The organism is Rathayibacter tritici, from assembly GCF_001641005.1.
In the GTDB taxonomy this organism is placed as follows: Bacteria; Actinomycetota; Actinomycetes; order Actinomycetales; family Microbacteriaceae; genus Rathayibacter; species Rathayibacter tritici.
This window is the reverse complement of record NZ_CP015515.1, coordinates 2,743,937-2,971,560: the sequence shown is the minus strand read 5'-3', so window position 1 is coordinate 2,971,560 and position 227,624 is coordinate 2,743,937. Positions and strand designations below refer to the sequence as shown.

The following is a 227,624-nucleotide window of genomic DNA, read 5'->3' as shown; positions in this document are numbered from 1 at the left end:
TCGAGATCAACGCTCGACCCGAGCGCGAGGATCCGCCGGACGAGCTGATCGCGCTCGCCCTCGAGGCGGGCTGCCTGTTCTCGATCGACAGCGACGCGCACGCGCCGGGCCAGCTCGGCCTGCTCGACTACGGCGCCGAGCGGGCGGAGCGCCTCGGGGTGCCGGAGGAGCGGATTGTGACCACCTGGCCGCTGGAGCGGCTCCTGGAGTGGACCCGCGGCTGACGCATCTCGCGCATCGCGCACACGAACTGCGAGCATCATCCCCTTGACAGGCGGCCGTATCGCGGGAGGGGTCCGGCCGCAAGAGGCGAAATCCCAGCTGCTCAGGCGGCATGCTCGATACCGGTCCGCTTCTCTGCGGCTGCTCGGGCGGTCTGGAGTGGCGTTCCGCCCCATCCTCCACAGCACTCTCCGCTCCAACAGACCAGGTGAAGCATGGCCACGCAGACCGCTCTTGACGCCGTGCGCGCCGCTCCCACTCTGCTTGAGGCGATCCGGTCGGCCGACGAGTTGACGATCGCCGCGGTGAGCGACGGCGGTGGTCGCGCCGTGCGCCTGCTCACCCGCGCGGCCCTGGACCCCTCCGATCAGCTCACCGCGATCGCGGCTGTCCACTCGCTCGCCCAGGTCTTCGACGAGGAGGCCGACCTCGCGCTGCTGATGCTGCTCGAGGACGAGCGGCCGTACCTCCGTGAGCACGCGGCCTGGGCGTTCGGTGGGCGGCTGCCCCGGCCCGCCGCACTCGGTCCGCTGCTGCGCCTGGTGCGCGACGGCGGTTTCTCGGGGATGCTCGCGCAGCGCACGGTCCTGCTCTGGGCCTCCTCGACCCCTTACCTCATCGCGGTGTCGCTCGAGGGAGCGCTGCTCGGTGAGCTCGAGGCGTCCGCCCGAGCGCGGTTCGTCGAGACGCTCGGGCTGGTGCCGGGAGCGATCGCAGAGCGCACCCTTGTGCACGTGGCCGCAGATCGAAGGGAGGGACCGCAGGCCCGAGCCGCTGCGACGGAGGCGCTCGGCGAGCGCGGATCCGACGACGCCGAGCTCCTGCTCACGCGCCTGGCGGAGGAGCAGGGGCCGATCGGGTCGGTTGCCCGACTCGCTCTGACCGACCTCGCTCCCGCTTCTGCCGGGACGGCCGGGCCGACGGTCGCCCAGCTCTTCGTCCACGCTGACATCGACGGGACCCTGACCCGGGTGGGCGCCGGCGACAACGGCGGCATCGCGACACTGCTCGTGCGGTTGGGCGACTCGCTCGTTGAGCAGGAGGGGATCGACCGGGTGCTCACGCTCTCGCGCGGGACCCCGGCTGAGGCGGAGCGTGCACTCGGCGAGCTGCCCGACGCCGGTCACGGGTTCGCTCCGGTGCCCTTCGTGGGGTCGCCTGTCGCAATGCCCCAGACCTGGAGCCGTCGCATCGCGGCGGAGCGCGGCATCCGGCGGATCCTGCGAGCGGCGGGACGGGTCGACGTGCTGCACCTGCGTATGGCCGATGTGGGGTCTCTCGCGGCGGCCGCGGTCGCGCGGGAGCTCGAGATCCCGGTCGTGTTCACCCTCGCTCCGGACCCGCACGCTCTGATGGCGGGGCTGGACGCGTCCGGCGCGCTCACCCGCGCAGACTTCGGCGAGCGCGACGTCGCCGAGCATTTCTGGTTCCGGGTGCGTCTCGTGCAGCGCCTGGCCGCAGACGCTGCGCACACAGTGCTCTTCCCGCGCGATGAGCTGGCGGCGACCATCCGAGAGCTGATCGGCGTCGACATCACCGCGCATCCGGAGCGGCACACGATCGTCCCCGAGGGGATCGACGTCGGCCTCGTCGAGCGCGGGGAGACGGCGGCGCGCGCTTCCGCCGCCGGTGAGACAGTCGCTCTGGACGAGGGCGGCGATTTGGCCTCGCTCGACGAGCTGCTGGCGACGCTTCCCGAGGACCGGCGCGGACTCCCGCTGCTGCTCAGCGTCGGGCGCCTGCACCGGGTGAAGGGGATGGCGGCGCTCGCCGAGGCGTGGGCGGCCGATTCGTCGCTCCGCGACCGCGCCAACCTGCTCCTCGTCGGCGGTGACCTCGCCGACCCGAGCCCCGACGAACGCGAGCAGCTCGACCGCATCGCCGCCGTCCCATCCGACGGCCTGCTCCTGGCCGGCCACCGCGCGAACGGGACGGTCGCACGGTGGCTCGGCGCGATCCGACACGGCCGGCCCGGTTTCTCGGCCGCGGGTGGGGCGTACGTCTGCGCGAGCGTGAAGGAGGAGTTCGGCATCGCCCTCCTCGAGGCGCTCTCCGCGGGCCTGGTCGTCGTCGCTCCGGCGACCGGTGGGCCCGCGACCTACGTCGAGGAGGGGGAGACCGGCTTCCTGGTCGACACCGCCGACTCCGCGGCGCTCGCCGCCGGCGCTGCCGCCGCACTCGATCTCGCGGGCGGGCCTCTCGGCGAACGCGCGGCGTCCCGCGGGCACGCGATGGTCGCCGAGCGCTACACGGTGCAGGCGATGGCGCACGCCCTCGCCGGCGTCTACGCGCATGCGACCGCGGACCAGGAGCATCCCCTCCGCTCACCGCTCGTCCTGGGGGCCTCGTGACCCTGCTGATCATCAGTCCCGATTACGCATCGCACCTGCTGCCGCTGGCGACCCTCGGCACGGCGTGGCAGGAGGCGGGCGAGCGCGTCGTCGTGGCGACGGGCGACGCGACGCGCTCGATCGTGGACAGCTTCGACTTCGAGCACATCGCGCTCCGGCTGGGGCGCGGGTCGAACCCGGGTACCATCCGCGCGGAGGAGCAGGTCCCCGATGAGGGAGCGTCCCTCCGCGGCTTCTTCGACGCCACACGACGCGGGATGGTGCCCACCCTCGCCTACCAGGCACGGGAGCGGCTCACTGATCTGCTCTGGGACCCGGCCGGAGTCGCCGCGCGGCTGCGGGTGATCCTCGACGAGGTACAGCCCGGAGCGATCGTGGTCGATCACCTCGCCTTTACGGCGCGGGTGGCGCTGCGTGGCCTCCGCGTGCCCTATGGGGACGTCGTGCTCGGTCACCCCAGCGCGCTCACCGTGCCCGGAGAGGTCTACGGATTCCCTCCGGTCTGGCCGGACGCCTTCGTTCCCGACCCGGACGACCTCGGTGCGCTGCGCGCACTCTGCGAGCAGGTGCGCGACTCCTTCACCGCCGAATGGAACGCCGCTCTCGCCGCCCTCGACCCGGGAGCGGCCCCCAGTGCCGACGCCTTCGCGGAGAGCGGCGACGTCCTGCTGCTGAACTACCCGAGCGAGCTCCACGACCCCGCTCGGACCGCTCAGCTGCCGCCGCACGCGTTCCTCGGCTCCGCCGTCCGCGAGGAACCCGAAGACGCGGAGGTCGAGGAGTGGCTCGCGGCGTCCGGGGATCCGATCGTCTACGTGAGCTTCGGCAGTTTCCTCTCGGTGCGTGACGACGTGCTGGCCCGGGTCGTCGAAGCCCTGGCGGGGGTTGAAGTCGGGGGCCGGCCCGTGCGGGTGGCGCTCGCCTCGGGTGCGACGGAGTTCTCGGCCCTCGGATCGGTCCCCGAGGGCTGGCTCGTGCGCGGCTTCCTCCCGCAGGTCGCTGTGCTCCGCCGGGCCGACCTCGCGATCAGTCACGGCGGCAACAACAGCGTCACCGAGGCGATGACCGCCGGCGTGCCGCTCGTGGTACTGCCGTTCTCGACCGACCAGTTCGCGGGGGCCGCCGCGCTCGAGGACGCCGGGTTCGCCGCCGTGCTCGACCCGAACGCGGCGACTGTGACGGAGCTCGCCGAGGCTGCTCGGCAGATGCTCGCACTCGACGCTGCCGTCCGCGCTCGACTGGCGGAGCTCGCCGATGGCCTCGCAGGAGAGACGGGGCCGCACCGCGCCCTCTCCGCCCTGAGCGGAGCGACGGTGCAGCGCTAGCCCGGGCCGATGGTCGAGCCGACGCCGAAGGGTGCGCCGTTGTGCGCAGAGCAGGACGTCGCCCGGGCCTGCTGGGTGCTGGACGCTCTCGGCCCGTTCGGGTGTTTCGACGGGATCGTCCCGCCGCTGTTCGAGGCGGCGGTGCGGATCCTGCACCCTTCCGGCAGGGACCCACGTGTGCGCTCGCGCGAGGTCGCCGAACGCGAGGGGACCGACCTGCATCCGCTGGCGCAGTGGAACTCGCTTGTCGGCGAGCACCTGGACGAGTGCTCGGCGCCCCGGCTCGGACTTCTTCCGCTCGACGAGCTCACGCTGATCGCCGAGGCCCTCGCCGCGCACACGGCGGCTCCGGGGGACTGCTTCGCCGTCCTCTGGGCGGGGTTCGGGACGCTGACCGGCGGGTCGGCGACCGTATTCTCCCGCTCGGGCGGATCGGACCGGTTGCCCGAGTGGAGGAGCGACACCCGCCCGACCGGCTGGGAGCACCCCGAGATTGCCGCCGCGGGGACAGTAGGGCTGCCCGGGCGCGACGGGCCTCTTCTGTCGCTGGACGTATGGGCTCTCGAAGACACTGGCTGGGCGCGCGTCTCGGGCTTCGCGGATGCCTCGGGGCTTTCCACGCGGACTCCGCTCGCCCTCTGGCCGGAGGACCGGGCGTGGTATCTCGCGAGCGAGGTCGACGTCGACTCGACGCTGGTCGGCGGCTCGCGGGCCCTCCTCGACGACCTGGTGCTCCTCTCCCGCACGGGGCGGATCGAGGCGCTCCTCCTGCCGCTCGAGGTGGACCTCACGAGCACTGGTGACGGCGTGAACCTGAGGCTGCGGGGACGGGGTGACTGACGACGACGAGCGCTGGCTGGTGGTGAAGGGCCGGCGGTGGCGGCGAACCGACCCCTCGCTTCCGAAGGATGTGGTCGCGGGGCTGACCTCACATCTTGGACGGGGCCGCTCAGCAGTGCGCTCGGCGAGGATGCACGACGACGCGGAAGCCGAGGCGCTGGCGCGGAGGCGGGTGGGTCTCGCGAAGCACGGACTCGGTGAGCGTGGACCGATCTGGTGGGACGAGCCCGAGGCCGATCGACTGGACCGCGCGCGGGAGGCGCTGAGGGCGCTCGAGGAGCTCGACGCTCCGGGGGACTGACTCGACTGCTGCATGTCACGAGCGTGCTCGGTCCGCGGGTGCCGGTGGGCGGGCCCTGGCTGATCGGGGGAGAGATGGGGGATCCGGCGGCTGTGGAGGAGTGGCGGCTTCGGCGCGGCTGGTGCGATTCGCAGGGGATTTCGACGGCGCCGACCGTTCCATGCGGCGTCGAGGGGTCCGCCCGCTGAAAAACCTGCGGATCGGACGTGTTCCTGCGGATCGGACGTGTTCCTGCGGATCGCGTGCGATATGCAGGGGATCGTGCGCGTGAAGAAGCAGGAAAGCGGACGGATCGACGATGGTGCGCGGATCCCCTGCGAATCGCACCTTCCCCTGCGAATCGCACGATCCCCTGCGAATCGCACCTCGCCCCGCTCACGTCACGCCCTCACCCCTCCGCCCCACCCCGCGAGCGGACGCGTCACCGGGTCGCGTGCCCCTGCGAGAAGGGCGGAACTCCCTCGAGCAGCGACCCCGCCAGTGAGAGCGCCCCACGCACGCCGGACTCGTCGCCGAGTGCCGGGCGCACGACGCGGATCCGCCCGCCGGCCGTCCCCGTCGCTCCGGGCGTGCCCATCAGCCGCTCGACCTCGGCTTCGATCGCGGGGACAAGCCCCGGCGTCTTCGACACCCCTCCGCCCACCACCGCGAGCCGCACGCCCGCGACGTAAGCGAGCGTTGTCACGAGCTGCGCGAGGTAGTAGGAGCTGAAGCGGAGGTTCGCGGCCGCCTGCTCGGCGCGGAGGCGGGAGCCGTCCATGCCCCAGCGGGCCGAGATCGCAGGACCGGCGACCAGGCCTTCGAGGCAGTCTCCGTGGAACGGGCAGGTGCCCGCGAAGCCGTCCTCGGGGTGTCGTCGGGGCAGCAGATGCGCGACCTCTGGCCAGCCGCTGCCGGCGAGGAGCCGCCCGCCCGCGATGACGCCTCCGCCGACTCCGGTGCCGACCGTGAGGTAGACGAAATCGCCGACTCCGACTCCCCAGCGCGCCTCCCCCAGTGCGGCTCCATTGACGTCGGTCACGAGTGCGAGCCGGGCGCCCGACGCTGCCGCGCCGAGGGGGCCGAGCACGTCCGTGCCCTCCCAGCCGAGCTTCGGGGTGGAGGTGAGGTGGCCGTAGGTCGGGGAGGAGGGGTCGATATCGAGCGGACCGAAGGAGGCGACGCCGATTGCGGCGACGGTGCCCGGGACTGCGTGACCGCCGACGAACCCGGCCAGGTCGGCGAGGGTCTCGTCGGGCCCGCGGGTGGGCAACGTCGTCGTCGCGAGGATCCGCTCGGGGTCGGCTGCCGTTGCGACCGCCGCCACGACCTTGGTCCCCCCGGTCTCGATGCCGACGAGGAGGGGACGGTCGGTCGTGTCGGTCATGGAACTCCGGGCTCGTGCGGTACGGCGGGGCCTCAGCAGGCGGTCAGCGATTGCACCTGCGCCGACAGCGTCAGGGGGCTACCGAGCAGGAGGACCTGATCGAGGTCGTGGCTCTGCATCTTCACACGGGTGGTGCGCGGGAGGCAGGTCGGCTCGCTGAGGTAGAGCGCTGCGCCCTGTCGCGCGGCGACAGGGCCGACGGCGAGGGCGTCGGCGAAGCCGGTCGCGGTGGCCAGGTAGACGGTGTCGGTCAGGTCGGAGGGCGGGAAGGCGTCGTTGAGCAGGCGGCTGGTGTCGTGCCGGTCGACGCCCGCGATGCGGGAGACCGTGTCAGCCAGCTTCGCGGCGCGCAGATCGGCTTCGACTCCGGTCGAGATCGACGGTGCACCGCCCAGCAGGCGCGCGGCGACGGGGTCGAGGCGGGCGAGGGAGTCGCGGGTCGCCTGGTCGAGCCGCGAGCGGGCGCCGTCGACGAGCAGTACAGGCTCCTCGCGGCGGCCGGCGATCGGCGCGACAGAGAGGGCGTCCGGGAAGCTGGTCCCCGTGGCGAGGAAGACGTCCGGGTAGCTGCCGGCCGGGAAGGCGTCCTCGACGATCCTGCGCGAGGTGTCGTAGCGGTCCGTTCCCGCGATGCGGTCGGTCCGGATCCCCAGGGCCGCGACCTGCTCGAACACCGCGTCGCTCACGGAGAGGGAGCTGCCGACCACGACGATCCGCTGCGGTGCCAGGCGGCGCAGCTCGGCCGCCACCACGTCGGGCAGGACGTTCGGATCGGTGAGCAGGAGCGCACCGCCCTGCTTGGCCGCGGCGGGACCGGCACTGAGCGCGTCCGGCCAGTTCGCTCCGCTGGCGAGGTAGACGACAGGCGCCGCATCCGTGAACGCGGAGGCGGTCACCGCGACCGCGGTGGCGTAGCGGTCTGTGCCGGCGAGCCGGGCGGTGTCGGAGGCGTAGGCGGACGGGAAGAAGTCGACGTCGCTGCATCCGCCCGGGGGAACGGAGACGACGGCGCGCTCGTCGAGGCGGGCCAGGCGGGAGAAGTACTGGTCGTCGTAGGCGGGGTAGCCCGGCTCGACGAGGCGCAGGAGGTAGTCACCGGCGGGCAGAGGGAGCTCGCCCGTACTCCAGGCGCGGGCGGCATCGGGGGCTCCCGTGGCCGGGATGGAGGCGAGGCGCGTGTACGTCCCGCCGTCGGCCCACCAGGCCTGCACGGTGAAGGCGGACGAGGAGACGCCCGCGATCGCGTCGGCGCTGACCGACCCGGACAGCGCGGCGGTGCGCGGGAGGGTGATGGTGAGGTCCCCGTCGGGCCCCTGGGTCGTCTTCGCGGAGTCGGCGATCGGAGTGTCGCCGTACCAGGTCGGGTACCAGTCGTCGCTGCCGATCAGGGTCGCGCGGAGGGTGAGGGGCTCGCCGCCCGGGACGGCGACGGAGAAGTCGGGGCCGGTCTCGACCAGTGCCACCTGCGCTCCGGCGGCGTCCTGGACGCGCAACTCGAAGCGCGGATCAGCGGGGGCAGGATGCTCCTCGTCGGCGTCGCGGAGCGCGACGGTGCCGGACAGGACGGCGTCGGCCGCCTCCTTCTGAACAGCGTTGGCGCCGGGGAGGTCGGCGACGGCGGGACCGGCGGCGAGGCCGACGAGCAGGAGAGCGGAGACGCCGATCGCGGCGAGGGAGCGTGCGGGCACGGCGGGCCTTTCGCAGAGTCCGCGGGAGGCCGCGGCGGACACGGTGTCTGAATGCTAGCCGCCGCCCACGGTCCGGCGGGGGGCTGAGTATCGGTGGGAGTAACCCCCATCCGGGGGTCTGACGAGGTTCGTGACCCCGCCGAGGAAGTCCGCACGAGCAGACTCCCCCCGACGGGTGTCCCTTCTACGTGGCGACCGCTGCCGTGGCGGCGGAGGAGCGCGTCGCCGTCGCATAGCCGGTCTTCTTGCCCGTGACGGTCACCGTGATCGTCTTCCCCACCGTGGCGCTGGTCGGCCTGTAGGTGGCGGCCGTCGCCCCGCTCAGGGCGGTTCCGTTCGCCTTCCACTGGTAGGTGAGGGTGACGGGGGAAGGGCCCCAGGTGCCGGGCTTGGCAGTGAGTGTCGAGCCGACCTTGGCGGTGCCGGTGACGCTTGGAGTCGCGGCGGAAAGGGTGCCGGCGACCACCGCGCCCGTGGCGGCGGAAGTCTTCGACGCGCCGGCGTATCCAGACTTCGACCCCGTGACTGCCACGGTGATCGCCTTGCCGATCGTCGCGCTGGTCGGAGTGTACGTTGCGGCCGTCGCTCCGCTCAGGGCGGTCCCGTTTGCCTTCCACTGGTAGGCGAGGGTGACGGGGGAGGGGCCCCAGGTGCCGGGCTTCGCGGTCAGGGTGGAGCCGACCTTCGCGGTGCCGGTGATCGTGGGTGTCGCCGAGGTGAGGGTGCCCGCGGTCACGGCCGCGGTTCCGGAGGAGACCCGCGTCGTCGAGACGTAGCCCGACTGGGAGCCCGCGACGGCGACCGTGATCACGGTGCCTGCGTCGGCCGGGACCGGACGGTACGTGCGGCCGGTCGCTCCGCTGATCGCGCTGCCGTTCGCGCGCCACTGGTAGGCGAGGGCGACGGGCGACGGCCCCCACGTTCCGGCGTTCGCCGTCAGGGTCGACCCGACCTTCGCAGTGCCGGTGATCGTCGGCGTCGCTGCGGTGAGGGCGGTGCCGCGCAGGGCGACCACGGTCGCTCCGGTCGGGCTCTCGCCTCCTGCGTTGACCGCGGCGACAGTGAGCGTGTCGGTGCCGCTCGGCGCGAGGTTGGTGAAGGTGAAGGAGCGCGTAGAGCCCGTGACTACGGTGGACCAGGGGCCGGATCCTGCGTTGTCGACGCCGTTGCGTGAGACGCGGTAGCCGGTGATCCCCGGATTTCCGGCCGAGACGGGCGGCGCCCAAGCGATCGTGGCGGTTCGCGCCGTGTCGTTCGTTGAACCAGTCACCCCTGTGGGCACGGATGGCGCGGAGTAAGGGTTCGCGACCTCGGTCGCGGTGGCGGGCAGGCTGCTGCCGACCGCGTTGATCGCCTGGACGGCGAAGGTGTAGGAGGTGTTTGGTCGGAGATTCGTGAAGGTCTGTGAGCGGCGATCGGCTGCAACGACGGTCGACCAGGGGCCGCTGCCGGACGCGTCGGTGCCGGTGCGAGCTACTCGGTAGCCAGTGATGTCGGTGCCGCCGTCGCTGGCTGGGTCGGTCCAGGTAATAGTAATCGAGTTTCCGGATGCCGAAGAGTAGATGCCACCCGGTGAATAAGGTGCGGAGGTTCCAGTGGTGAACTTCACGCACGTTTTCGGGGAGTCTAGACGAGTTAATTGCTCCCGATATCCATGAATCGCAGATGAGGACCAAACACAAAATTCGTAGCCCCGATTGCGCTCCAATGCCAGGTTCTGAGAGGTGGAATCGGCGGCGTAAACCGCATCATATCCGCGGTAGTCGTCGTAATCCTCATTGGGTCCGTATGTGTAGTCGGTGGTGGCATGATACTCGTCGAATGTGCAAACCAGACCGTTGACCGACGGCGCCGTCCACCGTGCCGAGGCAAGCGCAGTATTCGTGTCGACTGCGATCGTGAGATTGGATGGACTTGCTGCTGAGGCTGACCTCTCGACGTCGGCTGTCGCCGCCGGGCTCTGCGTATCGGACGGTACGAGCAATTCGCTCTCTTTCCCTCCTTCAAAAGGGGAGGAGAAGTCGGTCACGCTGACGACCTCGACGCCGATAGGGCTGCTGGAATCGCGGACCGCGATTGTCGCCGACGTGCCGCCTCTCACTTCGGACAGGGCCATCGTAAAGGTCTGATACAAGTAGTACTCGGGGTGAAAATAGGATTTTTCATACACGTGCACGCGGTACCCGGCAACGAATTGCTGGGGGGCGTCCCAAGACACCGTGATCGAGTCCGAGCAACCGTCTTGCAGGGCGACCACATTCGTCGGCGCGGCCGGCGACCCCGCGGCCTGAGCCGGAGTGGCGACGAAGAAGGAGAGGAGGAGAGCGAGCAGGAGCCAGACGCTAAGGGTCTTCGTGCGCATGAGTGTGCATCCAGCTTCGTCGCGGGGAGAAGGCCGACGATCGTCGGGCTGCAAGGATCGTCCCACCGGCTGGCGGACGTCCGTAGTCCCCCTTTTTGGGGTTCCGATCGCCCTCTGCCGCACGCGCGTCGCCGGGGGAACCTCGAACCGTCGAGGGAGCCCCCTCCAGCTGGTTCCCTCGACGGGCCGGGGTTCCCTCGATGGGCGGGGCGCTGCGTGAGAGGGGGTGTGGACGCATGATGTGTGCGTGCCACGGCGGAGAGTGAGGGATTGCGGCGTGTCACACTGGGCGGGAGCGTGCTCGCACCCCGCCGGGGCACGGAGCCACTGGACCCGGTCCGCTCATCCGCATCCTTTCGCAGGAGGACTCGAATGACCGATACCGCCGTGCTCCCCGAGGCACCCGCCCGAACCTCCGTCGCGAAGACGATCCTGATGTGCCGCCCCGAGCACTTCACCGTCGTCTACCGCATCAATCCGTGGATGGACCCGCAGGTGCCCACCGACACCTCCCTCGCCGTCCGGCAGTGGCAGACCCTCTACGACACCTACGTCGACCTCGGTTTCGCGATCGAGCTGATCGAGCCCGAGGCGGGCCTGCCGGACATGGTCTACGCCGCCAACGGTGGCTTCGTGATCGACGGCATCGCCTACGGTGCCTCCTTCACTTTCCCGGAGCGCCAGCCCGAGGGCCCGGCCTATATGGACTGGTTCCGTTCGGCCGGCTTCGACGTCCGCGTTCCGGAGGAGGTCAACGAGGGGGAGGGCGACTTCCTCCTCGTCGGAGAGCGGATCCTCGCGGGCACCGGCTTCCGCTCCGCCTCCGACTCGCACGCCGAGGTCGGCCGCGTGTTCGGTCGCGAGGTCGTCACGCTGGAGCTGGTGAATCCGTCGTTCTACCACCTCGATACCGCGATCGCCGTGCTCGATGACGCGACCATCGCCTACCTCCCGAGCGCGTTCAGCGAGGAGGGCAATCGCACCCTCCGCGAGCTCTACCCCGACGCGATCCTCGTCTCGGAGGAGGATGCCTCCGTCCTCGGCCTCAACTCCTTCTCGGACGGCCTGAACGTGGTCATCGCCGCCCGCGCTACCGGCTTCGAGCGCCAGCTGCGCGAGCGCGGGTACAACCCGATCGGCGTCGACCTGTCCGAGCTGCTGCTCGGTGGCGGCGGCGTGAAGTGCTGCACGCTCGAACTGCGCCGCTGACCCCCGGCCGGTGCCGCCCCTGCGCAGCGCCGGCCCACCCTCCACTGACTCCTGGAGAGTCGATCGTCCCCTCAGGAGGAACGACATGAGCATCACCGACACCACCACTGCACGCTCCGCCGCCCTCATCGCCGCGGAGGAGGAGCACGCCGCCCATAACTACCACCCGCTGCCCGTCGTCGCGGCCACCGGCGAGGGCGCCTGGATCATCGACGTCGAGGGCCGCCGCTACCTCGACTGCCTCGCCGCCTACTCCGCCGTGAACTTCGGCCACTCGCACCCGGTGCTCCTGGAGGCGGCCCGCGAGCAGCTCGGCCGCATCACCCTCACCAGCCGCGCATTCCACAACGACCGCCTCGGCCCGTTCGTCGCGGCGCTCGCCGCGCTCGCCGGCAAGGACATGGTCCTGCCGATGAACACGGGCGCGGAGGCGGTGGAGTCGGGCATCAAGGTCGCCCGCGCCTGGGGGTACCGGGTCAAGGGCGTCGCGCCGGGGCGGGCGAACATCGTCGTCGCGGCAGGCAACTTCCACGGCCGCACCACCACCATCATTTCGTTCAGCGACGACGCGGAGGCGCGCGACGGCTTCGCTCCGTTCACGCCCGGGTTTCGCACGGTCCCGTTCGGGGATGCCTCAGCCCTCGAGGCCGCGATCGACGAGGACACGGTGGCCGTGCTGATCGAGCCGATCCAGGGTGAGGCGGGCATCGTCGTGCCGCCCGCCGACTACCTGCCGGCTGTGCGCGAGATCACCTCGCGGCGGAATGTCCTCTTCATCGCGGACGAGATCCAGTCCGGCCTCGGCCGCACCGGCGCGACCTTCGCCTGCGACCTGGTTGGAGTCATCCCGGACGTCTACCTGCTCGGCAAGGCTCTCGGCGGCGGCATCGTCCCGGTGTCCGCCGTGGTGGCGAATGCCGACGTTCTCGGCGTCCTACAGCCCGGCCAGCACGGTTCGACCTTCGGCGGGAACCCGCTCGCCGCCGCCGTCGGCCTCGCGGTCGTCGAGATGCTCGCGACCGGCCACTACCAGGCCCTCGCCCGCGAGCGCGGCGCCCAGCTGCACGCGCGCCTCCAGGCGCTCATCGGTCGAGGAGTTGTCGCCGTCCGCGGCGCCGGACTGTGGGCCGGTATCGACATCGACCCGCAGCTCGCCACGGGCAGCGCCGTCTGCGAGGCCCTGATGGCCCGCGGAGTGCTGGCCAAGGACACGCACGGCTCGACGATCCGGCTGGCGCCGCCGCTGGTGGTCACCGCCGCTGAGGTCGACTTCGCCGTCGACGAGCTGGAGGCCGTGCTCGCGTCGCTGCGCTGAGCCGCGCCGGCCCTGCTCCGCGAGATGCCACTTGGGTACGCCTCTATCGGCGTGTCGCCCACTCAAGTGGCATCTCGCGGAGGTGGGGTCAGCGGGTGGCGCCGGCGACAGCGGACTCGGGGAGGGTGCTCATGGGGAGGGTGTACTCGCCCTTCAGCGCCGAGGTCCACACGGTGGCGGGGGCGACGGCGGCGAAGCTCGAGTTGAGCAGCGCCATCAGCGTGGTGTGCAGGGAGTGGGCGTCGACCGAGCCGGCATCGTTCGAGAGAGCGATGGCACCGGTGGCGTCAGAAAGGACCTCCGCTCGGAGCCCGTGCGTCTGGGCTTCGGCGGCCGAGGCGAGGATGCAGTTGTTGGTCATGTAGCCGACGAGGGTGATCGTGTCGACGTCGTGCTCGCGCAGCCAGTCGAGCAGGTCGGTCCCCGCGAAGACGCTGCCGAACTGCTTTGTCACGCTCTTCCAGGTGTCGGAGCGGCGCCGCTCGATCTCCGGGTGCAGCGCGAAGGACGGGCCGGCCGGGTCGAAAATCGGTGCTCCCTCGCCTGCGCTGTGCTGGACGACGGCGATCGGGAGGCCCGCTGCGGCGGCGGAGTCGAGGGCGGCGGCGATCCGCGGCAGCGACTGCGCGTGCGGCGGGTACTGGATTTCGAGCGGACCGCTGAAGTACTCCAGCTGCACGTCGACGAGGATCAGTGCGCGGCGCGGTGTGGTCATGAGGTGCTCCTCTCGGTGGCGGACGTCCCCGATCCTTGCGCCCGGGGCTGGGAGCGGCGGTCAGCCACCCGGCCCGCGACTCGGTCATGCTCGCGATCACTCCTCCGCTCGCGCCTCCTCCGGACGGCGCCCGGACTGCTCAGCGCCAGCCGCCGTCTCGGGCGCGACCACCACAACGGCCGAGCCGTCCGATCTCGGGTCGCTGGCGGCGTCCCACCCCTGCTCTGTTGCCACGATCACGTTGCTGTGCCCAAGAAGCTCGTCGCGGGGCGGGACGACACGGAGCGGGAAACCTGCATCGGCGAGAGCATCACGGGCGGTGCGCGGAACGTCCGCTTCGATCGTTACGGTCTCCTCCACATCGCCATCGTCCTGAATGCCGACGACCCACCGCGGTGCAGAAGTCGCTTCGAGTGCGGAGGATCCGGCGACAAGGCGCAGAAGAAGGTGCGTATGGATCTGAGCCTGCGCCTGACCGCCCATCGTCGCACCGGCGTAGGCGAGAGCGCCGCTTCGCTCGACCAGCACGGGCATCAGCGTGTGCGGTGGTCGGCGCGAGGGGGCGTAGGCGGCGGGATGTCGCGGGTCCAGGGAGAACGAGGTGCCGCGGTTATGGAACAGGATCCCCGTCTCCGGCTCGAGGACGCACGCGCCGAACGCCCAGAACACCGACTGGACGAGGGAGACCGCCCACCCGTCGTCGTCGACCGCGACCAGTCCGACGGTGTCGCCCGTCGCCGGCGCGATCGCGGTCGCGGGCAGGGACGCCGGCTCCGGCATGGCGATCAGCGCGTCGGCGTCGTGATGGGCCGTGTCGGGGTCGGAGAGCCATCGGCGGCGGACGCTGTTGCTCGCATAGAAGGTCCGCGCGAGCAGACCCGCATCCGCGCCGAGCGGGTCGGGCCAGGCTGCGGACGCGGCGGTCACCGCGTTGCGCAGGAAGGCGAAGCCCTGCGAATTGGGGCGGCCCGTGTGCAGGTCGAGGCCGAAGACGCGTCGTGTGAGCGCTCCGGAGACCGTCGGGCGGTACTCGGCGGCGTCGTCCTCGGTCAGCGCCGACCCGAGCGCACGCAGTCCGGCGATCCAGCGCGCGGCGAGGGGGCCGCGGTAGAAAGCCGAGGTGCCCTGCTCCTGCAGGGTCTCGAGCGTGCGGGCGAGCTGCGGCTGGCGCAGAGTGTCGCCTTCGACGAGGCCCCGGCCGTCAGGGAGGAAGAGGGCGGCGCAACCGGGGTCGGCCGCCAGAGCATCGCGGTCCACGCGGATCGCCGCACCGACCGAGCGGGAGACGGGAGCGGACTCCGCCCAGGTCCGCGCGGGCTCGAGCAGCTCGCCCAGGGGGAGTCGCGCGCCCGCGTCGTGCAGCACGCCCCAACCGGCGACGCCGCCGGGCAGGGTGACCGTGTCGATGCCGCGGGAGGGGAGCTGGTTCTCGTAGCGCGCGCGCATCGTCTCGAGACTGCTTCCGCGCGCGGAGGTCCCCGTTGCGTTGATGAAACGGATGCGGCCGTCGGGGCTGCGGACGAGGGCGACGAGGTCGCCGCCGAGCGCGACGTTGTTCGGATACACGACGCACAGCGCCGCCGCGGCGGCAATGGCCGCGTCGACCGCGGAACCGCCGGCGCGTAGTGCGCGCTCGCCGGCGGAGGTCGCCAGGTAGTGCGACGTCGAGACGGCCCCGCTCATGCTTCGTCCGTCGAGACGGCCGGGCGCTCGGCTGAGGCGAGCAGGATCTGCTCGAACACGGTTCGGACGTGCTGACGCGCGGCTTCCTCCGCGAGTGCACTGTCCTTCTGAGCGATGGCCTCGTAGATCCGGCGATGTCCGTCGTTCGAGGTGCGCAGCCGCGCGACCGACTGCAGGGTGCTGCGCCGGCTGGGCGCGATCCGGGTCGAGATGAGGTCGGTCAGCTGAGCCATGAGCGGGTTGTGGGTGTAGACCGAAATCGTCTGGTGGAACAGTCGATCCAGTTCGGAATACCGGCGATGTCGACGTGGTGGGACTCGACGCAGGGGCGCATCCACGCCCGCGTGATCGAGAACATCGCAGGTCGGACCCTCATGGGGTCCGGCTACCTCTCGCCGGCCGCGGTCGAGGGGATGGGTGCGCTCTCCGGCGCGGTGAGCATGTCACTGGCCGACTTCACTCACCCGGCGAGCGGTCGGGTGCTGCAGTGGGACCTCCGACACTCAGGTCGGGTCATCGATACCCTCCTCCCTGCCGAGCCCGACACCGACGTGCGCGCGATCGTGCAGCGTGCGGCCGCCGCTGCCCGCGCGGCCCTCGCGCCGGTGCAGGACTCGCTTCCCCTCCGGGCCGGGCACTTCGACGTCACCGACGACAACGTCCTCTGTGCCGACGGGGCGCGCGTGCCCGACGCCGTCATCGACTTCGGCGATGTGTGCTCCTCGTGGCGCGTCGCCGAGATCGCGACAACCGTCTCCTCCGTGCTCCACCACGACGGTGCGTCACCCGAGACCGCTCTGCCCGCCATCCGAGCCTTCGATCGTCTGCGCGAGCTCGGCGATGACGAGATCACAGCGCTCTGGCCCCTCGTCATCCTTCGGGGCGCTGTGCTTGTCCTCAGCGGTCGCGCCCAGGTACGCCTCGACGACGAGAACGACTACGCCGCCGTCGCACTCGATCGCGAGTTCCGCATCCTGGTGCAAGCGGTCTCCGTCCCGATCGCCGTCATCACCGCCGCCACCCGAGCCGCTCTGGGCCGCCCGCCCGCAGACGAGCCGACGTGGGCGGGTGCGGGTGTCCTGGCAGGAGCCTCCCCGCACGTCGAGCTCGATGCGACCACCGAGTCACCGCTGAACGACGCGGGCGCGTGGCTCGACGCCTCGACGCTCGACGGGGCGGCCCTCGCCGCACTCGACCGGGGAGCGGCCACGGTGACGGTTCCCGCGTGGCGAGCCCAGCTCACCGGAACGACCAACCCGCTGCCCTCGACCTCCGACTCGGTGCCGACCGGTGTGACCGTCTGGCTCGCGGAGAGCGTCTCCCTCTCCTCCGCTGACACACATCGCGACGGCGACAGCGTGGTCTGGTCCTCCGGCGGGGAGAGGGTGACGATCACCGGGGACATCGACCCGGCCTCCGTCGTCCTGCCCGCTCGCACGCGCCTGGTTCTGCGTCGCGGCGTCGACGGGATGACCCCGCCGGAGCGCGTCACTCCCGCTCTCGCCGCCGCGTGGCGAGAGGCCGCCGGAGACCCGGGTGCCGCCGTCGGCATCCCGGCCGCAGCCCCCGTGGCCGATGACGTGCTCGCGAGACGGCACGCCGTGCTCGCAGACGTGCAGGAGCACTACTACGCCGCGCCCCCGCGCATGGAGCGCGGCTGGCGCGAGCATCTGATCGACGTCGACGGGCGTGTCTACCTCGACATGGTCAACAACGTCGCTTCGGTGGGTCACGCTCATCCCCACGTGGTCGAAGCCGGCTCGCGGCAGATGCACCTGCTGAACACGAACTCGCGTTTCCACTACCGCGCGATCGCAGACTACGCCGACCGGATCACGGCGACTCTGCCCGACGGCTTCGACACCGTGTTCTTCGTGAACTCCGGGTCGGAGGCCACCGACCTCGCGATCCGCCTGGCCCTGGCGGCGACCGGACGCTCCGACCTCGTCGCGATGCGCGAGGCCTACCACGGGTGGACCTACGCCAGCGACGCGGTGTCCACCTCCATCGCCGACAACCCGAACGCGCTCGCGTCGCGTCCCGACTGGGTGCACACCGTCGACGCTGCGAACTCCTACCGCGGGGTGCACCGTGGGGCGGATGCCGTGAAGTACGCGCCCGAAGCCGTCGCGGTCATCGACGGACTCGCGGCGGCCGGTCGACCTCTTGCGGGGATGATCGCGGAGACCTTCTTCGGCAACGCCGGCGGGGTAGCCCTGCCCGACGGGTATCTCACCGAGGTGTACGCCGCGATCCGCCGCCACGGCGGACTCGCGATCGCCGACGAGGTGCAGGTCGGCTACGGCCGGCTCGGCGAGTGGTTCTGGGGCTTCCAGCAGCAGAGCGCCGTGCCTGACATCGTCGCCGTCGCCAAATCCATCGGCGGTGGGCACCCACTCGGTGCCGTCATCACGAGCCGCGAGATCGCCGACCGCTACCGCACCGGCGGGTACTTCTTCTCCTCCACCGGAGGGTCCCCGGTCTCGGCCGTCATCGGCATGGCCGTGCTCGACGTCATCGAGCAGGAAGAGCTGCAGGAGAACGCGCGCGTCGTCGGCCGCCACCTCAAGGGGCGCCTCGAAGAGCTCCGCGGCAAGCACGACATCATCGGCACCGTGCACGGTGCGGGCCTGTACCTCGGCGTCGAATTCGTTCGCGACCGCGAGACACTCCAGCCCGCGACCACGGAGACAGCCGCGATCTGCGACCGTCTCCTCGAGCTCGGCGTGATCATGCAACCCACCGGCGACTACCAGAACGTCCTCAAAATCAAGCCGCCTCTCGTGATCACGCGCGCCTCGGCCGACGTCTTCGTCGACGCCCTCGACCGCACCCTCACCACCGGCTACTGACCCACCCCGACCCGGAAAAGGAGCACGCCATGTGGCGCATGCCCGCAGAAACCGCCCCGCACGAACGCACCTGGATGGCGTTCCCTCGCGAAGGGATCACCCTCGGCGACGATGCCGAGGGCCGCGAGGAGGGCTACCGCGCGTGGACCGACGTCGCTCACGCGGTCGAGGAGTTCGAGCCGGTGACCATGATGGTCGACCCCACCGAGATGACCCGCGCCCGGCGCATGCTCGCCTCGACGGTCGAGATCATCGAGGCCCCCATCGACGAGTTCTGGATGCGCGACATGGGCCCCACTTTCGTGGTCGATTCCGAACGGCCTGGAGTCCTCGGCGCGGTCGACTGGATCTTCAATGGTTGGGGAGCGCCCCACTGGGCCGAGTGGCAGAAGTCGGCCGACATCGCCCGCCTGGTCGCTGAGCACAGGGGCATCGAGCGCATCGACTCCCTCCTCGTGGCCGAAGGCGGTGGTCTCCACGTCGACGGCACCGGGACCGTTCTGCTCACCGAGACGGTGCAGCTCGACCCGCGCCGCAACCCCTTCGCCGACCGTCGCCGCGTCGACACGGAGATGGCCCGCACCATCGGGGCAACCGACGCGATCTGGCTCTCGCGGGGCCTGACCCGCGATTACGAAGACCTCGGCACCAAGGGCCACGTCGACATGGTCGCCACCTTCGCCACGCCGGAGCACGTCCTCCTGCACGAGCAGACCGACCCCGGCCACCCCGACTACGAGGTGTCGCGGCTTATCCGCGCCGAGCTCGAGTCCGCTTTCGCCGCCCGCGGCCGGGAGGTGACCATCACCGGCATCCCCGCTCCCACGGCGCTCCGCGACGACGGAGGCTGGCTGGACTGGAGCTACATCAACCACCTCGTCACCAACGACGGCGTCGTGCTGTGCGGCTTCGGTGATGAGGCCGCTGACGCACGTGCCCGGGAGATGATCGCCGACGCCTACCCCGGTCGCCGCGTCGTGACGATCGACGCCCGCCCGATCTTCGACCGCGGGGGCGGGATCCACTGCATCACTCAGCAGCAGCCCCGCGTTCCTCGTTGATGGAGTTGGCTCCGTCGACGATGAGCAGCTGTCCCGTGATGTAGGACGCGCTGCGACCGGCGAGGAACGCCACGGCGGCCGCGACCTCCACCGGCGTCCCCGAACGCCCCACGGGGGTCGCCGCCCCCATCGCGATCTCGTGCTCGCTGGAGGACGACGTGGCGATCCATCCGGGCGCGACGGCGTTGACGGTGATCCCGGCGGCGGCGACATCGACCGCGGCCCCCCTGGTCAGCCCGAGCATCCCGGCCTTGGCGGCGTGGTAGGCGACGTCACCGGAGTACGCCATGACCGCTCCGGAGAGGGACGACACGTTCACGACGCGGCCGTATCCGGCAGCTCTCATGGCGGGCACCACGGCCCGCGTCATCCGCAGCGCGGTGGTGAGGTTGCGCTCCAGGGACATGGCCCACTGGTCGATGGTGATGTCGTCGATCGCGGCGGGGGAGTCGGCCGTGGACACCGAGGTCATGCCGGCGTTGTTGACGAGGACGGTCGGCTCGCCGAACGCGCGGCGCGCGGCGTCGAGCACCGCATCCACCCCGAGCTGCCCCGTCAGGTCGGCCGCCACCCCGTGGGCGTCGACGCCGGCCCTCCTCAGGTCGGCGACGCGCTCCTGGATGCGCTCGGTCGTCGAGGTGACGACCACGCGCATGCCGGCGCGTCCGAGCAGGAGTGCCGTCGCGGCGCCGATCCCCTCGGCGCTTCCCGCTCCGGTCACGATGGCGATGTCGCTTGAGTCAGTCATGGGTTCTCTCTCTTCACGTGGGGGCGGGGCTGCGAGGTGCGCGGGCGGTCGTCAGCCGGTGGACTCGGTCGAAGCGTCGTCGCGCGCCTCCAGCATGAGGAACTGCGTACCCTTCCGAGGCCGGAGGTACAGGGCGTCGTAGACGTAGCCGGCGACGACGATTCCCGCCGCGACACCGAGGCTGGCCCACTGAGCGGAGTCGAAGAGGCCGATCGGGGCCTCGCCCAGGGCGGGGGTGACAGGGGTCTGGGACATGTGCGGCTTTCTTCTCGACGGGGCGCGATAATGTCTTTGACATCAGCGTCAAAGAATTAGGAGAGACAGTGGCACGGCGCGCCGGTACTGTCAACAGGTGGCTCGTCAACGTGATCAGGCGGCGCGGCGGAACGCCCTCATCGAGGCGACCTACGCCGCTGGACTCGAACGCGGTTTGCGCTCGCTCTCGCTGACCGACGTCGCCAAGCAGGCGGGCCTGACCCGTGGCGCCGTCCTGTACTACTACGAGGATCTCGACTCGCTCCTGGTCGAGGCCCACGCTGCCGGAGTCACCCGCTTCTGCGACGAGCGCGATGCGCGCGTCGCAGCCGAGTCGGATCCGCGGGCCAAGCTCGACGTCGCGTTCCGCTCCGGCCTGCCGTCCGGCCCTGACGACGCGCTGATGCGGCTGCTCCTCGAACTCGACATCCTCGCCGGCAGCTCCGACCTGCACGAGGAACTGATGCAGGAGCTCAACCGCCGGCAGGTCGCGACGTACCTGAGCATCGTGACGACCGGCATCGAGGACGGCGCGTTCACTCCCGCCCTCGGATCGGAACTCGTCGCCCAGACCTTCGTCGCCCTCGAAGACGGTTACGGGATCCACATCGTCGCCGACCGCGTCACCACGCACGAGGAGGCACTGCGGGCGATGACCGCGGTCGCCGCGCAGCTCGGATGCCCCACCGGGTGACAGCCGCATGGACCGCGCCGCCGGTTGTCGAAGCGGGAGCGGATGTGTTTCACTCTCCACCGCATGCGGGGAAGCTCCGGGACGGCATCGCCCCGCCCCTCGCCTGCTCCGGCCCGCGCCGGCACGACGACGTGACGAGAGGCCTCCGATGTCGACACGAGTGTCCGAAGACCCGAGATCCGACGAGGTGGCGGAGGGGACCGCGCTCCGGCTGAGCTCTCTCGCCCGGGTCGAGGGCGCCCACCTGGTCGCGGGCGACTGCCCGGGGACGTGGCCGCCGCAGGATCTCGCGGCGCGCCACGAGGGCCGGTCCGTCGCATGACGTACATCCGCATCCTGCCCAAGAACGAGACATCCCAGGCGCGGATGACCGAGGCCCGCGACGCCGTCATGGACCTGCTGTTCGCCGCGGCGAAGGAGATCCTGCAGATCCCCGACAACGACATCATCGTGGAGTTGAACCGGAGCACCACGATCTCGTTCAACCGGTCGGCCGTGCAGGCGGCCGTCGCGCCCGACGTCGTCCTCACCTTCGCAACCAGCGATCACCACCTCCGGCCCCTCTTCCCGGCCCTCTGCGACCGGGTGGTGAGCGATTGGAACGACCTGTTCGAGGACGTCGGACTCGAAGTGTGGGTGAGCCTGATCGACGCGTCGGGCACCACCATCGAGGTGTGATGCGCGCCGACCTCCCTCCACAGCCGATTACCCGTGAGGAAAGTGTGAGGATCCGCCCGTTCCGGGCTCCGGAGCGGCTCACGGCGAGTAGAAACGTCCAGTGACCTCTTCCGTTGTCCGGGGCGACTCCGACGCCCTCGAACCCTCCCCTCTCTCCTCCGCGCGCGCGGGCGGGGTGAAGGCGTGGCTGCTCGAGGGTCTGCGCGACGACTCCGGAGCCCACCCCGGCCCGCACGCGGCGACGGCCAAGACGCACTCCTGGTGGCGCGTGATGTGCCTCACGGGCGTCGACTACTTCTCCACCCTCGGCTACCAGCCGGCGATCGCGGCGCTCGCCGCGGGCCTGGTCTCGCCGCTCGCGACGATCGTCCTGGTGGTGCTGACGCTCCTGGGCGCGCTCCCCGTGTACCGCCGCGTCGCCCGCGAGAGCTTCCGCGGCGAGGGGTCCATCGCGATGCTGGAGCGCCTGCTGCCCTGGTGGGGCGGCAAGCTCTTCGTGCTCGTGCTGCTGGGCTTCGCGGCCACCGACTTCATGATCACGATCACCCTCTCGGCGGCCGACGCGACGGCGCACGCGGTCGAGAACCCGTTCGCCCCGGCGTGGTTCCACGGGGCGGAGGTGCCGCTCACGCTGGGCCTGATCGCTCTGCTGGGGATCGTGTTCCTCCGCGGCTTCCGCGAGGCGATCTCGATCGCGGTCGTGCTCGTGGCCGTGTTCCTCCTGCTCAACGCGATCGTGATCGCCGTGGCGATCGGGCACGTGGCCGAGAACCCCGTCGTCATCGGCGACTGGTGGTCGGCGCTCACGACGCAGCACGGGAATCCGCTGATCATGGTCGGCATCGCCCTGATCGTGTTCCCCAAACTCGCACTCGGGCTCTCGGGCTTCGAGACCGGAGTCGCGGTCATGCCGCAGATCCGCGGCGACGCGGGCGACACCGAGGACGCTCCGGTCGGCCGTATCCGCGGAGCGAAACGGCTGCTGATCACCGCCGCCGTCACCATGTCGGCGTTCCTCATCACCTCGAGCTTCGTGACCACGCTGCTCATCCCGCAGGCGCAGTTCCAGCCCGGCGGCGAGGCCAACGGCCGCGCCCTGGCCTACCTCGCGCACGAGTACCTGGGCGAGGGCTTCGGCACCGTCTACGACATTGCGACGATCTGCATCCTGTGGTTCGCGGGCGCCTCCGCTCTGGCCGGCCTGCTCAACATCGTGCCGCGCTACCTGCCCCGCTACGGCATGGCACCGCAGTGGGCCGGGGCCGTGCGTCCGCTCGTCCTCGTCTTCACGGTCATCGCCTTCGTCATCACGATCCTCTTCCGCGCCGACGTCGACGCCCAGGGCGGGGCCTACGCGACCGGCGTGCTCGTGCTGATCACCTCCGCGTCCGTCGCCGTGTTCCTCTCGGCCAAGCGCAAGAACCAGCGCAAGCGAGCGGTGGGCTTCGCGGTGATCGCTCTCGTCTTCGTCTATACGACGGTGGTCAACGTGGTGGAGCGGCCCGACGGCGTGCGGATCGCGGCGGTGTTCATCGTCGGCATCCTGGCGGTCTCGCTCGTCTCGCGCGTGCACCGCTCCTTCCAGCTGCGCGCCACCTCCGTGGTGTTCGACGCCGCCGCGATCGACTTCCTCAGCACGGACGCCGACGACTACGGCGTGATCCGCATCCTCGCCAACGAACCCGACGACGGATCCGAGGCGGAGTACCGCGACAAGCTGGCGGAGGAGCAGCGCGACAGCAACCTGCCGATGCGCGGCCCGGTGCTGTTCCTGGAGGTGCACACGACGGACTCCTCCGACTTCGAGGAGGACCTGATCGTGCAGGGGCGCGTCTGCCACGGCTTTCGCGTGCTCACGGTGACCAGTGGCAACATCCCGAACACCATCGCCACCGTGCTGCTCGAGATCCGCGACCTGACCGGCGTCATCCCCGACGTCTACTTCGAGTGGACCGAGGGCGGCCCCCTCTCGAACATGTTCCGCTTTCTCATCACGGGCACCGGCGAGGTCGCCCCCGTCACCCGCGAGGTCCTGCGCCGCGCCGAGGCGCGCCGCGACCGCCGCCCGGGCGTGCACGTGGGCTGAGGTGGTGCCGTCGAGGGCAGCAAGTGCTGTAACGAGAGCGAAGAGATCGGACCGATGACCAAGGGTCATGCGACGATCACTTTGTAGGTCAGCAGTAGTGGGAACGTCCCACTGCGGGGTCCGCCCTCGAAGCTGTCGTCGGCACCAGTTACTCCCCTACCTTGAGGGAATGGTGACCTCTCGGATAGTTCAACTCCGCTTGGGCGCGTTCAAGTCGTTCCGGGGGAGCGTGCTTCCTTTGGGTGGCACGACACTCCTCACTGGCCGAAACAGCTCCGGGAAATCTAATGCCCTCGACGGGCTCGAGGTTCTTGCTCGTCTGGCCGAGGGCGAGGACCTCGTCGATGCCCTTGACGGTCGCAGGCGCGAGGGTGGGGCGGTCCGCGGTGGGTCTGTCGGTTGTGCGCCTCACGGGACCAACAGCTTTGAGCTGGGCTGTTCGGTCGAGTTGGGCTCCGATCGCTACGATTACGACCTGGAGATCGAAGTAAGGCCCGACTTGCGCATCATTTCGGAGCGCCTGCAGGGACCCGGCGTGGCGGTCAGTAGCGGAAAGATCTCGTTCGGTCCCCTCGTCGAAACGAAGAGTGCACTCAGCGCCGGTACTGGCATCGAAGCGGAGCTTCACAACGGTAAGCGAGGCAAGAATCCTCCACACAAGTTTCGCGATAGCCGTCTCATCATCAGTCAGATCCCGTTGGCGTTGAGTGGAAGTGACGTTGCAGAGCAGTCGGTGTTGAAGGGTTCAGACGCTGTATTAGTCGCCCTTCGGGGGGGGCTTCCACTTCGACCCAGTTCCTCATCTCATGCGGGACTTCGTTTCTGGGCGCGATGTCGACCTCCGGCGAACCGGCGAGAACTTGTCGGCCGCTCTTCAGAATCTCGAAAGAACTGATCGGGGGGCCTTTGAGGAGATCACCGATTTAGTCAGCAGGATTGCCGACGATCGAGTTCAAGGTATTTCTTTTGTCTCGTCGGATCTTGGCGACGTGATGTTGGCTTTGGAGGAGGTCCGTGGGTCCTCGGGTGGGATGGCTGAGCGGACGCCTGCGCGACAGATGAGTGACGGGTTGTTGCGATTCATTGGCATTGCAACTGCTTTACTCTCGTCTCAACATGGTCTCGATGTGGACAACGCGGTAGGCGCGCGTCCGGACCAGAGTGACGAAGGTTCGATCGGCGGGGTTCTCATTGTCCTCGAAGAGTTGGAGAATGGACTACATCCCTCTCAGTTGACTCGCCTCACCGATCTGCCGGGCTACGCAACCGCGCTGGCCGAAGGGACGCTGGGGGTTGCTGTCACAGCCGGAAAGCTCATCGACTCGCCTTCTTCAAGAAGCCGGGCGAGGGGACGTATACTCTCAGTGTGCATGGGTACATCGTCAACGACAAGCCCGCTGGTTTGGGGAAGCGTCCCTACCTTGTAGGGGCGACCGCTCAATGGGCAATCTTCCAACATAATATGACCGACATTAGCATAATGAGTTGAATCGGCAGGAGGGGCAGTGGTGAAGGTCTATCTTCGCTTTTGCGGACTCGGTGCCGTGACTGTCGTTGTCGTCTTCGTCCTTGCGCCTTCTATTGGAGGCGTGCTCGCTTTCGGATATGTTTTCTATGTCCTCATCGCGGGAATTCTGCTCGTGCTGGTTCAACTGTCGCTTCGCCGCCAGGGTCATCAACTGATCGCACGTCTTTCGCTCTGGATGCCGATGCTCTCGTGGGTCGTCTTAGTGATCGCATACACATGGCTGGATGCTCGTGACAGTGAAACGTTGGATCTCGCGCGAGTGCCGGGATTTGCGCAAATGTTTGCCATCTGGCCGGCGCTTCACCTTCTGGCCCTGATCTCGGTGTGGGGTCGACGGCGACATCGTGCCCGACAGCGGCAAGACCCATGAGATCAGTCGAGGGGATGGTGTCGCTAAGAGGTCGGGTGCTCCGGGAAGTGGGATGACCGCGTACTCGTTCCCACGAAGAAGTGGAGGACCGCGAAGAGTACGGTGTGCGACGCTCCTCGGGCGATGCTCCTCGTCATGGGGTAGACGACGATGCTCAGCATGAAGAGCGTCTTCGCCTTCCGCGTTCGTCGTCGCCGCTCGCGGTAGCGGCTGAGTATTCGTCACCGAGGCTGGCGGGCCGGATGCGGGCCGGAAAGGGACGGGAGGTGCTCTCCACCTCGGTTACAGACACCGTTGTCGCCGCCTAGCGTGGAGGCATGATCGACGCGACGCCCGCGGGCACCCCCACCTACGTCCTCAGTGAGGGACCGATCTGGGATCCGGACACCGCCCGCCTCACCTGGGTCGACATCGAGGCGGGTGCCGTCCTCTCTGCGCCCGTCACCGCCGAGGGGATCGGAGCTATCTCGCGCACCGACGTCGGCGAGCAGGTCGGCTGCGCACTGCCGCTGGGCGACGGGCGGACGCTCATCGCGCTGACCCGGCGACTCGCGATCCTGGAGGTCGACGGCTCGCTCACTCGCGGCTCCGAGCTGCTGCCCGAGGGGCACCGCTTCAACGACGGCACGATCGACCCGCAGGGCCGCCTCCTCGTCGGCTCGCTGACCCTCGGCGAGTCGGCCGGCGACGACGTCCTGCTGCGGATCGAGCACGACGGATCCGTGACGGTACTCGACGAGGACCTGCGGCTCTCGAACGGCCTCGGCTTCTCACCCGACGGCTCCGTGCTGTACTCGGCCGACACCGAGTCCGGCGTCATCCACCGCCGCTCCTACGCGGGCGGCGAGCACGGCGCGCGCGAGCCGTTCGTCGCAGTGGAAAAGGGTGTGTTCGCCGACGGGCTGACTGTCGACGCGGAGGGCCGCGTCTGGGTGGCGGTCTGGGGCGGCAGCGGCGTGCGGGTTTTCGAGGCAGACGGTCGGCCGGTCGAGGGCGAGGGCATCAGGATCGACGCGCCGCACTCCTCCAGCATCGCCTTCGCGGGCGAGGACCTGGACGTGGCGGTCGTCACCTCCGCGTCGCGCGACCTCTCGGCGGACGAGCGGGCGCGTCATCCGTTCGCCGGCGGCCTGTGGATCGCGCGGCCCGGCGCCCGCGGTCGCGTCGCCACGCGCTGGGTGGAGGGTCCACTGCCCTAGGGCTGATTGCTCGAGCGGGCCGTCGCCCCACCAGTCGGCTGCCCCAGGAGTGCTCAGGCCGATCCGCGCGTCAGACGGCGGGCGTCGTCGGCTCGCTCGGCTCCGACGCCGGCTGCGGCACCAGCGTCAGCCTCGAGATGCGGTAGCGGTCGGTTTCGGCCACCCGGAGCAGGTGGTCGCCGACGACGACCGAGTCGCCCACCACGGCGACGCGGCCGATCCGGTCGAGGACGAATCCGCCGACCGTCTCGTACGGGCCCTCCGGCAGCTCGATGCCCAACTGTTCCGCGAGGTCCTCGAGGATCATCCCGCCGTCGACGTCGTGCAGCTGCTCGGCGGCCTTCGCGTCGACCGCCTGGCGGGCGCCGTCGTACTCGTCGTAGATCTCGCCGACGAGCTCCTCGAGCAGGTCCTCCAGCGTGATGATGCCGTCGGTTCCGCCGTACTCGTCGATCACGACGGCGATCTGGTGCCCGTCCTGGCGCATGGTGCGCAGGGCGGAGAGCACCTTCGTGGTGCCAGGGACGGCGAGGATCGGACGGGTGATCTCGGCGACGCTGCTCGCGGTACCGGCGCGGCCCGCCTCCGGGAACGCGGACATCAGGTCGCGCACGTGCACGAAGCCGAGCACGTCGTCGAAGTCGTCGCCGACGACCGGGTAGCGCGAGTGCGGCTGGTCAAGGACCGCAGCGTAGCCCTCGGCCACGCTGAGGCCGCCGCGGAGGACGTCGACGTCCGGGCGGGGGCGCATCACTTCGGCCACGCGGCGGTCGTCGGCGCGGAAAATGTCGGTGAGAAGGCGGCGGTTGTCCTCGTGGATCTCGGTGTTGCTCGAGATCATGTCGCGCACCTCGTCGGCCGAGACGCTCGCGCCCTTCTCGCGCGGGTCCGCGCCGAGCAGGCGGACGACGGCGTCGGTGGAGACGGACAGCAGCCAGATGACGGGGCGCATCAGGCGGGCGAGGGTGTTCAGCGCAGGGGCGAGAGCGCGGGTGAACGCGACCGACTTCTGCATCGCAAGGCGCTTGGGGACCAGCTCGCCCAGCACCAGCGACAGGTAGGCGATGACGAGGGTCATCAGGATGAGCGCGACGGTGGACGCGGCGCCGGCGGAGAGGCCGAGTGATTCCAGCGGCGGGACGAGGTCGGGCGCGATGGTCGAGGCGCCGTACGCCGAGGAGAAGAAGCCGGCGAGTGTGACGCCGATCTGCACGGCAGAGAGGAAGGTGTTGGGGTTGCGGACGAGCTCGGCGATCCTCCGCCCGCGCTCGCTGCCGGCCTCGATCGCGCGGACCTGGCTCTCGCGGAGGCTGACGATGGCCATCTCGGTGCCCGCGAAGACGCCTCCGAGCAGGACGAACAGCACAACGAGGCCGATGTTGAGGAGGGTGTCGAGATCCACGCCGACCAGAGTAGGGACGTCAGCCGTGAGAACGCCTCGTGGACTCTCAGGAAGCGCGGCGCTCCCGGGGAATCGACTGCGCAGATGTCGCGGTACTCGCGCTCGATTCCTCCGCCGTCCGGAAAGCCGAGAGGAGAGCCCGTCCGTGCTCAGGACACGTCGGCCGGGCGGACGCCGATCGTCAGCAGGAGGTTCGCGTAGATGCGGCGGTCGCCGGTCGCGATCGTGAGGGCGACATCCGGCGTACGGGCCGCCGCGTAGAACGCGCGGCGTTCGAGCGAGGTGAAGGGGACGCCGTCGAGCGCGCGGCGGAAGCCGTCCTGTGCCGGGACATCGATGCCGGCCGCGGGGGTCATCACGGTCGCCTCCTCCACGACGATCGCGCTCAGCAGGGCCTCGAGTACCTGATCGACCGTGAGCAGGTCGGGGCGGAGGTTGAGGTGCACGAGCTCGGCGTTCGCGCCGAGGGTCGTGCCCGCCGGGTAGTTGCCGTCGGCGAGGAGGATCTGCGAGCCGTGGCCGGCGCGGGCGACGGCGTGCAGGATCCCGGGGTGGAGGAGGGTCGTGGTCAGCAAGAGGAGCTCCTAGAGGTGGTGGAGGTGGGCGGCGAGCAGGCGGTGGGCGACGCGGGCGGACAGCAGCACCCCGACGGTGCGGGAGCGCCGCGAGCGCCGGCCGCGGGCCCGGTGGCGCGGACGTCGAGCTCGGCCGCCGCCGCCGCCTCGATCGCCGCTCGGTTCTCGGGGCGCACCGGGAGTTTGTTGTCGTGCTTCGAGATCGTCGAGAGCGAGAGCCCGATCAGCCGCCGCAGGTCTCTGTCGTCGGCCACGTCAGAGGGTGGCACCGGGCGAGCCGTAGCCGCCCCAGCCCGGTATCGTGCCGTCGGCGTCCCACAGGTCGAGCCAGTCCGTGCTGCCTGGCCAGAGGAAGACCTGGCCCTTGATCAGCCGGTTATTGCGCTCGGCGCCGCGCAGCGCCTCCTGCTCGTGCTGCGTGAGCACCAGGGAGGCGGCGGCCAGGTTGGCCTCGATCTGCTCCGGTTTGACCGCGAAGGGAATCGGGATGTGGCCGCGGTTCACCGCCCAGGCGAGGCACACGACGGCCGGATGTAGTCCCCGCTCGTCGGCGATCGCCCGCACCGCGGGGTGGTCGATGTCGACGATGTCGTCCTCCATCCGGTCGCGTTCGGGCCGCGACGGCGAGCCCAGCGGCGAATAGCCGATCGGCTGGACGCCGTGGTCGAGGCAGTAGCGGAACAGCTCCGGCTGCTGGAAGCAGGGGTGCAGCTCCATCTCGTTCAGGTGCGGGGCGATGCGGACGTCGGCGAGGATCCGCTTGAGCTTGGGGATCGTGACGTTGGAGGTGCCGAGGTGTCGGACGAGGCCTCGGTCGACCAGGCTCTCGAGCGCGCGCCACGTCTCGAGGAACGCCTCGTGGACGTAGGGGCGGGCGAGCGGATCGCGCGCATCGGTCTCGGCCCGCGGCGGGTGGTGGTTGGGGAAGGGCCAGTGCACGAAGACGGCATCGAGGACGTCGAGGTGGAGGTCGGCGAGCGAGCGCTCGACGGAGGCGACGGCCGCCGCGGGCTCGTGCGCGTCGTTCCAGATCTTCGACATGACGAAGAGTTCGTCCCGGTCGACTCCGGAGTCGGCGATCGCCTGACCGACGCGCGGTTCGTTGCCGTAGACGGTGGCGCAGTCGAGCAGGCGGAAACCGGCGCGGAGGGAGTGCTCGACCGCCAGGCCTACGGTCTCGGCGTCGTAGCGGTCGGAGCCGAAGGTGCCGACGCCGATCACGGGGATGCGGCTGCCGCTCGCGAGGACGCGGTGGCTCGGCGGGGTGGGGGCCATGCGGGTCCTCCTGATGGGCGAAACGTTGCGCCTTACGCTAGGTGTAGAGAATCGGACCCGTCAACACTTGCGGGCAAAGCTGGCGCGTAACGTTTCGCCTCCCTGTGCGCGTCCGTGCTCGCCTCAGCGAAGCTCTCCTCGCCACTGTCCAGAAGTTGTCGCACTCGAGGTCGAGTGCGACAACTCTTGGACAGTGGCGACCGGCGTCGGGAGGGGCGGGCGACTTTCGGGCAGCGGGGACGACCGTGGGCGAGCACGCCTACCGCGCGCACCCGCGACCTAGGGTGAGGGCATGCATCCGCTCGACGCCCAGGACCCGCTCGCGCACTGCCCCGAGCTGTTCGTCCGCACCCCCGAGGTCCGCTCCTACCTCGACGGCAATTCGCTCGGCCGGCCCCTGCGCGCGAGCGTCGCCCGGCTCGCGCGGTTCGCGGAGGAGGAGTGGGGCGGCCGCCTCATCCGCGGCTGGGAGGAGGGCTGGCTCGAGATGCCGCTCGAGGTCGGCGACGCACTGGGCTCGGCGGCGTTGGGGGCGGCGGCCGGGCAGACGATCATCGCCGACTCCACGACGGTGCTGCTCTACAAGCTCGCCCGCGCGGCGCTCGCCCGCCAGGCGGAGCAGGGGCGCGACGAGATCGTCGTCGACACCGACAACTTCCCCACCGACCGCTATGTGCTCGAGGGCATCGCGGCCGAGACCGGCAGCACGCTCCGCTGGATCACCTCCGACTCCGAGAACGGCGTCCGCCCTGACGACCTCGCCCCCGTGCTCGGCGAGCGCACGGCGCTGGTTCTGCTCAGCCACGTCGCCTACCGCTCGGGCTTCCTCGCCGACGCCGCGGCGATCACCGCGCAGGCGCACGAGGCCGGCGCGCTCGTGCTCTGGGACGCCTCCCACTCCGTCGGCTCGGTGTCGCTGGAACTCGACGTCTGGGGCGCGGACCTCGCGGTCGGCTGCTCCTACAAGTACCTCAACGGAGGGCCGGGGGCGCCCGCGTGGGCGTATGTCGCCTCCCGGCACCAGGGCTCGCTCGCGCAGCCGGTGCAGGGCTGGATGGGCGTGGCCGACATGTTCGAGATGGGCCCCGGCTACCGGCCGGCCGAGGGGATGCGCCGCTTCCTCAGCGGGACGCCGCCGATCACAGGGATGCTCGCGATGCAGGACATGATCGCGCTGATCGCGTCGGTGGGCATGCCCGCGGTGCGCGCGAAGTCGGAGGCGATGACGGCGTACATGCTCGAGCTGGCCGACGCGTGGCTGGTGCCGCGCGGGGTGCGGGTGGCGACTCCGCGCGACCCTGCCCGGCGTGGCTCGCACGTGACGATCGCGCACGAGTCGTTCGCCACCCTGGTGCCGCGCCTGCAGGCCGAGGGGATCGTGCCGGACTTCCGGCGCCCCGACGGCATCCGGATCGGTCTGTCACCGCTCTCGACCACCTTCGCCGAGCTGGAGCTGGGACTCGCGGCCATCCGCGACTCGCTGGTGTGACGGCGCGGAGGGTCAGCGTGCGGCGGGTGTTCTCGTGCTGGAGCGCCTCGATGGGCCCGGCCTCGGTCATCCGGGGGCGGACGGAGATGGTGAGGCGCTTGGCGAGGTCCAGCAGGTGCGCCCTGGTGGCGTTCGTGTCGACTCCGCCCGCTGTTTCGCCTCCGTGGCCGGAGGGGCCGCTCTCGACCTTGCGCTCCCAGTGGTCGCCGACCTTCTCGTACTCGTGCTGGTGCGCCGCGAACGCAGTGCGGTGCGCGCGCTCACCCTCGCCGTAGCTCTCAACGGCGGAGTCGTGCGCGGCCGACCAGAGCTTCTGTGCGTGCGCGTGCTCGTCTGGGCGCTCGATGGTCGACGGGATCTGATCCTCGCGGGGCACAGCGCCCTCTCCTCCCGTCGCTCCCCACGCTACGACCCGTCCCTCCGCCGTCCACCTCGTTGACGAGCCCCGCGAGATGCCGCTGAGGTGCGCCTTCTGCGGCGTGTCGCGTACCTAAGTGGCATCTCGCGGAGGGGGGCTCGGGAGGGGGGCTCAGCCGAGCAGGCGGGCGCGGAGGAAGTCGCTGGCGAAGCGGCCGGAGGGGTCCCATTCGGAGCGGAGGGCGCGCCACTCGTCGAGGCGCGGGTAGAGCGGGGCGATCTCATCCGCTGCGGCGAGGAAGTGCTTACCCCAGTGCGGGCGGGCGCCGAGCGGCAGCAGCGCCCCCTCGACGGCGGGGAGGACGGCGTCGACGCCGGCGCGGTCCTTCGCGAACGTGAAGTGCACGCCGACGCTGTCGCGGCCGCCGGCGGGGGAGAGCCACTGGTCGTCGCCTGCCATGGTGCGCAGCTCCGTGATCAGCAGCACGTCGTCGATCCGCTCGCCGATCGCGCGCAGCGCCACGATCGCCTCGCGGATGTTCGTGCGCGGCACCATGTACTCGCTCTGGATCTCGTCGCCCGCGCTCGGCTCGCGGTCGAGGCGGAAGTGCGGCAGACGCTCGGACCAGGGACCGACCGAGCCGCCGAACGGGTTGAGGTTGGAGTCGACGCCCTCGGAGACGGCGAACAGGCTCGCCGAAGCGGCGACGGCGCCCAGGTGGGTCGCGTCGACGTCGGCGACGGATCCTGCGGCCACCTTGGTCTTCAGCCACAGCTGCTCGACGGTCGGCGCCGACCAGTGCGTCATGAGGCTGACGCTGTAGGCGGAGGAGGTGATCGCGTCGAAGTCGTCGAGGACGCGGTCCCAGGGCAGGTCGACGAAGGCGTCCTGGCGGACGTCGAAGGTCGGCTGGACGTCGAGGGTCACCCGGGTGACGATGCCGAAGGCGCCGAGGCCGACCACGACTCCCTCGAAGCCGGGCTCGCCCCGGCGGATCGTGCGCAGCGAGCCGTCGGCGGTGACGAGTTCGAGGGCCGAGACGGCGGAGGAGAGGTTCGCGTTGCGGTCTCCTGAGCCGTGGGTGCCGGTCGCGATAGCGCCGGCGACCGAGATATGCGGGAGCGAGCCCATGTTGTGCAGGGCGTAGCCGTTGCTGTGCAGGTGCGCGGCGACGACCCCGTAGCGGGTGGCACCGCCGACGGTGACGGTGCTCGCCTCGGCGTCGATCACGGGGTCGGAGGCGAGGCGCCCCAGGTGCAGCAGGGCGCCGGGGGTGTCGGGCAGGGAGTTGAAGGAGTGCCGGCTGCCGAGGGCGCGGACGCGCTCGTTCTCGCGGACGAGACGCTGCACCTCCTCGACGGATTCCGGCTCAATGATGGCGGCGGCGCGGTACTCGTAGGTGCCGGCCCAGTTGCTCCGTGAGGTCATGCGTCCATTCTGCCGGGTCCGCGCGCCTTTTGTTGTTGCTTACAACGAATCGGATGTCCTGCCGGTCGGGACCCGCCGGAGGATGCGCTGGGAACCGACGCGCGTCGGGTGCTCGCGTCCGGGCCTCGCGTCGGGTGCGCGCGTCCGGGCCGATGCCGGAGAGCGCCGATCAGCCCCATTCGACGCTGTGCCTCTCCTCCACAGAGCGGTCTCGGGAGAGTTGTCTCAAGCCCCTCGGACCGGCCGACTCAATGTCGGTGGTCCCTGCTTCACTACAGGTATGACGAATTCGGACGAGGTGACCAAGACGCTCGGCGCGGTTCGAGGGCTCACCGAATTCGCGGCGGGGCTCGCCCGCTCGGCGGCTCCCGTGCTGCTCGCGAGTGCCGTTGCGCTCCTCACTGCCTACCGAGCGTCGCTCCTCGTCCCCGAGTCGTTCGCGGCGGGGAGTCGTCTCTCCCGCAGTGAAGCGGCCGGTCTCGCGGAGCGGTCAATCCGAGCCGAACTCGCGACGGCGCTCGGGCTGTCGGAGCGCGCGGCGGCACGCCGACTCGAGCACGCGCAGCTGCTCGTCGACGACCTCCCCTGCACCCGCGCCGCACTGGCGGAGGCTCGGATCCTCTGGGAGGCAGGCGAGGTGATCTGCGCCGCCGCCGCGATCCTGCCCTCCGTCTCCCGCGCTGCACTCGACGAGCGAGCGGCCGCGGCGGCGACCACTCAGACGCCCACCCAGCTCCGCCGGACCGTGGCGCGGCTGCGCGACGAGCTGCACGAGGAGCCCTTCATCGAGCGCCATGCTCGCGCCCGAGAGGACCGCAGCGTGTGGGTCGGCGCCGACATCGACGGGATGGCCACACTCTCCGCTCTGCTGCCCGCCCCCGTCGCGATCGGCGCCTACAACCGGCTCGACCGAATCGCCCGCTCGCTCCGCGACAGCGCGGTCGCACACGTGGGTGCGTCCGGGTTCGGTCCGGGCGCCGGCGCAGCGTCCACGTCCGGCGCGTCCGCCAAGGATGGCTTTCGCGGGGACGGCTCCATCGGTGACGGCTCTCGGGGTGACGGCTCCGCGGGTGACGGCTCTCGGGGTGACGGCTCTCCGGGTGACAGCTCTCCCGGTGACGGCTTTCGCAGTGATGGCCGCACGCTCGCGCAGCTGCGGGCCGATGCGCTGGCCGATCTGCTCACCGATGGTGAGGTCACCGCGACCGGACCGGGCGGCGAAGGCGAGGGCGGAGCTTCTGCGTTCGTGAGCGGAGTGCGGGCGGAGGTGCGCGTCACTCTGGCCGCGAGCACCGCGGTCGGGCTCGACGACGCGCCCGCCGACCTCGACGGGTTCGGACTCGTTCCTGCCGATGTCGCGCGGGAACTCGTGCGCCACGGCGCCTCATTCACCCGGGTCTTGACCGATCCGGACACGGGCGCGGTCACCTCGGTCGGCAGGACCCATCGTCTCCCGACCCCGCGGATGCGCCTCCACCTTCAGTTGCGGGACCAGACCTGCCGGTTCCCCGGCTGCACCCGCCCGGCCTCGACCGCCGAGGCCGACCACACCGTCGAGTGGCGCAACGGAGGTGAGACCGCTCTCAGCAACCTGGCCTCGCTCTGCGTCGCCCACCACCACGTCCGCCACGGGGATCGCTGGACCTACGTCCTCCATCCCGACGGCACCGCCGACTGGACAACCCCCACCGGCCGCCGGATCACCGATCACCCGTCGGCGCTTCCCGGCCGCGCAGGACTGTTCCCACCGCGCGCGTCCCCATCGCGCCCATCAGCACCGCGCCCATCCGCACCGCGCGCGTCGCCACCGCACGCGTCCGCACCACTCCTGTCCGTACTGCGCTCGCCACCGCCAAAACCGAGCTTCGTCGACGCCGCGGCGCCGTTCTGACCCGTGGAGCCGCGCGGTCCGGCCGCGAGTGATGGACGGTGCCGCCGCGTCGCAGGTCCCGCAGGACTGCAGGCGGCGCCGGGCTACTAGTGGGCGCTCGACCTCGGAACGACGAGACCGAGCGAGCCAGCTCTACCGACCCCCTGTCATCGAGTTCGACGCCGCCCGGATCGGCGACGATGTGCCCGGCCGCGCTCAGCGGATGCCCTTGCGGCGGGACGGGCGCTGGCGCGGGGTCTTGCGGGCGGTAGCCGCGGCGATCGCGGTGGAGGGAGGTGGAGGGAGGTGATGGTGGAGGAGGACAGCGGGCTCCTCGTCGACGAGGCTGCGCGTGCGGCGCGTGCGCCACTGCAGCTAGGTGAGGGCGAGGGAGACCAGCAGGATGACGTCGAGCGCGACGCCGTAGCCCTGCTCGCGCACTGGGAAGCCATTGCGGTACGCGGAGGTCTCGAGCACCGAGGTTGACAAACCTGTACCGCTATACCGCTGTACCGCTATATCGCTGTACTGCCTCCGCCGACGAATGCCTCCTCGAGCTGGTCCTGCGTCGCGACCGAGATCGTCGCGGCCTGCTCGACGAATACGGGCATCAGTGGCGTGGTGGCGGCAGAGCCTCTCACGCGCGCGGGAGCGTCACGCGGAAGCGCGCGCCCACCGGACCCGCCTGCGCCACGAGGTCGCCGCCGAGCGCCCGAGCCAGCCCGCGCGCGATCGGCAGGCCCAGGCCCGAGCCGCCGTCGGCCCGGTTACGGGCGTCGTCGAGGCGGACGAGGCGGTCGAAGACGCGCTCGCGGTCGGCTTCGGCGATGCCGGGGCCGTCGTCGTCGACGGTGATCGAGACGGAGTCGGGCGCGGCCTCGACGGCCACGTCGATCCGGGCGCGGGCGAAGCGGGCGCCGTTCTCGAGGAGGTTCCCGAGCACTTGACCGAGCCGGTCGGCGTCGGCGCTGACCAGCGGCAGTTCGGCGGGCCGGTGCAGCTCGATCGCGAGGTCCGGGCGGCGCAGCTCCTGGAGCTCGATCGCGGCCTCGGCGACGCCGGCGGGGTCCAGCGGCCGCGCCTTGACGGCCAGGCCCTCGTCGAGCCGCGCCATCAGCAGCATGTCCTGGATCAGGCGGCCCGCGCGCAGCGACTCCCGTACGACGTGCACCGACAGGCGCTCGCGCTCCTGCTCCCCGCCGTCGGCCCGCACGAGCGCGTCGGCCGCGGCCTGGATGCCGGTGACCGGCGTCCGCAGCTCGTGCGCGGCATCCGAGACGAAGGCGCGCATCCGCTGCTCGGCTTCACGAGCCGTCGCTTCGGCGGCGAGGGCACTGCGCTCGGCCTGTTCGAGATCGTCCAGCATCTCGTCGAACGCAGTCGCGGTGCGGCCTAGCTCGGTGCGCGGCCGGGAGGGGCGCAGGCGCCGCCCGCGGTCGCCGTGCGCGATGTCACGGGCCACCTCGGTCATCCTTTCGAGGGGGCGGAGGGTCGCGCGAACGACGACGATCAGCGCGAGTGCGGCGAGCACCAGGAACACGGCCGACGCGGCCAGCAAAATCCCGTTCAGCTGCGCAAGGGTGCTGCCCACCGAGCCGGCCTCGCTGGTGAGCGCGAGGCGCGTGCCGTCGCTGAGGGTCGACTCGAGGGTGATCAGCTCGTCGTCGGCGCTCACGCTGCTGGAGACGACGGTGACGGCGGCGGCTCGCGGGCGTGCGGTGTCGGAGGGGGAGCCCGGGCCGGGCGGCGAGGGCGGCTCGACGAGCGGATCGGCGGCGCCGGGGCGGAGCCGCAGCTCCTCCGGGCTGGGGCCGGCGACGACGTCCTCGCCCTCGGGGCTCGTGATCCGCACCGAGACGCCCTGCGCCGAGAGCCGGGAGGCGAGCGTATCGTCGGGGATCGAGCCGACCAGCGCAGCCGCGGCGGAGGCACGGTCCTGCAGCCGCTCCTCGATCTGGTCGCGCAGGCGCTCGCCGAGCACAGCCTGCACGGTCGCTGAGAGCGCCAGCAGCAGCACGGCCAGCAGAGCGAGCACGGCCAGCACGGTACGCAGGCGGAGTGAGCCCGTGCGCAGGGAGCCTGGCTCGGCGCGGCTCACGCTTCCACCCGGTAGCCGAGGCCGCGAACGGTGTGCACGAGCCGGTCGCCGTGCGCCTCCATCTTCTTGCGCAGCGAGCTGAGATGCACCTCGACGAGGTTCGGATCGACGTGGTCGTACCCCCACACCTGCGTGAGGATCTGCGTCTTGGTGAGGGTGCGGCCGCGGTTACCGGCGAGGAAGGCGAGCAGTCGGAACTCGGTGGCGGTGAGGTCGAGGGTGACGCCGCCTCGGCGGGCGCGACCCGACTCCGGATCCACGACGAGATCGCCGATCTCGATGACGGAGGGGATGCGGCCTCGACGGCGGAGCACGGCGCTCACCCGTTTGACGAGCTCGGCGAGCACGAACGGCTTCACGACGTAATCGTCCACGCCCTCGTCGAAGCCGCGAAGACGGTCGTCGACGGCGTCGCGGGCGGTGAGCATGATCACGGCCGCGTCGCTGCTGCGTCGGATCCGCTCGGCGAGCGCGATGCCGCTCGGGCCGGGGAGCATCCAGTCGAGGATCACCAGGTCGGGAGCGAAGGTGGTCAACTCGCGGGCGAGGTCCTCTCCGGAGACGAGTCCGCGGACCGCGAAGCGCTCGCTCCGCAGCGCGGCCTCGACGGAGGAGCGGATGGCGTCGTCGTCCTCGATGAGGAGCACGCGGGCGGAGGAGGACATGCGCTCGAACCTAGGGGCAGCGGATCGGGGCGCACCAGGCGTGTGCTGTGGAGGGCCTGTTCTTCAGTGCTGCTTCAGATTCGCCTTCGAGTCTGACAAGGAACCGGCCGCAACCGATCCCGAACGGGGTCGGCACCGGGCCGGAGCGAGGAGACAGCCATGACCGAGTCGACCACCCCCGCCGAGAAGGGCTCGAGCTTCGGGCCGCGCCGTACCAAGAAGCGCGCACTGGGCATCGGCATCATCGCCGCCGGCGCCCTCGGACTCGTCGCGTTCGGCTCGACCGCGGCTTTCGCCGCGCCGCCGTCGAGCCCGCCGACCGCCGCTCCTGCTGAGGGCACGGCGCCTGGCCTGCCGGAGCCTGGCCTGCCGGAGCCTGGCCTGCCCGGGCCTGGACTGCCGGAGCTTGGCCAGTGCGGCCCTGCCGGACCCGGTGCCGCGGCGCTGCCGACGCCGCCCGCGGACGGCTCGGCCCCGACGCCTCCGGCTGACGCGCCTGCGCCGCCGGCCGACGCGCCTGCGCCTCCGGCCGACGCGCCTGCGCCGCCTGCGCCTCCGGCCGACGGTGCCCTGCCCACGCCGCCCGCTGCCGTTGACGGCACGGCGCCGACCCCACCCGCCCCCGGCGAGTGCGGTCCCGCCGGACCCCCCGCTCCGCCGGCTCCGGCTGACGGCCTCACGCCCTCGGCACCCTCCGCGCCCTCGGCTCCCTCGGAGAGCACCACACCCGACACCGAGGACGCCCCCACCGGCAGCTGACCCCGTCGAGAAAACCCCGACGGCCCGGCGGACCACGTTCCCGGGCCGTCGGCGGCCGTCAGCGCGAGAGGCCCGCCGCCGCCGAGCCCCAGGCGGCGAGGACCGCGCGCACGCGCTCGTCACTCGCCAGCGTCAGCGCCTCGGTATAACCCTCTTCCAGGACCTCGTCGATCCGCACCCGAGCGCCCGTCTCGGAGGAGCGGACGGCCGCCTCCACCATCGCGAGGCTCCGCACATTCGCGTGCACCTCGCCCGAGGGCACCGCCCCGGAGCCCAGCACTCGCACGAACTCGGCGAGCGAGCCGGCGATCTCCTCGGGCACGGGCACGGGCTCGAGCGACGCGACCTGCACCGCCTCCGACTCGCGCGACTGCCATTCCGGAGCGCCGTCGCCGTCCCAGTGCGCCGTGCCGCCGACGCCGTTCACGCGCCAGTCGCCGTTCCACGACGTCTCAAGTCCGTCGGCGCACCAGCTGCCGGTGTAGTTGAAACGCACGCCGCCGGCGAATTCGAACACCGCGCTCGCCGCGGCTCCGTCGGCGTACCAGCTCCAGTGCGGGTTGTACTCCTCGCAGTAGACCGCGACCGGGTCGTTGTCGAGCAGGTACCGCGCCGCGTCGAACGCGTGGATCGCCATGTCGACCAGCAGCACATGGTCCATCTCGTCGCGGAAGCCGCCGAAGCGGGGCGCCTTCGCGAAGTGCACGGAGGCAGTGCCGAGCTGCCCGAGCCCGGCGATCTGCTCGCGGAAGGCGGCGATCGCGGCGGAGTAGCGACGCGACTGGCTGGTCATCAGCAGCCGCCCCGACGCCTCGGCCGTCGCCGCGAGCACCAGCGCCTCGGCGATGGTCGGCGCGATCGGCTTCTCGGAGAGCACGGGCAGCCCGGCGAACAGCGCCTCCGAGCTCACCGGCAGGTGCGCGCGCGGCACGGTCACGTTGACCACGGCGTCGGCGCCGGTGCGCGCGGCGACCTCGGCGACGGAGGTGCCGACCGCGACCGGGCCGACCCCCTCCTCCTCCGCTGCGGTCGTGGCGAGGGTCACGTCGAGGTCGACCAGGCCGATCAGCTCGGCGTCGGGGGAGTCGCGGATGGTGCGGATCCAGGCGCGGCCCATCGCGCCGGCGCCGACCTGGACGAGGCGGAGAGTCATCGAACCAGCGCCCCCTCGTAGTCCTCGCCGTTGTCGAAGTCCTCGGTCTCGTAGCGCTGCAGCACCGGAAGGCGGCGCTCGGGACGCGAAGAGCGCGCCCACTCGACGCCGTTCGCGATCACCCGGCGCACCTCGGCCTGGTGGTACACGGGGTAATCCTGGTCGCCGGGGGAGAAGAAGAAGATGCGCCCGTGGCCGCGCTTCCAGGTCATCCCGGAGCGGAAGACCTCGCCGCCCGTGAAGGTCGAGAGGAACACGAGTTCGTCGGGCACCGGCACGTCGAAGAACTCGCCGTACATCTCCTGCTGCGGGATCACGAACGGGTGCGGGATCCCCTGCGCAATGGGGTGCGTCGGGTCGACGGTCCAGACCAGTTCGCGGTCCTGCTCCGAGCGCCAGCGCAGCGTGCAGGTGGTGCCCATCAGCGTGCCGAAGATCTTCGACCAGTGTCCGGAGTGCAGGACGACGAGACCCATGCCCGAGAGGACGTGGCGCTGCACGCGGGCGACGGTCTCGTCCGAGACGTCGCCGTGCGCCATGTGGCCCCACCAGACGAGGACGTCGGTGGCGTCGAGCACCTCCTCGGTGAGGCCGTGCTCGGGCTCGTCGAGCGTGGTGGTCGAGACGGAGGCGCGCTCGCCGAGGTTCTCGCGAATGCCGTCGGCGATGGTGCTGTGCATGCCGTCGGGGTAGATCGCGCGGACCTTCTCCTCGATCTGCTCGTGGCGGTTCTCGCCCCAGACGAGAACGCGGACGGGGGAGGAGGGTGTGGTCACGGTGTTCCTTCTTCGACGACGGGGGTTAACCGCTTTACCGGCTGCGTCTCCTACGATGCGGGAGGCGTTCGCCCCGCGTCAACTCCAGCCGGGCGGCGCGAGCGGAGGAGACGCGGTGGCCACGATGAGGGACGTCGCGCGCCTGGCCGGCGTGTCGATCGCCACGGTCTCGTTCGTGGTCAACGACACCAAGCCCGTCTCGCCCGAGACCCGTGAGCGAGTGCGCGCCGCGATGCGCGAGCTCGGCTTTCGCCCGCACGCCCTGGCCCGCGCCCTCGCGCGCCGCCGCTCCGGGATCATCGCGGTCGTCTCTCCGCTGGCCCCGAGCCGACCGCTCACCACCGCCACCTCGTTCCTGCTCGGGGCCGCCGAGGCCGCGGCGGAGCAGGACTACTCGATCGTCCTCTGGCCGACGGTCGGCGGATCCGAGCGCCTGGCCGACCTGCGCGCCGACGGGCTGATCGACGGAGTGGTGCTGATGCAGGTCACCACCGAGGACGAGCGCGTGCCGATCCTGCGCGACTCCGGGACGCCCTTCGCCCTGATCGGGCGCACCCGCGATCCGTCGGCCCTCGACTGGGTCGACATCGACGTCGAGGGGATGGTCGCGGAGGCGCTCGGCCGCCTCGCCGGGCTCGGGCACGCGCGGGTGGCGCTCGTGCTGGGCCCGGACCGCGACCTGGCGGCCGACTTCGGGCCGTATGTGCGGGCGCAGGAGGCGTTCTCACTGGCCTGCGCGGCGCGCGGGATCGACGGCGTGCTGCTGCGCTGCGAGGAGTCGCCCGCCGGCGGCCGCGCGCTGGCCGGCTCGTTCGACCACGACTCCATCACCGCCACCGCGACCGCCGCCGTGATCGTGAACGGAGGCGCCGCCGTGGGCTTCGCGCACGAGCTGCGGCATCGCGGTGTGCGCGTCCCCACGGACCTCTCGATCGTGCTGCTCGCCTCCGATCCCGACGTCGCCGACCTGGCCGACCCGGCGCTCGACCTGCTCGTCGCGCCCGGCCACGAACTCGGCCGCCGCGGAGTGGAGGCGCTGCTCGCCCGGCTGGCCGACCCCGACGCACCGCTGCTTCAGGAGCGCATCGGCGGCCCCTGGCGCGCGGGCGGCTCGACCGCAGCGCCGCCTGCACTGTGATACCGCTCCGTCGGCGGTGCCTCACGCCGCTCGAGCGGTGTCTCGGCAAGAAATCCTGCGTGGCTACGGGACGATCGAGTCGATGTACCCGCGGTCGACACGCACGGCGGCGCCCGTGGTGGCCGAGGCGAGTAGCGAGGCGAGGTACGCCACCATGTGGGCGATCTCCTCCGGCTCGATCAGGCGCTTGAGGAGCGACTGCGGCCGGTGCACGCGCATGAACTCGCGCTGCGCCTGCTCCCACGGCAGCTCGCGGTCGACCAGCTCGTCAAGGAAGTCCTCCACGCCGCCGGTGTGCGTCGGACCGGCGAGCACAGTGACCTCGAAGTAGCGGCGCCACTCGTCGTCGTCGATCGAGAGCGGATCGGCGGAGCCGAAGATCCCGAGGTTGCACCCGCGCCTCCGCCACCGCCGCCGTGACGGCCTCGATCGCCCGGCGGATCGACCGCTCCGAGCGGGCGTTCATCATCACCTCTGCCCCCGCCCTGGCTCTCCCTCCTCACCCCGAGTGGTGGCGCCCGATCGGCAGCACCAGCGGCGTCCGCGAGACCGGGTCCTCGATGACGCGCGACTCCATCCCGAAGACCGCGCGCACCGTCTCCGGCGTCACCACCTCGGCGGGCGTGCCCGAGGCATAGAGAGCGCCGTCGCGCACGGCGACGAGGTGGTCGGCGTAGCGGGCGGCGAGGTTGAGGTCGTGCAGCACGATCACGATCGTCGTGCCGCGCGAGCGGTTGAGGTCGGTGAGCAGGTCGAGCACCTCGACCTGGTGCGACACGTCGAGGTAGGTCGTCGGCTCGTCCAGGAGGAGCACGTCGGTCCGCTGGGCGAGGGCCATCGCGATCCACACCCGCTGCCTCTGCCCGCCCGAGAGCTCGTCCACGGGGCGGTCGGCGAGTTCGAGCGTGCCGGTGTCGCGCAGTGCCTCCTCGACGATCGCGTCGTCATCCGATCCGGAGCCGCGGCCGAACAGCCCCCGGTGCGGGTAGCGGCCGCGGGCCACCAGGTCCGAGACGGCGATTCCCTCCGGAGCGATCGGGGTCTGCGGCAGCAACCCCACCTGCTGCGCGACCTGCCGGGTCGGGAGCCGGTGGATGGCGTGGCCGTCGAGCAGGACGCTCCCGGAGCGCGGAGTGATCAGCCGGGCCATCGCGCGCAGCAGCGTCGACTTGCCGCAGGCGTTCGCGCCGACGATCACCGTGATCTCACCGGGCGGCACGGTGAGCGAGAGCCCGTCCACCACCACGCGCTCGTCGTAGGCGAGGGTGACCGCGTCGGCGGCGAGGGTGTGCGGGGCACGGGTCACAGGGAGCCTCCTGAGCGGTTACGGCGGGCGAGGAGCCAGAGCAGGAAGGGCGCGCCGAGCGCGCCGGTGACGACTCCGACGGGGAAGCGCGCGCCCGAGAACAGCGCGCCGACGACGTACTGGGCGAGCAGATCGGCGGCGAGCACCACGACCACGCCGACGAGGGCGGAGGGGATCAGCAGCGTGCGCGCGCTCGGCAGGATCCGCCGCGCGATCGGCCCCGAGACGAACGCGACGAACGCGATCGGACCGGTGGCGGCGGTTGCGACGGCCACGAGCCCCACGCCGACCGCGAGCAGAGCCAGCCGGCTGCGCCGCACGTCGAGCCCCAGCGCGGTCGCCGACTCGTCGCCGAGCTGCAACACGCCGAGCCGCCCCGAGAGCAGCAGCGCCAGCGGCACCAGCACGAGCATCGCCAGCGCGAGAGGGGGGACGGACGGCCATGCCGCGGAGTTCAGGCTGCCGGTCAACCAGCGCAGCGACTCCTGGACGTCCTCGACGTCGGCGCGGGTCTGCACGTAGGCGATCACGCTCTGGAACATCGCCGCGACGCCGATGCCGATCAGGATCAGCCGCGCCCCGATCACTCCGCCGCCCTCCGCCAGCCCCGCGATGAGCAGCGCCGTCGCGAGCCCGGCCGCGACCGCGAGCACCGAGACCGCGCCTCCGGAGAGCCCGAAAAAGGCGATCGCCACCACGGCCGCGGCGCTCGCGCCCGAGGTGATACCGATGATGTCGGGGCTGGCGAGGGCGTTCCGCAGCATCGTCTGGAAGATCACACCCCCCATCCCGAAGCCGACACCCACCAGGACTGCGATGATCGTGCGCGGCAGCCGCAGCGTGCCGACGGTGAAGGAAGCACCCGGCACCGTCTCCCCGAGGATCACGCGAACGACCTGCGGCACCGAGTAGACGGTGCTGCCGACCGTGAGCGAGACGACGACGAGCGCCAGCGCGAGCACGAGGAGGATCGCGCAGCCGAGCAGCGCGCGTCGGTGGCGCACACTGCGGCCGGCAGCGATCGCGACTACGCTCACAGCGCCCGCACCCTTGAGCGACGCACGATCGCGATCAGCACCGGGGCGCCGATCAGCGCGGTGACGATGCCGACCTCGACGTCGCTCGGCCGGGCGATCACACGCCCGACCACGTCGGCGACGAGCAGCAGCAGGGCGCCGAGCAGAGCGGAGGAGGGCAGCAGCCAGGCGTGCGCCGGGCCGGTGACGCGGCGGGCGAGGTGCGGGACGACCAGGCCGACGAAGCCGATCGGGCCGGCAATCGCGGTCGCGGCTCCGCACAGCAGCACCGCGGCCAGCCCCGCGACCAGGCGGATGCGCCCGACGCGCCGGCCGAGGCCGGTCGCCAGGTCGTCGCCGAGCGCCAGCGCGTCGAGCCCCCGCGCGCTCGACAGGGCCAGCACGGCTCCGACCGCCAGGAACGGCAGGACCTGCAGGATGCTCGCGGTCTCGGCGCCGCCGACTCCGCCGACCTGCCAGAAGCGGAAGCGGTTCAGCGTCGTCTCCTGCGTGAGCAGGACGGCGCTGATCAGCGAGGTGAGCGCGGCGGCGGTCGCGGCTCCGGCGAGGGCGAGCTTGAGCGCCGTGGCGCCCTCGCGGCCGAGCGAGGCGACCGCGTAGACGAACGCTCCGGCGGCCGCCGCCCCGAGGAACGCGAGCCAGATGAACTGCGGCAGGCTCGTCGCGCCGACCCCGGCGATCCCCAGGACCACCGCGAGCGAGGCGCCGGAGTTCAGGCCCAGGATGCCCGGGTCGGCCAGCGGATTGCGGGTGAGGCCCTGCATCACGGCGCCCGCGAGCCCGAGAGCTGCGCCGACCAGGATCGCGAGGATCGTCCGCGGCACCCGCCCCTGCACCGCCGCGTCGACGATCGACTCCGGATCGGGCGAGGTCAGCGCCGGCCAGACCTCGGCCAGCGGGATCTCACGCGAGCCGTACACGAGCGAGAGGACCGACGCGACGGCGAGGGCGATCACCGCGAGCGCGATCAGCAGCTCCCGGGATGGTGCGGTGCGGGTCACGACACCTTGTCGGCGGCCGCGGCGAGGCCGGCGGTGTACTCCTCGAGCACCCACGGGATGCTGAGCAGGTTGGGCGAGGAGGTGGCCATCGCGGCGGAGGAGCCGTCCTTCAGCACGTAGACGGAGCCGCGCGCGACGGCGGGGATCTTCGAGAGCAGCGGGTCGGCCTGCAGGGCGGCGAGGGTGGTGTCGTCGCCGTAGACGACGAGCACGTCGGCGTCGAGCTGGTCGGCGTTCTCGGAGCTGATGGTGCCGCTGAACGCCTCGGAGTCGCCGGAGAGCTCGGCGACGCTGGGGGCGACATCGAGCCCGAGGTCCTCGACGAACGTCACTCGCGCGTCGTTCGGTGTGTAGTAGGTGAAGGTGCTCGCGTCGGTCGGGTCGTACCAGCCGTAGAGGAATGTCGTACCCGCGAGCTGCGGATACGACGCGGTGGTCTGCGTGATCGCGCTCTCCACCTCGCCGACCTTCGCGACGGCCTCGTCCTCGAGCCCGAGAGCGGCGCCGTCGAGCTTCGCGGAGTCCTGCCAGGTGGTGCCCCAGGCCAGGCCCGGATATGCGACGGTGGGGGCGATCTGGCTGAGGGTGTCGTAGTCCTGCCGGGTGATGCCGGAGTAGGCCGAGAGGATCACGGTCGGGCGAAGGTCCGAGATCGACTCGAAGGGCACGCCGTCCGTCTCGTCGAACAGGGTCGGAGTCGCGGCACCGGACTCGTCGAGCGCCTGCTTCGTCCACGCGAGCAGGCCGTCACCGTCCTCATCGCCGTAGGACGCGCGCGTGAAGCCGACCGGGGTCACTCCCAGCGCGAGCGCGACGTCCTGGTTCGTCCAGCTCGTCGCGACGACGCGGTCGGCCGACTCGACGGTAGTGCTGCCGAAGGCGTGGTCGACGGTGACGGGGAGGCCCTCGCCGCTGACGGCGGCGCTGCTCTCGGACGTGCCCACGGAGCCGGCATCGGCTCCTCCCGAGCAGGCGGTGAGCAGCAGCGCGGCGAGGCCGAGCGAGGCAACGGCAGTGCGGCGGAGAGCAGCGCGGCGGAGAGCAGTGCGGCGGAGAGGGGTGCGGGTGGCGGGCACGGCGATCCTTCGAAGAGGTGAGGGGGTTGTGAAGGTTACCCTAACCTAACTGTTCGGTCGGGGCCAGTTGCCGGGCGGATCGGGCGGCCCGACGAAGGCCGGAGTCGTCGTGAGCGCCTCTCAGCGCCGGTGTCCGGCGACCAAGCGGCGCAGGTGCTCGCGGGGCGCGTCGACGATCCGGAGCGGGTCATCGAGCACGAGGGTCGTGCGCTCTCGCCCGTACTCCGGCCAGCCCGGGTCGCCTGTGGCGGCGAACTCCGCCCAGCGCGTCGAGATCTCCTCGCTCAGGCGGTGCGGAGCCGGCCCGATCATCGCGCGCGCGGCGTCGAAGCTGCGGAAGAGGAACGGCAGTTCGAGGGAGTGGGTGGCGCCGCGGGAGTCGTTGACGCGCCATGCGAACAGGGCGGCGTGCGTCGATCCGGTCGCCGCGGCCCGCGCGTCGAGGAGGCGCTGGCTCGGCTGCCGGTAGATCTCGTCTGTGACGCAGGCCTCCAGAGCCTCGGCGTCGGAGGGCGCGCGGCCCAGGTCGGCCGCCAGTGCCTCGCGGTAGGCGGTCGCGTCCCCGCCCGGCAGCACGTCGGCGAGGTGCCGGTCCAGCTGCGCGCGTAGCTCGGGGGAGTCCGGGGCCGGCAGCTCGACGGCGCCGGAGTTCTCGTTCACGTTCGTCGTTACGATCAGGTCCACTCCGCTCGAGGCCCCCGAGGCGATGGCCGACACCGGGTCTTGGGTCAGCAGGTGGCCGTCGAGACTCGCCCGGAACACGGCTACCGTGTTCGGACCCGCCGCCGAGCGCTGGGCGAGCAGGCGGTCCTGCGCCTCGATCAGGCGCGGCCAGGGCAGGTCGAGGAGCTGCTCCGGCGCCGCGCCGAGCAGGCCCAGCAGATCGGCGGTCACGTCCTCGCCGTACTCCCGCGACCCGATCCGCTCGGGGCTCGCGCTCTGCAGTACCGCCCGCGTGAACAGGCCCGCGCTGCGGGGTGCCGCGAGCAGCATCGCGGCCGACGTCGCGCCCGCGGACTGGCCCGCCAGCGTCACCCGGTCGGCGTCTCCTCCGAATGCCGCGATGTCGGCGCGGATCCACGCGAGAGCGGCGAGCGTGTCGTGCAGGCCGAGGTTCGCGCAACCGCGGAACTCGTCGCCGAGGAGGTGATCGAGGGTGAGGAAGCCGAGCGCACCGAGCCGGTGATTGAGCGCCACGACGACGGTGCCGGTCCGGGCGGCCAGGCGCGCTCCATCGCAGAAAGGCTCGGCGTTGGAACCGGCGACGTGCAGCCCGCCGTGGATCCAGACGAGCACCGGTCGATCCACCGCGTTCTCGGGCGTCCACACGTTCACTGTGAGGCAGCCGTGCTCGCTCCCGCCCGCGGTCTGCGGGGCGGCCGGACCCGGGTCCCTCGCCTCCCGCCGCCCGCTCCAGGGCTGCACCGGCGGTGCCGGGCGGAACCGCGGAGCATCGCCCGCGTAGGGCACGCCGAGGAAGGCGCGCGCGACCCCGTCCGGCGTCTCGATCCTCCGCCCGCGCAGCCGCCCGGCCGAGACGACGGCCTCAACCATCGCGCGGGTCGCTCGAGAGCTCGACCATGCCGTCACCTCCTCTTCCGCCCGTCAGCGTAGGGGACGGCGCCGACGCTGATCGGCGCTGGCGCTGATCGGTCCCGGGCGAGGGCGAGGCGAGAACGAGGGCGCACGAAGCCTGGCCCCTCAGGGCGCAGGGCGGAAGGGCTTGCCGGGATCCGCGGTGGGGGATTGGCTAGGGGCAGGAGAGAGAGGTGTCACCCATGACGCAGACCTTCCCCGCCTGGTTGCGGGATCAGCAGAAGAGGGACGACGAGGTCGGCCGTTTCGCGCACGCCTTCGGGTCCCGCGACGACCTGCCCGAGCACGGTGGCCGCGCGATCTACGACGGCTATTTCGCCAGCGAGCCCGAGTCGGCCCAGGCCGACCTGGACCGCGCCTGGATGGAGTTCGAGGCGCACCCCGAGCCGTCCGCCACGTCCGACCGGCCGGAGGGACTGCGATGAGCGAGCAGACCCCGAGCCCGGTCGAGGACCCGGATGACCAGGCCGACAAGCCCTCGCAGGCCGAGGGCTGAGTCGCCGGGCCGCGTCAGTGCTGGGCCGCGTCAGTGCTGCACGACCGCCAGGAGGTCCTGCGCCTCGGCGCTGTCCGGGTAGTGCGTGAGGACGCGCTCCAGATCACGGCGAGCCGGTGTGCGGCGCCCGTCCGAGAGGAGGGTGCTCGCCCGCTCGAGCAGCGCCTCCGCACGGAGCTCGGCGGGTCGGGCGCTGGTGACGGTCGGGCGCACGACGCGGTCGAACGCCTCGAGAGCGCCCGCGGTCATCCCGAGTTCCCGCAGGGCGACGCCGCGGCGAATGAGGACGGCGGCGCAGGCCGCATCGACGTTCTCGATCGGGGCCGAGAACTCGACGACATCGTTCCATCGGCGGCGGGCGGAGTAGAGCGCGGCGAGCGTGGACGCCGCGAGGGTCGACGGCTCCAGCGTCTCGACCGCCGCAGCAGCAGCGACGTGATCCATCGAGGCGATCAGCTCGGCATAGAGCAGGCGCAGGGCGACGGAATTGAGCGGTACTTCCACGTCGAGGCCACCGCTGAGGGGCAGGCGGACGGTCAGTGCGATCCCGTAGCGGCGGAGGAAGGAGTCGGTGGAGGGGTCGTAGCGCAGTCGAACGAGCCAGCACGTGAGACGCAGCGCGCGGTCGCCGTCGGGCGAGTGCAGGGCGTCTCGGACGAGCTCGATGACCGCCGCGATGCGCGAGCCCTCGGGTGAGTCGGCTGTCGCCGCGTGGAGTTCGGAGGCCGGTGCCCCTGTCCGCACCAGCCGGAGAAGGGGCGCCTCCCAGGCCGGGGCGAGCGCGGAGGGGCGGACCAGGCCCGGGCCGCCGGGCATGCTCAACCAGCCGGACAGCCGCGAGCGGCGACCGCCGCGGAACAGCGGTGCGCCGACCGCCCGAAGTCGAGGTCGCGAGAGGGCGCAAAGCTCCCCGCTCCGTCGGAAGCCGACTGCCACGGCCATTTTCCCCCTCCGCACGCGACGACGGCGGACGACCGTCGGACGTCCGATTCTACGCTCCGCGCCGCCGAAGGCCCCCGGATGGGGACCGTAGCGCTGGCGGCGATCGCCCGCTGTCCGCCCCTTGAGAGACCCAGGACCGCCGAGCGGCCGTCCTGACGGGTTGGGGACAGGCTGGGGTTGGTCAGCCCCCGATCGAGTCGGCCGCGCGCAACGGCATCACCTCGGGCTTCTCGGCGGTGCTCTCGATCGCCACGACCGCCCTGTCCTCGTTCGAGCGAAGTACGGCGTCCATGATCTCGAGCACGTGCAGCGCGACGCGGCCGGAGGAGCGGTGCGGCCGGTCCTCGACGATCGCTTCCGCGAGGTCAGCCAGCCCCACTCCGCGCCCGGTGTCGATCACACCGGCGGAGTCGGGGATGACCCGCCATTCCTCGTCGCGGACCGCGACCTCGACCGGATCCGAGAACATGTTCGGGTCCGGGACCGAGATGGTGCCCTCTGTGCCGTAGACCTCGAACTTCGGCGCCCGGCTGCGCCAGACCTCGAAGCTCACGGTGATGGTCGAGGCGACTCCATTCGCGTGCTCCAGCAGCGCGGTGATGTGCGTATCGATCGTGACCTCGATCGGCGTGCCCGCCTTCGGTCCGGTCTCGATCGTGCGCGGGCGATCGGAGCGAGTGGCCAGACCTGTGACGCGCACGACCGGCCCGAAGAAGTGCACGAGCGCCGTCAGGTAGTAGGGACCCATGTCCAGCAGTGGCCCGCCGCCCGGCTGATAGTAGAACTCCGGCGCCGGGTGCCAGCGCTCATGTCCCGGCGCGGTCCAGTGCACCTGCGCGGCGATCGGCGTGCCGATCACTCCGGAGTCGAGAGTGCGGCGTGCGGTCTGCACGCCCGTTCCGAGCACCGTGTCCGGTGCGCTCGCGAAGCGCAGGCCCAGCTCATCGGCGAGGTCGAGCATCGGAGCGGCCTCTGCCGGATTCAGGCCGAGCGGCTTCTCGGCGAAGACGTGCTTGCCCGCCGTCAGGGCTCGGGTGCCGATCTCGACGTGCGCCGCCGGGATCGTGAGGTTGAGCACGGCGTCGATCTCGGGATCATCGATCAGTTCGTCGACGGTGAGGGCGCGGATGCCCTGCTCGTCGGCGACCTGCTGCGCGCGCTCCTGGTTCAGGTCGGCGACCGCCACGAGGCGGAGGCCGGGGAAGGTCGGGAGGTTCGCGAGGTACTGCTCGCTGATCTTCCCGACTCCGATGATGCCGACTCTCAGCGGGACGCCCACAGCATGCCCCTCTCGATGATGGTGCGGACGTTCTCGTCCTGGAGGATCTCGACGCGGTGGCCCGGCGTGGAGACGAAAATGCGGCCCTCGCCCCAGAGGCGGGTCCAGATCGCGGGGGAGGTGATCGGGCGCTTCCACGGGTCCCACGGGCGGACCGCCTGGGTGGTCGTGGCGAGCACGTCGTTGTAGTCGTCGTGCAGCACCCAGTACTGCTCGGTGACCAGTTCGAAGTCGGAGATGCCCTGGGTGATGGGGTGGTCGGCAGCGAGGGCGGTCATCTCGATCGTGTGCGGCACGTCGTTGTCCGACTGCTCGCCGGTGCGCTCGTCGGGGTGCTTGCCCGGGTGCGAGACGAACTGCCCGCCGATGAGCTGGAGGTAGTCGGAGTTGTCGCGGTAGGAGTCGGCGATCCCGCCGTGCCAGCCGGCGAGGCCGGTGCCGCGCTCAACGGCTGCGCGCAGTCCCAGGAACTCCTCCCACTGGATGGCGGTCATCGTGTTCGACTGCACGATCAGGTCCACTGTCCGCAGGTAGTCCTCGTCGGCGTACACGGCGGTCGACTCCTCGACGCGCACGTCGTAGCCGTGCTCGCGCAGGAACGGCAGGAATAGCTCGGTCGCCTCGACCGGTTGGTGGCCGTCCCAGCCCCCTCGGACGACGAGAGCCGTCCTGCCAGGGGTAGTCGGAGGCGTCGTGCCGGGCGTGGTCGGAGGGATGTCGGTCATCGTCGTCCTCAGGTGCAGGCGGATCACTCCGCGGTTCGTCGTCGAACAGGACTTGCGCAACTTCTGCGCGGTGGTCTCGGCGTTCGACCATCATGCACCTCGGTTGTCGGGCGGAGCAACCCGTCCGCCCAGTGGACTAGTTGCGAAAGTGGGTGTCCGCTACGGTGGGCTCATGCCCGAGAATGACGCCTCCGGAGCACACCCCCGACCCACGATGGCGGACATCGCCGGCCGCGCAGGGACCAGCGTGCCCACGGTCTCGAAGGTGCTCAACGGCGGCACCGACGTCTCGGAGGCGACGCGGCTGCGCGTGATGGAGGCGGCGCACGAGCTCGGCTACCGACGCCGGCCGCGCTTGCGGCCCCCGGTCGAGGACCCGCACGTTGCCCAGATCGTGGTCGTCGTCGTCGGGCATATCGGCGGCACCTGGATCGGCCCGGTCCTGGAGGGTATCGAGGCCGAGGCCTCCGCCGCCGGGGTCGATCTGGTGCTCACCCGCGCCCGCGACGACGGCGCCTGGATCAGCCGCCTCCTCCGCCGTCCCTCGCTCGGCGCCATCGTGGTGCTGGTCAACGTCTCGGCGGCAGAACTGCACCTGCTCACCACCGCCGAGCTGCCCGTCGTCGTCGTCGACCCCAGCACCCGGCCCCCGGCCGACGTCGCGAGCGTCGGCGCGACCAACTGGGATGGGGGACGCATGGCCGCCGAGCACCTCCTCGCCGCGGGCCACACCCGCTTCGGCGTGCTCGGCGGCACCCGCACCCAGCTCTACAGCAGCGCCCGGATCGACGGCTTCACCTCCGCGCTGCGCGCTGCCGGGGTCGCCGAGCCGCGCATCGCCTACTGCGACTGGGACCGCGAACTGGCCCGCGAGGCCGCCCAGGCGATGCTCGCCGAGCCGGACGCGCCGAGCGCCGTCTTCGCCTGCTCCGACGTGATGGCGCTCGGTGTCTACGAGGCGGCCGACGACGCGGGCCTGCGCATTCCCCGCGACCTCAGCGTCATCGGCTTCGACGACGTCGAGGAGTCGGCGTGGGCGACCCCGCCGATGACCACCATCCAGCAGCCCATCGGCGAGATGGGCGCCATCGCCTTCCGGATGCTGCACCAGGCGCACCGGTCCGCGACTCCGCTCGCCTCGGCGACCCGCATGGAGCTGGAGACGCGGCTCATCCGCCGCGCGTCCGTCGCCCCCGTGCGCGCTCTTCCGCCTCCGCGCCCCCACCCGTAACCCCCCGGGTATCGATTCGTCACGAAGGGCTGCCTCCCGGCTGTCGTGACGAGCGTTCGTGACGAATCGGATCAGGAGAGCGGCGGACGAGGGGTCGACGGAGCTCGTACCGACGAACGGATATCCGAAAGGATCGCCCGAGATCGCGAAGCGATCAGCACCTCTACCGACCGCCGCTATCGCTGTCCTTCAAGATCGGAGACGTACGAACAAACACGTGGAGGAATAAATGACGAAAACATCGGATTCGACCCGTGAGGTCACTCTCGGAGGAGACTGGATCATCCCGGCTCACGACGGCTTCGCCCGACGAACACTGGTGAAGGGGGCTGCCTGGAGTATCCCGGCCGTCTCTGTCGCGATCGCGACTCCCGCCGCGGCTGCCTCGAAGGACTTCGTCTGCCCGACTGTGCCGGAATCCTCGGGCTGGACAGGCGCGAGTGGATCGGATGGAGATTCGGGCGGCACCGGCGGCTATGGCTGGACCACTGACGGCACGTCGTGGTGGAACACGAAGGATGCGACCCGGAGCGATTACTACAGCTATTACATCGAGTTCCCGTTCAAGGGTGTCGCAGGCCACTCCTACACGTTCAACTGGTCGGCTTCCGCGAACGGTCCCGGCAATGACGTGTCCTACGCGGCCTATGACGTGCTGATCGGCGGCGGCAAGGTCTACATGGCGTCCACCGACGCCGGAGCCGGAGGGGCGTTCATCGACCCGAACACAGGGGACCCGGTCGCGGCGTCCGCCACGTTCACTCCCGATACTGATGGGGATTACACGTTCCGCTATCGAATCCGGCTCTCGCACCTTACGGATAAGCAGAACGCCAACCACAATGTTCAGATCAAGCGCCCGACGCTGACCTGCTCCTGAGCGCGCACCCTTCCGGCGGAGCGGGTGCGTGAGTCGATGATAAGCTCATGTTTCGCGACAGGTCCCCTCCGCCTCTCCTCTTACAGGTCTGAGTGCTGCTCGACCGCACCGGTAGGGCGCGACTGCGATACCTGCGGCCGCCCCTCGGCTCCCGGTCGGTCGACGCTGTCTCGCTTCTCCTCTTCTGCGCGTCCCGGCCGGGAGACAGGAGGAACGAGAGGCTGGAACGAATGCTGCGAGCTGATCGGACGGTGTTCTCGAGAGGGGTCGCCCTTTCGGGTGAGCCGGCCGCGACCTGGTTGGAGGCGCTGTGTCGCTCGCCCGATCGACGAGACGACCTCCGGCTCGCTGCAGATATCTATCGATCTCGGGATCTCGCCCTCGCGAGGCTCTGGACCAGCGCCAGTACTGTGACGAATGCGGATTCCCAGTCGGAGGGGGTGTCGATCACGGTGCTCACCGAGGGGGAGATGGTGCTGCGGGCGGGGGGCGACGACCACGTCCTGGAGAAAGGGGATGCAGTGCTCTATCGGTCGGCAAGTCTCGTCTCGACCGCGAGCACCGCTCCCTCGGCCGTCATCGAAATAGAGCTGGGAAGGGGATCAGGCGATCGAGTTGCGCCCGGATTGCTCAGTGACTCCTCGTTCGTCCCGCGGACCGTCAGCTCTGTTCGACCGCTCTCCGTCCTTGTCAATGAGATCCTCGCCGGCCTGGACGAACCGGCTCGGCGTATCAGTCGGCGGATTGTCGTCGCGGTCGAAGCTCTCGCCGCCGATCTCGTCGAGGACACCGATCATGATCTACCGGTTCGGATCAGCCCATCGGACCGGCGCCTCATCGTCGCCGCCCGTCGGACCATTCGGTGCGAGCTCGACGACAGAGGGCTCTCCATCGCGACTCTCGCAAAGGAGATGTCGGTCACGCAGCGGCGTCTGCAGATGGCTTTCGCGTCTCTCGGCACAACCCCCGTGCGAGAGATTCGGATGCGAAGAGCCGATGCTGCGGAGGATCTCCTTCGCACGTACTCGCAGGTCGGGAGGCCGGAGATGGAGCGGGTCGCGCGGCAGGTCGGCCTGCCGAACGCCCGCGCACTTCGAGACCTGCTTGTGGCGTTCGAGAGGACCGTCCCGGGTCACTCCCGCGACAGCGGGCGCTTGGCTGGTCCCGTCCCGGGCTCCGACCCCGCGAGCGCCGTCCGCTCCTGCTCCGAGTGCGCGTCGAGTCCCTGAGCCGGGCACGCCCTGCGGGCCCTCCACTCGTCGTGACTCCCCCTCGTCCCCGGGGAGTGAGGGTGCCGAGCGATCATCCGCGACCGTGTCCGCGCCGGCGGGTCACCCCGCGCTCGCGTCCGGCAGCAGGGCCGGGCACTCGCCGCCCGGCGTGGTCGCTCGTTCGAAGTGCCAGATCTCGTTGGCGTAGATCTGGCAGAGGCCGTAGTCGGCGCCGTGCCGGGACAGCCAGCTGTCCGCCTGCGCGTTGCCGACATCCACGGCGTCGCCGGTGACGTGGCGCGATCGGTCGACGGGCGCTACCAGGCGGCCGGCTTCCTCCTCGCTGCCGTAGCGGCGCACGGCATCGTCGAACAGGGCCTGCTGGTAGCGCTCGCTGCGCCAGCCGTTGGTGATCAGGATGTGGACCTCGTCGCCCGCATCGGCCGCGGCCGCCTGGACGGCTGTGCGCAGAGCCGGGCGAAGCCGGGAGATCGCCGGAAGCTCGTCGGCGAACGGTGAGACCGAGTCTCCGTCGGCAATGAAGCCGTCCTGCTCATCAGGCCCGTCGAGTGCGCTTATCGCGGCTGCGGCAGGATCGTGCCCCTGTAGTGCCATGACGGCCGATCCGCCCGCGAGGAGGCTGAGGGCGACGAGGGCCGAGGCGATGGCGCGGCCGGGGCCGAGTCTGCGCGAGGGGGAGGCGGAGGTGCTGGGTGCCGGATGCATGCTCACAGCACACCAGGACCGCTGTTACCAGGGCATCGTCCGAATCAGCGACACGGGCGATACGCGGATCGTCCGCGCCGGCGCATCGACAGCCGCCGTCAGCCGCGCGGCCCGCGGGCCAGCAGGGCGTGCAGGAGCGGTAGCACCGAGGCGATCATCAGCACCGTCCCGAACCCACCGTCATCCGGCCGTACGACGGCACCCGCGATCAGCAGACCCGCGAACAGCACCGCCGAGATGACGCGGCGGACGGTGCCCTCAAGCCGGTTCAGGCGGCGCTCGATCGTGGGGACGGTGACCGCGAGCTCGCCGTCGTCGAGCGTCGTGACGAGTTCGTCGAGGCGGCGCGGCAGGCGCCAGAGCAGGCCGAGCGTGGCGACAGCCTGCGTGCCGACGTCCTGCACGACGGAGCCGCGCTCCTCGCGGATCAGCTGCTGAGCGTAGGGCTCGACCGAGTCCCACAGGTTGAAGGCCGGGTCCAAGGCGCTGCACACCCCCGAGGTCAGCGACATCGCGCGGATGACCAGCAGGAAATTCTCGGGCAGCTGGAACGGCAGCGCGCGCACCACATCGCCGAACTGCACGGCGAAGTCGCGGAACTCGCGCGGATCCACCTCCCGCAGCTCGGCGAAGCCCATCCCGCCGAACCGGGCGAACAGCTGCGTCAACGCGCGCTCCAGCTCGCGGGAGTCGGCCGAGGGGAGGAGGACGCCGACCGCTCGGGCCGCGTCGACGAGTCCCTTGCCGTCACGGGAGGCGGCAGCGATCAGCATCCGGCGCAGCCCCGCGCGAGTGCTCGGCGGCACCTCGCCCATCATCCCGAAGTCGATGAACGTGAGCCGCCAGGGCAGCTCGGCCCCGGGGGTCGGCGTGACAAAGACGTTGCCGGGGTGCGGATCGGCGTGGAAGTAACCGTTGGTAAAGAGCTGGTCGAACATCACGGCGGCGAAGACCGGAGCGACCTCCCGCGGGTCGATCCCGGCGGCCAGCAGTGCGGCGTGATCGGTGATCTTGATCGCGGTGACGTCCTCGAGGGTGAGGACCCTGCGCGTCGAGCGCTCCCACACCACATCGGGCACGGCCACTCGGGCGTCACCGGCGAAGTCGGCGGCGAAACGGACGGAGTTGGCCGCCTCCTGCAGGTAGTCGATCTCCTCGAGGCTGGTCACCGCGAACTCCTCGACCAGCGCCGGGGCATCGACGCGGTCCGAGACCAGGCGCACGTGGCTGAGCCAGCCGCCGACCCGGCGCAGCGCCGCGAGGTCGACCTCGACGATCTGGTCGATCCCGGGCCGCTGCACCTTCATGATCGCGGCGGAGTGACCGGTGTCGGCGGCATCGGCGGGGGCGAGCCGGGCGCGGTGGGCCTGCCCCAGCGAGGCGGCGGCAACCGGCGACTCCTCGACTCCGGCGTACGCGCGCTCGAGTACCAGCCCCAACTCGGCCTCAGCCAGCGCCCGGATCCGCGCGAACGCGACGGGTGGGACCTCGTCCTGCAACCCCTCCAGCTCGCGCGTGATCTCGGGCGGCAGGACGTCCAGGCGCGACGACATGAACTGGCCGACCTTGATCATCAGGCCGCCCAGGTCGACGGCGAGCACGTGGAAGCTGCGCGCGAAGCGCCGCATCCGGCCCGGTCGGGTGCGCAGCGCGATCCGGGTCATCCCGACCCGCGGCAGGAGCAGGTCGAAGAACCAGGTGACCGCGAGGTGCCACGCGGCGAAGCGGAGGATCCGGCGGTAGCGCCGCCGGTCCTCCCGCTCTCGGTGGCCCGGGGCGGCGGGACCCGGGCTGACCGAGGCCACCCGGCTCAGTCCTGCGCGAGGATCGCGTACAGGCGGCGGCGCACGTCCTCGAGTTCGGCGACGGCCTTGCGGATCTGCTCGGGGGTGCCCGAGCGTCCCACCTGCGCCGCGGCCTGGGCGAGCTCGAGGCCCGCCTTGGGCAGGGCGCCGAAGTCGACGTGATCCGAGTCGCTCCACGGCGTCGAGATGCCGTGCTCGGCGACCGTCGCGCGGCCGGCGTCGGTCAGTGTGTAGGTCTTGCGGCCGTTCTGCTCGTCGGCCGTGATGAGGCCCTCGTCCGCCAGCAGCTGGAGGGTCGGGTAGACGGAGCCGGGGCTCGGCTTCCAGTCGCCGCCACTGCGCTCTTCGATCTCGCGGATGATCTGGTATCCGTGCATCGGCTGCTCGGCGAGGAGTGCGAGCACGGCGGTACGCACATCCCCCCGGCCGACGCGGGAGCCGACGCGCTTCTCCATCCGGGAGCGGGCCTGCTCCATCGCGCGCCAGATGCTCTCGATGGGTGTGCCGGTGCCGAACGCGCCGGTCGATGACGATCCGTTCATGATGACCTCCTGTTTCTCCGAACGATACTCAACGATATGTGTGGCGACTGTGAGCGACTGCCGGACCTGCCCGTGATCGTCACGATGCTCGCGGCCACTCCGATCACCGAACGCCTCGCCGCCCGGCTCGGGCACCGTGCGGCCTGCCCCGTCGGCACCGGGCTCCTCGTCGGCGCACTCGTCGGGATGGCCTGGCCGGTGGACCGAGGCTACCTCGCGATCGCCGTGATGATGGTCGTTCTGACGGTCGGCCTGCGCACGATTTTGACGATCTGCGCGGTCGCCCTCGTCGAGGCGATGCCGGCGAACCGGACGTCGGTCGGGGTGATCGGGGTGATCGGGACGATCGGGTCGCTCTCGCTCACCGACTCCCGCTCCGTGGAGGAGCCGGCCTCGCACGCATGACGCAACGTCAGCTGAGAGACCTCCTCATCCACCATCGTGGATGACATGGCCTCTCAGCTGACGTTGTGCGGCAGGCCTCCGCGGACGCCCGCTGGGAGGCGACGGCGTCTCCCCGAGAAGGGGGACAGGCGGGGGTCCCTCACGCGTCCACCCGCCCCCGTCCACCCGCCCCCGAGCATCCCCACCCCAGAACCCCCACCACCCACACCCTGAACCGCGAGCGGGGCGGACAGCATGACCCTCGTCGACACCGCCGCCCTCCACCTCCCCGGGACGCCCGAGTCACGAGCCCGCGCCCGACCCTCTCGCCGACGGCGGGCGCCGCGCTCTGGCTCGACGGCGCGCAGGTCGCCTCGAACGGCAGCTCTCGCACCCCCGAGAGCACGACCGGCTACTGGAAGATCGGCTACGACACCCTCGGCGGCCAGTGGCCGAACGTCGGCTCCTCGTACTTCGGCGGGAGCCTGCGCTACGCCGCCGTGAAATCGACGGTCCTCACGCCGACGCAGATCCAGAACCACTACGCGGCCGGCCGTTGAGCGAAGCGGGCGGTCTCGGAGAGGGCGTCGCCGACGATCAGACCCGCGGTCAGTTCCGGGTCGGATCCTCGAGGGGATCCTCGCCTGGTTCAGGAGCAACGGGAGTCCCGGTGCTGCCGATCGTGCTGACAATGGGCACGATCCCGGTCCGGGGGAGCGGCTCCTCCGGTGACGGCTCGGGCTGCTGCTCCGCAGCGGCCGCGGCCTCGGGCGCCGCAGTGGCGGGGGGATCCTCCGTGTAGAGGACGTCGGCGGCGAGGGCCTGCTCCATGCCGCGGTCCCGCCGGGCGCTGGCGCGCACGGGTGCCACTGCGCTCACGATCGGGGTGCGCAGGCGGCGGTAGGCGATCCGGCCGAGGGTGACCCCACCGGCCAGGCCCAGCGCGATCATGCCGGCCTGCAGCAGCAGCTCGATCCCGCCCGTCGGGCCGGTCTCGGACGTGAGGTCGAGGACCCCGCGGTAGAGGGTGAGGCCGGGGAGCAGTGGGACGATGGCGCACGCGGTCGTCGCCACGGCGGGCACCCGCATCCGCTCCGCCAGCATCTCGCCGAGCAGCCCGATCGCCAGCGCCGGGAGGGCGCTGGCCATCAGCGGGCCGAAGCCGGCGCCGGTCAGGGAGTCGGAGACGAGCCACCCGCCCGCACCGGTGAGAGCCGCGACGAGCGCGGAGCGGAGGGGCGTGTGCGACGAGAGGGCCCACGCGCCGGCCGCGACCCCGGCGCCGAGCACCTGCACGGCGGCCGGCCAGGGGCGGACGGAGGAGTCGACCAGCACCAGGTCGACGCCGAGCGAGCGGGCGCCGTCGAGCACCACGGCGATACCGACGACGATGCCCAGCGTCAGCAGTCCCACCTCGAGCAGTCGTCCGCCCGCTGTGATCGGGAACCCGTTGATCGCGTCGTCCGCCGCTCCCACGAACGAGAGCCCGGCGAGGAGCACCACCACCCCTGATGCGACAACGAGAGCGGGCGGAAGCGCCGCCAGCTCGACGGGCAGCCGCGGCACGACCACGAGCAGTAGTACGGCCACTCCCGTCGCGAGCGCCGCGCCCGCGATCTGCTGGAAGAAGGCGGGCAGGCCCCAGCGGGCGAGCAGCTGGTTGACTAGGTCGATCGCGGCGGCCGTCGCGGCGGCGAGGAGCAGGACCAGCGGCCCTCCGCCGAGCAGCACCGCGACGCCCGCGGCCATCAGGGCGAGGGTCAGTGTGACCACGCTGCGGCGGTACCGGTGCGGCTGGATCAGGATCGCGTCGAGCCGTTCGTGCGCCGCCTCGAACTGGTGTCGGGCCTCGTCGCGGATCTCGGCCGAGTCGACCGCGTCGGCGACCCGCACCTCCGGCGAGCCCTCGGTGATCGCGGTCACGAGCGCCGTCACGCGGGCCAGTCGCTCGTAGTCGGCACTGCGGGAGGGGACGACGCGCAGCACGCTCACGCTGGGCGAGTCGTCGCCTCCGTCGTGCACGACCAGGATCGAGGTGAAGGTGAGGTCGACCTGGCACTCGATGCCGTACGCGCGGCACACCCGCTGAATCGTCTCGGTCACCTCGGCGGCCGCGGACCCGAGCGAGAGCAGCGTCTCGCCCAGCCGTACCGCGAGCTCGAGCACTCCGCGGACGGTCTGCTCGGCCAAGAGCGCACGGTGCGCCCGACGACTCACCGGCGCGGCGGGTCGCTGCCCGCTGAGCTTGCCGATGACCTGCTGCAGAAGACGGTGAGAGCGCACCGTCCAGGGTAGGCATGCGGGGGCCGGGTTCCGCCACGACAGGAGCAAGGCCGATCCGCGCCTGCCGGAGCGCATGTGCCTACACTGGCCTGCGACTCCGACTGCCGCACGGGCGGGGGCGAGGGGGGACGTCATGACGGTTCACGAGCGCGGCGTCCGGCACGGGCGGCTCCGGCCGCGATCCGGCGTCCGGACGCTGGTGATCGGCGTGGCCGCCGGTCTCGGCGTCCTCGCGGTCAGCGGCACCTCGCTCGTGGCGATTGCGACGGCCAGCATCAGCCGGAATGTCGCCGACAACGCGGTTGACCTCGGCGTGGCGCCTCCCGCCGGGGGTGCACAGCCGGGCGCGATCGGGGGCGGCTTCGACGTGCTGGTGGTGGGGACCGATAACGACCCGACGCAGGGGGACGACTTCGGCATTCGCGACAGCACCCTCAACGACGTCAACATCCTGCTCCACGTCGCGGCCGACCACCGCAGCGCGACGGTGATCAGCTTCCCGCGCGACCTGATCCTGGACCGTCCCGCCTGCACCGACCCGGCGACGGGCGTCGTCACGGAGGCGGCCACCGGCGTCCCGCTCAACTCGGCGTTCCAGTACGGCGGGCTCGCCTGCGTCAACGACACCCTGCAGCAGTTCACCGGCCTGACCGTGCCCTACGCCGGGTGGGTGTCGTTCAACGGTGTCATCGAGATGAGCAACGCTGTGGGTGGCGTCCCGGTCTGCCTCACCGGTCCGATCCTCGACACCGACTCGGGCCTGGACCTCCCCGCCGGCACCTCCACCGTCTCGGGGGCGATGGCGCTCTCGTTCCTGCGCAGCCGCCACGGCGTCGGCAACCAGAGCGACCTCAGCCGCATTTCGTCGCAGCAGCAGTACCTCGCCTCTCTGATGCGTACCGTCCGCTCGGCCGACACGCTCTCGAATGTCCCCGCCCTCTACGGCCTCGCGCAGGCGACCTCGTCGAACGTGCACCTCTCGACCTCGCTGACCAGCCCCGCGACGATGATCTCGCTCGCGCTCGCGCTGAAGGATGTCGACCTGTCGAAGATGGTCTTCGTCCAGTACCCGGCGCTGGACGACCCGGACTACCCGGGCAAGGTCGTGCCGAACGCGGAGGTCGGCGCGGAGCTGATGAGCCGCGTCCTCAGCGACCAGCCGGTGACCCTCGCGTCGGACGCGCCGGCAGGGGAGGCGCCGGCGGGGGAGGCACCGGCGGGGCAGGCCGACGCGCCTCCGGTGACTCCCGCTCCCGAAGCCGTCGATGCTCCCGGGCAGACCGCCGCCCAGGAGACCTGCGCGGTCCCATCGAACTGATCGCGCGTCAGCCGGTCACCTCAACGCGCTCGCCCGGTCTCTTCGGCATTGTCGTCGAGGAGCTGCGGGACGGCGTGGATGTCGACCCGCTCCTTGCGGATTGTGCCGGTGGCGGAGTGCAGTGCTCTGATGCGGTCGATCATGACGTGCACGCGCTCGACGGGAACGACCCGGGTCCTGAGGACCGGTTCCTCAGCGTGCAGGACGAGGGTGATCGACTCCGGAGCGCCCTCGGCCCCGTGCTCGCCGCCCTCGAGCGGCCCGTCGAGGGGTTCGCGCTCGAGGGGTTCGCGCTCGAGGACGAACTCCTCCCGGCGGAGCGTGACAGTGATAGTGCGCTCCTCGGTGACGATGACCTTTCGGACCCGCAGGCGCTCTGTAAGGGTTCGCACAGTGGTGACGTCGAGGCGCTCCTCGGACCGGACGACGGTGATCGGCTCCTGCCCGGTCACCGGAAGCTCGGGGCGGTTCATCGGTCGGGGTGTCCGGCGGTCTCGCGGAGCTCGCGGCCGTCGGCGACATCCTCGGCGTGCTTCTTCGCCTTCTTCTCGCTCTGGCGGGTGTCGCGCGGCGGGAGCTGAATGTGCTCCTCCGCCTCGATGCCGGCCTGCAACTGGCGTCCGCGCTCAAGCTCGGCGTCGAACTCCGCGCCGAACAGCAGTGCGAGGTTCGTGATCCAGAGCCAGAGGAGGAAGACGATCACGCCGCCGAGGGCGCCGTAGGTCTTGTTGTAGTTGCCGAAGTTCGCGACGTAGATCGCGAAGCCGGCGGACGCGAGCGCCCACACCACGAGGGCGAGGAGCGAGCCGAGGCTGGTCCAGCGGAACTTCGGCTGACGCACGTTGGGCGACCAGTGGTAGAGCACGGCGACGATGACGATCATGATCGCGATCAGCACCGGCCACTTCACGATGCTCCAGACCGTCAGGGCGACGTCGCCCAGACCGATCGCGTCGCCGATCGTCTGAGCGATCGGGCCGCTGAGCACGAGGATGAGCCCGGCGATCACGAGCATCACCACGGTCACCACGGTGACGCCGAGCATCGTCGGACGGAGCTTCCACACGGGACGGCCCTCGTCGATCTCGTACACCCGGTTCATGCCGCGTCCGAACGCACCGACGTAGCCGGACGCCGACCAGAGTGCGCCGAGGACACCAGTGACGAAGGCCAGGCCGGCGGCGGGCGTAGAGGTGAGTTCCTGCAGTGGCCCGCGGACCGTGTCGAGCACGTCGGCCGAGACAAACCCGCCGAGGAGCTCGAGGACCGTGTCGGTCGTCGCCTCCGCCTGACCGAAGAGGCCCAGGATCGACACGATCGCGAGCAGGCCGGGAAACAGGGCGAGAACGGCGTAGTAGGTCAGTCCTGCGGCGATATCGGTGCACTGGTCGGCACCGAACTCGCGGAGAGTCTTCTTGAGGACGTAGCCCCAGGAACGCTGAGTGACCTCGGAGGGGCCGTCGGGCTTGCGGGCGTCGTCAGGGTCGGGCGCGGTGCGCTCCCGCTCGGTGCTGGTCTGGGCCACGGTCGTCTTCGATCTGCTCGCTGGGACTGCTGATGGGGAGGGAGAGTGCCGGTAGCAGGAGGCAGTGTGCCTGCTGCTACCGGCGGAGGCGAATCAGAGCGAGTCGCGGCCGCGGCGCGGGGTGACGCCGTCGTCCTCGAACTCGATCTCCTCGTGGCGGACGTCCTCGGTGACCTGGCGGTCCTCGGTGACGGTCTCGGTGCCGAGCGACACGCGCTCGACCGGGACGGTCTCCTTCGCCGTGACCACGCGCTCCTCGCCGAGAACCACCTCGTGCTCCTCCTCGCTGAGGTCGGGGCCCGCGGTGGCGTCGCCGATGGTGGCGTCGGTGATGGGCTCCCGGACGACGCGGACCTCGTCATGGCTCACGGGGACCGTGACGGTCTGCTGCTCGGTGACGACGTGCTTGCGCAGGCGCGCACGGCCAGCCTCCACGCGCTCGGTGCCGACGTGGAGCTGCTCCTCGGAGCGCGTCATGGCGTTGTCGGTCGTGGGGCCGGACGTGTCGCGGCCGACGCTCGTGTCGACACCGGCGGTACCGGATGCGGCATCGGCGTAGCCCGCTGCGCGGTCGACGTTCTCGGTTTCGGAGACAGAGGCGGCGCCGGAGAGGTTGTAGTAGCGGTACAGCTCGGCCTCCTCGTCCTCAGTGAGCGAACCGTCGGCGTCGATGCGCGGGGCGTCCTTGACGAAAGCCTTGTCGTAGGCGACAGTCAGGCGGTCGTTGTCGAGGGAGGCGCCCTCGAGCGGGACGAACGATTCGGAGGTGCCGAAAAGGCCGGTCTTGACGGTCGCCCAGACCGGATTTCCCGTGTCGTCCGAGAGGTAGACCTGCTCGACGGAGCCGATCTTGTCGCCGTCCGAGCCGTAGACGCTCGAGCCGTAGATGCTGTCGATGTTCGTCGTGTCGATCATGGAAATTCCTTCTTCTCGAGAGTGTCGGGGTCCGAGAGAACAATCAGGAAACCCGGCCGGGATACGGCTCCGCTGGGTCTCGCGGTGCTGCGCTCGTCCCTGACGGTATGGCCGCTGAGTGAAGAGTGGAGGCCGGTTGACAGTCCCCCGGAGAGTGCGAGATCCTCCGCTGAATGCCGGACCGGGGAGACGGGCCAGGGAGACGGGCCAGGGAGACGTGGTCGCCCCGGTTGAGGGCGGCGATCGCGGAGGGAGGTTTCCGCGCACGAGCGCCATCGGCGGCCGCCGGCGCGATCCTCATCGCGGGGCTCGCGGTGGGCGGGTCAGCCCGCGGGCCACTCCAGTTCGAGCCGCAGCGGCTTCTCGCCGAACCGCAGGTAGCCCTCCGGCACCGCCGAGCCGTCGACGCGCAGCAGCGCCGGGCGCCCGGACGCGACCCGCGTCCCCTCCGCCGGCGCGAGCCACTCCGCTCCTTCGGTCCGGCGCACCGTCGCGACGGCCCGGCCGGGCTCCCACTCGAGACGGTCCACGACCAGACCGCCCCGAGCGCGCAGCCCGGTCACGGAGCCGCGCGGCCAGGCCGCAGGCAGCGCCGGGAGCACCGTCAGCGAGTCCGCGGTCGATCCGAGCAGCATCGCCGCGACCAAGCCCGGCAGTCCGCCGCTCGCATCCAGGTTGAAGATGCGGCCCGCATCGTGCCGGGTCGTCAGCGTCGGCGACCAGTGCTCGAGGGCCAGCCACTCCACGCACACCAGCGCCGACTCCGCATCGCCCAGCGCCGCCGCGGCGACCCCGACCTGCACGAGGCCGAACGCCATCTCCATCCGCCCCGGCGGCGCCGTCGGCGCCTCGGCCCGCCACGCGATCTTCGCCCGCACCGTCGCCAGGGCGGCGGCCCGCAGCCGCTCGTCACCCGCGACCGCCGCGTCGGGCTCGTACCACAGCGGGTACAGCTGCGAGGCGTGCCGGTGCGCGATCTCCTCACCCCAGCGCGGATCGATCCACTCGGCGAGCGTGCCGTCCTCGGCCACGCGGTACGGCGGCAGGTCGGCGAGCACCCGGGTCCAGCGAGCGTCGAGGGAGTCGTCACCGCGGGCGCGGCCGAGCAGCGCGGTCGCTCGGGCCGCGTCGCGGAGCACCGCCACGTCCATCGTGGCGTCGACCGCCGTCGGCACCCGCTCGCCCCCGGGCGTGTTCTCGGGGGAGTAGGAGGGGACGATGTGCCGCACCCCGTCGACCAGGACGGTCGCGGTCTCGGCGAACCGCAGCACGCCCTCGGCGAACTCCCACAGCCGGTCGTCCACGATCGACCGGTCGCCCGTCGCGGCGACCACATCGGCCGCGAGGCGCAGCACCCAGCCGCCGCAGCCGGTCCAGAACAGGTGCGGGTAGTGCTCCGAGAAGTGGTCGGCGCGGCCGTGCGTCGACATCCGCGACGGCAGCAGCATCCCCTCCGCCCCGAAGACCAGGCGCGCGTTGTCGCGGTAGTCGTCCAGGTGCGGGAGGACGAGCTCGAGGAGCGAGAGTGCGAGCTCGGGTGTCCCGGTCGGGATCATCCCCGCCAGTGCGCCGTTCTGCACGTTGCCGTTGAGCGTGTAGTCCGCCGACCACGCCGGCCGCCAGGTGCCCTGCCAGACGCCCTGCAGCGTCGGCGGCAGCTCACCGGTGGACGCGACGATGTTCGCCCGCCCACTCAGCCAGGCCAGCTCGACCACGCGGCGGCGCGCGCCTGCGTCCCCGGAGCGGGCGGAGTCCCACAGGTCCTCGGTCAGCTCGGCGCCCGAGTCGCCGGCGAGGTCGAGCGCGGAGGCACCGACCAGCCGGCTGTGCCCCTTGCGCTGGCGATCGCGCAGCTGCTCCCACGAGAGGTCGGCGGAGGCGTCGGGGGCCGCCGCGAGCGCGACGTCCAGCCGCAGCACCTGCGGCACGTCCGCAGTGAGCTGCACGACCGAGACGGCGGTGTCCCCGACCACGTGCCACGTCGCTCCGCTCGTCGCCCGGGTCACGGCGCGCACCGCCGTCGGGCCCTCGCCCGCGTCGGCGGTGAGCAGACCGGAGGCGCCGCCCTCGACGTGCGCCGCGACCACGGCGGACGCGTCGGGCACGCCGGTGTCGAAGGAGGTTGCCTCGCCGGCGCCGAGCGCGAGCTCAACGGTGAGGGCTGTGTCCGCGGAGGACTCCAGGGCCAGCCGGACGCCCTCACCGCCGTGCGGGGCGAGCAGGCGCACGGCGTGGCGGCCGCCGTCCTCGTCGGTCCACTCCACCGCGGCCTCGCCGCCGAGCGGATCGACGCGGCGGATCGCGGAGGCGACACCGCCGGGGGTGCGCAGCGAGATGGTGGCGCAGAGGCCGAGCGGATCGGTCCAGATGAGGGAGCCGTCGTAGCCGCTGTCGCGAGCGGCGCGGGCCAGCAGGTCGGAGGCGGTGTCGGAGTCGCCGGCGAGCAGGGCGCGCCGCATCTCATCGCGGACGCTGGCGAGGTCGGGGGCGTCGGGGCGCGGATTGACGGGGAGGAACCAGCGCTCGTGCGCGAGCGAGACGGTCAGGGAGTCGGCGGGGCCGTGCACGACGGCGCCGACGCGGCCGCTGCCGACGATCAGGCCGTCCTCCCAGGTCGGGGCGGCGGTAGCGGTGGCGGCGCGCATCGATGCGCGGTCGATCGATCGGATGATCGTTCCTTCCGTCAGGGTGCTCCTGATATGTTGCGGGGAACTTCAAATTAGCCGCTCGGGCACCCAGAGGGCCAACCCGGGGCGGCGACTCGAGTGAGGACACCGCGATGACGCGACCGATCACCCTGTTCACCGGCCAGTGGGCCGACCTCCCGTTCGAGGAGGTGGCGCGCCTCGCGGGGGAGTGGGGCTATGACGGCCTCGAGATCGCCTGCTGGGGCGACCACATCGACGTGGCGCGCTGGGACGACGCGGAGTACGTGCAGAGCCGGAAGGACATCCTGGAGAAGAACGGCCTCCAGGTCTTTGCGATCTCGAACCACCTCACCGGGCAGGCGGTGTGCGACGATCCGATCGACGCGCGCCACCGCGACATCCTCAGCGACCGGGTCTGGGGCGACGGCGACCCCGAGGGCGTCCGGCAGCGCGCCGCCCAGGACCTGAAGGACACCGCGCGTTTCGCTGCGGCGCTCGGCGTGACGCAGGTCAACGGCTTCTCCGGCTCGTCGATCTGGAAGGGCGTCGCGATGTTCCCGCCCGCCTCCGACGAGTGGATCGCCGCGGGCTACCAGGACTTCGCCGACCGCTGGAATCCGATTCTGGATGTCTTCGAGGAAGTCGGCGTGCGGTACGCCCTCGAGGTGCACCCGAGCGAGATCGCCTACGACTACTGGACCGCGAAGCGCACCCTCGAGGCCATCGGCCACCGCGCCTCGTTCGGCTTCAACTTCGACCCGTCGCACTTCGTCTGGCAGCAGCTGGACAGCGTCGCCTTCGTGCTCGACTTCGCCGAGCACATCTTCCACGTGCACGTGAAGGAGTCGGTGACGAATCTCGACGGCCGCAACGGCGTCCTCGGCTCGCATCTGCCCTGGGCCAACCCGCGCCGCGGCTGGACCTTCGTCTCGACTGGACACGGCGCCGTCCCGTGGGAGCCGGTGTTCCGCGCGCTGAACGCGATCGGCTACACGGGCCCGACCAGCGTCGAGTGGGAGGACGCCGGCATGGACCGCCTGGACGGTGCTCCCGAGGCCCTGGCGTTCGTGCGGAAGCTCACCGCGATCACGCCCCCGGCCGACGCCTTCGACGCGGCGTTCTCGACCTCGCGGGACTGACTCCGCGGCGGCTCCGCGGCCGCCCGCCTGCACAACGAAGGCTGAGAGCCCGAATCCCGGCCCACGGACGCCGTTCGGGGCTCCCAGCCTTCGTTGTGCAGGCGAACCCGTCCGCACTCGAGGCCGGGACGTCCGATCCGGCGCCGAACAGGGCGGATCCGCGCTTCCTCCTTCGGTCGCGAACGCGCCGGGCTCGGAGACGACCGACGGCCGGCCCCCGCAGGAGCCGACCGTCGGGGGAGCGGCCCCTACAGCCCCTGCGCCAGCCGGTAGTACGCCGCGTTCGAGCGGATGTCGGCCTCGAAGCCGCGCAAGGTGGTCGACTCGTCGATCACGAGCAGCTCGATGCCGGCGATGCGGGCGAAGTCCTCCCACGCCTCCACGCCAATCTGCGTGGTCATCACCGTGTGGTGCGCGGCACCGGCGGTGATCCACGCCGCGGCGCTGGTGCCGAAGTCCGGGGCGGGCTGCCACACGGCGCGACCGACCGGCAGATGCGGCAGCGTCTGCGGCGGCTCGACGTTCTGCACCGCGTTCGCGACCAGGCGGAAGCGCTCGCGCACGTCGCTCAGGGCGACCACCACCGCGGGGCCGGCGTCGGCGGTGAAGACCAGGCGCACCGGATCCTCGCGGCCGCCGATGCCCAGCGGGTGGATCTCGAGCGAGGCACGCTTCGACGACAGCGACGGCGAGACCTCCAGCATGTGCGCGCCGAGGATGAGCTCTTCGCCGGGCGTCATGTCGTAGGTGTAGTCCTCCATCAGGCTGGTGCCACCGGGCAGGCCCGCTCCCATGACGGCGGCGATGCGGATGAGGACGGCGGTCTTCCAGTCGCCCTCTCCGCCGAAGCCGTAACCGTCGGCCATCAGACGCTGCACGGCGAGGCCGGGAAGCTGACGCAGCCCGCCCAGGTCCTCGAAGCTGTCGGTGAACGCCTCGAAGCCGCCCTCCTCCAGGAACGAGCGCAGGCCGATCTCGACCGCTGCGCCGTAGCGGAGCGACTCGTGGCGCTCACCGCCGGGAAGCAACTCCGGCACGACGTCGTAGCTCTCGACGTACTCCGCGACGAGCGCGTCGATCTGCTCGGAGGAGGCGGCGTCCACCCGCTCGACGAGTTCGTTCACGCCCCAGGTGTTCACGCTGACGCCGAGACGGATCTCGGCCTCGGTCTTATCGCCCTCGGTGACGGCGACGTTGCGCATGTTGTCGCCGAAGCGGGCGACCTTCATGCTCTGCGACGCCGACCAGCCGGCCGCCGCGCGCGACCAGATGCCGATGGACTCCGTGACCCGGGCGTCGCTGGCGTGGCCGACGACGGTCTTCCGGGGCACGCTCATCCGGCTGAGGATGTAGCCGTGCTCGCGGTCGCCGTGCGCGGCCTGGTTCAGGTTCATGAAGTCGAAGTCGATGTCCTGCCACGGCAGGGCGACGTTCGCCTGGGTGTGGAAGTGCAGCAGCGGCTTGGCGAGCGCGTCGACGCCGTGGATCCACATCTTGGACGGGCTGAAGGTGTGCATCCAGGTGATGACGCCCACCACGGAGTCGTCAGAGTTCGCCTCGACCATGGTGCGGCGGATGGCGTCGGAACTCTTCAGCACCGGCTTCCACTCGATGGTCACCGGGATGGCGCTCGCCTCGTTCAGCTGCGCGACGACGGCCTGCGACTGCTCGGCGACCTGGCGGAGGGTGTCCTCGCCGTAGAGGTCCTGGCTTCCGGTGAGGAACCAGACGGTGCGGGTGGCAAGGTCGGGGATGATGCTCGTCATGCGATGGCTCCGGTGGGGTTTTGTCCGTAGACGTTCTGGTAGCGGTCGAACAGGGCGTCGATCGACTCCTGCGGGAGGGGGACGAGGTCGCCGCCCTGGCGCGCGAGGTGCACGGTGCGGGCGACGTCCTCGGCCATAACGGCCGCCTTCACGGCATCCTTCGCGTCCTTGCCGATGGTGAAGACTCCGTGGTTCTGCATCAGGACGGCGCGCGAGCGGTGCCCGGCGAGGGTCGAGACGATGCCGCGGCCGATGGAGTCGTCGCCGATGATCGCGAACGGGCCGACCGGGATGTCGCCGCCGAACTCGTCTGCCATCGCCGTGATCACGCAGGGAATCGGCTCGGCCCGGGCCGCCCACGCGGTCGCGTAGGTGGAGTGCGTGTGCACGACTCCGCCGACCTCGGGCATCTCGCGGTAGACGTAGGCGTGCGCCGCGGTGTCGCTGGAGGGGCTGCGGTCACTGCCGGGGGTGCCCGGGACGACGGCCCCGTCGAGGTCGCAGAGGATCATGTTCGAGGGCGCGAGGTCGTCGTACGAGACGCCGCTGGGCTTGATCACGAACAGATCGGCGCCCGGCACGCGGCCCGAGATGTTGCCGCCGGTCCAAATCACGAGGCCGTAGCGGACGAGCTCGGCGTGCAGGCGCGCGACGTCCTCGCGGACGCGGGCGATCGCCTCCTCGACGGCGGGGGTGAGGGTGGTCATGCGGATGCTCCCTGGGTGTCGGTGAGGGTCTCGACGGCGCTCTGCTCGACGGTGAGGCCGGCGCGGTAGCGCTCGAGGTAGGCGGAGAAGCCGGCGACGTCGTCGGCGTCGGGCGCGACGGTCTCGAAGCCGGAGTCGCCGAAGACCTGGCCGGTCAGGTACGCGTCGAGCGCGACTCCGCTCTGCAGGCGGTAGGCGGCCAGCACGGCCATGCCCCACGGGCCGCCCTCGGAGGCGGTCGCGGCGACCGACACGGGAGCGTCGAGCGCGCCCGCGAGGAAGCGCTGAGCGACTCCGGCGGTGCGGAACATGCCTCCGTGCGCGAACATCTCATCGATCCGGACGCCCTCGCCCGCCAGGACGCGCATGCCCAGCGCGAGCGTGCCGAACACGCCGTAGAGCTGCGCGCGCATGAAGTTGGCGAGGGTCAGGCGCGAGTCGGGCGTGCGCACGACCAGCGGACGGCCCTCGACCAGCCCGGCGATCGGCTCGCCCGCGAGGTGGTTGTAGGCGAGCAGTCCGCCCGCGTCGGCCTCGCCCTCCAGCGCCTCGGCGAAGAGGGTGCCGTAGACGGCGTCGCTGTCGGAGGGGCCGCCCGACGCGGCGGCGAACCGGGAGAACAGGCCGACCCAGCCGGCAAGCTCGCTGGCGCCGTTGTTGCAGTGCACCATCGCGACGAGGTCGCCGGCCGGAGTCGCGACCAGGTCGAGCTCGTGGTGCACGCTCCCGAGCGGCCCCTCGAGGACGACCATCGCGAAGATGCTGGTACCGGCGCTGACGTTGCCGGTGCGCGGGGCGACGGAGTTGGTCGCCACCATGCCGGTGCCGGCGTCGCCCTCGGGCGGGCACACCGGGGCGCCGGGCCGGAGGGAGCCGGTGGGGTCGAGCAGGAGCGCCCCCTCGGCGGTGAGCGAGCCGGCGTCGGCGCCCGCGGGGAGCACGGTCGGCAGCAGGTCGCGCAGCGGCTTCACGGCGCCCGCGGCGCGCGCGTCGTAGCGGTCGATCACGCTCTGGTCGTAGTCGCGGGTCACCGGATCGGTCGGGACCATCCCGGAGGCGTCACCGACTCCGAGGACCTTTTCGCCGGTGAGGCGCCAGTGCACGTAGCCGGCGAGGGTGGTGAGGAAGTCGATCCGCTCGACGTGCGGCTCGGAGTCGAGGACTGCCTGGTGCAGGTGCGCGAGCGACCAGCGCAGCGGGATGTTGACTCCGAACAGCTCGGTGAGCTCGGCCGATGCGGGGCCGGTGCTGGTGTTGCGCCAGGTGCGGAAGGGAGCGAGGAGCTCGCCGTCGGCGTCGAAGGGGAGGTAGCCGTGCATCATCGCTGAGACGCCGAGCGCTCCGACCGAGGTGAGCTGGGCGCCGTGGCGCTTCTGCGCGTCGGCGACGAGGTCGGCGTAGGCGGCCTGGAGGCCGGTGTGGACGGCGTCGAGGGAGTAGGTCCAGCGGCGGTCGACGAACTGGTTCTCCCACTCGTGGCTGCCGACGGCCAGCACGACGGAGGGGTCAGCCGCGTCGACCAGGCACGCCTTGATCCGGGTGGAGCCGAACTCGATGCCGAGGGCGGTGGCGCCGCTCGTGATCGCGTCGGCGGGCCTGCGCTGGTCCATCATGCTCCTCGCTCGGACTATGTGACCGTTCACAATGCCCCGGATCAGCGTAGGCGAAACGCCTCGCGGTCGGCAAGCGAGCGGCGAGGACGACGCGCCGTCCGACTGCTGCGCGGCTCCCGCAAGCCCCTTCCGCCACGGGCCGCGACGCGGTGCGGTGAGGTATGCGTGAGATCAGACTCGTGAGACTCGTCACCCGCCTCGAGAACGCCGCCGTCCTCGATCCGCTCGTCGACCGGGTGAGGAAGGCCGTCAATGCCCTCGTCCGCCCGCAGCCGGTGCGGGACGTGCTGCACGGCGTGCCGGTCGGCCACCCCGTTCATCCGCTGCTCGTCCTCGTGCCCACCGGTGCCTGGGTGTCGGCGGCGGTGCTCGACCTGCTACCCGGCAACGAGCGCGCGGCGCGGACCCTGGTCGGCCTCGGCGTGGTCAGCGTCCTGCCGACTGCCGCCTCCGGCTTCACCGACTGGTCGGAGTTGCACGAGCAGCAGACCCGCGTCGGACTCGTGCACTCGGCGGCGAACGTCGTTGCGACGGGCCTGTACGCCGCGTCGTGGGTGCAGCGCCGGCGCGGGCGCAGGACGAGCGGGACGGTGCTCGGGATGCTCGGGCTCGCCGTCGTCTCGGGCGGCGGCTACCTGGGCGGCCATCTCAGCTACCGGCAGGCGGCGGGAGCGAACCACGCCGAGGACGTGCCGCACCGCTTCCCCTCCGGCTGGCAGGAGCTCGGTGCCCTGGCGGACCTGCCGGAGCGCACCCCCGTGACGAAGGAGGTCGCGGGGCTGCCCCTACTCGCCTTTCGGCGGGGCGAGCGGATCGACGTGCTCTCGAACATCTGCAGCCACCTCTCCGGGCCGCTCGACGAGGGAGAGCTCTCGGCGGAGCCTTCGGGCGAGGTCTGCGTCTCGTGCCCCTGGCACGGCAGCGTCTTCTCCCTCGAGACGGGCGAGGTACTGCGCGGGCCGGCCACCTCGCCGCAGCCGCGGTTCGAGACGCGGGTGCGCGAGGGCCGCGTGGAGGTGCTGCTGCCGCACGCGGGGTGAGGGCGGAGCCGGCGGGGCCGGTGCACGGGCGGTGTCGGCGGGGCCACTGGGTGGGTTGCGGAGGAGTCAGTCCCGCGGTGCTGCCGTCGACGACCGCTCCACCAGCACCGGCGCCACCGGCTGATCGACGGCGGGCTCCTCGCCGCGCAGCTCCGCGAGCACAACGCCGATGGTGCGGCGGCCGACCTCCGCGAAGTCCTGCCGGATCGTCGTGAGCGGCGGCTGGTAGTGCGCCGCCTCGGGCACGTCGTCGAACCCGACCACGCTGAGGTGCTCAGGCACGCGCAGGCCCCGCTCCCCGCAGGCGTGCAGGAGTCCGAGCGCCATCTGGTCGTTCCCGGCGAACACCGCGGTCGGCAATGGTGTCCCGTCCAGGAGCCGGAGGCCCGCGCGGTAGCCGGACTCGGCGCTCCAGTCGCCCTCCGTGACGGCGGCGGGTGCGAGACCGGCCGCGCGCAGTGCGGTGGTGAAGCCGCCCAGCCGCGCCTGCGCCTCCACCCAGTGCTGCGGCCCGGCGAGGTGCGCGATGCGGGTGTGACCGAGGCCGACGAGGTGCTCGGTGGCGAGGCGTGCTCCGGCGGCCTGGTCGACGAGCAGCAGGGAGTCGGCTCCCCGGCTGGTCGCGCCGAGGGTAACAGAGGGAACGCCGATCGCGAGGCTCTCGATCGCCTCCAACGCGCGCTCCTGCGGGGCGAGGACCACGATCGCCTCCACCGATTCCCGCTGCAGGTGGGCGAGGCCGTCGGCCAGCGACTCCGCGTCCGGTGCCGCATTGACCACCGGCACCCTGTAGCCCGCGTCGCGCGCCGCCTGCTGGATCGCGGCCATCGCGGTGGCAGTGCCGTAGAAGCTGTGGCTTTCGGCGGCGAGGATCCCGATCAGGCCGGAGCGGCTGGTCGCCAGGGCGCGGGCGGCGGCGCTGGGGCGGAAGCCGAGGTCGTCGATGGCGGCCAGCACGCGCTCCCGGGTCCGCGGCCGCAGCTGCGGGCTGTCGTTGAGCACCCGCGACACAGTCTGATAGGACACTCCGGCCCGCACCGCGACGTCACGGATGGTCGGCGCGCGGTCGGTGGGCATGGCCACACCGTATCGCTGCACGCGGCTGGGGGACGGGGGAGCAGGGGTGCTGGGGTCAGGGGGAGTCGAGGAGGGGGCGGAGGCGCGCGAGGACGGGGAGGGCGGCGGCGAGGGCGGCGCGGTCGGCGGGGGGCAGGGCGGCCAGGGCGGCGACGAGCACGCGCTCGGCGGAGGCGTCGTAGACGGCGAGGCGCTCCCGGGCGAGCGCGGTGAGGCCGACCTCGGTGCTGCGCCCGTCGCCCGTCGCCAGCCGGCGCTCGACCAGGCCCTCGCGCTCCATCGCCGCGACGAGGTTGCTGATCGTGGAGCGGGCGAGGCCCAGCGAGCGGCCGAGGGCGGTCGGCGTCGACCAGCCGTCCTCGTCGAGTCGGCGGAGAACCTCGATCTGCGCATCTGGGATCTCGGGCAGGGCGCCGTCGCGACGCGAGGCGCTGAGCAGCGTGCGCCGGAACGGACCGATCTCGGCGCTCAGCCGCCGTGCCACGCTCCCGGTGTCCATTCCCTTACGATATCGGTAAGCGCTTGCTGCCAAACTTGTTTTGTCGCAAAATTACTGCATGACCAGCAGCATCGAGACCCCCGAGCAAGACCTCTCCGGCATCGTCGGGCACCGCTTCATCTACACCTACGCCAACGGCTGGCAGTACGAGATGTACGTCAAGAACGCCACGACCATCGACTACCGCATCCACTCCGGCATGGTCGGCGGCCGCTGGGTGAAGGACCAGAAAGTCGACCTCGTCGCCCTGACGCTCGGCGTCTACACGGTGTCCTGGAACGAGCCGACCGGCACCAGCGTCGTCGTCACGGTCGTCCCGGCCGAGCGCGTGCTGCACGGCACGATCTTCTTCCCGCACTGGGTGGAGCTCGACGGATCGAAGACCGTCCTCTTCCAGAACGACCACCTCGACCGGATGCGCGAGTACCGCGACGCGGGCCCCACCTACCCGATCTACGTGGTGCCCGAGTTCGCCCGCATCACCCTGTTCGAGCACGTGGGCGAGGACGACGAGTCCGTGATCGACACCGCCCCCGGCGACCTCCCCGTCGGCTTCGCGGATCGAAGCAACTGACGTGCCCGCTCCGATCACCCTCGACCACCGCGGCTCCACCCTCCGCGGCTGGCGCTTCGGTGAGGCGCGCCGCGACGCTCCCGCCGCCCTCGTCGTGCACGGCTTCAGCGACTCCGGGACCGGCGGCACTGGGCTGATGGTGCAGACGTGCCGCGAGCTGGCGGCCCTCGGGCTCGACGTCCGCAGCTACGACCGGCTCGGCCAGGGCGTGAGCGACGGCGAGTTCGCCGACATCACGCTCGGCGACGAGGTGGAGCAGGTCGTCGCGATGATCCGCGTGGCAGCGTCGGACGGCGATGGACGCGTGCACGTCGTCGCGCACAGCCTCGGAGCGGTCGAGTCGGCGATGGCCGCGGGCCGCGTTCCCGAGCTGATCGCGTCGCTCACGCTCTGGTCGCCGGCCGGGGTCGTCGTCGACGACATCACGGTGAAGGACGAGATTGAGGGGCGGCCGCTCGCACCGGCGCGCGAGCAGGGCTACGTCGACATCGGCGGCATGGCGCTCGGCACTGCGTTCCTCGACGAGGTGCGTGGAGGGATCGACGTCTACGCGGGCGTCGAGGCGTTCACCGGCGCGGCGGAGGTGCTGCACGGCAGGGAGGACGCGATCGTGCCGCCCGAGTACGGCCGCCGCTACGCGGACCTGCTGCCCGGCGGCTCCTTCACCCTGGTCGACGGTGCCGACCACGGCTGGTCGACCGTGCCCCTGCGCCGGATGCTCCTCGACCGCCTCGCCGCGCTGGTCACCTCGCGGCGGGGAGGGGGCGCGGGAGGGGGTTAGGGGCCGCCGAGCCAGTGGTTGATGCGGTGGTGGTTGGGGGTGAAGCCGTGGGCCACGCCCCAGAGGACGGCCTGCGTGCGGCTGGTCGCGCCGATCTTGCCGTAGACGCTGCGGATATAGGACTTCACCGTGTTGGGACTGAGGTAGGTGAGCGCCGCGACGTCGGCGTTGCTCTTGCCCTGCGTGATCAGCGCGAGGATCTCCGACTCCCGATCGGTGATGCCCTCGTGCCGCCCCGGCCAGTCCAGACCCGGCGCCGAGCCGGCGCGACGCGGAGGATCGCTGACAACGACCTCGCCCGCCGCCACCCGCTCCAGCGCGGTGACCAGCTCGCGCGCGGGCAGCGTCTTGGAGAGGTACCCGTGGACGCCCTGTTCGAGGGCGTCCTCGACGAGGGTCGGCGCGAAGTTCCAGGTGTAGACCACGACGTGCTCGGCACGCTCGTTGCGCACCAGCTCCGCGATCTCGTGGTGGTCCGACTCCGGCTGAGCGAACGAGTCGTAGAGGACGAGGTCGATCCGGTCCGAGAGGGGGGCGTTCGCGTCGATCTCGGCGACGACCACCCGATCGCGGTAGTGGTCGAACATGTGCGCGAGGCCGGTGAGCACGATGTCGTAGTCGTCGACCAGCGCGACGGTGAGGGGCGCACGGCGGGTCATGGTCGGACGCTACCGCACCGCCCGACGGCGCGAGGACACCCCTAGGGGTGTACCGCCGCCTCCTCCGGGGTGGTTGCGTAGCCACCGGTCCCGCAACCGCGGAACCGACTAGCGGGCCCCCGCCCGCCCAACGGAAGGACGACCGCCATGCTCGGTCTCATCATCAGCCTCATCGTCGTCGGACTCATCGCGGGAGCGCTGGCCCGGCTCATCGTCCCCGGGAAGCAGAGCATCAGCATCGCTATGACGATCGTGCTCGGCATCATCGGCTCGTTCGTCGGCGGCTTCCTCGGCTTCCTGATCTTCCAGCACGACCCGATGGACGGCTTCTTCCAGCCCGCCGGCATCATCGGCTCGATCATCGGAGCGATCATCGTCCTGCTGGTCTACACGCGCTTCGCCGGCCGCTCCGCCGCGCGCCGCTGATCCGCGCGGCGGCATCGCCCAGGCTGCACGCACTGCGGTGCGCGATGCTCGGGCGATGCCGCTCGTCGTCCCCGATGCCCTTGTCCCGCTCGCGCTCCGGCTCGCCCGCGCGAATCGCACATTCGCCACCGCTGACGGCGCTCGCCGCCGCATCCGCGAGCGGGCGCTGCGCCCCGCCTCCTATGGCCCGCCCCCGCGGCTGCGGCCGAGCGCGCGGGTGGACGTGGAGCAGGTCGACGGCTGGCCGGTGTACACGATCCGCCCTCGGTCGATTCGCGGAGGCGTCGTCTACGTCCACGGCGGTGGGTGGGTCAACGAGATCGCACCGCAGCACTGGTGGCTCGCGGCCCGGATCGCCGAGGAGGCCTCGGTCGCGGTGACCCTCCCGATCTACCCGCTCGTCCCCTTCGGCACCGCGCTCGAGGCGCGCGACGGCGTGCGCGCCCTGGTGCTGCGGAGCCTGGACCGCTCCGGCGCGACCTGCCTCGCGGGCGACTCCGCGGGCGGCCAGATCGCCCTCTCCACCGCTCTCGCCCTCCGCGACGAGGGCGTCGTACTGCCCCGGACGGTGCTGGTGTCGCCGGCGCTCGACCTGTCCTGGAGCAACCCGCGGATCCCGGAGGTGCAGCCGAGCGATCCGTGGCTCGGCACGCCGGGCGGTCGCGTGCTCGCCGAGCGCTGGCGGGGCTCCCTCGACCTGCTCGACCCTGCCGTCAGTCCTCTCTTCGGCGACCTGGCGGGCCTCGGTCCGGTCACCGTCTTCACCGGCACGCGCGACGTGCTCAACCCGGACGCTCACGTGCTGGCCGAACGGGCCGCGGCGGCGGGCGTGCCGTTCGAGCTGCACGAGGCCGTCGGGCAGCTGCACGTCTACCCGCTCGTGCCCACGCGGGCAGGGCGCGAAGCGCAGCGCTCCCTGGTGAAGGGGCTGCGAGCGGCGGTGTGAGCGGGCGCGGTCGGAGCGCGAGGGTGTGCGCCCCGTGCGTGATCGAGATCCAGTGCAGGGGGAAAGATCCAGCCGGTAAGCGCAGGGGAAGAGGAACCAGTCACCCGTGAGCTGCGTGAACTCGATCAGGAGCGAGACGGCGAAGCCGGCGACGGTGGCGCCGATCACGCCGGCGATGAGGCGCCCACGGAGCGGGAGGTGCCGGACGAGCATCCCGAGCGGGACGAAGAAGGCGACGTTGAGGAGCACCTGCGCGGACGCGGGATTCGTCAGCAGAGCGCGGGGTCCGTCGATCCCGCCCTCCTTCGCGATGTCGCCGACGAAGGCGAACAGGCGCAGCTGCGGCCCCGCTCCGGCGCGGCAGGCGGCGGCGACCGTCCCGTCGTCGGGCAGGGGGAGGAGCGTGTAGGTGACGAGCGCGAGCGCGGCGGACGTCATGCGTTGACAGCAGGAGAGTGCGCGCGAATCCCTTCCGCTTGGCGCGCCGGGGACCTCAGCGAGCGCGTTCTGTCCCTCCCCAGCATCGCGATCTGCGCACTCCTCCACAGATCCGCGCGATCCTCGCCCGCGGTCTGCGCGTCCTGCTAGCGTCTCCTGGGTCGCGTCCAAGAAACGCGAGTACTCCCGGCCCCTTCCCGAAAGCCCTCATGCAGCTGCGTCCCCGCCTCCTCGCCCTCCCCGCCGCGCTCGCGGCCGCCGCGCTCCTGCTCAGCGGCTGTACCGCCGAGGCGCCCGACGCCTCCGGCACCCCGGTCGAGGGCGGGACGCTGACCTACGCGTCGGGAGACGCCGAGCCCACCTGCCTCGACCCGCACGTCGGCGGCAACTATCCGCAGGCGCTCCTCGCCACGCAGGTGCTCGAGTCGCTCGTCTCGCGCGACGCAGACGGCACCATCACGCCGTGGCTCGCGGAGTCCTGGACCGTCTCCGGCGATGCGCTGAGCTACGACTTCACCCTCCGCGAGGGCGTGACCTTCACCGACGGCACCGCCCTCGACGCGGAGGCGGTCGCCAAGAACATCGCGCACCTCCAGGACCCGGCGACCAAGTCCTCCACCGGCTATCTCGCCGTGGCGAAGGTCGCCTCCGTCACGGCGGTGTCGCCGACCGTCTCCCGGTTCACCCTCACCGAGCCCGACAGCGCACTGCTCGAGTCGCTCGCGCAGCCGTGGACGGCGATCGAATCGCCCGCCGGTATCGCGCGCGGCGAGCAGGCGAACTGCGAGGCGCCCATCGGCACCGGCCCCTTCACCGTCTCGGAGTGGGTCAAGCAGGACCACGTGACCCTCAGCCGCAATGAGGGGTACGACGCGTCGACGGGCCCGACGGGTAACGGACACAGGGGCCCCGCGCACCTCGCGAGCATCACCTGGCGCTTCATCCCCGACTCCGCCACCCGCTACGCGGCGTTGCAGTCCGGCGAGGTCGACGTGCTCGACAACGCCCAGCCCGACACGCTGAAAGCCGCGACCGGCGCCTCCGACCTCGTCGAGCTCGACGCGCCGCGCCCCGGCTCGGTCAACCGCCTCGAGCTCAACTCCGGCCAGGCGCCGTTCGACGACGAGTCGGTTCGGGAGGCGTTCGTCCGCGGAGTCGGGGTGAACGACGCGATCGACTCCCTCTTCTTCGGCACCGCGGAGCGCTCCTACTCGCCGCTGTCCAGCCGCGAGGCGACCGCCTACTCCGACCCGTCGCTCTTCAAGGACGCGGGTTCCGACTCCGAGGTCGCCGCCGCCGAGGGCCTGCTCGAGAAGGCCGGCTGGGTCGACTCCAACGGCGACGGCGTCCGCGAGAAGGACGGGAAGCCGCTGACGCTGCGCTTCCCGGTCAGCACCAATCAGTCGATCCCGGCCGAGCAGTCTCTGTTCGAGCAGGTCCAGGCGTCGGCGAAGGTGCTCGGGTTCGACGTGCAGATCAGCCTGCTCGACCTGTCCAGCTGGTACACGGCGCTCGGGGCGAACGAGTACGAGCTGGTGAGCGCGCCGTACACCAAGGTCGGGCCCGACGTGCTGCGGATCCTCTACTCCTCCTCCGGCATCACGCCCGCGCCGAGCGGCTACTTCGCCAATCACGCGCAGATCGCCGACCCCGCACTCGACTCGCTGCTCGCACAGGCGAGTGCCACCACCGACGAGGCCGCCCGCGCCGACCTGTACCGGCAGGCGCAGCGGATCGTCCTCGAGGGCTACTGGATCCTGCCGCTCTACGACCAGCAGAACCACTACCTGCACCGCTCGGCCGTGCAGGGCCTCGTCGCCCTCGACACGGTGTCGACCCCCTGGTTCGCCGACGCCTGGGTCTGACCCGCCTGCCCGCATGATCCGCCGCGTGCTGCTCCGGCTCGGCGGCGCCGTCGTCGTACTGTGGGCCGTCGCGACCGCCGTCTTCCTCCTCATCCGCCTCGTCCCCGGTGACCCCGCGCAGGCGATCCTCGGCGGCCCGGGCTCGCAGGCGTCCCCCGCGGCGCTCGCCGCTGTCCGCGAGCAGTACGGCCTCGACCAGCCCCTGCTCGTGCAGTACCTGGTGCAGCTGGGTCGGCTCGCCCGCGGCGATCTCGGGACCTCCTACTCCCTGCGCACTCCGGTCGCCCAGATCCTCGGCGAGCAGCTGCCCGGCACCCTCCTGCTGGCCGTCCTCGCCCTGACCGCGGCGTGGATCCTCGCGCTCGGCACCGCGCTCTGGTCGACGCGGGGCGGACGGATCGCCGCCGCGATCGGGTCAGGACTTGAACTCACCGCCGCCGCGCTGCCGCACTTCTGGCTCGCGACCGTGCTGATCGCCGTCTTCGCGACCGCTCTGCGCTGGCTGCCCCCGGTCAGCACCGGCGCCCCCGCCGGGCTGGTGCTGCCGACGCTCACCCTCGCGATCCCCCTGGCGGGGTTCCTCGGTCAGGTGATGCGTCGCTCCCTCCTCGACGCGCTGGAGTCGCCGTTCGTGCTCGCCGCCCGCGCTCGGGGCGAGGGGGAGCTGGGGGTTCGCCTCCGGCACGCGCTGCGCCACGCGGTGCTGCCGGGGGTCTCGCTCTCGGGCTGGGCCTTCGGCTACCTGATCGGCGGGGCCGTGGTCGTCGAGACGATCTTCGCGCGACCGGGGCTCGGCCGGACGCTGCTCGCGGCGGTGACCGTGCGCGACGTGCCGGTGGTGACCGGAGTGGTGCTGGTCACCGCGCTCGCCTACATCGTCGTCACCCTGGCCACCGATCTGCTGACGCGGGTGATCGATCCGCGCCTGGCCCGGCAGGAGGCGGTCGCGTGAGCGAGCTCGAGCTGCGAGCCGCCCGCCCGCGACGCCGGGGCACCGCGCGCATCCGCCCGGGGGAGGTGCTGGCCGCGGTCTTCGTGGTGCTGCTCCTGCTCGCCGCCGTCGCGCCCGGGCTGCTCGCCCCCGCCGATCCGCTCGCCATCGCCCCGCGCGACGCCTTCACGCCGCCGGGTGCCGCGCACTTGCTCGGCACCGACGAGTCGGGCCGCGACGTGCTCAGCCGCCTCCTCGCGGGGGCGGGCGCGTCCCTCCTGATCGGCGCCAGCGCCACCGCGATCGGCCTGGTGCTCGGGGCGGTCCTGGGGGTCGTCGCCGCGTTCGGCGGCCGGTTCGTCGACGGCGTGATCGGGCGCGTCCTGGAGGTGCTGTTCGCGTTCCCGGCGCTGCTGCTCGCGCTGCTGGTGATCGTGGTCACGGGCCCCGGAGTCGTCCCCGCGACGATCGCGGTCGGCCTCTCGACCGCGCCCGGGTACGCCCGCATCCTGCGCACGCAGCTGCTCGGCATCCGCGACTCCGGCTACGTCGAGGCCGCGCGCGTGCTCGGGCACTCGCCCACCCGCATCCTGGTCCGGCACGTGCTGCCCAACACGTTCGGCCCGCTCGCCGTGCTGGCGACTCTCGGCGTCGGCCAGGCGATCGTCTGGGCCTCGGCCCTCAGCTACCTGGGCCTGGGGGCCGAGCCGCCCGCGCCGGAGTGGGGCGCGATGCTCTCGGCGGGCCGTACCTACCTTGCGAGTGCGTGGTGGCTGACCGTGTTCCCCGGGCTCGCGATCGTGCTGACCACGATCGCGACGACGGTGCTCGGCGGGCGCCTGCGGGGTGCGCGGTGAGCGCGGTCGTCGTCGAGGCCCTGCGGGTCGCCTTCGACGGGGTCGAGGTGGTGCACGGGGTCTCCTTCCGCGTGGAGCCGGGGGAGTGCGTCGCGATCGTCGGCGAGTCGGGGTCGGGCAAGAGCGTCACCGCCCGGGCGCTGCTGGGGTTGAGCGGAGGCGCCGTGTCGGGCTCCGTGAACATCGGCGGCACCGAGGTGGTCGGCGCGGGCGAGCGCGCGCTGCGGCGGCTGCGCGGCGGATCCGTGGGCTTCGTCCCGCAGGACGCGCTGCTCTCGCTCGACCCGCTGCGCCCGATCGGCCGCGAGATCGGCGACGCGTTCCGCCTCCACGGCCGGTTGCCAGCGGCCGAGCACGCCCGGCGCACCGTCGAGGCGCTGACGAGTGTCGGCATGCCGGAGCCGGCCGAGCGGATGCGCGAGCGCTCTGGCGACCTCTCCGGCGGCCTCCGCCAGCGCGCCCTTCTCGCGGCGGCCGTGGCCCTCGATCCGCCGCTCCTCGTCGCCGACGAGCCGACCACCGCGCTCGACGTCACCGTGCAGGCCCGCGTGCTCGACCTCTTCGCCGAGCAGAAGGCGCGCGGCCGGGCGCTCGTGCTGGTCTCGCACGACCTCGCCGTCGTCGCGGGCCTCGCCGACCGCATCCTCGTGCTCGCCGAGGGGCGGGTGGTGGAGGAGGGGACAGCTGACGAGGTGTTGCGCGCGCCCCGCAGCTCCCAGGCGCGGGCGCTCGTGGCCGCTGTCCCGGCCGGGAGACCGCGCGGGTCGCGACTCACCGATCCGACCGCTCCGGTGCTCCCACCCGACGCTCCCGGCGAGGTGGTGGTCGCGGCCCGCGGTCTCGCCGTCCGCTTCCCCCTGCCCGGCGCAGGAGCGAGGGCCGCGGTCGACGGCGTCGACCTGGAGTTGCGGCGCGGCGAGACCCTGGGGCTCGTCGGCGAGTCCGGGTCGGGCAAGAGCACGGTGGCCCGGCTGGTCCTGGCGCTGCGGCGACCGGATGCGGGTGACGTCGAGCTGTTCGGCCAGCCGTGGTCGGCGGCCACGGAGCGCGCCCGCCGGCCCCACCGCCCGCGGATCGGCGCGATCTACCAGGACAGCGTCTCCTCGTTCGACCCGCGCTGGAGCGTCGGCCGCCTCCTCCGCGACGCCGGCGCCGCCTCCGTGCCCGCGCTGCTCGCGAGCGTCGGGCTCGACCCGGCTCTGGAGCGGCGTTCGCCGCGGACCCTCTCGGGCGGTCAGCGCCAGCGCGTGTCGATTGCACGCGCGCTGGCGACCCGCCCCGACGTGCTGATCTGCGACGAGCCCGTCTCGGCCCTCGACGTCTCGGTGCAGGCCCAGATCCTCGACCTGCTCGACGAGCTACAGCGCCGTCACGGGCTCGCGCTGCTCCTCATCTCGCACGATCTTGGAGTGATCGCCCACATGAGCGACCGCATCGCCGTGATGCGCGCGGGCCGGATCGTCGAGGCCGGGCCGGCCGCGTCACTCCTCGCGGCGCCGCAGGAGGAGTACACCCGGCGCCTGCTCGCGGCGGCTCCGCGGCTGGCACCCTGAGCGCCCCGCGTCGTCCGCTGTTTCGTGACGCACCACTCGGACTGGTACGACGTTCTATCAAAACTGCGTCGTGATCGACTCGCAGTCGAGGTCGAGTGCCGCCGGGCAGCGCCTACTTCTCGACGAGACGCCGCTCCTGCGGCGGTGTCTCGCTGCTGCCGTCCTGTCTCGCTGCTGCCGTCGGCGCAACCCACGCCGCGAATCCGCTGCACCTCCACCGCGTGTCGGACCTGCGGCGTAGCGTTGCCGAGGTGATGCGTCCGATGACCCAGACCCTCGGCCAGCTCCGTGCCTCCGGGCACGCGCAGAAGAGCCTCCGCACCGAGATCCGCGACAACCTGCTCGACGCCCTGCGCGAGGGCCGCGACCCCTGGCCCGGCCTGCACGGCTTCGCCGAGACCGTGATCCCGCAGGTCGAGCGCGCGGTGATCGCCGGCCACGACATCGTCCTGCTGGGCGAGCGCGGTCAGGGCAAGACCCGCCTCCTGCGCACCCTCGTCGGCCTGCTCGACGAGTGGACCCCGGTCATCGACGGGTCAGAACTCGGTGAGCACCCCTACGAGCCGATCACCACCGTGAGTCGGCGTCGCGCCGTCGAACTCGGCGACGAGCTGCCCGTCGCGTGGAAGTCGCGCGAGGAGCGCTACGTCGAGAAGCTGGCCACCCCGGACACCAGCGTCGCCGACCTGATCGGCGACGTCGATCCGATGAAGGTGGCCGAGGGCCGCAGCCTGGGCGACCCCGAGACCATCCACTTCGGCCTCATCCCGCGCAGCCACCGCGGCATCGTCGCGATCAACGAGCTGCCGGACCTCGCCGAGCGGATCCAGGTCGCGATGCTCAACGTGATGGAGGAGCGCGACATTCAGATCCGCGGCTACGTCCTCCGCCTCCCGCTCGACGTGCTCGTCGTCGCGAGCGCGAACCCCGAGGACTACACGAACCGCGGCCGCATCATCACTCCGCTGAAGGACCGCTTCGGCGCCGAGATCCGCACCCACTACCCGACCGCTCTCATCGACGAGATCGCCGTGATCCGGCAGGAGGCGGACCTCGTCGCGACCGTGCCCGACGCGCTGATCGAGATCCTCGCCCGCTTCACCCGGGCCCTGCGCGAGTCGAGCTCCGTCGATCAGCGCAGCGGAGTGAGCGCCCGCTTCGCCATCGCCGGCGCCGAGACCATCGCCGCGGCCGCCCTCCACCGGGCCACCCGCCGCAGCGAGGAGGAGGCGGTTGCCCGCCCCATCGACCTCGAGACCGCGGTCGACGTGCTCGGCGGCAAGATCGAGTTCGAGTCGGGCGAGGAGGGCCGCGAGGACGAGATCCTCGATCACCTCCTCCGCCAGGCGACCGCCGAGACCGTGCGCGCGCATCTGCGCGGCGTCGACCTCGGCCCGCTGGTCGAGGCCGTGGAGAACGGGGCGATGATCACCACCGGCGAGCAGGTGACAGCGCGCGAGTTTCTGGCCGGCCTGCCGATCCTCGGCGAGGCGCGCGTCTACGACGAGGTCGCCGAGCGTCTGGACGCCGTGGGGGACGGGCGCCGCGCCGGAGCCGTCGAGCTCGCCCTCGAGGGCCTCTACCTCATGCGCAAGCTGAGCAAGGAGACGGGCGGGGGCGAAGCCGTCTATGGCTGATGCCTCGCGCGGCAACCGGCGGCTGAAGCGCGACGCGCGCTACGCGAAGTACGACGGCGGCCCCGATCCGCTCGCCCCTCCGATCGACCTCGCGGAGGCTCTCGACGCGATCGGCGAGGACGTGATGGGCGGGACCTCACCCGAGCGCGCCCTCCGCGAGTTCCTGCGCCGCGGCACTCGCGACCGCGAGGGCCTCGACGACCTCGCCGCTCGCGTGGCCGAGCGCCGCCGCGAGCTGACGCAGAAGAACAACCTCGACGGCACCCTCCGTGAGATCCGCGAGCTGCTCGACAGGGCGGTGCTCGCCGAGCGCAAGCAGCTCGCTCGAGACACGCAGATGGACGACGGCGACCGTGCGCTCGCCGAAATCCAGCTCGAGAGCCTCCCGCCCTCGCCCGCCGCAGCCGTTTCGGAGCTGCGCGACTACCGCTGGCAGAGCCCGCAGGCGCGCGCCGACTTCGAGCGGATCCGCGAACTCCTGGGCCGCGAGATGCTCGATCAGCGCTTCGAGGGGATGAAGCAGGCGCTCGAGAACGCGAGCGACGAGGACCGCGCCGCGATCGACGCGATGCTCCGCGACCTCAACGAGCTGCTCGAGGCGCACGCCCGCGGCGAGGACACTCCCGAGCAGTTCGACGCCTTCATGGCGCAGCACGGCGAGTACTTCCCCGAATCGCCGGAGTCCGTCGACGAGCTGATCGACGCCCTCGCCGCCCGTGCGGCGGCGGCCCAGCGGATGCGCAACTCGATGACCGCCGCGCAGCGCGCCGAGCTGGACGCCCTCGCCCAGCAGGCGTTCGGCACGCCCGAGCTGATGCAGTCCCTCGGCCGCCTCGACGAAACCCTGCGGGGGCTGCGTCCCGGCGAGGACTGGGGCGGCGTGGAGCGGATGGACGGCGGGCAGGGACTCGGCCTCGGCGACGGGACCGGCGTGTTCCAGGAGCTGGCCGACCTCGACGCCCTCGCCGACCAGCTCGCGGAGTCCGATCGCTCCTCCTTCGACGATCTCGACCTCGACCTGCTCGCGAAGCGCCTGGGCCAGGACGCTGCCGTCGACGCGCAGACGCTCAAGCGCCTGGAGCGCGCCCTCCGCGACTCCGGCACGCTGCGCCGCGGCTCCGACGGCCGCCTCGCGCTCAGCCCGAAGGCGATGCGTCAGCTCGGCAGGGCGCTCCTGCGCGACATCGCCGAGACCGTCTCCGGCCGCCAGGGCGTGCGCGATGTCCGCCGTGCGGGCGCGGCAGGGGAGCGCTCCGGAGCGACGCGCGCGTGGGAGTTCGGCGACACCGAGGCCTGGGACATCCCTCGCACCGTCACCAACGCCCTCACCCGCACCGCCGGCGAGGGCCGCCCGGTCGGCTCGGGCGTGCGCATCGAGATCGGCGACGTCGAGGTGCAGGAGACGGAGGCGCGCACGCAGGCTTGCGTCGCGCTGCTCGTCGACACCTCGTTCTCGATGGCGATGGACGGCCGCTGGGTGCCGATGAAGCGCACGGCGCTCGCCCTGCACACCCTGATCAGCAGCCGGTTCCGCGGAGACGCACTGCAGCTGGTCGCCTTCGGCCGCCGGGCCGAGGTGATGGACGTCGAGCAGCTGGTGGGCCTGGATGCGGAGTGGGACAAGGGCACGAACCTGCACCACGCCCTGCTGCTGGCCAACCGGCACTTCCGCAAGCACCCGAACGCGCAGCCGATCCTGCTGATCGTCACCGACGGCGAGCCGACCGCGCACCTCGAGCCGGACGGCGGCGTGTTCTTCGACTACCCGCCCGACCCGCTGACGGTCGCCGTCTCGGTCCGCGAGCTCGACGCCTCCCTCCGCCTCGGTGCGCACACCACGTTCTTCCGGCTGGGCGAGGACCCCGGCCTCGCCCGGTTCATCGATTCGCTCGCCCAGCGGGTGGGCGGCTCGGTGGTGAACCCGGAGGCGGAGGATCTGGGGGCGGCCGTGGTGTCGTCCTACCTGGGCGCGCGGGGAGCAGGACCGGGCGGCGGGGCCCCGGGCGAGGAGCTGTTCGGGCGCGGCTGGAGCTTCTGACCCCGCGTCGCGTTCATAACTCCGGAAAAATGTGTGTCGCGGCAGTGCGATCCGCTCGTGGTCGTCGCTGTGGCCACGATCATCCGGAGTTGTGAACGCGCTCGGCTCAGAACAGCGGCCAGGGTACCGCCGGCATCTCGCCGCGCGGGCCCGGGAACCGCCCACGAGCGCCCAGCCGCTCGCAGCGCTTCGCGAACGCGGCGACCTCCTCCTCCGTCAGCAGCTGAGAGAGTGCTGCACCCAGCGGTCCGTCGATCTGTGCGCGCAGGAGGGCCAGCGCGGTCAGCTCCTCCTCGTGCAGCGGCTCGCCGATCCAGCCCCACAGCACCGTGCGCAGCTTGTGCTCCGAGTGGAAGGTGAGCCCGTGGTCGACGCCGTAGCGGTGGCCGCCCGGCAGCGCGAGCACGTGCCCGCCCTTGCGGTCCGCGTTGTTCGCGACCACGTCGAACACGGCCATCCGGCGCAGCGCCGTCGAGTCCTCGTGCACGAGCGAGATCTCTCGGTCCTCGTCGTCGCTGCCATCCAGCACGTGTCGCCACCCCGCCGGGACCGCATCCGCCGGCACCAGGTCGACCGCGTCCTGCTCCGGATCGATGTCCTGCCAGAGCTGCACCATGCCCGGCCCGAGCGGCCCGTCGCGCAGCCAGGTGCGCGGCACGACGTTCCAGCCCAGCGCTTGGGAGACGAGATACGCCGCGACCTCGCGGCCCGCGAGCACGCCGTCGGGGAAGTCCCAGAGCGGCTTCTCGCCCGAGATCGGCTTGTAGACGACGGACGTCTCGCCGACCTGCGCGAGGAAGGTCGCGTTAGAGGCGATGGTGATCCGGCCGGTGAGTGTCAGCTCGCCGTCGAGCCCGCCCGGGTCGCTCATGCCAGCGGGCAGTCGTGCCCGTCGGGGTCCATCGGCTCGCCGCAGCGGGGGCAGAGCGGACGTCCCGCGCCGACCACCTCGAGCGTGCGCTTCGCGAAGGCGCGGGCCGTGCCGACGGGGATCTTGACCTGCAGCATCTCGGTGGGCTCGGGGTCCTCGGCGGCGTCGTCGTCCCCCTCGATCATCGGGTACGCCTCGATCACGATCTGGGCGGTGGACGGGTCCCAGCCGAGGCTGAGGCCGCCGACGCGGAACTCGGGCTCCACCGGCTGGTCGAGCGGGTCGTTGTCGACGAGTTCCGGAGGCGTGCCCGCCGGGACGCTGACCGGGTTGCCCTGCGCGGTCATCAGCTGGTCGAGGATCTCGTCGATCTTCTCGGCGAGGAGGGCCGACTGCTGCTTCTCGAGGCCGACGCTGACCACACGGGGTCCGGTCTTGGCCTGCAGATAGAAGGAGCGCGAACCGGGTGAGCCGACGGTTCCCACGACCACGCGATCGGGCCAGTCGAATCCGTGCACGATCGGAGGCATGTCTCCAGTGTACGAGCGCCCGCCTCCGCAGCGGCTGCGCGCGTCACCCCCTCTCCTCGTGCCCCGCCCCGCCCCCCACCGCTGCATCCGCCGCGGGCGCGGCCGTCCGCAGCCACCCCAGATCCCCCGCCTCCGTGTTCATCGCGATCACGTCGGGCCGCCCCGATCCATAGCGGATGATCGACACCGACGCCGGTCCCACGCTGAGCCGCTGGAAGAGGTCGAGGTGCATCCCGAGGGCGTCCGCGAGGATCGCCTTGATGGTGTCGCCGTGACTGACCGCAGTCCACACCGCTCCTGCCCCGTGCTCCTGCGCCACTGTCGCGTCGTGCCGACGGATCGCCGACACGGCCCGAGCCTGCATCGCCAGCATCGCTTCGCCGCCGGGGAACACCACTGCCGAGGGCTGGTTCTGCACCGTCGCCCAGAGCGGCTCCGTCGCGAGGTCGCGGAGCGAGCGCCCCGACCAGTCGCCGTAGTCGCACTCGGTGATACCCCTGTCGATCACGATGGGCGGAGGCGTCGCCTGCCGGTCGAGCACGAAGCGGGTGGTCTGTCGGCAGCGTTCCAGCGGGCTCGACAGCACGGAGGCGAGATCGAGGGCCGCCAGCCGCTCGCCCGTGCGCGCCGCCTGCGTCCGGCCGACGTCGTCGAGCCGCACTCCGGCGGTGCGTCCGGCGAGAATCCCCGCGGTGTTCGCGGTGGTGCGTCCGTGCCGGACGAGGAGGAGGGTGGGCATACTGCCAGCGTAGGTGGGTCGCCGGCTGCGGGGACGCCGCGTTGGGGATGCCGTGTCTCCTCCGATGGGCGGACGCCCTGGCTGCAACGGTTGCCTAGGCTGGGGGAGCGGCCGCCCACCGCGGCCCGGAAGGGACTCCCATGGACGGAACGACGCCCCCCGGCATTCCCCAGGACGGCACGGACACCCAGCTCACCGCACCCGAGCGCCACGACTCCGCAGCCCCCGCCTGGGCTGCTCCGGATGCCTCCGGTCGCCACGGCGAGGTCGCCCTGCGGATCCGCGGCCTGCGCAAGCGCTTCGGCGACAAGGAGGCCGTGAAGGACATCGACCTCGACGTCCCCGCCGGCTCCTTCTTCGGCCTCGTCGGCCCCAACGGAGCGGGCAAGACGACGACCCTCTCGATGGCCACGGCCCTCCTCCGCCCCGACAGTGGCGTCGTCACCATCCACGAGGTCGACGTCTGGAAGGACACCCTCGCAGCGAAGCGGCTGATCGGTGTCCTCGCCGACGGCGTCAAGCTGTTCGACCGCCTCACCGGAGTGCAGCTCGTCACCTACTACGGCCTGCTCTGCGGGCTGGAGCGGGGGGTCGTCGTCGAGCGGACGGGTGATCTCCTCGCGCTGCTCGGCCTCGATCCGGCCGACCGCACCCTCGTCGTCGATTACTCCGCGGGCATGACCAAGAAGATCGCGCTCGCCTGCGCACTCGTGCGCGCCCCGCGCCTCCTGGTGCTCGACGAGCCGTTCGAATCGGTCGATCCGGTGTCTGCGGCGAACATCCGCGACATCCTCACCGGCTTCGTCGCCTCGGGCGGCACCGTGATCGTCTCGTCTCACTCGATGGACCTCGTCGAGCGGATGTGCGACCGGGTCGCCGTCATCGCCGACGGTCGCGTACTCGCCTCCGGCACCCTCGAGGAGGTCCGCGCCGGCTCCAGCCTCGAGGAGCGTTTCGTCGAGCTGGTCGGCGGCCGCACCCACCAGGAGGGACCGGCATGGTTGCGCATCTCCTGAGGCTGCGGCTGCTCCTGCTGCGCAACGCGCTGACGCGCAACGTCTGGCAGCTGATCGGCGTCGTCCTCGGCGGGCTGTACGCGATCGGGGTGCTCGGTCTGGTCGCGGCCGGGCTGATCGCGCTGGGAGGGACGGATCCGGCGTTCGCGAGCGTCGCGATCGTCCTCGGCGGCTCCGCGCTGATCCTGGGCTGGGTGCTCGGGCCGATCTTCGTCTCCGGCTCCGACCAGAGCCTGGACCTGCCCACCCTCGCAACGTTCCCGATCCCGCTGCGGACCCTCCTGCTCGGGCTCGCCGCCGCGGGTCTCGCCGGCATTCCGGGCGTCGTGACCGCGCTCGGCGCGCTCGTGTCCGCCGCCGCCTGGTGGAGTCGGCCGATCGGCATCCTGCCCGGCCTCGTCGCGGCCGTGATCGGCGTCGCGACCTGCGTGGTCGCCTCCCGGCTCATCGGCGCGCTCACCACGGGTCTGGGTTCGAGCCGCCGCTACCGGGAGGTGGTCGGCGGCGTCGTGCTCGTGGTCGTCATCCTGCTCGGTCCGCTTTTCGTCGGCCTGACGACCGTGATCCGCGACGGTCTCGACGTCCTCCCCGTCATCGCGAACGCCCTCGGCTGGTCGCCGCTCGGCGCGATCTGGGCCGTCCCCGGCTCCGTCGTCGCGGGCGACGGGGTCGCGGCGATCGCGCGTCTGCTGATCGGGCTCGCGACCCTCGCCGTCCTCGTCTGGGCCTGGGCGCGGGCGCTGCGCCATGCTCTCGCCGAGCCGGCCGCGTCGGGCGCGCACTCCGCCTCCGGATCCGCGGGGCTGGGCCTGTTCGGCCGCTTCCCCGGCACTCCGACCGGCGCCGTCGCCGCCCGAGCGCTCGGCTACTGGTGGCGTGACCCGCGCTACAGCCGCGGCCTGCTCGTCATCCCTGCCGTGGTGGTGCTCGCGGTCTTCTACTCCGCGATCGGCAGTGGCGGCGACACCTTCGTGCTGCTCTCGGCTGTGCTCGTCGGCCTGATCTTCGGCGTGACTCTCTGCGCCGACGTGTCCTACGACGGCACCGCCTGGGCGGCGCACGTCAGCTCCGGAGTGACGGGGTCGGCCGACCGCGCCGGTCGCGTCCTCGCCGCCGCGATCATCGGCGTCCCGGCGGTGATCGTCGTGGCGGTGGGCACCGCGCTGTACGCGGGGCGTGCCGACGCGATCCCGGCCGTGCTGGGGATGGCGCTGGCGCTCGTGCTCAGCGGATTCGGAGTGTCGAGCGTCGCCTCGTCCCTGGTGGTCTACCCGGTGCCGGCGCCGGGGGACAGTCCGCTCAAGACGCCGCCCGGCTCGGGGATGATCTCGAGCGTGGTGATGCTGGGGAGCATGGCCGCGACCGGGCTCCTGGCGCTCCCGTCGATCGTCCTGGGCGCGATCTCGCTGATCGGCGGCGACACGACCCTCGGCCTGCTGGGGCTGGCGGCCGCCGTCGTACTCGGCGGCGTCTTCGCGCTGATCGGCGTCCGTGTTGGCGGCCGCATCGTCGATCGCCGCGCGCCCGAGCTGTTCGCCGCCCTCGTGACGATCGGCTGACGCCCGCTCCCGCCCGCTCCCGCCCGCTCCCGCCCGCTCCCGCCCGCTCCCGCCCGCTCCCGCCCGCTCCCGCCCGCTCCCGCCCGCTCCCGCGAGGATCCAAAAGTTGTCGCACTCGACCACCGAGTGCGACAACTTCTGGACACTCGCACGCCCGACCGAAGGCCTTCGCGCGCAGCGGACCGGCAGGATGAGGGGATGCGCAGCGTCGAAGTCCTCCTCGATCCGGAGTCGGACGCGCGTGTCCGCGGTCAGTGGGAGGCGCTCGAGGCGGCCGGCATCCCGAGCCTCGCGCTGCACACGTCCGACAGCAACCGCCCCCACCTCACCCTCGTCGCCGGAGCGGAGCTGACCGCCCCCGAGCCCGGCTCCCTCGGCCCGCTGCCCACGACCGTCGACCTGGGCGCCGTCCTCCTCTTCCCGCACGCCGGCCGCTTCGTCCTCGCCTGGGGCGTCGTCCGCTCACCCGCCCTCGACGCGCTGCACGCCCGCGCCACCCGCCTGATTCCGGGCGGCGTCGAGACCTCCCTACCGGACGCCTGGACCCCGCACATCAGCATCGCCCGCCGCCTGCGCGCCGAACAGCTCGGCGCGGCCGTCCCCCTCCTCGGTGAACCGTTCAGCGCAGGCCTCGCCGGCGTGCGCTTCTGGAACGGCGACACCCGCACCCTCACCGACCTCTGATCCGCGCCACCGGTGGCTCGCGCCCGAAACCTCCTCCCCAACTCCCGTCCCTCCCCTCTCTCCACAGTTCCGCCCGCTCCCGGGGCCGCGTCGGAGGCGGCGGGTAGAGTTCCCCGGGTGACAGAGCCCACCGCGACAGCCCGCCCCGCCCCGCCGCTCGCCGCCCCCGCGGCGGAGCACCGCGGCGGCGACGGGAGCGACGCGGCGAGCGGGCAGGCGAGCCGCGGGTCTGCCGAGGCGCAGGCGATCCTCGAGAAGGTCTTCGGCTACGCGTCCTTCCGCGGCGAGCAGCAGGCGATCGTCGAGCAGGTCATCGGAGGCGGCGACGCCGTCGTCCTCATGCCCACCGGCGGCGGCAAGTCGCTGTGCTACCAGATCCCCGCGATCGTCCGCCCCGGCACCGGCGTGGTCGTGTCTCCGCTCATCGCGCTGATGCAGGACCAGGTCGACGCCCTCCGTGCGAACGGCGTCCGCGCCGAGTTCCTCAACTCCACCCAGGACGCGGGCGAGCGCACCCGCGTCGAGCGCGCCTACCTCGACGGCGAGCTCGACCTGCTCTACGTCGCGCCCGAGCGGCTGGGCAACGAGGGCACCAAGCAGTTCCTCGCCCGCGGCCGGATCGCCCTCTTCGCGATCGACGAGGCGCACTGCGTCAGCCAGTGGGGCCACGACTTCCGCCCCGACTACCTCGCGCTGGGCGAGCTCGCCGAGCGCTGGCCCGACGTCCCGCGCATCGCCCTCACCGCCACCGCCACCGAGGCCACCCACCGCGAGATCACGACGCGCCTGCACCTCGGCGCCGCCCGCCACTTCGTCTCGAGCTTCGACCGCCCCAATATCCAGTACCGGATCGTCAACAAGGTCGAGCCGCGCAAGCAGCTGATCGACTTCCTGCGCCGCGAGCATGCTCACGACGCGGGCATCGTCTACGCGCTCTCGCGCAAGAGCGTCGAGGCGACGGCGGAGGCGCTGCGCTCGGCCGGCTTCGACGCGGTCGCCTACCACGCGGGCCTGGACTCCCGGGTGCGCGCCGCCGCTCAGTCGCGGTTTCTCCGTGAGGAGGGCGTGATCGTCTGCGCCACCATCGCCTTCGGCATGGGGATCGACAAGCCGGATGTGCGGTTCGTCGCGCATATCGACCTGCCCAAGTCGGTCGAGGGCTACTACCAGGAGACGGGCCGTGCGGGCCGCGACGGCCTGCCCTCCACCGCGTGGCTCGCGTACGGCCTGCAGGACGTGGTGCAGCAGCGCCGCATGATCGACGAGTCGCCGGGAGATCTGGCGCATCGCCGGCGGATGTCCGCGCACCTTGATGCGATGCTCGCCCTGTCCGAGACGGTGCAGTGCCGCCGGGTGAACCTGCTCGCGTACTTCGGCCAGGAGAGCACCGCCTGCGGCAACTGCGACACCTGCCTCGAGCCGCCCGCCTCCTGGGACGGCACCGTCGCGGCGCAGAAGTTCCTCTCGACGGTCGTCCGGCTCAAGCGCGAGCGCAACCAGCAGTTCGGCGCCGGCCACATCATCGACGTCCTCCGGGGCAAGACCACGCCGCGCACCACGCAGCACAAGCACGACGCCCTCGCCACCTGGGGCATCGGCGCCGACCTGAGCGATACCCAGTGGCGCGGAGTCGCCCGCCAGCTCCTCGCGCAGGGCCTGCTCGGGGTCAACGACGACGGCTTCGGCGCCCTCGTGATCACGCCCGCGTCCGCCTCCGTCCTCGGCGGTGAGCGGACCGTCGAGCTGCGGCAGGAGCCCGAGAAGCCCGCGCGCTCCAGCGGGTCCTCCCGCTCCGGCCGCTCCACCGTCGCCGAGCTCTCGGGCGAGGCCCAGCCCCTGTTCGAGCGGCTGCGGGAGTGGCGCGCCGCACAGGCGCGCGCGCAATCCGTCCCCGCCTACATCGTCTTCAACGACGCAACCCTCCGCGAGATCGCGACGACCGAGCCGGCCTCGATGGACGCGCTCAGCATCATCGGCGGCGTCGGCCAGAAGAAGCTGCTCACCTACGGTGAGGCCGTGCTCGCCGTCGTCGCGGGCGAGACTCCCGAGATCGCCGTCCCCCAGGCCGGTGAGGAGGCTCCCGCTCCCCGCCGCACCCCAGCCGGCCGTGGCGGCTCCCCGCGCTCCGGGGGCGGGAAGCCCTCGTTCGGCCGCGAGTCGGCCGGTCCGCCGGTGTCCGCAGCGCAGCCGCCGCAGGACGACTGGGTGCCGCCGGACGAGCCCGACTGGGAGCCTGGCTGGGACAGCTACTGACCGGCGGACTGGCCCCTACTGACCGGCGGACTTGCCCGACTGCCCCGCGAACGCGCCCCCACTGGCCCGCGTTCTGACCGCAGTCCGGGCTCGGCCCTCGCCGCCGACCGCGCCGCCGCACCAGCAGGAGACGAGCGACGCAACGTCAGCTGAGACGCCCCCTCATCCACCATCGTCGATGAGAACCCCTCCCAGCTGACGTTGTGTCGGCCACCCGGCGCGGGGAGCCCCCGGCTCGGATCCAGCTCCGCGGCAGGGCGACGGGCATGGCGAGGAGTGCCTCGAAGCCGGAGAGGAGCAGCAGCGCGAGAGTCGCCACTCCGTCGCGCAGGATCTCGCGCCCGGCCGCGCCGTCGGCCGCCGCTGCCGGCCGCACCCTCCAGCGGTCCCGGACCTTCGGGTTCCGACGGCGACGCATCCCGGTCGGCGTCAGCCACGAATACGGGTAGGGTCGGCGGTCCGTCCACGCACTGTCCGCAGATCACTGAAACCGGGGGGGATCCAGCCGCATGCCGCCGCGGCACGGACGGCGGGGTCGCGGTCAGCCCTGCTGCGAGCCGAGCGGCCGAGATCGCGGCGAAGAAGCCGCCTGGTCAGTTCCGACAACGCGCTTGCGCCTGCGCCCGGCTGCGTTTGTGTCCCGGCGACGGAACGTTTCCGCCGCGCCGCCGCGCGACCTACCGTGCGAGGACCGCCTGCGCTGCCGCGCCCGTCGGCGCCCCCCGCACCGCGAGCGGCCCGATCCGAAGACGGTCGAAGGGACACGAACATTATGGTCAGCACCGCTCCCCACCCCCGCTCCGCCGCCGACGCCGCCGACCGGGCAGCGACCGGGCGCACGCGGCCCCGGCGCTCCCGCTCCGGCTCGATCGCGACGACGTCACCGGTCGACTCCCTCGGCTCCGAGGTTGACGCCCGCCTCGACGAGGACGGAGTCCCCGCCGTCGACGTCGCCGCTCTCGGCGAGATCCTGCTCGGCGCCTGGCGCGAGCAGCGCCTCGCCAGCCGGGCCCTGACGGCTCGCCCCGAGCTGCACCGCACCGACGGCCTTCCGATGACAGAGCACCGTCTGCGCGTCTCGGAGCAGATGCGGGTCCTCGCGGCCGAGGGCGGCGTGCACCGCGCCTTCCCGGTTGATCTCGGCGGAGAGGCGGACCACGGCGGGAATGTCGCCGGCTTCGAGGAGCTGGTCACCGCCGATCCCTCGCTCCAGATCAAGTCTGGCGTGCAGTGGGGTCTGTTCGGAGCCGCGGTGCTGCACCTGGGCACGCGCCCGCACCACGAGAAGTGGCTGCCGGGCATCATGAGCCTCGACATCCCGGGCGCCTTCGCGATGACCGAGACCGGGCACGGCTCCGACGTCGCCTCGATCGCCACGACCGCCACCTACGAGGACGGCGAGTTCGTGCTGCGGACCCCGTTCCGCGCGGCCTGGAAGGATTACCTCGGCAATGCGGCGGTCGACGGACGCGCGGCGGTCGTCTTCGCCCAGCTGGTCACGCACGGCGTGAACCACGGCGTGCACGCCTTCTTCGTCCCGATCCGTGACGAGCAGGGCGTGTTTCTGCCCGGAGTCGGCGGCGAGGACGACGGACTCAAGGGCGGGCTGAACGGAATCGACAACGGCCGCCTGCACTTCGACGGTGTCCGCGTCCCGCGGGAGAACCTGCTCAACCGCTACGGCGACGTCGCCGCGGACGGCACCTACTCCTCGCCGATCGCGAGCCCGGGCCGCCGCTTCTTCACGATGCTCGGCACCCTCGTGCAGGGCCGCGTCTCGCTCGACGGCGCCTCGGTCGCCGCCGCGAAGATCGCGCTCACCATCGCCATCACGTACGGCGACCAGCGCCGCCAGTTCACCGGCGGGGGCGAGCGGGAGGAGGTGCTGCTCGACTACCAGCGGCACCAGCGCCGCCTCCTGCCGCGCCTGGCCACGACCTACGCCGCGGGGTTCGCGCACGAGAAGCTGCTGCGGGCGTTCGACGAGGTCTTCTCGGGCGCGAACGACACCGAGCAGTCGCGCCAGGACCTCGAGACCCTGGCCGCCGGCCTCAAAGCGCTCTCGACCTGGCACGCTCTCGACACACTCCAGGAGGCACGGGAGGCCTGCGGCGGCGCCGGGTTCCTTGCCGAGAACCGGCTCACTCAGCTGCGCGCCGACCTCGACGTCTACGCCACCTTCGAGGGTGACAACACCGTGCTGCTCCAGCTCGTCGCCAAGCGGCTGCTCACCGATGTCGGCCGCCGCTTCAAGGATGCGCAGCCGACCGAGCTGGCGCGTTATGCCGCCTCGCAGGTCGCGGAGGCCACGGTCGACACCTCCGGATTGCGGCGTCTGGCTCAGGTGGTCGCGGACCGCGGATCGACGGCCCGCTCGGTCGGCCAGCTGCGGGACGATCAGCGCGAGCTGCTTACCGGCCGGGTCGAAAGCATGGTCGCGGGGATCGCCTCACGGCTGCGTCCGGCGTCGAAGCTGCCCGCGGATGAGGCCGCACGCCTGTTCAACGCGCACCAGAGCGAGCTGATCGACGCGGCCCGCGCGCATGCGGAGCTGCTGCAGTGGGAGGCGTTCACGCAGGCGCTCGCCGGCATCGAGGACGCGGGGACCCGCACCGTCCTCACCTGGCTCCGCGACCTCTTCGGGCTCGGCCTGATCGAGAAGCACCTTGACTGGTACCTGATCCACGGCCGCCTGTCCTCGCAGCGAGCGGTTGCGGTGACGTCCTACATCGACCGCCTGCTGGTCCGCATCCGTCCGCACGCCGCTGACCTGGTCGCCGCGTTCGGCTACGGACCCGAGCACGTGCGCGCCGCGATCGCGACCGGCGCCGAGGCGACGCGCCAGGAGGAAGCGCACGCCTGGTACGCCGCCGCCCGCACCGCCGGCACCCTCCCCACCCCCGAGAAGCGCCGCTGACCCCTCCCCGCGAGATGCCACTTACGCGCGCGACACGCCGGTCGAGGCCCGCGTAAGTGGCATCTCGCGGGAGGGGTCAGGGCGCGAGGAAGGCCAGGGCCTGGTCGCGCTCGGCGCGCAGTTCGAGCACGGACTCGTCGATCCTCGCGCGCGAGTGGGCGTCGATCTCGAGGCCCTCGATGATCCGCCACTCGCCGTCGACGGAGCGCACCGGGAACGAGGAGATCAGCCCCTCCTCCACGCCGTAGGACCCGTCGGACTCGACGGCGGCCGAGGTCCAGGAGGTGCCGTCGACCCAGTCGCGCACGTGGTCGATCGCGGCGGAGGCGGCGGACGCGGCGGACGACGCTCCGCGGACCTCGATGATCTCGGCGCCGCGCTTGGCGACCCGCGGCTCGAACTCCCCGTGCAGCCACTCGGCGTCGACCAGCTCGGTCACGGGGCGCCCGTCGAGGGTGGCATGGGTCGCATCGGGGTACTGGGAGGCGGAGTGGTTGCCCCAGATCGCGACGCCCTGGATCGAGTCCACCGGCGCGTCGAGTGTCGCGGCGAGCTGCGCCACGGCGCGGTTGTGGTCAAGGCGGGTCATCGCGGTGAAGCGACCGGCCGGGATGTCCGGGGCGCTGCGCCGCGCGATCCACGCGTTGGTGTTGGCCGGGTTGCCGACGACCAGCACGCGGATGTCGGAGGCGGCGTGCGCGTTCAGCGCGGCCCCCTGCGGGCCGAAGATGCCCGCGTTCGCGGCGAGCAGGTCAGCGCGCTCCATGCCTGCGCTGCGCGGGCGCGCGCCCACCAGGAGGGCGACGTTCGCGCCGTCGAACGCGGTGGCCGGATCGTCGGTCGCCTCGATGCCGCGGAGGAGAGGGAACGCGCCGTCCTGCAGTTCGAGGGCCGTGCCCGCGGCGGCGCGGAGGCCCGACGGGATCTCGAGCAGGTTCAGCCGGACGGGCGTATCCGGTCCGAGGAGCTGGCCGGAGGCGATGCGGAAGAGGAGCGCGTAGCCGATGGCACCTCCTGCTCCCGTGACTGTGACTGTGACCGGAGTGCGCTGCTGACTCATGGCGCCGAGCGTATTCCTGCCGCCTGCACGGCGGGGGAGAGATCCCCCTCCGCAGCCGCCACCGTCGACTCGCGCAGCACGAGCCGGTTGCGCAGCAGCAGGTGCGGCTCCTGCACCGCCCCGCCGCCGATGAGTGTCATCACTGCTCGAGCCGCCGCGCGCCCCACGCGGTGCAGCGGCTGCCGGACGGTGGTCAGGGCCGGCACGATCCGGGACGCGCCCGGCACGTCGTCGTAGCCGACCACCGAGAGCTGCTCGGGCACGGCGATCCCGAGCGTCCGCGCCGCCTCGATCACCGCGATCGCCGAGGCGTCGTTGGCGGCGAAGACCGCGCTGGGCCGCTCGGGCAGTGCCAGGAGCTCCCGGGCCGCGATGAGTGCGGGGTCGTGCCGGTAGTAGCCCACCCGCACCAGCGCCGGGTCGTAGGCGAGTCCGGCGTCGGCGAGTGCCCGCTGGTAGCCGGCTCCCCGACGGTGCGACGACTCCAGGCCGGGGCGGCCGGCGATGTGGCCGATGCGCCGGTGTCCGAGCCCGATCAGGTGGCGCATCGCGAGCAGCGCACCGCCGAAGTCGTCGGTCGCCACCGAGGGCAGCTCCGTCTGTGCGGTGAGCGGATCGACGACCACCAGCGGCAGGGAGCAGGAGGGGATCACGGAGGAGGGGGTCACCAGGATCGCCCCCTCGGCCCGCGCGTCGGCGAGGCGCCGCAGGGAGTCGAGCTCCCATCCGCTCGTCTCGCGGTGGCTCGCTCCGCTGCTTGCGATCACGTCGAAGCGGGTGCCGTGAAGGGCTGCGGCGACTCCCTGCAGCACCTCGGTGCTGAACGGCTCGAAGTCGCCCAACAGCACTCCGATCAACCCTGGCCGCTCGGGCATCGGCGGGGTCGGCTCCCGGACCGCCGGCGCTGCTCCTGTGGACATCGTCGTCCCCCTCGTCGTTCCCCTCCGGCCGCCACAGCGGGGCCACGACGAGGGGGCGTGCCGTTCTGTCGCGTCGGAATGCGTCCTTGCAATCGGGAATGTTCCCGGTAACATTGCCCGCAAGACTAGCTGAGCGAACACTCAGCGGTCGACTGCGACGAATGCCGGGACAGCCTCCCTCCCCTCACCGCTGAGGGGATCGAGAGCTGGAGTCCGAGTGGCCACGCTGTGGAAGCCGCCACGCACGGACCGCCCTGTTCTTTCTCGCGCGCCTCGTGCGCTGGTGGCGATCACTTCGCTGCTCCGATGCTGCGCGCGCCGCCCTCTGTCGCGGCCTCAACGCCGCCCCCCACTGCGCCTTGCGCGCTCGACCTGATCGGCGACGGTGCCGATCGAGGAGGACCACCATGACCCTGCGACGCATCTCCCGCCCCGCCCTGCTCGCCCGCACGGGCGTCGCCCTCACCGGCTGCCTCCTTCTCAGCGGTGTCGCCGCCGCGGCGGCGTTCGCCGATACCGAGCTCGGCGCGGACGACGTCGACGTGAACGTCAGCATCGCCGAGCTGGAGCAGCCGGGCGTCCTCGCGATGTCCGTCGCCGGATCGACGGCCGACCTGACCGAGACCGGCTCCACTCCCACGATCCGGCAGTTCACCGGGCAGCTGCCCACCGTGACCGTCACCGACACTCGCACCGCCGACGAGATCCCGGACGACGCCGGCTGGTACGTCCTCGGCTCGGCGAGCGCCTTCACCGGCGACGGCGACCAGGACGAGATCACGGCCGATCACCTCGGCTGGACGCCCGCGCTCGTCGACGGCGGCGAGTCCGGGCTCGTCTCGGAGGGCGACCCGGTCGAGACGGTTCTGGACGAGGGCGCCGATGCCGTCGGCCTCGCCGATCAGGAGCTGCTCGCCCTCGCGCTCGACTCGCAGGAGACCGCGACCGACGGCTCGTGGAGCGTCACCGCCGGACTCACCCTGAAGACCGAGGCCGACGTCGCACCCGGCGACTACTCCTCCGTCCTGACCCTCTCCCTCTTCGAATGATCACCCTGCGCACGGTTGCTGCGGCGACGGTCGGCGCGCTGCTCGCGGCGGGGATGCTGGCGGCCCCCGCGGGCGCGGCCGAACCGTGGTCGCCGAAGCCCTCGTCCACCTCGACCGACCGCGGTGACGGCACCTACTCCGTGCCGCTGCTCAACGCGGACGTCCCGGACGTCTCGGTCGAACGCGTGCCCGCCTCCGAGAACGACGAGGGCCGCGACATCTACTACATGATCAGCACCACGATGCACCTGAGCCCGGGCGCTCCGATCATGAAGTCGTACGACCTGGTCAACTGGGAGATCGTCAACTACGTCTTCGATCGGCTCGAGATCGGCGACCGGTTCTCGCTCCGCAACGGGCAGAACTCCTACGGCAACGGCCAGTGGGCCTCGTCGCTGCGGTACCACGACGGCCGCTACTACGCGGTCTTCAACACCAACAACCTCGGTGGCTCGTATCTCTACTCCACCGACGACATCGAGGACGGAGCCTGGACGCGCGTCGCCCTCGGCCGCGCCTTCCACGACCCGTCGCTCTTCTTCGATGACGCCAACGGCGGCACTCCGTACATCTTCTACGGCTCCGGATCGACCAGTGCCGTGAAGCTGAGCGAGGACCTCACGACCGTCGTCGCGGAGTACCCGAACATCCTCCGCACCACCGACTACCCGGGCGCCGCCTACCTCGGCGGGCTGTTCGAGGGCGCGCAGGTGCAGTACATCGACGGGCAGTACTACATCGTGATCATCACCTGGCCCTCTGGCCAGGGCCGCCAGGTGGCACTGTTCCGTTCCTCCGAGCTGCTGGGCCGCTACGCGACCGCCGACGGCAGCAACCCCTACGAGGGCAAGGGCGTGCTGAACTCCAGCGGGTTCGCCCAGGGGAGCCTGGTGCCGATCGCGAAGGAGGACGGCTCGACCGCCTGGCACGGCATGTTCTTCCGCGACAGCTTCCCGACGGGCCGCATCCCGGGTCTGATCCCGGCGACCTGGAAGGACGGCTGGCCGACCTTCGGCACGAACGGCTCGGTGCCGGTGGGCGGAAGCTTCCCGAAGCCGATCCGCCTCAGCGCCGAGGAGGAGCTGTTCGAGCGGCAGAAGAGCATCGTCGTCTCGGACGACTTCGACAACGACGCCCCGGCGAAGGCATACCAGGACGAGTCGTGGACGATCCCGCCCGCGCCGGCCTACGACTCGTCGCTGCTCGGCGTGCAGCTGCTGCAGAACCCGGGGGCGGAGTCGGGGACGGCGCCGTGGGCCGGCCAATTCGGCGCGACGCTCTCGGCCCACACGACCGACCCAGCGTCGGGGACCGCCGCGCTCCGCGTGGGCACCCGCACCCTCAACGGTTCGGGCCCGAACCAGCTGCTCGCGCAGAAGATGCAGCGCGGCGTGACCTACACCGTGTCCGCGAAGGTGAAGTACACGACCGGCCCCGCGTCGATCCGCTTCAACCTCTGCGCCGACTTCGGCTCCGGCCCGGTGACGATGGCCTCGGCCGCGGTCGCGCAGGGTCAGTGGACGACGATCACGGGGACCTACACGGTGCCCGAGACCGCGAATGTCGCCAGCGTGAAGTTCGCCGTCGAGACGCCGTGGGGTAACCCGCAGCCGGCGTCCTCGAGCGTGGACTACCTGCTCGACGACGTCTCGCTCGTGGGAGCCGCGCCCACCCTCGAGCGCCCGACCGCGGCCGAGATCGAGCCCAACGGCTCGCACCTCGCCCTGCCCTGGCAGTGGAACCACGCCCCCGACAACCGCTACTGGTCGCTGACCGAGCGCGAGGGCTGGCTCCGCCTCACCAACGGGAAGGTGCTCACCGGCACGGCCGCGCACACCCGCCTCTCGGGCTCGCCCGAGCTGACGTACCTGGAGGAGGCGCGCAACACGCTCTCCCAGCGCATCGTCGCGCCGAAGCAGTCGGCGGAGGCGGCGTTCGACGTCTCCGGCATGAAGGACGGTGACGTCGCCGGGCTCGCGGCCTACAACCGCGGCTTCTCGTACGTCGCCGTGAAGCGCGTCGACGGCGTGAACACCGTGGGCGTCGTGAATCGCAGCCAGCCGTTCGCGACGACCTTCGACCAGGCGGCCGTCGAGTCATTCCTCGCCGGAACCACTGCCGCGCTGGGGGACGCCTCGCAGGTGCGCCTCAAGGCCGACCTCGAGCTCTCGGCCCCGGCCGGGCAGCTGTGGACTACCTTCTCCTACAGCCTCGACGGGAAGAGCTGGACGAAGCTCGGCTCCCGCGTCGGCCCGCAGACCCTCGACGGACAGCTCACGCACTTCATGGGTCACCGCCTCGGGCTGTTCAGCTACGCCACGACGACGGCCGGCGGCCATGTCGACGTCGACGAATTCCTCCTCAGCGACACCCTCTCCTCCGAGGGGAAGGCGCTGGACCGCTCGCAGCTCGACGCGGCGATCGCCCACGCGGCGACCCTCCGCGGCGGCGATTACCCGGCCGACGCCTGGTCCGACCTCCAGTCGGTCCTCGCGAAGGCGCAGGCCGTCAGCACCGCGGGATCGCAGAACCAGATCGACGCCCCGGAGCGCGCGCTCAGCTACCAGCTGGCCCGCCTCGGCACGCTGAAGGGGGCGTCGCTCGACGTCACCGCGGCGGCCGCGACCCGCTGCATCGCCGGGAAGGTCGTCGTGACCGTCCGGGCGACCAACGCCGACGACGTGCCCGTCGCCCTGCGGATGCAGAGCGCCTCCGGCACGAAGACAGTCGCCGCCCTCGCCCCGGGTGCCACGACGAGCCACGCCTTCAGCACGCGTGCCGCCTCGGTGCCCGCGGCCGACGTGGTGGTGACCGCGACCGCCACGGTCGACGGCGAGTCCGTCACAACCGAGGTACGAGCACCCCACCCGGCCGCCTCGTGCGGCTGAGATCCCCGGGGGCGGCCCGCGCGGCCGCCCCCGGCCCCGAACCCGTCGGCGGCACTCGTCGTCGATCTCCTGCACGACACGATCAAGGAGGATCCGTGAGAACACACGTAGACACCGCTCCACAGGGGCGGTTGCGGCTCAGACTGCTGGCCACGGCCGCGCTGACCGCACTGCTGGTGGCGCCGTTCGCCGCCCAGACCTCGACAGCGGCCGAGACGGAGCTCGTCGTCAACGGCGGTTTCGAGAACGGCACCGCGAGCTGGTTCGTGAACAACGGCAACGCCGCCGACTCCGGAGTCATCGCCACCACGGCGGACGCCCGCACCGGCGCTGCGGCCGCGAAGGTCAGCTCCCGCACCACCACCGGATCCGGGGCGATGCAGGACCTCAGCGGCAAGGTCGTCGCCGGGCAGACCTATCAGGTGAAGGCGCAGATCAAGTACGACGCCGCCGCGAGCCCCGCGACCAAGCAGTTCTTCGCCACCATGCACTACGGCGGAGGCTCGTACACGAACCTCGCGAGCGTCACCGCGACGAAGGGCCAGTGGGCCACGATCAGCGGATCGTTCACCGTTCCTGCCGGTCAGAGCGTCGCCACCACGCGACTCTTCTTCGAGACGCCGTGGACGGCGACTCCGTCCGCGGCTCCCGAGACGCACCTGATGGACTACACCCTCGACGACGTGTCACTGGTCGGAGCGGCACCGCCCGCGCCCGCCTCGCGCACGATCGAGGTCGTCGGCAAGCTGCCGGGCGATCACAACCCGCTCATCGGCTGGAAGTTCGGAGCCGACGGCTTCGGCTTCGTCGAGAACGGCCGCGTGTACATGTACATGACGAACGACACCCAGGGCTACTCGCCGGATCCGGCTACCGGCGTTTCGGCGGGGATCGACTACGGCAAGATCAACCAGATCACCGTGATCTCCTCGGATGACCTCGTCAACTGGACCGATCACGGCGAGATCCAGGTCGCCGGCTCCTCCGGAGTCGCTCCCTTCACGGGCAACTCGTGGGCACCGGGCATGGCCAAGAAAACCGTGAACGGAGTCGAGAAGTACTTCCTCTACTACGCCAACGGCGGCGGCTCCAGCAACGTGATCACCGGTGACTCGCCCGTGGGCCCGTGGACCAGCCAGCGCACCTCCACGCTCATCAACGCGTCCACTCCGGGCGCCGAGGACGTCGCGTGGAAGTTCGACCCGGCTCCGCTGGTCGATGACGACGGACAGGGCTATCTGTTCTTCGGAGGCGGACCCGCCTCGACCGCGCTCCCCGCGGCCGAGCGCTTCAACAACCCGAAGAACATCCGCGTCATCCAGCTCGGTGACGACATGATCTCGACCGAGGGCACCTCCGCGGTCGTGGATGCGCCCGTCGCCTTCGAGGCGGCTCAGGTCTTCGAGCGCGAGGGCAAGTACTACCTCTCCTACTCCTCGCACTTCGGCGGCAACGACTTCGGCGGCAATCAGACCCGCGTGCCCGGCTATCCGGGCGGCGGTGAGATCGGCTACATGATCTCGGACGACCCGATGTCGTGGCCCAAGGAGGCGTACGCCGGCGTGATGTTCCCGAACCAGAGCCAGTTCTTCGGAGCAGGCACCGGCGGCAACAACCACCAGTCGGTCTTCGAGCTGGGCGGCAAGTACTACTTCACCTATCACGCTCCCACCCTCAACAAGCGGATCAACGGGAACACCACCCAGGGGTACCGCAGCCCGCACATCCAGGAGCTGCAGTTCACGGCCGACGGCACGGTGCAGCAGGTGGTCGGCGACTACAAGGGCGTCGACCAGGTGAAGGACTTCGATCCGTACCGCACCTTCCCCGCCGAGACCATCGGCTGGAGTAAGGGCATCGCCACCGCGCCGGTGGGCACCCCCACGGCCGGAGCGACGCAGAACCTGGTGCTGAAGGACCTCGACAACGGCGACTGGACCGCCCTCTCGGCCGTCGACTTCGGCGACACCGGAGCGGCGACGTTCACCGCTCGCGCCAAGGCTCTGCAGGCCGGCGGCTCCATCACGATGCGCCTCGACTCCGAGACCGGACCCGTCGCGGGCACCGTCGCGGTGACCGGGACGACCGGCGAATGGACCGACGTCAGCGCCGCGCTGACCGGGGCGACCGGAGTGCACGACGTGTACTTCAGCTACTCCGGACCCACCGGTGACCTGTTCGAGCTCGACACCTTCGCCTTCACCGAGGGCGAGGCCGCGCCGGCGCTCGAGGTCACGGCCGCCGCCGCCACCCGCTGCATCGTGGGCAAGGCGATCCTCACCGTGCAGGCGACCAACCAGTCGGACGAGACGGTGTCGGTCACGATGACCTCGCCGTACGGCACGAAGACGGTCGCCTCGGTGGCCGCCGGCAAGACCGTGTCGCACGCCTTCACCACCCGTCAGGCCGACCTGGCCGCCGGTGCGGTGACGGTCGCCGCCTCCGCGACGATCGAGGGGAAGGCTGTCTCCACGCAGGTGAGCGCACCGTACGCGGCACGCCCCTGCTCGTAACGGGCTGAGCATCTCCGGCTCGCGGAAACGTGTTCGGCTCGTGGGAGTGGACACCTTCCGCGAGCCGGACGTGTTTCTGCGAGCCGGAGGTCGTCGTGGCGCGTCTGCTGGCCCGGCGCTGGCGCGTGCCGTGAGGCGGACTACGGTCGGTCCGTGACTGCCTTGCTACTCGTGACCGGAGCCACCGTCGTCTGGGCGTTGACCCACCGCAGGCTGCGGAGACTCGCTGTCAGCGGGCCTCTCCTGATGACGCTGCTCGGTGCCGTCGCCGGCTGGTTCGTTGTGGGGGAGAGCGTTCTGTTCCTCGACTCGCACGCCGCTCTTCTCGGTGCCGAGGTGATCCTCGCTCTCCTGCTCTTCGTGGACGCGGTCGACGTCAAGGGCCCCCCTCGCGCGGTGCTCACTGCTGTCCCGTTGCGGCTGTTGCTCATCGCATTGCCGCTCTCCCTCGCCTGCATCCTCGCCGTTGGTCTGGCCCTTCCCCTCGGGCTCTCGGTCCCCGTCGTGGTCGCCATCGCCTGCATCGCGACACCGGTCGACTTCGCACCGGACCTGTCGATCGTCCGAGATACGCGAATCCCCGCCAGGGTCCGGCGCTGGCTCAGCATCGAGAGCGGCTACAACGACGGCCTCGTCGCACCGGTGTTCCTCGCCGCTCTCGCTCTGGCCGCCGGGTCGGCCCAGCCCGGACACGACGCCGTCGACGCGTTTCTCACCGCGGCGCCGGCCGGCCTCGTCGCCATCGTCGTCGGGGCCGTGCTGGGCGTGGTCGCCGGGCGGCTTTTCCGTCTCGCGCGATCAGCGGGATGGGCGGACGGTCAGAGCATCCGGATCGGTCTGCTCGCGCTGCCTGTGCTGACCTTCGCCGCTGCGGTCCCGGTCGGCGGCAACGGTTTCGTCGCCGCCTTCGTCTGCGGCATCGCTTTCCGGCTGGCCCGGGGTCGCGGGTGGGACGACCACGTGGAGATACCGCTGGTCGAGGATGTGACCTCGTTCCTGACCCTGCTGCTGTGGTTCACGTTCGGGATCGCCGCGATCATCCTCGTCACCGGCTACCGGGACTGGTGGCCGGCGTTTTTCCTCGCATTCTTCGCGTTGACGGTCGGCCGCATCGTTCCTGTCCTGATCGCCCTACTGGGGACGAGGGCCACGCGGAAGGAGCGCCTGATCATCGCCCTCCTCGGGCCGCGCGGTGCGGCGTCGATCGTGTTCGCTCTGATCGCGGTCAACGCGCTCTCCGCCGAGGAGGGCCTGGACGTCCTGGCGGCCACCAGCTTCGTCATCGTCGGGAGCCTGCTCCTGCACGGAATCGGCGGCCCGGTTCTGATCCGTCGGCTGTATGGCGACAGCGCTCACTCCCTGCGCCAGACGACGTCCTCGCCGGCCAGCTCGTAGAACTCCTTGCACAGCCCGGTGTCGATCCGGCGAGGAACTGCGGGAGATCCGAGACGGCGAGCGTGAGAACCGGTCATCGACGAGAACGTGCGACCTGAGACGGGCGCCGCCGTCGGCCGGGGGCCGCCTGCTCTCGACGCGCCGACGCCGCGGTCCTACAGTGGCTCCGACGGCGCTCGCGTCCTGCTGAGACGTCGACGGCACCGTTGCCGAGCGGAGGGAAGAGGATGCCCGCACCCGCACCCGAGAACGCGGCGGATCTGCGCTCCTTCCACCAGATCCTCCTCAACACCGCCGTCGCGAACGTGACGACGAGCTTCCTCTGGTTCGCCCTCACCTTCTGGGTGTACCTCGAGACGCGATCCGTGCTCGCGACCGGCATCATCGGCGGCGCCTACATGCTGCTCATCGCGATCTTCGCGATGGCCTTCGGCACGATCGTGGACCGGCACCGCAAGTACCGGGTGATGCTGGTCGCCGGAGCGGTCACGCTGGTCTCGTTCGGCGTCTCCGGCGGCCTGTATCTCGCCCTCCCCGAGGCCGCGCTGCTCGACTTCGGCGGTGCGTGGTTCTGGCTGTTCTCGGGCACGATCCTCTTCGGCGCCGTGATCGAGAACATGCGCAACATCGCCCTCTCCACGACCGTGACGCTGCTGGTGCCGGTCGAGCGGCACGCCCGCGCGAACGGCCTGGTCGGCACCGTCCAGGGCCTCGCCTTCGTGGTGACGAGCGTTTTCAGCGGGCTGTCCATCGGCCTGCTCGGCATGGGGTGGACGATGGCGATCGCGATCGGCGCGTCCGCTGCCGCCCTTGTGCACCTGCTGTTCCTGCGCATCCCGGAGGAGAAGCCCGCAGCGGAGGGAGGCCGGGCGCCGCTGATCGACCTGCGCGGCAGCATCACCGCGGTGCGGGCGGCGACCGGCCTGTTCGCGCTGATCGTCTTCTCGACATTCAACAACCTGATCGGCGGCGTCTACCTGGCGCTGATGGACCCGTACGGGCTCGAGTTGTTCCCGGTCGAGCTGTGGGGAGTCGTGCTCGGCGTGACGGCGACCGGATTCGTCATCGGCGGCCTGCTGGTCGCACGGTTCGGGCTCGGGCGGAACCCGATCCGGACGATGCTGCTCCTCGTGGCGGCGATGGGTCTGATCGGCGCGGTCTTCACGCTCCGCGACTGGTGGTGGCTCTACGCGGGCGGCATTTGGATCTACATGACGCTGATCCCCGCCATCGAGGCCGCCGAGCAGACCGTGATCCAGAAGGTTGTGCCGTTCGAGACCCAGGGGCGTGTCTTCGGCTTCGCCGCGGCATGCGAATCGGCCGCGGCTCCGGTGACCGCGTTCCTCATCGCGCCGATCGCCGAATTCGCGCTCATCCCGTATATGGAGTCGCCCGCCGGACGGTCGGCGTTCGGCGGGCTGCTCGGCGACGGAGTCGGCCGGGGGATCGCCCTCGTGTTCCTCGTCGGGGGAGTGATCATGATCGTGGCAGCCTGCGCAGCGCTGCTCACGCGGCCGTACCGGGTGATCTCGGCGCAGTACCTTCGGGAGGAGTCGTCTGCCGGTGCGCCCGCGAAGTCCGGGGACGGGGGGACCCGCGCGGCTGACGGTCCCGCTCCCGCTCCCGCTCGCGCTCCCGAGGAGAGCGCGTCCGACCAGCACCGCTGAGCGCCGCCGGCCGCCGCGACATCCCGGACGCCCGTCAGTGCCCGCGCGCGATCCACTCCTCGCGGTGCGGCGCCTCCGCTCCGATCGTCGTCGAATCGCCGTGGCCGGTCCGCACGACGGTCTCGGCGGGCAGCGTCAGCAGGCGCTCGGTGATCGACTCGATGATCGTCGGGAAATCGCTGTACGAGCGGCCGGTGGCTCCGGGTCCGCCCTCGAAGAGCGTGTCACCCGTGAAGACCGTGCCCAGCGCCTCGGCGACGAAGCAGACGGCGCCGGGCGTGTGACCCGGGGTGTGCCGCACCTCCAGGTCGACGCCGGCGACCGTCACCACCTGCCCGTCGATCAGTGCGCCGCTCGGCGCGGTGTCGGGGTGCACGGCGTCCCAGAGCATCCGGTCACCCTCGTTCAGCAGCACCGGGGCGCCGGTCGCGGCCCGCACGCCGTCGACGGCATTGAGGTGGTCGACGTGGCCGTGGGTCAGCAGCACGGCGAGGAGGCGGCGCTCGCCGACGGCCGCGACGATCGCCTCCGCGTCGTGGGCGGCGTCGATGACCACGCACTCGGAGTCGTCACCGACGATCCACACGTTGTTGTCGACGTCCCAGGTGCCGCCGTCGAGGCTGAAGGTGCCGCTGGTGACCAGCCGGTCGATCCGCGCGCCCATCAGAGCACCACCACCGAGCGCAGCACGTCGCCGCCGGCCATCGTGGCGAAAGACCGCTCGATGTCCTCGATCCCGATCCGCTCGCTCACGAACTCGTCCAGCGGCAGGCGGCCCTGGAGGTAGAGGCTGGTCAGCATGGGGAAATCGCGCTCGGGTAGGCAGTCGCCGTACCAGCTCGACTTCAGCGAGCCGCCGCGGCCGAAGACGTCGAGGAGGGGGATCTCGAGCATCATCTCGGGGGTCGGCACCCCGACGAGCACCACGGTCCCAGCGAGATCGCGGGCGTAGAACGCCTGGCGCCAGGTCTCGGGGCGGCCCACGGCGTCGATCACGACATCCGCTCCGAACCCGTTCGTGAGAGCCTGCACCGCCGAGACGACGCCCGCCTCGTCGAGGCCGCTCGAGTCGATCACGTGGGTGGCGCCGAGCCTCTGGGCAGCGGCCAGCTTCTTCGGGTCGCGGTCGATCGCGATGACCGTGCCGGCGCCCGCGAGGGCCGCACCGACGACAGCCGCCGTGCCGACTCCGCCGCAGCCGATGACCGCGACGGAGTCGCCGCGCCCGACGTTCCCGGTGTTCATTGCGGCGCCGAGGCCAGCCATGACACCGCAGCCGAGCAGGCCCACCGCCGCGGGGTCCGCCTCCTGGTCGACCTTCGTGCACTGCTTGGCGTGCACGAGCGTCTTCTCGGCGAACGCGCCGATCCCCAGCGCAGGGGTGAGCTCGGTGCCGTCCGCGAGGGTCATCCGCTGGGTCGCGTTGTGAGTGTCGAAGCAGTACCAGGGCTCGCCGCGCGTGCAGGCCCGGCACTCGCCGCAGACCGCGCGCCAGTTGAGGACCACGACGTCGCCGACCGCGACGTGGCTGACTCCCTCGCCGATCGCGCTGACCCGTCCGGCCGCCTCGTGTCCGAGCAGGAACGGGAAGTCGTCGCTGATCCCGCCCTCCCGGTAGTGGACGTCGGTGTGGCAGACCCCGCAGGTCTCGATGTCGACGACCGCCTCGCCGGGGCCCGGGTCGGGGACGACGATGTCGACGAGCTCCACGGGAGCGCCCTTCGACCGGGCGATGACGCCGCGCACAGTGGTGGGCATGGGGCTCCTTCGACGGGGGCGTGCAGGTCCGATCCACAGTAACGACCACCGGATGCGGATGCGCGGGGTGGACAGCGCTCTCGCATTCCGGGCTCGGGTCTACCCTGATCAGATGCGCGCGGACGACGCCTCCGGAATGGAGGACTGGCCCACCGGCCGGCTGCTCGCCACCGCCTCCCGGATGGTCGAGCACGCCTGGCACGGCGCCCTCGCCGAGATCGGCCTCACCCACGCGGGCCTGGTCGTGCTGCACCTGCTGCAGGCCGGCCCCGTCGCGCAGAAGGAACTCGCTGCTGCGGCGCACGTCGAGGTGCAGACCATGTCGCGCACCATCGAACGGCTCGAGCGCGAGGGCCACGTCTCGCGCACGACGGATCCCTCCGACCGCCGCCGCCAGCTCGTCGCACTCACCGACGCCGGCGGCGAGGCGTGGCGCCGGGCGCACCGCCTCGAGGTCGACATGTTCCCCGGCGCCCTCGAGCACGGCCCCCTGCGCGAGGCGCTGCTGGAGATCATCCGCTCGGCCAGCGAATCCCGCTGGGGCTGATCGCAAGCCCGAGCGGACCCTCGTGGCGGGCGCTAGTTTCGACGGCATGACCTTCAACGACGACTCCCGGCTCAGCGGCGGCAAGGTCCGCCGCCGCGGCCGTACCACCGGCGTCGCGGTTGGCGGAGGTGCGGTGGGGGTCATCGTGCTCGCGCTGCTGTCGCAGCTGCTCGGCGTCGACCTCTCGAGCCTCGGCGGCCTTGTCGGAGGCGGCTCCTCGCCCGAGGGCGTCACCAGCACCGCAGTCGCCTGCGACAGCGGCGCCGACGCCAACGCCCAGGTCGACTGCCGCCTCGAGGGCGCCGCTGAATCGCTCGATCGCTACTGGGGGACCGCGACCCAGGCCCTCGGAGTCGCGTACCGCACCCCGACCGGCGTCGACCTCTTCGAGGACCAGACCGCCACCGGCTGCGGGAGCGCGAGCGCCGCGGTCGGTCCGTTCTACTGCCCGCCGGATCAGACGATCTACCTCGATACCGACTTCTTCGACGAGCTGCGCACCCGGTTCGACACCTCGGGTGGATCGCTCGCGCAGATGTACATCCTCGCCCACGAGTGGGGCCACCACATCCAGAACCTGACCGGGGCGATGGAGTCGGCGGACCGCTCTGGCACCGGCCCCGCGTCGGACTCGGTGCGCCTGGAGCTGCAGGCCGACTGCTTCGCCGGCGCATGGGTCGGTGACGCCTCGACCGTGCCCGACGACACCGGGACGCCCTATCTCCGGCCGGTCACCGCGCAGGAGTACCAGGACGCGCTGGGCGCCGCTGCCGCCGTCGGCGACGACCGCATCCAGGAGCAGGCCACGGGCACCGTCGACCCGGAGGGATGGACGCACGGGTCGGCCGAGCAGCGCCAGCGCTGGTTCCAGGCGGGCTTCGAGGGCGACGCCACCAGCTGCGACACCTTCGCCGCCGCGCAGCTCTGACCCGTCGGCGCTGCCACTCCGCCGGCCCGCGTCCACCCCGCCGTCCCCCGTCCGATGTGCAGGTACCCGTCCGATGTGCAGGCCCCCGTCCGATGTGCAGGCCCCCGTCCGATGCGCAGGCCCCCGTCCGATGTGCAGGACCCGGTCCGATGTGCAGGACTTCCGCCGAAGAGAGCGCTCTCCTCCGCAGATGACCGCCCTGGTCGGAGAGAGTCCCCTGCGAATCGCACGGTCTCCTGCGAATCGCACGGTCTCCTGCGAATCGCACGGTGTCCTGCACATCGCACGGTCACCCGGCGACGCCCCCGCCCCCGCCCTCAGGACACGGACTCGGCCGGCTCCTCCATGAACCATTCCGTGAACGAGCGTGCGCGCCCGTCCGGCGCGAAGCGGATCACCCACAGAGTCAGGTAGGTCCGGTCGCCCGGGTACACCGTGCGCGCCTCCACCACCGCGGTCTCCTCCGTCAGCGCGACCAGCCCCCATGCGAACGTCGGATCGGCGGGCTCCTCCTCCGCCAGCCACCACTCCACGATCGCGTCGCGCGGAGTGATGGCGTCGCGGTGCGGCGCCGTGAAGTACTCGGCGTCCTCCGTGAACAGTGCAGCCACGTCGGCCGCGTCGTCCGTGGCCCAGGCCTTCTCGTAGCCGGCGATCCAGCTCTCGATGTCGATCATCCGCCCATCCTCGTCCTGCCCGGCGCGCGCCGGAAGGAGCCCGCGGGAACAAAGACGCCGGCACCGACGTTGTGTCCCGAGCCGGAGGAAAGCTGAGCCGAGCGATACGTTCCCGCCGACGACGGCCCGCCCGCCGCTGCGGTCCGGGTGCGCGTCCGCCGCCGATGTGAAGGACCGCCGTGCCCGACTCCGACAGACGCGCCCTGACCCGCTCACCGAATCCGCGCCTCATCACCGCCGTCCTCGCCTTCGCGGGCATGAGCGCCTCCTTCATGCAAACACTGGTCGTCCCGATCCAGTCCGAGTTGCCGACCCTGCTCGGCGCCGACCGCACCGAGACCGCGTGGGTGATCACCGCGACACTGCTGAGCGCCTGCATCCTGACCCCCGTCTCGGGCCGCCTCGGCGACCTCTATGGCAAGCGCCGGATGGCCGTGGCCGCGCTGGTCGTGCTCGTGATCGGCTCGGTCGTCTGCGCCTTCGCGGGCGATGTCTGGACGCTGGTCGTCGGCCGCGCCCTCCAGGGCGCCGTGACGGGTGTCATCCCGCTCGGCATTTCGATCCTCCGCGACACCCTGCACCGCGACCGGCTCCCCGGCGCGATCGCCCTGGTCAGCGCGACGTTGGGCATCGGCGGGGCGCTCGGCCTGCCACTCAGCGCCGTCATCGCGCAGAACACCGACTGGCATGTGCTGTTCTGGATGTCCGCGGGTCTTGGCGTCGTCGACATTGCCCTCGTGTTACTGGTCGTCCCCGTGTCGACTCTGCGTTCGCCGGGCACCTTCGACGTGGTCGGCACGATCGGACTCGCGATCGGGCTGAGCGGCGTGCTGATCGCGGTCTCCCGAGGCAACGATGCGGGCTGGACCAGCCCCGCGATCCTCGGCTCCGGCCTCGGCGGGATCGCCGTTCTGCTCCTCTGGGGCTGGTTCGAGCTGCGGCAGGAGAGTCCGCTCGTCGACCTGCGGGTGGCCGCCCGGCCCGCCGTGCTGTTCACCAATCTCGCCTCTGTGGCGGTCGGCTTCGCCTTCTTCGGCGCGCAGATCACGCTGCCGCAGCGCCTTGAGCTGCCCGCGGCCTCGGGCGTCGGCTTCGGCCTGAGCCTGATCGTGGCCAGTCTCGTGCTCGCGCCCTCCGGCCTGGCGATGATGGCGACCTCGCCGGTCGCCGCCCGCCTCTCGGCGCAGTCCGGGCCGCGGCTCGTGCTGATCGCCGGCTCCGCGCTGATCGCCGTCTCGTACCTGCTGATCCTCCCCTTCGGCAGTGAGGTCTGGCAGATCCTGGTGATCAACGCCCTCATCGGCGTCGGTCTCGGCCTCGCCTACGCTGCGATGCCCACGCTGATCATGCACGCCGTCCCGGCCTCAGAAACCGCTGCCGCGAACGGCCTCAACTCGCTGATGCGCACCCTCGGCACCACCCTCTCCTCCGCCGTGACCGCTGGCGTGCTCGCGCAGCTGACGGTTCCGGTCGGCGGCGTGCAGCTGCCGAGCCCGCAGGGCTTCGAGACCACGTTCGTGATCGGGGCGATCGGAGCGGCGGTCGCCGTCGCGCTCGGTCTGCTCATCCCGCGGGCGCCGCGCCCGGACGCGCGACCCGCTCTGCCCTGACCGTCCCGCACAACGTCAGCTGAGAGCCCTCGTCATCCACCATCGTGGATGAGACCCACTCTCAGCTGACGTTGTGTCGCCCGTTACTCGCTCTCGAGCAGCATCTGCTCGATCTGCAGCTCGCGCAGCCGGGTCGAGGTCTGCAGGTGCTCGCGCGCGGTCAGTACGAGGCGGCACAGCAGCACCAGCAGCACGATCGCCAGGATCGCGACCGCCGTCACGACCACTCCGTACAGTGCGGTCAGGACACCCCAGGTCTGGATCATCCTCCGACGCTACGGAGCCGCACCCGCCCTCGCGTCCCCCTCATGACGGAGAGGCCGCGAACGCCCCGCGGAACACCCGTGCCGGATGCGTCGCCGGCAGCTCGTCCGTGCCGAACAGCTTGCGGCGCAGGGTGCCCTCGGCATACTCCGTCTGAGCGAGGCCGCGCTCGCGCAGCACCGGCATCACCCGGTCGACGAACTCCTCATAGCTACCCGGCAGGATCCAGTTCACGACGTTGATCCCATCGATCCCCGCGTCCCGCCAGCCGGCTAGATGGTCGGCGATCTGCTCGGGTGTGCCGACCACGCGGCCGCGGAGCTTCGCCGAGAGTCGCGCCAGGTCGCGCACCGTCGGCTCGCGGTCGGGCGACGCGTCGCGGATCCACTGCAGGTGGCTCTGGCCGGCGTAAGTCTCGATCGCCGAGAGCGGCAGGTCGGGGTCGAGCTTCTCGCCGGTCGCCGGGTCGAAGCCGAGGTTCGAGTGCACCAGGAACGCGTCGGAGGAGAGGTACTCGTCGATCTCGCGCTCGGCCCGCCGGGCCTCCTCCTCCGTGTCGCCGGTGATGAAGGAGAGGCCCAGGTAGAAGGAGGGAACGCCCCGCTCGCGTCCGGCCGCCACGGCCAGGGAGCGCGTGTCCTCGATCAGCTCGCGGGTCTTCTCCGGTGACCCCGAGAAGACGAACTGCGCCTCGGCGTTGCGCGCCGCGAAGCGTCGACCCGCGGGAGAGGACCCGGCCTGGAAGAGTACGGGCGTGCGCTGCGGCGAGGGAGCCGAGAGGTGCGGCCCCTGCACGCGGTAGCGCTTCCCGACGTGGTCGATGCGGTGGATGCGCTCCGGATCGGCGAAGGAGCCGCTCTTGTCGCGCAGGAGCGCACCGTCATCCCAGGAGCCCTCCCACAGCTTGTAGACCACGTCGAGGTACTCCTGCGCCCAGGCGTACCGTTCGTCGTGCTCCTCGAGGCGGTCGTAGCCGAAGTTGCGGGCCGCGCCGTCCAGCGCGCTGGTGACGATGTTCCAGCCGATCCGACCCTTCGAGAGGTGGTCGAGCGTCGAGACCTTGCGGGCGAAGTCGAACGGATGCGCTTGCAGCACCGAGCTCGTGAAGGCGAAGCCCAGGTGCTCGGTGCTCACCGCCAGGGCCGAGAGCAGCACCGACGGATCGTTGCTGGGCAGCTGCAACCCCTCGCGGGCGTTGATGTCCCAGTCGCCGTCGGCCGGACCGTAGAGCCCGGCGACGTCGGCGAAGAACATCGCGTCGAACCGGCCGCGTTCCAGCGTCCGGGCAAGATCGATCCAGAGCTGCACGTCGTCGAAGTCGTGCTGCCGCGCGTCGGGGTGGCGCCAGAGCCCGTGCTGGATATGGGAGGCGGTGTTCATGACGAATGCGCAGAAGCGGAGGGGGTGGGGCTCGGTGATCACCCTCCCAGGCTAGGCCGGGCGCTTCCCATCGGGTCCGAATGTGTCCGCGCGTAGGGTGTCCGACTGTGGAATCCCCCATCCCCGACCCCGCGACTGCCGTCCCTGCGCTGACGGACGCCGTCGCGGAGGCGCTGGACGCCAGCACCGTCGCCGAGATCCGCGCCCTGCGGGACGATTTCGCGCGGTTCATGCTCCAGTACAAGTTCGGGATGGACGAGATCGTCACGAAGGTGTCGATCCTGCAGGAGGAGTTCCGCGAGTTGCAGGAGTACAACCCGATCGAGCACGTCACGAGTCGGCTGAAGTCGGCCGACAGCCTGATCGAGAAGATCGAGCGCAAGGGCTGCGAGACGACTTTCGAGGGGATCGCCGGCGCGATCACCGACATCGCGGGCGTGCGCATCACGTGCAGCTTCGTCTCCGACGTCTACCGCGTCTTCGACCTGCTCACCTCGCAGTCCGATGTGACGGTGCTCGACGTGAAGGACTACATCGCCGAGCCGAAGGAGAACGGCTATAAGAGCCTGCACGCGATCGTGGAGGTGCCGGTGTTCCTCTCGGGCGGATCGGTGGACGTCTGCGTTGAGGTGCAGTTCCGCACGATCGCCATGGACTTCTGGGCGAGCCTGGAGCACAAGATCTACTACAAGTACGACCGGCAGGTGCCGCAGGAGCTGCTCGACGGTCTCGCCGGCGCGGCGCGCACGGCCGCCACCCTCGACGCCGACATGGAGCGCCTGCACCGCCAGGTCCGCGGCGAGTTGCCGGGGGCGCGCACCTACGACGTGTGAGGCGGGCGCGGCCTAAGGGGTCAGCAGTGGCAGCAGCGCCAGCAGCAGCACCGCGGAGCCGTTCAGCGTCGCGTGCGAGACGATCGCCGCGCCGAGACGCCCGGTGAGCGTCGCGATCCAGCCGTGAGCGAGCCCCGCGACGACCGTCGTCACGCCGAGCGTCACGACCGTCGCCGGGTTCATCATCTGGTGCCCGTGCAGCAGAGCGAAGACCGCGGTCGACGCGACGATGCTGAACACCATCGCCCACACCCGGAGCCCCCGGGAGGGCCGCGCCGACCGGGCGCTACCGCGCAGCATCCGGTTGCGCACCGCCCGCATCACGACGCCGCGGCAGAGGACCTCCTCGACCACCGGCGCGACGACGACCGGGATCAGGACCGAGCTCAGCACGAACCACAGCGGGTCGGGGTCGATGTCGAGGTTTCCCTGCGCGTCCTGGAGGAAGGGAGCGAAGGCGGCGAGCACCACCAGGATCACGAAGCGCACGCCCAAGCCGAGCCCGATCCCGATCGGCACATCGACCCAGCGGAAGCGCAGACCGAAGTCGGCCGCCATCGTGCCCAGCCCGCGCAGTCGCGACGCGGCGAACGGCACGATCATCGCGACGAGGTAGCTCGCGAGCGCTCCCGCGACAGCGAACACGGGGGAGTAGGGGAGCACGCCGAATCCGAAGAGCAGGATGAGGACGGCCAACGGCAGGACGATCCCGACGATCGTGAGCACGGCGGTCGGCAGGCCCCAGCGCACCCGCGGGTCGGGCAGGTAGAGGAGGGAGGAGTAGGGCGCCTCGATGGAGGGTCGCGGCTCGGCGGGCGGCATTTCGCCGACGGGCCGGCCGGTGTCCGCCGCGTCGAACGGCGCTCCCGTCGGTGGCGCGAACCGCAGAGCGTCCGGCGCGGACGATGCCGGCGGCGGCGCGGAGTCGGGCGCGAGTGTCGCGGGATCGGGCGGCGGGAAAGCGGCGGGTTCCATGACTGGGCCAGCCTACGCAGGCCGCCTGGACGCCGTCCGGCGCACGCCCGGTCGTGCTGCGGTCGAGAAGAGGTCCCGCCCGGCGGCCGGAGCGCACTCTCGGAGAACGGCGATCTTCCCGCGAAGGCCTCCGGATACGAAGAGACCCCGCTCGGGAGAAGCTCGGGAGAAGCTCGGCGGGGCGAGGCGATCGCGTCCGCTTCGGTGGAGGACTCCTCACAGTCTCCAGAGGATCCGGGCTGCTCGCACGGAGGCGTCGAGACCGACTCGATAGCCCACGGCGACGGCTTGGACGGTGGTGGGACGGATGTCGCACGGCCGGAGTCGGTAGACGAGACGGAACCGCGGCCGCGGTTCGCGCGGGTCACGATCGAAGGAGGAGCGGCGGCGGCGCCTCCGCGCGCGGAGATGCCGACACGCGGGCACATCCGGATACGAAGAAACCCCCGCCATGTAGAAGCTAGGCGAGGGTTCCCGTGGCTCCGACGGGCGTCGATCCCGTGACCTCACGATTTTCAGTCGTGCGCTCTACCAACTGAGCTACAGAGCCGTTGCGGCGAGACGCCGCCGGAGAGGTGATCTCCTGAAAAAGGCCCTTCCTCTCGGAAGGGCCCCTTTGCGACCCTGACGGGACTTGAACCCGCGACCTCCGCCGTGACAGGGCGGCACGCTAACCAACTGCGCTACAGGGCCTCGTTGCGAAGACCAGCATACTGCCTTCGAGGCTGTTGAATTGTCACGCCCCGACCCTCTCGAGCCGGTGCACTTGCCGGTAGTACTGGACCCACCCGTGACCCCAACGGGATTCGAACCCGTGCTGCCGCCGTGAAAGGGCGGTGTCCTAGGCCACTAAACGATGGGGCCGGGAGCTCGCGGGGCGACCCTGCGGCCGACCCCCATCACTACCGACACGCAAGCATAGGGGGACGCGGCCCCGGATGCAAAATCGATGCTTCCGCGGGTCGTGTGCACCCCGTCCGGGGTCGACCCGGGTCTAGGAGATCGGGCAGGGCCGCGGTTAGGGTGGGGCGGAATCGATCTTTCTCTCTTTCCGCGAGCCGGCGCCGCACCGCCGTGGACGGAGATCCCCCAACCCCGAGGTCCCATGCCCTACTTCCTGCGCCGTCCGCGTTCCGCCCGCTCTGAAGGCGCGCCGCGACTCGGGCGACTCCGCGGTGCGGCACTGGCCTCCGCGGTGCTCGCTCTCGTCGCCGGCCTTCTCGTCGCCACTCCCGCCCAGGCGGTCGACTACCCGACCTGGGCCGATGTTGAGGCGGCGAAGGGCGACACGGCCGCGGCGGCCGCTCAGGTCGACCGGATCACGTCGCTCATCAGCGACCTCCAGGGCCAGGTCGCCGCCGCCCAGCAGCTCGCGCAGCAGCGCGGCGATGAGCACTTCGCGGCGCAGCAGGCGTTCGACGAGGCTTCGGACGAGTCGACGAAGCTCGAGGACAGGGCCGCCGCCAGCGCAGGGGAGGCGGACAAGGCTTCGCAACAGGCCGGCCTCCTCGCCGCTCAGCTCTACCGCAGCACCGGCACCGACCTCTCCGTCAACATCTTCCTCGACCAGCAGGCGGGCCAGGCGGACCAGCTGCTGTCGAAGATCGGCAACATGACCAAGCTGGTCGAGCGCTCCTCCGCGATCTACGAGCAGGCCAGCACGGCTCGCAACACCGCCTCCTCCCTTGCCGCTCAGGCTGAGGTCGCGAAGGCCGAGCGCGAGCGGCTCCGTATCGCCGCCGAGCAAAAGCTCGCCGAGGCGACCGCGGCACAGGAGGCGTCCGAGGCGGCGCTGGCCGAGCAGCAGCGGCAGAGCGTCGTGCTCGAGCAGCAGCTCGCCGCGCTCCGCGACACCGAGTCGAAGACCATCGCCGACTACGAGGCCGGCGTCGCAGCCCGTGAGGCGGAGCGCCAGCGTGTCCTCGCGGAGGAGGCGGCGGCGCGCGAGGCCGCGGCACAGGCGGAGCGCGAGCGTGCCGCCGCCGCGCGGGAGTCGAGCGGTGTCGGCTACAGCGCCTTCTCCGGGGCGAGCTCTTCGAGCGCGGTCAGCGACTCCGGCTGGGTTCGACCCGCCAGCGGCCGCATCAGCGGCACCTTCGGCCCGCGCGACAGCATCTCGACCGGCGGAGGGTCCTCAGGGTCCTTCCACCGCGGCACTGACCTCGCTGGCGGGTGCGGCATCCCGATCTTCGCGGCGCACAGCGGCACCGTCACCTATGCCGGGCCCAACGGGACCTACGGCAACTGGGTGCTGATCGATCACGGGAGCGGCATCAGCACCGGCTACGCGCACATCATGCCCGGTGGGATCTACGTGGGCGTCGGCGATCAGGTCCAGGCGGGCCAGCAGATCGCCGCAGTCGGAACGACCGGGGCCTCCACCGGCTGCCACCTGCACTTCGAGACCCGCGTCAATGGCTCCGCCGTCGACGCACAACCGTTCATGGCACAACGAGGAGTCACCCTTGGCTGACGCACAGACGACCGCCCGCACCTTCACTCCCGCGCCCCGGGAGCGCGCCTGGAAGGGACGCCTCCCGCTCGCGATATCCGCCGCCTTCGCGGTCACGGCGGTCACCGCGTCCCTCGGCATCACCCCCGCCCTCGCCGAGGACGCGAAGTACCCCTCGTGGGACGACGTGCAGAACGCCAAGAAGGACGAGGCGAGCAAGCAGGCCGAGATCGACTCGATCACTGGCCTCATCGCGAACCTCCAGTCCGCGGTCGACGAGAAGTCGATCACGGCGATGAAGAAGGCCGAGGCCTGGCGCCAAGCCAAGGAGGCCCTCGACGCTGCCGCGAAGTCCGTCTCGGATCTCGAAAACAAGGCGACCATCGCTTCCGCCAAGGCGCAGACCTCGAAGATGCGCGCCGGCCTGCTCGCCGCGCACCTCTCCCGCGCGGCCGGCAGCGACCTCTCCGCGAGCCTCGTCGCCAAGGGCAAGGACGCGGGCGACCTGCTGTACCAGCTCGGTGCGATGTCGCAGCTCTCGGGGCAGTCGCAGAAGGTCTACGCCGACGCCCTCGCCGACAAGCAGAACGCGGAGTCGTTGGGCGAGCAGGCCGATCGGGCCGTCGCCGAGCACCAGCGGCTTTCGGGCGAAGCCGACGCGGCCCGCAAGGACGCCGACGCCGCAGCCGAGTCCGCCCGTGCCTCGCTCGCGGCTCAGGAGGAGAAGTCGAAGGAGCTGGTCGCCCAGCTCGCGCTGCTCAAGGACTCCACGGTCGAGGCCGAGACCCAGTACCTCGCGGGCGAGCAGAAGCGCCAGGCGGACGAGGCCGCGGCTCAGGCGCAGGCCGCGCAGGCCGCCGCGCAGGCTCAGGCTGCCGCGCAGGCTCAGGCCGCCGCCGAGGCTCAGGCTGCCGCGCAGGCTCGGGCCGCCGCGGAGGCCCAGGCTGCCGCGCAGGCTCGGGCCGCCGCCGAGGCCCAGGCCGCCGCGCAGGCTCGGGCCGCCGAGGACGCCCAGTCCGCCGCCCGCTCCGCGCAGCAGCCCTCCGAGCCGTCGCAGGCCGCCGCTCCAGCCCAGCCCAGCCCGGCCACGTCCCTCCCGCAGCCCGCCGCTCCGCAGCCCGCCCCCGTTCCGGCTCAGCCGGCCGCGCAGCCCGCGCCCCAGCAGCCCGCGCAGCCGCTCCCGCAGCCGGTGGCCGCTCCGGCCCTGGTGCCGCAGGGCAACGCCGTCGAGAACGCGATCTCGTACGCGATGGCGCAGCTCGGCGAGGAGTACGTCCTCGGCGGCATGGGCCCGGACCAGTGGGACTGCTCGGGCCTGACCAAGGCGGCCTACGCCTCCTCGGGCATCTACATCGGCACCCACTCGGCGACGAATCAGTACAACACGATGGCGAGCGTCGGCAAGCTCGTTCCCTACAGCCAGCGCCAGCGCGGTGACCTGATCTTCTGGGGCGGCGGCGGGGACTACTACCACGTGGCCATCTACCTCGGGAACAACCAGATCCTCGAGGCCGCCGACTACGGCAAGCCCGTGCGCATCTGGAACACCTGGGGCTCGCCCGCCGGCATGGTCGGCCGCCCGGCCGCCTGAGCCGCTTCCTGTCACGAGAGAACCCCCTCCTGTCGAGTCGACGGGAGGGGGTTCCTTCGTAGGTGCGAGGGGTCAGTGGCCCTCTTCGGCCAGCTTCTTGATGCCGTCCTGGACGATCTGCTCCGCCTCGGCGGCGTCGCCCCACGCGTCGACCTTCACCCACTTGCCGGGCTCCAGGTCTTTGTAGCGCTCGAAGAAGTGCTTGATCTCGTTCTTGGTCTGCTCCGGGACATCGCCGATGTCCTGAATGTGCTGCCAGCGCGGGTCCTTCGCGGGGACCACGATCACCTTCGCGTCGGAGCCGGCCTCGTCGCTCATGTTGAGCACGCCGACCGGGCGGACCGAGACGCCCACGCCGGGGAAGACGGGGTACTCGAGCAGCACCAGCGCGTCGACGGGGTCGCCGTCGAGGCCGAGGGTGTTCTCGAAGTAGCCGTAGTCCGTCGGGTAGACGAAGGAGGTGAAGAGCACGCGGTCGAGGTACACGCGACCGGTCTCGTGGTCGACCTCGTACTTGTTGCGGCTCCCCTTGGGGATCTCGACGACGACGTCGTATGCGGCCATGCTCTCTCCTTGAGTCGGTGGCGCCGTGAGCGGCGCATCGGCGGACGGATCGGCCTCCGGAACGCTCGCGCGGGTGCGCGCACGGGAGGGGCGGATCGCTGGCATTACGTTACTTGATGTGCCCGATCGCCCCCGCCTGACTCCCGTTGTCGCCGATCTGCGGCGGGCGGTGCGCGCGAGCCTCGACGGGCTCGAGCCCGCTGCGCTGGTACTGGTCGCGCTGAGCGGGGGAGCGGACTCGCTCGCGCTCGCGGCGGCTGTCGCCTTCGAGGCGCCTCGCGGCGGCCGGCGGGCAGGCGCGGTGATCGTCGATCACGGGCTGCAGGAGGGGTCGGCCGAGGTCGCGCGGCGGGCGGCCGAGCAGGCGCACGGGCTGGGGCTCGCTCCGGTGCTGCGCGAGGTGGTGACGGTGTCGGCCGAGGGTGGTCCGGAGGCGGCGGCCCGCACCGCGCGCTACCGGGCCTTCGACGACGCGCGGGCCGCGACCGGCGCCGCCGCGATCCTCCTGGGCCACACCCTCGACGACCAGGCCGAGACGGTACTGCTGGGCCTGGCCCGCGGTGCCGGTGCCGCCTCGCTGCACGGGATGGCGCCGGTCAGCGGACCGCTGCGGCGACCGCTCCTGGGCCTGCGCCGTGAGCAGACCCACCGCGCCTGCGCCGACCAGGGGCTGACCCCGTGGGACGACCCGCACAACGACGACCCCCGCTACTCGCGCGTGCGGGTGCGGAGCCGGGTACTACCGGTGCTCGAGGACGAGCTCGGGCCGGGGGTGGCGCAGGCTTTGGCGCGCACGGCCGAGCAGCTGCGGGAGGACGGCGACGCGCTGGACGCGCTCGCCCTGGACTGGGCGCGCGAGCTGGTCGGGCAGGACGAGGCGGGGCACGTCACGGTGGACGCGCGCGGGCTGGCGGCCGACCCGCCGGCGCTGCGGCAGCGCATCATCCGCCTGGTGGTGGCCAACGAGTTCGGAGTCGCGCTCTCGCGCGCGCAGACCCTGGCCGTCGCCGCCCTGGTCACCGACTGGCACGGCCAAAGGGGCGTCGACCTCCCCGGCGTCCTCGCCACCCGCTCCGGCCCCACCCTCGTCTTCGCCCCCGCGCCGCACCCCTCCTAATCCCTCTCCGCGAGATGCCACTTATGCGCCCGACACGCCGACGGAAGGGGGCGTAAGTGGCATCTCGCGGAGGGCGGGCGGGGGCCGGGCGCCCGTAGAGTGGCCGGGTGGAAGCAGCCGACATCGCCGACGACATCACCGAGGTCCTCTACACCGAGGCCGAGATCCATGAGCGGATCCGCGCCCTGGCCCGCGCGATCGAGCGCGACTACGCGGGCGAGAACCTGCTCATCGTCGGGGTGCTCCGCGGCGCCGTGATGGTGATGGCCGATCTGGCCCGTGAGCTCAAGCTCGACGTCGTGATGGACTGGATGGCCGTCTCCTCCTACGGCAGCGGTACCAAGTCCTCCGGCGTGGTGCGAATCCTCAAGGATCTCGACTCCGACATCACGAACCGCAAGGTGCTGATCGTCGAGGACATCATCGACTCCGGCCTCACGCTCTCCTGGCTGCAGGGCAATCTGCGCAGCCGCGGCGCGGAGTCGGTCGAGATCTGCGCGCTGTTCCGCAAGCCCGAGGCCGCCAAGGTCGAGGTCGAGGTGGCCTACGTGGGCTTCGATATCCCGAACGAGTTCGTGATCGGGTACGGCCTCGACTACGCCGAGCGCTACCGCAACCTGCGCGATGTCGCCGTCCTCGCCCCGCACGTCTACGCGTAGCGCCGCCGACACCGCGCAGGAGAGCCTCGAGCGGCTCTTCGCGGTGCCGCTGTTGGGCTACCACATGAGCTATCCGACCTCGCTGCGGGCGGATTTCGAGTTCAACTACTGGTGGCTCGCGCACGCGATCGACGCGGCCGTCGACGCCTTCGAGCGCACCGGGGACACACAGCACCTCCAGCGCGCCCGCCGGATCCACCGCGCGATCCGCCTGCGCAACGGCGGGCGCCTCGTCAACGGCTACTTCGACGACATGATGTGGCTCGGCTGTGCTCTGGCTCGCCTGGGGGAGGCCTCGGGGGAGGCGCGCTTCCTCGAGCGCGCCGATCGCCTCTGGCGCTTCGCCGTCGAGAAGGGCTGGAACCTCCGCCACGGCGCCAGCCTCGCCTGGCGTCGCCGCCAACTGGACTACAAGAACGCTCCCGCCAACGGCCCGTTCGTGATCCTCGGCGCCCACCTGGAGCGGCTGCGCCCGCACGGCCGCGAGGTGCTCGTGCGCGCCGCCTTCGACTGGATGCACGTGCGCCTGCGCGACGACGACACCGGTTTCATCGCCGACGGTATCGGGCGCGAGGGCGGCTCCGCCCGCGACGACTGGGCCTTCAGCTACAACCACGCGGTCTACATCGGCGCCGCGCTCGCTCTGCACCGTCTCCGGCCCGACCTCCGCCTGCTCGCGCACGCCTCCCGCACCACCGAGGATCTGCTCGACCGGCTCGGGTCCGACGGTGTCTTCGTCGAGCAGGGCACGGGGGACGGCGCCCTGTTCGGCGGTATCGCCTACCGGCACCTCGTCGACCTCGCGACGACCAGCGGAGTCGCGCCAGCCGTCGCCACGCGAGTGAGCGACTTCGTCTCGGGCAGCGTCGCCGCACTCCAGCGCTCCAGCCTGCGCGGCGGAGTGCTGCTGGCCGGGCCGCGCTGGGACGCGCCGCCGTCGCTGCCCGCCACTCTTTCCGCCGAGATCGGTGCTGTGCTCGCCGTGGAGGCGTCAGCGAGACTCGACCGCTCGCCGTTGCCGTCAGACTGACCGAGTGAAGGCACCCCAGAAGCGCACGCCGGCCGTCGTAATCAATCCGAGCAAGTTCGACGACGTCGGCGCCGCGGAGGATCTCGTGGCGACGATCGCGCGCCGCCACGGCTGGAACGAGCCGCTCTGGTTCGAGACCAGCCCCGAGGACTCCGGGGTCGGCGCGGCCCGAGCCGCCCTAGCGGCCGGCGCGGACCTGGTCTGCTCGATGGGCGGCGACGGAACTGTGCGCGCGGTCGCCACCGTGCTCCGTGGGACGGGCCTGCCCTACGGCCTGCTGCCCAGCGGCACGGGCAACCTGCTCGCACGCAACCTCGGGATCCCGCTCAACTCGCTGCCCGAGGCAGTCGAGATCGCCCTGCTCGGCCAGGACCGCGCCATCGACGTCGGCACGGCGACCTTCGACGACGGCGAGGAGCGGGTGTTCATGGTGATGGGCGGGGTGGGCCTGGACGCCGAGATCATGGATAAGACGGACGAGGAGCTGAAAAGGCGCGTCGGCTGGGGCGCCTACTTCGCGGCGGGGGCGCCGGCGATGTTCAAGGCCGGCTTCGATGTGACGCTCACGATCGACGGTGCTCGTGAGCCTGCTCAGCGCTGCTACATGGTGCTCGCCTGCAATTGCAGCTCGGTGGTGGCGAACATCGAGTTAGCGGCCGGTGCCGTGCTCGATGACGGCGACCTGGAGCTGGTGCTGCTGCGGCGCCGGTTCGGCCTCGCGCTGGACGTGGCGACCGGTAACCGCAATGGGCTCGCGTCGCTGCGACAGTGGCCGGGTCGCGAGTTCTCCTTCGAGCTGGATCAGCCGGTGCTCGCCGAGCTGGACGGCGATCCGATCGGCCGCACCCGCTCCGGCCGTTTCGGCGTGGATCCGGGCGCCCTGCTCGTGCGCCTGCCGGTGCCGACGCCGAAGAGTCCCGGGCTGACTCCGCGCGACTCCGTGATCATCGACACGTCGGCGATTGCGACGCTGCTACCGCGGGAGTCCGCCTCCTGACGCTTGCGCTAACTTCTTTACGGTCGTAAGTTATCTGACGACCGTCAAGAAAGGCGCCGCTGCGCCGGAGAAGAGGAGCCATGAGCGATCCGAGGCCTGCCCGCTCCCGCGAGCTTCTCGTCACCGCGATCACCACCGCTCTGGATCACCCCGGCGACCACCAGCCCTCGATCACCGAACTCTGCGCCGCGGCCGGGGTCAGCCGACCCACGTTCTACCAGCACTTCGGCGATGTCCCCTCGCTGATCGAGGCCGCCGCGATCGAGCGGATGCACGCGCTCTTCGGCGACGTCGCGACCGGCCTCGCCCCCGCCGACTGGGAGGAGGCGGTCCCGCGCATCGTCCGCGCGCTGCTCGAGGGTCTGCTCGTGCACGCCGACTTCTACCGCAGGGTGCTCAGCGGAGGCACGGCCCGCGCCGTGCAGGAGTCGGTCGTCGCGTTCCTCGCCCAGCGGCTTCTCACCTTCTCGCCCCTCGCCGAGCGTGCGCCGGGCGGAGGCGACCACGCGCGCGTCGAGCGCTTCGCCGTCCTCCTCGCCGCCGGCACCATCTGGCTGGTCGTCGGCTGGCTTCTGGACGGCGACGCCCGCCGCTCGGCCGCCCGGGCCTCCGCCGACATCGCCGAGCTCCTCGTCACCGGAGTCGCGTCGCAGCGGCTCGCCGCCCTGCACTCCACGAAGTAAAAGGACCATGACCACCTCCCCGCTCCGCCGCGCCCTGCGCGCCGTGAACCCGCGCCTCGTCGTCGTTTTCGCTGCGATCGCTCTCATCCCCCTGATCTACGCGGGACTGCTGACCTCGGCCACCCTCGATCCCACCCATCACCTCGGCACCGTGCCCGCGGCGATCGTGAACGAGGACACCGGCGCGACGGCGGCGGACGGTTCGACGCTCGCTCTCGGCCGCGATCTGGCCGACGAGCTCACCGCCAGTAGGTCCGACTCGAACTTCGCCTGGACGGCGACCGGCGCCGACGAGGCGGCGCGCGAACTCGCCTCGGGCGACGTGTTCGCCGTGCTGACGGTGCCGGCCGGCTTCTCCACCGACGTGGCCTCGGTCGGCGGCGCCGACCCCGCCGCCGCCGTCCAGGCGAAGCTGTCGATCGAGACGAACGACGGAGCGAACCTGATCGTCGGCACCATCGCCTCCACCATCGGCACCACCGTGACGAAGACCCTGGAGGAGGAGGTCGGCGCGAGCTACCTCCAGAACGTCTACCTCGGCTTCACCACCGTGCACTCCAGCCTCGAGCAGGCGGCCGACGGAGCCGCGCAGCTGGCGGCCGGCGCCGACACGGCCGCGTCCGGCTCCTCCGAGCTGGTCGTCGGGCTCGCGCAGCTGCAGGACGGCACGGCGCGGCTCGCCACGGGTGCCGACTCCCTCCGCTCGGGTGCAGGGGCTGCGGCGACCGGGGCGGCCACGCTCTCCTCCGGGCTCCAGCAGATCGCGAGCGGGACCGGCGGGCTGCCTGAGCAGGCGAGGGAACTCGACTCCGGTGCCCGCTCGGTCGCCGACGGCGCGCACACGCTGGACGGCGCAGCGGCGACGCTCGCCTCGGGCGCCGCCGACCTCGCCGGGGGGACCTCAGCGCTTCGGGACGGCGCGGCATCCGCGGCCACCGGTGCCCAGGCGCTCGCCACCGGGTCGGCGACCGTGTCCGAGGGGGCGAGGAAGGCGCTCGCCGGAGCCCGGGATCTCGCGACCGGCGCAGGGGCGCTTGCGGCCGCGACTCCGGATCTCGCCGCTGGAGCGACCGGTGTCGACTCCGGCCTCGCTTCGCTGCTCTCGCGGTACGACTCGCTCTCCGACGCCCAGCGCGTGGCCGAGCTGACCGCCCTCGAGAAGGGCGCGGCCACGCTCGCCGGTGGGGCGGCCGCGGCGGACGCCGGCGCGCAGACGCTCGCGGCCGGTACGACCACGCTCGTCGGCGGCGACGGCAGCGGAGTGACGGCGCTCGCCGCCGGCGCCGCCACGGTATCGAACGGAGCGTCGGACCTCGCGACCGGCACGTCGGCGCTGGCCGCCGGAGCCGGCCCCGCCGCCGAGGGCGCGCAACGGCTCCAGAGCGGCGCGCAGGCTCTCGCCGGGGGAGCGGCGACCCTCGACGGCGCAGCAGCGACGGTCGCGGGCGGAGTGGACACCCTCTCCGGCGCCGTCGGCCCGCTCACCACCGGCATCGCCTCCGCGGCGTCCGGCGCCGCCGATCTGGCCTCGGGAACGGCCGCGCTCGCGACGGGCGCCGCCGACCTCGCCGCCGGCGCCGACACCGCAGCCACCGGCTCGGCCGACGCGGCCACCGGCTCGCAGAGCCTCGAGGACGGCATCGACTCGCTCGCCTCCGGGTCGCGCACCCTCGGCACGACGCTCTCGGACGGCGCGGCCGATGTCCCCAGCTACACCGACGAGCAGGCGCAGGAGCTCAGTACCGTCGCAGCCGCTCCGGTCGGGATCGACGCCGAGCGGTTGAACCGTGTGCCGTCCTACGGCTACGGCCTCGCCCCCTACTTCATGGCGCTCGCGCTCTGGGTCGGCGCGCTCGCGTTCTACCTGATGAGCGCCCCGCTGAGCGCCCGCCTCCTCGCCGCCCGGCGGCCGGCCTGGGTGATCGCCCTGCGCAGCTACCTCCCCGGTGCGCTGATGGCCGTTGCCCAGGGTGTCCTGGCCGCGCTGGTCATCCGCTTCGGAGTGGGCGTGGAGGCGTCGAACCTGCCCGGGCTGATCGGGGTCGCTGTGCTCACGAGCCTCACCTTCGTGGCGATCAATCAGGCGCTGATCGCGCTCCTGGACGCCCCGGGCCGCTTCCTGGCGCTGCTGATGATCGTGCTCCAGCTGTCCTCGGCCGGAGGCACCTATCCCGTCCAGACGGCGCCCGCCTTCTTCCAGGCGGTCCACGGGGTGCTGCCGCTGACCGGCACCGTGGAGGCGTTCCGCTCGCTGATCGCCGGTGGCACCATCGGAGTCGCGCACGCGGTCCTGGTGCTCGTGCTCTGGCTCATCGGCGCTCTCGCCGTCACCGTGCTGGCCGCCGCCCGCCGCCGCCGCGGCCTGACCCCCGCCCTCCACGACCCCGAGCCCCTCCTCGAGCCCGCCTGACCGCCCGCGCCGCTCCAGCAAGGAAGAGGACGCGGACCGGGAAACGCGTGCCAGCGTTCCCCGGCAGTGCGGCGTGCCGCATCCCCGCCATCCAGCTCAGCCCACGGCGAACGCGCGGGCGTCGCTCAGAGCGCGGGAGGTAGCCTGTCACTCACATTTCCTCGTCAGAAAGGTGCCGGGTGTCGCACCCGCAACAAGCATGAACGTGAAGCGCATCTTCCGGGGTCCCATCCTCTACGTCGTCCTGGCGATCGTCGCGGTGTGGATCGGCTCCTCGCTGATCACCATGTCCGGCTTCCGACCGGTCACGACGCAGGAGGGCCTCGACCTCCTGAAAAGCGGCAAGGTCGATTCGGCGAAGATCGTCGACGGCGAGCAGCGCGTCGACCTCACGCTCAAGCAGGCCGACGGCGACAACGGTACGCAGGTGCAGTTCTACTACGTGGCCCCCCGCGGGTCCGAGGTCGTCGACGCGGTGTCCGCGGCCGACCTCGGCAGCACCGGCTACAACGACGAGGTCCCGCAGACCAACTGGTTCCTCTCGGCCCTCGGCTTCCTGCTCCCCATCCTCCTGATCGGCGCGTTCTTCTGGCTGATGCTCTCGGGTATGCAGGGCGGCGGCAACCGGGTCATGCAGTTCGGCAAGTCGAAGGCGAAGCTGGTCTCGAAGGAGTCGCCCAAGGTCACGTTCGGCGACGTCGCCGGCGCCGACGAGGCGATCGAGGAGCTGCACGAGATCAAGGAGTTCCTCAAGGAGCCCGCGAAATTCCAGGCGGTCGGCGCGCGCATCCCCAAGGGCGTCCTGCTGTACGGCCCTCCCGGCACCGGCAAGACTCTGCTGGCCCGCGCGGTCGCGGGTGAGGCGGGCGTCCCCTTCTACTCCATCTCCGGATCCGACTTCGTCGAGATGTTCGTCGGTGTCGGCGCGAGCCGCGTCCGCGACCTGTTCCAGCAGGCCAAGGAGAACTCGCCGGCGATCATCTTCGTCGACGAGATCGACGCCGTCGGCCGTCACCGCGGCGCCGGTATGGGCGGCGGGCACGACGAGCGCGAGCAGACCCTCAACCAGCTTCTGGTCGAGATGGACGGCTTCGACGTCAAGACCAATGTCATCCTGATCGCGGCGACGAACCGCCCCGACATCCTCGACCCGGCGCTGCTGCGCCCGGGCCGCTTCGACCGCCAGATCGGCGTCGATGCTCCGGATCTGCTCGGCCGCAAGAGGATCCTCGAGGTGCACGGCCGCGGCAAGCCGCTCGCCGGAGGGGTCGACCTCGAGGTCGTCGCTCGGAAGACCCCGGGCTTCACCGGTGCCGATCTGGCGAACGTCCTGAACGAGGCGGCGCTGCTCACGGCCCGCTCCAACGCGCAGCTGATCGACAACCGCGCGCTCGACGAAGCGATCGACCGCGTCATCGCGGGCCCGCAGCGCCGCACGCGGGTCATGCGCGACAAGGAGAAGCTGATCACCGCCTACCACGAGGGCGGGCATGCTCTGGCGGCGGCGGCGATGCGCCACACCGACCCGGTGACCAAGGTCACGATCCTGCCGCGCGGACGCGCCCTCGGCTACACGATGGTGCTCCCGCTGGAGGATAAGTACTCCACCACTCGCAACGAGCTGCTCGATCAGCTCGCCTATGCGATGGGCGGACGGGTCGCTGAGGAGATCGTGTTCCACGACCCGACGACCGGAGCGTCGAACGACATCGAGAAGGCGACCGCCATCGCTCGCAAGATGGTCACCGAGTACGGGATGTCCTCGAATGTTGGCGCGGTCAAGCTCGGTCAGTCCTCGGGCGAGATGTTCCTCGGCCGCGACATGGGCCACCAGCGGGACTACTCCGAGCAGATCGCCGAGAAGGTCGACGCCGAGACGCGCCAGCTGATCGAGCAGGCGCACGACGAGGCGTGGCAGGTCATCAACGCCAACCGCGACATCCTCGATCGCCTGGCGATGGAGCTTCTCGAAAAGGAGACGCTCGATCACGACCAGCTGGCCGAGATCTTCACGGACATCCGCCGCATCGACGAGCGCCCGCAGTGGCTCTCGAGCGACAAGCGCCCCCTATCCGACCTCCCGCCGATCGCGGTCCCGGTCGCGAAGGCGCCGATCGACTCCGCCGCGACCGACGGAGGCGTCTCCTCCGCGGGCGCCGACGAGGTCGCGCCGAAGCGCCCGCCGCTGATCAACCCGCACCCCGCGACGGCGTAGCGCGCGCGTGCCCGTCGACAAGGCGCGCATCGAGGCGGCCGTCGCCGAGATCCTCGCGGCCATCGGGGACGACCCGGGCCGCGAAGGCCTCATCGACACGCCGCGCCGATGTGCCGAGGCGTACGAGGAGTTCTTCGGCGGGTTCGACGCCGACGCTGCCGCCCAGCTCAGCGAGACGTTCGCGGTCGTCGAGGGCGGTCAGGAGTCGCCGGTGGATCAGACGGTGATCGTGCGTGACCTCGCCTTCCGCTCCGTCTGCGAGCACCATCTCCTGCCGTTCCTCGGCATCGCGCACATCGCCTACCGGCCGCGCCAGCGGGTCGTCGGACTGGGCCGACTGCCGCGCATGGTCGAGACCGTCGCGTCGCGTCCGCAGATCCAGGAGCGGATGACGGAGCAGATCGCCGACGCGCTCGAGCAGGGGCTCGACCCCGAGGGCGCGCTGGTCGTGGTCGACGCCGAGCACGATTGCGTGCGGATGCGCGGCCCGCGCCAGACCGACAGCTCCACCGTCACGGTCGCCGCCCGCGGCTCCCTCGCCGACCCGGCCGCCCGCGCCGAGATCATCGCGCTGATCGGCGCCGCGCGGGGGGAGTGACGTGGGCACCTCCGTCGCCGAGCTCACGCCGACCGGCCGCGCCGCGCTCCTCGGGATCCTCAACGTCACGCCGGACTCGTTCAGCGACGGCGGCCACTGGCTCTCGGTCGACGATGCCGTGCGCCACGGGCTCGACCTGACCCGGCCCGCCGGCGACGGGCCTGCCTCCTTCGGAGCCGACCTGGTCGACGTCGGCGGTGAGAGCACCCGCCCGGGCGCCGCCCGCGTCGACACCGCGGCGGAGCAGGGTCGCGTGCTACCCGTCGTTCGCGCGCTCGCGGCGGAGGGAGTGCGCGTGAGCATCGACACGATGAGTGCCGCCACTGCGCAGGCGGCCCTGGACGTCGGAGCCGTGGTCGTCAACGACGTCTCCGGCGGCCTCGCCGACCCGCGGATGCTGCCGCTGGTCGCTGAGCGCGGCGCCGTCTACATCGCGATGCACTGGCGCGGTCACAGCGCGGGGATGACCGCGCTCGCCTCCTACGGCGACGTGGTCGCGGACGTGCGCGGCGAGCTCGAGCGCCGGATCGACGCCGCTCGCGCCGCGGGGATCCGCGATGACCTGCTCCTGCTCGACCCGGGGCTCGGCTTCGCGAAGAACGGCGCGCACGACTGGGCTCTGCTGGCCGGGCTCGACGCGATCGTCTCGCTCGGGTTCCCGGTGCTCGTCGGGCACTCGCGGAAGCGGTTCCTCGCTCCGTTCGCCCCCGCCGGCGCTCCGGCCGCCGACCGCGACGAGGTCTCGGCCATGCTGAGCCTCGTGGCCGCCGAGCACGGCGCCTGGGGCGTGCGGGTCCACGACGTCCGCTCGTCCGCCCGCGCCCTGGCGCTCGCCGCCCGACTTCAGGAGGAGACCCTGTGACCGCGATCGACCCCGCCGCCCTCGCCGTGCGCGACTCCATCACCCTCACCGGGCTGCGCGTACGCGCGCATCACGGCGTCTTCGACTTCGAGCGCGAGAATGGTCAGGATTTCCTGATCGACGCGACGGTCTGGCTCGATACCGCGCTCGCGGCGCAGGGCGATGCCCTCGCCGAGACCGTGCACTACGGCGAACTCGCGATTGCGCTGGCGGATGCGGTCAGCCGCGATCCGGTCGACCTCATCGAGACCCTCGCGGAGCGGCTCGCCCGGGTCGCTCTGGGCTTCGCCGCCGCCGACGTCGTCCGCATCACCGTGCACAAGCCGGACGCGCCGATTCCGCTGCCGTTCGCGGACGTCGCTGTGCAGATCACGAGGGCCCGCTCATGAGGCCGCGGCAGGAGCGGATCCGCCCGGTGCGGCACGTGGTGCTCGCACTCGGCAGCAACCTCGGCGACCGCCGCGCGCACCTCGAGGAGGCGCTGCGGGCGCTCGCGACGACGCCGGGGCTACGGATCGAGGCGGTATCCAAGGTGGTCGAGTCGCCCGTGTGGAAGCCCGAGGGCGTCGACGAGCAGGCGCCCGCGTACCTCAACGCGGTGGTCACCGGCTCGAGCGTCCTCGAGCCCGACGACCTGCTCGCGGCGACGGCGGCGGTCGAGCTCGCCGGCGGCCGGATCCGCGGCGAGGGTGAGGAGCGCTGGGGTGACCGGACGATCGACATTGACGTGATCGTGCTCGGCGGAGTGCTTCGGAGCGACGCGCATCTGACGCTGCCGCACCCGCGCGCGGCGGAGCGGGCCTTCGTGCTCGACCCGTGGCTCGACGTGGAGCCGGCGGCGGTGCTGCCCGGAGTCGGACCCGTCGCCGAGCTGCGCGGGCGGGCGACGGACCGCGTGGCCGACCACCCGGTCGGGCTGACCTGGCCGCTGCGCGGCGCGGCCCGCGACAGTGCCACCGACCCCGAGAGCAGGACCCCGTGAGGCGCACCCGCATCAGCACCCTGCTCGGGCTCGGCCTCGCCGGGGCCGTCGCCGGCTTCCTCCTCGACCTCGCGATCGCGGCCGCGGGCCGCCCGGTGCTCATCCCACCGCTGACGGTGCCGCTCACTCTGGTCGTGGTCGCCGCACTCGTCCTGGGCTTCGCGATCCCGATTCACCGCGCGACGAAGGGCACGCTGCTGCGGCCCATCGACCCGTTCCGTGCGATGCGCGTCGTGGTGCTCGCGAAGGCATCCAGCCACGTCGGCGCGCTGCTGCTCGGAGCTTCCGGCGGCATCCTGGTGTACCTGCTGAGCCGCGCGATCCCTTCGCTAGGCTCCGTGTGGCAGGACATCGCGACCATCGTGGGGGCGGTCGTACTGCTGGTGGCCGGCCTGGTCGCCGAGCACCTGTGCACCATCCCGCCGAGCGACGACGACGACAGCGCCGTCGGCGAGGTGAACCACGCCTGACGCCGACGCCCGGACCGCCGCGGGCAGTGAGGACGACGCCATGTCCGCCGACCCCGAGGGAGCGACGCCGCAGACCCGCGCACGCGCGAGTGGGCGCCGACGGGACCGCCTCGACGTCACGGGGGAGTGGCGGCGCGTCTCGCCGAAATACGTCGCCGTCGAGATCGTGTCGGCCGTCGTGTCCAGCGCGTTCCTGCTCGCCGTGCCCGTGGTGCTGCTCTTGATCGGCGTGTCCTGGGGCTGGATCCCGATGCTGGCCGCCGCGGCCCTGGCGGTCACCCTCCTGATCGTCGCCCCGCGGCGGGCACGCGCCTACGGCTACCTCCTGCGCCAGGACGACCTGCTCTTTCGCCGCGGCATCATGTTCCAGCGTTTCGTGTCGGTGCCGTACGGGCGGATGCAGCTCATCGACGTCAACCGCGGGCCGCTCGCCCGGGCACTCGGCCTCGCCGATCTGCGCTTCGTCACGGCCGCCGCGGCGACCGGCGTCAGCATCCCGGGCCTGGCCGAGGCGGAGGCGGAGGAGCTCCGCGATCGCCTGGTCGAGCTCGCCGAGTCGCGCCGGGCCGGCCTGTGACCGGACTCCGCACCGTCGAGACGGACCTCGCCGACGGGCAGTGGCACCGCCTCCACCCGGCGACCCCCGTCCTCAAGGGCGGGATCGGTCTCCTGGTCGTGCTCGGCATCGTGATCACCAACCTTCGAGAGCGCCTGGTCGAGCTGTTCCTGCCCGGGCCGGAGGGCTTCGAGAGCGGCGACCCGGTCGATGAGCTGCTGCGCCGAGGGCTGCTGGGCTGGGCGCTGCTGGTGGTGATGGTCGGCCTCGCGGTGGCCGTCGTCGCGTTCTGGCTGTCCTGGCGGATGCACACCTTCCGGATCACGGACGAGGTCGTCGAGGTGCGCTCCGGCGTGCTCTTCCGCACCAACCGGCGGGCGCGGCTGGACCGCATCCAGGGCATCGCGGTGCAGCGTCCCCTGTTCGCGCGGGTGTTCGGCGCGGCGAAACTCGAGGTGAGCGTCGCGGGGCAGGACGCGAACGTCCAGCTGTCCTACCTCGGTTCGCGGCTGGTGGACGCGCTGCGCCGCGACATCCTGCGCCTCGCCTCGGGAGTGCGCGAGCGGGAGGCGCAGGTCGACGGCCACGCCTCGGCGGGCGGGTTCCTCGCGCGGCGGCTGGAGGAGTTCAGCGAGCCGCAGGACGACGCGTCACCTGACTCGGTGGTCTCCATCCCCGCGGGTCGGCTCCTCGGCTCGCTCGTGTTCAGCGGATTCACACTGTTCCTGGCCGCCTCGGCCGTCGCCGTAGTGGTCGTCGCCGTCTACGGCTCGCCCTTCGTGCTGTTCGCGATCCTGCCGGGCCTGATCGGCTCGGGCAGCTACTACCTCCGCCAGTTCGTGCGCTCGCTCCGCTACTCGATCGCCGCGACACCCGACGGCGTGCGCGTCGGCTACGGCGTGCTCTCGACCAGCAGCGACACCATCCCGCCCGGGCGGATCCACGCCGTCGAGATCACTCAGCCGCTGCTCTGGCGTCCGTTCGGCTGGTGGCAGGTGCGGATCGACCGGGCCGGCCACGCGGCCTCCCGCGGAGCGAACGGGGAGCCGAACACCACGATCCTCCCCGTCGGCGACCTCGCAGCCGTCGAGCGCGTCCTCGGGCTCCTGCTGCCCGGCGCGAGCGAGGGCGCGGAGTCGACCCCCGTGGGCGACGCGCTCCGGCACCGCGACGCCGCCGGCTTCACCCGCGCCCCGCGCTCGGCGGTATGGCTTCGCCCGTTCTCGTTCCGGCGGACGGGGTACCGGCTGACGGACGAGGTCGCGATCCTGCGCAGCGGGGCGGTCTGGCGGCGGGTCGCCGTGGTGCCCCTGGCGCGGATGCAGAGCGTCGGGGTCCAGCAGGGGCCGCTCCAGCGCCTCCTGGGGCTGGCCTCGGCGCGGGTGCACACCGTGGCCGGCCCCGTCACTGCGCTCGTTCCCGTCATGAGCGCAGCCGACGGACTCGCCTTCTTCGACAGCCTCGCGACGGCCGGGGTGCGGGCCGCCGACCGCGACGCGAGCCACCGGTGGGGCCGCCGACCCGCCGCCCTGCCCGATTGGCCCGCTCCGGAGGGAGAACCGCATGCCTGAGAACCGCCGCGACGGACGCCTGGGTGTTGGCGTCATCGGCGCCGGACACGTCGGCCCGGTGCTCGGCGCCGCGCTCGCCGGCGCCGGTCACGCCGTGATCGGAGTCGCCACCACCAGCGAGAGCGGCCGCGAACGCGCCGACGCGCTGCTCCCGGGCGTGCCCGTGCTGGCGATCCCCGAGCTCGTCGAGCGCAGCGAGCTGGTGATCATCGCCGTCCCCGGGAGCGAGATCGCCGCGCTGGTCGCGGGGCTCGCCGCGACCGGAGGGTGGCAGCCCGGCCAGCTGGTGCTGCACACGGCGCCCGAGCACGGCTACGGCGTGCTCGCTCCGGCGCTCGCCTCCGGAGTCATCCCCCTCGCCGTGCACCCGGCGATGGCGTTCAGCGGCACCAGCCTCGACCTCGCCCGCCTCGCCGAGACCTACTTCGCCGTCTCGGCACCCGGGCCGGTGCTGCCGATCGCGCAGGCGCTCGTGGTCGAGATGGGCGGCGAGCCGGTGACCGTGGCGGAGTCCGACCGTGCCGCCTACGCGGAGGCCGTTTCGACCGCCACCACCTTCTCGACCGCGATCGTGGACCAGGCGGCGGGCCTGCTGGCAGGCATCGGCGTCGACAAGCCGGGCTTCTTCCTCTCCAGCCTCGTGCGCTCCTCCGTCGACGACGCGCTGCGCCGCGCGTCGGGTTGACACTGGTGCCTCACACCGCGGTGTCTCTGCACGGCTCACTCGAGGAGGAGGACGTTCGGCAGATCGGGGTCGACTTCGCGGCAGAGCGCGTAGAGGGCACCGGCGGTCCCGAGCAGGAGACCGCGGACCGTCGTGATTCCCCTCGGAAGACCGCTCCGGGCGTCGGAGCGTCCGATCCTGTCGAGGGTGCGCTCGGCGAAGGACGCGACGTCGACGCGGCCGGGTGCGTGCGTGTCGACTGCCCGGAGGGCTAGCAGGTTCCCCAGCGCACCGTGGCACAGCGAATCGTCGGCGGGCAGTCGGTCGTCGGTCGTCTGATCTGCTCCGATGACGGCGCGTTCGAGGAGATCGGGCGCGTCGAGCAGTGCTGCCGACGCTGCACGAGCCATCGCGATGCCGGCTGTGCCATGGCACCAGTGGGCCGGGAACAGGCGGCCCTGCTCGAGCGATTCCGTGCGGGCGTCCAACCAGCGTCCTCGCTGCGGATCAAAGAGCGTGTCGTCGAATCGGAGAGCTGCGAGCGCTGCGTCGCCGATCTCCCCGTCGCCCAGTGCGTCCGCTGCTCTGGCGAGTGCCCACCCGATTCCCGTGGCACCGTGCGAGAACCCGCCGAGACGCACCCGTGCCGTTCCGCTCTCCCACGCGAGCGAGCCGTCGCCGGCATCGACGCCGTGGTCGAGGAGATGTGCCGCTAGAGTCCGCACAGCGGTCCGCCCCTCCTCCGTCTGGGATTCGGGGAGGGCCGTCACGACGGCGAGAGCTCCTGCGCTGCCCGCCATCACGTCGAAGAAGGTGTCGGATCGTGCTTCGTCGGTGAGCCGACGGATCGCAGCCAACCGGGTCGGCCGGTATCGATCAGTGCCGAGCAGGCTGTCCTGTCGGGCGAGCGAGTAGAGCAGGCCGGCGGCACCGCTGAAGGCGCCGATCGGGAGGGAGACGCGGGACGCGCTCCAGTCGTCGAGGATGGCGGCGATGGCGTGGGAGGCGCGTCCGGCGAGGTCGTCGAGGCCGAGGTGCGGGACGACGCGGTGCGCGCAGGCCGCAGAGAACGCGATGCCGGCGAGGCCGTCGTAGAGTGTCGGGCCCACCGGCCGGTACTCCAGTCCGGTGCTGTCCGTGCTGCTGCACACGCTGATCCACGTCACGTCGTCCTCCCCCAGAATCGCGGTGTCTGCGAGGAGGCCCGCCTGTGCCCGCGCGAGCTCTCTGACCGTGCCGCGCGCAGAGGGCGTGACTGCCTGCGCCTCGTCGTCCTCCTGCTCTCCCGGCGTGGCTGCGAGGATCGATTCTCGGATGAGGGCGATCGACCGCTCGATGCTCGCCTCATTAAGCGCAGTGAGGCGTGCGATGACGTCATCGCGGAGCGTTCTCGTGAAGTAGTCGGAGAGTGCCCGACCGTGGTGCGCGGTGAGAGTGCGCGAGTCCAGCGCGGTGGTGAAGAGGGGCACATCTCTTTGCCGGAGCGACTGCTCCTCGGCGTCGATGAGCTCTGCTTGGTCGGGATGGTCGGCGAGCCTGGTCCAGAGGCTTCGAAGAAGGTGGTCCCTGTCGATGCCGGTGCACAGACGGCCCGGCTGGCGCATCTCCGTCAGCAGCAGCGAGTAGGAGCGCGTGGCGCGCAGGATGTGTCGCGCGGTCATCGCGGGTGCGGTCGTGATGAGGTCGATGATCGGGGCTCGGCGCTGGATCACCGCTCGAGCGGTCTCAGCGAATCCTGCCGCGACCACCTCCCTCTGAGCGCGCACCAGCGCCAGCGTCATCCCTGGCGGCTGGTTCTGGGAGGTGCCGACCGGCGTGTCCACTGCGCTGATGCGCATGTCGTCAGTGCAGGCACCGACCACCTGGTGGATCACGGCCGTCCTGCCCTCGGAGCCGAGTCCGCCCGTGGCGACGCTGACGTCGATGCTGGAACTCTCCCCCGTAGTGAGTCGCACGGGCAGGATGCCTGTCCCGAGGACCGAGCTGTTGAGGTCGTCGATGGCGCGGGTGCTCGCCGTCATCGCGCTCTCGCGGTGACTTCTGTTCTGGATCAGAGTCTCGAGGTCGATCGGTACCGGGCCCGCTGCGGTAGCGATGACGTTCTCGAGATGCATGTCCGAGGCTCCGAGGACAGAGGTGACCGCCAGCAGGCCGCCGAGCTTGCGCAAATGCGTCAGAGGAGTGCCGGCCGCGTCGTCCGGACGTTTCACGTACTCGACCCATCCGTATCCGTCCCTGACGAGGGAGCGGGGCGAGGATAGGGAAGCATCGGGCTCAAGCACCTCGGCAAGCACGGCGTTCACCGCCTCGTAGAGCGTGAACACGCCGCAGTCCCGCGGCTTGTAGACGAGTCGATGGCCGCTGACGAACCGCAGAATCGCGACGGACTGTCCGTCGTCGTGAGCGTCGCCGGCGAAGTGGACCGCCTCGAGCGCGTCGGTTCCGCGCGGCAGTAGACCGGCGTCACTCAGTGCCCGCGTATCACTGCTCAGACGGGTGAGGATGCGCTCGACGTGGTCGCCCCAGGCGCTGATCGCGGCGACCAGATCCCGAGCGAGGACCGGGTAGCGGGAGAAGAACGCCCGCCGGACGTCGGGAGCAGACAGCGCCGTGTTCAGTCGCGCGTATGCTCCGGAGACGTCGTCGTCCGCGAGCTCGGCGAGCAGACAGCGCAGGGCCAGCGTGGCCAGGATCTCGGCGAGGCCGGTGAGGAGATCGGTCCGCGCAGCAGGCGCGAGATCGGGGTGCCGATCGAAGCGGACCCGCTGCGCATGCAGGACAGGGGCGAGCAAGCCGTCGAACGGCAGCTCGGCGAGGCGGGTGCCCTCAACGATCAGCGGTCCGAACGGGCTCCGCGGGGTGTCCACGGGCGTGATCAGCCAGTCCTCGACCGAGTCGATCCACTCGGCACTTCGCTCGCGGGGCGACCAGGGCCCCCCGGTGAGGAGCGCGGTGAGTCCTTCGCGGTCGAGGCCCTGAACGGTGAGATAGCTCTCGAGGGTCGTGTCGAGGGCGAGCGCCCGATCCGACCAGGTGCGCACGATCGAGGGGTCGCCTGCGTGCAGGGAACCGCCGTCGGGTCGGCGTTCACGCAGAGCGGCGGCCTGGAGGAGGCAGACCCGCAGGGCGGCGATCTCCGGCGACTCGGCCGACGCGGGAGAGGCCGGCGAGGCGTCCGCCTGCGGGGAGACGAGAGAATCTTCGTGACGGAGCATGGCGGGCCAGCCTTCGGGTCGATCGCTGAGGTGAGGATCGCGGGCGACCCGGGAACGAGGCCCGGGTCGCCCGCCGTGCGGATGACGTCAGCGACAGGCGCAGACGACCGTGCCGCACTCGATCGTGAGTGTGCACATCCAGCCGCTGCTGCCCATGTACGGGCTGACGACGCGTTCGAACGCCTCGTCGATCTGTGCCTGAACCGACGGGCTGGTTCCGTGACCAGCACGAGCCGTCAGGTCCCAGTGGGGGCTCACGACGGTGGCCTCTCTCTCGAGAATCTCGGGCATAATCTCTTCCTTTCCTTCGTTTTCTTTCGCCGCTCGGCCTCGCCGAGGGGTAGGGGGGCGCACGGAGCGACGACGAAGCGCCGCGGGGTGCGCGGGACGACCGGACGTCGAGAACCGCGTGACACCGGAAGAGTCACGGAGAATCGAGCACGCAGCGACGGGAAAAAAGATCCGATCTCTGCAGAGATGCCGTCGTCAGTGACCTGATTGTCGAAGGCATCTCGGTTCCGGGTGCGCCGCGACTGTAAGACGTCGCGGGTGTACGTCGGAACTATCCGATGGTGGGATCTCTGGCGACGGGGTGATCCGGTCGGTGTGCTTGCCTCATCCGGTCGGAGGAGGCGGACCGCGAGCGGGCGCCACTTCGCGTCTCTTCCGCGGCGCCCGGCTTATCTTCGGGTGGTGCGGGACACGAGGATTGAGTGGTGGGCAGGCGACGTGATCGTCGCTGCTGTCGCCGTCCTGGTGTGCGCCGCGCCGGGTCTGCTCGGTGGGACTGAGTGGCAGTGGTCGGTACTGATGGCCGCGTTGCTGATCGTGCGTCGAACCCGTCCGGTCGTCTTCGCCGTGCTGGCCGCAGCGGTGTCGGTGGCCCACCTCCTCCTCAATGGCGGACTGCTCCTGCCGGGGGACGCGGTCCTGCTGGTCGCCGTCTTCTCCGTCGCCGCACACGCACCGGAGCAGGCGCGCACCATCGGCCTCTTCCTGGGAATCGGCTACGCCGTGTCTCTGGGCGGATGGGCCCTGGTCGGGGCGTCGTCGAGCCTCGGGGCGGCCAGTCCGATCGTCGGGCTGGTCGCGTCCAGCATGGTGGTGGCGTGGGCGCTCGGGCTTCTCGAGCGCCGGAAGGTCGAGGCATTACGCGCCGCCCGCCATCGGCACGAACTCTCGGAGCGCACTGTCGCGATCCGGAGCCGGCTGGCCGCGTATGAAGAACGCGAGCGCATCAGCGCCGAGATGCACGATGTGCTCGCGCACACGTTGACGAGCGTTGTGGTGCAGGCCGAGAGCGGCAGGGCGGACACGTCGGATCCGCGGGCGGCCGACGTGTTCGAGACGATCTCCGCGACGAGCCGTTCGGCCCTCCGCGAGATCCGTGGGCTGCTCTCCGCCGAGATCGCGTCAGCGGCGCTGCCGACGCCCGGAATCGATGACCTCGCAGAGCTGGTCGAGGGCTTCGCGAAATCGGGGATGACCGTCACTCTTCATGTCGTCGGCGTCTCGCAGCCGCTGACTCCGGAGCTGTCCCTGTCTGTCTACCGAGTGGTCCAGGAATCTCTGACCAATGCTCTGCGGCACGGCAGCGGCGACCAGGCGTGGGTGGGGGTGGCCTGGGCGGAGGGGACACTCACCGTTGTCACGACGAATCCGATCGCTTCGGCTCCGGCCGCGCCACTTCGTGAGCAGCGGGGGATCACCGGGATGCGTCGTCGCTGTGAGCTCTACGGCGGCAGCGTCTGCTACTCGCACGGTGACGTCTTCGTGATCACGGCGTGCTGGCCGCTGCGTGCGGGCGTTGATGGAGCCTCCGCGTGACGGCGGCGAGAGCCCGCATCACGGTGATGGTGGTGGACGATCACGCTCTGGTCCGCGACGGCTTGATCCGCATCGTCAACGCGCAGCCGGACATGGAGACAGTGAGCCACGCGGTCGATGGTGCGACGGCCATCGAGCGTGTGCGCGACCTGCGACCGGACCTGGTGCTGATGGACGTCCGAATGCCCGTCTTGGACGGGATCGAAGCGACGCGGGTCATCACCTCCGAGCGGATCAGCCCCAGAACGCGGATTCTCGGACTCACCACCCACGACAGTGACGTGTACGCCATCCGCATGCTTCAGGCGGGAGCCGTCGGCTTCATCCTCAAGGACAGCACTGCCGAGCAGCTCGCCACGGCGATCCGTGCCGCTCACAGCGGGACCTTCACGACCTCGGCGAGTACCGCGGTCCGATTGGTGAAGCGAATGGCCGCAGGAGACAGCGAAGGAGCGCCGCCGGACGATTCGACTCTCGCCGCGCTGACCAAGCGCGAACGGGTGGTGTTCGAGCACGTCGTGTCGGGCAAGTCGAATCCTGAGATCGCGCGGGATCTCTGCCTCGCCGAAGTCACCGTCAAGACGCATGTCGGACACATCCTGGCGAAGCTGCACGTGCGCGACCGCGTCCACCTGGTCATCTGGGCACATCGTCGGGGGCTCGGCTGGGCCGAGCCGTCCCTCGACATCAGTACCTCCGGCTGACCTGCCGCGCCGGCCCATCTCCCACCATCAGAGGAGAAAAGTCGTCGCATGTCCGCCCGCAGCATGATTCGCATCGGTTCTCCCGCCGCGACGATGGAAGCCATATCAATCTGGATGCCGCGGCGCCGGGAGGGGGCCGATCACGGCACGACAGGGCCGACCAGGGACAGGAGTGCAGCATGAGCACAGTCATTGCCACGCACGGGCTGACGAAGCGCTTCAGGCGCCATACGGCAGTGGACGAGCTCAACCTCGTCGTGCCATCGGGTGTGGTCTACGGCTTTCTGGGACCCAACGGCTCCGGCAAGTCCACCACGATGAAGATGCTGCTCGGACTCACCCAGCCGACGTCCGGCTCCATCGAGGTGTTCGGCCAGCCCCTCACCCGCACGGGACGGGGCCAGGTGCTCGACTCGATCGGCTCGATGATCGAGGCGCCTCCCGGGTACGGGCACCTCACGGGGTGGGAGAACATGCTGATCGTGCGAGACATGCTCGGCCTCGCCGACGCGCAGATCGAGCATGCGCTCCGCACGGTGCGACTGACCGAGCACAAGGACAAGCTCGTGCGTCACTATTCCCTCGGAATGAAGCAGCGCCTCGGTATCGCCGTGGCTCTCGCCCGCGATCCCGTCCTCCTCGTTCTGGACGAGCCGACCAACGGTCTGGATCCAGCGGGTATCGAAGAGATCCGCACACTCCTGCTCCACCTGGCAGACCAGGGGATCACGGTGATGGTCTCCAGCCACCTCCTCGATGAGATCGACAAAATGGCCTCGGTCCTCGGCATCCTCGCCGGAGGGAGGCTGATCTTCCAGGGCAGCCGCGACCAGCTTTTCGCGCATTCCGTGCCTGACCTCGTCCTCGATACCCCCGCGCCGGAGGAGGTCCTTCGGCTGGTCCCGGACGCGGTGGCGACAGGGGGGCGGATTCGGGTCAGCGGGTACGGGAAGGACGACACCGCCGCGCTCATCAAGCGCCTCGTCGATGCCGACGTCCCGATCCACGAGGTCCGTCGCGTCCAGCAGAGGCTCGAGGACGTCTTCATGGATCTGACCGGCCGGGGTGGTCTCCTGTGACGCGTCCACGGACACGACGGCTGACGGGCTCCGTGGCGTTGGAGTTCCGCAAGATGCGGCGGCTGCGGGCGATCCCGCTCCTGATCGGTCTCGTCGGTGCTGCTGCCGCCCTCAGCTCCGCCTCTCTGTTCTCTGGCGGCGCTCGGGCAACCTTCGATGATCCGGACGCGTCGCCCTGGCCGACACTGCTGCTCAGCTACACCATGATCGTGGCGCTCACCTCACCGATCGTCGCAGCCGTGCTCGCCAGTAGACAGACCGACATCGAGCATTCAGGGTCCGGCTGGAATCTCGCCGCCACTTCCGGGCGCAGCCGGTCGAGCCTCTGTCGCGCCAAACTCTGCGCTCTGGCTCTCCTGCTGGCGCCTGCCGTCACCTGTCAGACGCTCCTGGTGATCGGCATCGGCCTCCTCGTCGGGATCACCGCGCCCCTCGATCCTCTGCCCTGGCTTGTGTACACCGGGCTCGTTCTTCTGCTCGACATCACGTTCTGCGCGCTGCACATCTGGCTCGCCGCACGCCTGGAAAACCAGCTCGTCAGCGTAGGAGTCGGGATGATCGGCGCGTTCCTCGCGGCATTCTCGCTGCTGAGTCCTGCTTCCGTCAGCCGGGTCATTCCCTGGGGGTACTACGCCGTTATCTCGCAGGCCGGGCAGTCCGGCGACGCCGTGGTCTATCTCCAGGCGCCCTACGACTGGATCGTCGGGTTCCTGATCCTCGCCGCTGCCGCCTTCTCGGTGGGACTTCACCGTCTCGATCGCATCGGAGGATAATCCCATGTTTCGCGCTGAACTCACGAAACTCAAACGATCCAGCACCTGGATCGTCGCTCTGATTCTGCCGATCCTCGCTGTCGTCACCGGCACGATCAACCTCGGAAACAACACCGAGGTGCTCGATTCGGGGTGGGGGTCCTTCACCTCGCAGGTCGTGCTCTTCTACGGACTGATCTTCTATTCACTGGGGATCAGCCTGCTGACGGCCACGGTCTGGCGCGTCGAGCACCGCGGCACGAACTGGAATCTCGTGCTGACGTCCGCCGCCGGAGCTTCGCGGCTCTCGCTGGCGAAAATCGCCGTTGTCCTCCTGCCCACCGCCGTCATGCAGGCGGTCCTCGTCGCAGGTACCGCGATCTCGGGAACCGTCGTCCTCCATCTGGCGGGGCCGTTCCCGTGGGAGTTCGCCGTCGTGGGGCTCGTCGCCCTCGTCGCGGCTCTTCCTCTTATCGCCGTGCAATCACTCCTGTCGATGCTGCTGCGATCCTTCGCGGCGCCTGTCGCCCTCTGCCTCATCGGCTGCGTCGTCGGGGTCGCCGCGCTTACGTCCACGGTGCTCCGCCCGCTCGGCTACGTCCTGCCGCAGGCACTCGCCACGCGGGCGCTGAACCTCGGTTCCACCGCGTTCGTCGGCTCCGGGGGACTCACGGCCGACGATGTCGTGCCGCTCGTTGCGACCGCGATCGCGCTCGCGGCGGCGCTGACGTGGCTTTCGGTCGTCGCGCTGCGCGTCGTCAAGCTTCGCTGAGAGGGAGCGGCACTCGCCGAGACGCCCCGCCCCGCCCAGACGCCCCGCCGATCAGCGCACCACGTCACGCCGCCATCGCCGTCTGGTTCGCTCCGGCCACCTGCTCGGTTCCCACCAGAGCCACCGCGGTGTCCCTGCGAAGAGGGCCGGAGGCAGGGGCATCGCAGCCCCGCCGGTAGCATCGACGGGTGATCAGCACCATCCAGCGCATCGGCGACCTCCGCGAGCGGCTGGGGGAGGCGCGGCGGGCCGGTCGGCGCATCGCGCTCGTGCCGACGATGGGGGCGCTGCACGCCGGGCACCTCGCGCTCGTGGAGCGGGCCCGCGAGCTGGCCGACGTCGTCGTCGTGTCGGTCTTCGTGAATCCGCTGCAGTTCGGCCCGACCGAGGACCTGGACCGTTACCCCCGCGACCTCGCGGGCGATACGGCGCTGCTCGAGGCGGCCGCGGCCGACCTCGTCTTCGCCCCCGGGGTCGCCGAGATGTACCCGGACGGCCCGTCCTCCACGCGGGTCGTCACGGGCGAGGTCGGCGCGCTCTACGAGGGCAGCGCGCGGCCGGGGCACTTCGACGGGATGCTCACCGTCGTCACCAAGCTCCTGAACATCGCCCAGCCGGATGTCGCGGTCTTCGGGCAGAAGGACGCGCAGCAGCTGTTCCTCGTGCGCCGCATGGTCCGCGACCTCGACCTGCCCGTCGCGATCGAGGGCGTCGACATCGTGCGAGAAGAGGACGGGCTCGCCCGCTCCAGCCGCAACCGCTACCTCGACGAGGAGCAGCGTCGCGCGGGCCTCGCGCTGCCGCGCCTCCTCTCCGCCGCAGTGAGAGCGGCCGACGGCGGTGCCGACGCGGCCCTCGACGCGGCGCGCGCCGTCGCGCGGGATGAACCGCTCGTTAGGCTGGACTACCTCGTCGTCGTGAACCCCGCGACGTTCCTCCCGGTCGACGCCGACCACCGCGGCCCGGCCCTCGTGCTCGTCGCCGCGATCGTCGGTACCACCCGCCTCCTCGACAACGCCCCGATCCTGCTCGCCTGATCGCGGCCGTCCGCCCCGAACCGAAAGCACCGCGACCCGCTATGGCCGACACTCCCGACGCCCCCGACGCCCCGACCGACGCCCTGCAGGCCGACCCTCAGCCGACGGACTCCGAGCGGACCGCCGCAGAGCGTGCCGCGCAGGAGGAGGCGTCCGAGCAGAAGGCCGTCCGCCTGGCCAAGCGCGAGCGCCTGCTCGAGCTCGCGGGCGACGACCTCGGTGCTGGCGCGTACCCGGTCGCGGTCGGAGTCACGGACACCATCGCGGCCGTCCGCGCGCGCCACGAGGGCCTCGAACCGGACGTGAAGACCGGCGAGCGCGTCGGTCTCGCGGGCCGTGTGGTGTTCCAGCGCAACACGGGCAAGCTCTGCTTCGCGACGCTCCAGGCGGGCGATGGCGAGCGGATCCAGGCGATGGTCTCACTCGGCGACGTCGGTGAGCAGTCGCTGGCCGCGTGGAAGGAGCTGGTCGACCTGGGCGACCACCTCTTCGTGGAGGGCGAGGTCGTCTCGAGCAAGCGCGGCGAGCTGAGCGTGTGGGTGTCGGATTGGACCGTCGCCTCGAAGGCGATCCTGCCGCTGCCGAACCTGCACAACGAGCTCGGCGACGAGACCCGGATGCGCCAGCGCTACCTCGACCTGATCGTGCGGCCCCGGGCCCGCGAGTCCGTTGTGACGCGCGCGCGGGTGAACGCGTCGCTGCGCAGCACCTTCGCGGCCCACGACTTCCTCGAGGTCGAGACCCCCATGTTGCAGGTGATGCACGGCGGCGCCTCGGCCCGGCCTTTCGCCACGCACTCCAACGCGTTCGACACGGAGCTGTACCTGCGCATCGCTCCCGAGCTGTACCTGAAGCGCGCGGTCGTCGGCGGCATCGACCGGATCTTCGAGATCAACCGCAACTTCCGCAACGAGGGCGCCGACTCCACGCACTCGCCCGAGTTCGCGATGCTCGAGGCGTACCAGGCGTATGGCGACTACACCTCGATCGCCGACCTCACGCAGGAGCTGATTCAGAATGCGGCGCACGCCGTCGCCGGCTCGCACGTGGTCACCTGGGCGGACGGCACCGAGTTCGACCTCGGCGGCGAGTGGGACCGCATCTCGATGTACGAGAGCCTGTCGCTCGCGGCCGGTGTCACGATCACTCCGCAGACGGACCTCGCCGAACTCCAGACCCTCGCCGCGCGCGAGGGCGTCGAGGTGCCCGTGCCCACCCACGGCAAGTACGTCGAAGAGCTGTGGGAGCACTTCGTGAAGGGTGGCCTGGCGCGCCCGACCTTCGTGATGGACTTCCCCGTCGATACCTCGCCGCTCGTACGCGCGCACCGGAGCATCCCCGGAGTGGTGGAGAAGTGGGACCTGTACGTCCGCGGCTTCGAGCTGGCGACCGGCTACTCCGAGCTGGTCGACCCGGTCGTGCAGCGCGAGCGCTTCGTGGAGCAGGCCCGCCAGGCCGCGGCGGGCGACGACGAGGCGATGCGCCTGGACGAGGACTTCCTCCGCGCCCTCGAGCACGGCATGCCGCCAACGGGCGGCATGGGCATGGGCATCGACCGCTTGCTGATGGCGATCACCGGCCTCGGGATCCGCGAGACGATCCTGTTTCCGCTCGTCAAGTAGGGTCGTGGGGCGGCGGCGAAAGTCGTCTTGAACGAGGTTCCGGCGGCGGACAACTGAGATGTGGGTGGGATGCTGATCCACGACGGGACTACGAGCAGCACATTTACCGGTCTATGCCAGAAATGGCTCAACATCCACTCCGATTATCTCGCATAACGCAATGCGGTGGCAGTTCCATTTGGCATCACCTTCGGACCGCATACTCAGGCGTGTACGAGGGGTTTTTCCTACAAATGACTTAGCGATGGCGACAAGCCCTGCCGCTTCGAGTATCGCACAGTGCTTACTCAAGGTTGCGTCCGTCACTTCAAGGACGTCGCGGAGATCGCGGAAAACGATGCTGTGACAGGCGGCTATTTTGGCAACTATCGAGAGGCGAAGCGGGTGAAGGAGTTCGGGCACAAGTCGTGCTCGAGGATGTACTGCACCTCTCATGCGGGGTGGCCTATCGCCAGAGCGAGAAGTTGTAAATCTCGGTACCCGTCGATGTGAGCTAACGTGCGTAGTGCGCTCGGGATGAATCCGGCGAAGATGCTACCTGCGAGTCCGCCATCGACGGCGGTCAACCACGCTGCTTCGCATGCAGCTCCTCCTCGAGTGAGAAGTAAGCGATGGCCGTGAGCACCGTATCGATCTAGAGTTCCCGCGAGTGGGCCCACAACCAACAGGATTGCCGATGCCTCGACGAATTCTGGCTGAAGCACCAGCTTACGCATGTGCAAGGCCGTCTCCGTTTGGTCGATCCGCTCGAATACCTCGTCCCGGTATTCGAAGAGGCCGTTGCCTAGATCCTCGACGTTTCGGCTTGCAATCAAAACGCGGAGTTGAAGTTCAGCGGCGAGATCTCCCCAAAGAGCTTGATCCATTGACCTCATGGCCCAAACAAGATCTTCAAGCGATCTCCGTGAAATCGGGTTCGGTGCAAAGTGCATCGTCGCCGACCGGTCACGCATCCCGCGGACGAGCGCGCCGTCGTCTATGCTCCCGGCGACGTTCTGCCTTATGCCCGCGAGTATTTTCTCGGTCTCTTGCGTTTCCGCGCGGAGGTCGGCCATGATACCGATGCGATCCGTCACGACGGTGAACCTATGTGCGTGATTCCGACGACCATCTGTTCCTTCTTGTCAAGATTATATTCTGTGATAACTTTTGCACTGTCCCAGCCGAGCATGTTCGTCATTGGCGCACCGATCCCCGTGGTGACTGCGGCTATGTGCGCCAGCACAACCCCAGCGTCGAGTGCAGCAATACGGTAGGCGAACGTGTTGTATTTTTTCCACACGCGATAGAGTTCAGCGACGATGACTAGTTCCATCCCGTCCGACGCGCAGGTTGATTCCGACACTCGGTACGCGATCGATTCGTCCCCGTGGTACACCCACCGACCATCCGGCACACCACAAATATTGCGCGTGGCGAAGTACGCCTGTGGAGACCCCAGGTTGCCGCCGGTTGGCGCCCACCTGCGCACCTTACCTGGCGGTGCCAGGTGCGGCGGTTTAAGACCAAAGGCTCTCGATAAGATTTGAGCGATGGCCGAGGCGTCGAGGGTACAACAATTTGAGTCCGAAATGACATTTAGAGGAATCGCCTCACCACGATGAGATCTTTGTTCCGTCGACAACGCGATGTTCGAAGGCTCGAAATGCTGTTGGTGAGTACGAGGTTTCGTGAGGCGAGCAGGAGGGAACGCCACCGATTCTTCGTAGGCAAATGCAGCAGAGGGCCCATCTTCGCTCGAAGTTGATCCGCAAGCCGGACAGTCAGGACGGCGCACGACGACCTCGAACTTGGTATAAAGCGGAACTCGTGAGACAACCACGGCCTCTGACATCGAGCGAGCGTTCCCGACTCCGGCGAGAAGGAGAACCACCTCGTGCGCGATGAGTGCAGGAAGCAACTCCTCCGCCGTGACGGTGCAGGTCTCGTCCGACAGTTTATGCGCGCTATCACTGGATGGCGATGCGGCAGCGATGCAGCTGGGACACGGATTGTAGTCCGGGTAGCTGACCGGACCAACGGTAACGGTCTGTGCACCCAAGGTGACCGAGAGGATGGGGATGCCTTCGCTTCGTTGAGCAGAGGTGCGGCTCAGGACGCTCAAGTCTTGGCTACTCGTGACAGCAATAAGTAGGGGGCGCTTGACCCCCCGGAGTTCATCCACGGAGACTACCGTAATTGAATTCTCCTGGAGCTCCGACAGGAGCGCCTTCCGGAGGTCGCTATCCTCGCAGATAATCGCAGCGTGGCTGCTCGATAGGGCTGCGGCGGCTTCGTGCCCGGATCGGTATTGGCGGGTGGCATCGAAGGTTCTACTGAGGAAATCGACAAGGGGAGTTGGTATTGTAGTTTCGGTCGATTTACCCTCCTCGAGAAGCCCGGCCGCGTAGAGTATTCCGAGGATTTGCCGGATGGCTGTCTTCGGCACCGCGGCTGTCTCAGCGAGATCGTTCCACGTGCGGGATCCGTCGAGAAGCGGGAGGAGATCTGGCAGCAAGCTCTGGACGGTGCGTCCTCGCAGCACTCGCCGCGAGACGGCTCCTTCAATGACGAAGGCATCCTGGAGCCACGTCGTTGGGACGGCAGAGATGACAGCCGGTCTCGCAGGAATTCGGAACTGTGCGTCGTACTGGGTGGCTGCGTCTAGACTGGCGGCTGTAAGTTGCTTGTTCATCGGAAGTTTTCTCGTTCTGCTTCGAGGAGCGCCAGGTTGTACAAGGCAGCGGACGCCTCCTGGTCAGGAGCGAGTCCGAGACGGTTCATGGTGAGGTGGAGGTGCTGGTGGAGATGATAAGCCGGTGGATGCTGCAACCCAGCGAAGTCGATTGCGTTGGAAAGTGCCTGAGTAAACTGCATGATTAGGTCCTCAGTTTTAGCCGATATCGAGATAGAATGAGTATCTAAGTGCCTTGCCATATTGGTACTGGCTCGGAGTCGAGCGTGAGCGAGGGCCGCCTCAAATTGCACGCCGGCGTTTTGAGCGTCGGCGAGCCACCATAAGGCGTGCGTCTTGAGCATCGCGGCGCGAATGGTGAGATCCGGGACCAACTGAGCGAGGACGAGTTTAAAGGTCAGCGCTGCAGTTACGAGACGGTCTTCTGCTGCGCGAAGCGTCTCGACAGCCAATTCGCTGGAGACATGGAAAGCTTTCTCGGCAGCCACGACGGCATTGGCGCGACCCCATTTTCCAAACTCGGGCTCGTAGAGGTCGGATTCGATATGCGCGCCGACTTGATTTCGGGACGAATGCAACTCGTCCGCGCGACGAACTGAGGTCAGTGCGCGGAAGCGGACGTGTAGCCCGCGTAGGTCGGTGTATCGGACGAAGAACCAGCGCTCGTTGAGATCGACGATCGGTTCGATGTATTTGCGGAGTCTGAGCACTGTGTGATCGATTGTTGCAGCTGTCGCGTAAGCTCGCCAGTACGTCCATGTTGCGCTCACGGTGCTACCTTTTCTCTATTAGAGGATTGCCCGTCACGGCCCAAGTTTGATCTCCCCGGTCGTTCCCAGTGCATCGTAATTACTGATTCGATCGTAGGAGAGCTCGGGGCGCGAGTGGGGACGCACTCCTGAATTTCGAGGCTGTTCCGCCCAGGAATGAGCGCCCAAACTGCGCTGACCGCATGCCAGCTCGTGAAGCGAAGCCAGAGTGGTTTACGCGTCGCAGAATCGAAGGGGTCATCACCGTGGACCCGAACGAACACCTCCTCCGGCAGGCCTAATTCGATTCGCCATGAGTGCAGCCGCATGAGAAACCGTCCAATCGAGTCGTTCCCCCGGGTTGGCACGCTGTCAGCTGGAACTCGCCACGTTTCTCGATGCGTTACGACGGTGCCCGATGTAACGCGCGGCTCCCTCATCAAGTCGTGCGAACGACGGGCTCGGAACACGGGGTGAGACTCCCTTGTCATCGTCGTCCCGTCGATCCACGGGTTGAGGAGCGTCATCAACAGAGCAACCGGACCCTCGAACGTCCATGCTGGAACGATGCCGAGTGGAACCGGAGCGACGGGTTGCCCGTCTGGGCGCGTGAACTCGAGAACATTGTGCTCGACGTCATGTCGAAGGATGAGTTGCGCGAGCGCTTGGCGGAGGTCGTCCCCGTCCAAGACCGGCAGGACCGCCGTCGCAGCGCGCTGGAGAGCGTTCACACGGGCGCCCGGAACCAGAGCTCGACAGTCGGTCACATCGGGATAAGCCTCCGCGACCCACGACGCTATCGCCGGACGGAGCGTTTCGGGCCCATCACCCAGCGCGGTAAACCGTGCGACGACCGCCCCGAGTCCAGGCATGATCTGATTGACGACGAGGTTGCCGTTCTGGTCTTCAGGTGTCCGCTGCAGGAAGATCGACGCGCTGGGAGGCGCCGAGGTAACGCCGACTGCAAGTGTTTCTCGATTCGTGTGTGCGTCGGGTCCGCTGTCCGCTGCTTTGGCCCCTCGCATTTGGCGACGGAAGTGCGTGGATAGCGAGCACGAGGTCAAAAATCCTATTACATCGATCGCGGCTCCTCCGCAGCCGTACTCGGCCAGGAAGGCGTCGAGGAGCAGATCGTACAATCGGGACCGGAACAGCGTCGGTCGAATTGCCTCGTCGAGCACCGTGATCTCTTCCGTACTTAACGGGACGAAGTGGGGCGGAGCGCAACCGGCGTCTTCATCGATGAGCCGACAGCGTGGGAGTATCACACCGACCACATCGGCGATTCGCTCAAGTCTCCTCGACACCGCCTCGACGGCCTCTGACCGCGCTTCACCGGAAAGCGATGCCACCTCTTCCGCCTGTCGGCCTACCTCAAGGAGATCAACTCCCGCTTCAGCAATATCACCAGCAGGACTGTTCATCATGAGCTTTCCGAGCACGTTTTCGGGGCGTTCAGTATCGGCCTCCCATGGTATACACGCCTGGATCGCCGTAGCCGAAATCCACCGTTCCACTCGGGGCCATCCGCCATCACCGGCGAGTCCGAGGAGTTCACCCTCATCTCCCCCTGTCCACTGGCTTAACGCCCGGGCTTCAACATCAGCGTCAGAGAGTTGAAGTGCTCGCCGCGTGAAGGAGACTGTGCCGTCGATCATGGTGCTTGTCTCCGGGCTCGCGATGATGCGGCCATCGTCCTGACTAAATGTCGACCGAAAGCGGATTGCTGGGAGAGCACCTTGACGGCGAATGAGTGCGTCGAAAAATAGCATTGCTATCATTGGGCTAAGTCCAGCGGTTCGTCCGGTAAGGTCGGATCCGGTGACAGCAGTACGCGCTAGGGTAGACAATGGGCTCGGCTTTAGCGCGGCACGTGAGGCGAACGCCAGTGCGGATCTGCTGCGTTTGCTTCCGGCAGGAGCGGCTTTGTCGATTGATCTGTGAAAGCCAGGCGCAACGAGCCGCAGCGCGTCGTCGATATCTCCGTTTCGGAAAAGCGAGCGGAGGCAATTCTCAGCACGCGCACTATCTGCTTTTGCGGTTTGGTCCAGCAGTCTTAACGCCAGTTTTGCAGCCGCGCTCGCCGTGACTGCATGGTGCAAGTCGATGCCGAAGTCTGCGGCAGCTGTCCGTCCGTCGGCCCTCGCCTCCCTGTCGTTGTGAAGGTCTCGGCGAAGAGCGAGAAGTGCTCGACGAGCTTCGGCCGAGGAAGTCGGAACGGCATCATGGATCCTTTGAGCGACCTCCGTGCGGAGCGACCCGGCATGCGTATGGAGTGCGAGAACATCGTCGATTTGCGAAGCAGAAAGGACTTGTTCCAAATCAAGGACGGACGCCGGGACAGCGGCGACCCTATGAGATACGAATTTAGCAAGGTGTGCTGCAGTCATGATTGTACTCCGAAGACGGCCAGCAGGATGGTATACGAAAGATTGACGAGCATTGCAATAAGGTAGACGATGCTTCCGAGCGCGTACGCAAGTAGGCCGATGCGACTGGAGAATGGCAATGAGCGAATATGGGCAGGCTGCCTTTTTCGAAGGACGGTGTTTGTTATGATTGTGAAGGCGCGGGAGCGGATGTTCATCATTCCAAATGCCGCCTCAAGTGCATGGTAGCCATCAGATCGGAAGAGCGGGTTGCAGTTCGCTATGAGAAGGAGGAGCTCGGCGGTGATATATAGAGGCTTATGCAAAATTGGTTTTTTGCCGAGTGAAAAAGATGAGTCCGCGGACGGCGTTGAAGGCATCTCGGAAGGTGCGCAGTGGCCGCCGGTAGTCGGTGTGGAATATCCGCCAGGTCTTGATGCTAGCAATTGTTCTCTCGATCACGTAGCGGTGGGTGTTCACGAAGCGATTGTGGTGTTTGGCGTAATTTGGCAGATGTTCTTCGCTTGGCCTCTTCTTTATTGGTGTGACCATTCCGGTGCCTTGATAGCCTTTGTCGGCCAGCGTGTTCGAGAGGTTAACGGTGTCGGCCAACCCGGTTTCTCGAAACGCGTGGGCATCGTGATGCTTGCCCGCGATCGGATCCGAAATGTGGATCAACCGACCGGAGAGATCGGCGAGGACCTGGCAGTTGTGCCCCGTGGTCATGTGTTTCCCGGAGTACAGCTCTGGCGCGTCCGACCAGGACCAGCACGGCAGGAGCGTGCCGTCGATGACGGCCGTTGTCCCGCGGAGCGCGGCCTCGACGTCCGGTTGCTCGTCGTCTATCACGACATTGAGCATCGCCTCAACCGACGCGATCGTTCGCGACACGGTCGACTGACTGACACCGACCACATCAGCGATCAACTGCTCGGTCACATTCTGGCGATAATAGAGAAGAGTGACCCGCAATGCTCCCTCGAGGGAAAGTCTGCGCGGACGTCCTCGCCGCCGACGCCACATGAACTCGTTCTCGATCCGTTCGGCGAGGATCGCGTAGTGCTCGGCCGTCATTCCCGTAGTAGACTGTGTGCGCACCGGCTGGTTCCTTTGCGAAGAGTTTCTGTTAAAGGCTGCTCTTCAATCAAAGCGGATTAGCCGGTGTTATTCGTGACCGACACGCGCAAATCCATCTCGATCAATCGTATTTTGCATAAGCCTCATAAGATCAGTATCTGTTCAGCATCACCATCCACCGCCGTTACACCGATAGCGGCGGCACCGACGAGAGATGCGTCTAGAAGGGGGCCAGCAAGAGCAATTAGGACGAGGCCAGGCCGGGACTGGACCGTGTAGGCCTCCGTCCGATCCACGTATGCCACAGGTACAAAGTAGTAGAGTAAGCCTACACCTATCTCTCGGACCCGTACTCCCTGGGCGCGCATGGCAACTGCATGGCAGACCTCATGGATCGCCAACTGCAGGAGCACCATGACGAGGACGATGCAGAGCGTGGACAACGGCGGTTGCGATAATGCACTTCGATGCCGCGAAACTGTACCCAGGCCGGCCGCGATTCCAACGGAAGAGACGCATAGGCTGATGACCAGCAGGAGGAAAATTGGGATTCTGCGCAACGGCGTCGCGAGTATGTCCGCCACTCGGTCAATATCGACCGGTACCGCCAGGCGCGCGAGGAAATCGACGCCGACGCGTCTAAGAAACCGATCTGCGCGAGTCGGCTGCACGAAGGCTCCATCGATGAATCCTGAACTCTGAAGCGATTCGATAAACTCATGCAGACGGGCTTCTGCGTGCGGCTTTCCGATGGTCGTATCATGCCCGGATAGGATAAGTGCGCGGAGGCTGTCAAAAGAGCAGCCCTCTTCAAGCCGGTCGATTATCGGCGCGCATCCCTTCGGCACAGCGATGAAATGCCCGACGGGCGTCCGGAGAAGGAGCCGATGGTCAACAGTAACGCTACGCGTTACTCCATTGGTGAGGCGCAGGACCTGAGTGACGCCGTTGCCCTTAGAAATCTGTGTCACGCGCGCCTCTGTCTGTATTCATTCGTCCGATGAGGGGCGGACAGCGATGAGCTGTCCGCCCCAGTAGATCAGTGGTTACTATACGAACTGATGCTGCTGAGCGTTCCGGCGCAGCTTCCTGCGCTCGAGACAGTACCGACGGTTCCAGCACTGCTCGCCCCCGGGGCGATCGCCTGCGGGAGGTCCTCCACCGAAAGCTCCTCCACCGACACTAGATCGATTACCTTGTTCATTTGATTACCTCCGTAATTGTTTTATTTACCTTGGTCGGCACCTTTCGTCAGACTTCACATTTGGCGACTAGTGAAGTCCGAGAGGATCGATGTCCTAGATGGAAGCTATTAGGGCAGTTGTGGTGGCCGCAAGACCTTTTGCCGTGAGGATTCTGTGAGAGAGGCTATCAGTTCCGCGCACCCTAAAGGATAGCTCGTCGAATATAGAACGATCTAGCAAAGAGTGGTAGTCTAGAAGGCGAAAAACCTTGATAAACGCGCCGATCGGCGCCCTGCGCTGTCGAGTGAGTCACATCTGCTGCAACCGCTTACGGGAATGACAACCGCTTGCCGTACAGAAAGCTCCGAGAATCCGAAACGCCAGACCTTCGACGCCGCTTCCGTCAGCGCCTTGTCTGACGCTGTGATGGTGTTGATCACGGCTGCGGCCATTGCGGCATGGGCCGGCGTGTACCCTCGAAACGGCATCCCGGTGCTAGGCGCTTTGTCAAGTTCGAGGTCGGTGTGATTTCGCCGACCGTGCTGTTCCTGTCTGCGGTCAAAGCACCGGAGGCATGCACCTCTGCCAGGCGTGACGACTGGTCCGACCCGTACATCGCGAGCTTCGAGCTGAACGGGAATCCAGGGTTGCAGGGTGCCCCAGGCCACGTCCTCGACGTGCTGCTCTGCTGAGTTGTCCCGTTCGGCGCTGATGAGGACACGGGCCCGCGCTCGAGGCCAGTTCGTCGAGTCGTAGACTCCGCGGGAGCCGTCCCAGTGCTCGCACGCCGGTCCTTGCAGTCGGGTGGCGACAGCGTCGGCGAACGGTCCCGTCCCCATGAGATGGATGTTCAGCATGGTGGCTCACCTTCACGCAAAGGGCTGCGGATACGGGTTCAGATCGGCTTCGTCAAGCGCGCCTCGCCCGAGATGATGCGCGACGTCGTGTAGTCGCTGATGTGCGAGGTACCGCGCGCGATGCGCGAAAGACAGTGGCATGAGTTCCGGGACGACGACTCGAACTACTGTCAGACCGACGGTCTGCGCTTCAACAGTGGAGATGTCGATGCTCAGCACGTCGCAGCCGGCTTCCTGCAGTCGTGCTACGACGGCGATTAGTGAGGCCTTCGGGTCGGTCTGGTCGAGATTCGCGACCGACGAGAACGGGATCCGAGGGCGGTCGTCGTCGAGTAGGAAGCTGAAGGCCGCGGCGCGGTCGGGATGCCCCATGAAGCGAGCACCGTCGGTGACCGAGTGAAAATCTGCAATGTCCGCGGGAGCGGGGCCGGCGTTTTCGAGAGCGATGCGGGACGAGGCGATCTCTCGGACGATTTTGACAATTGCCCGGGCCGGATCCAGCTCAGTGGAACACATCACAACGTGGCGCAGCGTTAGAGATTCCTCGTCCGTGTCGACGCAGTAGATCGTCGGGATGCCGGTGTCGGTGGTTGCGTCGAAGAAACGGTGCCGCCTCCCGGAGGAGTCTGCGACGGCGACGGCCTCTCGTACATGTGCAGGTGCGTCAACCAGGTCGATTTCCGGGAGCTTCAGGCGCAGCAGCCATGTCAAAGCGATCGCGTCACGCTCGACAACCTCGCATACTCCGTTAAGTAGGGCCTGCGCAGGATCGGTGTGTGCCGCGCACCCGGTGGAAATAGGGACCGTCAGTCGCTCGCTCGCCGTGAGCGCCTCCAGGTGCATCCAGACGAGAGTTGCGGGGATCCACAGGAGTTCTTGCCGTCTCGAGGACCAAGCGGTTGTCCAACGGATCCTTTCCGCCGAATCGAAAGGGCGGACCGGACATCGTGAATCGGCCAGCTCGGTGGCACTGCAGCGTGGCAGGCTCCCGATGTCTACCGCTTCGCGACCTAGCTCCGCTGCGCTCGCCCAATGGAGATCGGTGGGCGGTACACAACTCGAGTACCGTTCTACGGCCTCGACGATGGCAATAGCTCTAGCTAGCTGGCGGTTCGTTCCGCCGCCGCTGCCTGCAAGCTCGATGCCAGCCTTAGAGCCGGGAGCTACTCTGATGTTTTTTTGCAGTCGCTCGAGTGCGCCGAGCGTGGCGGTGAAGATCGCAAAGGGGTCCTTATTGGATGTGATTTGCTGAACGGCATTGATCAAACCGCCCTCATCGGAGACGAGCGAGTTCACCCGGAGCAGTTCGGTGCCGAGCGCTTCGTCCTGGTGAATGTCATGACGCATCGTCATGCCCTGGCTCCGATTGTGTTTGCGCCCAGGTGAGCTGGTCACAGGTCCCCCTGGTTCCACTCGAAGAGCCGAGCAGCGAGTAAAGCCGTTGCCGCTCCAATTGCCGCCATCATTAGCCAGAGCCACGAGACAGGAAGGAATGGCGCGGTCCCCGCAAGATCCGCGCCAACCGCCTGCATGAACCACGTGCTAGGGAAGGCGTACGTGACGGATCGGACGGCGTCCGGGAAGACATCGATCGGTATCACGCTGCCTGACGTCAGGATCACGACGACCGGTAGAAACCCCGTGATCTGAGTCATGAGGTCCGGATTCGACGACCGACTGGCCAGCAGGTAGGCGAATGCGAAGAGCATCGCGAGCCCCAGGACGAGTGTGACGAACAGTCTGACAATGGAGAACGATTCGACGTATCCTTGCGTCCAGGCGACTCCGACGATCACGAGGGCTTCTGCCATCCCGAGAGCGAATCGGACGGGGCTCTGCGCGAGGATGAACGACATCCGGCGCACAGGCGTCGTCCCGAGCAGACGTAACGTCCCGCGCTGACGCAGCGCAACGAGGGGCACCGACGTGCCCACGAACGCGATCGCCATGAACCCCATCGCCAGGACTGCCGCGAGGTTGACCCGCAGGACGTCGGTCTCAGGCGACCCCGAGGCATCGGTGACGGCAATCTGCGACGTCGGGACGCCGACCGAGTGCACCGCGGCGACGAGTTCTTTCCATGCCGGTTTTTTCCTCGAGGGGAGGACGATGTGACCCTGGCCATCCTCGATAGCGATCGTGGCTGTGACCTCGTCGGACGCGTCAATGGAGCGGACCTCGATTCCTCGGTCTTCCAGCGCCCTCACCACTGAGGCCGCCTGTGGCCCCGCAGCCACCGACACAATCGGGGCTGGACGTCCGCCATTGACGACGAAGTCGATCCCCATCATGAGGAGCAGGAAGAAGAAGAACATGAACGTCAACCCGACGATCGTCTTGACGTTCCGCAGCAATTCGCGCGTGCTCAGCAAAGTGAGCTGCTTTAATTCAGACCGTCGGCTCCGCCGCCCGGTGGTGATCGCCTGTGTCATGATTGCCGACCTTTCGTCGCGTCCTGCTGCTCGCTTCGTCGCCGGTCGTCCGGAAGCTCCGCGAGTTCGAGAAAGATGTCCTCGAGGCTGCCCTGTCGCACAGTCAGTTCGCGCGCACGGAGGGACCGATCGAAGGTAATGCGGCGGATAAGTTCATCCGGGTCATCGGTACGGATGCGCACGCGGACTCCGCCGAGTACCTTCTCCGATTCGAACGGCACACCATGGAGCGTCTCGGCGATCTGCTCGTCGGTCGTCGTCGGCGCGGTAGTGAATGCAAGGTCGCTTGTGCCCGCACGCTGACGAATCAGCTCATCCGGGCTGTCGAGCGCCATGAGACGGCCTCCGACGATGATCGCGACGCGGTCGCAGACGGAGGTCGCCTCGTCCATGTGATGAGTTGAGAGCACTACAGTCGTCCCTCGGTCCCGGAGACCGTAAATCACCCGCCAGAGGGCCTGCCGGGCCGCGGGGTCCAGCCCGGCGGAGGGTTCGTCCAGGACGAGTACCTCGGGATCCGCGACCAGTGCGACACCGAGCAGAAGCCGTCGGGTCTGACCGCCAGAGAGCTTCTTGGCGCGCTCGTCCGCATGAGCGGTCAGGTCGATCTCGGCGAGGATGTCCTCGATCTGACGTGGGGCTTCGTGGAAAGAAGCGAATAGTTCGAGCGTCTCCCGGACGGTCACCGTATCGAAGAGGCTCGCAGACTGCGGCTGCACGGCGACTCGCCGAGTGATCTCGTCCCGGTCGCGAGCGGGGTCGAGACCGAGGACTCGGACGGTCCCGGCAGACGGACGTTGTAGTCCCACGATGCACTCGATGGTCGTCGTCTTCCCGGCGCCGTTCGGTCCCAGGAAGCCGAGGACCTCGCCTCGCTGAACGTCGAGGCTCACGTCAGTCACGGCAGGAAAATCGCCGAACGATTTCGAGAACGACCGTAGTTCGATGACCGTCTCCGGCAGGACCTCACGGTCGGCCCGTGCCTCGCGCGTCTCCTCGTGCATATCACTCCCCATGATTCGTCATAGTGTCCGAATGATGTTCGGGACCGCCGCCGATGCGCTGCTTCTGAGCGCAGACGGCCCGACCCTGAGGTGTCGAATGATGCGACCGCGCCTGAGGTGATCCCAAGCGGCAAGCAAAGCCGACGTAAGCTCGTGTAGTAAAGCACATGGCGCGGGATAGCCGGTTTTGGCATCCTCAAGGTGATCCTATGCCCCGCTGGTCACGTAGGGTCGCAGTCGGTGGACTCCACCCTTCGGGTGGAGCACGCAGAGGCGCCGCACGTGTCGACTCCATCCGTGCGGCATCACGGCGCAGCCACGACGGCGGCCTCCGGGCTCGGCGAGGGGGACACATGTTCAGGGCATCGAGCATCGTCGCGACGACAGCGGCCGTCGTCCTCACGATCGCGCAGTTCGGAGTGGGGTCCGTCGTCGCGGCGAACGCCCTCACCTCCTCCGGCGACGTCGGCAGGGCCCTCGCCGACCGGCGGGCAGCGGAGGCGTTCACGCCCGACGCCACGATCGCCGGGTTCGCCGAGCGGACCGCCATGTCCGAGCGGGGCCGGGCCCTCTATTACGCGTCGAGCCCGTCGGTCGAGCCGACCACCGGATTCAATGACCGCTGCGGCTACGGCGCGTCCGACGACATCGTGCTCGGCTGCTACACCGGCACCAGCATCTACATCTCGGACGTCACCAACCCCGACCTCGACGGCGTCCGCGACGTCACGGCCGCGCACGAGATGCTGCACGCCGCGTGGGTGCGGCTCGACGCGCAGGAGCAGGCCGAGTTAGGCGACGAGCTCGAGGCCGTCTACGCGACCCTTCCGCAGGACGGCACGATCGCGGAGCGCCTCGAGCTCTACCGCACCGGGGGACTCGGCGAGCGCGTGAACGAGCTGCACTCGATCCTCGGAACCGAGGTGGCCGATCTGCCGCCGGCGCTGGAGGAGCACTACGCCGAGTTCTTCGATGACCGCTCCGTCGTCGTTGCGCTGAACGCGCGTTACGAGGCGGTCTTCACCGACCTCGAGAACCGCATCGAGGATTTGGTGTCCCGGATCGAGACCATGTACGCCGATCTGACGGCGCGCATCGCTGCGAACACTGCCGAGTACGACGCGCTGAATGTCGAGATCGACGGCTTCAACTCCCGGGCCGACAGCGGCGGCTTCGGATCGACCGCCGCGTTCGAGGCCGAGCGTGCCGATCTGCTCGCCCGGAGTCAGGCCCTCGACGCGACCCGGGCCGCCATCGACGCCGACATCGCCGTCTACGACCGCCTGCGCTCGGAGCTGGAGGGTCTGAACTCGGACGCGGCGGCGCTGAACAAGTCGGTCGAGAGCCAGTAGCCGGCAGCGCCTGCGAAGGCCGCTGCGTGCACGAGTCCCCGGGCACGCGGCTGCCGCGCCGATGCCGCGGGTAGGATCGCCGCATGGACTGGGAGCTGTGGAACCAGGGGCTGTGGGCCCTCGTGCCGACGATCACCGTCGGACTCATCTTCTGGTTCGTGATGCGCGCCGTCCTGCGCTCGGATCGCAACGAGCGTCGCGCCTACGACCGGATCGAGGCCCGCGAGCGTCAACGCCGCGGCCTGCCGCCGCGCGACGTGTCCTGACCACCGCCGCCGCACGGGTGCCTCCCGCGCCACCTGAACGGCTCCGCACGACGAACGAGGAGGCGCGGTGCGCGCACCGGACTGGGCGGTGATCCTCCCGATCGCGGCCGTCGTCGTCGAACTCGTCGTGCGCGTGATCGCCGTCATCGTCGTTCCCCGCAACCGCCGCCCCACGACGGGCCTGGCCTGGCTGATGGCGATCTTCCTGATCCCCTACCTCGGCATCCTGCTCTTCCTCTTCATCGGGAGCTACCGGCTGCCGCGGAAGCGCCGCCGGAAGCAGCAGGAGATCAACCGGTTCATTCTGGAGTCGACGGATGGCATCGACCGGGTCGCCCGGGAGCACCCGTGGCCGCAATGGCTGGAGTCGGTGGTCACCCTCAATCGCAACCTCGGCGCGATGCCGCTGGTGGGCGGCAACGACGCGCGCCTCCAGGGCGACTACGAGCAGACCATCCGAGCAATGGCGGACGAGATCGATCGGGCCCGCCGCTATGTGCACTGCGAGTTCTACATCCTTGCCGCCGATTCGACCACGGCGCCCTTCTTCGACGCCCTGGACCGCGCCGTGGCCCGCGGCGTCACGGTGCGAATCCTGCTCGATCACATCGCGTCGATCCGCGTACCGGGCTATTACAGCGGGACGCACCGTCGATTGCGCGCACTCGAGCGGGCGGGCGCGACGTGGTCGTACATGCTGCCCGTGCGGCCGTGGCGCGGGCAGTATCAGCGGCCGGACCTGCGCAATCACCGCAAGTTGCTGATCGTGGACGGCAACGCCGCATTCATGGGGTCGCAGAACGTCGTCGACTCCAGTTACAACAAGCGCGGCAATATCCGCCGCGGCCTGCACTGGCACGATCTGATGGTGCGCCTGGAGGGGCCGGTGGTGCAGGGCATCAACGCCATCTTCATCACCGACTGGTACAGCGAGACCGACGAACTGCTGCTGCGCGAGTCGGAGCCGATGGAGGCGTTGCAGCAGCGCGACACGATCGACTGCCAGGTGGTGCCGAGCGGGCCGGGGTTCGAGGGCGAGAACAACCTGCGCCTGTTCCTGACGCTGCTCTACTCGGCGCAGAAGTCGATCATCATCACCAGCCCGTACTTCGTGCCGGACGAGGCGATGCTCTACGCGATCACGACGGCAACCCGGCGGGGCGTGCACGTGGAGCTTTTCGTCTCCGAGATCGGCGACCAGGCAGTGGTCTATCACGCGCAGCGCTCCTACTACGAGACGCTACTGACGGCGGGCGTGCGGATCTGGATGTACCGCAAGCCCACGATCCTGCACGCGAAGCACTTCACCATCGATGAGGACGTCGCCGTGATCGGTTCGAGCAACATGGACATGCGCTCCTTCACTCTCAACCTCGAGGTTTCGCTGATGGTGCGCGGCTCGGAGTTCGTGGAGGACCTGCGGCAGGTGCAGCAGGACTACCGCGAGCACTCCCGGGAGCTGACTCTGCGCGAGTGGCGGCAGCAGCCGCTCCGCTCGACCCTGCTCGACAATCTGGCGCGACTCACCTCCGCGTTGCAGTAGACCCCCACAACGGATGTCGCGAGCAAGCCTCACATCTTGTAGGCTCGCTGCGCGGCGCAGGGGGCTCCGCATCAGGAACGGAGTCACGGTGATCCCTCGCTCGACCCTGCTCAACCCCGTCAGCGTGCCGATGGGCACGGGAGTGCGCTCGGTGCGCCTGCGCGGCGCGGACGGGCTGGCCTCGGTGCGGCGCACGCTCGATCTGACGGCCGAGCCGCCGCAGGGGTTCCGGATGGACCTTCTGGTCGGCTCGGTGGATCGCGTGCGCGTGCTGCACGTGGCCTCTACCGCGTTCTCGGCGTGCTGGCCTGGCGATCGTGCCGGCGGCGACGTCTCCGTGTTCGTGCTGCCGATGGAAGGGGCGCTCACGGTCGAGGCCGAGGCGGGCGTCGTCGTGGTGAGCGACGGTGCGCTCGCCCTCTCCGAGCAGGAGCCCGTGGTGCTGCAGGCCGAGCGGCCGGTGCGATTCCTCGTGCTCTGCATCGACGAGATCGGAGGTGACCGGATGCACCGCAATCAGGCGTCGCGGCGTCTACCGCCTTCACCCGTCACGGCAACCGCGCGGACCCTGCTCCGAGCGTTCCTCGCCGACCTCGATATCGACCACGCGGGGCAGGCGGAGTACCTCCAGGGCACGCTGCTGCGCCTCGGCCGGGTCCTCGGCGCCGAGCGGCAGGACGACGCGCTCGGCCGGCCGGGCCCGCGCGACATGGTCGAGGCGGCGGTGCAGGTGGTCCTCGCCGACTTCGCCGACCCGCGGCTCGACCCGAGCGTGATCGCGCAGCGCTGCCGGGTCAGCCTCCGCTCTCTGCAACGAGCCGTGGCCGAGGAGCGTCACACCACCCTGCGCGACCTCCTGCAGAGCGTCCGCACGAGGAACGCCCTCCGCCTCGTCGAAGCGGCCGGTGAGGACATCCCGCTCGCGGACATCGCCCGGAACACCGGGTTCACCTCGCCGGACCGGCTCCGGCGCGCGATCGTCACCGAGACGGGTCTGTCGCCATCCGAGTACCGCAGGCGACTCCAGCCGGACGGGCGCGAGGTGGGCTGAGCGGTCGGCGGCCGCGGCGGGTCTGGCCGAGGTGCGGAGAGTGTCGCGACCCGCCGCGCCACGCAAGTCCCTGTGCGCGCCACCGCGGCGCGCGTAGCGTCAGAGCGTCCTCAGTACTATCCGGCTCCGCCTGTCCGGCGCCGGGTTCGAGAAGGGAACGGACATGACGGCATCCCGTACGACGCGCATCCTCATCCTCGGCGGGGGCTACGTCGGCCTGTACACGGCGTGGGGGCTGGAGAAGCGGCGGGGGGAGGCGCCGATCGACGTCACCGTCGTCGAGCCGAACCCCTACATGACGTACCAGCCGCTGCTGCCCGAGGTCGCCGGTGGACATGTGCAACCGCGTCACGTCACGGTTCCGCTCGTCTCCGCACTGAAGCGCACGCGAGTGGTCCGCGGCGCGATCACCGGTGTGAGCCTCGCCGAGCGCAGCGCCACCGTAGCCGCGATGGACGGCACGACCCGCACGATCGAGTTCGACCAGGTCGTCTTCGCACTCGGAGCCGTCACCCGCACCTTCCCGACCCCGGGCCTCGCCGAGCACGGCATCGGCTTCAAGACGGTGGAGGAGGCGGCGCACCTGCGCGACCGCGTCATCGAGAACATCGCGAAGGCCGCGCTGACCACCGACCCGGCCGAGCGCCGCCGCCTGCTCACCTTCGTCTTCATCGGCGGCGGCTACACCGGCGTCGAGGCCCTGAGCGAGCTGCTCGACCTCAGCCGGAAGACCCTCGCGGTGCAGCCCTCGCTCTCCATGGGCGACGTCACCTGGCATCTGGTCGAGGCCCTGGATCGGGTGACCCCCGAGGTCGGCCCCGAGCTCTCGTCGTGGACGCTCGACCACCTCCGCTCGCGCGGCGTGCACGTGCACCTGAAGACCACGATGCCCACCTGCGAGGACGGTGTGGTCGAGCTCTCGTCGGGCGAACGCATCCCGACCGCGATGATCGTCTGGACCGCGGGCGTCAAGCCTAACCCGATCCTCGATGCCACCGACGCCCCGCGCGGACCCAAGGGCCACGTCATGGCCGATGCCCGCCTGCGCGTCATCCGCGAGGACGGCGAGCCGGTCGGCGGAGCCTGGGCAGCCGGCGACGGCGCGCAGGTGCCGGATCTCACCGCCGACGAGCAGCCCGCCTACTACCCGCCGAACGCGCAGAACGCCGTCCGGCAGGCCAAGCTGGTGGCGCGCAACATCATCGCCGACCTCACCGGCGGCACGGTGGAGGAGTACCGGCACGCCTCCGTCGGCACGGTGGCCGAGTACGGCATCGGCAAGGGTGCGGGCCTGATCAAGGGAGTGAAACTCCGCGGCCTCCCGGCGTGGCTGGCCCACCGCGCCTACCATGGAGCGGCGATGCCGACCCTGGACCGCAAGTGGCGGATCATCTCGGGCTGGCTCGTCGACGCCGTCACTCCGCGCGATCTCTCGCCGATGAGTGCGCTGCAGGATCCACGGCGCGCCTTCCGCGACAGCGCCGAGGCCACCGACCGCGCGGCCGCCGCTGCCGCCGCTGCGAAGAAGAAGGAGTCCGACGGGTCCTGACGCTCCGGCTCCGGATCCGGCTCAGATCCGGCGGCGGGGTTTCAGCCGCACTGTCGGCAGCACGGGGGCGGGGAGCGCGCGGCCGTCGTAGCCGTCGACGGTGCCGAACGGACCCGTCGGGTTGGCGCCGGCGATCACGTCCGATTGCCAGCGCTCGCGTGCGGCGGCCACGTCGTCGTGGCTGCGGCCGACGAAGTTCCACCACATCACCAGCTGCTCGGCGAACGGCTCGCCGCCCAGCAGCACCACCCGCGCGCCCTCGGCGCCGGCCGTCAGCCCCAGTCGGGAACGGCCGGGCGCCAGGTAGGCGAGATCCGAGCGCGGGATCTCGGTGCCCTCCACCGACACCGGCCCCGCGTCGACGAGCACGCCGTACTCCCACGCCTCCTCCACCGGCAGCTCGATCCGGGCGCCGGGCTCACAGTCGATCTGCGCGGCGACCAGCGGAGTGAAAGTGCTCGCGGGCACCGAGGCGCCCAGCATCGCTCCCATGAAGACGCGCACCAGCGCACCGGTCAGCGGCACGGGCACGCCGCGGTGGTGCTCGAAGAACGGATCGATGAGCCGCGCCTCCTCGGGCAGCGCGACCCAGAGCTGCACCCCGTGCAGCACCGGGGCGGAGCCGGTCGAGACCTCGGAGTGGGAGATGCCGCTCCCGGCCGTCATCAGGTTGAGCTCGCCCGGCCGCACCACGGCCCGGCTGCCGACGCTGTCGCGGTGCTCGATTTCGCCCTCGAAGAGCCAACTCACCGTCTGCAGGCCGATGTGCGGGTGCGGTGGGACGTCCATCCCCGCTTCCTCGCCCAGCCGGACGGGGCCGTAATGGTCCGCGAAGCACCACGCGCCGATGGTCGAGCGCGAGCGCTGGGGGAGGGTGCGGCGCACCTCGATAGCGCGCGGACCGCCGAGCGGGACCAGCCGCGCCGTGAGGATCTCCACCGCGCCGGGCGCGTGCAGGGCCGGCTCTGCGGCGACGGAGAGCTCGTCGGGATGCTCCTCCAGGTTGCTCATGCGGGAAGTGTATGCCTTCGCATGGACCCTCGACGGGTCAGGGAACGGTGCAGGCCGGTTCGGAAGCCGCCTCGGCCGGCGGTGACGAGACCGCGGGTCCGCTCATCGGCGTCTCCGGGTCGGGAACGTTGATCTGGAGCGCATCGGGATCGTCGCCGCCTGCGATCGCCGTCGCGACTGTGCGCTGCACCAGGGCGGTGTCGGGCTGCTCCGGCAGCGTCAGCGGTTCTCCGAGCTCGACACGGACGAAGGGGTGCGTGCGCGCCGCCTCCGCGAGCCGGGCTAGGGATGGGAGAGCACTCGTCGGGAGGCTGGTCGCGACGTTCTCGGAGCCGGACCGCGCGATCGCGGTGAAGCGGGTCAGGACGCTCAGCGGGTCGACCTGGCGGAACAGCGCCGCCTGGAGGCAGGCCTGGCGTTCCGAGCGGTCGGCGTCGGAGGTGTTCACCCGCGATCGGGCGAACCACAGGGCCTCGGAGCCGTCGAGATGGTGGAGACCGGCGGGGATCGGCGGCCCGTATTCGACCGGACGTCCGCTGCCGTCATCGGGCACTCCCGCTCGCAGCACGGGGCGGGTGTTGATCACCGACACTCCGCCCAGCGCGTCGACGAGGTCGATGAAGCCGCTCATCCGGATCGAGACGGAGGCGGAGACGGGCAGGCCCGTGTATCCCTCGACGGCGTCGCGCATCGCTGCGGCGCCCGGATCCGTGTCGTCCGGGTAGAGCTCCGGGTGCGTCGCACCGTACTGGTAGAGGTGGTTCACGCCGCAGCCGACGAGGCACCGGGTGCCCTCGGGCAGAGCCCGGGCCAGGGCGGACCCCTCGGGGTAGCGGTAGTTCGACGCGGTCCGCGGAATGCCGAAGAGGACGCTGCGGCCGGTGACGGCGTCGATGCTCACGAGAGTGAGCGAATCGGGGAGGAGGATCTGGTCGCGGATCGGATCGGCGTCCAGACCCATCACGAGGATGTTGTAGCGTCCGTCGACCGGCACCGGACCTCGGCCCGCGGCGAACACGGACGTGAGCAGGTCGTGCTGAGCGACAGCGGTCGACGTCCACCAGGCGGTCCCCGCGAGCGGGAGGGCCGCCGCGAGTGCGGTGACGAGGGCGAGCGCTGCTCGCGCCTGTCGAGGAGGACGGGCGAGGAACGCTGCTGCGATAGGGCCCGAGAGCCAGAAGAGGCCGAGCGCGGCCCCGAGACCGCCGGCGACGGCGACAGCGGCAGGGTCGGTGGCCAGTCGCACGAGGAGGGACGGGTCGGAGGCGATCAGGGCGCCCAAGACGAGGACGCCGACGACTGCGGCCGCCGCGATGCCCAGGCGCGTCGTGCCCGACCGGCGTGCGCCGAGGAGGCGGTGCCCCAGCCCCGGGACGAGCACCGAGACGACGACCGCGGCGAGGATCCGCCTGGTGCTCGTCGGGCCGGGCGCAGGAACGGGCGAGCCGGGAGAGGTGCTCCCCGGTCCGCCCGTTCCCTCAGTCACGTTCCGAAGCCTCAGGCGCTCGCGCGGCGGCGACGCGCCATCACGAGTCCGCCGGCTCCAGCCAGGAGCAGCGCGGAGGCGACGAGGGCGAGACCGCCCGCCTCGACTCCGGTCTCGGCGAGGTGGGGCTGGGCCGACGTCGGCTTCGAGCCGGTGTCGACGACAGGGACCGCGGCCGCGGGCGTCTCGGCCGGAGTGGCGGCCGGGGTCTCCTCGGCGGTCGCCCCGCCGTCAAGCGTCGCGACGGCGAGGATCCGGCCGTAGGAGTCCATGAGGGCGACGGTGTGCGGATCCGTCGTCCACTCGGCGCCGATGGTCTGGGTGACGGCAGCGTCGGTGATCGTCGGCGTGCCGAGCGTGGTCGGGTCGGAGTAGATGACCACGCTGGTCGAGAGCCCGTCCAGATCGTTCTCGGTCGCCCAGGAGAGGTTCGAGAAGGTGAGGTCGAAGGGCTCGCCCTTCGTGTACGTCGCTGGCGCGATATCGGCGGGCGTGAACGGCATGATGGAGGACTGGTAGTCGCGCAAATCAGGCGCGACAGCCGTCGGCACGTCGCCCTCGAGGACAGCGGTTCCGGCGGCGGGGTCGACGGTGTACTCGACCTCCTGGCCGCGGTAGATCGCCGCCGTCGCGTTCGCCGGCGGCAGCTCCAGCGAGGGCTTGACCGCGCTCGGGCTGAAGAAGTACAGGTTCACCGGGCCGGCCAGGTTGACGACTCGGGCTGAGCCCTCGGCGTCCAATGACGCCTTCTGTACCGTCCAGACGCCGCCCGAGCGGGTGGCCGAGCGGGGCGTCTGCGACTGAACGAAGACGTCGTAGCCCGCGTAGGCGGGGCCCGCGTCGACGGTGATCCCGCCGCCGTTGTACTGGAGGATGTCCTCGCTGACGTTCGAACCGGCCGACGCCGGAGCCGCGGTGGCGAGGAGGAGACCGAGCGCTGCTGCGGCTACGGCCGCGGCGCGGAAGGGGCGTGGGTGTGCTGTCACGTGGTGCGTCCTCAGAGAGTGTCGAGGCACCCTCACTGCGAGGGCGCTCAGTCATCGTGGCGCAAACTCTTCTGCCGCCGCAAACGTGTCGTTTCCTGCCGGTTCCGCCGGCCGGACACTCGTCTTCCTCGCCTACTGCACGCCCAGGGCGAACAGCCCTCCGCACCGAGGGGAGCGCTGGCTACAGTCGACGTATCGGAGCCCACCCCTGCGGGTTCCGTAGGGAGTGACAGCATGTTCGAGAGATTCACCGATCGCGCGCGGCGCGTCGTCGTCCTGGCCCAGGAAGAGGCCAAGATGCTCAATCACAACTACATCGGCACGGAGCACATCCTGCTGGGCCTGATCCACGAGGGTGAGGGAGTAGCCGCCAAGGCGCTCGAATCCCTCGGCATCTCGCTCGATGCAGTGCGCGAGCAGGTGCAGGACATCATCGGCCAGGGGCAGCAGCAGCCGACCGGCCACATCCCCTTCACGCCTCGGGCGAAGAAGGTCCTCGAGCTGTCCCTGCGCGAAGCGCTGCAGCTCGGCCACAACTACATCGGGACCGAGCACATCCTGCTCGGCCTCATCCGCGAGGGCGAGGGTGTCGCGGCCCAGGTGCTCGTCAAGCTCGGCGCCGACCTGAACCGCGTGCGCCAGCAGGTCATCCAGCTGCTCTCGGGCTACCAGGGCAAGGAGCAGGTCGCCGTGGGCGGTGAGCAGCAGCAGCCTCAGGGAGGATCGCAGATCCTCGACCAGTTCGGACGCAACCTCACGCAGGCGGCGCGCGACAACAAGCTCGACCCGGTCATCGGGCGCGAGAAGGAGATCGAGCGGGTCATGCAGATCCTCTCCCGCCGCTCCAAGAACAACCCCGTGCTGATCGGCGAGCCCGGCGTCGGCAAGACCGCCGTCGTCGAGGGCCTCGCCCAGGCGATCGTGCGCGGCGACGTGCCCGAGACGCTCAAGGACAAGCAGCTCTACACGCTCGACCTCGGCTCGCTCATCGCCGGGTCCCGCTACCGCGGAGACTTCGAGGAGCGCCTGAAGAAGGTCACGAAGGAGATTCGCACCCGCGGCGACATCATCACCTTCATCGACGAGATCCACACCCTTGTCGGCGCAGGGGCCGCGGAGGGCGCTATCGACGCCGCCTCCATCCTCAAGCCGCTGCTCGCCCGCGGTGAGCTGCAGACCATCGGCGCGACCACGCTCGATGAGTACCGCAAGCACTTCGAGAAGGACGCAGCGCTTGAGCGTCGCTTCCAGCCGATCCAGGTCGCGGAGCCGTCGCTGCCCCACACCATCAACATCCTCAAGGGACTGCGCGACCGCTACGAGGCGCACCACAAGGTGTCGATCACCGACGGCGCGATCGTCTCGGCGGCCAACCTGGCGGACCGCTACATCAGCGACCGCTTCCTCCCCGACAAGGCGATCGACCTGATCGATGAGGCCGGCGCGCGCCTGCGCCTCTCGATCCTGTCGGCACCGCCGGAGCTGCGCGACTTCGATGACCGCATCGCCGTCGTCCGCGCGGCCAAGGAGGCCGCCATCGAGGACCAGGACTTCGAGAAGGCCGCCTCGCTCCGTGACGAGGAGAAGCAGCTGCTCGGTGAGCGCCTGCGCCTCGAGAAGCAGTGGAAGTCAGGCGACGTCAAGGCCACCGGTGTGGTCGACGAGGGCCTGATTGCCGAGGTCCTCGCCCAGGCGACGGGCATTCCGGTGTTCAAGCTCACCGAGGAGGAGTCCTCGCGGCTCGTCTTCATGGAGAAGGCTCTGCACCAGCGCGTGATCGGTCAGGAGGAGGCCATCGCGGCACTCTCCCGCACCATTCGCCGCACCCGTGCCGGCCTGAAGGACCCCAAGCGCCCCTCCGGCTCGTTCATCTTCGCCGGCCCCACCGGCGTCGGAAAGACCGAGCTGGCCAAGGCGCTCGCCGAGTTCCTCTTCGACGACGAGAACGCGATGATTTCGCTCGACATGTCGGAGTACGGCGAGAAGCACACCGTCTCGCGGCTGTTCGGCGCCCCTCCCGGGTTCGTCGGCTTCGAAGAGGGCGGCCAGCTCACCGAGAAGGTGCGGCGCAAGCCGTTCAGCGTGGTTCTCTTCGACGAGATCGAGAAAGCGCACCCGGATATCTTCAACTCGCTCCTGCAGATCCTGGAGGAGGGGCGCCTGACCGACGGTCAGGGCCGTGTCGTCGACTTCAAGAACACCGTCATCATCATGACCACCAACCTCGGTGCTCGTGACATCGCCGGTGGTCCCGTCGGCTTCCAGATCGAGGGCGACAGCGCGACTGGATACGACCGGATGCGCGGCAAGGTCAACGAGGAACTGAAGAAGCACTTCAAGCCCGAGTTCCTCAACCGCGTGGACGACGTCATCGTCTTCCCGCAGCTGTCCAAGCCCGAGCTGCTGCAGATCGTCGACCTGTTCATCAAGCGCCTCGGCGACCGCCTGCTCGACCGCGACATGACAGTCGAGCTGACGCAGCCGGCCAAGGAGCGCCTGATCGAGGTCGGGTTCGACCCGGCCCTCGGAGCACGCCCCCTGCGCCGCGCCATCCAGCGTGAGATCGAGGACCAGCTGTCCGAGCGGATCCTGCACGGCGAGCTCGGTGCCGGCGACCACATCCACGTGGACTTCGTCGACAACGGCTTCGTGTTCACCACCACTCCGCGGTTGATCTCGATCAGCGCCGGTGCATCGACCGGAGCGGCCACGGCCGGCCCGGCGACGCCCGACCTGATGTCGTAGCGGCGTCCCGACCGATTCGTGCCCGTCCCTTCTCGCGAAGGGGCGGGCACGGCGTCGTTCCCGGGTCCGCTGCGGTCGAGATCACCCTGTGTAGCAAGACACCGCTCGTACGGCGGCGCCTCGCGATGGGGTCGGTGTCCCGCGCCCCTAGGCTGGACGGGTGGCTGATTGGAAGTACCCGGTGCGCCGGGCGCGCACGAGCGATGTCCCGTTCATCCAGGAGCTGAGTGAGCCGCTCGTGAACGAGCGTGTGCTCCTCGGCAAGGACCGCGTGGTGCTGTACGGCGCTGTTCAGGAGTTCCGGATCGCGGAGGACGGCGACGGCACCGCCATCGGCTGTGGAGCGCTGCATGTGATGTGGGACGACATCGCGGAGGTGCGCACCCTCGCGGTCGCGCAGGACTGGCTCGGCAAGGGGGTCGGCCACCACATCCTGGAGCGCCTCGAGAACGATGCCCGCGCGCTCGGCTTGAAGCGCCTGTTCTGCCTCACCTTCGAGGTCGACTTCTTCACCCGGCACGGCTTCGAGCCGATCGGCGAGAAGGTCGTCGATCCCGATGTCTACGCTGAGCTGCTCCGCTCACCTGATGAGGGAGTCGCCGAATTCCTCGACCTCGCCCGCGTCAAGCCGAACACGCTCGGCAACACTCGGATGCTGAAGACGCTGTGACCGTCGGCACGTCGTAGCCTGTCCCGGTGACTCCGCCGCCCCGCCGCCTGCCTTCCCGGGTCTACCGGCGACGCCGCGCCGCCGCGCTGCTCGCGCTCGTCGTGATCGTCGCGGGCCTGGCGGTCCTCCTCTCGATGCTTCCGCGGATGGGCGCGTCCGACGCCGAGTCGAGCTCCACGCCGACTGCTGCCCTGCCGACGCTCTACCCGACAACCTCGCCCGATGGCTCGCCCGGCGGCTCGCCCGGCGCTTCGCCCGGTGCGGCTCCGGCCTGCACGGCCGACTCGGTCGCCGTGACCGCGGTCACCGATGCCACGAGCTACGCGCCCGGCGAGGATCCGCAGCTCTCCCTCTCACTGACGAACACCTCGAGCACCGACTGCGTGATCGACGCGGGCACCAGCACGCAGGTCTTCACGATCACCAGCGGCTCCGAGCAGATCTGGACTTCGACCGACTGCCAGACCGGCGCCGCCGACCTCTCCGTGCTCCTCCAGGCCGGCCGTTCGGTGACGGGGAGCGGGCTGACCTGGGACCGCACCCGCTCCTCCGCCGACACCTGCTCGGGTGGCCGCGAGGCGGTCGCCGCGGGCGGCGCGGCCTACAATCTGTCGGTGTCGGTCGCGGGGATCGCCTCGGGGTCGCCGACGCAGTTCCTGCTTCAGTAGTCCGCCCGGGGGACGTGTCGGATGAGCGGTGCGGCGTAGCATCACTGCCATGTGCGGGCTGCTCGGCACGATCCTGTCCGCCTCGGCCGGCCGGGCGGTGGTGATCGCGAGGCGAGCGGCGGTACTCGCTCTCGCCGTTCCCCTCCTGGTTGCGGGCGCGGCCGCTCAGCCCGTGGCGGCTCAGCCCGTGGCTTCTGTCGTGCGCGCCGGGGTCGATGACTTCCGCTTCTCGCAGTACTCGGCCGACTTCCGCCTCGACCGCGATGCAGAGGGCCACTCGATCCTGAGCACCGTCGAGACCTTCGTCGCCGACTTCCCGCCCTCGCAGAACCGGGGCATGCAGCGGGCGATCCCACTCGAGTACGAGGGGCACCCGACCGACCTCGATCTGGTGTCCGTCACCGACGGCGATGGATCGCCGCGCCCTATCGACACGGAGCGCGAGGACGGCTTCCTCCTCGTCACTAGCGCGGCGGACGAATTCGTCAGCGGCAGTCAGACGTACGTCTTCACTTACACCCAGCACAACACGACCCTTCCGGGCTCCGGCACCAGAAGCGGCGAGGACGAGTTCTACTGGGACGTGAACGGCACGGCCTGGCGTCAACCGTTCGACCGCTACGACGTCCGGGTCGAGCTCGCCGGTTCGCTGGCCTCTGCCGCGACGGGGACGGTGAGCTGCTCTCGCGGGCCGGACGGTTCGACGACACCGTGTTCGATCGGCCGCGACGGTGGGGTCGTCACGGCGGTGGGGGAGTCGCTGGCTCCGGGGGAGAACGTGAGCGTGGCGATCGGCTTCGCGCCGGGTACCTTCACACCGCGCGACGACCGCTACGTCGCCTCGGGCTGGTCGTGGGTGCAGCTCGCAGGCCTTGCCCTGGTGCTGGTCGCCCTCGGGTTCGCGGTGCGGCGACGTCGCACCGTGCTGCGCGACGCTCCGGGCCGGTCGGCGATCGTGGCCGAGTACGACCCGCCGGAGCAGGGGCTGTTTCTCTCGGCGGCGCTGCTTCGGAGGACGACGAGGGCGCCCGCGGCCGGCCTGCTGGACGCCGCGGTCCGTGGTCTCGTGCGGATCGAGGAGACGGGGGACGGGCGCAAGCCCGCTTACGCTGTGCGGGTCCTCGACCCGGCCACGACGCCGCCGCGACGGGCCGAGCGGCCGCGACCCGTCTCCTCCGACGACCGCCGCTTCCTCGACCTTGCCGTCGGCCGGGTGCCGGGTGCGGTGCGCGTGCTCTCGGGGAAGGACAGGGAGTTCGGCAAGGAGGTCGCGGCGTTCCAGACGGCGCTCGGCAAGCGAGTGACCGAGGCGGGGCTGAGGCGGCCGGGGACGGTCGGTGGGAGTGTCGCCGTGGTCGCGGTGCTGCTCCTCGGTGTGCTGGCCGTGTTCGTCAGCGCGATCGTCCTGCTGACCCGATCTTTCGGTGGTCCGTTGCCGCTGGTGCTGCTGGTGGTGGGGCTCGCGGCGGGGATCGTCGGGGTGGTGCTGGTGTCCAGGGTGCCGCTCACGGCCGTGGGAGCGGAGCTGCGCGACCACCTGCGCGGGCTCGAGTTCTATCTCCGCCTCGCCGAGGCCGACCGGTTCGCGATGGTGCAGTCGCCTCGCGGGGCGAACCGGCGCTCCGTCGGGCCGGTCGAGGTGGTGGAGGTGACGGAGCGGCTGCTGCCGTGGGCCGTGCTGTTCGGGCTCGAGAAGGAATGGTCGGCCGAGCTCGCGTCGGCCTACGAGCGCACCGGCGAGGATCCCGTCTGGTACTCGGGATCGGGTGGCTTCCACGCGGCGGCCTTCGCGGGCAGTGTGTCGTCGTTCTCGTCGTCGGCGTCGAGCTACGTCGGGTCCTCGTCGAGCTCGTCGAGCGGCGGCGCGGGTGGCGGCGGCAGCTCGGGCGGGGGTGGCGGCGGAGGCGGCGGGGGCGGCGTGTAGGCGGAGGCGCGACGGAGGTTCCCGAGTGCCGTCCGCCTGGATGTGCGTCGAGGGTCGTCCTGGGCGGTCGGTTCGCCGGCGGTCACGGCGTGGACCGAGAGGCGCGGGTGAGCAGGGTCGGCGCCCGTCCGCCCGCCGGTCAGCGGGCAGGAACCCGCTCCTGCTGGATGCGTTCGGGCACGGGGACGAGCGCGTGGGTGATCGCGCTCGAGAGGGTGAAGGCACTGGAGTCGAGGTGCGAGGAGTGCCCGAGGCGGGTCGCCTCCGAGGCGCGTTGCTTCGCCCCGGAGGCGGGTCGGATGTCGCCCGAGAGGCTGATCTCGCCGAACGCTGCGATCCCGGGCCGCAACGGTGTGTAGGCGTGGGCGGAGGCGATGGCGACCGCGATCGCCAGGTCCGCCGCCGGCTCCATCAGCTTCACGCCGCCGACGGTCGATACGTAGACGTCGCAGCGCCGCAGGGGGATGCCTGCCTGGCGTTCGAGGACCGCGAGGATCATTGCGACCCTGGACGCGTCGACCCCGTTCGTGACGCGGCGGGGGTGCTCACCGTCGTTCGCGATCACGAGCGCCTGGATCTCGACGGGGAGCGCTCGGCGCCCTTCCATCGCGACCGTGACGCAGATGCCCGGGGTAGGGAAGCGGGTGCGGCTGAGGAACAGGCCGCTCGGGTCCGGGATCTCGGCGATGCCCTCGGCCGTCATCTCGAAGCAGCCGACCTCGTCCGTCGGGCCGAAGCGGTTCTTCAGTGAGCGGACGAAGCGCAGCGCCGTCTGCCGGTCGCCCTCGAAGTGGCAGACCACGTCGACCAGGTGCTCGAGCAGGCGCGGCCCCGCGATCGAGCCGTCCTTCGTGACGTGTCCGACGAGCACGAGGGGGAGCGCACGCTCCTTGCAGACGCGGATGAGCGTCGCGGCCACCTCCCGCACCTGGCTCGGGCCTCCGGGCAGGCCGTCGACGGTGTCGCTCGCGACGGTCTGCACGGAGTCGACGATGAGCAGGTCCGGCTGGACCTCGTCGATCTGGCCGAGGACGGTGGCGAGATCGGTCTCAGCCGCGAGGAAGAGGCTGTCGTGCATGGCATTGGTGCGCTCGGCCCGCATGCGGACCTGAGCGGCCGACTCCTCCGCGCTGACGTAGAGGACGCGCTGGCCCTCGGCCGCGGCTCGACTCGCAACCTCGAGGAGCAGGGTCGACTTACCGACGCCGGGCTCTCCCGAGAGCAGCACGACCGCGCCCGAGACGATCCCGCCGCCGAGCACGCGGTCGAGTTCGCCCACCCCCGTGGGGCGGTGTGCCGCCGAGGTCGTCTCGATCTCGGTGATGGGCCGGGCGACGCGCCCCGCTGGCGGAACCACTGCGGCGACAGCGCGGATCAGGCCCGTGCGCTCGGTGCTCTCGATCACGGAACCCCACTGCTGGCACTCGCCGCAGCGGCCCACCCACTTGGCGGTCGTCCAGCCGCACTCCGAGCAGCGGTACGCGGCGGTGCGCGTTTTCGAGGAGGCCATGAGGTCCTTTCGGGCGGAGGGCGGGGACGAGCAGGACGTTACGGGGGACCCCCGGCACTGCCGCTCGTTCGAACATGTCTTCGACAGTAGTCCCGACCACCGACGTCGGATGTCTGGCGCGCCAGGTCTGTGGAGAGGCGGTGTTCGAGCCAGATTGTGGAGGAGCGGTGCCGCCATCATGTCGGGCAGCCGACGATCGCGTCACGGAGATCGCGCCGCCCCGAGCGCCGCCCCACCCGGTGTCGGAGGTCTGCGCGAGACTGACGACATGCCCTCGACAGTCCACGTCCTCAAGTCCGGCCGCCCTCTGGGTGTGCGGTGGTCTGGTCCCGAGGGCGGTGATCGGGTCGTCGTCCTGGCGCATCCAGCGCCCGGCTCGTCGGATTTCGATCCCGATCCCGAGGCGACGGCGCGCCAGGGCGTGCGCCTGCTCTCGTTCGACCGCCCGGGCTACGGCGCCTCCTCGCTCCTCACCGACCTCGACCCCGCCGGAGCGGGCGCCGGCGCAAGCCCGGAGCAGGCCGCCGCCGACATCGCCGAGTACCTCGCGAGTGTCGGCATCGCCTCCATCGCCGCTGCGGGCTGGTCGGCGGGCGGGCGTGTCGCCCTCGCGCTCGCTGCGAACTATCCCGGCCTCGTGGAGCGGGTCGCTGTCATCGGGACGCCCGCTCCCGACGACGCCGTGCCGTGGGTCGGCGAGGAGAATCGTGTCGAACTCGCGCGCCTCGCCGCCCTTCCGCTCGATGAGGCCGTCCGTTCGCTCACCCGTACCCTCGAGGCCGCATTCGGGTCGGCCCCCGGTGTCGACACGCTGGTGGGGATGCTCGCCTCCGGCAACGCCGACGCCGCTGTGCTCGAGACCCCCGGCGTCCGCGCGCGCCTCGGGCGCATGCTCGAGCGCGCCGTCGCCCAGGGTGCCCTCGGCATCGCCGCCGACCTCGTCGGCTACGGCGTGCAGGACTGGGGCTTCGCCGTCGAGGCGGCCGCCTCGCCCGCCCTCCTCCTCTACGGCGCCGAGGATGCGGTCGCCGGCCGACTCCACGCCGAGTGGTACGCCGCCCGCCTGCCCGACTCCCGCCTCGAGGTCGTCCCCGGCCGCGGCCACCTGCTCGCGATCCCGGAGTGGGACCGCGTGCTCGGCTTCCTGCTCCCCACCTGACCGCGGTCGCTCCGATCGATTGGCGCGATTTCGGGCCGTCGCGTACACTCGACCCCGGTACCGTGTCCGAGCGGCCGAAGGAGCATGTCTCGAAAACATGTGTGGGCTTGCGTCCACCGTGGGTTCAAATCCCACCGGTACCGCCACTGTGAGGCCCTCTACTTCCCCGGATTTATGCGGAAGTAGGGGGCCTCAGGCGTCAGCAGGGGGGTCAGACGGCACCACTGTCTCGTGTGCCGCCGACGCGGTCGGATGCGGTTGACGAGTTTCGCTTCCTCGAGAAGGCCTTCTCAGGAGTTGTCGACCGTCGGCCACTGTGTCGTCAAGAATGCTATGACGGCACGGCAGCGGACGCTGTATCGAGAGCCGCGCTTGATGATTCCGCGTCGCGCTCGCGCTGCGGACGCCGACCAAGGATGCGATCGACAGGCGAGGTCTCCTCCTGCTCCGCCGCGGTCCAGCCGTCGAGCACCTCGCTCCTGGTGTTCACGTCACCCTGCTGGTCGACCAGGCCTTCCCCGAGGTGCTCGAGGTCGAGCCGGTTCTGGCTGTCGGGGGTTCCCGAGGATCTGCGGGCGGAGGTGCCCCGCTCGCTTCGCGCGGTGCTTGCCGGCGTCGAGGCGTCCGCGGGCAGGTGAGACAGCGTGTCGCGCTGAGTCGGGCGCTCGCTACCGTGGACCCATGCGCTTGACCTCGAGCTTCACCGTGCCGACCAGGCCGCCGGTGCTGCAGCTGGTCAAGACGGCGGCGGCCACGGCGGTCACCTGGCTTCTCGCGGCCGTCGTCTTCCCCGGGACCCTCCCGGTCTTCGGTGCGATCGCGGCCCTGCTGGTCGTCGCGCCGAGCATCAACCAGTCGTTCTCGAAGGCACTCGAGCGCTCGGTCGGCGTCATCATCGGGGTGATCGTCGGATCGGTGATCGGCACCGTGTTCGGCGGTGAGAGCATCATCGTGCTGCTCGCGATCGTGGCCGCGATCGCCGTGGGGTGGGTCGTGCGGTTGACTCCCGCCTCCGCGGTGCAGATCCCGATCAGCGCGATGCTCGTGCTCTCGGTCGGCGCGGTCACGCCGAACTATGCGCTCGACCGCATTCTCGAGACGCTTCTCGGCGCGGCGGTCGGACTCGTCATCAACGTCCTCATCGTCCCCCCGGTCGTGCTCGCGCCGGCCGAGCGGGCACTCGGCGACCTCACGGCTCAGCTCGCGGCCGCGCTCGACGACCTCGCCGACGCTCTCCAAAAACCTGTTCCACGCCGTCGGCTCGACGAGCTGCTGATCAACGCGCGACTCCTGCAGACCATGCAGAGCAAGGCTGAGGAGGCGATCGCGACCGGCGAGGAGTCGCTGCGGCTCAATCCGCGCCGCTCCGCTCACCGCGACCGGCTCCTCGCTCTCCACTCGGTCGTGCCGCGCCTCGGACGCATCGTGACCCGGGTGCGCGGAATGACACGGACGGTGCATGACCTGTACGACGACGAGCTGGTCACCGAGCCGACGATCGCCGACATCGCTGTGCAGCTGCATCGGGCTGCCCACGACTTGCGACTGCTGGTGCAGTCCTCGGTCGCGGTGCCGGAACCGGAGGCGATCACTGACGAGCTGCCTGCCCTCACGGCCCCCCTTGTGATCACGACTCCGCACCCGCAGCACTGGATCCTGCTCGGGGCGCTCGCGGAGGACCTGCGCCGCATCCGTGAGGAGATCGTGGGCGCGGAGTCGTGACGGTTGGGCTTCAGCCGCCACGGCCGTCCACCTGTGCGGGTCCGCTCGGTGCGGGTCCGCCCGGTGTCGGTCCGCGTCGTGTGGGTCCGCCGCCCTCGACCAGCTCGCCGCCGCCTGGATCGGGAGCGACCTGGTGCAGGGCTGCGGGGTCGCTCGCCTCGGCGTGGAGCGTCTTGCCCTCGGCGATGAGAGAGTCGTCGTCGACGAGGATGCCGGCGAGTTCGGTGATGCGGCCCCGGATCGCGCCGAGTGGGTCCTCGGTCGGTGCGTCCTCCTCGGCGCGGTCGATCTCCGCGTCGGGATAGCGGCGCAAGGCCGCCTCCTCACGGTCGGGCTGCGGTGCGCGCGCATGCTCGACGCAGAGCCGCGCGACCTCCTCCGCATGCGCGTGCATCACGGAGTGGGAGGCGTCGGGGATCTCCCACGCCCGCGCGTGCGGAATCGCGTGGGCAATCTCCTCCGCCCACTCGCGCGGCACGAGCCGGTCGAACTCGCCGCGGATAACGAGGGCGGACGCACGGATGCGGGGAACGGTGTCCTCGATCCGGTACTGCATCATCTCGGGCAGCACTCTCGAGAACCAGCGCGGTCCGCAGAGGAGGTAGGCGCCGGCCGCGAGGATCGCGACTTTCAGCGGCTCGCGGACGCTCGACTGAGCGAAGCGGAGGGCAGCGATCGGGATGCGGCGCTCGTGCCGGTTCATCACGGGGCCGAGGAGGACGATGGTGGTCAGCTCGGGCCGCCGGGCGGCGAGCTCGGCCACGACCTGGGTACCCATCGAGTGGCCGAGGACGACGGGATCATCCAGACCGAGCTCGTCGATGACGGCGCCGACCAGCTCGGCGTAGTCGCCAATGCCCATGCGCCGCGCGTCGACCGGGTGCGGCACGCCACCGAAGCCCGGCAGATCGAGGGCGTGAACGGGACCGAACTCGTTGAGGGCGGGCGCGAGCCGCTCGAAGTAGGTGGCCGCGACTCCGATGCCCGGCACGAGCACGAACGTCCGCTCGCCGTCGCGCCCGACCGTGCTCACCCTGGCCCAGACATCGCGGTGATGGACGCGCTGGACCGAGACGTCGGTGCTGCGGGTGCGACGGTGCGGATCCCGTCCGCGCGAGCGCGTGGTCGCGAAGACGTCGCGGACGCCGCGTCGGAGCGTCGTTGCCAGCGTGGGAAGGAGGTCGCTCGGACGGAGCACGAGGGCCTCCTTTATTCGGGGTGCTGGACGGTGTGAGCCTAGGCGGTCGCCGCGGGGCTCAGATCAGCATGTCGTCCGATCTGTGGAGGATCAGCCGTGCCGGGCCGCTGTGGAGGACGCCGTTGGTAAGGGGCGACGTCCGGACGCCGCCGCGCCTGCGCATCGCCCGGAACGCCCCGGGCGCGAGCACGACGTCCATCCAGGCGCAGGGGTTCGCCGGTCGCCCGCCCTGGAACTCGATCCGCTCCTCGCCCTGTTCGATCGCGAAGGTGCGGCCGGCGAGCGCATCGACGTCGGCGCCGCGGACGATGATATTGCGTCGAGTGTCGGCGGGGTCGAAGGGCCCCGTGGCGAGCTCGGCGGCGATGTGCTCGAGGGTTTCGACGGCGAAGAACGTGACGGCGGCGGTGCGGTGCGCGCGTTGCGCGAAGAAGCGGTCCCCGACGATGCCCAGGCCGGCGCGGATCTCGATCCGCTCGGGCTGCTCGTTCCCCTCAGAGGGGATCGGGCCTTCGGCGGGGCGGCCTTCGTAACGGTGCAGCGGAGAGACGACGAAGCTCACGAGCTCGATCGCGGCGGCCTCCATGAGGTAACGGTACGCCGTGCGGAGGCTGTGTCCGCCAGGCGCCGTCGTGCTCGCCGAGACGCCTCGGCGGGGCTGGCGTCTGGGCGCCGGGCCGGTGTCTCGGGAGGAGCCGCCCAGCGGGCCACCACCGATTCGCAAAGGGGGATCGGGGCATGTATAGTGGTACCTCGTTGCGTGCGCCCCCGTGCCACGCAATGGACTGCGCCCGTAGCTCAACGGATAGAGCATCTGACTACGGATCAGAAGGTTGGGGGTTCGAATCCCTCCGGGCGCACTCTGGTTGAGACAGAGCAGAACGGCCCGCTTCGGCGGGCCGTTCTCGTTTTCCCGAGTGATCGACGGTTGAACCGCTTTCCGCGGGACTGCCTTCTGTCGACGCCGTCGAGCCTGGCTCCGCGCTGTCTGCGGCGCACGCCGACAGGTCTGCCGCCGTGTCGTCGGCCGCGCACCGCTTCCAGCGGCGACCGTCCCTGCTGCGCCGCCGAGACCGCGGGCGCGCCGCTTCGTCCCTCCACAGGCTTCATCTCGCGCCGTTATCCGATGATCACCTCGTCCCCGCGGTCGCGACACTGACCCGAGCAATACTCTCCTGACGTGGGGCTGAACGGTCGCCGCCGACGCACAGCGTTCGGCAGGCAGAGGAGAGGACATCAGATGAGTCGAACGGAACTGTCGGGGCGGGGCGAGCGCGGACGACCTCGAGCGCGGATGAGACGGGCGCTGGTTGGCACGACAGTGGGCTGCGTGCTCGTCGGCGGCCTGCTCGGCGGAGGTCTCGCGCCGCCGCGTGCTCAGGCCGCCGCCACTGCGCATACGACAATCGAGAACACCCTGCTGCAGGGCGGCTCGACAAACGCCGGAGTGACGACCGTCTCGGCCTGGGTGCAGAAGGGCGAGACGCTGCGGGTCGACCTGCATCCGCTCAAAGGCGGCTCCGGCGCCGGTGAGGGCGAAACCGGAGGCGGATCCGCCAGGGTGACGGCCCCCGACGGCACAGTCCTCGATGAGCAGGACTTCGCGGCGGGGGCGGCACCATCCGTCTCCGCGGGAGGAACGTTCGTCGCGACCGAGACGGGAGTTTTCGAGGTCCAGGTGTCGGACGACGACGTGACCGCTCCGGTCAACCTCGCGTGGAGCATTGGAGTGGAGGACGCTCAGGGTGCGGCGCTGGCCGGCCGGGTGTGGTCCACGTCCTACGCGATCCAGTCCGGGGCGAAGGAGTCCTACGCCTCACCCGAGGAGCGGCGCTCCTCGTTCACTCTCCATGCCGTCACCGAGACGGGCGCCCGGTACGAGCTCGGTTTGCGCGGCTACGACGGAGTCGCCTCCACGCTCCAGGCCACGAACAAGGGCAACGTTCGCGTCGGGTCGTCCGATCCCTCCTACCTCTCTGTCCCCATGCCGCAGTCGACCGAGGCAGGTGGTATCGGTGCGCAGTACGTGCAGGCGTCCGGGCGCTCCGGGATCGACGGGCTGCAGACGTACAAGCTCTTCCTCGATCCGCCGTCATCCGATCTGCCGGAATCGATCGCCCCGGCCTACCGGGAGCCGACGATCGAGGAACTCGCCTTTCGCCGTTCCTCGGCGGGCTCCAACGCGGGGGCCGTGACGGGTGTCCTCGGGACCCAGCCGGGCACCCTCGTCGTCGACGTCGATACCGACGGGGATGGCTCCTACGACGGCGAGCGCGATGTTCACCTCACCCGCATCGCGGGCACGACCGGACCCTTCTCGGTCGACTGGGATGGTCGCGATGCGCAGGGGCGAGGGGTCGACATCGCCGAGGCCGGCATCAGCTTCCGCGCGTCGGTCGGGCGGACGAACGAGTTCCACTTCACCCGGGTCGACGCCGAGTCCTCGGCGGGAGGAGTCTCCGTGGTGCGCTCCACTGGCGGCGGAGACGGCTCGTCGACGGTGCACTGGGACGACTCGCTCTTCGCCGAGTCGAACGCGGACCGCTACTCGAGCACCGCTGCGGCGACGTCCGGCGAGAACGGCGCCGACTCGTCCGGCGGCATTCACCGCTGGGAGGGCGACGACTCCGGTCAGGGACGCACCCCGAACGAGAACGACTCGGTGCACGGTTCCTACGGCGACCTGCGCGCGATCGACGACTGGGCCTTCGGCTCTGACGGAGCGGTCGCAGTCGTGCGACTCGACCCGCTCGCGCCGCACGTGACCATCGCGAAGTCCTCCTCGGTCGACTCCGCGACACCGCTGCTGCCCGGAGCCCGCATCCCCTACCGGGTGACCCTCACCTCGGACGGATCCGGCGACTACTCCGATGCGGCCGTCGTCGACTACCTCGATGAGGGCGTGCTCGATGACGCCGACCTCGACGCGGACTCCCTTCGTGCGTCGCAGGGTTCTGCGTCAGTCGACCCGGCGACAGGCCGTCTTTCTTGGTCCGCGGGTGGGCTTGCGGTCGGAGCGACCGCCGAGCTGACCTTCGACGTAGTCGTGACCGGCGCCGGAGACGATGCCCTCGTCAACACTGCCTGCCTCGCCGATGCGCCCTTCGAGCACGCCGAGCCCGAAACCGGGATCGACGCCACGGGGTGCGCCACGGTTCAGCACGTCGTGGGCGACGGATCGCTTCTGCTCCGCAAGACCGCATCGCAGCCGAGCGCCGAGCACGGCGGTACGGCCGGTTTTGACATCGTCGTGGCGAACACCGGGTCGATCGACGCGACTGACGTGACGGTGACCGATGTGCCGACGCTCGACCACCTGATCGAGCCGAGCATCGAGGACGGGGCTGGAGGGACGCAGCCGGCCGAGGAGCCGGTCACGGGTCTCGACATCCCTGCCGGCGGGCAGGTGTCGTTGCACGTGAGTGGACGGGTCGCCGACGGGTACGAGGCCGTGACCCTGCCCAACCGGGTGTCGATCACGCATCAGCCCGAGGGCTTCGACCCGCCGACCGTCGAAAACGCGTGCGCCGATGACGCATCCTCCTCCTGCGCCGAGATCCCCGTGCCGCCTGTCGAGGGCCGACTCTCGCTCGAGAAGACCGCGCTCGACGAGAGCGTCGACCACGGCGGGCGGGCCGGGTTCCGGATCGTGGTCGCGAATGACGGAGCGCGACCCGCGGAAGGGCTGACGCTCACCGACGTCCCCGAGCTCGCGCACCTGAGCGACGTGACGATCTCGCAGGACGGTGGCCCGGCCTCGTCCGACCTCTCGATCGAGGACCTGACGCTTCCGGCCGGAGCATCGACCACCTTGACGGTGACCGGCCGCGTCGCGGACGGGGTCGATGCGTGGACCATCCCCAACCGGGCGCGTCTCAGCGAGGTTCCGGAGGGCTTCGAGCCGACGACGGTCCTGCACCCGTGCGCAGATGACGGCGGCGCGAGCTGCGCGCAGGTGGTGGTTCCTCCGGTCGGACTCGTGCCGACGGTCCTTGCCTCGACAGGAGCGGCGGCGGGACCCGTCGCGGCCGCAGCGGGGGTCCTGCTGCTCATCGGCGGCGCGCTGAAGACCCGGCGCCGACGCTCGACCCGCACCTCGTGAACCGGAGCCCGGGCCGCCTCAGCGCGGCCCGGGCTCCCCGAACCACCACCTCGAAAGGCACCACCACATGACCGAGCACGCCCTTCCCTACCGCATCACCGAGCGCTTCCCGCTCCCCGACGGACGCGTCGGCGTCAGCACCTGGTGGGCGCGGGATCCCGAGCAGCTCGAGCATCAGCTCCGCACCCGCACCGGTCATCCGCACCCCGAGAGGGAACCCGCTCGGCGGCTGCACCGCTCCGGTGCGAACGGCGTGCTGGTCGAGGAGCGCACCGACGGCGGCTACCGTCCGCTCGATCCACACCGACTGGCTCGCACCGACCCCCGATGGCGCCGTGCCCTCGTACGATCACGACGGTCGGCATGGCTCCGCCGGATCATCGGTCCACGCGATCTGGTGCAGGCGGACCCTCCGTCGGACGTCACGCGCACGGTGGAGCAGCGGGGATGCGGATGACCAGCGGGCCACAGCCTCCCCGAGCGCGGGAGTCGAGTCGCTCTGCGGCGTCCTCGAACTCCAGCGGCCGGTCGATCGCGGCAGGGGCGGAGGCCTCGTCGGCCAGGGGAGCCGCGGCAGCGATCCGCGAGCGCCGGGAATGCACCACCGCGAGCAGCGGCTCCGTGTAGAGGGTCCTCGTAGTGGTGCCGGGAAGATCGGGTGGATCCGCGATGATCGCCAGCTCGGACTCGCCGTTCGCCACTGTCCGCAGGCAGAGGGCGCGCGAGCCGTGCCGAAGACCGAAGCCTACGTGCGGCCACCGTCGACGGAAGCGGCGGATCACATCCGGCACGAAGCTCTCCCCGAGGAGTGTCTGGAAGGCGAGGCCGAGGCGTCCGTGCTCGGCGTCCCCGGCCTGGCGCACCTCAGCGAGTCCGGCTCGGATGAGCGCCATGCCGTCCTGGGCGGCCTCGGCGAGCCCGGTCCCCGCTTCCGTCATGATCACCCCGCGGCCGGCGCGGCGCACCAAGGGGGTGCCGACCAGGCTGGACAGGCGAGCAAGCGACCGGCTCGCCGTCGGCTGCGGGACACCGAGCTCAACGGCCGCGGCGGTGACGCTTCCGGTCTGCGCCACCGCTACGAGCACGGGGAGGAGGCGGAGGACTGCGGGCCAATCGTCTGACACGCCTCCCACCCTCAGTCGAGATATGTCCAGAACACGTGAATGGCAGGAGAAAGGACATTAGTCATGCATCTATGGACGGTCTACGGTCGAATCCATGAGCACCGGAGCGCGGACCCGATCGACGCGCGCCGCGGCTCCGTTCTCGCAGCGACGACTGACGATCGCCCTCCTCGCAGCCGGAATCGCCACGTTCGCCGAGCTCTATGCGGTCCAGAGCGTCCTCCCGCAACTCGCACAGGAGTGGTCCCTCGCCGCGTCCGATGCCGCGCTTACCGTGTCGGCCGCGACGCTGGGCTTGGCGCTCTCGGTGCTGCCGTGGGCTTCGGTGGCCGAGCGGATCGGCCGGCTCGAATCCATGCGCATCGCGGTCCTCACCTCGGTCGTCCTGGCACTGCTGGCGTGCGTCGCCCCCGGCTTCGAGCTCCTGCTCGTCCTGCGGTTCCTCGGGGGAGCGGCGCTCGGCGCCGTGCCGGCACTCGCCGTGGCCGCCATCCACGACCGGGTCGGAGGTTCCGGAGCGACGGTGGCGGCGACCGCCTACGTGTCCGGGACCACGATCGGCGGCGCCGCCGGTCGCCTCCTCGCTGGTCCGCTCGCGGCGGCGCTCGGCTGGCGGAGCGCCCTGCTCGTCGTGACGGCGGTCTGCGCCGCGGCGGCGATCGCCTTCGCGGTGCTGACCCCGCGGGGCGGCGCGCGCGAGACGGTACCCGGCGGTTGGCGCACGAAGACGGCACAGGTGCTCCGCGATCCGATGCTGGTTGCGATCGCTGTGCAGACGTTCCTCGCGGTCGGAGTGTTCGTCGCCGTCTACAACTACCTGGCGTTCAGGCTCGAGGCACCGCCGTTCGCGCTCGCACCGGCGCTCGTGTCGCTCCTCTTCGCCGCCTATCTCGCGGGAACAGTGTCCTCCCGGCTCGCCGGAACATGGAGTCCCCGCATCGGCCCTCGGCTCGTGATGCGGATCGGCGTCGCTCTGATGATTCTGGGACTGCTGGTGATGCTCGCCGAGATCGTGGCCGTAGTGATCGCGGGCCTTCTCGTCTTCACGGCGGGATTCTTCGCCCTGCACGCAACAGGTGCGGCCTGGACGGGGGCCCGGGCGGCACCGGCGCTCCGCGGACATGCGGGTGCGGTCTACACGATCGCGTTCTACTCGGGCTCGGCCGCAGGCGGCTGGCTCCTCGGTCTGGCGGTCGACGCGGGCGGCTGGCCTGCGCTGACGGCGGTGACGATCGTCGTGCTGCTGCTCGGAGCGGGAATCGTGAGTCTCCCCTCACGCACGACCGAGCCGATCCGCTGAACCGCGCTCGCGATCGTCGCGGTCTCGCTGGACCGGTCGGACCTGCGACCTTATGGCTCGACCGTACGGGGCGGGGGATCGGCATGGCGCAGAGCACCGGAGCGGAGCGCTCCCCTGATGGGCGTGGCGGAGTCGACGAGAGCGGCATCGATCCGCGCTACCACGCGGGATACCCCCGGGGACACCTGGGCCGCGAGGCCGAAGGGCGCGAGGCCGAACGGCGCGCGGCCGAAGAGGAGCGCCCCTCCCGAGTGCCCGAGGAGCAGCCGGACCCGACCGGCCCTGCCGGCCCGAGCGTCCTGCCCGCTCAGCCGACCGTCCCGCACCGGGCTGAGCCGACCGCGCCGCTCCCCGTCGAGCCCCCGTCGCGCCGGGCGCCGCGGCCGACGACGTCGCGGCCGGCCCCTGCGACGACCGCGAGCCCGGCGATGACCAGCCCGCCAAGCAGACCGACCAGATCGATGAAGATCTCGATCTCAGCGGTCAAGCAGGCGGAGAGGAAAAGGGACGATATCGGGCGACGCGCAGCGAGGAAGGTCACCAAGAGCGAGAAACCCTGCTGCTCACAAGCATTCCGGTCAGCCCGGACGTGTGTGATTCTCCCTTCATCGGCAGGTGTCACTGCCTCCCGGGCGCGCGGAAGTGGACATACTTCGACCTCATCGCTCCGCAGACGACAGGAGACGAACCGCCGGCAGATCAGGCTGCGCCCAGTCAAGCCCGGGAAGTTCGCTCGGCAAGAGCCAGACAAGGTGGTCGTGATCGGTGCTCTCGTCGGGGCGAGCATCGCGAAGGGCGGCTCTGAAGCACTGCAAGCGAATTCGGAGAGCACCGACCTGTGTCTCATCTACTGTGAGTACTTGTTCCACCTCAAGAGAGACGCCCAGTTCTTCGCGAATCTCCCGGGCGAGTGCTGCCTGAGCCGACTCTCCTGATTCGATCTTGCCGCCCGGGAACTCCCAGAGACCGCCCGAGGCTGTACCCACGCGCCGTCGGCACGCGAGGATTCGGCCACGATCAATGATCACTGCGGCCACAACGTCGAGAGTCTCCACGGGTCCATCATGCCGACATCTGCACCACGAGCTCCCCCGGACGACTTCCGGGGAGGCGCCGAGTCACTCTTTCAGGGGGTCGTTACCCCAGTTCATCAGCGAGTAGCGCCACTTCGTCTCGGTGACGTCGCCAGAGGGGCGCTGCTTCGCGTGCCGGTGGACGTAGCCGACAACCTTCGTCATGTGCGCGTAGTCGTCGTCGTCGAGGTCGGCCTGCTTCGTGCCGAGCAGCTCGACAATGCGTCGCCCGCTCTCGTGGCCGACCGACTCGCCGCCGCCCTCCGGCTTCTGCCCGACCTTCTTCGACTCGTTCGTGTCGAGCCAATCCTCGAGCTCCTTCGCGGTCATGTTCACGGCGTCGTGGAACTCGTCACGGGTCGTCCGCTTGTCGTCGTCGGTGGGCATTGCAGGGCTCCTCGGGTCGATCGAATACCTCCAGCGGAGCGCGCCGGAAAGACGAGCGGAGCGTGCCGGAGAGGACGGCACTCAGAGGATCGCGTCGAAGGGGGAGAGGTCAAGCCCCGTGCGCCGTTCTGGGGCGCGCGTAGCGTCGGAGGAGTTCGCATCCGCCGACCACCGCCGGCGCTCGCACCCGGCAGAGAAGAGGACCCATGCCCTCCCGCAACACCCTCGTCCGCAGTCTCCACGACCTTGGAGCCGCCGCCTGGTTCGGCGGCTCGCTGATGGGCGCAGTCGGCCTGAACGGCGCCGCGTCCACCTCGTCCGATCCTGCGGAGCGCCTCCGCCTCGCCTCGAACGGTTGGGCGCGCTGGACCCCGGTGCAGCTCGCCGCGATTGCTGCCCACGGCGTCGGCGGTATCGGCCTGATCCTTGCCAACAAGACCCGTCTCAGCAACCAGCGCGAGAGCCGCACCAACACCGTTGTGAAGACGATCGTCACCGGCCTGGCCGGCACCGCCTCCGTCGTCGCCGCGGTCGCCGGAGCGACGCAGGCCAAGCACGCCGACGAGGGCGCCCCCGGCGTGACCGAAGCGTCGCCGCAGAACTCGCAGGAACTGACCACGGCCCTCCGTGTGCAGAAGGTGACGCAGTGGGCGATTCCCGTGCTGACCGCTGTCATCATCGTCCTCGGCGCCCAGCAGGGCGAGCAGCAGCGCCCGGTGAAGGGGCTCTTCGAGACGACGGCGCGGATGTTCCGCCACTAGTCGACGCTACTGACGCGCACAACGTCGGCTGAGAGTGCTTGTCATCCACCATCGTGGCTGACAGTTGCTCTCAGCTGACGTTGTGCGTGTGGGCTCCGGCCTACCGGTGAGCGGACTCGTGTCGGACGGTCACAACGACGGCACCCTCCCCTCTGGCAAGGAGGGTGAGGGCCGGCGCAGCGAGACCGGTCGTCCGCGCGACGCCCGTGTGCGCGAGGGCGGCCCCGGGCTGGGCCAACACTTCCGAAGTCGGCTCCACCAGCAGGACGGTCGGCGTCGCGGTCGGCTCAGGCGCCGGTCCGGCGATCGCGAAGACGGGCGTCGAGACGGAGCGACGCGGTGCGGAGCGCCTGCTCGGAGTCGACGACATGGCCAGCAGCGTCGCGTCCTCGCCACGCGGAGCCGCCAGCTCGAGACCCGCCGCCGGACCCGTCGAGGTGAAGCCCGCTGGCAGCGAGACGGTCGGCGCACCTGTTTTCGCGGTGCGCCGGGCGCCGGGGTGGAACAGCTTAGGTCTTAGGTGGTCGCTTCCCGTTTCTCTTTTTCGGCGGTCAGGATGTCGACCCCGTTCTCGTGCCCGACGCAGCTGGCGACCGTGTCTGCATCGATGCCCAGCGCGTAGCGGACCTCCTGCCCCGCGCTCTGCTGCTCGGCCGTCGCCTCGGGGAAGGTCGTGTAGTAGGCGTCCCGGAAGTCAGTCGAGTTGGCCATCGTGTCGAGTGTGGACAACTCCGCCAGGAAGGAGCTGCGAATGGTTTCCAGCTGCTCGGAGACCTCGCTCGGCCAGTGGTAGTAGGAGTTGTCGAGAAGTGTCAGCGTCCGTCTCGTCAGATCGAGGCGAGTTGAAGCGGCCGCCATGCACCCCTGCGGGGTCCGGGGAGCCTCCGTTCAGGAGGTCGTCCTCGCCGGCGGAGAAGACCTCCGAGAGATTAGTGGCCGCGGCCGGCTGGGTGGCGGTGCAGGCGGTTATGACGAGGGTCGCCGCGACGAGTGGCATCGCAAGAAAAGGCTTCCGCACGGCGCTTACTCCGGGGTGGCCGTGCAGAGCGCGGATGCGAAGGCGCCGGTGCTGGTGTGCTCGGCGACGACCTCGCCGTCGAGGGTGATGCGGCAGCTGATGTCGCCCTCGTCGTCGACGCCGTTCAAAGCGGACAGAGTGAAGCTCTGGAAGGTGAAGTCACCGCCGGTCTGGACCTGCAGCTCCTTCGTGAAAGGGAGCACCTGGCCGGTCGCCTGCTCGGAGCCGGAGGTTGTTCCGTCGAAGGTCGACCAGGTGATCGACGCCGAGGTCGCGGTACCGCTGACCTCGTAGACAAGGGTGCGCGGCACGGCGGCCGCCTCGGAGCTCTCGGCCTGCGCAGTGGCGATCGCGTCCGAGACGCCGCTCGCGAATCCTGCCGTGTAGACGATCGCCAGGATGATCGAGAGGATGAGCGCGACAGCGTTGAGAACGGCGCCGGCGATCGCTGTGCCCCGCGAGCGGCCCTTGAGGAAAAGACCGATGACGCCGAGGACGAGTCCGATGAAGGCGAGGAATCCCGAGACGTAGTTGACGATCGGGATCAAGGCGCCAACCAGCGCGAGAATCCCGATGATGAGGGAGGCGAGGCCCAGCCCGTTGCCCGTCTTCTTCGGAACAGCGGGGGTGGAGTCGGGGAACACTGCGGGGTTGAACTCGGTCATCTGCGGAGTCTGTCAGGGGTTGGCAGGCACTCGAGAATCCGCAGAGTGGAATTGCCTATGCGGCTGCTTGGTCTGCGTTTACGCGTCCATTCCTGCCTGGAGAGCATCCCTCCTGTGCACTCCAGCATCTCGTCCCGCCACCGCTGACCTCCTCCGGACGCTCTCCGACTCCGACGGCGCGACCTGGGGCATAACCGTGATCAAGCCCAGCGGACGCACGGCCGGCGGCGTCTCTTCGATCCTGGAGCGGCTCGAGGGAGCCGGCTGGGTGGTCTCTGAAGAGGCAGCGGCCTAATCGCGTTCACAACTCAGGAAGACTTCATCCGTGCGCCCGCGGATCCGCCAGAACACCCGGCGCCGCCGACGTTCATCCTTCGTTATGAACGCGATCGGCCGAGCGAGCCTTCTCGGAGCGGCGGACGAGGCGGAACCTGGAGCCGAGCTACTCCAGCCGGCGGAGGAAGCGGGCCGGCTGATCGAGGAAGCTGCGCCAGGTGCGCACCAGGTCGAGGTCGTCGTAGCGGCAGTCGCGCAGGCCGGTCTCGTCGAGCTCGTAGAGGTCGGCTCCGGGGAGGGCGGCGAGGATCGGCGAGTGGGTGGAGAGCAGGACCTGGGAGCCGCCGGCGATCAGGTCGCGCAGCTGTCCGATCAGAGCGAGGCACCCCGAGACGGAGAGCGCGGACTCCGGCTCGTCGAGGAGCCAGAGGCCGCGGATCCGTGAGCGCTTCATCACGATGTCGAGGAACGACTCGCCGTGGCTGCGCTCGTGGTATCCGCCGTCGATCCCAACGTCTTCGAGGTAGCTGAAGAAGCCGTGCATCGTCTCGGCGCGGAGGAAGAAGCCGCGCTTCGAGGCGCCCGCTCCGCGCACCAGCTGCAGGTGCTCGGCCAGGTCCGACTCCGAGACGCGGGAGCGGTGCATCGCGCCGGTCGAGCCGCCCTCGGCGTTCAGGCCGTAGGCGAGGGCGACCGCCTCGAGCAGCGTCGACTTGCCCGAGCCGTTCTCGCCGGTGATCACGGTGACCGCGCCGAGGTCCCAGCCCTCGGTCAGCACCTGCCGCACAGGCGCGAGCGTCGCCGGCCACTGCGCGAGGTCGAGGGGGTGCTCGGGGTGGGCCTGGATGCGACGCACCGGGAGGGTCGAGAACACTCGGTCAGTCAAGCAGGTCGACGCTCCAGCCCGCTTCGGCGAGGGCACGGGCCGTGTCGGCGCGGGGGGAGTAGGGCAGGTCGACGGCGCCCACCACGCGGTAGTCGGTGTCGCCGGGGCCGACCCAGAGGACGGAGTCGGCGGGGCCCGCCCGTCGCAGTGCGGCGCGGACGGCGTCGGCCGGCTCCGCGATCTCGCGCACCTCGCAGCGCTCGACGCGGCGGGCGCCGTCAACGAGGGCACGGCGGATGCGCGCGGGGTCCTCGAAGCGCGGGTGGTGATCGGTGACGATCACCAGGTCCGCGCGCTCGGCCGCCGCCCGGCCCATCGGCGCGCGCTTGCTCGGGTCGCGGTCGCCGTCGGCCCCGAGGATGACGAGCACTCGCCCGGGAGTCACTTCGCGCAACGCGTCGACGGTATGTGCGACCGAGTCGGGGGTGTGTGAGAAGTCGAGGTAGACCCGCGGCCCGTCGGCACCCGAGACGAGCAGGGTCCGCCCGGGTACGGTGACGTCGATCCCGGAGCCGACGGCCGCCGCCAGCCCGTCGCGCTCGTGCCCCGCCTCGATCAGCATCACCAGCGCGAGCGCCGCGTTCGAGGCCATGTGGCGTCCGAGCAGGGGGACGGAGGTGGTCATCGACCAGCCGTCGCGGGAGGCGAGTCGGAACCGCGTTCGGTCGAACGAGGTGTCGAGCACGTCGATCAGCCAGTCCGAGTCGCCGTCTGTCGAGAGCGTGACGACCGGGATCGCGGCCTCGCGGGCGACTCGGCGTCCCGCCTCCGTGTCGACGACCACGACACCGCGGCGGCTGCGCAGAGGAGTGAACAGGCGCTGCTTCGCGCGGAGGTACTCGTCCAGGTCGCCGAAGTCGTCGAGGTGGTCGTGGCTGAGGTTGGTGAATCCGGCGACATCGAGCACGATCCCCTCGACCCGCGAGCGCACCAGCGCCTGGGCGCTGACCTCGATCGCGGCCGTCTCGACCCCGTCCTCGCTCATCCGGGCGAGGAGCGCGTGCAGCTCCGAAGCCTCGGGCGTGGTGAGGCGGCTGGCCACGACGTGGTCGCCGCTGCGGCGTTGTGCGGTGGAGCTCAGGCCCGAGACGATGCCGAGCTGCCGGAGCACCGCGTCGAGGAGGTGCACGGTGCTGGTCTTGCCGTTGGTGCCGGTCACGCCGAGGAGCGTCATTCGAGTGCGGTCGGACCCGTAAACGCGGGCGGCGATCCCGCCCAGCGCGGCGCGGGGGTCGGGGCTGACCAGGACGGGGAGTCCGCAGGCGCGTGCCGCCTCGATCCCGTCGTCGTCGGTCAGCACCGCGACGGCTCCCGCCTGGGCTGCGGCGGCGGCGAATCTCGATCCGTGCGCGTGGCGACCGGGCAGTGCGGCGAAAAGCGCTCCCGGCCGGATCTCGCGGTGGGCGAGGGTGACGCTCGTCACGCGGGCACCGCCGTCGCCGAGGAGTCGGAGGCCTGGGCCGACGAGGTCCTTCAGAGCGGCGCCGCTCGTGTGCAGCGGGGCGAGGAGCCGGAACGCCGGCATGCGTGCCTCCTGTCGGCACGACGGATCGGGCCCCGCGCAGCGTCTGCACGCGGGGCCCGACCAGTCATTTCGCAGTCGGTCCGTAGAAGGAGCTGATCTCGTCGAGCTCCATCTCGGCTGTGGTCTGGATGAGCTTGAGCAGCTCGGGGTCCAGGCCCGGCGAGAACTCCTCGAAGCGCTCCGGTGCGATAACGGAGGGGACGCCCTCGGGCGCCTGCTCCTTCGACTCGAGGTCCGTGCCATCATTCGAGGGCGAGGCTCCGCGGTAGATCTTCCCCGCCTCCGACGCGCCGTCGAGGTCGAACGTGTACTGCTTGCTCTGGAGTCCGAGGTCGACGAGCTTCTTGACCTCGGGGAACTTCTCGGCGTTCGTCTTCGGGATGGGAAGAGTCTTCTTCCAGTCGACACCGAGTGTTTCGAGCGCCTTCGCATAGCCGTTCTCGTGCGCCTGGTCGCGCACGATCAGGTAGGCGATGGTGGAGCGCGCGGTCTTATTGTCGGTCATCTCGTAGATGCGGCACTTCTGCAGGCGGCCAGTGGATTCGAGCATCAGGTTATAGAGCAGATCGAGCACGAGATTGCCCGAGTTGTAGACGTAGCTGCCGCTCCACGGGTTGCCTGCCGCATCGACGGGCAGTGCGCCCTGGGCGCCGACGAGGTAGTGGTGGATATTGCTTGTGTCCAGCGCGATGCTGAGTGGTGTCGCGCCGCCCGCGCCCGGGGTGTCGAGCGGATCCGTCGGCTTCCCCTGATAGCGCGGAGAACCGTCGAGCAGGCGCGAGATAGTCGTGCCGATCAGCTCGACGTGGCTGATCTCCTCGGTGCCGATGCCCTGGATCAGGTCCCGATAGGGCTTCGCGTCGGCGCCGCGGAAGTTCATGGCCTGGAAGAGATACTGCATCATTGTGCGCATCTCGCCGAACTGCCCGCCGAGCCCCTCCTGCAGGGCGTTGGCGGCGGCCGGATCCGGTTCGTCCTGCTCGATGTCGTTGATGAGTCGTTGCACGTGGAAGAACATCATTTGCCTCCAGAAGGATCGGTACCTTCAGCCTGCGACGGGATCCTCGCCCCGCAGGAGCCCCTTGCGGCGAGCGCCCGGCTGTGATTCCTTCCGGCTGCGATTCCCCCGCCGGTGAACACCCGTCTGCGATGTCCTCTCAGCGCAGTGCGAACGCCTCCCGGTAGAGCGCGGTCAGCTCCGGTGAGCTCGGACCGCTGAGCCCGCAGGTGAGGATCGTGTCTCCGTCGGCCGCGAGGAGGTAGTCGACACCGTTCTCGAAGGTGATCGGCGCGCCGTCGACGGCCGACTCGGCGGCCTGCGTGAGCGTCACCGTGTCACCGACCTCTCCGGCGTAGCGGTCGAGGACGTGGAGGGTGACGACCGCGCCGTCGATGCCGCGCACTTCCGCGCGGAAGGCGACCTGGGCGGGGGAGAGCGCCTCCGCGGTGACCGGTGAGCAGACGGCGCCCGGTCCGCCGGTGCTGTAGAGCTGGAACGACGTGCTCGATGTGCCGCCGATACCGAGGGCGAAGGGGAGCAGCAGCGACGCGGCCGCCGCGGTGCTGAGCGCTCCCACGCCGACCGTGAGCCACGGGGAACGGCGGCGATACACCGACGTCGACGGCTCCTGCCTGCCGGGCCCGCCGGTTGCCGCCGCGATATGAGCGGCGAGCTCGACCGGAGCGAGTGGGGGGAGCGTCGCGGCGGGGTCGATGGTGTGCAGCACCGAGCGCGGGTCCTCGGTCGATGAGCTGCGCTCCTGGCCGGCGAGAAGCTCGGCGAACTCCGTCCGCCCTCGGTCCAGGCGCATCGCGACCGACTCCGCTGACTCGGCCTGCACGACGGCGATGCCGCGGATGTCGAGCCCCTCCCACGCCCAGAGCCTGAGGAGCTCGGCATCGGCCTCGCGGACCCGGGCTAGAGCGAGGCGGGCGGCGACATCGGACGCCTCCTCGTCGTGTACCTGCGGAGGATCGACGACGCCGACCCGCTGCGCCAGCAGCACCTGCCTCCGCTGCACCCGCCGGGCGGTCTGGAGTTGCAGCCGCGCGACTCCGATGGCCCACGGGACAGGGTCGCCGTCCGGGAGGTCGTCCCACCGGCGGTGCAGCACGCCGAGGGTCGAAGCGAGGACGTCGTCGGCCTGAGCCTCGTCGGTGCGGCGCCAGAGGTAGCGGCGGACGGGGTCGGCGATCGCGGCGGCGAGAGCGGCGAAGCGCTCCGGGCCCGCGAGAGGAGTTGGCATGCCTCCATGCTCCTCCTCGGTGCCGGGTGCCGCTCGCCAGGGCCCGGCGCGCCGCGCGGTGACGGGGCCGAGGAGGACCGCGGAGCAGAGGAGCGAGCGACCCGTCAGCGCCCGAAGGCGCCCGCGTCCTCGAGCCAGCCCGCGACGAACGGCTCGATGTCGTCCACTTCGGCCAGCGCGAGCCGGTCGAGCCGGACGCCGCGGCACTCCAGGGTGAGCACGTGCCCGCGCACGGAGGCGGCCGCGCGGACGGCGCCGTCGCCCTCCCAGACCTCGAACGGCTCCTGCTCCCCGTCGACCGCGATCTCGGCGATGCGGGTCGGCGCGGGGAGCGCCTCCGGGCGGACGAACGAGACCGGCGACTCCTCGCGGCCGCAGAGCAGCGCGACGTCCCGGCGGGGATCGCCCAGGGTCGTCCGCGTCTCGACGGAGGGACCCGACCCACCGCGGACCGCGCCGGCCCCGAGGAACGCCAGGCCGTGCGGTGCGCCCGAGAAGATCCATTCGCCGAGCAGGCGCCGACCACTCCAGCCGCAGACCGCCCACAGCGGCAGATCTCCGAAGGAGGCGCGGACCCGGGCGGCCCACTCCTCGAGGTGCGCGCAGTACTCCGCCTCGTCGAGACAGCCGCCGGAGTGCATGGCCCGATCGTAGGACGAGGGCTCCGGGGAGGCCAGGCCCCTCGCTACTGTGAACTCCGACCCCCGCCTTCCTTTCCCGCCGAGGAGCCCCATGCCCATCTGGACCCTGCACGGAGACGGCCGTACCGTCGAGCCCGGCGCCGTCGTCGCCCCCGGTGAGCGGCTCAGCTGGCCCGCGACCGTCGCGATCGGCATCCAGCACGTCGTCGCCATGTTCGGAGCGACGTTCCTGGTGCCCGTGCTCACCGGGTTCCCGGTCGCCACGACCCTGCTCTTCTCGGGTGTCGGCACGCTGCTGTTCCTCCTGGTCACCCGCAACCGGCTGCCCAGTTACCTCGGTTCGAGCTTCGCGTTCATCGCGCCGGTGACGGCGGCGACGACGGTCGGAGGGACGGGGTCGGCGCTCGCCGGAGTCGTCGCGGTCGGGCTGCTGCTCGCCGCGGTCGGTGTCGTGGTGCAGGTCGTCGGCCTCGGCTGGATCGACAGGCTGATGCCGCCCGTGGTGGCCGGCGCGATCGTGGCGCTGATCGGCTTCAACCTGGCTCCGACCGCCTACACCAGCTTCGAGAAAGCGCCGGTTACCGGGACGATCACGCTTGCCGCGATCATCCTGTCGAGCGTGTTCTTGCGGGGCTTTCTCGGTCGCGTCTCGATCTTCCTCGGTGTGCTCATCGGCTACGTGGTGGCGCTCGTGCGCGACGAGATCGACTACTCCACGGTCGGCGCGGCCGACTGGTTCGGCCTGCCGCCGTTCACTTTTCCCGACTTCGGGTCCGGATCCACGTGGTCGGGCATCGCGATGTTCCTCCCGGTCGTGCTCGTGCTGATCGCCGAGAACGTGGGGCATGTGCGCGGAGTCGCGACGATGACCGACGCCTCCGCCAACGCGAGCACCGGCCGTGCGCTCATCGCCGACGGCCTGGCCACCACGCTGTCGGGTGCCTTCGGCGGCTCCGGAACCACCACCTACGGCGAGAACATCGGAGTGATGGCCGCCACCCGGGTGTATTCGACGGCCGCCTACTGGGTCGCGGGTATCACCGCGATCCTGCTCAGCCTCTCGCCCAAGGCCGGCGCTGTCTTCAACTCGATCCCGGCGGGAGTCCTGGGCGGCGCGACCACCGCGCTGTACGGCCTCATCGGTGTGATCGGCATCAAGATCTGGATCGACAACCGCGTCGACTTCTCGCGCCCGGTCAACCAGTACACGGCCGCGGTCTCGCTCGTGATCGCGATCGCCGGCTTCTCGTTCTCGTCGGGGGGCTTCGAGCTCGGCGGCATCGTCCTCGGAGCCGGCGCGGCCCTGGTGATCTACCACCTCGGCAACGCGATCGCTCGCTGGCGCCGGACCGGCGCTGACGACGGCGGCCCCCTCCCCGTCATCGGCCAGCTCGGTGGGGACCCCCAGGACGGCTGAGGCGCCTCCGCCTCCACCCGCCGGGCGGTGTCTCACCGCACAGGCCCGGAGCGGCGCAGCGTTTACCACGTTCGAAGCAGTCCGCAACCCGGTGCGCTCCCAGGGGTCTCCCGCCTAACGTCGAGGTGACGACCGCAGCAGCGGAACGCCGCACACCGAGTGAGACAGCAAGGAGCACCACCGTGCCGCAGATCATCGAGACCGTCGACGTCACCGTCCCCGTGTCCGTCGCTTACAACCAGTGGACCCAGTTCGAGGAGTTCCCGCGCTTCCTCGACGAGGTCGAGTCGATCCAGCAGGTCACCGACACCCTCACCGTCTGGAAGGTGAAGGTCGGCCCCGTCGAGCGCGAGTTCGAGGCGAACATCACCGAGCAGCACCCCGACGAGCGCGTCGCGTGGAACAGCACCGGCGGCGAGACCGATCACGCGGGCGTCGTCACCTTCCACAAGCTCTCCGACACCGAGACCCGCGTCACCGTGCAGCTCGACTGGGAGCCGAAGGGCTTCCTCGAGACCCTCGGCTCGCTCGTCGGCGCCGGCAGCCACGCTGTGAAGAAGGACCTGAACAACTTCAAGGAGTACATCGAGAAGCAGGGCACGCCTGACGGTGCCTGGCGCGGCGACGTCGAGGCCTGAGCGGTGACGGATGCACCTGCCTCGTCGGACGGCGAGAAAAAGGCGAACGGTCTCGGCGACGACGAGACCATCCCCGACTCCAAGGACGGGCTGGCGGTAGGAGTCTCCGGAGACTCACACTTCAACCCCGAGGAGGACACTCCCGAGGAGCCCGCCGAGAGCTAACCGCTCTCCGCCGGGGCACTCCTCCGCGAGATGCCACTTGTGCGTGCGACACGCCGTGACGCGTCCACACAAGTGGCATCTCGCGGTGGGGGCTCAGCGCCAGGCGCGGGTGTACTGCGGTGGCACCGGGAGCGGCGCGCCGAGGTCGTGCGCCATCCGCACCGGAGCATTCGGGTCGCGGAGCAGCTCGCGGGCGAGCAGCACGACGTCGGCGTCGCCGTTCGTGATGACGCCCTCTGCCTGCTCCGCCGTGGTGATCAGTCCCACGGCTCCAACGGGCGCACCCGTCGCCTTCCGCAGGTCGCGTGCGAAGGGCACCTGGTAGAGCGGAGCGACCGGGATGCTCGCGTGCACGAGACCGCCGGTGGACACGTCGAAGAGGTCTACGCCCTCGGCGCGCGCCCACTCCGAGACGGTGATCGTCTCGTCCAGCGTCCAGCCGCCCTCGGCCCAGTCGGTCGCCGAGAAGCGCACGAGCAGCACGAGTTCGCCGATCTCGGCCCGGACTGCGCGGACGACGTCGAGCAGCAGGCGCGCCCTGTTCTCGAGCGAGCCGCCGTAAGAGTCATCGCGCCGGTTGGAGAGCGGCGACAAGAATCGGTGCAGCAGGTAGCCGTGCGCGGCGTGCAGCTCGATCACATCGAAGCCGGCATCCGCGGCGCGGCGGGCGGAGGAGCGGAATGCGTCGACAATGTCGGGCAGCTCCGCCGCAGAGAGTTCCCGCGGCTGTGCGTAGCCGTCGAACGCCACGGCCGACGGAGCGAGGCTCAGCCAGCCGCCGTCCTCCAGCGGGACCGAGCCCCGTCCGCTCCACTCGCGGTAGGTCGAGGCCTTCCGTCCGGCGTGGGCGAGCTGCACGCCCGCGAGCGCACCCTGCCCGTGCACGAAGTCGACGATCGGCGCCCAGGCGTCGCGTTGCTCGTCGCTCCACAGACCGGTGTCCCAGGGGCTGATCCGGCCCTCGGGGACGACCGCGGTCGCCTCAGCGATGACGACGCCGACTCCGCCGCGCGCGAGGGAGCCCAGGTGCACGAGGTGCCACGGCGTGGGCACGCCATCCTGCGCCTCCACCGAGTACTGGCACATCGGCGCCGCCCAGAGGCGGTTGCGGGCGGTCCTCGAGCGCAGAGTCAGCGGCTGGAACAGTGCAGTGTCGGTCATGTCTCTCCTGTCGTGCTGCTCCGCGAGATGCCACTTAGGTACGCGACACGCCGGGGGAGGCGTGCGTAAGTGGCATCTCGCGGAGGGGGTCACGTGCTCCAACCGGGCGTAGAGCCCGGCTATGCCCGGGTCAGCGCGGCCAGGTCGACCCGGGCGCGTCCTGCCAGGCGGTGCTCGGCGGAGCGAGCGACTCCAGCTCCTCGAACAGCGTGTCGGGGATCTCGAGCGCGTCGTCGGCCACGAGCGAGTCGTAGTGCTCGGCGGAGGTGGCGCCGACGACCGTCGTCGTCACGCGCGGGTCGCGGGTCGAGAACTGCAGCGCCGCGGCGGCGAGCGGCACACCCGCCCGGTCGCAGGCCGCTCCCATCGCCGCGACGGCGTCGACGATCTCACGGGGCGCGGGCTGGTATGCGTAGGAGGCGACCGGCTCGGGCCAGCGCGCGAGCGCGCCTCCGCCGTAGACCGCCGCGTTGACCACGGTCACGCCGCGGTCGACGGAGGCATCGATGAGTTCCTCGGACGAGCGGTCGACCAGCGTGAAACGGTTGTGCGTGATCACCGCGTCGAACAGCCCGGTGTCGACGTAGTGGCGCAGCATCGGCGCGGGGCCGCCCGAGATGCCGATCGAGAGGGCGACGCCCAGCTCCTTCATCGCCACGAGCGCGCGGACGGGGCCGTCCTCCGCGAAGGCCTCGTCAGAGGAGATGCGCTCCGGGTCGTGCAGGTAGAGCAGGGGGAGGACGTCCATCCCGAGGCGCTCGCGGCTCTCGTCGAGGCTGCGCCGCATCCGCTCGGCCGAGTAGCTGCCGGTGCTGGGATCGCGGTCGAGCTTGGTGACCACGGTGATGCCCTCGGGGACTCCGCCGCGCGCCTCGAGCGCCTCGCCGATCAGGCGCTCGCTGTGGCCGCCCGCGTACTCATTCGAGGTGTCGATCACCGAGACGGGCCGGGAGCCGGGGTCGGAGTCGAGGACGCGCTCGAGGGCCGGCACCCGGTCGAGGTCGGCGACGCGCTCGGGCCGCCACGAGGTGCCGAGGGTGAGCCGGGTGACGGTGGCACCTGACGGGCCGAAGGGTCGGAGGCGAGAGGGCTGCGGAGTCATCCGCCCAGCCTGGCAGCGCCGGAGCCCTCGCCGCATCCTGTCGCGAGGTGAACGGTCGGTGGACGGGAGCGGTCCGCGCGATCGCGACGACGTCCGGCCGCGTCGTCGCGAGCGTCCCGGTCAGACGCCGGCCGAGCGTCGCCCCGCCGGGAGCGCCCCTCGAAGGGTCCGGGCGTCGGGTCGACGTCGGGCAGGCGCGCCGGCGTCCCGGCGTGACGGTGGGCACTCCACAAGACGGTGACCACCTGCTCCGCCTCGGTTCGCACCATCTCCCGCGCGCGTCCTTCGGCGGTGCCAGCGTCCGCGAGAGCGCACGACCGAGCCCAGAATCCGAGGGTAGCTCTCGTCGGGCGAGTGCGGGCCGTCCGGGAAGCCCGGAGCGGCGGAGTCCACGGCGGCGACGCCGTCGGCGAGCAGTGCGTCGCGCCGGTTCGGCCACTCCGCATCGGGGATCGCCCGCTGTCCGACCACGCCCGAGACGTCGGTGAGCGGGTCCGCGCAGGGGAGCAGGGCGGTGGCGATCCGCTGCGGCTACCGCTTCGGTCCCGCGCCGATCGCCCAGACGCGGGGCGGCTGCGCGCCGGTCACTGCGTGGTCCCCCACAATCCGCGCCTTGAACACCCACGGGTTGTGGCTCGCGACCGTGCGGGCGTTGCGCCAGTGCCGGTCGAGGTTCTTCCTCGTGCTCACTCCGGAGGCGCCGAGCGCGTCGAAGATGTCCGAGGTCGCGCGGGTGGCCAGCTGCGTCAGCACGATCTGGGCCTGCGCCGTCTCGAGCTCGGCGCGGTGGTTCTGCCGCTCGTCCTCGGCCGCATCGCCGTCGAGTGCCGCGTCGTGCGCGCGCTGCAGCGCTATCGCCGCGCGCTCGACGATCGCCGCTCCTGCGTAGGCGGCCGCCGAGACCTGCCCCACCACCTGCAGGATCTGCGGGTCCGCGGCGAACGAGTCGGCGTTCCCGTGGGAGAAGATCCGCGTCCGGTTCCGCACCTCTGCCGCGATCTCGCGCTCGGCCCCTGCGATCGAACCGGCCAGCACCGCCAGCAGCACCGCTTGGTAGAACGCGGTCTGGTAGCGGAACCGGGTGTCGAAGTCGATCACGTCCTCCGCCGCGACCACCGCCCGGGTGAAGGTGCTCGTGCCCGAGCCGGTGGTGCGCTGGCCGAAGCCGTCCCAGTCGTCGGCGTGCTCGACTCCGCTCTGGTGCGCGTCGACGATGGCGATCACCTTCTGCCCGGTGTCGGTTCGCTGGGCGAAGGTGTCGATCCAGTCGGCGAAGATGCTCCCCGTGGAGTAGTACTTGGTGCCCGTCACCGTGAAGCGCGTCGGGTCGCCCTCGACGGGTGTGACCTTCGTCAGCACGTCGCCGACCGCGACCGTGCCGATCTCGGTCCAGGCGTTGCCCCCGAGCTGCCCGCCGGCGAAGCGCTGGAGCCAGCGCTCGCGTGTCCCGTCCGTCGCGAGCAGCCGGTCCTCGACGAGCGCGAAGTGGCCGCGGAGCGCCTGCGGGATGTTCGAGTCCGCTGCGGCCAGCTCGGTCAGCAGACGGAACAGCTGCGGGAGACTTGCGCCGGCCCCGCCGGCCTCCACCGGTACGCGCACCGCGCCGAATCCCGCCTCCGCCAGCGCACGGATCTGCGCGACCGGCAGCTCCCGGGCGCTCTCCCGCGCCGCCGCTCCCTCCGCGATCTCGGCGAACAGCGGCCGGAAACGCCCCGCCAGTTCCTCGTAGTCCACGGCGGGCACGGCCCGCACCTCGGTCGCCGTCATCGTCTGCTCCTCACCGCTGCGCCCGTCCGGGCTGCTCGCGCTCGACGGTAAGGGAGCAGCCCTCTCCTCGTGTCGCCCGTGTCGAACGATGACGTCCCGTGTCCCTCCGTGACGCACCGCAGGCACACCGGCTGACACCGACCGCCGGGAATGCCACACGCCGTGCGCTGTTGGCCCTGGGGATGCCCTCCTCCACACCCGTCTCCCCGTCCGACTCCCGCAACGCCCTCGTCGTCGGTGCGACCGGCATCGGCGGCTCCGCCCTCGTCGACCTGCTCAGCGAGCAGGGCTGGCCGGTGACCGCCCTCTCGCGCCGCCCGATCGACGCCCGCCCCGGCGTCACTCCGCTCGCCGCCGACCTGCGCTCAGCCGAGGAGCTCGCTCGCGTGCTCGCCGATCAGCGGCCCACGCACGTCTTCTTCACCGCGTGGTCGCGGCAGGCGACGGAGGAGGAGAACATCGCGGTCAACGGCGGCATGGTCCGCGACCTGCTCGCGGCTCTCACCCATGCTCCGGTTGAGCACGTTGCACTCGTGACCGGCCTCAAGCACTACCTCGGCCCGTTCGAGGCCTACGGTCAGGGCGCCATGCCGGACACTCCGTTCCATGAGGAGGAGGAGCGCCTGGACGCGCCGAACTTCTACTACGCACAGGAGGACGAGCTCTTCGCCGCGGCGGATCGAGCGGGCTTCACCTGGTCGGTGCACCGCTCCCACACGGTCATCGGGCACGCTGTCGGCAACGCGATGAACATGGGCCTCACCCTCGCCGTCGCAGCGTCGATCCACCGCGCCGAGAACACGCCCTTCGTCTTCCCCGGCTCGCTCACGCAGTGGAACGGCCTCACCGATATGACGGACGCGACGATTCTCGCCGAGCAGATGCTCTGGGCGTCGACGTCGGAGGCAGGCCGCGACGAAGCCTTCAACGTGGTCAACGGCGACGTCTTCCGCTGGCGCTGGATGTGGACGCGGATCGCCGAGTACTTCGGGGTCGAGCCGGTCGGTCCCGGCGAGGTAGCGCAACCGCTCGAGCAGCAGATGGTTGATGCTCAGCCGGTCTGGGAGCGCCTCGTAGAAGAGCGTGGCCTGGTCGAGTCGGATCTGGCCCGCGTCGTTTCGTGGTGGCATACCGACGCCGATCTCGGCCGGCAGATCGAGGTCGTCACCGACATAGGCAAGTCGCGCCTGGCGGGCTTCAGCAGCTACCACCGCACCGTCGACTCGTTCACGGCTCTCTTCGACCGCTCTCGCGCAGAGCGGTTGATCCCGTAGCCGCTTCTCTGCCGTCTGTGGAGAGCAGTAGCGCGATTCCCGTGGGGACGCGGGCTTTGCGCGTGCTGGTGAAACGACGAGGGTCGATTGGCGCGCCCGAGTTCGGTCGGTCCCCGGGGCGTCATCGGCTCACGAGTGCGGAGGTCTCAGATCTCAGCCAGGCGTTCTTCGTCGCCGTCGGCACCGCATTCATCTGGGCGATGAAGTCTGCGCCGTAGGGGTCACTGGTGATTCCGCCGATACGAGCTGGGTCGCGGATGATCTGCGGTACGAGGTGAAAATACTGCACTTTCCCGAAGTAGTCGGCGAGGGCGCGGAATGATTGATTGGCGGCGATCTGCTCGAGATGGGTCTGAGTGAGCCGGACGGCGTCGGTCTCGTCTTCGAGTTGAGGCCGCTTAAGCAGCTCCACCCCATTCTTCTCAACGAGTTCCTCATCGACGATGGGACGATTCAGACCTCCTCTTTCTCCCCGGATCGAGAGGCGGTATCGCCATTCGTCCTCCGCATCGCTCAGCCGAAGATCGATGATGAGGCGGCCGCCCTGATTGTTGCGAGCGAATAAACTGCGAACTTTGCTGATGCCGCCGCGGCGTTCGACCGCCGAGGTGAGGCCGCCCCCGGTCGCCGCAATGTCTCCCAGAAAGCGAAATAGATCGAGAAGATTCGACTTGCCTGATGCATAGTGAGCCGACGACAAAAAGCCGGTTGTCGATCGGGAAGTCGAGAGACGTGAAGTTTCGCCAGTTGCTTGCTGTGACGTGCGTTATGCGCATGGTCTACCTCCTCTTCCGCTTCGGTGAGTCACCTTCAGCCCAGGGGGTGCAGCCGATTCGGACGCGGATGACAAGTGGACAAGTACGTCCTGATGTTGGGGAGAGCGGGGAGCATCAGCGGGACTCCGCCCGCGGCACTACCCGCTCGTCACCCGCGCCGCAGGGGAGAGCTGGTGACGCACAAAGTGGAGGGTGAAGCTGCGGCGGTGTCCGCCGGTGACGCGTTCGGCGAGGACACGGATGCCGAGGACGGCGACGACTCGCCACTGCTCGCTCTCCTTCCCGACAACGGCAGAGAAGACGTCGCCCGGACGAACCCTGTCCTCGCTGGTGCCGTGGCCGCTCGTACCGTGGATCATCTCGCCGCTCCTGGAGCTGGCGGACCTCGCGGTCGGCGCTTCGGCTGCGCCGCGCAGCCGCCCGCCGGTCGCGCGAGAGGGGGGCTCGAGCGACCGGCGGCCGGTTCTGCGTGCGGCAGCAGGGCCGAGCCCGCCGAAACGATCCTGTGCCGCAGGAGCAGTGTAGGACGGAGCTCCTGATCGTGGCGCGGAATGTCAACCTCTTGCGAGCGCGCTCTCTGGCTCTTCGTGTGCCGAAAAACGACGGAACCCGCCTCCCTGGCGGGGAAACGGGTCGTGTCGGCAGCAGGCAGCGGGAGTCTGATCGGGTGCGACTCAGGCGCGGAATGTCAGGCGGCGGGTTCGGCGCGACGCAGCGGGACGGCTGCGGCGCTCGTCGGCTCGGGCACGATGCGCAGGCCTGCGCCGCTGTTGGCACGCTCCATCAGAGCCTCGACCCACTCAGGGTTGATGGTGGGTTGGCGGCTGCCCTTGAACTCGAACTGGATCGGGATGGTCGGGTGCATCCACACGCCGCGGCGCCCGGTACCGGCGTGAGGGCTCGGGTCGAGAGTAAGCAGGAAGCGCTCATCGCGGCGGAACTTGTTGATGATCACGATCTGGAGGTGGGCGAGGGCGCGGTCCTCGACCTCGATGGCGGCGGGGGGAGTTCCGTACAGGATGGTGCCCATGATGTTCTCCGATCTGGCGTGCGGGTGGCTGACGTCCGTCACTTTATATCGCTAGACACGCTGTCTACTAGTTGAGCTAGCTATGTTCGATCAAGACTGCGCTTTCTGGCCATCGACGTCCGTAGCTCGATTCTGCGCCGATCGGGCACACCACAGAAAGCCCCTCGGCGGGAATGTCCGGAGAAGAAGGAAAACGAGCCAATGTCAGGCGCGGCGCTGCTCCAGAACACCGTCTGCGTCGTCGCTGATCGGTTCGTCCACGAGTTCCTGCGTGCCGTTGATCGGTGTGCTGTCAGCGGGGCGCTCGACAATATCGCGCATGGTCAGGAGGAAGCGGATGACGGTGCCGGCCTCGCTCGGATTCAAGGTCTCGGCGGCCTCGAGCATGCGGTGGTGCAGGGCGTCGAGGGTCTCGCGGACCTCACGGTGCGACGTGGGCGTCGCGACGATGCGGAGAGCGCGGCGATCGCTCGGGTGGGGTTCGCGCACGACGTGCCCGCTCTTGACCAGCCGGTCGATGAGCACGGTTGTCGAGGCGGAGGAGATGCCGAGGTAAGAGGCGAGGTCCTTGGGGCTGACGTGTACGCCGTTCTGCTGGCGGCGCATTAAGAACTGCACGGCGAGCAGGTCGTTCTCGCCCATGCCCATCGATCCGCGGGTCCTACGGCGCATCGCAGCTTCGGCGGTGTGGAAGGCGCGCATCGCGGCGAGGACCTCCACCGCTCCGGGCTCGGTCGCCTCATCCGAGTACCAGAAGGCCCCGGTTCGTTTCAGCGTGACCTCATCCATGTGGAACAGTCTAGACAGACGTGTAGCAAGAACATCTAGGTAAGCCACGCTCCCTCGGGGTGGTTGTCCGCACCGGTGAACACCTCTACCAATGAACTGCTCGTGAGACGTGCTGGATAGTGAGTGTCGAAGGGAATGACGTGCTTGACGAACTCGCCCGTCTGCAGTCGCTCCCCACGGACAGCATGGATCCGCTGCTCGGGGCCCCTCTGGTCGACCGCTACCTTGTTCTCGAGCGAGTGGGGGAGGGTGGCAGCGCGAGCGTCTACCGCGCCAGCGATCTGCTCCCCCGCGAAGCGGCCGTCTCGGTGCACCGCGACCTCTCCGACACCCCGAACGAACGCGCTCGACGCGAGCGTGAAATCCGCCTGCTGATCGACTCCCGTCACGCCAGCGTGGTCGATGTCCTCGACCAGGGCGAGCTACCCGGTGGCGGCGGCGCGTTCCTCGTCCTCGAATACTTCGACCGCAGCAACCCCGCCGCCGACGGGTTCGGCTCCGGCGACCAGCGCCTGGTCGCCGAGGTCGGCGCTCAGGCCGCCGATGCGCTCGCTCACCTTCACTGACCTGGACCCTCCTGATCGTCGGGATGCTGCTGAAGTACGCGATCAGAGCCGGCGACTGGCCGGTGAGCGTCGCCGGACCGATTCACGGCTTCGCGTTCCTTGCCTACGCAGCCGCGGCGCTCGTGCTCGCGGTGAACCAGCGCTGGACGGCCGGTGCGGCGGCGCTCGCGGTGGCCAGTGCCGTCGTGCCGTCCGCGACGGTCCTGCTCGAGCGCGCCGTCGAGCGCCGCGGGCTGCTGGAGGGGCCGTGGCGCACCTCCGTGAGCGACGACCCGCGCGACCGGCGTGCGACGGGCCGCCTCCTCCGCTGGGCCCTCGGGCGACCGGTGCTCGCGGGTGTGATCGTGCTCGCACTGGTCGCTGTGGTGTTCGCGGCGCTCCTGGTGGTCGGACCGCCCGGGGGCGGGGAGGGCTGAGCCGGGCAGGGGTGCGAGTCTGACCGGGGGTCGGAGTTGGAGGGGGGGCCTCGACCCTCACCTGTAAGTAGGAGGGTGCGGTGTGGAGGACGCGGTGAGTGAGTGGGCGTGCGGGTGGGGTTCGCGGGTGATCAGGCGGTGCGTGTCTCCGCGTCGATGAGGATCTCGGCGGCGCGGCGGGCGTGCAGAGCGGCCTCGGGGGTGCCAGCGATGGCCGCGGTGGTTTGGGCGCCCTCCGCGAGGATCGCGAGCTGCGCGGCGAGTTCCGATCCGCCTCCCGCGTCCTCCGCGAGGCTCGCGAGGAACCGCTGGAACGACTCCTTGTGCTCGCGCGCCATCTCGGCGACCGCCGGGTTCGAGGATCCCAGCTCGCCGAAAGCATTGATGAAGCCGCAGCCCCGGAACGAGTCCTCCGAGAACCAGTCGAAGAGGAAATCGTAGATCGCGAGGAGCTTGCCGCGGGGTCCGCTCGCCGCGGCAACCCTGGCGCTCACGCCGAGCGTCCACTGCTCGTGCCGGCCGTGCAGCACCGCGACGATCACCGACTCCTTACTCGGGAAGACGGAGTAGAGCCGCTTGAGCGAGACCTCCGCGGCGGTGCGCAGCTCGTCCATCCCGACCGACTGGATGCCGCGTTCGTAGTAGAGGCGGTCGGCGGCCGCGAGGATCGCCTCGCGGGGAGGGCGCTCGTCGAGGGTCGGGGACATCCGTCCATGCTATGCGGTGCGGGAACGCGCGTTCTCCGCCCGGAGTGGCGGGCGTGCGATGTGCAGGGGATTGCTGCGGAGTGGCCAATCCTGCCGCCTCGTGCGCTGCCGAAGTGCGCCGGGTCCTGCACATCGCACCTGCGCCTGCTGGGCCGACTCCGGCGACTGCGGTGGGGCAGGTGCGGTTTGCAGGGGATTCGTCAGAGGTGGGCTGTTGCGCCGCCGGATGGGCGCGAGAGCCCGGGGAAGTCCTGCGAATCGTACGGAGCCCTGCGAATCGGACGTGGGCCTGCGAATCGGACGTGGGCCTGCGAATCGTACGGAGGCCTGCAGATTAAACGGGGGCCTGCAGATCGGACGGGGAGGGCCGGGCGGGCGGCGGCTGCTAGCGTCGCGCTCGGGCGCGTCGGCGCCGGGAACGGAGGCGGGGCGCATGGTTGTCGCGATGCAGGCAGAGGGGTTCGACGGGCCGGAGGCGCTGCGCGCCGTCCAGGTCCATCCGGGAGAGCCGGCGCTCGGGCGGGTGCGAATCGCGGTGCGCGCGGCGGGCGTGAATCCGGCTGACGCGAAGCTCCTGCGCGGGATGTTCGGGCGCGGCCGGGTGCCGGTGCGTCCGGGCAGCGAGGTCTCCGGAGTGGTGACCGCCGTCGGCGAGAAGCCGGAGGGTCCGCTCGGTCCGATCCGTGTCGGCGACGAGGTCGTGGCGTTCCGGGTCTCCGGCGGATACGCGGAGGAAATGGTCGCGCCGGCGAGCGCGGTGCTGCCCAAGCCCGGAGGGCTCGACTGGGCGGCGGCGGCTGGCCTGCTGCTGGCGGGGACGACCGCCGAGCATCTCGTCGAGGCGACGCGGGTCTGCTCAGGGGACACTGTTCTCGTGCACGGGGCAGGCGGAGCCGTCGGCACGCTCGCGGTGCAGCTCGCCGTCTCCCGTGGCGCGCGGGTGCTGGGCACGACGAGCGAGCGCGGTGAGGACGTCGTCCGCCGGTTCGGTGCCGAGCCACTCCGCTACGGCGCCGGGTTGGCGGATCGTGTGCGAGCCCTGGCGACCGACGGTTCGACGCGGCGCTCGACACGGCGGGCACGGACGAGGCCCTGGACACCTCCGTGGACGTCGTCGCCGACCGCTCCCGCATCGCGACCATCGCCGGGTTCGAGCACGCCGCTCGTCTCGGCGGGATCCTCCTGCTCGGCGGCGGACCCGGCGCCGACTCCGGGACCGCCCTGCGCGACGCGGCCCGGCCCGGACTGCTGGAGCGGGCCGGACGCGGCGAGCTGCAGGTCGTGCTGGGCCCAGCTTTCCCGTTGCGGGAGGCAGCGGCGGCGCTCGCCCTCGTCGAGTCGGGTCGCGCGCGCGGCAAGGTGGTGCTGCTCCCCTGAACGCGACCCGCTCCCTCGACCTGCCGGCCCGTGGTCCATTCGATATCGCGGGCGTCGCGAACCTCCTCCGCAACCACGCCCTACCCGGAGTGGAGCGGGTCTCCGCTGACGGCCGGCGCCTGGAGCGCCTGCTCACCCTTGACGGTGCTGCGCACGCGGTCGCACTGGAGGTAATGGAGACGGGGCTGCGAGTCACCGCGCACCCGGATGTGCTGGCTGTGGCGGCGTCGGTCGTCCGCGCCTGGTTCGACCTCGACTCCGACGTGCTGGCGATCGGCCGCGAGCTCTCCCGCGATCCGCTGCTCGCGCGCGCGGTCGCGGCCCGGCCGGGGCTGCGGGCGACGCAGTACCCGGAGGCGTTCGAAGCGGCGGTGATGGCGGTGCTCGGCCAGCAGGTGTCGGTCGCCGCCGCCCGCACCTTCGGCGGTCGGACGGCGGCAGTTTTCGGCGTCCCGGGCGAGCGCGGCCTGCTGGCGTTCCCGACTCCTGCCGCTCTGCTCGCTCCGGAGTTCGAGGCGTTGCGCTCGGCGATCGGAATCACCAACGCCCGCGCGCGGACCGTGCGGGCCGTCGCCGAGGCGTTCGCCGCGGGATCGGTGCTCGACCGCGAGGGCGACCTGGCCCAGCAGCGGCGCCTCCTGCTCGCGATCCCGGGTGTCGGGCCGTGGACCGCCGACTATCTCGCGCTGCGATTCCTCGGCGATCCGGACGCGTTCCCCGCGGGCGACCTCGTGCTGCGGAAGGCGCTCGGGCGGGTGAGCGCGGCGGAGGCGGAAGCCGCGTCGCAGGCGTGGCGGCCGCACCGCGCGCACGCGGCGTTCCACCTCTGGGCGAGCACCGGGGCGGTCTGAGGCGACCGGTGTCCGTTGCCGAGGTTCCGGAGCCGCCGACGGCCCGTCCGACCGGCGGAGGGTCTCGCTGGATCTCGGTTGCGGACGGATCAGGTCAGGTACTCGACGTCGTCGTACAGGATCGGCGCGTCCTCGGCGTCCGGATCCTCGACCGCGACGTCCTCGTGCTCGAGGATGACGGCAACGCCCGGGGAGACCAGCACGCAGACCTCGCGTTCGCCCGCGACCGTGAAGCTCACCATGTCGCCGCGGTTGCGCACGGCGTCGACGAGGCGCTTCTCGAGTTCCTCGGTGTCGAGCGAAATGGACAGGAGGAAGCGGCGGCCGTCGATGCTGAGCGTCGTGCGACGCACGGTCGTCTCGGGCTCGGGGGGAGTGTCGCGGCCGCCGCGGCCCGGCGTGACCGCCTTGACCCGCAGCGACGAGGCGTGCATCCGGATGACCGCGTTCACGAGGCCAACTCCGGACGCGCCTCGTGGTGGCGGCGGCCGCCGGCGTCGACAGCCTCCCCGAGAGCGAGATCGGCCGAGCCGGTGAGACGGTGGAAGCCGTAGAGCAGACCGCGGGAGGGCTCGACCGTTTCGAGCGCCTCCGAGAGCTTCCCGAGCGCCGCCACGGTGGCGTCGTCGAGACCCTCCGGGCGCAGGTGCGCGGAGTCGGGGTGGTCGTGTGAGCTGCTCATTCAGGTGAGCCTAGGCCGACCTCACGGCTCTGTGACCCCCTTGCGCCGCCGCCGCGAATGGTTCGTGCCCGCTGCGGAAGCAAACTCAGGTGCACCTCGCGGAGGGCACCGTCCTCGGCCACGGCGGTCAGGAAGGTGCAGGCAGGTTGGCGCCGCCGATCCGTCGGGGAGCCCGGATTCAGCAGTCGCAGACCGGCCGGCGAAACGGAGTCCCAGGGGATGTGGCTGTGGCCGAAGATCAGCACGTCGGCGCCCGGGAAGGCGACGTCGGCGCGGATCTCGCGGCCGGTTGCCGGCCCGGTCTCGTGCACCACACGGAGGTCGAGCCCGGCGACGCGCGCGTGGGCGACCTCGGGCAGGCGGGCGCGTAGCGACTCCGGATCGTTGTTGCCCCAGACGGCCAGGAGGAGCGGCGCTCGCTGCTCCAGTGCGTCGAGGGTCGCCTCGTCGACCCAGTCGCCCGCGTGCACGACCAGGTCGGCTTCGTCGATCGCCTGCCACACCTCGTCGGGGAGAGTCGTCGCCCGTTTCGGCAGGTGGGTGTCGGCGAGCAGGAGGAGGCGGACCGGTCCGCCGAGCGAGGGTGGTGCGCCGTCGGGGCCGGGCAGGAGCAGGGGCATCAGCGGGCGAAGGCGGGCTGGACCATCGGCGTCAGCGGGCAGGGCCGGGCGTCGGCTCCACTCCGCCGTCGGCGCCGGGCTCGGTCGCAGTGCCGGAGCCGCGGAGGCGGGCGTCGAGCGCGTCGAGGTCGGCGGTGAACCAGAGGTGGTCGCCGCGGTTCGACTCGGCGACGAACGCCTGCAGCGCACTCGACTCCGCCACGGGTCCGGTCACGTCGCCGAGGATCACAAGTCGCTTGCCGTACGAGACGAGCTTCTGCACGAACTCGCCCGCGATCCCGGAGCGCAGGTGCAGAAACTCGGCGTCGAGCCGGCCGACGGGGACCACGATCGTCTCGACGTCGCTCCCGTAGGTCTCGCCGATGAGCGCGATGGCGTCCTCCGGAGTCGAGAGCGCGCCCCCATCGTCGTCGACGATCAGGAGGGGGACGCCCTGGCGGGTCTCGGTTCTCATCGGGCCAGCCAATCACGCCGATCCGGAAGGCGCGAGGGGCGGGCGGTGCTTCTCGTCGGCCGCCGCTTGAGAGGATTCCTTCTCGGCTGACCCGCGTGAGCTCCCCGATGTCGATCCGTTCGCTGGTGGGAGCCGCCCGGGTAGCGGTCGGCGCTGACCGGGTTGTCGGCGAGGAGGCGGATGCCGGGGGAGCGGCGCGCGCCAGGCGCCAGCGCTCCGCGTCCGCTCCTCACTCCGCCGTCGCGGCGTCCGGCTTCCTCCAGAACGGGGAGTAGTGGGACCCGTCGAGATCGTCGAACTGGCGCTGGTACAGGAAGGAGTCGTCGCCGGTGTCGCCGATCCGACCGCCCGCGGCGGCGGCGCGCTCACCCTCGCCACCCGCGGGCACGTCGTCACGAGTGCCGCCGAGGGAACCCCGCACCGCACACCCGGCTCAGCGGAACGATCGCAGTCGCAGGCTGTTCAGCACGACGAACACGCTCGAGAACGCCATTGCGGCCCCGGCCACCAGCGGCCCCAGGAGCCCGGACATCGCGAGCGGGATCGCGGCGACGTTGTAGGCGAAGGCCCAGAAGAGGTTGCCGCGGATCACGCCGAGGGTGCGGCTGCTCAGGCGCAGCGCGTCGGGCACGCGGCTCAGGTCGTCGCCGACGAGAGTGATGTCGCTCGCCTCGATCGCGGCGTCCGATCCGGTGCCCATCGCGATCCCCACCTCAGCGGCGGCGAGCGCTGCGGCATCATTCACGCCGTCCCCGACGAACGCGACGTGGCGGCCCTCGGCGCGCAGCCGCTCGATCACGGCCAGCTTCTCCTCCGGCAGCACCTCGGCGATCACCTCGTCGAGGCCCACGGCCGAGGCGACCGCCCGCGCGGCCCGCGGATTGTCGCCGGTGAGCATCAGCACTCGCAGCCCGCGCTCGCGCAGGGCGCGGACGGTGCGGGCGGCCTCGTGTCGCGGCTCGTCGCGGAGTACCGCGAAGCCGCGTAGCTCTCCGTCCCAGCCGACGCCGACGACGGTACCGCCCTCGATGCTGGCCCGCTCGGCGCGTTCGGCGAGGTCTCCCGGAGCGAAGCCCCACTGCTCCTCCAGCCAGCGCAGCCGACCGGCGACCACCAGGCGGCCCTCGACTCGGGCGCGCACGCCGAAGCCGGCGCTCGCGCGGAAACCGGTCGCCTCGGGGACGTCGAGGTGAGCGGCCCCGGCCACGATCGCGGCGGCCAGCGGATGCTCGGACCCGCGCTCGAGCGCGGCGAGCATCCGCAGGCTCTCGTCGTCGCTGGCCGCGACCACCTGGAAGGTGCCGGTGGTGAGCGTGCCGGTCTTGTCGAGCACCACCGTGTCGATCCGGCGGCCGGCCTCGAGCACCTCCGGCCCGCGCAAGAGGATCCCCAGCTGCGAGCCGCGGCCGGTCCCCACGAGAACGGCGGTCGGAGTGGCCAGGCCCAGCGCGCACGGGCACGCGACGACTAGCACCGCCACGGCGGGCGAGACGGCGGCGGCGAGGTCGGCGCCGGCGATCAGCCAGCCGACGAGGGTCGCCAGGGCGAGCACCACGACGACCGGGACGAAGACGGAGGAGACGCGGTCGGCGAGCCGCTGCACGCGCGCCTTGCCGGCCTGGGCGCTGGAGACCAGGCGGCCCATCCGGGCGAGCGTCGTCTCGGAGCCGACCCGGTCGACCAGGACGGTGAGCAGTCCGTGCGCGTTCAGCACTCCGCCGGTCACGGACGAGCCCGGCCCGACCTCCACCGGGACGCTCTCGCCGGTGAGCATGCTCGCATCGACGGCGCTCGAGCCCTCGAGCACGGTGCCGTCGGCGGCCACGGTCTCGCCAGGGCGCACCCGGAGGAGGTCGCCGACCGCGAGCGCAGACGCGGGTACCCGCTCCTCCCGCCCGTCGGCAGTGACGCGCACGGCGTCCTTCGCGCCGAGGCGGAGGAGCGCCCGCAGCGCCGCACCGGCGTCGCGCTTGGACCGCGCCTCCAGGTAGCGCCCGGCCAGCACCAGGACGGGGACGGCGGCGGCGACCTCGAGGTAGATCTCGTCGTGCCCGGAGCGGCTGCCGAGCAGCTCGAACGGCATGCTCATCCCGGGCCGGCCGGCGTCGCCGAGGAACAGTGCCCAGACGGACCAGGCGAACGCCGCGCTCACGCCGAGGCTGATCAGCGTGTCCATCGTGGTCGAGCCGTGTCGCAGCGCCCGCCAGGCATTGAGGTGAAAGGGGAGCGCGCCCCAGACGGCGACCGGTGAGGCGAGCGCGAGGCATAGCCACTGCCAGTTCGCGAACTGGAGCGGCGGGATCATCGAGAGCAGGACCACGGGCACGGCGAGCAGCGCTGAGACGCGCAGACGGGTGCGCAGGGCGCGGCGCTCGGTGTCGTCGCGGGTGGCGTCGTCGTCGGCGGGGGCGGTGTCGATCGGAGCGGAGGGGAGGGTCGCGCTGTACCCCGCGGCCTCGACGGCGGCGATCGCGTCGGCGGGACTCGTACCCTCGGGGAGCGTCAGCGTTGCCCGCTCGAGCGCGAGGTTCACGGTGGCGTGCACGCCGGGCAGAGCGTCGAGCCGTCGCTCCACGCGGGCGACGCAGGAGGCGCAGGTCATGCCTCCGATGGCCAGTTCGAGCGGAGTGCCGGCCGTTTCACCCACCTCAGCTCAGGGGTGCGAGCCGGTAGCCCGCGTCGGCGACGGCGGCGGCGATCTCCTCGCGGCCGAGCGGACGGGAGGAGCTGACGGTGACGGTCGAGACGCCGTCGGGCACGAGTGAGATGTCGACGCCGGAGACGTCGGGATAGGCGGCGAGTTCCTCCGTGACACTGCGGACGCAGTGCTCGCAGGTCATGCCGGCTACTCCGACGCTCTGCACGGAAGCGGCGGGTGTCGTGGTGTGCTCATGGCTCCCGTGGCCACCGCAGGCGCACGCCCCGCCGCCTCCGCAGGCGCAGCCGCCCGTCGAGCCGCTCGCGGTCAGGCCGAGGTCGATCCTGGTGCTCATGAAGTCCTCCTGCATCATGCGACCGGGCGGCTCAAATACCCCCCGGGGGTACCTACATGATAGGCCGATCAGGACTTCGCGGCAAGGCGGGAGAGCGCAGGGGCGAGAATCGTCCGGGCGGGAGGAACCGCCGCACGAGCAGAGGAGGCGAGGCATGGACCCCGCATCGACGCCGCACTGGGGCGTTCCTTCGAGCCGCACGCCGCCGTCCGTCCCTCTCCCCGCGCGCGTCCGGTTCGAGCCGACCGCCCTGCTCGGCTCCATGCTGCGCGTCGGTGCGCTCCCGGCCACCCTCCGCCCCCGGATGCGGCAGGCGGCTCCGGAGCGGCAACGCCGCCTCGTCGCGCTCGCCGACGTCACCGAGGGCTTCGTTGTGCTGCACACCCGCGAGTTCACGCGGGCACTGCGCCGGATCGCTGCTCCGGCCGCGGCGGCCCCGGGCGACGCCGCCTCTGTGCTGGCGGTCGGCCGTGACGGCGTGGAGCTCGCCGCCGAGCGCGCCGACGGACTCCGCATCGCCGAGTGGGAGCGGATTGTCTCGGTCGGAGTGGGGACGTCGCCCGCGGGCGCGCGCCGGGTCCGCGCCGTCGTTCTCGCCGTGCTCGCTCCGGGGAGTGTGCCGGCAGGGTCTGCCGCCGCCCGCGCCGTGGCGGAGGCGATTGCCGCGCGTCGCCGTCCGCGCACGGTCCTGATCCCGTTGGTCGTCGCTTCGCCGGGTCCGCTGGGGTGGCGCGTCGCCGATGATCGCTCTTTCCTCCTCGCGCTCGACCGGCTGCGGCGGGCTCTCGGAGAGCGCGCCTGATGCGGGTGCGCCTGCGCTTCGCCCTCGCCGCTCTCGCCGTGCTGGGCCTTGGCCTCGCGCTGCGTTTCGTGCTGACGGGGCTTCTCGCCGACATCGCGGGGGGAGTGGCGTACGTCGTCCTGGTGGCGCTGCTGGTCGCTGTGCTGCTGCCGCGGATTCCGGGCGTGACGGCGGCGGGGATCGCGCTGGCCTGGTCGATCGCGATGGAGCAGTTGCAGGCCATCGGTGTCGCCTCGCGGCTCGTCGAACTGTGGGCGCCGCTCGCCCTCGTCGTCGGCACCACGTTCTCGTGGCTCGACATCGCCGCCTACGTCCTGGGAGCCGTCGTCGCCGCGGCCGTGCATCTCGCCGTCGCTCCCCGCATGCCCGCTGCGTGAGCCGGGCCGCCCGCCGAGACACCCCTGGATCGCCGGGACACCGCCGTCGCCGCGGTACCTCAGTGACGGAGGCGGTGTCTCATCCCGCGCCTGATTAGGGTGGGCCCATGAACGAGCCGGCACGCCCCGAGACGACGGCCCTGCAGGTCACTGCCCCGCACGACCACCGCCGCGACCGGCGCATCCCCGAGCCTGTCGACCGCTTCTCGACCGGAGAGGAGTACCCCGAGTACCGCGTCGACCTCGAGCGGATCCGCTTCTCGCCCTACTTCGCCCGCCTCTCCGCGGTCACCCAGGTCATCTCGCCCTCGGGCGTCGGTCAGGTGGTGCACAATCGGCTCACCCACTCCATCAAGGTGACCGCCGTTGCGCGCGCCATCGCGATGCAGCTGACCACCACCGACCCCGCACAGCGTGAGCTCGTCGATCGGCTCGGTGGCTGCGACCCCGTTGTCGTGCAGGCCGCCGCGAGCGCGCACGACCTCGGCCACCCTCCCTTCGGCCACCTCGGCGAGCAGGCGCTCGACCGCCTCGCCCGCGACCGGCTAGGACTCGCGGAGGGCTTCGAGGGCAACGCGCAGTCGTTCCGGATCCTCTCGGAGCTCGATGTCTGCGAGACGGTGGAGGTGGGCCTGAACCTGACGGCGGCCTCGCGCGCCGCTGTGCTCAAGTACCCGTGGGGGCGGACGGTGCACCGGCCCGACATCGACTCCGCCGACCCGACCGAGCTGCCCCGCGGCTCGACCGCGAGCCGCTGGGAAACCGCGCCGCCCAAATTCTCGGCCTACACGCTCGACCTCGACGATCTCCTCGACGCGCGCTCCGGCTTCGCCGCGATCGCCCCCTGGCAGCAGACCCTCGAGTGCTCGGTGATGGATGTCGCCGACGACATCGCCTACTCGCTGCACGACCTGGACGACTTCTACCGCGCGGGCGTGCTCCAGCAGGCGGCGGTCGCGGTCGAGTTCCGTGCGTTCCTCCGTGAGCAGAACGCGCTCGCCGCCCTCGACGCGGAGGAGCTGTGGGCGCGGGCACCCGGCCATTCGCTCGAGATGCTGCGCCGAAGGCTGGTAGCCCGCGACCCGTGGATCGCGAGCGACGAGCACTTTCGCGCCTCGGTCGAGCGGGTGTCGGCCGAGCTGGTGGAGGGGCTGCTCGCGCTCCCGTTCGACGGGTCGACCCGCACCGAACGCGCGATCGAGGCGTTCGTCTCCTCCTGGATCGGTCGGCTGCAGCGCTCAGTGCTGGTGCTCGCCGAGCCGAACGTCCGCTCGGGCCACCTCTCGCTGCTCCCGGACGCCTGGCACGACGTGGCGGTGCTGAAGTTCGTGCACACCCGCTTCGTGATCGACCGGCCCGACTTCGCCACCTATCAGCGCGGCCAGTCGCAGGTGCTCGAGACGCTGGTGACGCACCTCGACGCATGGCTGGCGGATCCGCGCGACGGTTCGCGGGCGCCGCAGAAGCTGCTCGACCTGATCGAGCTCGCGACCGACGGCTACTTCCGCCTGCGCGCCGACCACCCGGACTGGCTGCCCGTGGACGAGCGGGGACGACCGACCTCGGACCCGGCGGTGCTGCAGCGGCTCGGCCGGGGCCGCGGAGTCGTCGACTACGTCGCCACGCTCACCGACGAACAGGCGATGGCGCTCGCGGCCCGCCTGCGCGGCGATCGGGAGCCGTGGGCGATGGGGACCTGACGACCCACCTCCGGCTCGCAGGAATCGGTTCGGCTCGCGGGAATCGCGCATAACGGCGAGCCGAACGCTATTTCGCGAGCCCGATAGTCGCACGGCGCCGCTCAGAGGGGTGGTTGACACCGTGCCCGCCGTATGGCCCGCCGGCTTGTCGCCCGTCATTGCAGACATGCAGGCACTTCGAAGCCCCCGAGGACACATTCTGTGTCCGCCCCGCCGGCATTCAGGAAGTGCTGTCTCAACGACAGCGTAAAATCACGGAGGCACATGCCAGGATCGATAACTCGATAGGGAGTTCCGTTGGACGGAAACGCAACGACCACGCACCGCAACGTCGCATTGCTCTCCGTCGCGACCACGCTGGCTCCGCGCGTGACCACCTCGGCCGAGATCGAGGCGCGGCTCGCTCCGGCGCTCAAGCGCCTCCGGCTCCCCACCGGCCTCCTCCAGCGGGTCGCCGGCGTGCACGAGCGCCGCAATTGGGGCGCCGAGCAGGGCTTCGACGGAGCTGCGATCGACGCCGGCAAGCGGGCTCTCGCTGAGGCCGGAGTGCGCGCCGACCAGATCGGCCTGATCATCAACACGTCGGTGACGCGCAAGCACCTCGAGCCCTCGGTCGCCGTCCGCCTGCACCACGGGCTGGGTCTGCCCTCCTCGGCCATCAACTTCGACATCGCGAATGCGTGCCTGGGCTTCGTCAACGGTATGACCCTCGCCGCGCAGCTGATCGACTCCGGCCAGATCCGCTACGCACTCATCATCGATGGCGAGGACGCCGACGAGATCCAGGTCAACACCATTGAGCGCCTCAGCCGTGAAGGAGTGAAGCGCAAGGACTTCATGAGCGAGTTCGCGAGCCTGACCCTCGGCTCCGGCGCCGCGGCGGCCGTCCTCGGCCCGGCCGACGAGCACCCCAAGGGCCACCGCATCCTCGGCGGCATCACGCGCGCGGCGACCCAGTTCAACGAGCTGTGCATCGGTAGCGTCGACGGCATGTTCACCGACGCAAAGGCGCTGCTCAAGGGCGGGATGGAGCTCGTGCTCTCGGCATGGAAGGAGGCCACCCGCGACTGGAACTGGACCGGGATGGACCGCTACATCACGCACCAGGTGTCGGATGTGCACACCGCCGCGCTGGTAAAGGCCGTCGGCATCGACCGCAGCCGCGTCCCCACGACCTACCCGACCCTCGGCAACGTGGGCCCGGCGTCGATCCCGATCACCCTCGCCCAGGAGGCCGAGACCCTGCAGCCCGGCAACCGGGTTCTGCTCATCGGAGTGGGCTCGGGCATCAACACCGCGATGCTCGAGATCGCCTGGTGACCGGCGCCCACCCGGCCGAGCGGATCCGCGGAGCGCTCGGCGCCACGGCCGCGGCGCAGCTGCCTCCGACCGGGCTCGACGGGCTCGATCCGGCGTGGTCGCGTCTCGTCGATGCTCCGGATGCGCAGGGCGTCTCCCGTCGCTGGCACCTGCTGGACACGGGTGACGCCCTCGGCGTGGAGCCGGTCGGCACGATCCTCTGCGTGCACGGCAATCCCACCTGGTCGTATCTCTGGCGTCGGCTCGCGGCCGCCACTCTCGAGGCAGCCCGCGGCGGTGGGCCCGCCTGGCGGGTGGTCGCGGTCGATCAGCTCGAGATGGGCTTCTCCGAGCGCACCGGTGCACTGCATCCGCTCGCCGACCGCGTGCGCGAGCTCTCGAACCTCACCGACGTGCTCGGGCTGGACGACGTGGTCACGCTCGGCCACGACTGGGGCGGAGTCGTCTCGCTGGGCTGGGCGGTCGACCACCCGGAGCTGCTGCGCGCCACGATGCTCCTGAACACCGCCGTCCACCAGAGCGCCGACGCGCCGATCCCGGCTCCGCTGCGGCTCGCGCTCGCCTCGGGCGTGCTCGGCGCGTCCACGGTCGGCACGCCGGCCTTCCTCGAGACGACTCTCGCGCTGGGTCACCCGGCGCTGCTCTCCGCTGTGAAGGAGGGATACCGCGCGCCCTACCGGTCTGCGTCGCGCCGCGGGGGAGTGGGTGGCTTCGTCGCCGACATCCCCGTCGACTCCGCGCACCCGAGTGACCCCGAGCTGCAGCGCATCGCCGAGGGCGTCCGCGCCCTGACCGCCCCCGCCCTGATGCTGTGGGGTCCGCTCGATCCGATCTTCTCGGACCGCTACCTCGACGACCTCGTCGACCGCCTCCCGCACGCACAGGTCCACCGCTTCGAGGGCGCGGGTCATCTGCTGGCCGAGGACGTCGACTACGCGTCCGCCGTCCTCACCTGGCTGGGCGACCTCGCCGACGGCGACGAGCCCTTCGGCGGCAACCCGGCCCCCGACGTCCGCCGCCCGAGTGCGCCGGTCGAGTCGCTGTGGGCGCACCTGGATCGGAACGCCGAGGACGACTCCCTCGCCCTGGTCGAGATGGCGCCGCCCGGGGGCGGTGGGCCCCGCTCGGTCTCGTGGCGCCTGCTCTCGCGGCGGGTCCGCGAGCTGGCCGCCGGGCTCCGCGCCTCGGGCGTCGCTCCGGGCGACCGCGTCTCGCTCCTCGTGCCGCCCGGCGCCGATCTGACGGCGCTGCTCTACGCGTGCCTGCGCATCGGAGCCGTCGTGGTCGTTGCCGACGCGGGTCTGGGCCTGCGCGGCCTCACCCGGGCGGTCCGCGGCGCCTGGCCGGATCTGGTGGTCGGCGCCCTGCCCGGGCTCACAGTCGCGCGCGCGCTGCGCTGGCCGGGCGGGCGGGTCTCGACGCAGACGCTGCCGCGCGCCTCCGCCGCCGCTCTCGGCGTCGACACCTCGCTCGGGCAGCTGATCGAGCTTGGTCGCGCCGAGCTGGCCGCGGACCCGGCCGCGCTGGGCGAGGCTCCCGCCGCCGACGCCGTGGCCGCGATCCTGTTCACCTCCGGCTCGACCGGACCCGCCAAGGGCGTCGTCTACACGCACCGCCAGCTGGCGGGCGTCCGCGACGCGCTCGCCCGCCAGTACGGCATCGGACCGGGCACCGGGCTCGTCGCCGGCTTCGCCCCGTTCGCCCTGCTCGGCCCCGCGCTGGGCACGCGATCCGCGACGCCGGACATGGACGTCACCGCGCCCCGCACGCTCACCGCGACCGCCGTCGCCGCGGCCGCCGCCCGGGTCGACGCGACCGTGCTCTTCCTCTCTCCCGCAGCCCTGACGAACGTCGTGGCGACCGCCGAAGCCTTGGGCGCCGACGACCACCGCGCCCTCGCCGGTGTCCGCACCTTCCTGTCGGCCGGAGCTCCCGTCTCGGCGGGACTGCTCGGCGAGGCGCAGGCGCTGATGCCGAACGCCTCCGCCCGCACCCCCTACGGCATGACCGAGGCGCTGCTGCTCACCGACGCAGCGCTCGAGGGCATCCGGGAGGCGGCGTCCGACGACGATCCGCGCGGCGGCGTCTGCGTCGGGGTGCCCGCCGCGGGCGTACGACTGCGGATCGCCCCGCTGGACGCGGACGGTCGGGCCGCCGACGAGCCGGTGGAGATCGTGGGCGTCACCGGCGAGATCGTCGTCTCTGCGGGGCACGTCGAGGACCACTACGAGCGGCTCTGGCTGACCGATCGGGCCGCGCGCATCGGCGCTGTCGCCGGCGAGCGCTGGCACCGCACCGGCGATGTCGGGCGGATCGACTCCGCAGGCCGGCTCTGGGTCGAGGGGCGGATGCCGCACGTCGTGGTCACGCCGGAGGGAGTGGTCACGCCGGTGGGTCCGGAGCAGCGGATCGAGTCGCGGGTGTGTTCTGTCGCGCGCGCCGCGGTCGTGGGTGCCGGGCCACGCGGAGTGGCGCAGTTGGTCGCCGTGGTCGAGCTGCGCTCGGGCGCTCGACGGGTGGCGCTGGCCGAGGAGGCGCTCGCGGCCGAGGTCCGCTCGGCTGTGGGCCGGCGGGTCGCCGCGGTGCTCGTCGTTCCGGCGCTGCCCACCGACATCCGCCACAACTCGAAGATCGACCGGGCCGCGCTCTCGCGCTGGGCCGAGGGCGTGCTGGCGGGCGGCCGGATGGTGGCGCCGTGAGGGTCCTGGTCACCGGCGCGAGCGGGCTGCTCGGAGGCGCGGTGGCCGCGGGCCTCGTCGCCCAGGGCCACGACGTGCGGACCTTCCAGCGCAGGCCTTCCGGGGTGGCGGGCGTCGAGGAGTCACGGGGCTCGCTGACCGATCCGCGCGCGGTGGAGCAGGCGGTCGCCGATTGCGAGGGAGTCGTCCACCTCGCCGCGAAGGTCTCGCTCGCGGGCGACCCGGGCGACTTCGATCGCGTGAACGTCGACGGGACCCGCCGCCTGCTCGCCGCCGCCGCCCGCGCCGGAGCGACTCGCTTCGTCCAGATCTCGTCGCCCTCCGTCGCCCACGCCGGCTCCTCGATCACCGGCGAGGACGCCGAGCCCGCCGATCCGGAGCGGGCCCGCGGCGATTACGCGCGCACCAAGGCCCGCGCCGAGCTGCTGGCCCTCGCGGCCGACGCGCCGGGTTTCTCGGTGGTGGCCGTGCGCCCGCATCTGGTCTGGGGGCCGGGCGACACCCAGCTCGTGGCCCGCATCGTCGAGCGGGCCCGCGCCGGCCGGCTGCCGTTGCTCGGCCACGGGCAGGCGCTGATCGACTCGACGTACATCGACAACGCCGCCTCGGCGATCGTCGCCGCTCTCGGGCGCGCGGAGGAGGTGCACGGCCGCTCCTACGTCGTCACTAATGGTGAGCCCCGGCCTGTCGCCGAACTGCTGGCCGGGATCTGTCGTGCCTCGGGAGTCGAACCGCCGCGGTGGTCGGTCCCCGCGGGCGTCGCGCGGGCTGCCGGCTCGCTCGTCGAGCGCGTGTGGGCCGTGCGACCCGGCGCCGATGAGCCGCCGATGACGCGCTTTCTGGCCGAGCAGCTCTCGACCGCGCACTGGTTCGACCAGCGCCGCACGCGCGCCGACCTGGGCTGGAGCCCGTCGGTGAGCCTGGACGAGGGCCTGGCCCGTCTCGCTGCCTCGTACCGCCCCGGAGACCGACGCACAACGTCAGCTGAGAAGGACTGTCGCGCACGATGACGCGCGACAGGTGCTCTCAGCTGACGTTGCGGGGCGTCCCGTCCGTCCCGGGTCCGGCTGGTCAGCCGGTCGTGATCAGTCGGCGAGGATGAGGTACAGCGCGCGACGGGTCTCGTCGAGCTTCGCAGAGGCGGCGGCGCGCTGGGCTTCGCTCGCTCCACGGAACTGCTGAACGACACCCATCAGCTTGCCGACGTTCTCGATGAACGCCCGGTCGGCGTCGCTCGCACCGGGCGTCGCCTCCCAGGCCGCGGCGAGCTCGTCGGCGTGCTCGCGGACGTAGGTTCCACCCGCGTCCGTGAGCTGGTACTCGGTGCCGCGGCCCTCGCCGACGGCCGTGATGAGGCCCTCGTCGACGAGCTGCTGGAGGGTGGGGTAGACGGAGCCGGGACTGGGGCGCCACGAGCCGTTCGTCTTTTCGGCTATGGCCTTGATCAGGCCGTAGCCGTTCGAGGACTTCTCGGCGAGGAGGGAGAGGAGGGCCGCGCGGACGTCGCCGCGTCTGGCGCGTCCTCCGCCGCGGCCGAAGGGGCCGCCGAAGCCGGGGCCGAAGCCGGGGCCGAAGCCCGGGCCGAAGCCGAAGCCGGGCCCGAAGCCGCGGCCGTGACCGCCGGGTCCGCGTCGCTGGCCGGGGTGCTCCTGGCGGGTGGAGTGGTCGCCGTCGCAGGAGTCGCGGCGGTCGTCGGAGAAGAAGGTCCTGGGGTTCATGGGTGTGCTGCTTTCTGTCGTGGGGGATCTCTGTCGATCGAATCCGTTCGCCCGTCGGGAGCGACTGCTCACGATCTGTCGGCGATGTAGTAACGATATGTCGGCGACGGATCGACTGTCAAGACGTGAATTCCCCGTAGCCTGGAGGCTCCCCGTCGAGAGGTCCCGCATGCCGCTGCCCGACTCCGAGCTCGAGGCCTACCTCGACTCCTCCCTCCTCGCTGGAGACGTCCTCACCGGCCGCGCGTCCAACCTCGGCAACCTGCGCCGTCTCGCCGCTCGCGAGCCCGCTCACCTCTACGGGGTCGATGTCGCCGAGCACTGGACGCTCGACAGCCTGCTCGCCCTGATGGGGGAGCGCGTGGGGATCAGCACCGATCCCTCCTTCGAGAGCGGGCAGGACCGGATCGACGCCCGCCTGACGATCGCGGGACTCGCCCGCTACCGCGACCGCTTCGCCGCCGCCGTCCGCGAGGGCGCGCTGCTCCTGTTCGCCACCGCGCACCCCGCGACCCTGATGGACGTCTACCGCCGCTTCGCCGCCGCCGCGACGGAGCAGGGCGCCCGCGTGATCGACGTGAACGCCCTGCCGTTCGCCGCGCCCGACGGCATCCGGGTCCCGCTCACCGACGAGCATCAGGCCCTGTGGTGCACCGGCGGGGTGACCTGCGTCTATCGCGGGGGAGGGCTCCAGCACACCCACTCGCCGGAGCCGATGGACGCGCTGCTCGACCGCCTCGACGAGCTCGGCGTCCGCCCCGACCTGGTGATCGCCGACCACGGCTTTGCGGGCGCGGCCGGCCGACGCGGTCTTCCGGTCATCGCGATCGCCGACTGCAACGACCCCGCGGTCTTCGTCGCGGAGGCACAGGGCTCGATCGAGGTGGTCGTGCCGATCGACGACGGGCTAGCCGTGCACCTCTACGGGCCGGTGATCGACTACGTCCTCGGCGCCTTCTCGGAGCGCGCGCGCACCTGACGGATCGTAGACTCGCCTTCGGCTCGTCGTGATCCCGGATCCGGCGAGCCGACCGCGTTCCCGAGTCCCCGACTCGCCACCACTGCAGACGGAGCATCCGTGACCCAGCCCCAGGACGGCCTCCTCCCGCGTTTCGCCGTCGGCGTCGATATCGGGGGGACGTCGATCAAGGCCTCGCTCGTCGACGTCACGACCGGCGAGCGTGCGGCCCGGCGTTTCGCTGTGGCGAACCCGCTGGGCAAGGAGCCCGAAGATTTCGCCGCGGCGATCGCCGGTATCGTCCGCGATGTCTCGCCGATCGCGGGCACGCCCGTCGGTGTCGGCTTCCCCGGCATCGTCCGCGGCGGCGTCGTCCGCCAGACCACCCACGTCTCGGAGCGCTGGGTCGGCCTCGACGCGCAGGCCCTGCTGTCGGAGGCGACCGGAGTGGACGTCGTCGTCGTCAACGATGCGGATGCGGCGGGCGTCGCCGAGCGCGAATTCGGCGCGATGCGCGGCCGGGAGGGCCTGCTCCTGCTGACCACTCTCGGTACGGGCATCGGTACGGCGCTCGTGCATGAGGGTGTGGTGATCCCCAACTCTGAGTTCGGCCACCTGCACATCGACGGCCCCGACTTCGAGCCGCAGGTCGGCTTCTCCGCCGTCCGGCGCGAGGGCATCACGCTCGAGGAGTGGGCCGGGCGTCTCGGCGTCTACTACCGGCACCTCGAGATGCTGCTCTCGCCGCAGCTGTTCGTGATCGGTGGCGCGGCCGCGCACGTCTTCGACGAGTTCGCGCGCTTCCTCGACATCGGTACCGAGATCGTCCCCGCCCGCTTCGGCAACGACGCCGGATTCACGGGCGCCGCGATGGTCGCCGTCTCGCCCGACCGTCTCGCCCCCTGGTACCGCTCCACCCGCGGCGCCCGCCTCGACCCCGGCACCCCCGCCGCCCCCCACCATCGAGGGAACCCCGAGCCGTCGAGGGAACCCGCAGGAGCTGGCTCCCTCGACGAGTCGGGGTTCCCTCAGTGCGCCAGCAGGCGGCGGTAGAGGGCGTCGAGGCGGGCGGCGGCGGCCGGCCAGGAGTGGGTGGCGGCCCAGTCCACGCCGCCGCGGCCGAGGCGCGCCAGGTCACCGGGCGAGCGCAGGAGGTCGAGCATCGCCGCGGCCCACGCTGAGGGTGAGTCGGACGCGAGCAGCACGCCGCTCGCGCCCTCCCGCACCGCATCGATGAGGCCGGTTGTGCGTCGTGCCAGTACCGGCGTCCCGCTACCCGCCGCCTCGAGCGCGATCAGCCCGAAGGT

At 70.7% G+C, this 227,624-nt stretch carries 207 protein-coding genes, 5 tRNA genes and 4 pseudogenes (2 of these 216 running past the window's edge); 111 read left to right on the top strand and 105 right to left on the bottom strand.

Going from position 1 to position 227,624, the window contains the following annotated elements; all coding sequences use genetic code 11:
* The 5 genes from A6122_RS13490 to A6122_RS13470 form a co-directional block, all read left to right on the top strand.
* Positions 1 to 224 carry the end of a PHP domain-containing protein gene (locus tag A6122_RS13490; RefSeq protein WP_068255907.1) on the top strand. 763 nt of this gene lie to the left of the window's left edge, so 224 of the gene's 987 nt are visible here — the last part of the coding sequence; the start codon falls outside the window, past its left edge; its stop codon occupies positions 222 to 224.
* Between the two features lie 213 nt (positions 225 to 437).
* The gene (locus tag A6122_RS13485; RefSeq protein ID WP_068255905.1) at positions 438 to 2,573 is read left to right on the top strand and encodes a glycosyltransferase; all 2,136 of its coding nucleotides are present in this window, start codon (positions 438 to 440) and stop codon (positions 2,571 to 2,573) included.
* Positions 2,570 to 3,898: a nucleotide disphospho-sugar-binding domain-containing protein gene (locus tag A6122_RS13480; protein WP_068255902.1), complete on the top strand. Its 1,329-nt coding sequence runs from the start codon at positions 2,570 to 2,572 to the stop codon at positions 3,896 to 3,898. Before A6122_RS13485 ends, A6122_RS13480 begins: the two co-directional genes overlap by 4 nt.
* A 9-nt stretch (positions 3,899 to 3,907) precedes the next feature.
* Positions 3,908 to 4,738 carry a hypothetical protein gene (locus A6122_RS13475; protein ID WP_068255899.1) on the top strand — a complete coding sequence of 277 codons (831 nt, stop codon included), beginning with the start codon at positions 3,908 to 3,910 and terminating at the stop codon, positions 4,736 to 4,738.
* Positions 4,731 to 5,039: a biopolymer transporter Tol gene (locus A6122_RS13470; protein ID WP_068255896.1), complete on the top strand. Its 309-nt coding sequence runs from the start codon at positions 4,731 to 4,733 to the stop codon at positions 5,037 to 5,039. The genes A6122_RS13475 and A6122_RS13470 overlap by 8 nt, the downstream gene beginning before the upstream one ends.
* A 421-nt stretch (positions 5,040 to 5,460) precedes the next feature.
* On the opposite strand, the gene A6122_RS13465 is transcribed toward A6122_RS13470, so the two are convergent.
* From A6122_RS13465 to A6122_RS13455, 3 genes are all read right to left on the bottom strand, one after another.
* Positions 5,461 to 6,405 carry an ROK family protein gene (locus tag A6122_RS13465; protein ID WP_068255894.1) on the bottom strand — a complete coding sequence of 315 codons (945 nt, stop codon included), beginning with the start codon at positions 6,403 to 6,405 and terminating at the stop codon, positions 5,461 to 5,463.
* A gap of 32 nt (positions 6,406 to 6,437) precedes the next feature.
* Positions 6,438 to 8,093 (bottom strand): cell wall-binding repeat-containing protein, encoded by a 1,656-nt coding sequence (locus A6122_RS13460; protein ID WP_068255891.1) that lies wholly within the window; start codon positions 8,091 to 8,093, stop codon positions 6,438 to 6,440.
* Between the two features lie 184 nt (positions 8,094 to 8,277).
* Complete coding sequence (locus tag A6122_RS13455) at positions 8,278 to 9,702, bottom strand: fibronectin type III domain-containing protein (protein WP_068255889.1); 1,425 nt, start codon at positions 9,700 to 9,702, stop codon at positions 8,278 to 8,280.
* A gap of 1,125 nt (positions 9,703 to 10,827) precedes the next feature.
* On the opposite strand from A6122_RS13455, the gene ddaH reads away from it, so the two are divergent.
* Positions 10,828 to 11,664: a dimethylargininase gene (ddaH, locus tag A6122_RS13450; RefSeq protein ID WP_068255887.1), complete on the top strand. Its 837-nt coding sequence runs from the start codon at positions 10,828 to 10,830 to the stop codon at positions 11,662 to 11,664.
* A gap of 85 nt (positions 11,665 to 11,749) precedes the next feature.
* On the top strand, positions 11,750 to 12,979 hold the full coding sequence (rocD, locus tag A6122_RS13445) for an ornithine--oxo-acid transaminase (protein WP_068255885.1): 1,230 nt from the start codon (positions 11,750 to 11,752) through the stop codon (positions 12,977 to 12,979).
* A gap of 88 nt (positions 12,980 to 13,067) precedes the next feature.
* Here rocD and A6122_RS13440 read toward each other — a convergent pair whose 3' ends face one another.
* The 3 genes from A6122_RS13440 to A6122_RS17035 all read right to left on the bottom strand — a co-directional run bounded on the left by A6122_RS13440 (position 13,068) and on the right by A6122_RS17035 (position 15,715).
* The gene (locus A6122_RS13440) at positions 13,068 to 13,694 is read right to left on the bottom strand and encodes an isochorismatase family protein (protein WP_068255882.1); all 627 of its coding nucleotides are present in this window, start codon (positions 13,692 to 13,694) and stop codon (positions 13,068 to 13,070) included.
* Positions 13,695 to 13,790: 96 nt separating this feature from the next.
* Positions 13,791 to 15,377, bottom strand: coding sequence for a gamma-glutamyltransferase family protein (locus A6122_RS13435; RefSeq protein ID WP_068255881.1), 1,587 nt, complete (start codon positions 15,375 to 15,377; stop codon positions 13,791 to 13,793).
* A complete protein-coding gene (locus A6122_RS17035; RefSeq protein WP_237358194.1) occupies positions 15,374 to 15,715 on the bottom strand; it encodes a FadR/GntR family transcriptional regulator in 342 nt (113 codons plus the stop codon). Before A6122_RS17035 ends, A6122_RS13435 begins: the two co-directional genes overlap by 4 nt.
* Between A6122_RS17035 and A6122_RS13425 the strand changes: the two genes are divergently transcribed.
* On the top strand, positions 15,644 to 18,229 hold the full coding sequence (locus tag A6122_RS13425) for an aminotransferase (protein WP_068255879.1): 2,586 nt from the start codon (positions 15,644 to 15,646) through the stop codon (positions 18,227 to 18,229). The genes A6122_RS17035 and A6122_RS13425 overlap by 72 nt on opposite strands.
* 38 nt (positions 18,230 to 18,267) lie before the next feature.
* Entirely contained in the window at positions 18,268 to 19,290 is a 1,023-nt protein-coding gene (locus A6122_RS13420; RefSeq protein ID WP_084416211.1) for an agmatine deiminase family protein, read from the top strand.
* Here the strand turns inward: A6122_RS13420 and A6122_RS13415 are convergent.
* Together A6122_RS13415 and A6122_RS13410 are read right to left on the bottom strand one after the other, a co-directional pair.
* The gene (locus A6122_RS13415; RefSeq protein ID WP_068255875.1) at positions 19,259 to 20,038 is read right to left on the bottom strand and encodes an SDR family NAD(P)-dependent oxidoreductase; all 780 of its coding nucleotides are present in this window, start codon (positions 20,036 to 20,038) and stop codon (positions 19,259 to 19,261) included. The genes A6122_RS13420 and A6122_RS13415 overlap by 32 nt on opposite strands.
* 51 nt (positions 20,039 to 20,089) lie before the next feature.
* Positions 20,090 to 20,293, bottom strand: coding sequence for a hypothetical protein (locus tag A6122_RS13410; RefSeq protein WP_068255874.1), 204 nt, complete (start codon positions 20,291 to 20,293; stop codon positions 20,090 to 20,092).
* A gap of 97 nt (positions 20,294 to 20,390) precedes the next feature.
* On the opposite strand from A6122_RS13410, the gene A6122_RS13405 reads away from it, so the two are divergent.
* The 7 genes from A6122_RS13405 to A6122_RS13385 all read left to right on the top strand — a co-directional run bounded on the left by A6122_RS13405 (position 20,391) and on the right by A6122_RS13385 (position 26,848).
* Positions 20,391 to 20,987: a TetR/AcrR family transcriptional regulator gene (locus A6122_RS13405; protein WP_068255873.1), complete on the top strand. Its 597-nt coding sequence runs from the start codon at positions 20,391 to 20,393 to the stop codon at positions 20,985 to 20,987.
* 318 nt (positions 20,988 to 21,305) lie between these two features.
* Entirely contained in the window at positions 21,306 to 21,665 is a 360-nt protein-coding gene (locus A6122_RS13400) for a hypothetical protein (protein ID WP_068255872.1), read from the top strand.
* A 271-nt stretch (positions 21,666 to 21,936) separates the two neighbouring features.
* Entirely contained in the window at positions 21,937 to 23,751 is a 1,815-nt protein-coding gene (locus A6122_RS13395; protein WP_237358289.1) for an amino acid permease, read from the top strand.
* A gap of 67 nt (positions 23,752 to 23,818) precedes the next feature.
* A complete protein-coding gene (locus A6122_RS17770; RefSeq protein ID WP_146085021.1) occupies positions 23,819 to 24,646 on the top strand; it encodes an AAA family ATPase in 828 nt (275 codons plus the stop codon).
* Positions 24,558 to 25,178, top strand: a complete 621-nt coding sequence (locus A6122_RS16090; RefSeq protein WP_084416072.1) for an AAA family ATPase — start codon at positions 24,558 to 24,560, stop codon at positions 25,176 to 25,178. The genes A6122_RS17770 and A6122_RS16090 overlap by 89 nt, the downstream gene beginning before the upstream one ends.
* Positions 25,179 to 25,256: 78 nt before the next feature.
* Positions 25,257 to 25,649 (top strand): hypothetical protein, encoded by a 393-nt coding sequence (locus A6122_RS16740; protein ID WP_146085020.1) that lies wholly within the window; start codon positions 25,257 to 25,259, stop codon positions 25,647 to 25,649.
* 317 nt (positions 25,650 to 25,966) lie between these two features.
* Positions 25,967 to 26,848: an SMP-30/gluconolactonase/LRE family protein gene (locus A6122_RS13385; RefSeq protein ID WP_068255866.1), complete on the top strand. Its 882-nt coding sequence runs from the start codon at positions 25,967 to 25,969 to the stop codon at positions 26,846 to 26,848.
* A 70-nt stretch (positions 26,849 to 26,918) separates the two neighbouring features.
* On the opposite strand, the gene A6122_RS13380 is transcribed toward A6122_RS13385, so the two are convergent.
* The 3 genes from A6122_RS13380 to A6122_RS13365 all read right to left on the bottom strand — a co-directional run bounded on the left by A6122_RS13380 (position 26,919) and on the right by A6122_RS13365 (position 30,100).
* Entirely contained in the window at positions 26,919 to 28,250 is a 1,332-nt protein-coding gene (locus A6122_RS13380; protein WP_068255859.1) for a hemolysin family protein, read from the bottom strand.
* 149 nt (positions 28,251 to 28,399) lie between these two features.
* Positions 28,400 to 28,825 (bottom strand): RbsD/FucU family protein, encoded by a 426-nt coding sequence (locus A6122_RS13375; protein WP_068255855.1) that lies wholly within the window; start codon positions 28,823 to 28,825, stop codon positions 28,400 to 28,402.
* A 255-nt stretch (positions 28,826 to 29,080) separates the two neighbouring features.
* A complete protein-coding gene (locus tag A6122_RS13365) occupies positions 29,081 to 30,100 on the bottom strand; it encodes an aldo/keto reductase (protein WP_068255851.1) in 1,020 nt (339 codons plus the stop codon).
* 292 nt (positions 30,101 to 30,392) lie between these two features.
* Here A6122_RS13365 and A6122_RS16735 point away from each other — a divergent pair, with 292 nt between their 5' ends.
* Positions 30,393 to 31,589 carry a kynureninase gene (locus A6122_RS16735; protein ID WP_068255849.1) on the top strand — a complete coding sequence of 399 codons (1,197 nt, stop codon included), beginning with the start codon at positions 30,393 to 30,395 and terminating at the stop codon, positions 31,587 to 31,589.
* A gap of 247 nt (positions 31,590 to 31,836) precedes the next feature.
* Here the strand turns inward: A6122_RS16735 and A6122_RS17600 are convergent.
* Both A6122_RS17600 and A6122_RS13350 read right to left on the bottom strand, forming a co-directional pair.
* A pseudogene (locus A6122_RS17600) lies at positions 31,837 to 31,965 on the bottom strand (ChaB family protein); the annotation flags it as partial.
* A gap of 153 nt (positions 31,966 to 32,118) precedes the next feature.
* Complete coding sequence (locus tag A6122_RS13350; protein WP_068255845.1) at positions 32,119 to 33,375, bottom strand: D-arabinono-1,4-lactone oxidase; 1,257 nt, start codon at positions 33,373 to 33,375, stop codon at positions 32,119 to 32,121.
* 280 nt (positions 33,376 to 33,655) lie between these two features.
* Here A6122_RS13350 and A6122_RS13345 point away from each other — a divergent pair, with 280 nt between their 5' ends.
* On the top strand, positions 33,656 to 35,266 hold the full coding sequence (locus A6122_RS13345; RefSeq protein WP_068255842.1) for an HNH endonuclease signature motif containing protein: 1,611 nt from the start codon (positions 33,656 to 33,658) through the stop codon (positions 35,264 to 35,266).
* Between the two features lie 616 nt (positions 35,267 to 35,882).
* Here the strand turns inward: A6122_RS13345 and A6122_RS13335 are convergent.
* The gene (locus A6122_RS13335; protein ID WP_068255838.1) at positions 35,883 to 37,343 is read right to left on the bottom strand and encodes a sensor histidine kinase; all 1,461 of its coding nucleotides are present in this window, start codon (positions 37,341 to 37,343) and stop codon (positions 35,883 to 35,885) included.
* Positions 37,340 to 38,008 carry a response regulator transcription factor gene (locus A6122_RS13330; RefSeq protein WP_068255837.1) on the bottom strand — a complete coding sequence of 223 codons (669 nt, stop codon included), beginning with the start codon at positions 38,006 to 38,008 and terminating at the stop codon, positions 37,340 to 37,342. Before A6122_RS13330 ends, A6122_RS13335 begins: the two co-directional genes overlap by 4 nt.
* Before the next feature lie 159 nt (positions 38,009 to 38,167).
* On the opposite strand from A6122_RS13330, the gene A6122_RS17505 reads away from it, so the two are divergent.
* Positions 38,168 to 38,767 carry a hypothetical protein gene (locus A6122_RS17505; protein WP_068255831.1) on the top strand — a complete coding sequence of 200 codons (600 nt, stop codon included), beginning with the start codon at positions 38,168 to 38,170 and terminating at the stop codon, positions 38,765 to 38,767.
* 58 nt (positions 38,768 to 38,825) lie between these two features.
* On the opposite strand, the gene A6122_RS13320 is transcribed toward A6122_RS17505, so the two are convergent.
* Positions 38,826 to 39,920: a Gfo/Idh/MocA family protein gene (locus A6122_RS13320; RefSeq protein WP_068255829.1), complete on the bottom strand. Its 1,095-nt coding sequence runs from the start codon at positions 39,918 to 39,920 to the stop codon at positions 38,826 to 38,828.
* On the bottom strand, positions 39,917 to 40,696 hold the full coding sequence (locus A6122_RS13315) for a ThuA domain-containing protein (RefSeq protein WP_068255827.1): 780 nt from the start codon (positions 40,694 to 40,696) through the stop codon (positions 39,917 to 39,919). Before A6122_RS13315 ends, A6122_RS13320 begins: the two co-directional genes overlap by 4 nt.
* A gap of 124 nt (positions 40,697 to 40,820) precedes the next feature.
* Here A6122_RS13315 and A6122_RS13310 point away from each other — a divergent pair, with 124 nt between their 5' ends.
* The gene (locus A6122_RS13310) at positions 40,821 to 41,834 is read left to right on the top strand and encodes a LacI family DNA-binding transcriptional regulator (RefSeq protein ID WP_237358288.1); all 1,014 of its coding nucleotides are present in this window, start codon (positions 40,821 to 40,823) and stop codon (positions 41,832 to 41,834) included.
* A gap of 63 nt (positions 41,835 to 41,897) precedes the next feature.
* Here A6122_RS13310 and A6122_RS16080 read toward each other — a convergent pair whose 3' ends face one another.
* The 6 genes from A6122_RS16080 to A6122_RS13280 form a co-directional block, all read right to left on the bottom strand.
* Positions 41,898 to 42,149 carry an SDR family oxidoreductase gene (locus tag A6122_RS16080; RefSeq protein WP_068255823.1) on the bottom strand — a complete coding sequence of 84 codons (252 nt, stop codon included), beginning with the start codon at positions 42,147 to 42,149 and terminating at the stop codon, positions 41,898 to 41,900.
* A 184-nt stretch (positions 42,150 to 42,333) separates the two neighbouring features.
* Positions 42,334 to 43,140 (bottom strand): ABC transporter ATP-binding protein, encoded by an 807-nt coding sequence (locus A6122_RS13300; protein WP_068255822.1) that lies wholly within the window; start codon positions 43,138 to 43,140, stop codon positions 42,334 to 42,336.
* On the bottom strand, positions 43,137 to 44,177 hold the full coding sequence (locus tag A6122_RS13295; RefSeq protein ID WP_068255821.1) for a FecCD family ABC transporter permease: 1,041 nt from the start codon (positions 44,175 to 44,177) through the stop codon (positions 43,137 to 43,139). Before A6122_RS13295 ends, A6122_RS13300 begins: the two co-directional genes overlap by 4 nt.
* Positions 44,174 to 45,178, bottom strand: coding sequence for a FecCD family ABC transporter permease (locus A6122_RS13290; RefSeq protein WP_068255820.1), 1,005 nt, complete (start codon positions 45,176 to 45,178; stop codon positions 44,174 to 44,176). Before A6122_RS13290 ends, A6122_RS13295 begins: the two co-directional genes overlap by 4 nt.
* On the bottom strand, positions 45,175 to 46,254 hold the full coding sequence (locus A6122_RS13285; protein ID WP_068255816.1) for an iron-siderophore ABC transporter substrate-binding protein: 1,080 nt from the start codon (positions 46,252 to 46,254) through the stop codon (positions 45,175 to 45,177). Before A6122_RS13285 ends, A6122_RS13290 begins: the two co-directional genes overlap by 4 nt.
* A gap of 120 nt (positions 46,255 to 46,374) precedes the next feature.
* A complete protein-coding gene (locus A6122_RS13280) occupies positions 46,375 to 47,808 on the bottom strand; it encodes a carboxylesterase/lipase family protein (protein ID WP_068255808.1) in 1,434 nt (477 codons plus the stop codon).
* A 224-nt stretch (positions 47,809 to 48,032) separates the two neighbouring features.
* Between A6122_RS13280 and A6122_RS13275 the strand changes: the two genes are divergently transcribed.
* Positions 48,033 to 48,275 (top strand): hypothetical protein, encoded by a 243-nt coding sequence (locus A6122_RS13275; RefSeq protein ID WP_068255807.1) that lies wholly within the window; start codon positions 48,033 to 48,035, stop codon positions 48,273 to 48,275.
* A 101-nt stretch (positions 48,276 to 48,376) separates the two neighbouring features.
* Here A6122_RS13275 and A6122_RS13270 read toward each other — a convergent pair whose 3' ends face one another.
* The 3 genes from A6122_RS13270 to A6122_RS13260 all read right to left on the bottom strand — a co-directional run bounded on the left by A6122_RS13270 (position 48,377) and on the right by A6122_RS13260 (position 51,292).
* Complete coding sequence (locus A6122_RS13270) at positions 48,377 to 49,288, bottom strand: tetratricopeptide repeat protein (protein WP_068255806.1); 912 nt, start codon at positions 49,286 to 49,288, stop codon at positions 48,377 to 48,379.
* A gap of 181 nt (positions 49,289 to 49,469) precedes the next feature.
* Positions 49,470 to 50,567: a Gfo/Idh/MocA family protein gene (locus tag A6122_RS13265; RefSeq protein WP_068255801.1), complete on the bottom strand. Its 1,098-nt coding sequence runs from the start codon at positions 50,565 to 50,567 to the stop codon at positions 49,470 to 49,472.
* Positions 50,552 to 51,292, bottom strand: coding sequence for a ThuA domain-containing protein (locus tag A6122_RS13260; RefSeq protein ID WP_068257699.1), 741 nt, complete (start codon positions 51,290 to 51,292; stop codon positions 50,552 to 50,554). The genes A6122_RS13265 and A6122_RS13260 overlap by 16 nt, the downstream gene beginning before the upstream one ends.
* A gap of 172 nt (positions 51,293 to 51,464) precedes the next feature.
* On the opposite strand from A6122_RS13260, the gene A6122_RS13255 reads away from it, so the two are divergent.
* The 3 genes from A6122_RS13255 to A6122_RS13245 all read left to right on the top strand — a co-directional run bounded on the left by A6122_RS13255 (position 51,465) and on the right by A6122_RS13245 (position 54,632).
* Positions 51,465 to 52,523, top strand: a complete 1,059-nt coding sequence (locus A6122_RS13255) for a LacI family DNA-binding transcriptional regulator (RefSeq protein ID WP_068257696.1) — start codon at positions 51,465 to 51,467, stop codon at positions 52,521 to 52,523.
* 229 nt (positions 52,524 to 52,752) lie between these two features.
* Positions 52,753 to 53,403, top strand: a complete 651-nt coding sequence (locus A6122_RS13250; protein ID WP_068255800.1) for a hypothetical protein — start codon at positions 52,753 to 52,755, stop codon at positions 53,401 to 53,403.
* A 92-nt stretch (positions 53,404 to 53,495) separates the two neighbouring features.
* Positions 53,496 to 54,632: an AraC family transcriptional regulator gene (locus A6122_RS13245; RefSeq protein ID WP_146077262.1), complete on the top strand. Its 1,137-nt coding sequence runs from the start codon at positions 53,496 to 53,498 to the stop codon at positions 54,630 to 54,632.
* A 102-nt stretch (positions 54,633 to 54,734) separates the two neighbouring features.
* On the opposite strand, the gene A6122_RS13240 is transcribed toward A6122_RS13245, so the two are convergent.
* From A6122_RS13240 to A6122_RS13230, 3 genes are all read right to left on the bottom strand, one after another.
* Complete coding sequence (locus A6122_RS13240; RefSeq protein WP_068257694.1) at positions 54,735 to 55,340, bottom strand: M15 family metallopeptidase; 606 nt, start codon at positions 55,338 to 55,340, stop codon at positions 54,735 to 54,737.
* A gap of 98 nt (positions 55,341 to 55,438) precedes the next feature.
* Positions 55,439 to 57,145: an ABC1 kinase family protein gene (locus tag A6122_RS13235; RefSeq protein WP_068255796.1), complete on the bottom strand. Its 1,707-nt coding sequence runs from the start codon at positions 57,143 to 57,145 to the stop codon at positions 55,439 to 55,441.
* A 5-nt stretch (positions 57,146 to 57,150) separates the two neighbouring features.
* Complete coding sequence (locus A6122_RS13230; protein ID WP_068255793.1) at positions 57,151 to 57,687, bottom strand: PadR family transcriptional regulator; 537 nt, start codon at positions 57,685 to 57,687, stop codon at positions 57,151 to 57,153.
* 36 nt (positions 57,688 to 57,723) lie between these two features.
* Between A6122_RS13230 and A6122_RS13225 the strand changes: the two genes are divergently transcribed.
* Positions 57,724 to 58,092, top strand: coding sequence for an MFS transporter (locus A6122_RS13225; protein WP_068255790.1), 369 nt, complete (start codon positions 57,724 to 57,726; stop codon positions 58,090 to 58,092).
* A gap of 65 nt (positions 58,093 to 58,157) precedes the next feature.
* Entirely contained in the window at positions 58,158 to 58,631 is a 474-nt protein-coding gene (locus tag A6122_RS13220; RefSeq protein ID WP_068255787.1) for a hypothetical protein, read from the top strand.
* A 49-nt stretch (positions 58,632 to 58,680) separates the two neighbouring features.
* Here A6122_RS13220 and A6122_RS13215 read toward each other — a convergent pair whose 3' ends face one another.
* The gene (locus A6122_RS13215; protein ID WP_068255784.1) at positions 58,681 to 60,354 is read right to left on the bottom strand and encodes a threonine/serine exporter family protein; all 1,674 of its coding nucleotides are present in this window, start codon (positions 60,352 to 60,354) and stop codon (positions 58,681 to 58,683) included.
* 133 nt (positions 60,355 to 60,487) lie between these two features.
* On the opposite strand from A6122_RS13215, the gene A6122_RS13210 reads away from it, so the two are divergent.
* Positions 60,488 to 61,672: an LCP family protein gene (locus A6122_RS13210; protein ID WP_068255780.1), complete on the top strand. Its 1,185-nt coding sequence runs from the start codon at positions 60,488 to 60,490 to the stop codon at positions 61,670 to 61,672.
* A 20-nt stretch (positions 61,673 to 61,692) separates the two neighbouring features.
* Here A6122_RS13210 and A6122_RS13205 read toward each other — a convergent pair whose 3' ends face one another.
* The 4 genes from A6122_RS13205 to A6122_RS13190 all read right to left on the bottom strand — a co-directional run bounded on the left by A6122_RS13205 (position 61,693) and on the right by A6122_RS13190 (position 66,757).
* Positions 61,693 to 62,145, bottom strand: a complete 453-nt coding sequence (locus tag A6122_RS13205; RefSeq protein WP_068255777.1) for a YsnF/AvaK domain-containing protein — start codon at positions 62,143 to 62,145, stop codon at positions 61,693 to 61,695.
* Positions 62,142 to 63,197, bottom strand: coding sequence for a YihY/virulence factor BrkB family protein (locus A6122_RS13200; RefSeq protein WP_068255775.1), 1,056 nt, complete (start codon positions 63,195 to 63,197; stop codon positions 62,142 to 62,144). The genes A6122_RS13205 and A6122_RS13200 overlap by 4 nt, the downstream gene beginning before the upstream one ends.
* Before the next feature lie 93 nt (positions 63,198 to 63,290).
* Entirely contained in the window at positions 63,291 to 64,112 is an 822-nt protein-coding gene (locus A6122_RS13195; protein ID WP_068255772.1) for a DUF2382 domain-containing protein, read from the bottom strand.
* 323 nt (positions 64,113 to 64,435) lie between these two features.
* On the bottom strand, positions 64,436 to 66,757 hold the full coding sequence (locus tag A6122_RS13190) for a glycosyl hydrolase family 95 catalytic domain-containing protein (protein WP_068255769.1): 2,322 nt from the start codon (positions 66,755 to 66,757) through the stop codon (positions 64,436 to 64,438).
* Between the two features lie 134 nt (positions 66,758 to 66,891).
* On the opposite strand from A6122_RS13190, the gene A6122_RS13185 reads away from it, so the two are divergent.
* Positions 66,892 to 67,899 (top strand): sugar phosphate isomerase/epimerase family protein, encoded by a 1,008-nt coding sequence (locus A6122_RS13185; RefSeq protein ID WP_068255766.1) that lies wholly within the window; start codon positions 66,892 to 66,894, stop codon positions 67,897 to 67,899.
* A gap of 248 nt (positions 67,900 to 68,147) precedes the next feature.
* Here the strand turns inward: A6122_RS13185 and araA are convergent, their stop codons facing one another.
* The 3 genes from araA to A6122_RS13170 are packed head-to-tail and all read right to left on the bottom strand — an operon-like array spanning position 68,148 to position 71,982.
* Entirely contained in the window at positions 68,148 to 69,665 is a 1,518-nt protein-coding gene (gene araA / locus A6122_RS13180) for an L-arabinose isomerase (RefSeq protein ID WP_068255763.1), read from the bottom strand.
* On the bottom strand, positions 69,662 to 70,372 hold the full coding sequence (locus A6122_RS13175) for an L-ribulose-5-phosphate 4-epimerase (RefSeq protein ID WP_068255762.1): 711 nt from the start codon (positions 70,370 to 70,372) through the stop codon (positions 69,662 to 69,664). Before A6122_RS13175 ends, araA begins: the two co-directional genes overlap by 4 nt.
* The gene (locus A6122_RS13170) at positions 70,369 to 71,982 is read right to left on the bottom strand and encodes a xylulokinase (RefSeq protein ID WP_373408563.1); all 1,614 of its coding nucleotides are present in this window, start codon (positions 71,980 to 71,982) and stop codon (positions 70,369 to 70,371) included. Before A6122_RS13170 ends, A6122_RS13175 begins: the two co-directional genes overlap by 4 nt.
* 164 nt (positions 71,983 to 72,146) lie before the next feature.
* On the opposite strand from A6122_RS13170, the gene A6122_RS13165 reads away from it, so the two are divergent.
* The gene (locus tag A6122_RS13165; protein WP_068255758.1) at positions 72,147 to 73,025 is read left to right on the top strand and encodes a Rieske (2Fe-2S) protein; all 879 of its coding nucleotides are present in this window, start codon (positions 72,147 to 72,149) and stop codon (positions 73,023 to 73,025) included.
* A 66-nt stretch (positions 73,026 to 73,091) separates the two neighbouring features.
* Here A6122_RS13165 and A6122_RS13160 read toward each other — a convergent pair whose 3' ends face one another.
* On the bottom strand, positions 73,092 to 74,102 hold the full coding sequence (locus A6122_RS13160; protein ID WP_068255757.1) for a LacI family DNA-binding transcriptional regulator: 1,011 nt from the start codon (positions 74,100 to 74,102) through the stop codon (positions 73,092 to 73,094).
* A gap of 55 nt (positions 74,103 to 74,157) precedes the next feature.
* Complete coding sequence (locus tag A6122_RS13155; protein WP_068255756.1) at positions 74,158 to 74,601, bottom strand: MarR family winged helix-turn-helix transcriptional regulator; 444 nt, start codon at positions 74,599 to 74,601, stop codon at positions 74,158 to 74,160.
* A gap of 58 nt (positions 74,602 to 74,659) precedes the next feature.
* Between A6122_RS13155 and A6122_RS13150 the strand changes: the two genes are divergently transcribed.
* Positions 74,660 to 75,175, top strand: a complete 516-nt coding sequence (locus A6122_RS13150; protein ID WP_068255754.1) for a phenolic acid decarboxylase — start codon at positions 74,660 to 74,662, stop codon at positions 75,173 to 75,175.
* A gap of 1 nt (position 75,176) precedes the next feature.
* Positions 75,177 to 75,956 (top strand): alpha/beta hydrolase, encoded by a 780-nt coding sequence (locus A6122_RS13145; RefSeq protein WP_237358193.1) that lies wholly within the window; start codon positions 75,177 to 75,179, stop codon positions 75,954 to 75,956.
* On the opposite strand, the gene A6122_RS13140 is transcribed toward A6122_RS13145, so the two are convergent.
* Positions 75,953 to 76,615 (bottom strand): response regulator transcription factor, encoded by a 663-nt coding sequence (locus tag A6122_RS13140; protein ID WP_068255748.1) that lies wholly within the window; start codon positions 76,613 to 76,615, stop codon positions 75,953 to 75,955. The two genes, A6122_RS13145 and A6122_RS13140, sit on opposite strands and share 4 nt — an antisense overlap.
* A 147-nt stretch (positions 76,616 to 76,762) precedes the next feature.
* Here A6122_RS13140 and A6122_RS13135 point away from each other — a divergent pair, with 147 nt between their 5' ends.
* Both A6122_RS13135 and A6122_RS13130 read left to right on the top strand, forming a co-directional pair.
* Positions 76,763 to 77,041, top strand: a complete 279-nt coding sequence (locus A6122_RS13135) for a GlsB/YeaQ/YmgE family stress response membrane protein (protein ID WP_068255747.1) — start codon at positions 76,763 to 76,765, stop codon at positions 77,039 to 77,041.
* Positions 77,042 to 77,096: 55 nt separating this feature from the next.
* Positions 77,097 to 77,987, top strand: a complete 891-nt coding sequence (locus tag A6122_RS13130) for an alpha/beta hydrolase fold domain-containing protein (protein ID WP_068255745.1) — start codon at positions 77,097 to 77,099, stop codon at positions 77,985 to 77,987.
* A gap of 114 nt (positions 77,988 to 78,101) precedes the next feature.
* Here A6122_RS13130 and A6122_RS17765 read toward each other — a convergent pair.
* Positions 78,102 to 78,425, bottom strand: a pseudogene (locus A6122_RS17765) (VanZ family protein); the annotation flags it as partial.
* 209 nt (positions 78,426 to 78,634) lie between these two features.
* Here A6122_RS17765 and A6122_RS13120 point away from each other — a divergent pair.
* The 6 genes from A6122_RS13120 to A6122_RS13095 all read left to right on the top strand — a co-directional run bounded on the left by A6122_RS13120 (position 78,635) and on the right by A6122_RS13095 (position 87,306).
* Complete coding sequence (locus A6122_RS13120) at positions 78,635 to 80,290, top strand: ABC transporter substrate-binding protein (protein ID WP_068255740.1); 1,656 nt, start codon at positions 78,635 to 78,637, stop codon at positions 80,288 to 80,290.
* 13 nt (positions 80,291 to 80,303) lie between these two features.
* Complete coding sequence (locus A6122_RS13115) at positions 80,304 to 81,242, top strand: ABC transporter permease (RefSeq protein WP_068255738.1); 939 nt, start codon at positions 80,304 to 80,306, stop codon at positions 81,240 to 81,242.
* Complete coding sequence (locus A6122_RS13110) at positions 81,239 to 82,078, top strand: ABC transporter permease (protein ID WP_068255735.1); 840 nt, start codon at positions 81,239 to 81,241, stop codon at positions 82,076 to 82,078. The genes A6122_RS13115 and A6122_RS13110 overlap by 4 nt, the downstream gene beginning before the upstream one ends.
* On the top strand, positions 82,075 to 83,631 hold the full coding sequence (locus A6122_RS13105) for an ATP-binding cassette domain-containing protein (protein WP_068255731.1): 1,557 nt from the start codon (positions 82,075 to 82,077) through the stop codon (positions 83,629 to 83,631). Before A6122_RS13110 ends, A6122_RS13105 begins: the two co-directional genes overlap by 4 nt.
* A gap of 254 nt (positions 83,632 to 83,885) precedes the next feature.
* Positions 83,886 to 85,268: a MoxR family ATPase gene (locus A6122_RS13100; protein ID WP_068257691.1), complete on the top strand. Its 1,383-nt coding sequence runs from the start codon at positions 83,886 to 83,888 to the stop codon at positions 85,266 to 85,268.
* Positions 85,261 to 87,306: a vWA domain-containing protein gene (locus A6122_RS13095; RefSeq protein WP_068255729.1), complete on the top strand. Its 2,046-nt coding sequence runs from the start codon at positions 85,261 to 85,263 to the stop codon at positions 87,304 to 87,306. The genes A6122_RS13100 and A6122_RS13095 overlap by 8 nt, the downstream gene beginning before the upstream one ends.
* Before the next feature lie 106 nt (positions 87,307 to 87,412).
* Here the strand turns inward: A6122_RS13095 and A6122_RS13090 are convergent, their stop codons facing one another.
* From A6122_RS13090 to A6122_RS13080, 3 genes are read right to left on the bottom strand one after another with little or no spacing between them, the layout of a single operon-like run.
* Entirely contained in the window at positions 87,413 to 88,177 is a 765-nt protein-coding gene (locus A6122_RS13090; RefSeq protein WP_068255726.1) for an SCO1664 family protein, read from the bottom strand.
* On the bottom strand, positions 88,174 to 88,707 hold the full coding sequence (locus tag A6122_RS13085; protein WP_068255724.1) for a DUF3090 domain-containing protein: 534 nt from the start codon (positions 88,705 to 88,707) through the stop codon (positions 88,174 to 88,176). Before A6122_RS13085 ends, A6122_RS13090 begins: the two co-directional genes overlap by 4 nt.
* Before the next feature lie 43 nt (positions 88,708 to 88,750).
* Positions 88,751 to 89,446 (bottom strand): histidine phosphatase family protein, encoded by a 696-nt coding sequence (locus tag A6122_RS13080; protein ID WP_068255722.1) that lies wholly within the window; start codon positions 89,444 to 89,446, stop codon positions 88,751 to 88,753.
* A gap of 140 nt (positions 89,447 to 89,586) precedes the next feature.
* Between A6122_RS13080 and A6122_RS13075 the strand changes: the two genes are divergently transcribed.
* The 5 genes from A6122_RS13075 to A6122_RS13055 all read left to right on the top strand — a co-directional run bounded on the left by A6122_RS13075 (position 89,587) and on the right by A6122_RS13055 (position 97,875).
* Positions 89,587 to 90,462 carry an ABC transporter ATP-binding protein gene (locus A6122_RS13075; RefSeq protein ID WP_084416065.1) on the top strand — a complete coding sequence of 292 codons (876 nt, stop codon included), beginning with the start codon at positions 89,587 to 89,589 and terminating at the stop codon, positions 90,460 to 90,462.
* Entirely contained in the window at positions 90,444 to 92,021 is a 1,578-nt protein-coding gene (locus A6122_RS13070) for a hypothetical protein (protein WP_068255720.1), read from the top strand. The genes A6122_RS13075 and A6122_RS13070 overlap by 19 nt, the downstream gene beginning before the upstream one ends.
* Before the next feature lie 198 nt (positions 92,022 to 92,219).
* Positions 92,220 to 92,705, top strand: coding sequence for a 2'-5' RNA ligase family protein (locus tag A6122_RS13065; RefSeq protein ID WP_068255718.1), 486 nt, complete (start codon positions 92,220 to 92,222; stop codon positions 92,703 to 92,705).
* Between the two features lie 117 nt (positions 92,706 to 92,822).
* A complete protein-coding gene (gene recQ, locus A6122_RS13060) occupies positions 92,823 to 94,958 on the top strand; it encodes a DNA helicase RecQ (RefSeq protein WP_104261807.1) in 2,136 nt (711 codons plus the stop codon).
* 772 nt (positions 94,959 to 95,730) lie between these two features.
* Entirely contained in the window at positions 95,731 to 97,875 is a 2,145-nt protein-coding gene (locus tag A6122_RS13055) for an acyl-CoA dehydrogenase family protein (RefSeq protein ID WP_084416063.1), read from the top strand.
* Between the two features lie 76 nt (positions 97,876 to 97,951).
* Here the strand turns inward: A6122_RS13055 and A6122_RS13050 are convergent, their stop codons facing one another.
* Complete coding sequence (locus A6122_RS13050) at positions 97,952 to 98,935, bottom strand: malate dehydrogenase (protein ID WP_068255710.1); 984 nt, start codon at positions 98,933 to 98,935, stop codon at positions 97,952 to 97,954.
* Positions 98,932 to 99,855 carry a substrate-binding domain-containing protein gene (locus A6122_RS13045; protein WP_167542390.1) on the bottom strand — a complete coding sequence of 308 codons (924 nt, stop codon included), beginning with the start codon at positions 99,853 to 99,855 and terminating at the stop codon, positions 98,932 to 98,934. Before A6122_RS13045 ends, A6122_RS13050 begins: the two co-directional genes overlap by 4 nt.
* A gap of 407 nt (positions 99,856 to 100,262) precedes the next feature.
* Between A6122_RS13045 and A6122_RS13040 the strand changes: the two genes are divergently transcribed.
* From A6122_RS13040 to A6122_RS13020, 5 genes are all read left to right on the top strand, one after another.
* The gene (locus A6122_RS13040; RefSeq protein WP_208855027.1) at positions 100,263 to 100,904 is read left to right on the top strand and encodes a hypothetical protein; all 642 of its coding nucleotides are present in this window, start codon (positions 100,263 to 100,265) and stop codon (positions 100,902 to 100,904) included.
* Complete coding sequence (locus A6122_RS13035; RefSeq protein WP_068255705.1) at positions 100,901 to 103,792, top strand: family 43 glycosylhydrolase; 2,892 nt, start codon at positions 100,901 to 100,903, stop codon at positions 103,790 to 103,792. The genes A6122_RS13040 and A6122_RS13035 overlap by 4 nt, the downstream gene beginning before the upstream one ends.
* Positions 103,793 to 103,887: 95 nt before the next feature.
* A complete protein-coding gene (locus A6122_RS13030) occupies positions 103,888 to 106,305 on the top strand; it encodes a family 43 glycosylhydrolase (protein ID WP_068255704.1) in 2,418 nt (805 codons plus the stop codon).
* A gap of 153 nt (positions 106,306 to 106,458) precedes the next feature.
* Positions 106,459 to 107,700: a cation:proton antiporter domain-containing protein gene (locus A6122_RS13025; RefSeq protein WP_068255703.1), complete on the top strand. Its 1,242-nt coding sequence runs from the start codon at positions 106,459 to 106,461 to the stop codon at positions 107,698 to 107,700.
* A gap of 227 nt (positions 107,701 to 107,927) precedes the next feature.
* Positions 107,928 to 109,367, top strand: coding sequence for an MFS transporter (locus A6122_RS13020; RefSeq protein ID WP_084416061.1), 1,440 nt, complete (start codon positions 107,928 to 107,930; stop codon positions 109,365 to 109,367).
* A gap of 34 nt (positions 109,368 to 109,401) precedes the next feature.
* Here the strand turns inward: A6122_RS13020 and A6122_RS13015 are convergent, their stop codons facing one another.
* Both A6122_RS13015 and A6122_RS13010 read right to left on the bottom strand, forming a co-directional pair.
* Entirely contained in the window at positions 109,402 to 110,031 is a 630-nt protein-coding gene (locus tag A6122_RS13015; RefSeq protein ID WP_068255701.1) for an MBL fold metallo-hydrolase, read from the bottom strand.
* Positions 110,031 to 111,125: an S-(hydroxymethyl)mycothiol dehydrogenase gene (locus A6122_RS13010; protein ID WP_068255699.1), complete on the bottom strand. Its 1,095-nt coding sequence runs from the start codon at positions 111,123 to 111,125 to the stop codon at positions 110,031 to 110,033. Before A6122_RS13010 ends, A6122_RS13015 begins: the two co-directional genes overlap by 1 nt.
* A gap of 112 nt (positions 111,126 to 111,237) precedes the next feature.
* Between A6122_RS13010 and A6122_RS13005 the strand changes: the two genes are divergently transcribed.
* On the top strand, positions 111,238 to 111,672 hold the full coding sequence (locus A6122_RS13005; RefSeq protein WP_068257680.1) for a MarR family winged helix-turn-helix transcriptional regulator: 435 nt from the start codon (positions 111,238 to 111,240) through the stop codon (positions 111,670 to 111,672).
* Between the two features lie 46 nt (positions 111,673 to 111,718).
* Entirely contained in the window at positions 111,719 to 112,600 is an 882-nt protein-coding gene (gene ypfJ / locus A6122_RS13000; RefSeq protein WP_068255697.1) for a KPN_02809 family neutral zinc metallopeptidase, read from the top strand.
* A 317-nt stretch (positions 112,601 to 112,917) separates the two neighbouring features.
* Here ypfJ and A6122_RS12995 read toward each other — a convergent pair whose 3' ends face one another.
* Positions 112,918 to 113,277, bottom strand: a complete 360-nt coding sequence (locus A6122_RS12995; protein ID WP_068255695.1) for a nuclear transport factor 2 family protein — start codon at positions 113,275 to 113,277, stop codon at positions 112,918 to 112,920.
* Between the two features lie 179 nt (positions 113,278 to 113,456).
* On the opposite strand from A6122_RS12995, the gene A6122_RS12990 reads away from it, so the two are divergent.
* Positions 113,457 to 114,887, top strand: a complete 1,431-nt coding sequence (locus A6122_RS12990) for an MFS transporter (RefSeq protein WP_237358191.1) — start codon at positions 113,457 to 113,459, stop codon at positions 114,885 to 114,887.
* 83 nt (positions 114,888 to 114,970) lie between these two features.
* On the opposite strand, the gene A6122_RS12985 is transcribed toward A6122_RS12990, so the two are convergent.
* Together A6122_RS12985 and A6122_RS12980 are read right to left on the bottom strand one after the other, a co-directional pair.
* The gene (locus A6122_RS12985) at positions 114,971 to 115,153 is read right to left on the bottom strand and encodes a hypothetical protein (RefSeq protein ID WP_068255693.1); all 183 of its coding nucleotides are present in this window, start codon (positions 115,151 to 115,153) and stop codon (positions 114,971 to 114,973) included.
* A 40-nt stretch (positions 115,154 to 115,193) separates the two neighbouring features.
* Positions 115,194 to 116,531 carry an LLM class flavin-dependent oxidoreductase gene (locus tag A6122_RS12980; protein ID WP_068257674.1) on the bottom strand — a complete coding sequence of 446 codons (1,338 nt, stop codon included), beginning with the start codon at positions 116,529 to 116,531 and terminating at the stop codon, positions 115,194 to 115,196.
* A gap of 230 nt (positions 116,532 to 116,761) precedes the next feature.
* On the opposite strand from A6122_RS12980, the gene A6122_RS12975 reads away from it, so the two are divergent.
* A complete protein-coding gene (locus tag A6122_RS12975) occupies positions 116,762 to 117,364 on the top strand; it encodes a GTP pyrophosphokinase (protein WP_237358285.1) in 603 nt (200 codons plus the stop codon).
* A 12-nt stretch (positions 117,365 to 117,376) separates the two neighbouring features.
* On the opposite strand, the gene A6122_RS12970 is transcribed toward A6122_RS12975, so the two are convergent.
* From A6122_RS12970 to A6122_RS12955, 4 genes are all read right to left on the bottom strand, one after another.
* On the bottom strand, positions 117,377 to 118,339 hold the full coding sequence (locus A6122_RS12970; RefSeq protein WP_068255691.1) for a CPBP family glutamic-type intramembrane protease: 963 nt from the start codon (positions 118,337 to 118,339) through the stop codon (positions 117,377 to 117,379).
* A gap of 477 nt (positions 118,340 to 118,816) precedes the next feature.
* Positions 118,817 to 118,889, bottom strand: a tRNA-Phe gene (locus A6122_RS12965).
* 69 nt (positions 118,890 to 118,958) lie between these two features.
* Positions 118,959 to 119,032: transfer RNA gene (locus tag A6122_RS12960), tRNA-Asp, on the bottom strand.
* A 98-nt stretch (positions 119,033 to 119,130) separates the two neighbouring features.
* A tRNA-Glu gene (locus tag A6122_RS12955) sits at positions 119,131 to 119,203 on the bottom strand.
* A 241-nt stretch (positions 119,204 to 119,444) separates the two neighbouring features.
* Here A6122_RS12955 and A6122_RS12950 point away from each other — a divergent pair.
* Positions 119,445 to 120,812, top strand: a complete 1,368-nt coding sequence (locus A6122_RS12950) for a M23 family metallopeptidase (RefSeq protein WP_068255689.1) — start codon at positions 119,445 to 119,447, stop codon at positions 120,810 to 120,812.
* Positions 120,805 to 122,382 (top strand): C40 family peptidase, encoded by a 1,578-nt coding sequence (locus tag A6122_RS12945; RefSeq protein ID WP_068255686.1) that lies wholly within the window; start codon positions 120,805 to 120,807, stop codon positions 122,380 to 122,382. The genes A6122_RS12950 and A6122_RS12945 overlap by 8 nt, the downstream gene beginning before the upstream one ends.
* A 72-nt stretch (positions 122,383 to 122,454) precedes the next feature.
* Here the strand turns inward: A6122_RS12945 and ppa are convergent, their stop codons facing one another.
* On the bottom strand, positions 122,455 to 122,946 hold the full coding sequence (ppa, locus tag A6122_RS12940) for an inorganic diphosphatase (RefSeq protein ID WP_068255683.1): 492 nt from the start codon (positions 122,944 to 122,946) through the stop codon (positions 122,455 to 122,457).
* 118 nt (positions 122,947 to 123,064) lie between these two features.
* Here ppa and tilS point away from each other — a divergent pair, with 118 nt between their 5' ends.
* From tilS to A6122_RS12865, 15 genes are all read left to right on the top strand, one after another.
* Positions 123,065 to 124,063, top strand: a complete 999-nt coding sequence (gene tilS, locus A6122_RS12935; protein ID WP_068255682.1) for a tRNA lysidine(34) synthetase TilS — start codon at positions 123,065 to 123,067, stop codon at positions 124,061 to 124,063.
* A gap of 107 nt (positions 124,064 to 124,170) precedes the next feature.
* Complete coding sequence (gene hpt, locus A6122_RS12930; RefSeq protein ID WP_068255680.1) at positions 124,171 to 124,722, top strand: hypoxanthine phosphoribosyltransferase; 552 nt, start codon at positions 124,171 to 124,173, stop codon at positions 124,720 to 124,722.
* On the top strand, positions 124,688 to 125,752 hold the full coding sequence (locus A6122_RS12925) for a glycoside hydrolase family 76 protein (RefSeq protein ID WP_068255678.1): 1,065 nt from the start codon (positions 124,688 to 124,690) through the stop codon (positions 125,750 to 125,752). Before hpt ends, A6122_RS12925 begins: the two co-directional genes overlap by 35 nt.
* A gap of 4 nt (positions 125,753 to 125,756) precedes the next feature.
* On the top strand, positions 125,757 to 126,749 hold the full coding sequence (locus A6122_RS12920; protein WP_068255675.1) for a diacylglycerol/lipid kinase family protein: 993 nt from the start codon (positions 125,757 to 125,759) through the stop codon (positions 126,747 to 126,749).
* A gap of 80 nt (positions 126,750 to 126,829) precedes the next feature.
* Positions 126,830 to 127,432, top strand: coding sequence for a TetR/AcrR family transcriptional regulator (locus A6122_RS12915; RefSeq protein ID WP_068255672.1), 603 nt, complete (start codon positions 126,830 to 126,832; stop codon positions 127,430 to 127,432).
* A 7-nt stretch (positions 127,433 to 127,439) separates the two neighbouring features.
* Positions 127,440 to 129,842: a YhgE/Pip domain-containing protein gene (locus A6122_RS12910; protein WP_068255669.1), complete on the top strand. Its 2,403-nt coding sequence runs from the start codon at positions 127,440 to 127,442 to the stop codon at positions 129,840 to 129,842.
* Between the two features lie 199 nt (positions 129,843 to 130,041).
* Positions 130,042 to 132,057: an ATP-dependent zinc metalloprotease FtsH gene (ftsH, locus tag A6122_RS12905; RefSeq protein WP_068255666.1), complete on the top strand. Its 2,016-nt coding sequence runs from the start codon at positions 130,042 to 130,044 to the stop codon at positions 132,055 to 132,057.
* Between the two features lie 7 nt (positions 132,058 to 132,064).
* Complete coding sequence (folE, locus tag A6122_RS12900) at positions 132,065 to 132,655, top strand: GTP cyclohydrolase I FolE (protein ID WP_068255663.1); 591 nt, start codon at positions 132,065 to 132,067, stop codon at positions 132,653 to 132,655.
* 1 nt (position 132,656) lies between these two features.
* The gene (folP, locus tag A6122_RS12895; RefSeq protein ID WP_068255660.1) at positions 132,657 to 133,517 is read left to right on the top strand and encodes a dihydropteroate synthase; all 861 of its coding nucleotides are present in this window, start codon (positions 132,657 to 132,659) and stop codon (positions 133,515 to 133,517) included.
* On the top strand, positions 133,514 to 133,906 hold the full coding sequence (folB, locus tag A6122_RS12890; protein WP_068255657.1) for a dihydroneopterin aldolase: 393 nt from the start codon (positions 133,514 to 133,516) through the stop codon (positions 133,904 to 133,906). The genes folP and folB overlap by 4 nt, the downstream gene beginning before the upstream one ends.
* Positions 133,903 to 134,499, top strand: coding sequence for a 2-amino-4-hydroxy-6-hydroxymethyldihydropteridine diphosphokinase (folK, locus tag A6122_RS12885; RefSeq protein WP_068255654.1), 597 nt, complete (start codon positions 133,903 to 133,905; stop codon positions 134,497 to 134,499). The genes folB and folK overlap by 4 nt, the downstream gene beginning before the upstream one ends.
* A complete protein-coding gene (locus A6122_RS12880) occupies positions 134,496 to 134,969 on the top strand; it encodes a DUF3180 domain-containing protein (protein WP_068255651.1) in 474 nt (157 codons plus the stop codon). Before folK ends, A6122_RS12880 begins: the two co-directional genes overlap by 4 nt.
* 40 nt (positions 134,970 to 135,009) lie before the next feature.
* The gene (locus A6122_RS12875; protein WP_068255648.1) at positions 135,010 to 135,546 is read left to right on the top strand and encodes a PH domain-containing protein; all 537 of its coding nucleotides are present in this window, start codon (positions 135,010 to 135,012) and stop codon (positions 135,544 to 135,546) included.
* Positions 135,543 to 137,096 (top strand): PH domain-containing protein, encoded by a 1,554-nt coding sequence (locus tag A6122_RS12870; protein WP_068255646.1) that lies wholly within the window; start codon positions 135,543 to 135,545, stop codon positions 137,094 to 137,096. Before A6122_RS12875 ends, A6122_RS12870 begins: the two co-directional genes overlap by 4 nt.
* On the top strand, positions 137,089 to 137,781 hold the full coding sequence (locus A6122_RS12865; protein WP_068255643.1) for a Rossmann-like and DUF2520 domain-containing protein: 693 nt from the start codon (positions 137,089 to 137,091) through the stop codon (positions 137,779 to 137,781). Before A6122_RS12870 ends, A6122_RS12865 begins: the two co-directional genes overlap by 8 nt.
* A gap of 35 nt (positions 137,782 to 137,816) precedes the next feature.
* Here A6122_RS12865 and lanM read toward each other — a convergent pair whose 3' ends face one another.
* Together lanM and A6122_RS12855 are read right to left on the bottom strand one after the other, a co-directional pair.
* Positions 137,817 to 140,975 (bottom strand): type 2 lanthipeptide synthetase LanM, encoded by a 3,159-nt coding sequence (gene lanM / locus A6122_RS12860; protein WP_068255641.1) that lies wholly within the window; start codon positions 140,973 to 140,975, stop codon positions 137,817 to 137,819.
* A gap of 87 nt (positions 140,976 to 141,062) precedes the next feature.
* Complete coding sequence (locus tag A6122_RS12855) at positions 141,063 to 141,266, bottom strand: hypothetical protein (protein WP_068255638.1); 204 nt, start codon at positions 141,264 to 141,266, stop codon at positions 141,063 to 141,065.
* Positions 141,267 to 141,668: 402 nt separating this feature from the next.
* Here A6122_RS12855 and A6122_RS12850 point away from each other — a divergent pair, with 402 nt between their 5' ends.
* The 7 genes from A6122_RS12850 (at position 141,669) to lysS (ending at position 148,768) form a co-directional block, all read left to right on the top strand.
* Entirely contained in the window at positions 141,669 to 142,802 is a 1,134-nt protein-coding gene (locus tag A6122_RS12850) for a sensor histidine kinase (RefSeq protein WP_068257667.1), read from the top strand.
* Positions 142,799 to 143,506 (top strand): response regulator, encoded by a 708-nt coding sequence (locus tag A6122_RS12845; RefSeq protein WP_237358190.1) that lies wholly within the window; start codon positions 142,799 to 142,801, stop codon positions 143,504 to 143,506. Before A6122_RS12850 ends, A6122_RS12845 begins: the two co-directional genes overlap by 4 nt.
* Before the next feature lie 179 nt (positions 143,507 to 143,685).
* Entirely contained in the window at positions 143,686 to 144,585 is a 900-nt protein-coding gene (locus A6122_RS12840) for an ABC transporter ATP-binding protein (protein ID WP_068255636.1), read from the top strand.
* A 32-nt stretch (positions 144,586 to 144,617) separates the two neighbouring features.
* Entirely contained in the window at positions 144,618 to 145,358 is a 741-nt protein-coding gene (locus A6122_RS12835) for an ABC transporter permease (protein ID WP_084416057.1), read from the top strand.
* A gap of 4 nt (positions 145,359 to 145,362) precedes the next feature.
* Positions 145,363 to 146,109, top strand: coding sequence for an ABC transporter permease (locus A6122_RS12830; protein ID WP_068255633.1), 747 nt, complete (start codon positions 145,363 to 145,365; stop codon positions 146,107 to 146,109).
* A 188-nt stretch (positions 146,110 to 146,297) separates the two neighbouring features.
* The gene (gene panC / locus A6122_RS12825) at positions 146,298 to 147,146 is read left to right on the top strand and encodes a pantoate--beta-alanine ligase (protein ID WP_068255631.1); all 849 of its coding nucleotides are present in this window, start codon (positions 146,298 to 146,300) and stop codon (positions 147,144 to 147,146) included.
* Between the two features lie 41 nt (positions 147,147 to 147,187).
* Positions 147,188 to 148,768 carry a lysine--tRNA ligase gene (gene lysS / locus A6122_RS12820; protein WP_084416056.1) on the top strand — a complete coding sequence of 527 codons (1,581 nt, stop codon included), beginning with the start codon at positions 147,188 to 147,190 and terminating at the stop codon, positions 148,766 to 148,768.
* 111 nt (positions 148,769 to 148,879) lie between these two features.
* Here the strand turns inward: lysS and A6122_RS16075 are convergent, their stop codons facing one another.
* From A6122_RS16075 to A6122_RS12785, 12 genes are all read right to left on the bottom strand, one after another.
* On the bottom strand, positions 148,880 to 149,203 hold the full coding sequence (locus A6122_RS16075) for a transcriptional regulator (RefSeq protein WP_084416055.1): 324 nt from the start codon (positions 149,201 to 149,203) through the stop codon (positions 148,880 to 148,882).
* The gene (locus A6122_RS16070) at positions 149,200 to 149,823 is read right to left on the bottom strand and encodes a nitroreductase family protein (protein ID WP_157593821.1); all 624 of its coding nucleotides are present in this window, start codon (positions 149,821 to 149,823) and stop codon (positions 149,200 to 149,202) included. The genes A6122_RS16075 and A6122_RS16070 overlap by 4 nt, the downstream gene beginning before the upstream one ends.
* Positions 149,824 to 149,840: 17 nt before the next feature.
* A complete protein-coding gene (locus A6122_RS16720; protein ID WP_146085019.1) occupies positions 149,841 to 151,442 on the bottom strand; it encodes a hypothetical protein in 1,602 nt (533 codons plus the stop codon).
* Positions 151,439 to 152,212: a thiopeptide-type bacteriocin biosynthesis protein gene (locus A6122_RS12815; protein ID WP_084416052.1), complete on the bottom strand. Its 774-nt coding sequence runs from the start codon at positions 152,210 to 152,212 to the stop codon at positions 151,439 to 151,441. Before A6122_RS12815 ends, A6122_RS16720 begins: the two co-directional genes overlap by 4 nt.
* Positions 152,209 to 153,849: a lantibiotic dehydratase gene (locus tag A6122_RS16715; protein ID WP_167542389.1), complete on the bottom strand. Its 1,641-nt coding sequence runs from the start codon at positions 153,847 to 153,849 to the stop codon at positions 152,209 to 152,211. Before A6122_RS16715 ends, A6122_RS12815 begins: the two co-directional genes overlap by 4 nt.
* 1,029 nt (positions 153,850 to 154,878) lie before the next feature.
* Positions 154,879 to 155,634, bottom strand: a complete 756-nt coding sequence (locus A6122_RS12805) for a transposase family protein (protein WP_084415693.1) — start codon at positions 155,632 to 155,634, stop codon at positions 154,879 to 154,881.
* Between the two features lie 146 nt (positions 155,635 to 155,780).
* Positions 155,781 to 156,608, bottom strand: coding sequence for a site-2 protease family protein (locus tag A6122_RS16710; RefSeq protein WP_146085017.1), 828 nt, complete (start codon positions 156,606 to 156,608; stop codon positions 155,781 to 155,783).
* A gap of 68 nt (positions 156,609 to 156,676) precedes the next feature.
* A complete protein-coding gene (locus A6122_RS17760) occupies positions 156,677 to 156,841 on the bottom strand; it encodes a thiocillin family RiPP (RefSeq protein WP_104261804.1) in 165 nt (54 codons plus the stop codon).
* Between the two features lie 231 nt (positions 156,842 to 157,072).
* Complete coding sequence (locus A6122_RS17755) at positions 157,073 to 157,660, bottom strand: TOMM precursor leader peptide-binding protein (RefSeq protein WP_373408562.1); 588 nt, start codon at positions 157,658 to 157,660, stop codon at positions 157,073 to 157,075.
* A 30-nt stretch (positions 157,661 to 157,690) separates the two neighbouring features.
* Entirely contained in the window at positions 157,691 to 159,031 is a 1,341-nt protein-coding gene (locus A6122_RS12795) for a YcaO-like family protein (protein ID WP_084416050.1), read from the bottom strand.
* 38 nt (positions 159,032 to 159,069) lie between these two features.
* On the bottom strand, positions 159,070 to 160,110 hold the full coding sequence (locus tag A6122_RS12790) for an ABC transporter permease (RefSeq protein ID WP_068255620.1): 1,041 nt from the start codon (positions 160,108 to 160,110) through the stop codon (positions 159,070 to 159,072).
* The gene (locus tag A6122_RS12785) at positions 160,107 to 161,114 is read right to left on the bottom strand and encodes an ABC transporter ATP-binding protein (RefSeq protein WP_068255617.1); all 1,008 of its coding nucleotides are present in this window, start codon (positions 161,112 to 161,114) and stop codon (positions 160,107 to 160,109) included. The genes A6122_RS12790 and A6122_RS12785 overlap by 4 nt, the downstream gene beginning before the upstream one ends.
* A gap of 353 nt (positions 161,115 to 161,467) precedes the next feature.
* On the opposite strand from A6122_RS12785, the gene A6122_RS12780 reads away from it, so the two are divergent.
* From A6122_RS12780 to A6122_RS12760, 5 genes are all read left to right on the top strand, one after another.
* Positions 161,468 to 162,466, top strand: coding sequence for a hypothetical protein (locus tag A6122_RS12780; protein WP_068255615.1), 999 nt, complete (start codon positions 161,468 to 161,470; stop codon positions 162,464 to 162,466).
* An 83-nt stretch (positions 162,467 to 162,549) separates the two neighbouring features.
* Positions 162,550 to 162,732, top strand: coding sequence for a hypothetical protein (locus A6122_RS12775; RefSeq protein WP_068255612.1), 183 nt, complete (start codon positions 162,550 to 162,552; stop codon positions 162,730 to 162,732).
* A 67-nt stretch (positions 162,733 to 162,799) separates the two neighbouring features.
* The gene (gene cls, locus A6122_RS12770; RefSeq protein WP_068255610.1) at positions 162,800 to 164,275 is read left to right on the top strand and encodes a cardiolipin synthase; all 1,476 of its coding nucleotides are present in this window, start codon (positions 162,800 to 162,802) and stop codon (positions 164,273 to 164,275) included.
* Between the two features lie 88 nt (positions 164,276 to 164,363).
* Positions 164,364 to 165,326, top strand: coding sequence for an AraC family transcriptional regulator (locus tag A6122_RS12765; protein ID WP_068255607.1), 963 nt, complete (start codon positions 164,364 to 164,366; stop codon positions 165,324 to 165,326).
* Between the two features lie 163 nt (positions 165,327 to 165,489).
* Positions 165,490 to 166,875 carry an NAD(P)/FAD-dependent oxidoreductase gene (locus A6122_RS12760; protein WP_068255604.1) on the top strand — a complete coding sequence of 462 codons (1,386 nt, stop codon included), beginning with the start codon at positions 165,490 to 165,492 and terminating at the stop codon, positions 166,873 to 166,875.
* 21 nt (positions 166,876 to 166,896) lie between these two features.
* Here A6122_RS12760 and A6122_RS12755 read toward each other — a convergent pair whose 3' ends face one another.
* The 3 genes from A6122_RS12755 to A6122_RS17390 are packed head-to-tail and all read right to left on the bottom strand — an operon-like array spanning position 166,897 to position 170,358.
* The gene (locus A6122_RS12755) at positions 166,897 to 167,886 is read right to left on the bottom strand and encodes a pirin family protein (protein ID WP_068255601.1); all 990 of its coding nucleotides are present in this window, start codon (positions 167,884 to 167,886) and stop codon (positions 166,897 to 166,899) included.
* A 37-nt stretch (positions 167,887 to 167,923) separates the two neighbouring features.
* Entirely contained in the window at positions 167,924 to 169,372 is a 1,449-nt protein-coding gene (locus A6122_RS12750; RefSeq protein WP_068255598.1) for an LCP family protein, read from the bottom strand.
* Positions 169,373 to 169,383: 11 nt separating this feature from the next.
* Positions 169,384 to 170,358 carry an LPXTG cell wall anchor domain-containing protein gene (locus tag A6122_RS17390; protein WP_068255595.1) on the bottom strand — a complete coding sequence of 325 codons (975 nt, stop codon included), beginning with the start codon at positions 170,356 to 170,358 and terminating at the stop codon, positions 169,384 to 169,386.
* A gap of 234 nt (positions 170,359 to 170,592) precedes the next feature.
* On the opposite strand from A6122_RS17390, the gene A6122_RS12740 reads away from it, so the two are divergent.
* From A6122_RS12740 to A6122_RS12725, 4 genes are all read left to right on the top strand, one after another.
* Positions 170,593 to 173,103: an ATP-dependent Clp protease ATP-binding subunit gene (locus A6122_RS12740; protein WP_068255592.1), complete on the top strand. Its 2,511-nt coding sequence runs from the start codon at positions 170,593 to 170,595 to the stop codon at positions 173,101 to 173,103.
* A 160-nt stretch (positions 173,104 to 173,263) separates the two neighbouring features.
* Positions 173,264 to 173,773, top strand: coding sequence for an amino-acid N-acetyltransferase (locus tag A6122_RS12735; RefSeq protein WP_068255590.1), 510 nt, complete (start codon positions 173,264 to 173,266; stop codon positions 173,771 to 173,773).
* A 26-nt stretch (positions 173,774 to 173,799) separates the two neighbouring features.
* A complete protein-coding gene (locus A6122_RS12730; RefSeq protein WP_068255587.1) occupies positions 173,800 to 174,441 on the top strand; it encodes a hypothetical protein in 642 nt (213 codons plus the stop codon).
* Between the two features lie 49 nt (positions 174,442 to 174,490).
* Positions 174,491 to 176,365, top strand: a complete 1,875-nt coding sequence (locus A6122_RS12725) for a DUF2207 family protein (protein ID WP_068255584.1) — start codon at positions 174,491 to 174,493, stop codon at positions 176,363 to 176,365.
* 139 nt (positions 176,366 to 176,504) lie between these two features.
* On the opposite strand, the gene radA is transcribed toward A6122_RS12725, so the two are convergent.
* Entirely contained in the window at positions 176,505 to 177,875 is a 1,371-nt protein-coding gene (gene radA / locus A6122_RS12720) for a DNA repair protein RadA (protein ID WP_068255581.1), read from the bottom strand.
* Between the two features lie 268 nt (positions 177,876 to 178,143).
* Between radA and A6122_RS12715 the strand changes: the two genes are divergently transcribed.
* Both A6122_RS12715 and A6122_RS12710 read left to right on the top strand, forming a co-directional pair.
* Positions 178,144 to 179,034 (top strand): alpha/beta fold hydrolase, encoded by an 891-nt coding sequence (locus A6122_RS12715; protein ID WP_068257653.1) that lies wholly within the window; start codon positions 178,144 to 178,146, stop codon positions 179,032 to 179,034.
* Positions 179,035 to 179,090: 56 nt separating this feature from the next.
* Positions 179,091 to 179,180, top strand: a tRNA-Ser gene (locus A6122_RS12710).
* A 185-nt stretch (positions 179,181 to 179,365) separates the two neighbouring features.
* On the opposite strand, the gene A6122_RS16695 is transcribed toward A6122_RS12710, so the two are convergent.
* Positions 179,366 to 179,524: a hypothetical protein gene (locus A6122_RS16695; protein ID WP_157593820.1), complete on the bottom strand. Its 159-nt coding sequence runs from the start codon at positions 179,522 to 179,524 to the stop codon at positions 179,366 to 179,368.
* 191 nt (positions 179,525 to 179,715) lie between these two features.
* Here A6122_RS16695 and A6122_RS12705 point away from each other — a divergent pair, with 191 nt between their 5' ends.
* On the top strand, positions 179,716 to 180,756 hold the full coding sequence (locus A6122_RS12705) for an FUSC family protein (RefSeq protein WP_068255579.1): 1,041 nt from the start codon (positions 179,716 to 179,718) through the stop codon (positions 180,754 to 180,756).
* A 10-nt stretch (positions 180,757 to 180,766) separates the two neighbouring features.
* On the opposite strand, the gene A6122_RS12700 is transcribed toward A6122_RS12705, so the two are convergent.
* Both A6122_RS12700 and A6122_RS12695 read right to left on the bottom strand, forming a co-directional pair.
* The gene (locus tag A6122_RS12700; protein ID WP_068255576.1) at positions 180,767 to 181,954 is read right to left on the bottom strand and encodes an alpha/beta fold hydrolase; all 1,188 of its coding nucleotides are present in this window, start codon (positions 181,952 to 181,954) and stop codon (positions 180,767 to 180,769) included.
* A 58-nt stretch (positions 181,955 to 182,012) separates the two neighbouring features.
* Positions 182,013 to 182,540 carry an MOSC domain-containing protein gene (locus A6122_RS12695; RefSeq protein WP_068255574.1) on the bottom strand — a complete coding sequence of 176 codons (528 nt, stop codon included), beginning with the start codon at positions 182,538 to 182,540 and terminating at the stop codon, positions 182,013 to 182,015.
* A gap of 201 nt (positions 182,541 to 182,741) precedes the next feature.
* Between A6122_RS12695 and A6122_RS12690 the strand changes: the two genes are divergently transcribed.
* From A6122_RS12690 to A6122_RS12680, 3 genes are all read left to right on the top strand, one after another.
* A tRNA-Arg gene (locus A6122_RS12690) sits at positions 182,742 to 182,814 on the top strand.
* Positions 182,815 to 183,248: 434 nt separating this feature from the next.
* The gene (locus tag A6122_RS12685) at positions 183,249 to 186,056 is read left to right on the top strand and encodes a DUF7927 domain-containing protein (protein ID WP_208855026.1); all 2,808 of its coding nucleotides are present in this window, start codon (positions 183,249 to 183,251) and stop codon (positions 186,054 to 186,056) included.
* A 67-nt stretch (positions 186,057 to 186,123) separates the two neighbouring features.
* Complete coding sequence (locus A6122_RS12680) at positions 186,124 to 186,513, top strand: hypothetical protein (protein WP_068255569.1); 390 nt, start codon at positions 186,124 to 186,126, stop codon at positions 186,511 to 186,513.
* On the opposite strand, the gene A6122_RS12675 is transcribed toward A6122_RS12680, so the two are convergent.
* Positions 186,479 to 187,180 (bottom strand): LysR family transcriptional regulator, encoded by a 702-nt coding sequence (locus A6122_RS12675; protein WP_146076704.1) that lies wholly within the window; start codon positions 187,178 to 187,180, stop codon positions 186,479 to 186,481. The genes A6122_RS12680 and A6122_RS12675 overlap by 35 nt on opposite strands.
* Before the next feature lie 94 nt (positions 187,181 to 187,274).
* Between A6122_RS12675 and A6122_RS12670 the strand changes: the two genes are divergently transcribed.
* Positions 187,275 to 188,480 carry an MFS transporter gene (locus tag A6122_RS12670; protein ID WP_068255564.1) on the top strand — a complete coding sequence of 402 codons (1,206 nt, stop codon included), beginning with the start codon at positions 187,275 to 187,277 and terminating at the stop codon, positions 188,478 to 188,480.
* A 307-nt stretch (positions 188,481 to 188,787) separates the two neighbouring features.
* On the opposite strand, the gene A6122_RS12660 is transcribed toward A6122_RS12670, so the two are convergent.
* The 3 genes from A6122_RS12660 to A6122_RS12650 form a co-directional block, all read right to left on the bottom strand.
* Positions 188,788 to 188,967, bottom strand: a complete 180-nt coding sequence (locus A6122_RS12660; protein ID WP_157593819.1) for a hypothetical protein — start codon at positions 188,965 to 188,967, stop codon at positions 188,788 to 188,790.
* Between the two features lie 172 nt (positions 188,968 to 189,139).
* Complete coding sequence (locus A6122_RS16055) at positions 189,140 to 189,535, bottom strand: (deoxy)nucleoside triphosphate pyrophosphohydrolase (protein ID WP_084416047.1); 396 nt, start codon at positions 189,533 to 189,535, stop codon at positions 189,140 to 189,142.
* Positions 189,536 to 189,598: 63 nt separating this feature from the next.
* Positions 189,599 to 189,940: a DUF3140 domain-containing protein gene (locus A6122_RS12650; RefSeq protein ID WP_068255552.1), complete on the bottom strand. Its 342-nt coding sequence runs from the start codon at positions 189,938 to 189,940 to the stop codon at positions 189,599 to 189,601.
* A gap of 206 nt (positions 189,941 to 190,146) precedes the next feature.
* Here A6122_RS12650 and A6122_RS12645 point away from each other — a divergent pair, with 206 nt between their 5' ends.
* Positions 190,147 to 190,701 (top strand): hypothetical protein, encoded by a 555-nt coding sequence (locus A6122_RS12645; RefSeq protein ID WP_068255549.1) that lies wholly within the window; start codon positions 190,147 to 190,149, stop codon positions 190,699 to 190,701.
* A 516-nt stretch (positions 190,702 to 191,217) separates the two neighbouring features.
* Here A6122_RS12645 and A6122_RS12635 read toward each other — a convergent pair.
* The 7 genes from A6122_RS12635 to A6122_RS12605 all read right to left on the bottom strand — a co-directional run bounded on the left by A6122_RS12635 (position 191,218) and on the right by A6122_RS12605 (position 197,958).
* Positions 191,218 to 191,559, bottom strand: coding sequence for a hypothetical protein (locus A6122_RS12635; protein WP_068255542.1), 342 nt, complete (start codon positions 191,557 to 191,559; stop codon positions 191,218 to 191,220).
* Positions 191,560 to 191,724: 165 nt separating this feature from the next.
* Positions 191,725 to 192,384, bottom strand: a complete 660-nt coding sequence (locus A6122_RS12630) for an MmpS family transport accessory protein (protein ID WP_068255539.1) — start codon at positions 192,382 to 192,384, stop codon at positions 191,725 to 191,727.
* 442 nt (positions 192,385 to 192,826) lie between these two features.
* On the bottom strand, positions 192,827 to 193,546 hold the full coding sequence (locus A6122_RS12625; protein ID WP_237358188.1) for an AAA family ATPase: 720 nt from the start codon (positions 193,544 to 193,546) through the stop codon (positions 192,827 to 192,829).
* Entirely contained in the window at positions 193,539 to 195,071 is a 1,533-nt protein-coding gene (locus A6122_RS12620; protein ID WP_084416046.1) for a Mur ligase family protein, read from the bottom strand. The genes A6122_RS12625 and A6122_RS12620 overlap by 8 nt, the downstream gene beginning before the upstream one ends.
* A 64-nt stretch (positions 195,072 to 195,135) precedes the next feature.
* A complete protein-coding gene (locus A6122_RS12615) occupies positions 195,136 to 196,089 on the bottom strand; it encodes a manganese catalase family protein (RefSeq protein ID WP_068257644.1) in 954 nt (317 codons plus the stop codon).
* A gap of 139 nt (positions 196,090 to 196,228) precedes the next feature.
* The gene (locus tag A6122_RS12610) at positions 196,229 to 197,317 is read right to left on the bottom strand and encodes a sigma-70 family RNA polymerase sigma factor (protein WP_068255536.1); all 1,089 of its coding nucleotides are present in this window, start codon (positions 197,315 to 197,317) and stop codon (positions 196,229 to 196,231) included.
* A 104-nt stretch (positions 197,318 to 197,421) separates the two neighbouring features.
* On the bottom strand, positions 197,422 to 197,958 hold the full coding sequence (locus tag A6122_RS12605) for a hypothetical protein (protein WP_068255533.1): 537 nt from the start codon (positions 197,956 to 197,958) through the stop codon (positions 197,422 to 197,424).
* Positions 197,959 to 198,049: 91 nt separating this feature from the next.
* Here A6122_RS12605 and A6122_RS12600 point away from each other — a divergent pair, with 91 nt between their 5' ends.
* The 3 genes from A6122_RS12600 to A6122_RS17030 all read left to right on the top strand — a co-directional run bounded on the left by A6122_RS12600 (position 198,050) and on the right by A6122_RS17030 (position 200,178).
* A complete protein-coding gene (locus A6122_RS12600) occupies positions 198,050 to 199,375 on the top strand; it encodes a uracil-xanthine permease family protein (protein WP_068255530.1) in 1,326 nt (441 codons plus the stop codon).
* A 182-nt stretch (positions 199,376 to 199,557) separates the two neighbouring features.
* On the top strand, positions 199,558 to 200,013 hold the full coding sequence (locus A6122_RS12595) for an SRPBCC family protein (RefSeq protein ID WP_068255527.1): 456 nt from the start codon (positions 199,558 to 199,560) through the stop codon (positions 200,011 to 200,013).
* Positions 200,014 to 200,016: 3 nt separating this feature from the next.
* Entirely contained in the window at positions 200,017 to 200,178 is a 162-nt protein-coding gene (locus A6122_RS17030; protein WP_167542388.1) for a hypothetical protein, read from the top strand.
* Between the two features lie 93 nt (positions 200,179 to 200,271).
* Here the strand turns inward: A6122_RS17030 and A6122_RS12590 are convergent, their stop codons facing one another.
* The 3 genes from A6122_RS12590 to A6122_RS12575 form a co-directional block, all read right to left on the bottom strand.
* Entirely contained in the window at positions 200,272 to 201,339 is a 1,068-nt protein-coding gene (locus A6122_RS12590; protein WP_068255524.1) for an NADH:flavin oxidoreductase/NADH oxidase, read from the bottom strand.
* 130 nt (positions 201,340 to 201,469) lie between these two features.
* Positions 201,470 to 202,441 carry an aldo/keto reductase gene (locus A6122_RS12585; protein WP_068255522.1) on the bottom strand — a complete coding sequence of 324 codons (972 nt, stop codon included), beginning with the start codon at positions 202,439 to 202,441 and terminating at the stop codon, positions 201,470 to 201,472.
* Between the two features lie 531 nt (positions 202,442 to 202,972).
* On the bottom strand, positions 202,973 to 204,208 hold the full coding sequence (locus A6122_RS12575) for an acyl-CoA dehydrogenase family protein (RefSeq protein WP_068255516.1): 1,236 nt from the start codon (positions 204,206 to 204,208) through the stop codon (positions 202,973 to 202,975).
* A 182-nt stretch (positions 204,209 to 204,390) separates the two neighbouring features.
* Here A6122_RS12575 and A6122_RS12570 point away from each other — a divergent pair, with 182 nt between their 5' ends.
* Positions 204,391 to 205,482, top strand: coding sequence for an SDR family oxidoreductase (locus A6122_RS12570; RefSeq protein WP_068255513.1), 1,092 nt, complete (start codon positions 204,391 to 204,393; stop codon positions 205,480 to 205,482).
* 121 nt (positions 205,483 to 205,603) lie between these two features.
* Here A6122_RS12570 and A6122_RS16050 read toward each other — a convergent pair whose 3' ends face one another.
* The 4 genes from A6122_RS16050 to A6122_RS12550 all read right to left on the bottom strand — a co-directional run bounded on the left by A6122_RS16050 (position 205,604) and on the right by A6122_RS12550 (position 208,077).
* Positions 205,604 to 206,182, bottom strand: a complete 579-nt coding sequence (locus A6122_RS16050; RefSeq protein WP_208855025.1) for an AAA family ATPase — start codon at positions 206,180 to 206,182, stop codon at positions 205,604 to 205,606.
* 213 nt (positions 206,183 to 206,395) lie between these two features.
* Complete coding sequence (locus A6122_RS12560; RefSeq protein WP_068255507.1) at positions 206,396 to 206,617, bottom strand: hypothetical protein; 222 nt, start codon at positions 206,615 to 206,617, stop codon at positions 206,396 to 206,398.
* 329 nt (positions 206,618 to 206,946) lie between these two features.
* A complete protein-coding gene (locus A6122_RS12555) occupies positions 206,947 to 207,288 on the bottom strand; it encodes a DUF7882 family protein (RefSeq protein WP_068255504.1) in 342 nt (113 codons plus the stop codon).
* Between the two features lie 204 nt (positions 207,289 to 207,492).
* The gene (locus tag A6122_RS12550; protein ID WP_068255501.1) at positions 207,493 to 208,077 is read right to left on the bottom strand and encodes a MarR family winged helix-turn-helix transcriptional regulator; all 585 of its coding nucleotides are present in this window, start codon (positions 208,075 to 208,077) and stop codon (positions 207,493 to 207,495) included.
* 140 nt (positions 208,078 to 208,217) lie between these two features.
* Here A6122_RS12550 and A6122_RS12545 point away from each other — a divergent pair, with 140 nt between their 5' ends.
* Together A6122_RS12545 and A6122_RS12540 are read left to right on the top strand one after the other, a co-directional pair.
* Positions 208,218 to 208,643, top strand: coding sequence for a phosphotransferase (locus tag A6122_RS12545; protein ID WP_068255499.1), 426 nt, complete (start codon positions 208,218 to 208,220; stop codon positions 208,641 to 208,643).
* A gap of 23 nt (positions 208,644 to 208,666) precedes the next feature.
* A complete protein-coding gene (locus tag A6122_RS12540; RefSeq protein ID WP_237358187.1) occupies positions 208,667 to 209,059 on the top strand; it encodes a DUF3817 domain-containing protein in 393 nt (130 codons plus the stop codon).
* Between the two features lie 131 nt (positions 209,060 to 209,190).
* On the opposite strand, the gene A6122_RS12535 is transcribed toward A6122_RS12540, so the two are convergent.
* The gene (locus A6122_RS12535) at positions 209,191 to 209,766 is read right to left on the bottom strand and encodes a TetR/AcrR family transcriptional regulator (protein WP_068255493.1); all 576 of its coding nucleotides are present in this window, start codon (positions 209,764 to 209,766) and stop codon (positions 209,191 to 209,193) included.
* A gap of 58 nt (positions 209,767 to 209,824) precedes the next feature.
* On the opposite strand from A6122_RS12535, the pseudogene A6122_RS17595 reads away from it, so the two are divergent.
* The 3 genes and pseudogenes from A6122_RS17595 to A6122_RS12525 all read left to right on the top strand — a co-directional run.
* Positions 209,825 to 210,478 (top strand): annotated as a pseudogene (locus tag A6122_RS17595) (alcohol dehydrogenase catalytic domain-containing protein); the annotation flags it as partial.
* Between the two features lie 380 nt (positions 210,479 to 210,858).
* Positions 210,859 to 211,143, top strand: a complete 285-nt coding sequence (locus A6122_RS17380) for a zinc-binding dehydrogenase (RefSeq protein ID WP_237358284.1) — start codon at positions 210,859 to 210,861, stop codon at positions 211,141 to 211,143.
* Entirely contained in the window at positions 211,140 to 211,994 is an 855-nt protein-coding gene (locus tag A6122_RS12525) for a DNA-3-methyladenine glycosylase family protein (protein ID WP_068255490.1), read from the top strand. The genes A6122_RS17380 and A6122_RS12525 overlap by 4 nt, the downstream gene beginning before the upstream one ends.
* An 89-nt stretch (positions 211,995 to 212,083) precedes the next feature.
* Here the strand turns inward: A6122_RS12525 and A6122_RS12520 are convergent, their stop codons facing one another.
* The 7 genes and pseudogenes from A6122_RS12520 to A6122_RS16040 form a co-directional block, all read right to left on the bottom strand.
* Positions 212,084 to 212,446, bottom strand: coding sequence for a hypothetical protein (locus A6122_RS12520; RefSeq protein ID WP_068255487.1), 363 nt, complete (start codon positions 212,444 to 212,446; stop codon positions 212,084 to 212,086).
* Positions 212,443 to 212,676 (bottom strand): hypothetical protein, encoded by a 234-nt coding sequence (locus tag A6122_RS12515; protein ID WP_237358186.1) that lies wholly within the window; start codon positions 212,674 to 212,676, stop codon positions 212,443 to 212,445. Before A6122_RS12515 ends, A6122_RS12520 begins: the two co-directional genes overlap by 4 nt.
* Complete coding sequence (locus A6122_RS12510; RefSeq protein WP_068255485.1) at positions 212,673 to 213,296, bottom strand: metallophosphoesterase family protein; 624 nt, start codon at positions 213,294 to 213,296, stop codon at positions 212,673 to 212,675. Before A6122_RS12510 ends, A6122_RS12515 begins: the two co-directional genes overlap by 4 nt.
* 31 nt (positions 213,297 to 213,327) lie before the next feature.
* The gene (locus A6122_RS12505; RefSeq protein ID WP_068255482.1) at positions 213,328 to 213,750 is read right to left on the bottom strand and encodes a DUF4180 domain-containing protein; all 423 of its coding nucleotides are present in this window, start codon (positions 213,748 to 213,750) and stop codon (positions 213,328 to 213,330) included.
* Between the two features lie 229 nt (positions 213,751 to 213,979).
* Positions 213,980 to 214,117 (bottom strand): annotated as a pseudogene (locus A6122_RS12500) (VOC family protein); the annotation flags it as partial.
* 66 nt (positions 214,118 to 214,183) lie between these two features.
* The gene (locus tag A6122_RS12495; RefSeq protein WP_068255476.1) at positions 214,184 to 216,397 is read right to left on the bottom strand and encodes a heavy metal translocating P-type ATPase; all 2,214 of its coding nucleotides are present in this window, start codon (positions 216,395 to 216,397) and stop codon (positions 214,184 to 214,186) included.
* 1 nt (position 216,398) lies between these two features.
* On the bottom strand, positions 216,399 to 216,743 hold the full coding sequence (locus A6122_RS16040; protein WP_104258386.1) for a heavy-metal-associated domain-containing protein: 345 nt from the start codon (positions 216,741 to 216,743) through the stop codon (positions 216,399 to 216,401).
* 154 nt (positions 216,744 to 216,897) lie between these two features.
* Here A6122_RS16040 and A6122_RS12485 point away from each other — a divergent pair, with 154 nt between their 5' ends.
* From A6122_RS12485 to A6122_RS12460, 6 genes are all read left to right on the top strand, one after another.
* Positions 216,898 to 217,545 (top strand): hypothetical protein, encoded by a 648-nt coding sequence (locus A6122_RS12485; protein ID WP_068255475.1) that lies wholly within the window; start codon positions 216,898 to 216,900, stop codon positions 217,543 to 217,545.
* Entirely contained in the window at positions 217,545 to 217,922 is a 378-nt protein-coding gene (locus A6122_RS12480; protein WP_084416040.1) for a DUF2809 domain-containing protein, read from the top strand. Before A6122_RS12485 ends, A6122_RS12480 begins: the two co-directional genes overlap by 1 nt.
* A gap of 107 nt (positions 217,923 to 218,029) precedes the next feature.
* The gene (locus A6122_RS12475) at positions 218,030 to 219,622 is read left to right on the top strand and encodes a deoxyguanosinetriphosphate triphosphohydrolase family protein (protein WP_068255472.1); all 1,593 of its coding nucleotides are present in this window, start codon (positions 218,030 to 218,032) and stop codon (positions 219,620 to 219,622) included.
* A gap of 297 nt (positions 219,623 to 219,919) precedes the next feature.
* Positions 219,920 to 220,942 carry a 3-oxoacyl-ACP synthase III gene (locus A6122_RS12470; protein WP_068255469.1) on the top strand — a complete coding sequence of 341 codons (1,023 nt, stop codon included), beginning with the start codon at positions 219,920 to 219,922 and terminating at the stop codon, positions 220,940 to 220,942.
* Complete coding sequence (locus A6122_RS12465; protein ID WP_237358185.1) at positions 220,939 to 223,641, top strand: alpha/beta fold hydrolase; 2,703 nt, start codon at positions 220,939 to 220,941, stop codon at positions 223,639 to 223,641. Before A6122_RS12470 ends, A6122_RS12465 begins: the two co-directional genes overlap by 4 nt.
* Positions 223,638 to 224,651 (top strand): NAD-dependent epimerase/dehydratase family protein, encoded by a 1,014-nt coding sequence (locus A6122_RS12460; RefSeq protein WP_068255465.1) that lies wholly within the window; start codon positions 223,638 to 223,640, stop codon positions 224,649 to 224,651. Before A6122_RS12465 ends, A6122_RS12460 begins: the two co-directional genes overlap by 4 nt.
* 75 nt (positions 224,652 to 224,726) lie before the next feature.
* Here the strand turns inward: A6122_RS12460 and A6122_RS12455 are convergent, their stop codons facing one another.
* Complete coding sequence (locus A6122_RS12455; protein ID WP_084416039.1) at positions 224,727 to 225,359, bottom strand: PadR family transcriptional regulator; 633 nt, start codon at positions 225,357 to 225,359, stop codon at positions 224,727 to 224,729.
* A gap of 169 nt (positions 225,360 to 225,528) precedes the next feature.
* Between A6122_RS12455 and A6122_RS12450 the strand changes: the two genes are divergently transcribed.
* Entirely contained in the window at positions 225,529 to 226,338 is an 810-nt protein-coding gene (locus A6122_RS12450; RefSeq protein WP_068255459.1) for a phosphatase, read from the top strand.
* Between the two features lie 99 nt (positions 226,339 to 226,437).
* Positions 226,438 to 227,370: an ROK family protein gene (locus tag A6122_RS12445; RefSeq protein WP_068255458.1), complete on the top strand. Its 933-nt coding sequence runs from the start codon at positions 226,438 to 226,440 to the stop codon at positions 227,368 to 227,370.
* On the opposite strand, the gene A6122_RS12440 is transcribed toward A6122_RS12445, so the two are convergent.
* Positions 227,346 to 227,624: the final stretch of a glycosyltransferase gene (locus A6122_RS12440; RefSeq protein WP_068255455.1), read on the bottom strand. Its footprint extends 834 nt past the window's final position; 279 of the gene's 1,113 nt are visible here — the last part of the coding sequence; the start codon falls outside the window, past its right edge; its stop codon occupies positions 227,346 to 227,348. The two genes, A6122_RS12445 and A6122_RS12440, sit on opposite strands and share 25 nt — an antisense overlap.

Bases quoted from the DNA above. Each gene is read 5' to 3' on its own strand.
- A6122_RS13485 (WP_068255905.1), top strand. From the start codon at position 438: ATGGCCACGCAGACCGCTCTTGACGCCGTGCGCGCCGCTCCCACTCTG.
- A6122_RS13475 (WP_068255899.1), top strand. From the start codon at position 3,908: ATGGTCGAGCCGACGCCGAAGGGTGCGCCGTTGTGCGCAGAGCAGGAC.
- A6122_RS13465 (WP_068255894.1), bottom strand. From the start codon at position 6,405: ATGACCGACACGACCGACCGTCCCCTCCTCGTCGGCATCGAGACCGGG.
- ddaH (WP_068255887.1), top strand. From the start codon at position 10,828: ATGACCGATACCGCCGTGCTCCCCGAGGCACCCGCCCGAACCTCCGTC.
- rocD (WP_068255885.1), top strand. From the start codon at position 11,750: ATGAGCATCACCGACACCACCACTGCACGCTCCGCCGCCCTCATCGCC.
- A6122_RS13440 (WP_068255882.1), bottom strand. From the start codon at position 13,694: ATGACCACACCGCGCCGCGCACTGATCCTCGTCGACGTGCAGCTGGAG.
- A6122_RS13435 (WP_068255881.1), bottom strand. From the start codon at position 15,377: ATGAGCGGGGCCGTCTCGACGTCGCACTACCTGGCGACCTCCGCCGGC.
- A6122_RS13420 (WP_084416211.1), top strand. From the start codon at position 18,268: ATGCCCGCAGAAACCGCCCCGCACGAACGCACCTGGATGGCGTTCCCT.
- A6122_RS13415 (WP_068255875.1), bottom strand. From the start codon at position 20,038: ATGACTGACTCAAGCGACATCGCCATCGTGACCGGAGCGGGAAGCGCC.
- A6122_RS13410 (WP_068255874.1), bottom strand. From the start codon at position 20,293: ATGTCCCAGACCCCTGTCACCCCCGCCCTGGGCGAGGCCCCGATCGGC.
- A6122_RS13400 (WP_068255872.1), top strand. From the start codon at position 21,306: ATGACGTACATCCGCATCCTGCCCAAGAACGAGACATCCCAGGCGCGG.
- A6122_RS13395 (WP_237358289.1), top strand. From the start codon at position 21,937: ATGTGCCTCACGGGCGTCGACTACTTCTCCACCCTCGGCTACCAGCCG.
- A6122_RS17770 (WP_146085021.1), top strand. From the start codon at position 23,819: ATGCGACGATCACTTTGTAGGTCAGCAGTAGTGGGAACGTCCCACTGC.
- A6122_RS16090 (WP_084416072.1), top strand. From the start codon at position 24,558: ATGCGGGACTTCGTTTCTGGGCGCGATGTCGACCTCCGGCGAACCGGC.
- A6122_RS13385 (WP_068255866.1), top strand. From the start codon at position 25,967: ATGATCGACGCGACGCCCGCGGGCACCCCCACCTACGTCCTCAGTGAG.
- A6122_RS13365 (WP_068255851.1), bottom strand. From the start codon at position 30,100: ATGGCCCCCACCCCGCCGAGCCACCGCGTCCTCGCGAGCGGCAGCCGC.
- A6122_RS16735 (WP_068255849.1), top strand. From the start codon at position 30,393: ATGCATCCGCTCGACGCCCAGGACCCGCTCGCGCACTGCCCCGAGCTG.
- A6122_RS13350 (WP_068255845.1), bottom strand. From the start codon at position 33,375: ATGACCTCACGGAGCAACTGGGCCGGCACCTACGAGTACCGCGCCGCC.
- A6122_RS13345 (WP_068255842.1), top strand. From the start codon at position 33,656: ATGACGAATTCGGACGAGGTGACCAAGACGCTCGGCGCGGTTCGAGGG.
- A6122_RS13330 (WP_068255837.1), bottom strand. From the start codon at position 38,008: ATGTCCTCCTCCGCCCGCGTGCTCCTCATCGAGGACGACGACGCCATC.
- A6122_RS17505 (WP_068255831.1), top strand. From the start codon at position 38,168: ATGACCGAGTCGACCACCCCCGCCGAGAAGGGCTCGAGCTTCGGGCCG.
- A6122_RS13320 (WP_068255829.1), bottom strand. From the start codon at position 39,920: ATGACTCTCCGCCTCGTCCAGGTCGGCGCCGGCGCGATGGGCCGCGCC.
- A6122_RS13310 (WP_237358288.1), top strand. From the start codon at position 40,821: ATGAGGGACGTCGCGCGCCTGGCCGGCGTGTCGATCGCCACGGTCTCG.
- A6122_RS13280 (WP_068255808.1), bottom strand. From the start codon at position 47,808: ATGGTTGAGGCCGTCGTCTCGGCCGGGCGGCTGCGCGGGCGGAGGATC.
- A6122_RS13275 (WP_068255807.1), top strand. From the start codon at position 48,033: ATGACGCAGACCTTCCCCGCCTGGTTGCGGGATCAGCAGAAGAGGGAC.
- A6122_RS13270 (WP_068255806.1), bottom strand. From the start codon at position 49,288: ATGGCCGTGGCAGTCGGCTTCCGACGGAGCGGGGAGCTTTGCGCCCTC.
- A6122_RS13260 (WP_068257699.1), bottom strand. From the start codon at position 51,292: ATGACCGACATCCCTCCGACCACGCCCGGCACGACGCCTCCGACTACC.
- A6122_RS13255 (WP_068257696.1), top strand. From the start codon at position 51,465: ATGCCCGAGAATGACGCCTCCGGAGCACACCCCCGACCCACGATGGCG.
- A6122_RS13250 (WP_068255800.1), top strand. From the start codon at position 52,753: ATGACGAAAACATCGGATTCGACCCGTGAGGTCACTCTCGGAGGAGAC.
- A6122_RS13240 (WP_068257694.1), bottom strand. From the start codon at position 55,340: ATGCATCCGGCACCCAGCACCTCCGCCTCCCCCTCGCGCAGACTCGGC.
- A6122_RS13230 (WP_068255793.1), bottom strand. From the start codon at position 57,687: ATGAACGGATCGTCATCGACCGGCGCGTTCGGCACCGGCACACCCATC.
- A6122_RS13225 (WP_068255790.1), top strand. From the start codon at position 57,724: ATGTGTGGCGACTGTGAGCGACTGCCGGACCTGCCCGTGATCGTCACG.
- A6122_RS13210 (WP_068255780.1), top strand. From the start codon at position 60,488: ATGACGGTTCACGAGCGCGGCGTCCGGCACGGGCGGCTCCGGCCGCGA.
- A6122_RS13205 (WP_068255777.1), bottom strand. From the start codon at position 62,145: ATGAACCGCCCCGAGCTTCCGGTGACCGGGCAGGAGCCGATCACCGTC.
- A6122_RS13195 (WP_068255772.1), bottom strand. From the start codon at position 64,112: ATGATCGACACGACGAACATCGACAGCATCTACGGCTCGAGCGTCTAC.
- A6122_RS13190 (WP_068255769.1), bottom strand. From the start codon at position 66,757: ATGCGCGCCGCCACCGCTACCGCCGCCCCGACCTGGGAGGACGGCCTG.
- A6122_RS13185 (WP_068255766.1), top strand. From the start codon at position 66,892: ATGACGCGACCGATCACCCTGTTCACCGGCCAGTGGGCCGACCTCCCG.
- araA (WP_068255763.1), bottom strand. From the start codon at position 69,665: ATGACGAGCATCATCCCCGACCTTGCCACCCGCACCGTCTGGTTCCTC.
- A6122_RS13175 (WP_068255762.1), bottom strand. From the start codon at position 70,372: ATGACCACCCTCACCCCCGCCGTCGAGGAGGCGATCGCCCGCGTCCGC.
- A6122_RS13170 (WP_373408563.1), bottom strand. From the start codon at position 71,982: ATGGACCAGCGCAGGCCCGCCGACGCGATCACGAGCGGCGCCACCGCC.
- A6122_RS13165 (WP_068255758.1), top strand. From the start codon at position 72,147: ATGCGTGAGATCAGACTCGTGAGACTCGTCACCCGCCTCGAGAACGCC.
- A6122_RS13160 (WP_068255757.1), bottom strand. From the start codon at position 74,102: ATGCCCACCGACCGCGCGCCGACCATCCGTGACGTCGCGGTGCGGGCC.
- A6122_RS13155 (WP_068255756.1), bottom strand. From the start codon at position 74,601: ATGGACACCGGGAGCGTGGCACGGCGGCTGAGCGCCGAGATCGGTCCG.
- A6122_RS13150 (WP_068255754.1), top strand. From the start codon at position 74,660: ATGACCAGCAGCATCGAGACCCCCGAGCAAGACCTCTCCGGCATCGTC.
- A6122_RS13140 (WP_068255748.1), bottom strand. From the start codon at position 76,615: ATGACCCGCCGTGCGCCCCTCACCGTCGCGCTGGTCGACGACTACGAC.
- A6122_RS13135 (WP_068255747.1), top strand. From the start codon at position 76,763: ATGCTCGGTCTCATCATCAGCCTCATCGTCGTCGGACTCATCGCGGGA.
- A6122_RS13130 (WP_068255745.1), top strand. From the start codon at position 77,097: ATGCCGCTCGTCGTCCCCGATGCCCTTGTCCCGCTCGCGCTCCGGCTC.
- A6122_RS13120 (WP_068255740.1), top strand. From the start codon at position 78,635: ATGCAGCTGCGTCCCCGCCTCCTCGCCCTCCCCGCCGCGCTCGCGGCC.
- A6122_RS13115 (WP_068255738.1), top strand. From the start codon at position 80,304: ATGATCCGCCGCGTGCTGCTCCGGCTCGGCGGCGCCGTCGTCGTACTG.
- A6122_RS13100 (WP_068257691.1), top strand. From the start codon at position 83,886: ATGCGTCCGATGACCCAGACCCTCGGCCAGCTCCGTGCCTCCGGGCAC.
- A6122_RS13095 (WP_068255729.1), top strand. From the start codon at position 85,261: ATGGCTGATGCCTCGCGCGGCAACCGGCGGCTGAAGCGCGACGCGCGC.
- A6122_RS13090 (WP_068255726.1), bottom strand. From the start codon at position 88,177: ATGAGCGACCCGGGCGGGCTCGACGGCGAGCTGACACTCACCGGCCGG.
- A6122_RS13085 (WP_068255724.1), bottom strand. From the start codon at position 88,707: ATGCCTCCGATCGTGCACGGATTCGACTGGCCCGATCGCGTGGTCGTG.
- A6122_RS13080 (WP_068255722.1), bottom strand. From the start codon at position 89,446: ATGCCCACCCTCCTCCTCGTCCGGCACGGACGCACCACCGCGAACACC.
- A6122_RS13075 (WP_084416065.1), top strand. From the start codon at position 89,587: ATGGACGGAACGACGCCCCCCGGCATTCCCCAGGACGGCACGGACACC.
- A6122_RS13070 (WP_068255720.1), top strand. From the start codon at position 90,444: ATGGTTGCGCATCTCCTGAGGCTGCGGCTGCTCCTGCTGCGCAACGCG.
- A6122_RS13065 (WP_068255718.1), top strand. From the start codon at position 92,220: ATGCGCAGCGTCGAAGTCCTCCTCGATCCGGAGTCGGACGCGCGTGTC.
- A6122_RS13055 (WP_084416063.1), top strand. From the start codon at position 95,731: ATGGTCAGCACCGCTCCCCACCCCCGCTCCGCCGCCGACGCCGCCGAC.
- A6122_RS13050 (WP_068255710.1), bottom strand. From the start codon at position 98,935: ATGAGTCAGCAGCGCACTCCGGTCACAGTCACAGTCACGGGAGCAGGA.
- A6122_RS13045 (WP_167542390.1), bottom strand. From the start codon at position 99,855: ATGTCCACAGGAGCAGCGCCGGCGGTCCGGGAGCCGACCCCGCCGATG.
- A6122_RS13040 (WP_208855027.1), top strand. From the start codon at position 100,263: ATGACCCTGCGACGCATCTCCCGCCCCGCCCTGCTCGCCCGCACGGGC.
- A6122_RS13035 (WP_068255705.1), top strand. From the start codon at position 100,901: ATGATCACCCTGCGCACGGTTGCTGCGGCGACGGTCGGCGCGCTGCTC.
- A6122_RS13020 (WP_084416061.1), top strand. From the start codon at position 107,928: ATGCCCGCACCCGCACCCGAGAACGCGGCGGATCTGCGCTCCTTCCAC.
- A6122_RS13015 (WP_068255701.1), bottom strand. From the start codon at position 110,031: ATGGGCGCGCGGATCGACCGGCTGGTCACCAGCGGCACCTTCAGCCTC.
- A6122_RS13010 (WP_068255699.1), bottom strand. From the start codon at position 111,125: ATGCCCACCACTGTGCGCGGCGTCATCGCCCGGTCGAAGGGCGCTCCC.
- A6122_RS13005 (WP_068257680.1), top strand. From the start codon at position 111,238: ATGCGCGCGGACGACGCCTCCGGAATGGAGGACTGGCCCACCGGCCGG.
- ypfJ (WP_068255697.1), top strand. From the start codon at position 111,719: ATGACCTTCAACGACGACTCCCGGCTCAGCGGCGGCAAGGTCCGCCGC.
- A6122_RS12995 (WP_068255695.1), bottom strand. From the start codon at position 113,277: ATGATCGACATCGAGAGCTGGATCGCCGGCTACGAGAAGGCCTGGGCC.
- A6122_RS12985 (WP_068255693.1), bottom strand. From the start codon at position 115,153: ATGATCCAGACCTGGGGTGTCCTGACCGCACTGTACGGAGTGGTCGTG.
- A6122_RS12980 (WP_068257674.1), bottom strand. From the start codon at position 116,531: ATGAACACCGCCTCCCATATCCAGCACGGGCTCTGGCGCCACCCCGAC.
- A6122_RS12975 (WP_237358285.1), top strand. From the start codon at position 116,762: ATGCTCCAGTACAAGTTCGGGATGGACGAGATCGTCACGAAGGTGTCG.
- A6122_RS12970 (WP_068255691.1), bottom strand. From the start codon at position 118,339: ATGGAACCCGCCGCTTTCCCGCCGCCCGATCCCGCGACACTCGCGCCC.
- A6122_RS12950 (WP_068255689.1), top strand. From the start codon at position 119,445: ATGCCCTACTTCCTGCGCCGTCCGCGTTCCGCCCGCTCTGAAGGCGCG.
- ppa (WP_068255683.1), bottom strand. From the start codon at position 122,946: ATGGCCGCATACGACGTCGTCGTCGAGATCCCCAAGGGGAGCCGCAAC.
- A6122_RS12925 (WP_068255678.1), top strand. From the start codon at position 124,688: ATGTCGCCGTCCTCGCCCCGCACGTCTACGCGTAGCGCCGCCGACACC.
- A6122_RS12915 (WP_068255672.1), top strand. From the start codon at position 126,830: ATGAGCGATCCGAGGCCTGCCCGCTCCCGCGAGCTTCTCGTCACCGCG.
- A6122_RS12910 (WP_068255669.1), top strand. From the start codon at position 127,440: ATGACCACCTCCCCGCTCCGCCGCGCCCTGCGCGCCGTGAACCCGCGC.
- ftsH (WP_068255666.1), top strand. From the start codon at position 130,042: ATGAACGTGAAGCGCATCTTCCGGGGTCCCATCCTCTACGTCGTCCTG.
- folK (WP_068255654.1), top strand. From the start codon at position 133,903: ATGAGGCCGCGGCAGGAGCGGATCCGCCCGGTGCGGCACGTGGTGCTC.
- A6122_RS12875 (WP_068255648.1), top strand. From the start codon at position 135,010: ATGTCCGCCGACCCCGAGGGAGCGACGCCGCAGACCCGCGCACGCGCG.
- A6122_RS12865 (WP_068255643.1), top strand. From the start codon at position 137,089: ATGCCTGAGAACCGCCGCGACGGACGCCTGGGTGTTGGCGTCATCGGC.
- lanM (WP_068255641.1), bottom strand. From the start codon at position 140,975: ATGCTCCGTCACGAAGATTCTCTCGTCTCCCCGCAGGCGGACGCCTCG.
- A6122_RS12855 (WP_068255638.1), bottom strand. From the start codon at position 141,266: ATGCCCGAGATTCTCGAGAGAGAGGCCACCGTCGTGAGCCCCCACTGG.
- A6122_RS12840 (WP_068255636.1), top strand. From the start codon at position 143,686: ATGAGCACAGTCATTGCCACGCACGGGCTGACGAAGCGCTTCAGGCGC.
- A6122_RS12830 (WP_068255633.1), top strand. From the start codon at position 145,363: ATGTTTCGCGCTGAACTCACGAAACTCAAACGATCCAGCACCTGGATC.
- lysS (WP_084416056.1), top strand. From the start codon at position 147,188: ATGGCCGACACTCCCGACGCCCCCGACGCCCCGACCGACGCCCTGCAG.
- A6122_RS16075 (WP_084416055.1), bottom strand. From the start codon at position 149,203: ATGAGAGGTGCAGTACATCCTCGAGCACGACTTGTGCCCGAACTCCTT.
- A6122_RS16070 (WP_157593821.1), bottom strand. From the start codon at position 149,823: ATGGCCGACCTCCGCGCGGAAACGCAAGAGACCGAGAAAATACTCGCG.
- A6122_RS16720 (WP_146085019.1), bottom strand. From the start codon at position 151,442: ATGAACAAGCAACTTACAGCCGCCAGTCTAGACGCAGCCACCCAGTAC.
- A6122_RS16715 (WP_167542389.1), bottom strand. From the start codon at position 153,849: ATGATCGACGGCACAGTCTCCTTCACGCGGCGAGCACTTCAACTCTCT.
- A6122_RS12805 (WP_084415693.1), bottom strand. From the start codon at position 155,634: ATGACGGCCGAGCACTACGCGATCCTCGCCGAACGGATCGAGAACGAG.
- A6122_RS17760 (WP_104261804.1), bottom strand. From the start codon at position 156,841: ATGAACAAGGTAATCGATCTAGTGTCGGTGGAGGAGCTTTCGGTGGAG.
- A6122_RS17755 (WP_373408562.1), bottom strand. From the start codon at position 157,660: ATGGGGACGGGACCGTTCGCCGACGCTGTCGCCACCCGACTGCAAGGA.
- A6122_RS12795 (WP_084416050.1), bottom strand. From the start codon at position 159,031: ATGACGATGCGTCATGACATTCACCAGGACGAAGCGCTCGGCACCGAA.
- A6122_RS12790 (WP_068255620.1), bottom strand. From the start codon at position 160,110: ATGACACAGGCGATCACCACCGGGCGGCGGAGCCGACGGTCTGAATTA.
- A6122_RS12785 (WP_068255617.1), bottom strand. From the start codon at position 161,114: ATGCACGAGGAGACGCGCGAGGCACGGGCCGACCGTGAGGTCCTGCCG.
- A6122_RS12780 (WP_068255615.1), top strand. From the start codon at position 161,468: ATGTTCAGGGCATCGAGCATCGTCGCGACGACAGCGGCCGTCGTCCTC.
- A6122_RS12775 (WP_068255612.1), top strand. From the start codon at position 162,550: ATGGACTGGGAGCTGTGGAACCAGGGGCTGTGGGCCCTCGTGCCGACG.
- A6122_RS12760 (WP_068255604.1), top strand. From the start codon at position 165,490: ATGACGGCATCCCGTACGACGCGCATCCTCATCCTCGGCGGGGGCTAC.
- A6122_RS12755 (WP_068255601.1), bottom strand. From the start codon at position 167,886: ATGAGCAACCTGGAGGAGCATCCCGACGAGCTCTCCGTCGCCGCAGAG.
- A6122_RS12740 (WP_068255592.1), top strand. From the start codon at position 170,593: ATGTTCGAGAGATTCACCGATCGCGCGCGGCGCGTCGTCGTCCTGGCC.
- A6122_RS12725 (WP_068255584.1), top strand. From the start codon at position 174,491: ATGTGCGGGCTGCTCGGCACGATCCTGTCCGCCTCGGCCGGCCGGGCG.
- radA (WP_068255581.1), bottom strand. From the start codon at position 177,875: ATGGCCTCCTCGAAAACGCGCACCGCCGCGTACCGCTGCTCGGAGTGC.
- A6122_RS12715 (WP_068257653.1), top strand. From the start codon at position 178,144: ATGCCCTCGACAGTCCACGTCCTCAAGTCCGGCCGCCCTCTGGGTGTG.
- A6122_RS12705 (WP_068255579.1), top strand. From the start codon at position 179,716: ATGCGCTTGACCTCGAGCTTCACCGTGCCGACCAGGCCGCCGGTGCTG.
- A6122_RS12695 (WP_068255574.1), bottom strand. From the start codon at position 182,540: ATGGAGGCCGCCGCGATCGAGCTCGTGAGCTTCGTCGTCTCTCCGCTG.
- A6122_RS12685 (WP_208855026.1), top strand. From the start codon at position 183,249: ATGAGACGGGCGCTGGTTGGCACGACAGTGGGCTGCGTGCTCGTCGGC.
- A6122_RS12680 (WP_068255569.1), top strand. From the start codon at position 186,124: ATGACCGAGCACGCCCTTCCCTACCGCATCACCGAGCGCTTCCCGCTC.
- A6122_RS12670 (WP_068255564.1), top strand. From the start codon at position 187,275: ATGAGCACCGGAGCGCGGACCCGATCGACGCGCGCCGCGGCTCCGTTC.
- A6122_RS12650 (WP_068255552.1), bottom strand. From the start codon at position 189,940: ATGCCCACCGACGACGACAAGCGGACGACCCGTGACGAGTTCCACGAC.
- A6122_RS12645 (WP_068255549.1), top strand. From the start codon at position 190,147: ATGCCCTCCCGCAACACCCTCGTCCGCAGTCTCCACGACCTTGGAGCC.
- A6122_RS12635 (WP_068255542.1), bottom strand. From the start codon at position 191,559: ATGGCGGCCGCTTCAACTCGCCTCGATCTGACGAGACGGACGCTGACA.
- A6122_RS12630 (WP_068255539.1), bottom strand. From the start codon at position 192,384: ATGACCGAGTTCAACCCCGCAGTGTTCCCCGACTCCACCCCCGCTGTT.
- A6122_RS12620 (WP_084416046.1), bottom strand. From the start codon at position 195,071: ATGCCGGCGTTCCGGCTCCTCGCCCCGCTGCACACGAGCGGCGCCGCT.
- A6122_RS12615 (WP_068257644.1), bottom strand. From the start codon at position 196,089: ATGTTCTTCCACGTGCAACGACTCATCAACGACATCGAGCAGGACGAA.
- A6122_RS12610 (WP_068255536.1), bottom strand. From the start codon at position 197,317: ATGCCAACTCCTCTCGCGGGCCCGGAGCGCTTCGCCGCTCTCGCCGCC.
- A6122_RS12605 (WP_068255533.1), bottom strand. From the start codon at position 197,958: ATGCACTCCGGCGGCTGTCTCGACGAGGCGGAGTACTGCGCGCACCTC.
- A6122_RS12600 (WP_068255530.1), top strand. From the start codon at position 198,050: ATGCCCATCTGGACCCTGCACGGAGACGGCCGTACCGTCGAGCCCGGC.
- A6122_RS12590 (WP_068255524.1), bottom strand. From the start codon at position 201,339: ATGACCGACACTGCACTGTTCCAGCCGCTGACTCTGCGCTCGAGGACC.
- A6122_RS12585 (WP_068255522.1), bottom strand. From the start codon at position 202,441: ATGACTCCGCAGCCCTCTCGCCTCCGACCCTTCGGCCCGTCAGGTGCC.
- A6122_RS12575 (WP_068255516.1), bottom strand. From the start codon at position 204,208: ATGACGGCGACCGAGGTGCGGGCCGTGCCCGCCGTGGACTACGAGGAA.
- A6122_RS12570 (WP_068255513.1), top strand. From the start codon at position 204,391: ATGCCCTCCTCCACACCCGTCTCCCCGTCCGACTCCCGCAACGCCCTC.
- A6122_RS12560 (WP_068255507.1), bottom strand. From the start codon at position 206,617: ATGATCCACGGTACGAGCGGCCACGGCACCAGCGAGGACAGGGTTCGT.
- A6122_RS12555 (WP_068255504.1), bottom strand. From the start codon at position 207,288: ATGGGCACCATCCTGTACGGAACTCCCCCCGCCGCCATCGAGGTCGAG.
- A6122_RS12550 (WP_068255501.1), bottom strand. From the start codon at position 208,077: ATGGATGAGGTCACGCTGAAACGAACCGGGGCCTTCTGGTACTCGGAT.
- A6122_RS12540 (WP_237358187.1), top strand. From the start codon at position 208,667: ATGCTGCTGAAGTACGCGATCAGAGCCGGCGACTGGCCGGTGAGCGTC.
- A6122_RS12535 (WP_068255493.1), bottom strand. From the start codon at position 209,766: ATGTCCCCGACCCTCGACGAGCGCCCTCCCCGCGAGGCGATCCTCGCG.
- A6122_RS12515 (WP_237358186.1), bottom strand. From the start codon at position 212,676: ATGAGCAGCTCACACGACCACCCCGACTCCGCGCACCTGCGCCCGGAG.
- A6122_RS12510 (WP_068255485.1), bottom strand. From the start codon at position 213,296: ATGCCCCTGCTCCTGCCCGGCCCCGACGGCGCACCACCCTCGCTCGGC.
- A6122_RS12505 (WP_068255482.1), bottom strand. From the start codon at position 213,750: ATGAGAACCGAGACCCGCCAGGGCGTCCCCCTCCTGATCGTCGACGAC.
- A6122_RS16040 (WP_104258386.1), bottom strand. From the start codon at position 216,743: ATGAGCACCAGGATCGACCTCGGCCTGACCGCGAGCGGCTCGACGGGC.
- A6122_RS12485 (WP_068255475.1), top strand. From the start codon at position 216,898: ATGGACCCCGCATCGACGCCGCACTGGGGCGTTCCTTCGAGCCGCACG.
- A6122_RS12480 (WP_084416040.1), top strand. From the start codon at position 217,545: ATGCGGGTGCGCCTGCGCTTCGCCCTCGCCGCTCTCGCCGTGCTGGGC.
- A6122_RS12475 (WP_068255472.1), top strand. From the start codon at position 218,030: ATGAACGAGCCGGCACGCCCCGAGACGACGGCCCTGCAGGTCACTGCC.
- A6122_RS12455 (WP_084416039.1), bottom strand. From the start codon at position 225,359: ATGAACCCCAGGACCTTCTTCTCCGACGACCGCCGCGACTCCTGCGAC.
- A6122_RS12450 (WP_068255459.1), top strand. From the start codon at position 225,529: ATGCCGCTGCCCGACTCCGAGCTCGAGGCCTACCTCGACTCCTCCCTC.